Genomic DNA, 184,829 nt, shown 5'->3' on the forward strand with positions numbered 1-184,829 from the left:
CATGCGCCACCGCGTGAGCCGCGCCTCTGGGGGAAGGTGACCCCTTGGTCTGCGCCTTTACCGAGGGCGCGGGCCATACGTACGTCCGGACACCCGAGCGCGACCCGCTCGGGCGCACCAGAGAGTGGTACTCCCGTGAGCAAGGACGCCGTGAACACGGCAGTGGCCGCACCCCGCACCGACGCGGCCTCGATGCCCGCGGACGCGGGCGACGCCGGTTACAGCAAGGACCTCAAGGCCCGCCACGTCAACATGATCGCCATCGGCGGGGCCATCGGCACCGGCCTCTTCCTCGGCGCCGGCGGCCGCCTCCACAACGCGGGCCCGGCGCTGGCGATCGCCTACCTGGTCTGCGGCATCTTCGCCTTCTTCGTCGTCCGCGCCCTCGGCGAACTCGTGCTCTACCGCCCGTCGTCCGGTTCCTTCGTGTCGTACGCGCGGGAGTTCCTCGGCGAGAAGGGCGCGTACGTCGCCGGCTGGATGTACTTCCTGAACTGGTCGACGACCGGGATCGCCGACATCACCGCGATCGCGCTCTACACCCACTACTGGAGCATGTTCACGGACATCCCCCAGTGGGTCCTGGCCCTGGCCGCCCTCGCGGTGGTACTGGCCGTGAACCTCATCTCGGTGAAGATCTTCGGCGAGATGGAGTTCTGGTTCGCGATCATCAAGGTCGCCACGCTCGTCGCCTTCATGTTCGTGGGCATCTTCCTGCTCGCCACCCAGCACGAGGTCGGCGGCCAGACCCCGGGCCTGGACGTGATCACCGACAACGGCGGTGTCTTCCCGCACGGCCTGATGCCCGTCGTCCTCGTCATGCAGGGCGTGATCTTCGCGTACGCCGCGCTGGAACTGGTCGGTGTCGCCGCGGGTGAGACCGCCGAGCCGGAGAAGGTCGTCCCCCGCGCGGTGAACTCGATCATGTGGCGCGTCGGCCTCTTCTACGTCGGCTCGGTCGTCCTCCTCGCCCTCCTCCTCCCCGGCTCGGTCTACTCGGCCGACGAGAGTCCCTTCGTCACGGTCCTGTCGAAGATCGGCGTCGAGGGCGCCGGCGACGTGATGAACCTGGTGGTCCTGACCGCGGCGATGTCCTCCCTCAACTCCGGCCTGTACTCCACGGGCCGAATCCTCCGCTCCATGGCGATGGCGGGTTCGGCTCCGAAGTTCACGGCCCGCATGAACCGCAGCCAGGTTCCCTACGGCGGCATCCTGCTGACCTGCGCCGTGTGCGTCCTCGGCGTCGGCCTGAACTACCTCATGCCCAGCCAGGCATTCGAGATCGTGCTGAACGTCGCCTCGCTCGGCATCATCTCGACCTGGGTGATCATCATGATCTGCCACCTGCTCTTCGTCCGCCGCGCCAAGGCGGGCCTGGTCACCCGGCCCGGCTTCCGCCTCCCGGGCAGCCCGGTCACCGAGATCGTGACCATCGCCTTCCTGGTCGCCGTACTCGGCCTGATGTGGAACGACCCCGAGGTCGGCCGCAAGACCCTCCTCCTCATCCCCGTCATCGCCCTGATGCTGATCGGCGGCTGGTTCGCCGTCCGCCGCCGCGTCGCTCGCGCGGAGGACCGGGAGCTGGCCGACCTCACGAAGTAGTCAGGAGTAATGCACGGGCCGTTGTCAGTGGCGGGCCCTACGGTGGCGTCATGTCGGAGATCACGTATGTCCGGGGTGACGCCACCGTTCCGTCGGTGAAGGGCGTCAAGGTGATCGCCCATGTCTGCAACGACATAGGGGGGTGGGGGAAGGGGTTCGTCCTGGCCGTATCGCGCCGCTGGCCGGAGCCGGAGAAGTCCTACCGCGCATGGCACCGCGAGCGCGCCGCGAACGACTTCGGGCTGGGCGCGGTCCAGTTCGTCCAGGTCGAGCCGTACGTCTGGGTGGCCAACATGGTCGGGCAGCGCGGCATCCGCACCGGAAGCAAGGGCGTGCCCGTGCGCTATGAGGCGATCGGTACTGCGTTGGAACGGCTCGCCGACAAGGCTGCCGAACTCGGAGCCTCCGTGCACATGCCGCGGATAGGGTGCGGGCTGGCCGGGGGCAAGTGGTCCCGCGTAGAGCCGCTGATCACCGAGCGGTTGGTGCGACAGGGAATCGCCGTCACGGTCTACGACCACGGGGAGGGCGCAAGTTGAGCCGCGACATCGACGTGCTCGTGCTGGGCGGGGCCGGGGTGGACACCATCGTGTACGTCCCCGAGCTGCCGCTTCCGTACGCCGACAGCTACATGATCGACAGCGGGATCCGCGCCCGCGCCGGTCAGACCGGGGATTTCGTCGCCGTCGGACTCAGCGGCCTCGGCCTGCGCACCCACCACGTCGACTTCCTCGGCGACGACCCCGAGGGCGAGCTCGTCCGTGCCCTGCACCAGGAGCACGGCATCGCCCTGACCGCGATCCCGCAGCCCGCCGGGACCAAGCGCGCGGTCAACCTCGTCGGGCCCGACGGACGCCGACTGTCCCTGTACGACACCAGCCGGGCCCACGCGGACGACAGGTTCCCCGAGGACACACTGCGGACCCTCGCCGGGGCGAGCCGGCACGCGCATGTGTCGATCACCCACCCCTGCGCCCATGCCCTGCCCCTCCTGCGCGAGGCAGGCGTCACCCTCTCCACCGACCTCCACAACTGGGACGGCGAGAACCCGCACCACGAGCCCTTCGCGTACGCCGCCGACATGGTGTTCCTCTCCGCGGCCGCCCTGACCCACCCGGAGCGGACCATGCGCCGCATCGCCGAGCGGGGGAGGGCCGAGGTGGTCGTCGCCACCGCCGGAGCCGAGGGCGCGTACCTCCTGACCGACGGAGAGGTCACACACGTCCCCCCGGTGGCTCCACCGGCGCCGGTGGTCGACTCCAACGGCGCCGGCGACGCCTTCGCGGCCGCCTTCCTCTTCGGTCGGCTGGCCGGCGAGCCACCGCACCGGTGCGCTGTGTACGGCGCGGTGGCCGGCGCCCACGCCTGCACGGTGCCGTCGACGGAGACAGCTCCCATAGACCTGACCGGACTGCTCAGGCGCACTGCCACGCCCTGAGGGGCGCGGACTCAGTGCTCGTGCACGTCATTCGTCGCGGCGATCTTCTTCCAGGACTCGGGCTGCCCGGGAACTCCGGACACCCGCGCGATCGAAGCCGCCCCCGCCGCGGCAGCGCCCGGCTTCGACGGCTGGAACAGCCAGGTGTCGAAGAGCGCCGCCAGCGGCTTGCCGGACACCTCCTCGGCGTACCGCTGGAAGTCGGCCACCGACGCGTTGCCGTAGGCGTACTTCTGCGTCCAGCCCTTGAGGACGGCGAAGAACGCGTCGTCACCGATCTCGTTGCGCAGGGCCTGAAGCGTCAGCGCACCCCGGTCGTAGACCGCGAGGTGGAACTGGTTCTCCGGCCCGGGATCACCGGGCCGCACCTGCCAGAAGGCATCGTCGGCCGCACGCGAGGCGTACACGTAGTCGGCGATCTCCTGCGCCGTCCCCTCGCCCTCGTGCTCCGACCACAGCCACTGCGCGTACCGCGCGAAGCCCTCGCTGATCCAGATGTCCTTCCAGCCCTTGACGGACACCAGGTCGCCGTACCACTGGTGGGCCAGCTCATGGACGACGAGGGTGGTGTTCGACCCGTTCGCGAAGTTCCGCGGGCTGTAGTACGGCCGGGTCTGCGTCTCCAGCGCGTACCCGGTGTCGGTGTTCGGCACATACCCGCCGAGCGCGTTGTAGGGGTACGGCCCGAAGTACTCGCTCAGCCAGTCGGCGATCTCCCCGGTCCGCTCGATGCTCGCCTTCGCCGCACCGGTCTTGTCGCCCAGGTCCTTGCTGTAGGCGTTGATGACCGGAATGCCGCTCTCGCTCGTGCCCGTCGTCACGTCGAACCTGCCGACCGCGAGCGTGGCGAGATACGTCGCCTGCGGTTTGTCGGAGCGCCAGTTGTAGCGGGTCCAGCCCAGCCGTGAACTCGTCGACTGGAGCGTGCCGTTGGAGATGGCCTGCGTACCGTCCGGCACCTGCACCGACACGTCGAACGTCGCCTTGTCGAGCGGGTGGTCGTTGCTCGGGAACCACCACCAGGCGGCCTCCGGCTCGTTGGCCCCGGCACCGCCGTCCGGGGTGCGGTGCCAGCTGGTGAAGCCGTACGCCTCCTTCGACGACGGCACACCGCGGTAGCGCACGACGACCGTGATGGCCGCGCCCTTGGCCAGCGGGGCCTTCGGTGTGATCTCCAGCTCGTGTTCGCCGGACGTCACGAACGACGCCTTCGCGCCGTTGACCCGGACCTCGCTGACGTCCAGCAGGAAGTCCAGATTGAACCGGGACAGGTCCTGCGTGGTCCGCGCGAGCAGGGTCGCCGTTCCCTCCAGCTCGTCCGTGGCCGGCTGGTACTTCAGCCGGAGGTCGTAGTGGGAGACGTCGTATCCGCCGTTGCCGTAGGCCGGGTAGTAGGGGTCGCCGATGCCCGGGGCGCCGGGGGAGTGGCTCGCGGCCGACGCCGGGATCGCCAGCATCAGAGAGGCGGCTGCGAGTGCGCCCGGCGCCATGATTCTGCGGTGCACGAAAGCTCCAAGTCGTAGGGGCCCGAAGTCTGTCCGGAGCTTATTCGGTACCTGTGGACTCCGGTGTGTCCATGACCACCGCTGTCACGCAATCGGCATTCGGCCGCAATGGACCGACCCGTCCCAGGGGCGTTTATCGGCCACCCGGACCTCACACGCCATCAGCCGCCCTCTTCTGCACGGGAGTTCACCGATGTACCGTCCGCGCATGCCGAAACGCATGCGCTTCACGATCTGGAGACAGCTCGCGGCGGTGGCCGCAGCCGCCCTGCTGGCCACGTTCCTCGCCCCCGCCACGGCGCACGCCGCCGCCCCGCGGGAGAGCAGGCCCGTCTACTCGTACGAGAACGCCATCCGCGAGGCCGTATGGGTGGACACGGGACTCGATCTCGACCGCGACGGCAGGAAGGACCGCGTCGCCGTCGATGTCGTCCGGCCCCGCGAAGCGGCCGCGCAGGGCCGCAAGGTGCCCGTCATCATGGACGCCAGCCCGTACTACTCGTGTTGTGGGCGCGGCAACGAAAGCCAGAAGAAGACGTACGACGCGAGCGGCGACGTAGTCCAGATGCCGCTGTTCTACGACAACTACTTTGTGCCCCGCGGCTACGCGTTCGTCGGCGTCGACCTGGCCGGCACCAACCGCTCCGACGGCTGCGTGGACGTCGGCGGCCGTTCCGACATCCTCTCCGCGAAGGCCGTCGTCGACTGGCTGAACGGCCGCGCCAAGGCGTACACGACCCGCACCGGCAGCACCAAGGCCACAGCGACGTGGACCAACGGCCGTACCGGAATGATCGGCAAGAGCTGGGACGGCACCATCGCCAACGGTGTCGCCGCCACCGGGGTCGAGGGCCTGAAGACCATCGTCCCGATCAGCGCCATCTCCTCCTGGTACGACTACTACTTCCAGCAGGGCGCCCCGCTGTACGACTCCGGCCCCGACGCCCTGTCCGACTACGTCGACAGCCCCGACGCCCGCGCCCGGTGCGGCGCCGTCCAGCAGATGCTCGTCGACGGTGCCCCGCGCACCGGCGACTGGACGCCCCTGTGGACCGAACGCGACTACGTGAAGGACGCCCGCAAGGTCCGGGCGAGCGTCTTCCTCATCCACGGCATGCAGGACCTCAACGTGCGGATGAAGCACGTCGGACAGTGGTGGGACGCCCTCGCGAAGAACGGCGTCGAGCGCAAGATCTGGCTCTCCCAGACCGGTCACGTCGACCCCTTCGACTTCCGCCGCGCCGAGTGGGTGGAGACCCTGCACCGTTGGTTCGACCACGAACTCCTCGGCTACGACAACGGCGTCGACCGCGAGCCCATGGCCGATATCGAGCGCCACCCCGACCAGTGGGTCACCTCGAAGGTCTGGCCGCCGCGCGGCACCGACACCACCACCCTGCGCCCCGCCGGGGGAGCGCAGCCGGGCGTCGGCACCCTGGGCCTGCGCAAGGGCAAGGGCACCGAGACCTTCACCGACGACCCGCAGCACGGCGAGACCGACTGGGCCGCGCACATCGACCGGCCCACCCCCGACAAGGCCGGCTTCGTGACCAAGCCGCTCACCCGCGACCTGCGCCTGTCCGGCTCGTCCGAGGTCACCGTCACCGCGACCCCGACCACCTCCACGGCACACCTCTCCGCCGTCCTGGTCGACCTCGGCCCCGACACCATCCGCGACTACGCGGCGAGCGGCGAGGGAATCGCCACGCTCACCGAACGCACCTGCTGGGGCGTGAGCACGACCGGTGACAGCGCCTGCTTCAAGCAGACCAAGGCAAAGACCGCCGACGTCGACTACACGGTCGTCAGCCGCGGCTGGGCCGACCTGGGCAACCACGCCTCGGACCGCGAGGGCCTGCCGCTCACCCCGGGCAAGGCGTACACGATCACCCTCGACCTGGCGGCCACCGACCACGTCGTCCCGGCCGGACACCGCCTCGCCCTGATCGTCGCGGGCACGGACAAGGACCTGATCGACCCGCCGTCGACCAAGCCGACCCTCACCCTCGATCTCTCCCGTACGAAGGCACTCGTCCCGCTGGTCGGCGGCGCCCCCGCCTTCGCCCGCGCCACGGCGGGCTCCGTCGCCGTGGCCCCCGCGGCCACGCCTCTCGACGGCGTGTCCCCGCCGCGCACCACACACCGCATCCCGGAGGGAGGCCAGTGACCCGCACCCGCGTCCGCACCCTGACCCTTGCCGCGGCGGCCCTCGCCGCGTCCCTCGTGGCGGTCCCCGCCCATGCCGCCGACTCCCCGCCGCGCACCGGCTTCGAGCAGTCGAACGGCGCCCGCTGGACCAGCCAGCCCGAGGAGCAGAGCTTCCTCAGGGCCGTCGACAAGGCGAGCGACCGGGTCGCCGTCACCCGCATCGGCACGACCAAGCAGAACCGCCCGCTCCAACTGGTCCGGATCGGCACGCGCCCCACCCCGAACAAGGTGCTGCTGGTGTGCAGCCAGCACGGCGACGAGCCCTCCGGCCGCGAGGCCTGCCTGTCCACCATCCGCGACCTGGCCTACGCCGACGACCGGCAGACCCGGCGCTTCCTGGAGCGCACCACCCTGCTGGTCGTGCCCACCGCCAACCCCGACGGCCGGGCCGCCGACACCCGGGGCAACGGCGACGGCGTGGACATCAACCGCGACCACCTCGCGCTGGCGACCGCCGAGGGCCGCGCCATGGCCGCGGTCGTCCGCGACCAACGCCCCGACGTGATCTACGACCTGCACGAGTACGGCGCCACACCGCAGTACTACGACAAGGACCTGTTCGACCTGTGGCCGCGCAACCTCAACACGGACGCCCACGTCCACGACGAGGCGCGGACCCTGTCCCAGGCGTATGTGCGCCCCGCCGCGACAGGCTCCGGCTACTCGACGGGCACGTACGGCATCTGGACCGACCCCGTGACGGGCGAACCGATCAAGCAGGTCGCCGGTGACGGCCAGGAACGCATCCTGCGGAACATGTCCGGTATCAAGCACTCGGTGGGCCTGCTCATAGAGAGCCGCGTCGATCCCCTGACCGACGAGGAGCAGGCCGACGAGTCGCTCAACAACCGGCGTCGGGTCTCCTCCCAACTGGCCGCGCTGGACGGCCTGTTCGAGTTCAGCGACGTCCGCCGCGGACAGGTCGAGACGGCGACCGGCAGGGCCCGGCTTGCGGGCTTCGCCGACACCGGGCCCGTCTATGTCGGCGGCGCCGACAACGACCAGCCGGAACCCGCCGAGGTGATCCAGGACCCGCCCTGCGGCTACCGGCTCACCACCGACCAGTACCGGCAGGTGAAGGACGAACTGGCGCTGCACGGAGTGAAGTCGAAGGCGACCTCCACGGGCGCCCTGGTCCCGCTCCGCCAGTCCCTGCGCGCCCTCGTCCCACTGCTCCTCGACGAGCGCGCCCCGTACCGCATCACGGCCGGTGAGCCCGACACCGACTGCTGAAACGGCTGAGATCGACGGGATCTGTGGTAGGTCCTGGGAGACGACGTGGAACCGGCGTATCCACCGTTCACCGGGGAAGGTGCCGCAGATGACTGAGGATCTGAAGAAGAGAGGTGGCCGGGAGGGTCCGTCGGACGCTTCCGGCCACGGCAGCACGGACCGAGTGGTGTTCGGCGTCACCGCCGTCATCACCGTGGCCTTCGTGATCTGGGGCTGGGCGGGCACGGACTCGCTGGAGAGCGTGTCCACGAAGATGCTGAACGGCCTGATCCACAACGGCGGCTGGGCCTTCATGCTCGCCGCCTCGTGTTTCGTCGTCTTCGCGCTCTGGCTGGCGGTCAGCCGCTACGGCCGCATCCACCTGGGCGCCGAGGGCGAGGAGCCCGAGTTCAAGACCGTCTCCTGGGTCGCGATGATGTTCAGCGCCGGCATGGGCATCGGCCTGATGTTCTACGGCGTCAGCGAGCCGCTCTCGCACTACACGACCCCGCCCCCGGGCACGAACCCCGCCAACTCCGGCGAACGCATGGAGACGGCGATGGCGACCACCCTCTTCCACTGGACGCTGCACCCCTGGGCGATCTACGCGGTGGTCGGCCTCGGCATCGCCTACAGCACCTTCCGCAAGCGCCGGCGCCAGACCATCAGCGCGGTGTTCACCCCGCTGATCGGGGAGAAGCACGCCAACGGCGCCGGGGGACGGGTGATCGACATCCTCGCGATCATCGCCACCGTCTTCGGCTCCGCCGCCTCGCTGGGCCTGGGCGCCCTCCAGATCGGCTCCGGCTTCCAGGAGCTGAACTGGATGGACGACGTGAGCACCGGTCTGCTCGTCGCGATCATCGCCGTGCTGACCCTCGCCTTCGTGGCCTCCGCCATCTCCGGCATCGAGCGGGGCATCCAGTGGCTGTCCAACACCAACATGGTGCTCGCCCTGATCCTCGCGGTCTTCGTGTTCATCGCGGGCCCCACGATCATCGTGCTCGACCTGCTGCCCACCTCGATCTTCGCCTACCTCGGCGACCTGCCCCAGCTCGCCGGCCGCACCGAGGCCAGCGGTGGCGCGGGCGTCGCGGACTGGCTCGGCAGCTGGACCGTCTTCTACTGGGCCTGGTGGATCTCCTGGACGCCCTTCGTCGGCATGTTCATCGCCCGGATCAGCCGGGGCCGCACCATCCGGCAGTTCGTCGGCGGCGTCATCCTCGTGCCCAGCACCGTCAGCCTCGTCTGGTTCGCGATCTTCGGTGGTACGGCCATGAAGCTGAAGGAGGGCGGTGGGCTCGCCGGCGAGGACACCCCCGAGGGTCAACTCTTCGCCCTCCTCCAGGAGTTCCCCATCGCGACAGCCACCAGCCTGCTGGTGATGATCCTGGTCGGCATCTTCTTCGTCTCCGGAGCCGACGCCGCCTCCATCGTGATGGGCACGCTCTCCCAGCGGGGCGCCCTGGAACCCGGCCGCTTCGTCGTCGTGTTCTGGGGTGTGGTGACCGGAGCCGTCGCCGCCATCATGCTGCTCGTCGGCAGCGGCCAGGGCGACGCGCTCACCGGCCTGCAGAACCTCACGATCCTGGCCGCCGCGCCGTTCGTCCTCGTGATGATCGGCATGTGCGTCGCCCTCATGCGCGACCTGCGCCGGGACCCCATCATCGTGCGCGGCGAGATGGGCTCCGAGGCCGTCGAACTCGCCGTGATCGAGGGCCACAAGAGGTACGACGGCGACTTCGAGATCAGGGTCGGCCCGGGAGCCGGCACGGAGACGGAGGGCGACCCGCTGGGCCACGACCACGGCTGAGCGGGGCACCTGGGGGCGCAGGAGGCGAGCAGGACTGCCTCCTGCGCCCCCAGGTCCGTCAATGCGCCCCCGGCAACCCCTGAGGTGGAGCAGGGGCGTTTAGCGGAATATGTCATGCCGCGCTCATATCGGTCCCGCCGTGGGGATACTCACAGCATGTCTGCCGAGTACGCGACCTTCGGCCTGGCACCGGCGATGCGTGCCGGTGGCGTCCTCGCCAACGGTGACTACCAGGTGCACCGGGACTTCGTCGACTTCATCGTCGACGGACGCCCGCTGCTGTTCCAGCTCTCCGACCTCGACGCCGTCTCCCCGCTCGCCTCCGACGTCCCGCCCGCCATCTTCACCGCACAGGTCCGCAGCCTGCTCCTGGAGGCGGAAGCCCCGCTTCCGGGCGGCCGGTACGTCATCTACGGCTGCCCGGACTGCGAGGACCTCGCCTGCGGCGCCGTCACCGCGCTCATCGACAAGGACGGCGACGACTACATCTGGCGGGACTTCGCCTGGCAGACCGACGAACACGCCGACCTGGAGCTGAACGGCTACCACGGCATCGGCCCCTTCCGGTTCCGCGCCACCGAGTACCGTGCGGCGCTCGGCTCCCTGCTCGACCCCGACTCCGCGGCACCGCGGCGCCGCGTACTCCTCATCGGCGCCCGCGTCGCCGTCCTGGCCAAGCTCGCCGCCGCCCTGCGCACCATCGGCATCGGCGCCGAGATCACCCACGACGTGAGCGGCGTCGCCGCCGACGAACTGCGCACCTACGGCGCCGTGGCCTTCGGCCGCGGGATCGGCGCGGAGCAGCGCGCCGCCGTACGCCGCGCTTTCGCGGACGCCGGGGCCGAGGTGGCGTACGTCGACGGCCTCGCGCCGATCGTGCCGCTGCTGGTCGCGCAGATCGAACACGCCCTGGACCGCAGCCCCGCCGAACAGCGTCGCCTGACCCGGCTGGTTGCCGCCGACGGGGAGGCGGGCGTCGAGGTCACCTCTCCCTGCCGGGTCCGCCTCACCGCGTACCGCCTCGACCGTCTGTACCGCACCCACACCCACGAGGTCTTCGACGGTGTCCTGGAGGCGGGGCGGCACCGGATCGCGCTGGACGCGAAGGCGGTGAAGGGGGAGTCGTTCGTGGTGGCCCGGACGTCGGGGAGTGTGCTGGTGGAAGCGGTAGCGCTCCGCTAGGAGCGCCGCGACGAAGGTGGGTGCCGCTCTATGCCGTCGGTCGTCTGCGCCCCTCAGGGGGCGTCAAGCGCCCCGGCGATCGCGCCCCCGGAATCTCGACGCGTCCAAGGCGCTGCGGGCACTAGGATCGCCCTCTGTGACCGCAACCCTCGTCGTCAAGAACCTCGCCGCCGGCCACGGCGACCACTCCCTGTTCAGCGGGCTCGATCTCGTCGTGGCCCCCGGAGACGTGATCGGCCTGGTCGGGGCCAACGGCGCGGGCAAGTCCACGCTGCTCCGCCTGCTCGCCGGGCTGCTCGCACCGGAGGAGGGCGAGCTGCGGCTCTCCCCGCCGACGGCGACCGTCGGTCACCTCCCGCAGGAGCCCGAGCGGCGCCCCGGCGAGACCGTCCGCGCGTTCCTGGCCCGCCGCACCGGCGTCACCGAGGCCCAGCGGGTGATGGACGAGGCGACGCAGGCCCTCGTCGACGGCGCACCGGGTGCGGACGACGCGTACGCCACGAGCCTGGAGCGCTGGCTCGACCTGGGCGGCGCTGACCTCGACGAGCGGGCGGAGGAGGTCGCCGACTCGCTGGGCCTGGCGGTGGACCTGGACCAGCCCATGACGTCCCTGTCAGGCGGCCAGGCGGCGCGCGCCGGACTGGCCTCGCTGCTGCTCTCGCGCTACGACGTCTTCCTCCTCGACGAGCCGACGAACGACCTCGACCTCGACGGCCTGGAGCGCCTGGAGCGCTTCGTCGGCGGCCTGCGCGCCGGGACGGTGGTCGTCAGCCACGACCGCGAGTTCCTCACCCGCACCGTCACCAAGGTCCTCGAACTCGACCTCGCCCAGCGGCAGATCAACCTCTACGGCGGTGGCTACGAGGCCTACCTGGAGGAGCGCGAGGTGGCCCGTCGGCACGCCCGCGACGACTTCGAGGAGTACGCCGACAAGCGCGCCGCCCTCCAGGACCGGGCGCAGATGCAGCGCTCCTGGATGGACAAGGGCGTCAAGAACGCCCGCCGCAAGGCGAACAACGACAACGACAAGATCGGCCGCAAGTTCCGCAGCGAGGCCAGCGAGAAGCAGGCCGCCAAGGCCCGCCAGACCCAGCGCATGATCGAGCGCCTGGACGTCGTCGAGGAGCCGCGCAAGGAGTGGGAACTGCGCATGGAGATCGCGTCGGCGCCGCGCTCGGGCGCCGTGGTCGCGACCCTGCGGGACGCCGAGGTGAGCCGCGGCGACTTCACCCTGGGCCCGGTGACCCTCCAGATCGACTGGGCGGACCGGGTGGCGGTCACCGGCGCCAACGGCGCGGGCAAGTCGACGCTGCTGGGCGCCCTGCTGGGCCGCGTCCCCCTGACCGCGGGGCAGGCCACGCTCGGCTCCGGCGTGCTGATCGGCGAGGTCGACCAGGCCCGCAAGCTCTTCCACGGCGAGGAGTCCCTGCTGGACGCCTTCTGCGCGGCGGTCCCCGACACGGAACCGGCGGAAGTGCGCACCCTCCTGGCCAAGTTCGGCCTGAAGGCGGACCACGTCCTGCGCTCGGCGGCCACCCTCTCCCCGGGCGAACGGACCCGCGCGGCCCTCGCCCTCCTCCAGGGCAGGGGCGTCAACCTCCTCGTCCTGGACGAGCCCACGAACCACCTCGATCTGCCCGCCATCGAGCAACTGGAATCGGCCCTGGACGCCTACGAGGGCACCCTGCTCCTGGTCACCCACGACCGGCGCATGCTCGACGCGGTCCACGTCACCCGCCGCCTGGAGGTCGCCGACGGCAAGGTGACCGAACGCTAGGGCGGGTCAGCCGGAGCCGTGTGCGTCAGCGCCTGGGGTTCAGCAGGGCGCAGACGAAGTTCTCCTGCACGGCGCGCAGCTTCCGCAGCAGGCCGGGTTTCATGGCCTCGGTGATCTGGGTGGTGGCGGAGAAGGTCAGCGACCGGCGCCCGTCCGGCGTCGCGGCGATCAGCTGCGTGTAGCCGAGGGTGTTGCCGGTGTGCCCCAGCACCACACCGCACCGGGTGGTGTACCGGAAGATGGCGAGCCCCGCGGCGTTGCGCCCCGGCCCGGCGGGCTCGGACGCCGCCCCGGGGATCCAGCGCCGCTGCTCCCGTACGACATGAGGGCCGTACAACCGGCCGCCGGCGTAGCCCCGGATGAAGCGCGTCATGTCGGCCGGCGTGGAGACGATGCCGCCCGACGCCCACACGCCGGACATGCTGAGGACCTCGCTGACGTCCTCCGGCGGCTCGGGCGGGCTCACGTCATAGCCGTGCAGATAGGGCCTCGGCATCCGGTAGCCCTGCGGCAGGCTGGTCTGGCGCAGGCCCAGCGGCCGGTACACCAGCTCCTCCAGCAGCCGCTCGTACGGGGTGCGGGTGACCGCTTCGGCCATCAGGGCGACGGCGATGTTGTCGGAGTTGGAGTACTCGTACCGGGAGCCGGGCCGGAAGCGCAGGGGCTGGCCGGCGACGTAGTCGAGCAGCCGGCGGGAGTCGAACTGGTGCCGGGGGTTCGCCATGAGGATGTTCAGGAACGCCGGGGCCCGCGAGTAGTCGGGCAGGCCGCTGGTGTGGTTGAGCAGCTGGCGCAGTGTCACGGCGCCCCAGGCCCTGGGCAGGCGGGGAAGCCGCTCGCGCAAGGTGTCGTCGAGACTCAGGTAGCGGCGGTCGACGAGGGACAGCGCCACCGCGCCGCTGAACGCCTTGGCCGTACTGGCGATGCGCATGTGGTCGTGGGCGCTGGGCCTGCGGCCCGTCCTCAGGTCCGCGACGCCGGCCCGCACGACCCGGCTGCCCCTGCCGTCGTTCAGGACGGCGATGACGCCGGGCGGGCCACCCGGCGTGCGGACCAGGTCGTCGAGCTGGGACTGGAGCGCGGCGTCGGTGTGCGGTCCGGGCGCAGTGCCGGCACCCGCGGTGGCCGGGGCCAGCAGGGCCAGACAGACGGTGATCAGGGAGACCGCGCCCAGACGGGGCCCGAGCGGGGAACGGCGGCGGCGTGGGACAGGGGTCGGCATCGGTTCTCCCTGAGCGGGCGGCGGGCGGCGGGTGCCGGGCAGGCGGACTGGGCGTCCAGCTTCGCCCGCCCGGCTCCGGTCAGCCGCTCGTGCTACCGCACTCGGCCCAACGGGCCGTGCCCTCCGGATCCGCCGAGCCGCGTCGCCGCCAGCCCTGGGTAGTCGACGACCAGGCCGTCGTCGTCGAACCCGATGTCGCTGCGGAAGTCGCCGGAGACGAAGCGGACGCGGTGCCGCCCCAGGTGGGTGTAGGTCTGCCGCGAGGGGAGCACCGCCAGATCGGGTACCGACACCCAGGCCATCAGCAACTCCCGTTCCCCGGGCGCCAGATGGAGACCGTGCCGCAGCACCGGCATCGTGTTGGTGAGCGGGCACAGGCCCAGGTCGCAGTCGAGGGCGCCGTCGACTGCGGGCACGTGCTGACCGTTCGCCGTCCACCGGCCCGCTCCGTCGTGCCGCAGATCGAGCGTGCGCACGCCGCCCGCCGACTCGGCGGTCACCTGGAGCCGACGCGTCACGAAGGCGTCGGTCGTGTCGAGCTCGTACGAGATCCAGTACGGCTCCGGCACCGTACCGACCGCTCGGCCACGCCCGCGCAGGGTGTCGTCGCCGAGCTCGATCCAGGCGGTCTCGACGCCCTGGCTCTCCGCCACTTCCCAGGTGATGACATGCGACGTCGGCATGTCGTCACCCTACGGGCGAACCGGCCCGGACCGTCCGTCTCGTACCGGAGAGTCCGGGCCCGTGTGTCGGCTCAGCGCTTGCCCTTCTTGGGGTCGACCAGACCCGCGCGGCGCAGCGCGTCGGCCATGGCGCTGTTGGCGGGAGGCGGCGCCTGACGAGAGCCGCCACCGCCACCGCGGCCCTGCCGCTGCTGTGGTGGGCGTCCGCCCCGCTGCCGGCGTTCGCCGCCGCCCCCGCCGCCCTGCTGCCCCTGGGGAGCCGCCTCGTCGTCGAGACGCAGCGTCAGGGAGATCCTCTTGCGCGGAATGTCGACGTCGAGGACCTTCACCTTGACGATGTCACCGGGCTTGACCACGTCCCGCGGGTCCTTGACGAACGTCTTCGACAGCGCGGAGACATGCGCCAGACCGTCCTGGTGGACACCGACGTCGATGAACGCCCCGAAGGCCGCCACGTTCGTCACGACGCCTTCCAGGACCATCCCGGACGACAGGTCGGAGATCTTCTCGACGCCCTCCTTGAAGGTGGCGGTCTTGAAGGCGGGCCGAGGGTCGCGCCCGGGCTTCTCCAGTTCCTTGAGGATGTCGGTCACGGTCGGCAGACCGAACGTCTCGTCCACGAAGTCGTTCGCCTTCAACGACCGCAGCACGCCCGTGTTGCCGACGAGCGCGGCCACCTCCTGACCGGTGGTCTTCACCATGCGCCGGACGACCGGGTACGCCTCGGGGTGCACGCTGGACGCGTCCAGCGGGTCGTCGCCGCCGCGGATCCGCAGGAAGCCGGCGCACTGCTCGTACGCCTTCGGGCCCAGGCGGGCCACGCCCTTGAGCTGCTGCCGGGACTTGAACGGGCCGTTCGCGTCCCGGTGCGCCACGATGTTCTCCGCCAGCCCGGAGGTGATGCCGGAGACGCGGGAGAGCAGCGGCGCGGAAGCGGTGTTGACATCGACGCCGACGCCGTTCACACAGTCCTCCACCACCGCGTCCAGCGAGCGTGACAGCTTCACCTCGGACAGGTCGTGCTGGTACTGGCCGACGCCGATCGACTTCGGGTCGATCTTCACCAGCTCGGCCAGCGGGTCCTGGAGCCGGCGCGCGATGGAGACCGCGCCGCGCAGCGACACGTCCATGTCGGGCAGCTCCTGCGAGGCGAAGGCCGAGGCCGAGTACACGGACGCGCCCGCCTCGGACACCATCACCTTGGTGAGCTTCAACTCCGGGTGCTTGGTGATGAGTTCACCGGCGAGCTTGTCCGTCTCACGGGACGCCGTGCCGTTGCCGATCGCGATCAGTTCGACCGCGTGCTCCTTCGCCAGCCGGGCCAGCTTGGCGATCGCCTCGTCCCACTTGTTGGCAGGGACGTGCGGGTAGATGACGTCGGTGGCCACCACCTTGCCGGTCGCGTCGACCACGGCGACCTTGACGCCCGTACGGAAGCCCGGGTCCAGGCCGAGCGTCGCACGCGTGCCGGCCGGGGCGGCGAGGAGCAGGTCGCGGAGGTTCGCCGCGAACACGCCCACGGCCTCGTCCTCGGCGGCCGTGCGCAGCCGCAGCCGCAGGTCGATTCCGAGGTGGACGAGGATGCGGGTGCGCCAGGCCCAGCGGACCGTGTCCTTCAGCCACTTGTCGGCGGCGCGGCCACGGTCGGCGATCCCGAACTTCCCGGCGACGATCCCCTCGTACGACGAAGGACCCTCGGTCGGCTCCTCCGGCTCCAGGACGAGGTCGAGGACCTCCTCCTTCTCACCGCGCAGCATCGCCAGGACGCGGTGCGAGGGCAGTTCGGTGAACGGCTCGGCGAAGTCGAAGTAGTCGGCGAACTTCGCGCCCGCCTCCTCCTTGCCGTCGCGCACCTTGGCGGCCAGCCGCCCGTGCACCCACATGCGTTCGCGCAGTTCGCCGATCAGGTCGGCGTCCTCCGAGAACCGCTCGGTGAGGATGGCCCGGGCGCCCTCCAGGGCGGCCTGCGCGTCGGCCACGCCCTTGTCGGCGTCGACGAAGGCGGCGGCAGCGGCCGACGGCTCGACGGTCGGGTCACCGAGCAGCCCCTCGGCGAGGGGCTCCAGCCCGGCCTCCCGCGCGATCTGCGCCTTGGTCCTGCGCTTGGGCTTGAACGGCAGGTAGATGTCCTCCAGCCGCGCCTTGGTCTCGGCGCCGCGGATCCGGGCCTCCAGCTCGTCGGTGAGCTTGCCCTGCTCGCGCACCGATTCGAGGATCGCCGTCCGCCGCTCCTCCAGCTCCCGCAGATAGCGCAGCCGCTCCTCGAGCGTGCGCAGCTGCGCGTCGTCGAGCATCTCGGTCGCTTCCTTGCGGTAGCGGGCGATGAAAGGCACCGTCGAACCGCCGTCGAGTAGCTCCACGGCAGCCTTCACCTGCCGCTCTCGTACGCCGAGCTCCGCGGCGATCCTGCCTTCGATGGACCCTACGAGGGGTGTCGTCACGATCCCGTCCCGCCTTCTGACTGAGGTTGCGCGGCAATTGTGGCAGGTAGCACCGACAACCGGGGATCAGGGCGGCGACTCGGCCGGTCGTGGCGGGACGGAATCAGGCCCTGCGACTGCGTGTACTGCTCGAGGCACCGCCGAAGAGCCGGGCGAGAGCCCGGAACGGCAGCGTCACGACGGTGGCGATCGCGCCGCCGATCTGCCGGAGCACGTCTGCGATTGCACGAAACACGTGAATACTCCTTCCTCGGGTCGAGGACCGAGTACCGCGCTCCGGGCCCTCTATTCAGCCCGTCCGGCGCTTGAGGACGAGGCCGTTCTCAGCCCTTGCCGATCAGGTCCGCCGGAAACGCCCCCGCCACCACCGCCGCCCGAGCGAACTCCCCACCGAGTTCCGTCAGCCGTGCGACCCCCTCCGCCCCGAGGTGCTCGTACGGTGCTTGATCGAGGCGGTCCGTCTCGGACTCGATCTCCTCGCGCAGGGCCACCCCCTCCGGCGTCAGGTCACCGGTCTCGTCCAGCAGACCGCGCTCACGCAGCCGACCGGATGCCGCGTCCCAGTCCTCCTGGCTCCAGCCGCGCGTGGTGAACACCCACTTCGGCGTCATGCCCTTGCCGGTCGCCGTGTGGGTGACGACGGCCTCCAGTCCGTCGAGCCCAGCCGCCATCAGCACGGCGAGATGCCCGTCACCCCGGTGCTCGCGCAGCAGCGTGGTGGCGTGGAAGTACGCCAGGTGCGGCTCCTTCGGGACCGGCAGGTCCGCGTGGGCCGAGTACAGCGGCCGTGCGTTGCGCGAACAGGCCTCCGTGGCCCGGAGCGCGAGCCGCGCGGCATCCGCCATCTCCGGGGACGCCACGCAGTCCTCGCCCAGCAGCCGCCGCAGCGCCGCGTCGACCGCACGCGCGCGTGCCGTCAGTACGGCCTCGGGTGAGGCGATCGCCCAGACCGCGGGTACGTGCCGGGCCACCAGTTCGTGCTTGTAGTTGTAGAACGTCGCCGTCACCGCGCCCGCGCCGACCGGTCCCAGCGCGGCGGACCGTACCGCGAAATTGACGGCCTTGGGATGCGTGATCCCGAGCGCGCCCAGCTCCTTGCCCAGCTCGGGGGCGAAGTAGGACGTCGCGTGCAGGGAGTTGAGCATGTGGTGGCAGCGGCGGCCGGCACGGGGTTCCAGGGCGGCAGTAGTCATTCCAGGAGGTTACCAACCGCTTGGTATGTCGTTTCCCGTGCGCGAGGGCCCATGGCAGAAAAGGTGGGGAGCTCGTCATTGTGGTCATGCCGCCGCTCTCGAAGAATCGAAGGCATGGCGCAGCGAACCGTTCTCTTCGTTCTCTTCGACGGTGTACAGAGCCTCGACCTGACCGGCCCGCTGGAGGTCTTCACGGGGGCCGAGAAGCACCGCCCGGGCACCTACCGCCTCCGCACGGCCTCCGTGGACGGCGGCCCCGTCCGCACCTCCAGCGGCCTGACCGTCGTACCGGACGCAGCCCTCGCCGACGTGTCAGACCCGCACACCCTCCTCGTCCCCGGCGGCGAGGGAACGCGCGGTCCCCAGCCTGCGCTGACCGACTGGCTGCGCGAGCACGGGCCCCGTGCCGAGCGCCTGGTCTCCGTCTGCACCGGCGCGATCCTGCTCGCCGCGGCGGGCCTGCTCGACGGCCGCCGGGCCACGACCCACTGGGCGTACTGCGACAAGCTCGCCCGTGACCACCCCGCGGTCGAGGTCGACCCCGACCCCATCTACGTACGTGACGGGCGCGTGGCGACCTCCGCCGGCGTCACCTCCGGCATCGACCTCGCCCTCGCCCTGGTCGAGGACGACCTGGGCCGCGACGTCGCCCTCGGCATCGCCCGCCACCTGGTGGTCTTCCTGCGCCGCCCCGGAAACCAGGCCCAGTTCAGCGCCCAGCTCGTCGCGCAGACCGCCCAGCGCGAGCCCCTCCGGGACGTCCAGCGCTGGATCACCGAGCACCCCGACGCCGACCTGAGCGTCGAGGCACTCGCCGCCCGCGCCAGCCTCTCCCCGCGCCACTTCGCCCGCGCCTTCCAGACCGAGACCGGTATGACCCCGGGCCGCTATGTGGACCGGGTCCGTCTAGAACACGCCCGCCGTCTCCTGGAGGACTCCGCCGACGGCGTCGAGGAGATCTCCCGCGCCAGTGGCTACGGCACTCCGGAGGCGATGCGCCGCGCCTTCGTCAAGGCCCTCGGAACGGCCCCCGCCGAGTACCGCCGCCGCTTCCGCCCCGCACCGGCCCACTGAGACCCCTGCTGAAAGGAAGCACCATGCAGATCGCGATGGTCCTCTACGACCGCTTCACCGCCCTCGACATCGTGGGGCCCTACGAGGCGTTGAGCCGTCTCCCCGACGCGCGGGTCGACTTCGTCGCCGAGACTGCGGGGCCCGTGCGTGCCGACACGGGGTTCCTCGCGCTCATGGCCGACAAGGCCCTCGCGGACGTGCCGCACCCCGATGTGGTCGTGCTCCCGGGCGGACCCGGCACCTTCGCCGAGATCGAGAACGAGGTCCTTCTGGAGTGGCTCAGGACAGCCGACGGCACGAGCACCTGGACGACCTCGGTCTGTAGCGGTTCGCTGCTCCTCGGCGCCGCGGGACTCCTGGCGGGCCGCCGCGCCACGTCCCACTGGCTCGCGCTGGACTTCCTGCCGCAGTACGGCGCCGAGCCCACGGGTGACCGGGTCGTCGCGGACGGCAAGTACATCACCGCGGCCGGTGTCTCCTCCGGCATCGACATGGGCCTGACCCTGGTCGGGAAGATCGCCGGTGACGAACACGCCCAGGCCGTACAGCTGTTGACCGAGTACGACCCGCAGCCGCCCTACGACGCAGGTTCCCCGCAGAAGGCGCCCGCGTACCTCGTCGAGGAGTTCCGCACGAACAGCCGCTTCAGCCTGATGTAGGGACGTTCCAGGTGAAGCGGGGCTGCCGGCGCTCCAGGAACGCGGCGACGCCCTCAGCCCGGTCGCCGCTTCCGCGCGCCTGCTCCGCCCAGTGATCGTCGCGATCGGTGCGCCCGTCCGCGAACTCCTTCGCCGCGGCCTGCGTCAGCTGCGAGCGCGACACCAGGATCCGGGTGAACTCCGTGACCCGCCCGCCGAGTTCACCCTCGGGCAGCACCTCGTCCACCAGGCCCGTACGCAGGGCGCGCTCCGCGTCGATCAACTCGCCCGAGAACAACAGGTACTTGGTGGTGGACGGCCCCACCAGCGACGCCAACCGCCGTGTGGAGGACGCCGCATACACGATCCCGAGCTTCGCCGGCGTCACCCCGAACAGCGCCCCCTCCTCGGCGAACCGCAGATCGCACGCCGCCGCCAACTGCGAACCGCCGCCCACACAATGCCCCCGGATCGCCGCCAGCGTCGGCTTCGGGAACGCGGCCAGCGCCTCCTCCGCGGCCACCGCAAGCCCTTGCGCCTCCTGGGCGGACCCCTGGAGCGTGGAGATGTCGGCCCCCGCGCAGAACGTGCCGCCCTCGCCGGTCAGCACCAGCACCCGTACGGCAGGATCGGCGGCCAGCGTGCCGAGCAGCGGCGGCAGCGCCCGCCACATCGCCGCCGTCATGGCATTGCGCTTGGCCGGATGGTGGATGACCACGGTGGCGACCGAGTCGGTGACGCTGTGCGGCAGCTGGGGCTCCATGCTCGGATGCTAGCCGTACCGCCCGACCGTACGATCAAGAAGGGGGTCGTAGCCGGAGGAGGCCCCGGATGCCGGGAGACAGGGACGAGACCGCCAGGTTGAGCCGCGGCTTCGGCTGGCTCGCCGCGCTCGGCGTGATCCTGGTCCTCGCGGGTCTCGTCGGCCTCGTCTACACCGGCCTGGCCACGCTGACCTCGATGATCCTTTTCGGCTGGCTGCTGCTGATCGGCGGCGTCGTGGGGCTGCTGCACGCGATCCAGGCGCGGGGCAACAGCTTCTTCTGGCTCGGGGTCGTGGTCGCGGCGCTGAACATCGCGGCCGGGGTGGTCGTGATCCGCACCCCGGAGGCGGCGGCCGAGGCGCTCACCATGTTCGCCGCTCTGCTGTTCCTCACCGGAGGGGTGTTCCGGCTGGCCGGCAGTCTGGTGGTACGCGGTCCGCAGTTCGGCTGGACGCTGGTGCAGGGCGCCTTCGGCCTGCTGCTGGGCATTCTGGTGCTGGCCGACTGGCCGAGCAGCAGCAAGTACGTGATCGGGACCTTCTTCTCCCTCGCCCTGCTCTTCGACGGCCTCGGCCTGATCGCGACCGGCTACGGTGGACGCCGTGTCGTCAGCATGGTCTCCGAGCAGCTGGCCACGGAGAGTGACGGGCGGGACGAGCCGGACGGCGGCGGCGCCAAACCCGTACAACCCGAATAGTTCGTGAAGTCGGCACAAGCGGCGCCAGAGCGGTCCCACAACTGACCGTGTCATACGCCAACGGTCAGAAACGCTCGATACCCGCTGACTTCTGTTCAGTTCTACGGTCCGGACCTGCGCGTTACCAACACTCTACGTGTGGTGACAATCGAGCGCGAGGGTGGCGACCGGACGATGGAGAACCACGGGCGCGGGTCCGGCCCACGCCCAGGAGTTGGCGCGGACGAGCCTCTCGTCCAGCGGCCGCCGAATCCCCTGCCGTACGAGGGCGTCTGGCGGTTCACCGCCCCAGCCGTCGACGCCTCGGTCCCGCAGGCCCGGCACGCCGTACGGGACCTGCTGTACCGCCAGGGCGTGCCGGTTTCCGACGATCTGGTGCAGGGAGTGTTGCTGATCGTGTCGGAGCTGGTCACGAACGCCGTCCGGCACGCGGCGCTGCTGTCGCCGACACTGGCCGTGGAGGTCGCCGTCGGCGCCGAGTGGCTGCGGGTGTCGGTGGAGGACAACCACCCCTACCGCCCGACCGCCCTGGAGGCCGACCACGGCCAGACCGGCGGACGCGGACTGCTCCTGGTCCGCGAGGTGACCCGGGAGGCGGGCGGCGTGTGCGACGTCGAGCACACGGCGACCGGCGGCAAGGTGATCTGGGCCGCCGTCCCGCTCAAGCCCGTGCGCGTGCCCTAGGCGTGTTGCGCAAGTCGTCGTCGGCGCTGGTCACCAGCCGGCCGACGGGCCCGTCAGCTCCCTGACCGCGGGGCGGGCCGCGTCGAGGACGGTCATGAACCAGGACGAGAAGGTGTCCTTCGCGTGCCGCTCCGCCAGTTCGGCCGGGGTCACGAAGGCCGTCTCGCCGACCTCCTCCGGGTCCGGCCGCGGCGGGGACTGCACCAGGCCGACGAAGAGGTGGTTGTACTCCTGCTCCACCAGGCCCGAGTCCGGGTCCGGGTGGTTGTAGCGGACCGTGCCCGCCTCGGCGAGCAGCGACGGGGAGACACCGAGCTCCTCGTGCGTCCGGCGGGCCGCGGCCGCGAAGGGGGCCTCGCCGGGGTAGGGGTGGCCGCAGCAGGTGTTGGACCAGACGCCGGGGGAGTGGTACTTGCCGAGGGCCCGCTGCTGGAGCAGCAGTCGGCCCTGCTCGTCGAAGAGGAACACGGAGAAGGCGCGGTGCAGCTGTCCGGGAGGCTGATGGGCGGCGAGCTTCTCGGCGGTGCCGATCGTCACACCGTTCTCGTCGACTAGTTCCAGCAAAATCGCGTCTGCGGTGCCGTTCGACGGACTGTGCGTCGCGGTGGCAGGTGTGATCGGCATACCCATCCTTCGCCTCGGTTGCGCCCCAAGTGTGCCGTACGAATCCGGCACTCCCGGCAGTTGATCGTGCCCGGCGCGGCGGGTACGGAACCGCACAAAGGGGCGCTGTGGGCATGAGGACGCCACCGACCACCGGATCGCTGCATTCCGTCCGTACTGACGTCTTGTCGGACCGTACGGTTGTTTCAGTGACAGAGCCGGGCCTCGTGCTCCGCGTGCCCGACCGGCTCCAGCTGGAAGGTGCAGTGCTCCACGTCGAAGTGGTCGCCGAGGCAGCCCTGGAGCTCGTGCAGCATCTTCTCGTGGCCGATCGCGTTCAGGGCGTCGGAGCGCACCACCACATGGGCGGACAGCACCGGCATGCCGGAGGTGATCGTCCAGGCGTGCAGATCGTGAACGTCCTCGACGCCGTCCAACGCGAGTATGTGGGCCCGTACCTCCGCCATGTCGACGTCCTTCGGGGCCGACTCCAGCAGTACGTCGAGGGTCTCGCGCAGCAGCTTGAAGGTGCGCGGCACGATCATCAGGCCGATGACCAGCGAGGCGATCGGGTCGGCGGCCTGCCAGCCGGTGGTGAGGATCACCGCCGCCGAGATCAGCACCGCGAGCGAGCCCAGCGCGTCCGCGGCCACCTCCAGGAAGGCACCGCGCACGTTCAGGCTCTCCTTCTGGCCCCGCATCAGCAGCGTCAGCGAGACCATGTTCGCGACCAGGCCGATCGCGCCGAAGACGATCATCAGGCCGCCCTCGGTGTCCGCGGGCGTGAAGAACCGCTGGATCGCCTCGTACAGGACGTAGCCGCCGACGCCGAGCAGGAGCAGACAGTTGGCGAGGGCGGCGAGGATCTCCGCGCGGGCGAAGCCGAAGGTGCGTGTCGTGCTCGGCGGCCGGTTCGCGAAGTGGATGGCGAGCAGGGCCATGGACAGGCCGAGCGCGTCGGTCGCCATGTGCGCCGCGTCCGCGATCAGGGCGAGCGAGTCCGCGGCCACACCGCCGACGATCTCGACCACCATGACGCCGAGCGTGATCGACAGCGCGACGCGCAGCCTTCCGCGGTACGCGGCAGCCGCCGTACCGGTCGTCGGCACGTGCGAGTGCCCGTGCCCGTGATCGTGCCCAGCCCCCATGAGAAAGCCGCCCTTCCGCGGTCCGTGCGACGATCGGAATTTCCGTCCGGGGTCACAGTCAACTACGGGTGGGGGGTATCGGGCAACGCGGCACTGAACACCGTTGTCATGTGCTCTGACCTGCGGAAACGATCCGCAGGTCAGGACGTTGCATGATCAGCCGCCCGCCCGGCCGCCGTGGTGCAGCAGCCACCCCTGCCACGCCGACTCGACCATCTCGCGTACCCCGCGCCGAGCCGTCCAGCCGAGCTTCTCGGCGGCCAGCGCGGCCGAGGCTACGGCGCGCGGCGCGTCCCCCGGGCGCCGGGGCTCGACGACGGCGGGGCGCGCGTCGCCGGTGACCTCGCCGATGACGGTGATCAGCTCACGGACGGAGACGCCCGCACCGCTGCCGATGTTGACCGTCAGATCACCGCTCGCGTCCGCCCCGGTGAGCCGCCGGGCCGCCGCCAGGTGGGCCTCGGCGAGGTCGGCGACATGGATGTAGTCGCGGATGCAGGTGCCGTCCGGCGTCGGATAGTCGTCGCCGAAGATCCGCGGGGCCTCGTCGCGGGTGAGCCGGTCGAAGACCATGGGGACGATGTTGAAGACGCCCGTATCGGCCAGCTCGGGCGAAGCGGCGCCCGCGACGTTGAAATAGCGCAGGCACACGGTCGCGATGCCGTGCGCCTGACCCGCCGCCCGTACCAGCCACTCGCCGGTGAGCTTGGTCTCGCCGTACGGGTTCACCGGCGCGCACCGAGTGTCCTCCGTGATGAGATCCACATCCGGGTTGCCGTACACGGCGGCGGACGACGAGAACAGGAACCGCTTGACCCCCGCCTCGGCGACCGTTTCGAGGAGCGTGCCGAGACCGCCCACGTTCTCCCGGTAGTAGCGCGTCGGCTGCGCCACCGACTCGGCGACCTGCTTGCGCGCCGCGAGATGCACCACACCCGTCACCCCGTGCTCGGCGAACACCCGCTTCAGCAGGTCACCGTCCAGCGAGGAACCCTCGACGAGGGGGAGGTGGGCCGGGAGCCGCGCGGGCCGGCCGGCCGAGAGATCGTCCAGTACGACGACCCGCTCCCCGGCGTCGGTCATGGCCCGCGCCACATGTGCTCCGATGTAGCCGGCTCCGCCTGTGATCAGCCATGTCATGGTCGACCACCCTATGCCGGGGCACCGGCGCGGCACGCAATGTCCTCGATGCCCCGGTCTGGTAGCGCGAGTTTGTGGGCAGGCCCCGCAATCCCCGATGATGATCGCGGCAAGGCTCTGGGCAAACCACGTTGATCGTTCCGCCGAACGGCCGGTGAACGTCGGCTTCCCATCATCCGATAGCCTCTGCCGACACGCCGCCCGGCGGGCCCTGTCGTCCAGTTGACGTCGGCCGGGCGACGCCCGGCACGCCAGAGCCCCCGGCAAGGGGCGCCGCCACCATGAACATGACCGGCGCGGACGCGTCGGCACCCAGGGAGTGAGTTCGGTTGTCGACCGCCATCCTCACCGGTCAGCCGGTCCCCGGATCGTCGATCGAGGGCGATCTGCGGTCCCTCGGCTACGACGTGCGGGTCGCTGCCGACGCCGCCGACGCCGAGACGCTCCTCGCCCAGGTGCCCGGCGACCAGCGGGTCGCCGTCGTCGATGCCCGCTTCGTCGGCCACCAGCACGCGCTGCGCCTCGGCCTGACCGACCCCCGCTTCCCGCTCGCCGCGATCCCGGGCGCCGTGACGGCCCAGCCGGCCGGCCGCCAGGCCCTGACCCGTGCGATGGCCCGCGAGAACTCCGCGGGCGGCGGCACGGCGGTGGCCGTCGACAGCCTCGCCGACCGCATCGTCACCGCCCTCGAGGACGAAGGCACCGACGTCCACCGTCCCGAGCTCGGCAGCCTGGTCGCCGCCGTCCCGGCCGACCCGCAGGCCCGCAACGAGGCACGGCAGTCCGTCGCCGCCGTCGACGACGAGGCCGTACGCCTGAAGTCGGCAGTGAAGTCCCGCGACGGCTTCTTCACCACCTTCTGCATCAGCCCGTACTCCCGCTACATCGCCCGTTGGTGCGCCCGCCGGGGCCTGACCCCCAACCAGGTCACGACCGCCTCCCTGGTCACCGCGCTCATCGCGGCGGGCTGCGCGGCCACGGGCACCCGGGGCGGGTTCATCGCGGCCGGCTTCCTGCTGATCTTCTCGTTCGTCCTGGACTGCGCCGACGGCCAGCTCGCCCGCTACTCCCTCCAGTACTCCACGCTCGGCGCCTGGCTGGACGCCACCTTCGACCGGGCCAAGGAGTACGCCTACTACGCCGGCCTCGCGCTCGGCGCGGCCCGCGGCGGCGACGACGTCTGGGCCCTCGCCCTCGGCGCGATGGTCCTGCAGGCATGCCGGCACGTCGTCGACTTCTCCTTCAACGAGGCCAATCACGACGCCACCGCCAACACCAGCCCCACGGCCGCCCTCTCCGACAAGCTCGACAGCGTCGGCTGGACGGTGTGGGCGCGCCGGATGATCGTCCTTCCGATCGGCGAGCGCTGGGCGATGATGGCGCTGCTGACGGCGGTCACGACGCCCCGGATCACCTTCTACGTCCTCCTCGTCGGGTGCGCCTTCGCAGCGACCTACACGACGGCGGGCCGGGTGCTGCGGTCGCTGACGCGCAAGGCGCAGCGGACCGACCGGGCCGCGCAGGCGTTGGCGGACCTGGCGGACAGCGGGCCGATCGCCGAGGCGCTGGCACGCGTACTGTCCAAGCTTCCCGCCAAGCCGCCGTTCGGCGCCCGGATCCTCGTCGCGGTGCCCGGCGCGGCCCTGCTGGTTCTCGCGGCGGTGCTGGAGCCGTACGGCAGCGTGCTGCCGGTCGCGGCGGCCGCCCTGTACGCGCTGACCTCGGCCGCCGCCGTCGCGCTGCCCCTCAAGGGCGCCCTCGACTGGCTGGTCCCCCCGATCTTCCGCGCCGCCGAATACGGCACCGTCCTGGTCCTCGCAGCCAAAGCGGACGTGAACGGAGCCCTCCCTGCGGCTTTCGGGCTGGTGTCGGCTGTCGCCTACCATCACTACGACACGGTCTATCGCATCCGCGGCAACGCGGGCGCGCCCCCGCGCTGGCTGGTGCGGTCGATCGGGGGACACGAGGGCCGCACGCTGGTGGTGGCCGTACTGGCGGCGCTGCTCACCGCCTCACAGTTCAAGGTCGCGCTCACGGTCCTGGCCGTGGCCGTGGCCCTGGTGGTGCTCGTCGAGAGCATCCGCTTCTGGGTGTCCTCCGGGGCGCCCGCCGTACACGATGAAGGAGAACCCGCATGATCGGCCTCGTGCTGGCGGCCGGCGCCGGACGGCGTCTGCGCCCCTACACCGACAGCCTTCCCAAGGCTCTGGTGCCGGTGGGGCCCGCGGGCATAGAGGGCGAACCCACGGTTCTCGATCTGACCCTCGGCAACTTCGCCGAGATCGGTCTCACCGAGGTCGCGATCATCGTCGGCTACCGCAAGGAGGCCGTCTACGAGCGCAAGGAAGCGCTGGAGCAGAAGTACGGCCTGAAGCTCACGCTCATCGACAACGACAAGGCCGAGGAGTGGAACAACGCCTACTCCCTGTGGTGCGGTCGTGACGCCCTAAAGGACGGCGTGATCCTCGCCAACGGCGACACCGTGCACCCGGTCTCCGTCGAGAAGACGCTGCTCGCCGCCCGCGGTGACGGCAAGAAGATCATCCTCGCCCTGGACACGGTGAAGAGCCTGGCCGACGAGGAGATGAAGGTCGTCGTCGATCCCGAGAAGGGCATGACGAAGATCACCAAGCTGATGGACCCCGCCGAGGCCACCGGCGAGTACATCGGCGTCACCCTCATCGAGGGCGATGCCGCCCCCGAGCTGGCCGACGCGCTGAAGACCGTGTGGGAGACCGACCCGCAGCAGTTCTACGAGCACGGCTACCAGGAGCTCGTCAACCGCGGCTTCAGGATCGACGTGGCGCCGATCGGCGACGTCAAGTGGGTGGAGATCGACAATCACGACGATCTCGCCCGTGGACGGGAGATCGCGTGCCAGTACTGACCCGGCTCATTCCCTCGCCGGTCGTCGTGGACATCCGCCCGGGTGCCCTCGACGACCTGGCCTGTGTGCTCGCCGACGAGCGCATCTCGCACTCCGGCAAGCTGGCCATCGCGGTCAGCAACGGTTCGGGTGCCCGGCTCAAGGAGCGGCTCGCTCCGGCGCTGCCCGGCGCCAGCTGGTACGAGGTCGGCGGCGGCACCCTGGACGACGCGATCCGGCTGGCCGGTGACATAAAGGCCGGCCACTACGACGCGGTCGTCGGACTCGGCGGCGGCAAGATCATCGACTGCGCCAAGTTCGCCGCGGCACGCGTCGGCCTGCCCCTGGTCGCCGTACCGACGAACCTCGCGCACGACGGCCTGTGCTCCCCGGTCGCCACCCTCGACAACGACGCGGGCCGCGGCTCGTACGGTGTGCCGAACCCGATCGCGGTCGTCATCGACCTCGATGTCATCCACGAGGCCCCGGCCCGTTTCGTGCGGGCCGGCATCGGCGACGCGATCTCCAACATCTCCGCCATCGCCGACTGGGAGCTCGCCCACCGCGTCAAGGGCGAGAAGATCGACGGCCTCGCCGCCGCGATCGCCCGGCAGGCGGGCGAGGCGGTACTGCGGCACCCCGGCGGTATAGGGGACACCGGCTTCCTCCAGGTGCTCGCCGAGGCGCTGGTGCTCAGCGGTATCGCGATGTCGGTGTCGGGCGACTCCCGCCCGTCCTCCGGTGCGTGCCACGAGATCAACCACGCCTTCGACCTGCTGTTCCCCCAGCGCGCCGCCGCCCACGGCGAGCAGTGCGGGCTGGGCGCGGCCTTCGCGATGTACCTGCGCGGAGCCCACGAGGAGTCGGCCTACATGGCCGAGGTGCTGCGTCGGCACGGGCTGCCGGTACTGCCGGCGGAGATCGGCTTCACGGACGACGAGTTCGTCCGCGTCGTGGAGTTCGCTCCGCAGACCCGGCCCGGCCGCTACACGATCCTCGAACACCTCGACCTGACAACCGACCAGATCAAGGACATCTACGCCGACTATGTCAAGGCCATCGGTAGCTGAACTCCGCCCCGTCGTTCACCCCGCGGGGGTGAAGGACCGGCGCAGCGGTGAGCACTGGATGGGACGCCTCTACATGCGCGAGGTGTCCCTGCGGGTCGACCGCTACCTGGTGAACACCAGGGTCACGCCCAACCAGCTCACGTACCTGATGACCGTCTGTGGTGTCCTCGCGGCCCCGGCACTCCTGGTGCCGGGGATCCCGGGGGCGGTGCTCGGCGTGGTCATGGTCCAGCTCTATCTGCTGCTGGACTGTGTCGACGGCGAGATCGCGCGCTGGAGGAAGCAGTACTCGCTCGGCGGGGTCTACATGGACCGCGTCGGCGCCTACCTCACCGACGCCGCGGTACTCGTCGGCTTCGGTCTGCGCGCCGCAGACCTGTGGGGCAGCGGCCGTATCGACTGGCTGTGGGCGTTCCTCGGCACCCTGGCCGCGCTCGGCGCGATCCTGATCAAGGCGGAGACCGACCTCGTCGGTGTCGCCCGGCACCAGAACGGGCTGGCCCCGGTCAAGGAGGCCGCCTCCGAGATGCGCTCCTCCGGCATGGCGCTGGCCCGCAAGGCCGCCGCCGCGTTCAAGTTCCACCGTCTCATCCTCGGCATCGAGGCGTCCCTGCTGATCCTGGCCCTGGCGATCGCCGACCAGGTCCGTGGCGACCTGTTCTTCTCCCGGCTCGGCGTCGCGGTGCTGGCCGGCATCGCGCTGCTGCAGACCCTGCTGCACCTCGTGTCCATCCTCGCGTCGAGCAGGCTGAAGTGAGCGGCATGGGCTCAGCACCCGGACCCTCACCGAAGGTCGGCGCGGTCATCATCACGATGGGCAACCGCCCCGACGAGCTGCGTGCCCTCCTCGACTCGGTCGCCAAGCAGGACGGCGATCCGGTCGAGGTGGTCGTGGTCGGCAACGGCTCACCGGTGCCGGACGTCCCCGAGGGCGTCCGCACGATCGAGCTGCCCGAGAACCTCGGCATCCCCGGTGGCCGCAACGTGGGCATCGAGGCATTCGGCCCCAGCGGTCGTGATGTCGACATATTGCTCTTCCTCGACGACGACGGCCTCCTCGCCCACCACGACACCGCCGAGCTGTGCCGCAAGGCGTTCGACGCCGACCCGAAGCTCGGGATCGTCAGCTTCCGCATCGCCGATCCGGAGACCGGCGTCACCCAGCGCCGCCATGTGCCGCGGCTGCGGGCGTCCGACCCGATGCGCTCGTCCCGGGTCACCACGTTCCTGGGCGGCGCCAACGCCGTCCGCACCCAGGTCTTCGCCGAAGTCGGCGGGCTGCCGGACGAATTTTTCTACGCCCACGAGGAAACCGACCTGGCATGGCGGGCCCTCGACGCGGGCTGGATGATCGACTACCGGTCCGACATGGTGCTGTACCACCCGACGACCGCGCCCTCGCGGCACGCGGTCTACCACCGCATGGTCGCCCGCAACCGCGTCTGGCTGGCCCGCCGAAACCTTCCGGCTCCCCTTGTCCCGGTCTATCTGGGCGTCTGGATGCTGCTCACCCTCGCCCGCCGCCCGTCCCGACCCGCCCTCAAGGCATGGTTCGGCGGTTTCCGGGAAGGCTGGACCACTTCGTGCGGTCCCCGCCGGCCCATGAAGTGGCGTACGGTGTGGCGGCTGACTCGACTGGGCCGACCTCCCGTCATCTGAGAGGCTCGGTCCTTGAGAGCCCCCGGGCCCCGTCCGGGCCCCAGGTTCATGCCCATGCCCGCACAGGCTGCGCATCTCGAAGACGAAAGTTTCCACTGGTGAGTGAGACAACGCACGACGGCGGAGTCGCGGTGAGCGCGCCTCCGTCGCCCGACGAGGGACTCGCGGCGGCCGAGCTGGCCGCCAAGTACGGGCTGACCGTGAGCGGCGCCCGCCCCTCGCTGTTCGAGTACGTCCGCCAGCTCTGGGACCGGCGGCACTTCATCCTCGCGTTCTCGCGGGCGAAGCTGACCGCCCAGTACAGCCAGGCGAAGCTCGGCCAGCTCTGGCAGGTGGCCACCCCGCTGCTGAACGCGGCCGTGTACTTCTTCATCTTCGGCCTCATCCTGAACGCCGACAAGGGCATGCCCAAGGAGGTGTACATCCCGTTCCTGGTGACGGGCGTGTTCGTGTTCACCTTCACTCAGAGCTCGGTGATGGCCGGCGTCCGCGCGATCTCCGGCAACCTCGGTCTGGTCCGCGCCCTGCACTTCCCGCGCGCCTCACTGCCGATCTCCTTCGCGCTCCAGCAGCTCCAGCAGCTGCTGTTCTCGATGATCGTGCTGTTCGCGGTGGCCCTGATCTTCGGCAGTTACCCGGCCCTGTCCTGGCTGCTGATCGTCCCGGTGCTCCTCCTGCAGTTCTTCTTCAACACCGGCCTCGCGATGATCATGGCCCGGGCAGGAGCCAAGACGCCGGACCTGGCGCAGCTCATGCCGTTCGTGATGCGTACGTGGATGTACGCGTCCGGCGTGATGTTCTCCATCCCGATCATGCTGGAGGACAAGCCGGACTGGATCGCCACCGTCCTCCAGTGGAACCCGGCCGCGATCTATATGGACCTGATGCGCTTCGCCCTCATCGACGGCTACGGCTCCTCGAACCTGCCCGACCACGTCTGGGCCGCCGCCCTCGGCTGGGCGCTGCTGTTCGTCGTCGGCGGCTTCGTGTACTTCTGGAAGGCGGAGGAGAGGTACGGCCGTGGCTGAACAGAAGACGGATGCTCCCATCCCCACCGTCATCGCGGACGAGCTGCACATCGTCTACCGCGTCAACGGCGCCAAGTCCGGCAAGGGCAGCGCCACCGCCGCCCTCAGCCGCATCGTCAAGCGTGGCGAGGAGCGGGGCGTGCGCAAGGTGCACGCCGTCAAAGGCGTCTCCTTCGTCGCCTACCGCGGTGAGGCGATCGGCCTGATCGGTTCCAACGGCTCCGGCAAGTCCACCCTGCTGCGCGCCATCGCCGGCCTGCTCCCGGCCGAGAAGGGCAAGGTCTACACCGACGGCCAGCCCTCTCTGCTCGGTGTGAACGCGGCGCTGATGAACGACCTCACCGGCGAACGCAACGTCATATTGGGCGGGCTCGCCATGGGCATGTCCCGTGAGCAGATCAAGGAGCGCTACCAGGAGATCGTCGACTTCTCGGGCATCAACGAGAAGGGCGACTTCATCACGCTGCCCATGCGCACGTACTCGTCCGGCATGGCGGCCCGGCTCCGCTTCTCCATCGCCGCCGCCAAGGACCACGACGTCCTCATGATCGACGAGGCGCTCGCCACCGGCGACCGCAAGTTCCAGAAGCGCTCCGAGGAACGCATCCGCGAGCTGCGCAAGGAAGCGGGCACCGTGTTCCTCGTCAGCCACAACAACAAGTCGATCCGCGACACCTGCGACCGCGTCCTGTGGCTGGAACGCGGCGAGCTGCGGATGGACGGACCGACGGACGAGGTCCTCAAGGAGTACGAGAAGTTCACGGGCAAGTAGTCCACCCGGACATGGGTCGTGCGGCCCAGGACGCTTGGCAGGGCCCTGCCGGAACTGCCCCGGCGGGGCCCCGCGTCTGCAAAGGAAACGTCAACTCCTGCTGGCCCCGGGAACCTTGACGCCAATCGGTGTGTTGTTGTGATGTGCAGGACACCCCCACGGGCCCGGCCCCGTTGTACAACGTAAGCTGTACCGGTACCGAAACGCGGCAAGTGGGGCGATAAGGAACGACACCCCCACCCCGGGCTGCGGCGCGGACGACCGGGCGGCGTGTCCGAAATAGTGTGCATTGGGTCTGCGGTGTAGAACGGGAGATGTGACGGCAATGGCTACGGAAACTCCCCGGCTCCACGCAGCATGTGCCGTCCCCGCCCCGGGCAGTCCACGGTGACGGGAACCGGCGCGCGCACAGGTGATCCGGAGCGTGGCACGCTCGACAAGGCCGCTGCGGAGAACTTCCCCGTGGCGCCTTTCTTTCTGCCCAGGGCCTGGCGCACCGACCTCATGGCCGTCTACGGCTTCGCCCGCCTCGTCGACGACATCGGTGACGGCGATCTCGCTCCCGGCGGCGCCGACGCCCGGCTGCTCGGCGTGTCGCCCGAGGAGGCCGACGACCGCCTGGTCCTCCTCGACGCCTTCGAGACCGACCTGCGCCGCGTCTTCGACGGAACCCCGCACCACCCCCTGCTGCGCCGACTGCAGCCGACCGTCCGCCGCCGTTCGCTGACCCCCGAGCCCTTCCTCGGCCTGATCGCCGCGAACCGTCAGGATCAGCTGGTGGGGCGGTACGAGACCTACGACGATCTCCTTGCCTACTGCGAACTGTCCGCCAACCCCGTCGGCCGTCTCGTCCTCGCCGTCACCGGCACCGGGACGCCCGAGCGGATCCGCCGCTCCGACGCGGTGTGCACGGCGCTCCAGATCATCGAGCACCTCCAGGACGTCGCCGAGGACCTCGGCCGTGACCGGATCTATCTGCCCGCGGCGGACATGAAACGCTTTCACGTCCAGGAAACCGACCTGGCGGCAAAAACAGCAGGCGCGTCGGTGCGCGCACTGGTTGCATATGAAGCCGAACGCGCCCAAACCCTCCTGAATGAAGGCACCCCGCTGGTGGGTAGCGTCCACGGCAGGCTGAAGCTGCTGCTCGCGGGATTCGTGGCGGGGGGAAAGGCGGCGATCCGTGCGATCTCCGCCGCCGAATACGACGTACTTCCCGGCCCGCCCAAGGCAAGCAGGCTCCAGCTGCTGCGCGAGGTGGGCGTGACTCTGCGAGGAGAGGGGTGATCCGGACCGTGGAGTCTGCACCACACGCGTCCGCACCGGTACTCGCCGCCTACAGCTACTGCGAGGCCGTCACAGGGCGGCAGGCCCGTAACTTCGCCTACGGCATCAGGCTGCTGCCCACGCCCAAGCGCCGGGCGATGTCGGCGCTGTACGCGTTCTCGCGCCGCGTCGACGACATTGGCGACGGCGCCCTGACCGACGACGTCAAGATCGCCAGACTCGAGGACACCCGGGAGTTGCTGACCCGGATCCGCGACCGGGCGGTCGACGAGGACGACATCGACCCCGTGGCCGTCGCACTGGCCCACGCCGCCGACACCTTCCCGATCCCGCTCGGCGGCCTGGACGAGCTCATCGACGGCGTCCTGATGGACGTGCGCGGTGAGACCTACGAGACCTGGGACGACCTGAAGGTCTACTGCCGCTGTGTGGCGGGCGCCATCGGGCGGCTCTCGCTCGGCGTGTTCGGCACGGAACCCGGCGCGCGCGGCGCCGAGCGCGCGCCCGAGTACGCCGACACGCTCGGGCTGGCCCTGCAGCTCACCAACATCCTGCGGGACGTCCGCGAGGACGCCGAGGGCGGTCGTACCTATCTGCCCTCCGACGACCTCGCCAAATTCGGCTGCTCGACCGGCTTCAGCGGGGCGACACCACCGGAGGGCTCCGACTTCGCGGGCCTTGTGCACTTCGAAGTGCGTCGGGCCCGCGCCCTTTTCGCTGAGGGCTACCGGCTGCTTCCCATGCTGGACCGGCGCAGCGGCGCCTGTGTCGCCGCCATGGCCGGCATCTACCTCCGTCTTCTCGACCGCATCGAGCGCGACCCGCAGGCCGTGCTGCGCGGCCGGGTCTCCCTGCCCGGGCGCGAGAAGGCGTACGTCGCCGTGCGCGGCCTGTCCGGTCTGGACGCCCGGCATGTGACCCGGCGAACCGTCAGGAGGCGCGCCTGATGGACATTCGGGCCCAAGGTGATGCCACCGGCGAAAAGCGGCGGGCAACCCTCCGCTGCCGGGTCGCGTCCCTGACTGAGACGACCGGCCGTGCACCGTTCAAGTACCCGCACGGCGGTCGCGCAGGGGAGGGTGCACGATGACCGACGGCACGCGGCCGCAAGCGCCGCTCGCGGACATCCCCGGACGCCCCGGGAAGGACGCCGTCGTGGTCGGCGGCGGGCTGGCCGGCATCACCGCCGCGCTCGCGCTCGCCGACGCCGGAGTGCGCGTGACCCTGATCGAGGGCCGGCCGCGGCTCGGTGGCCTCGCCTTCTCCTTCCAGCGCGGCGACCTGACCGTCGACAACGGACAGCACGTCTATCTGCGCTGCTGCACCGCCTACCGCTGGTTCCTCGACCGCGTCGAGGGGACGGCGCTGGCACCGCTGCAGGAGCGTCTCGACGTGCCCGTGGTCGACCTCGCGCGGCCCGAGGGACGACGGCTCGGCAGGCTGCGGCGCGACGCGCTGCCCGTACCCCTGCATCTGGGCCGGAGCCTGGCGACGTATCCGCATCTGTCGCTCGCCGATCGCGCCAAGGTCGGGCGTGCCGCGCTCGCGCTCAAGGGGCTCGACCTCGCCGATCCGAGCCTGGACGCACAGGACTTCGGCAGCTGGCTGACCGCGCACGGTCAGTCGGCGCGTGCCGTCGAGGCCCTGTGGGACCTGGTCGGGGTCGCCACCCTCAACGCGGTCGCGGGCGACGCCTCGCTGGGGCTCGCCGCGATGGTGTTCAAGACCGGTCTGCTGTCCGACCCGGGCGCGGCCGACATCGGATGGGCGCACGTCCCGCTGGGTGAACTGCATGACCGGCTGGCCCGCAAGGCGCTCGACTCCGCGGGCGTCCGTACCGAGGTCCGAACACGCGTCACCTCCATCTCTACCGACGAGAACGGGCGTTGGAGCGTTCAGGTTCCCGGCGAGACGCTGCGGGCGGACGCGATCGTGCTCGCGGTGGCCCAGCGCGAGGCGTACGACCTGCTGCCCGAGGGTGCCCTCGACGCCCCGGAACGGCTGCTGGAGATCGGCACCGCGCCGATCCTCAACGTCCATGTCGTGTACGACCGCAAGGTGCTCGGCAGGCCGTTCTTCGCGGCGCTCGGCACCCCGGTGCAGTGGGTGTTCGACCGCACCGACGCCTCCGGGCTCAGGGACGGCGGCCAGTACCTCGCCCTGTCCCAGTCGGCCGCGCAGGACGAGATCGACGAACCGGTCGCCACGCTGCGCGAGCGGTATCTGCCCGAGCTGGAGCGGCTGTTGCCCAGGGCGCGCGGTGCGCGGGTGAAGGACTTCTTCGTGACCCGGGAGCGCTCCGCGACGTTCGCTCCCACCCCCGGCGTCGGGCGGCTGCGGCCCGGCGCCCGTACCAAGGCACCCGGCCTCTGTCTGGCCGGAGCGTGGACCGCCACTGGGTGGCCCGCGACCATGGAGAGTGCGGTCCGCAGTGGCGTGAGTGCGGCGGGAGCCGCGCTGAGCGCCCTGGGCCGGCCCCGCCCCCACCACCTCTTCGACGTCGAGGAGGCGGCGTGATGCTGAACGAGCGCCCGGCGGCAGGCCCCCGCACCCCCGGTACCGCAACAAGAGGAGAGACCGTGCCCACTGTGCCCCCGGCCGAGAAGGCCGCTCGAGAGACCGCGGTGGACGTGACCGCGCTCCTGGAGCGCGGGAGGACCCTGGCCACACCGGTACTGCGGGCGGCGATCGACCGCCTGGCCGCTCCCATGGACACCGTTTCCGCCTACCACTTCGGCTGGATCGACGCCGCCGGCAACCCCACGGCCGGCGACGGCGGCAAGGCCGTACGCCCCGCCCTCGCGGTACTCTCCGCCGAGGTCACCGGTGCCGCGCCCGAGGTCGGCATCCCCGGTGCCGTCGCCGTCGAGCTGGTCCACAACTTCTCCCTGCTGCACGACGACCTGATGGACGGCGACGAACAACGCCGCCACCGCGACACCGTCTGGAAGGTGCACGGCCCCGCCCAGGCCATCCTCGTCGGCGACGCCCTGTTCGCCCTCGCCAACGAGGTCCTGCTGGAACTCGGCACCGTCGAGGCCGGCCGCGCCACCCGCCGTCTGACCACCGCCACCCGCGCCCTCATCGACGGCCAGGCACAGGACATCTCCTACGAGCACCGCGACCGCGTCAGCGTCGAGGAGTGCCTGGAGATGGAGGGCAACAAGACCGGTGCCCTGCTCGCCTGCGCCTGCTCCATCGGCGCGGTGCTCGGCGGCGCGGACGACCGCACCGCCGACACCCTGGAGAAGTACGGCTACCACCTGGGCCTCGCCTTCCAGGCCGTCGACGACCTCCTCGGCATCTGGGGCGATCCCGTCTCCACCGGCAAGCAGACCTGGAGCGACTTGCGCCAGCGCAAGAAGTCCCTGCCGGTCGTGGCCGCGCTCGCGGCGGGCGGCTCCGCCTCCGAGCGGCTCGGTGAGATCCTCGCCGCCGACGCCAAGAGCAGCGACTTCGAGAACTTCTCCGAGGAGGAGTTCGCGGCCCGCGCGGCCCTGATCGAGGAGGCGGGCGGCCGCGAGTGGACCGCCGACGAGGCGCGCCGTCAGCACGCCGTCGCCGTCGAGGCGCTGGACACGGTCGACATGCCCGACCGGGTGCGGGCGCAGTTCACGGCACTCGCCGACTTCGTCGTCGTACGGAAGAGATGAGCACCACCGGGCGAAAAGAGATGATCAGTATCGGTCGAATAGCCCTCGCGTAGTCGCCGGCCGGTGTGGCGGGAACCAGCGCACCGGCCGACGGCGGACCCACAGCAGACGCACTACAGGAGCACTGCACGAAGGGGAAGCCATGACAGCGACGACCGACGGAAGCACCGGGGCTCTCCCGCCCCGGGCAGCCGCGGCCAGCGACACCGACAGCGAGACCCCCGTGGCGGCCGGGGTGCACGAAGCCGCCCGGCGCGCGGTCCAGCGCGCCACCGAGTTCCTGCTGAGCCGGCAGGACGCCCGGGGCTGGTGGAAGGGCGACCTCGAGACGAACGTCACCATGGACGCCGAGGACCTGCTGCTCCGTCAGTTTCTGGGCATCCGCGACGAGAAGACCACCCGGGCCGCCGCGCTCTTCATCCGCGGCGAGCAGCGCCACGACGGCGCCTGGGCCACCTTCTACGGCGGTCCGGGCGAACTCTCCGCCACCATCGAGGCGTACGTCGCGCTCCGTCTGGCCGGCGACGCGCCGGACGCGGCGCACATGGCGAAGGCGTCGGCCTGGATCCGTGAGCGGGGCGGCATCGCCGCCGCCCGGGTGTTCACCCGGATCTGGCTGGCCCTGTTCGGCTGGTGGAAGTGGGAGGACCTGCCCGAACTCCCGCCGGAGCTCATCTACTTCCCCAAGTGGATGCCGCTCAACATCTACGACTTCGGGTGCTGGGCCCGGCAGACCATCGTCCCGCTGACGATCGTCTCCGCGAAGCGGCCGGTACGGCCCGCGCCCTTCCCGCTCGACGAACTGCACACCGACCCGAGCGACCCCAACCCGGTCAAGCCCCTCGCGCCGACGGCGAGTTGGGACGGCGCCTTCCAGCGGCTCGACAAGGCGCTGCACCAGCTGCGCAAGGTCGCCCCGCGCGGACTGCGCAGAGCCGCCATGAACAGCGCCGCACGCTGGATCATCGAGCGCCAGGAGAACGACGGCTGCTGGGGCGGCATCCAGCCCCCGGCGGTGTACTCGATCATCGCCCTGCACCTGCTCGGCTACGACCTCGAACACCCCGTCATGCGCGAGGGGTTGGCGTCGCTGGACCGCTTCGCCGTCTGGCGCGAGGACGGGGCCCGGATGATCGAGGCGTGCCAGTCGCCGGTCTGGGACACCTGCCTGGCGACCATCGCGCTCGTGGACGCGGGCGTGCCCGCCGACCATCCGCAGCTCGTCAAGGCCGCGGACTGGATGCTGGGCGAGGAGATCGTCCGGTCCGGCGACTGGGCGGTCAAGCGACCCCAACTTCCGCCGGGCGGCTGGGCGTTCGAGTTCCACAACGACAACTACCCCGACATCGACGACACCGCCGAGGTGGTCCTCGCGCTGCGCCGGGTGAAGCACCACGACCCGGAGCGGGTCGAGAAGGCCATCGGACGCGGGGTGCGCTGGAACCTCGGGATGCAGTCGAGGAACGGGGCGTGGGGCGCCTTCGACGTCGACAACACCAGCCCCTTCCCGAACCGCCTGCCGTTCTGCGACTTCGGCGAGGTCATCGACCCGCCGTCCGCCGACGTCACCGCGCACGTGGTGGAGATGCTGGCCGTCGAGGGGCTCGCCCACGACCCGCGCACCCGGCGCGGCATCCAGTGGCTGCTCGCCGAGCAGGAGCCGGACGGCTCGTGGTTCGGGCGCTGGGGCGTCAACTACGTCTACGGCACCGGATCAGTCGTACCCGCCCTGGTGGCGGCCGGCTTCCCTGGCTCGCACCCGGCGATCCGCCGCGCCGTGACCTGGCTGGAGTCGGTCCAGAACGACGACGGCGGCTGGGGCGAGGACCTGCGCTCCTACAGGTACGTCAAGGAGTGGAGCGGCAAGGGCGCCTCGACCGCCTCGCAGACCGCGTGGGCGCTGATGGCCCTGCTCGCCGCGGGGGAGAAGGACTCCAAGGCCGTCGAGCGCGGCATCGAGTGGCTGGCGGCCGCCCAGCGCGAGGACGGCTCCTGGGACGAGCCGTACTTCACCGGCACCGGCTTCCCCTGGGACTTCTCGATCAACTACCACCTCTACCGTCAGGTCTTCCCGCTCACCGCGCTCGGCCGGTACGTCCACGGAGAGCCCTTCGCCGAGCAGCCACGGACGAACGAGGCGCCCGGGAAGTCGCTCGCCGAGGCCAAGGGGAGCTGATGAGCCCACAGCCCGCCGCGGCCCCGCTGCTGATCGCCTGCGCGCTCGGCATCGAGCAGCTCGCCCTGCGCACCAGCGACCGCGGCGGCGCCGGCGGGCCCGTCACCGTGCTCCGTACGGGCATGGGGCCCCGGGCGGCCGAACGCTCCGTCACCCGGATGCTGGCCGATCCGGCCCTGAGCGGGGCCGCCGTCCTCGCCACGGGGTTCTGCGCGGGGCTCGCCCCCGACATGCACCCCGGTGACCTGGTCGTCGCCGAGGAGACCCGGGATCCGGGTGGAACCATTCCGTGCGTAGGGACCGACCTACTCGTCAAAGAGCTGGTGCGCGCCGCCCCCGGCCGCACCGTCCACACCGGACCGCTCATCGGCTCGGATCACATCATCCGAGGTCAGGAAAGGTCCGATCTGCTCGCGACCGGCGCGATCGCGGTCGACATGGAGTCGGCGGCCACGCTCCTGAGCGCCGTGCGCGCGGGTGAGCGCCCGGTTGCGGCCGTACGGGTGGTCGTGGACGCTCCAGAACATGAACTCGTCCGGATCGGCACGTTGCGCGGTGGAATATCGGCCTTCCGCGTCCTTCGTGTCGTTCTACCCGCATTCTATGAATGGCACCGTTCTTTGCTGCTCCCCAGGAGGTGAGCCAGATGGCCATGCCGCTGCGTCAGTCCATCAAGGTCGCTACTTACTTGGCCGAACAGAAGCTCCGCCGGCGGGACAAGTTTCCGCTCATCGTCGAGCTGGAACCGCTTTTCGCCTGCAACCTCAAATGCGAGGGCTGCGGCAAGATCCAGCACCCGGCCGGCGTACTCAAGCAGCGCATGCCGGTCGCCCAGGCTGTGGGAGCGGTTCTCGAATCAGGCGCGCCGATGGTGTCCATCGCCGGCGGCGAGCCCCTGATGCACCCTCAGATCGACGAGATCGTGCGGCAGTTGGTGGCCAAGCGGAAGTACGTCTTCCTGTGCACCAACGCCATGCTGCTGCGCAAGAAGATGGACAAGTTCACGCCCTCGCCCTACTTCGCCTTCGCCGTGCACATCGACGGCCTGCGCGAGCGCCACGACGAGTCGGTGGCGAAGGAGGGGGTGTTCGACGAGGCGGTGGAGGCGATCAAGGAGGCCAAGCGGCGCGGCTTCCGGGTCACCACCAACTCGACCTTCTTCAACACCGACACCCCGCAGACCATCATCGAGGTGCTCAACTTCCTCAACGACGACCTCAAGGTCGACGAGATGATGATCTCGCCCGCCTACGCCTACGAGAAGGCCCCCGACCAGGAGCACTTCCTGGGCGTCGAGCAGACCCGCGAGCTGTTCAAGAAGGCCTTCGCGGGCGGCAACCGCAGGAAGTGGCGGCTCAACCACTCGCCGCTGTTCCTCGACTTCCTCGAGGGCAAGGTCGACTTCCCGTGCACCGCCTGGGCCATCCCGAACTACTCGCTGTTCGGCTGGCAGCGCCCCTGCTACCTGATGAGCGACGGGTACGTCCCCACGTACCGCGAGCTGATCGAGGAGACCGACTGGGACAAGTACGGCCGCGGCAAGGACCCGCGCTGCGCCAACTGCATGGCGCACTGCGGCTACGAGCCCACCGCCGTCCTCGCCACCATGGGCTCGCTCAAGGAGTCGCTGCGCGCCATGCGCGAGACGGTCTCCGGGAACCGGGAGTGACGCCGTGACCGCCATCTCCCTGGGTGTCCCCGAGGTACCCCTCCGGCCGGTCGCCGAGCGGCGTGTGTCGCGGCGGATCCAGGTCGGCCCGGTGGCGGTCGGGGGCGGTGCCCCCGTGTCGGTGCAGTCGATGACGACGACCCGTACGTCCGACATCGGCGCCACCCTCCAGCAGATCGCCGAGCTCACGGCCTCCGGCTGCCAGATCGTGCGGGTGGCCTGCGGCCTCCGGCTGCCAGATCGTGCGGGTGGCCTGCCCGACGCAGGACGACGCTGACGCCCTCTCGACCATCGCCCGCAAGTCGCAGATCCCGGTGATCGCGGACATCCACTTCCAGCCCAAGTACGTCTTCGCGGCGATCGAGGCGGGCTGTGCGGCCGTACGGGTCAATCCCGGCAACATCAAGCAGTTCGACGACAAGGTCAAGGAGATCGCGCGGGCCGCCAAGGACCACGGCACGCCGATCCGCATCGGCGTCAACGCGGGCTCTCTCGACCGGCGCCTGCTCCAGAAGTACGGCAAGGCGACGCCGGAGGCCCTGGTCGAGTCGGCGCTCTGGGAGGCGTCCCTCTTCGAGGAGCACGACTTCCGGGACATCAAGATCTCGGTCAAGCACAACGACCCGGTCGTGATGATCGAGGCGTACACGCAGCTGGCCGCCCAGTGCGACTACCCGCTCCACCTCGGGGTGACCGAGGCCGGTCCCGCGTTCCAGGGCACGATCAAGTCGGCCGTCGCCTTCGGGGCGCTGCTCTCGCAGGGCATCGGCGACACGATCCGGGTGTCGCTGAGTGCCCCGCCCGCCGAGGAGGTCAAGGTCGGCCTGCAGATCCTGGAGTCGCTGAACCTCAAGCAGCGGCGGCTGGAGATCGTCTCCTGTCCGTCGTGCGGGCGGGCGCAGGTCGACGTCTACAAGCTGGCAGACGAGGTCACGGCGGGCCTCGAAGGCATGGAAGTGCCGTTGCGCGTCGCCGTAATGGGGTGTGTGGTGAACGGCCCCGGTGAGGCGCGGGAGGCGGACCTGGGGGTCGCCTCCGGCAACGGCAAGGGCCAGATCTTCGTGAAGGGCGAGGTCATCAAGACCGTCCCCGAGTCGAAGATCGTGGAGACCCTGATCGAGGAGGCGATGAAGATCGCCGAGCAGATGGAGCAGGACGAGCAGGACGGGGCCGCATCGGGCGCCCCCACCGTCACGGGGAAACCAGAAGTGACTGTGAGCTGAACCAAGGCACGGACCGAGAGGGGGCCCGAGCGTGACGATTCTGGAGAGCATCCGGGGACCACGTGACCTGAAGGCGCTGTCCGAGGCGGAACTCGGTGAACTGTCCGACGAGATCAGGGAGTTCCTGGTGCACGCGGTCGCCAGGACCGGCGGACACCTCGGGCCCAATCTGGGGGTGGTGGAACTCTCCATCGCGCTCCACCGGGTCTTCGAGTCGCCGGTCGACCGCATCGTCTGGGACACCGGTCACCAGAGCTACGTGCACAAGCTTCTGACGGGACGTCAGGACTTCTCGAAGCTGCGCGGCAAGGGCGGCCTGTCCGGCTATCCCTCGCGCGAGGAGTCCGAGCACGACATCGTCGAGAACAGCCACGCCTCCACCGCGCTCGGCTGGGCCGACGGGCTCGCCAAGGCCCGTGCGGTGCAAGGAGAGAAGGGCCATGTCGTCGCGGTGATCGGCGACGGGGCCCTGACCGGCGGTATGGCGTGGGAGGCGCTGAACAACATCGCGGCGGCCAAGGACCGGCCGCTGATCATCGTCGTCAACGACAACGAACGGTCGTACGCCCCGACCATCGGAGGGCTCGCCAACCACCTCGCGACCCTGCGCACGACCGACGGCTACGAGAAGGTGCTGGCCTGGGGCAAGGACGTACTGCTGCGGACCCCGCTCGTGGGCAACACGATCTACGAGTCGCTGCACGGCGCGAAGAAGGGGTTCAAGGACGCTTTCGCGCCGCAGGGCATGTTCGAGGATCTGGGACTGAAGTACGTCGGCCCGATCGACGGACATGACATCGGGGCCGTCGAGTCCGCGCTGCGGCGGGCCAAGCGCTTCCACGGGCCGGTGCTGATCCACTGCCTCACGGAGAAGGGGCGCGGCTATGAACCCGCCCTCGCCCACGAGGAGGACCACTTCCACACTGTCGGCGTGATGGACCCGCTGACCTGCGAGCCGCTCGCGCCGTCCAACGGGCCGTCCTGGACTTCGGTGTTCGGCGAGGAGATCGTGCGGATCGGTGAGGAGCGGGAGGACGTCGTGGCGATCACGGCGGCCATGCTGCACCCGGTCGGGCTCGGCAAGTTCGCGGAGCGGTTCCCCGGCCGGGTCTGGGACGTCGGGATCGCCGAGCAGCACGCGGCCGTGTCGGCGGCGGGGCTCGCGACGGGCGGGCTGCATCCGGTCGTCGCCGTCTACGCCACCTTCCTCAACCGGGCCTTCGACCAGCTGCTGATGGACGTCGCGCTGCACCGGTGCGGGGTGACGTTCGTGCTGGACCGGGCCGGTGTCACGGGCGTCGACGGGGCTTCCCACAACGGCATGTGGGATATGTCGATCCTCCAGGTCGTGCCGGGACTGCGGATCGCCGCACCGCGCGACGCCGACCAGCTGCGGGCGCAGCTGCGGGAGGCGGTGGCCGTCGACGACGCGCCGACGCTGGTGCGGTTCCCGAAGGAGTCGGTCGGGCCGTCGATCCCGGCCGTCGACCGGGTGGGCGGGCTGGACGTACTGCATCCGGGGGCGGGTGAGCCGGAGGTCCTCCTCGTCGCCGTCGGGGTCATGGCTCCGGTGTGCCTCCAGGCGGCCGAGCTGCTGGAGGCACGCGGCATCAGCTGCACTGTCGTCGACCCACGGTGGGTGAAACCCGTCGACCCCGCACTCGCGCCCCTCGCCGCACAGCACCGGTTGGTGGCCGTCGTCGAGGACAACAGCCGCTCGTCCGGAGTCGGCGCCGCCGTGGCACTGGCGCTCGGCGACGCCGATGTCGACGTACCCGTGCGGCGGTTCGGCATCCCGGAGCAGTTCCTCGCGCACGCCAAGCGGGGCGAGGTGCTCGCCGACATCGGGCTCACGCCCGTCGAGGTCGCCGGACGGATCAGCGCGAGCCTCGCTCTCAAGGACGCCGAGGGCGGCCTGGCCGGCACCGGGCAGACCGGCGGTGGCCAGGACGGACGTACCGTCGTGCCAGTCAAGGAGAAAGCCGAATGACCACGGAGTTCGACCTCGGCAGACTCCTCGCCGAGCGCGGAGCCGAGCGCTACGAGCTGCACGGCAAGTACCTGAACCACCAGCTCCCGCGCATGCTGCACACCATCGGCTTCGACAAGGTCTACGAGCGGGCCGAGGGCGCCTACTTCTGGGACGCGGACGGCGACGACTACCTGGACATGCTCGCCGGGTTCGGGGTGATGGGCCTGGGGCGCCACCACCCCGTCGTCCGCAAGGCGTTGCACGACGTACTCGACGCGCAGCTCGCCGACCTCACCCGCTTCGACTGCCAGCCGCTGCCCGGCCTGCTGGCCGAGAAGCTGCTCGCGCACAGCCCGCACCTGGACCGGGTGTTCTTCGGCAACAGCGGCACGGAGGCGGTCGAGGGCGCGCTGAAATTCGCCCGGTACGCCACCGGCAGGCCCAGGGTCCTCTACTGCGACCACGCCTTCCACGGGCTGACCACCGGTTCCCTGTCCGTCAACGGCGAGTCCGGCTTCCGTGACGGCTTCGCGCCGCTGCTCCCGGACACGGCCGTACCGCTCGGCGATCTCGACGCCCTGGCAAGGGAGTTGAAGAAGGGTGACGTGGCCGCCCTGATCGTCGAGCCGATCCAGGGCAAGGGGGTGCACGAGTCTCCACCGGGCTATCTGCGCGCCGCCCAGGAGCTGTTGCACAAGCACAAGGCGCTGCTGATCGTCGACGAGGTGCAGACGGGGCTGGGCCGTACCGGCGACTTCTACGCCTACCAGCACGAGGACGGTGTCGAGCCGGACCTGGTGTGCGTGGCCAAGGCGCTCTCCGGCGGCTATGTGCCGGTGGGCGCCACGCTCGGCAAGGAGTGGATCTTCAAGAAGGTCTACTCGTCGATGGACCGGGTGCTGGTCCACTCGGCGAGCTTCGGGGCCAACGCGCAGGCCATGGCGGCCGGGCTCGCCGTGCTGTCCGTCATGGAGAACGAGCAGATCGTCGCGAACGCGCGGGCGACCGGGGAGCAGCTGAAGTCCCGGCTCATGGCCCTGACCGACAAGTACGAGCTGCTCGCCGACGTGCGTGGCCGGGGTCTCATGGTCGGCATCGAGTTCGGCCGGCCCGACTCGCTGAAGCTGCGGAGCCGCTGGACCATGCTCCAGGCCGCGCGCAAGGGACTGTTCGCGCAGATGGTCGTCGTACCACTGCTGCGCCGGCACCGGATCCTCACCCAGGTCTCCGGCGACCACCTGGAGGTGATCAAACTGATCCCGCCGCTCATCATCGGCGAGCGGGAGGTGGACCGGTTCGTCGACGCCTTCACGGATGTGATGGACGACGCGCACAGTGGTGGCGGGCTGATGTGGGACTTCGGCAAGATGTTGATCAAGCAGGCGGTCGCCAACCGCTAGAGACGGTCTGAGTCCGAGCCGGGTTCTTTGCCTCTGAGGCAAGAAATTTGCCGGAGAGGCAACCCTCGGGCTGAATGGAGAGCATGAGCTCTCCCGATGTCGAGCCCGGGCCCAAGGGTGGGCCCGGGAGTGGGCCCGAGGCCGGGCCCGGTGCCGAGGCGGCGGCCGGGCCGGACGGAGTCCTGCCTGCCGTCGCGCCCCAGCTCCGCGCGCTGCGCCGCCGCGCCTCCCTCACCCTGGAGGCCGCGGCCCGCTCAGCAGGGCTGTCGCCCGCGCACCTCTCCCGACTGGAGACCGGGCAGCGCCAGCCCTCGCTGCCGATGCTGCTGGCGCTCGCGCGCATCTACGGTACGACGGTCTCCGAGCTGCTCGGCGAGACGGTCGCCGACCGGGACGCCGTGGTGCGCGCGGCCGACATGGAGCCGACGTCGGCCGGCGGCTGGACCTACTGGCAGGCCGGCGCCCCCGGGCGCGGGATGCAGGCCCTGCGCGTCCATGTGCCGTACGGCTCGCAGGGCGACATCGTGCGGGTGCACCCCGGGGAGGAGTGGCTCCATGTCCTCGACGGACGGCTGCGGCTGCGTCTCGGGGACACCACGCACCGGCTCGGGCCCGGCGACAGCGCGCACTTCGATTCGCTCACCCCGCACCGCATCGCCGCCCAGGACCCGGGCGGGGTCGAGCTCCTCTTCGTCCACACCCTGCTGCAGAGCCCCACGGCCACGCTGTGCCTGGGCCCCACCCCTGGAGAGGCGCCATGAGCAACCTGGAGGAGAAGTTCCCGCGTGCCTTGTGGGTGCGGCTCATCATCTACATCGCGGTGGGGCACGTCTTCGCGGCCTTCATCTACTTGCTGTTCGAGGTGGGCGCGAAGTAGGCACGGGCGCGTGGCGGCGTCCGAGGTCAGTCGAGCAGCCGCTCCCGCAGTCGCTCCCGGAGCTCCGGGGTGACCCGCAGGCCCTGCTCCAGGTAGGTGTCGACGCCGCCCCATGTCTCGTCGATCGTCTCGAAGGCCGCCGCCAGATACTCGGCCCGGGCGTCGAACAGCGGGCTGAGCAGCTCCATGACCTCGGGTGAGTACGCCGACGCGTCGCTGCCGCTGCGGCGCACCTTGTAGCGGCGGTGCTTGGCGTTGGACTCCAGGTAGTCGGCGGTGATCGCCTCGCGCTCGACACCGAGGGCGAGCAGCGTCACGGCGATGGACAGACCGGCACGGTCCTTGCCGGCCGCGCAGTGCATCAGGGCGGGGACGCTGTCCTCCCCGAGCGCGTGCAGCACGTGGGAGTGCTCGGCGGTGCGCTCCTTGATGATCGTGCGGTAGGAGGCGATCATCCGGCCCGCGGCCTTGCCGTCCGCCAGTATCTCCCGCAGCTGTTCGATGTCGCCGTCGCGGACCATCTTCCAGAACTCCGCGCCGTCCGCGGGATCGGACAGCGGCAGGTTCACATTGCGCACGCCCGGCAGCGCGACATCGGCCCCTTCGAGCTTCTGATCCGCCGCGTTGCGGAAGTCGAAGATCGTGTGCAGCCCGAGGGAGCCGAGGAAGGTCGCGTCGTCCTCGGTCGCGTGCGCGAGGTGGCCGCTGCGGAACAGGACCCCGTACCGCACCCGCCGTCCGTCCACGGTCGGCAGTCCGCCCACATCGCGGAAATTGCGAACTCCGGCCAGTTCGGGCTCGGTCGACGGGATCTGCTGCGTCACGGGGGCTCCTCCCAGTCGGCCCCGGCGGCGCGGCTCGATGATGCGGCCGACGGGGTGCGCTCTCGACCATACGACATGGATTCCTGGGGCAATGAGTTGTCCACAGGCGTTGCCGCAGAAGCGCGCGAGCCTTGATGATGTTGGTGCTTGATCGCACCTGTTCGTCTCTGTGGGGGCTTGATGCTGGAGATCTCCGACAACGGCCGTACGTGGCTCCTCTCCGGGCCCACCAGCAGTTACGCCGTTCATCTGGCCGACGGCGACGAGCTGCTGCATCTCCACTGGGGGCCGCGGATCACGCTCGCCGACGCCGAGGCCCTCGCCGTACGCCCGCTGCCCGAGTACTGGCCCTTCGAGTCCCCGCTCGACGGACGCGAGGAGTACCCGGTCGAGGGCGGCCCTCGCTTCGTCCGGCCCGCCCTGTCCGTGCGCACCGAGGAGCGGCGCGGCACCGAGTGGGGTTTCGAGCGGTACGAGGCCGAGGGCGACGAGCTGCGGTTGCGGTTCTGTGACGACGGGCTGACCGTCACCCTGCACTACCGGATGCGCGGGGACGTCGTGGAGCGCTGGGTCACCCTGGACAACCAGGGGCCCGTCCTGGAGCTGCTGCGCGCCGACTCGGCCACCTGGACGCTGCCCGACCGGGAGGACTGGCGGCTGTCCCAGCTGCACGGCCGCTGGGGCGCCGAGTCCCGGCTGGCGCGCTCCCCCCTCGCCTACGGTGAGAAGGTCATCGGCAGCCGCCGCGGACACACCGGGCACCAGCACCTGCCATGGGTCGCGCTCGACACGGACGCCACCGAGGAACACGGCGAGGTCTACGGCTGCGCCCTCGGCTGGTCCGGGTCCTGGCGCATCGCCGTCGCCCAACTCCCGGACGCGCGCGTGCAGATCACGGGTGGTGCCGGATACGACGACTCGGGCCTGCTGCGGCTGGCGGCGGGGGAGTCCTTCACCACGCCCGTCTTCGCCGGCCTGTGGAGCGACGGCGGCTTCGGCGGGGCCAGCCGCGCCTGGCACGCGTACCAGCGCGCGTACGTGATCCCGGACGCCGACCAGGACCGGCCCGTGCTGTTCAACTCCTGGGAGGCGACGGAGTTCGACATCTCCGAGGAGCAGCAGAGTGTGCTCGCGCGGCGGGCCGCGGCCATCGGCGTCGAACTGTTCGTCGTCGACGACGGGTGGTTCGGGACGCGCACCAGTGACCGCGCCGGGCTCGGCGACTGGACGCCCAACCCCGACCGCTTCCCGTCCGGCCTCAAGCCGCTCGCCGAGTACGTGCACGCGCTCGGCATGCAGTTCGGCATCTGGGTCGAACCGGAAATGGTCAATCCGGACAGCGAGTTGTATAGGGCCCACCCGGAATGGGTTCAGCATCAAACGGGACGAAAGCGGACGGAGTTCCGCAATCAGCTCGTTCTGAACCTCGCGCGCGGCGACGTCCAGGAGTATCTCTGGGAGCAGCTCGACGGCCTCCTCTCCAGTGCCCCGATCGACTATGTGAAGTGGGACTTCAACCGCTGCTTCACCGACGCCGGCTGGCCGGGTGAGCCGTACCCGCAGCGTCTGTGGGTCGACCACGTGCTCGCCCTGTACGGCCTGCTGGACCGGCTGCGCGCGGCCCACCCGGGCGTGGCCTTCGAGTCCTGCTCGGGCGGCGGCGGACGGATCGACCTCGGCGTGCTGGGGCGCACGGACCAGGTGTGGACCTCGGACAACACCGACCCCCTCGACCGGCTCACCATCCAGCACGGCTTCACCCAGATCCACCCGGCCCGGGCCATGGCCGCCTGGGTCACCGACAGTCCGAACGCCATGCTCAACCACCGCGCCAGCTCCCTGCGCTTCCGGTTCGTGAGCGCCATGGCCGGGGTGCTCGGGGTCGGTGGCGACCTCGCCCGGTGGACCGAGGAGGAGCTCGCCGAGGCGCGGGAGTGGGTGACTCTCTACAAGGAGATCCGGCCCCTGGTGCAGCGTGGGGACCTCTACCGGCTGCGGGCTCCGCGGGGCGGACTCAGCGCGGTGCAGTACGTGCTCGGGGACGAGACGGTCGTCCTCGCCTGGCTCCAGGCTCAGAGCTTCGGGGAGCCCGTCCCGGCGCTGCGACTGCGCGCCCTGGACCCGGCAGCGTCGTATGAATGCCTTGAAACGGGCGAAATTCACCGAGGTGCCGTACTGGGGCATCACGGACTTCGTGTCGGCTTGCGAGGTGACCTCGATGCGATGGTTATCCGTCTGCGTCGCATCTAGGGTTTCTGTCCGTATTCACGCCTTAATTCCAACTCGCTCTGGAGTAAAGGAAGGTGGAGCAGTGTCACGTGAGGAGCGTCATATCCGTGACGGTGCGTCGCCCGTCATGTTCATGTAATTAACATGCTTTTCAAGGGGTTTTGAGCCGGGCGACGCCTGATAATTCACGCAGGGTGACGGGTAATTCCCACAAGGGATCAACAGGAACGCATTCGGACGGAACCCCTTACTTGTTCCCTTGCGTCTTCCTCGCTTACGTTCGCCACCAATCCGGACGGACGCCGAATCCTGCCGCCGACCGGATCCCGCGCAAACTCACCCGTGTACGGCAGGAGCGGGGGACCCACAGGCACAACTGCCTGTTCCGGTCTCCGGAACAGGCTTGGGGTTTAGTCGCGTCTCCACGTGACCGGGCATCTCCAGCCCGAACCCGACAGCTCACCTCGCAGGCGCCGGAGAGGAATTCGCCATGCCCGCGAAGGGTAAGCACCGCCGCCCGAAGTCTCTGCGCTTCACCCGCTCCATCGCCGTCGCCGGAACCGGTGGCGCCGCTCTCGCTCTCCCGCTCATCGGTGCCACCGGCGCCCACGCCGCCCCCTCGCAGTCCGTTTCGGAAAAGGCCGTTCAGTCCCTTCCGGCCGCCGAGAAGAAGGCGGTCGAGAAGAAGGACGCCGAGCAGAAGACGGGTCTGCGGACCTATTCGGTGAAGGTCGGCGACTACCTTTCGAAGATCGCCGACGACCAGAACGTCAGCGGCGGCTGGAAGCAGCTCTACGCCGACAACCGTGAGGCCGTCGGCGACGACCCGTCGCTGATCCACCCCGGCCTGAAGCTCTCGATCGGCGGCAAGAAGGCGACGACGAGCACCCCCAAGTCGTCGTCCTCCCCCTCCTCTTCCTCCTCCGCGCCTTCCAAGTCGTCCTCCGACTCGACCGCCTCGAAGTCCAGCGCGTCGAAGACGACCACGACCACCAAGAGCGCCGAGAACGCCGGCACCTCCAGCGGCTTCTCCGCCCCTGTCGAGGGTGCCGCCGTCGCCACCGCGTACAAGGTGGCGGGCAGCATGTGGTCGAGCGGCTACCACACCGGTGTCGACTTCGCCGCTGCCACCGGAACCCCGCTGAAGGCGGTCGGCGCGGGCACCGTCGTCTCGGCCGGCTGGGGCGGTGCGTACGGCAACCAGGTCGTCATCCAGCTCGCCGACGGCTACTACGCGCAGTACGCCCACCTGTCCTCGCTCTCCGTCTCGAGCGGCCAGACCGTGACCGCGGGCCAGCAGATAGGCCTCTCCGGCGCGACCGGCAACGTCACCGGCCCGCACCTCCACTTCGAGATCCGCACCACGCCGGACTACGGCTCGGACCTGGACCCGGTCGCCTACCTCCGCTCGAAGGGCGTCGGCATCGGCTGACACCGGCTCCTCGCGAGAGCCACCTGCCTGACACGCAACCGAAGGCCGGACCCCGATCCCCGGGTCCGGCCTTCGGTGTGTCCTGGGGTGTCGACAGCGCGGGGGTGATGGGGGGAGAGTGATCTCCGTTTCAGTTTGCGCAAGCGCTTTCTAGTCATCGCCCCAGCGAAGGAGCCCTATCCGTGTCGACCACGCGCAGAGCATTCGGAATCCTGGCCGCGGGCGCCGCCCTGGGGGCAATGGCTCCCGCGGGTACGGCGAGTGCGGCCTCCCCTCGCCCCGGTGCCCACCGTCGGCTCATCGCCCGCGACGACTTCTGCCACGGCCTCGGCCAGTGGGCGACCGAGCTGCAGAACGGCGGCACCGTCACCGCCTCGCACGGTGTGCTGGAGATCGACGTGCCGAGCGGGGCGACGGTGTGGTTCAAGCAGCGGCTCGAAGGCCCGTACGTCCTCGAGTACACGGCCACCGCCGTCTCGGCCGGCGGCCCCAACGACCGGGTCTCCGACCTCAACAACTTCTGGAACGCCGTCGACGTCCGCTCCCCGGACGACCTCTTCGCCACGCGGCGGGGCGGCGCGCTGGAGGAGTACGACTACCTCAAGACGTACTACGCCGGTTACGGAGCCAACTACAACACCACGACACGACTGCGCCGGTACGTCGGCGAGGCCGGGGTCCGCCCGCTGGTCTTCGACTACACGGAGCCGCTGCTGGTGGCCAACCAGCCGAACCGGGTCCGTATCGTCTCCGACGGGTCGACCGTCCAGTGGTGGAACAACGGGCGGCTGGTCTTCGACCACATCGACCAGGAGCCGTACACCAGTGGGCACTTCGCCTTCCGGACCGTGTGGAGTCACTTCCGGGTCAGCGACTTCCGGGTATGGCGGCTGCGCCCACAACGCGCCTGATCAGAGGGTTATTCCGAGTTTGGTGAACACTTTAGAAGTGGCTTATCTCACCGCTCGTCAACCCTTGCCTACGGTCGCGTAGGTCACATTCGAAGGTGAATCATGTGCCGATGTGGCAGACGATTCGAAGAGTGACAGCAGATCAGTGATCGGGTCGTACGTCGCGGTGGGGGACAGCTTCACCGAGGGCGTCGGCGACCCCGGCCCCGACGGGGCGTTCGTCGGTTGGGCCGACCGGTTCGCGGTCCTGCTCGCGGACCGGCGTCCCGAGGGCGACTTCGACTACGCGAACCTCGCCGTGCGCGGCAAACTGCTCGACCAGATCGTCGAGGACCAGCTTCCGAGGGCCGTCGAACTGGCCCCGGACCTGGTCTCGTTCTGTGCGGGCGGCAACGACATCATCCGACCCGGAACCGACCCCGACGAGGTCGCCGAGCGCTTCGAGCGGGCGATCATCCGGCTTACCTCCGCCGTCGGCACCGTCATGGTGACGACCGGCTTCGACACCCGTGGCGTGCCCGTGCTGAAGCATCTGCGCGGCAAGATCGCCACCTACAACGGTCATGTGCGGGCCATCGCCGACCGGTACGGCTGCCCGGTGCTCGACCTGTGGTCCCTGAAGACCGTTCAGGACCGCCGGGCCTGGGACGACGACCGGCTCCATCTGTCTGCAGAGGGGCACACGCGCGTGGCGCTCCGTGCGGGACAGGTCCTCGGCCTGGAGGTCCCGGCCGACCCGGACCAGCCCTGGCCGCCGCTCCCGGCCCGCGGCACCCTGGAGATCCGCCGGGACGACGTCCACTGGGCGCGTGAGTACCTGGTGCCGTGGATCGGGCGGCGCCTGCGGGGCGAGTCGTCGGGGGACCATGTGACCGCCAAGGGCGCGTTGTCCCCGGACGACATCAAGATGCGGATCGAATCGGTGGCTTGAGGCGTGCCAGGCGGTGTGGGCCGTGCCCTGTTCGGGGGCGCGGCCCACACGGCTGTCGTGGCCGAGGCTCTCACGGCTGTGGTGGCCGTGGTGCACCGACCGCCCGGCGATCGACGACCTCACCGCGCCGACGCCGTCAACGCCTCCCGCTCCAGCTCCAGTTCCCGGGCGAGCGCCTCGTCCACCCACTCCTGGGCACGCGCGCGTGACACCGCGCCGCGGTACGACGTCAGCTGCACGGCGAGCCCGTCGAGGAGGGCCGTGAGGCGCAGGGCCGTGCCGGTGGGGTCGGGGCAGGCGAACTCGCCCGCGGCCACCCCCTCCGCGATGACCTCGGCGATGGCGCCCTTCCACTGCCGGTCGAGATCCCGAGTGACGTCCTGGAGCGCGGGCTCGCGCAAGGCCCCCGCCCAGCCCTCGATCCACAGCCGCCAGCCCTTGGCCTGGCCGGTCGGCGCGTACCAGCGCACGGCCGCCCGCAGCCGTCGTAGCGCCGTCGTGCGGCGGCCGAGGATCCTTCGCAGCCTGGCCAGGTCGCCCTCGGCCGCGTGGGTGAAAGCTGCGGCGACCAGCTTCTCCTTCGTGGCGAAGTGATAGAGCACCAGCGCGTTGCTCACCCCGAGCGCCGAGGCCACGTCGGCGATCCTGACCGCCGCCACGCCCCGCGCCTCTATCTGCTCGACGGCGGCCCGCAGCAACTCCTCGCGCCGCTCCGCCACGCTCAACCGCACTCTCGCCACTCGGTCACCCTAAGGCCTCGCCCACGGGCCGCTCCCGGGCCGCTGGTCGAGCGACCGGCCCTCGTCCGCGGTCACCGGTACCGGCCGAACCGCTCGGCGATCACCGGCAACCGTTCCTCGGCGATGGCGTGTGCGGCGGCCCGGGGCGTCGTCCCGTCGGCCTCGGCGCGGGCCAGCGTCAGATCGGTCAAGGCGCGCATCGAGCGTCGCGTGTGGGCGAACGCCTCGTCCGCGGACGGGCCGATGTCGCCGAACAGCGTCCACCACCACCAGGCGTTCGTGGCCGAATTGACCACGACGTCCGGCAGCACTGTGACGCCCCGCGCGGACAGCAGCCGCTCCGCGTCCGGCCGTACGGGCATGTTGGCCGCCTCGGCGATCCAGCGGGCACTGATCCGGGCCTGGTTCGCGGTATCGATCACATACGAGACGGCCGCCGGCACCAGCACCTCGGCCTCGACCGACAGCCAGGCGTCACCCGGCAGTTCGCGGTCACCGCGACGCAGTGCCGCGCGGTCGATCGTGCCATACGCGTCCCGCGCCGCCAGCAGGGCCTCGATGTCGAGGCCCGCGGGGTTGGCGATCGTGCCCTTGATGTCGGCGACGGCCACGACGGTGAGCCCCGCGCGGGTGAGGAAGCGTGCCGTGGCCCCACCCATGGTCCCGAGGCCCTGCACGGCGACGCGCGTCCGCCAGCACGGGAGACCGGCCCGGTCCAGCGCGGTGAGCACCGACTCGGCGACCCCGCAGCCGCCGACCAGCTCGTCGAGCCCGATCCCGTCCACCTCGGCCGCGAACGCGTCAGCGAGCCGTCTACGCGCCCCGTCCTCGTCGTCGAGCAGCGGATACACGGCCTGCACGGACGAGACGAGCCCCGCCTCGGAGGCCGCCCGGTCGACCACGTCCAGGGTGAGCCCGAGGTCCTCGCCCGTGGTCCAGAAGCTCTCGATGTACGGCCGCATGGTCCGCAGGTAGCGCACCAGGAGCCCGTACGCCTCTGGATCGCGGGGATCGCAGTCGATGCCGCCCTTGGCGCCGCCCAGGGGGACGTACCGGGCCTCGGGGTCGTAGTGCAGGGCTTCTTTCAGGCTCATGCCGTGGGCGAGCCCGGCGACCTCGTCCAGCGTGCATCCCGGCCGCATGCGCAGCCCACCGCTGGACACGCCGCGAACCAGCCGGTCGATGACCAGGAAGCCCTGGCGGCCGGTGACGTCGTCGGTCCAGGTCAGCGACAGCAGGGGGGTGGTCATGGTTTCTCCGGGGGAAGGGGTGGCGAGGGTCGCGTGCCGCGCGCGGTTACTGAACGACGGGTCAGTATCGAAGTGAGGGCGAGGACATGTCAACGTGCGGAATGGATCAGGGGGCGTACGGGGTTGTCGGAGGGGCCGACCATAATGGACTACTCACCGACTCCACCTGGAGGTACCGTGGCCGGTTTCCGTTTCCCGAACTCCGGGCTCCGTGCCCTGCGGCCCGAATCCTTCGGCGTGGACCCGAGCGGTGAGCGCATGGCGCGCATCCGCAGATCCCCGCACTTCCGGGACGGGGTGTTCCAGAATCCCGGGGGCACCGCCCGGACCAGACCCTCCGGATCGACGCTGGAGTTCGCCAAGGTCTTCTTCGACCGGGACGCCCGGCCCCGCCGTGCCCCCAAGAGCACCGTGCCGGTCCACCCCACCACATACGCCGACCTGGCCAAACCGCCCGCCGGCGGGCTGCGCCTGACCTGGATGGGACATTCGAGCGTCCTTGCGGAGATCGACGGGCACCGGGTGCTCTTCGACCCCGTGTGGGGCGATCGCTGCTCACCGTTCCCCTTCGCCGGACCCAAGCGGCTGCACCCCGTGCCGTTGCCGCTGGCCGCGCTGGGGCCGGTCGACGTCGTCGTCATCTCGCACGACCACTACGACCACCTGGACCTGCCCACGATCAAGGCGCTGGTCGACACGGACACGCTCTTCGCCGTACCGCTCGGCGTCGGCGCGCACCTCGAACACTGGGGCGTGTCGGCAGACCGGCTGCGCGAGCTGGACTGGCACGAGACGACGAAGGTCGGCGGACTCACCCTGACGGCCACCCCGGCCCGCCACTTCTGCGGCCGCGGCCTGCGCAACACGCAGCACACCCTCTGGGCGTCCTGGGTCGTTGCCTCCGACGAGCACCGGATCTACCACAGCGGTGACACCGGATATTTCGAGGGCTTCAAGGACATCGGCGCCGAGCACGGCCCCTTCGACGCCACGATGATCCAGCTCGGTGCCTACTCCGACTTCTGGCCCGACATCCACATGACCCCGGACGAGGGCGTCCGGGCCCACCTCGACCTTCAGGGCGGCGATCCGGCCGCGGGCGTCCTGCTGCCCATCCACTGGGGCACCTTCAACCTGGCGACCCATCCGTGGGCGGAGCCGGGGGAGTGGACGATGCGCGCCACGCACAAGGCCGGGGTCACGATGGCGACTCCCCTCTGTGGTGAGCCCTTCGAACCCGCCTCGGTGCGGCCCGTGACGCCGTGGTGGCGTGAGGCCGCCGAAGAGCCCGCCGGGGGATGGCCGACCTGGCCGCCGGTCGCGTCGGGGCCGGACAGCGTGGCGGTCGGCTAGAGCGACCGCGACTTCGCGGGCGGTTGTGGAGCGGGGCCGGCCCGCCGTGGCGCGCCACGGATTGCCCGTGGGGTACGACGAACTGCCCATGGCGTACGACGAACTGCCCGCGGCGCGCGATGAACTCGCCGTGGCGTACGAGGAACTCGCCGGGGCGGGCGACCGAACAGTGCGGGTGTCCACCGAGTTGCGCGCGCCCTTGGGGGCGGTTCGCGCGGGGCGCGTGGGAGCGCGGGAGGGCGCTTCGGAGCGCGCGCTGAGCACTGCGCGCCGATACGGCCGGTGACAGCCCCGACGCGGGGGACGGGTGTGCGCCGTGCTGAATCGTCCCGGCCAGGGCGGTCCCGGGCGAGGGAATCGAGAGTGCGCGTGGCCTGCGGCGGCTGGAGTGCCCCGCCGCTCGACCTTTCTTCATGACCACTTCTGACCAGGTCCGATCGTTCGACCGCCCCTTATGGGCGAACGGTGGAGCGGGTTATCGGTCTGTCGTACGAGACCTCATACCAGAGCGGGACGCTGCCTGCGGGACTTTGTCAACTGCCCACCGCACTTGATGCAGAGGCGACTACTGTCAGTGTCCGTCGGGCGACACGGAGCCGCATTCGTGGGCCTTGTCGACCGACATCGCGATGGCGCATGCCCCGGGCCGCGCAGACCGCGCGCACTCCCAAGGCCCCGACCGACGGACCAGTACGAGGACCCCGATGTCTCCACTCCGCGCCCCGGCCGCACGCGCAGACCGCCGTGAGGGCGGGCGGCACGGGCGCCCGACCGCCCGCACCGCGACCGCGCTGCCCGAGACCCATATACGGCCCCAACTCCTGCGTCTGGCCGTGCTGCCGCCCGTCGCCGTGAGTCTCAGTGCCTGTGCGGCCGTACTGTTCGTCGTGCGCTCCACCGGGGCCCGGCCGAGTCTCACCCTGTGGGCCGTGCTCGCCGGTGCGTTCTCGGTGACCGTGGCGGGCATCCTGATCGCCGCGGTGGCCGCCAACCGCACCGCCAAGGCCGTGAGCGACCGGATCGGCGCACTCCGCCGCAGCAGCGCACGCGGCGAGGCCGATCTACGAGCCCTCGTCGAGACACTGCGGCGCGGCGACGGTCCGCCGAAGCGCAAGCAGCGCAGCGGTCCGCCCGAGGGCGCCGACGACTTCGAACTGCTCGCCGCGGATCTGGCCCGCGCCCATGACGGGGCTGTCACCGCCGTCGTCCAGGCCTCCCAGCTCTCCAGTCAGGCGGGCAGCGAACAGAAGCTCGAGGTCTTCGTCAACCTCGCCCGGCGTCTCCAGTCGCTGGTCCACCGCGAGATCTCGATCCTCGACGAGCTGGAGAACGAGATCGAGGACCCCGACCTGCTCAAGGGCCTCTTCCATGTCGACCATCTCGCCACCCGCATCCGCCGCCACTCCGAGAACCTCGCGGTGCTCGGCGGCGCCGTGTCCCGCCGGCAGTGGAGCAACCCGGTCTCCATGACCGAGGTGCTGCGCTCGGCCATCGCGGAGGTCGAGCAGTACTCGCGGGTCAAGCTCGTGCCGCCCATCGACGGCACCCTGCGTGGACACGCCGTCGCCGACGTCATCCACCTGCTGGCCGAACTGGTCGAGAACGCCACGGTGTTCTCCGCCCCGCACACCCAGGTCCTGCTCCGGGCCAACCTCGTGACCTCGGGGCTCGCCGTCGAGGTCGAGGACCGCGGGCTGGGCATGCCGGTCGGCGAGCAGAACCGCATGAACGCCCTGCTCGCCGACCCGGACCAGGTCAACGTGGCCAGCCTGCTGGCGGACGGACGCATCGGACTGTTCGTCGTTTCGCAGCTCGCGAAGCGGCACGGCATCCATGTGCGGCTCCAGACCAACATCTACGGCGGTGTCCAGGCCGTACTCGTCGTGCCGCAGGGGTTGTTGGGGACGGAGCCGGGAGCCCACGGCGGTGCGCCGCGGGCGCAGGCTCCCGAACAGTCTGCGGGCGCTGCCGTACCGCCGCACTCCTCGCGGCAGGCGAGTCCGCAGCAGGCGCCGGTGCCTCCGCAGCAGCTTCGGCAGCCCGCGCCGGCCGCACGCGCCGCACCGGCCGCCTCGGTGGCGTCGGCCGCGTCGGAGGGTGGGCAACGAGGGGCGGCGGAGGCGTCGGCGGACGCGCCGCGTCGGCAGCAGCCGGAGTCCGGCGGCTGGGGCATGCCCTCCGGGGCGAATGGCGCCGCGCCGGCACCGCTGCCCGTGCGTGGCGCTCGCGGAGAGCGGGCGAACCCGGCGGAGGCCGTGCCCGGCATCAGGCCCGACGAACGTCGGCTCGTGGAGGAGAACGCCGCCACACCGCCGACCCCGCGTACCGGCACCGTCCGCGGCACCATGGGCAAGCCCCAACTGCCCCAACTGCCCCGACGCCGGGCCCAGGAACACATCGTGCCCCAGCTGCGGAGCGCGCCCGCGCCGCGCCAGGAATCCGACCAGCTCGCCGGGCACGACCCGGGGCTGATGGCTGCCTTTCAACGGGGCATCGGACTCGCCGAGACGCAGCAGCACATGGAGTCGGCGCACATGGAGGCCGGGCCTGTGGAGGTCGGGCACATGGATGCCGGGCGTGTGGACGTCGGGCCCGTGGATGTCGGGCACGTGGAGACCGGACGGATGGATGCCGGACCTACGGATGCGGAGCACATGGGGGGCGGGCACATGGATGCGGGGCATCTGGGTGCAGGCCACACGGGCGCTCCGCACATGGTGTCCGGCTACGTGGTGTCCGGCCACATGGCCTCGGGGCACACGGCGTTCGGCCACACAGCCTCCGGCCACGTGAGCTCGGGCCACCTGGACGCGACCCACATGGATGCGACCCACACGGACGCAGCCCACATGGACTCGGCACACACCGCCAGCACCCACGGCACCACATCCGCCTACACCCCCTCACCGCACAAGTCCTCCGACACGACGTCAACCGACCCGGACCCCGCGCGCCCGAACCCCACGCGCCTGGAGTCCATGCGCCCGGCAACGATCCGCCTGGAGCCGACGAGCCTCGACGCAGGTCGGGTGCAGCCCACCCGCCTGCACCCGACATCCCTGGACGCGCTCCACACGGACGTGACCTCCATGCCTCCCCGGCCCGCCATGGACGTATCGCCCATGGACCCGGCCCACACGAACGAGACCCACCCCGGGCCCCCGCCCGGCAGCGACCACACCCCCTGGCACGACGGGAGCGCACCAGCCGGATGACCACGACCGTGACCAGCTCGACATCCGCCTGGAAGTCCACCCCCACCCCCAGCACTCCCGCCGACCTTCGTACCTCAAGGAGTCGATCCATCATGGCGAGCGAAGCGCCGACCGCCCATGTCTCCGACCTCGACTGGCTGATGAGCGGCCTCGTGCAGCGTGTACCGCACACCACCAGCGCGGTACTCCTCTCCTGCGACGGGCTTGTGAAGTCGGTTCACGGCCTCGACCCGGACAGCGCGGACCACATGGCCGCCCTGGCTTCCGGCCTCTACTCCCTGGGCCGCAGCGCCGGGGTCCGGTTCGGCGACGGCGGAGACGTGCGCCAGGTCGTCGTCGAACTCGACTCGATGCTGCTCTTCGTGACGACGGCAGGTTCCGGCACCTGTCTCGCCGTGCTGGCCGGCCGCGAGGCCGACGCGGCGGTGCTCGGCTACGAGATGGCGATGCTGGTCAAGAGCGTCCGCCCGTATCTCGTCACCGCTCCCCGGCAGCACTCCGTCGAACCCTCGGCGCTGAGGCCTTGAACGTGACGGCGACCGGCGACGGGCCCTGGCTCGACGACGCGGCCGGACGGCTGGTGCGCCCTTTCACGGTCAGCAACGGCCGTACCCGACCCACCATCGCGCTCGATCTCATGTCGCAGGTCATGGCCACCGGGGCGACCCCCCTCGGCTACCTCGGCCCCGAGCACGAGCAGGCGCTCGACCTGTGCCGCGGTCCCGTCTCGATCGCCGAGGTCGCCGCCCATCTGAAGCTGCCGGCGGCGGTCACCAAGGTGCTGCTGTCGGACCTCGTCGACTGCGGGGCGCTCACCACCAAGCCCCCCGAGTTCCACCACAACCCGACTGACCGGGCCCTTCTGGAGGCAGTGCTCGATGGACTACGACGACAGCTCTGACCCCTTCCCCACCGCACTGAAGATCTTGGTGGCGGGAGGGTTCGGGGTCGGCAAGACGACCTTCGTCGGCGCGGTGAGCGAGATCGCGCCGCTCAGCACGGAGGAGCTGCTCACCACGGTCAGCGCAGCGACCGACAACCTGGAAGGCATCGAGAACAAGGTCGAGACGACGGTGGCCATGGACTTCGGCCGCATCACCCTCGATCCGGAACACGTCCTGTATCTGTTCGGCACGCCCGGACAGGAACGGTTCTGGTTCATGTGGGACGAACTCTCGGAGGGCGCGCTGGGCGCGGTCATCCTCGCCGACACCCGGCGCCTGGAGGACTGCTTCGCCGCCGTCGACTTCTTCGAGCAGCGGGGCCTCGGCTTCATCGTCGCGATCAACGAGTTCGACGGCGGCTACCGGTACGACCCGGAGGAGGTCCGAGCCGCGATCGACCTCGACCCGCAGATCCCCGTCGTCCGCTGCGACGCCCGGATCTCCAGCTCCGGTGTCCAGACCCTGCTGACCTTGGTACGGCACCTCATCGCCCACGCACCGGCACCCGCGCCGAGCCACGGTGCCCACATGTGACATCCGCACCCACCAGCACGGAGCCGCATATGACCCACGCCCACAGCGACGGAATCCGCCCATGAGCTACGGCCCACCCCACCCGGTCGCTCGCCTGCTGCTCACCCCCGAGGACAAGGAGGCCCCAGCCCGCGCACGGCGACTGTTCCAACTGGGCCTGGGGGAGTACCCCGATCCGGCCCTGGATGTCTTCGCGGACCATCTCGCCGAGCTCACCGGGGCGCCGTACGCCATGGTCAACTTCATCGGCGAGAGTCGGCAGTTCTTCGCCGGCCTGCATGTGCGGCCGACCGTGAGCCTCGCGCGGACCGACGACTCCAAGCCGGAGCTGGGCCGCCCTATGGAGCGCGACCATGGGTTCTGCCCCCATGTGGTGGTCCGACACAAGGCGTTGGTTCTGGAGGACGTCCGCGACTATCCGCGGTTCGCCGGGAACCCGATCGTCGACGAGTTCGGCATCCGCTCCTATCTGGGTGCCCCGCTCATCGACTCCACGGGAATGGCGCTGGGCACGGTGTGCGTCGTCGACGTGGAGCCGCGGCCGTGGGGGAAGGCCGGCCTGGAGACCATCAAGGCATCCGCGGCGGACTTGGCGATGCGGCTGGAGCGACGGGCGGCGGACGGGCTGCCCCTCTAGCCCCTGCCGGTGACGGAGGGCGTGAAGGAAAGCTGTGGCGCCGCTTAAGAAATCCTCGATGGACCTGGGCGCCGCCGTACGGCAGATTCATCTGCGATCCCACCCCCCTCCCCGGCCGCGGGCGCTTTCGGCATGCCCGCGGCCGGAACTCACTCTCAGGAGCCGTACCGTTGAAGGCGCTGGTCAAGGAGAAGGCGGAGCCCGGGCTCTGGCTCGCGGACGTCCCGGAACCGGCTGTCGGACCCGGTGACGTACTGATCAAGGTGTTGCGCACCGGCATCTGCGGCACCGATCTGCACATCCGGGCCTGGGACGGCTGGGCGCAGCAGGCGATCCGCACCCCACTCGTGCTCGGGCACGAGTTCGTGGGCGAGATCGTCGAGGTCGGGCGCGATGTCAGTGACATCGCCGTCGGCGACCGGGTCAGCGGCGAGGGTCATCTGGTGTGCGGCAAGTGCCGCAACTGCCTGGCCGGGCGCCGGCATCTCTGCCGGGCCACGATCGGCCTCGGCGTGGGGCGGGACGGCGCCTTCGCCGAGTACGTCGCCCTGCCGGCCGCCAATGTGTGGGTGCACCGTGTGCCCGTCGACCTCGACGTCGCCGCGATCTTCGACCCGTTCGGCAACGCCGTGCACACCGCGCTGTCGTTCCCGCTGGTCGGGGAGGACGTCCTGATCACCGGCGCGGGCCCGATCGGTCTGATGGCGGCGGCCGTGGCCCGGCACGCGGGCGCGCGCAACGTCGTGATCACCGATGTGAGCGAGGAACGGCTGGAGCTGGCCCGCAAGGTGGGCGTGAGCCTCGCGCTGAATGTGTCGGAGGCGACCATCGGCGACGGACAGCGCGCACTCGGCCTGCGCGAGGGCTTCGACATCGGTCTGGAGATGTCCGGCCGACCCGAGGCGATGCGCGACATGATCGCCAACATGACGCACGGCGGCCGTATCGCCATGCTCGGCCTGCCGGCGCAGGACTTCCCGGTCGACTGGGCCCGGATCGTCACCTCGATGATCACCATCAAGGGCATCTACGGCCGCGAGATGTTCGAGACCTGGTACGCGATGTCCGTGCTGCTGGAAGGCGGCCTCGACCTCGCCCCAGTGATCACCGGCCGGTACGGCTACCGCGACTACGAGGCGGCGTTCGCCGACGCGGCGAGCGGTCGCGGCGGCAAGGTCATCCTCGACTGGACCGCCTGAGTCACCGCGTAAGCCTCCGCGTGAGTTCCCGCGTAAGTCATCTGCTTTTCTAGGAGCTTTCTGATGTTCGACTCCGTGCGCGACGACCTGCGCGCCACCCTCGACGAGATCCGCGCCGCCGGCCTGCACAAGCCCGAGCGGGTCATCGGCACCCCGCAGTCCGCGACGGTGAACGTCACCGCGGGCGGTCGCCCCGGCGAGGTCCTCAACTTCTGCGCCAACAACTACCTGGGCCTCGCAGATCACCCCGAGGTCGTCGCCGCCGCCCATGAGGCTCTTGACCGCTGGGGTTACGGCATGGCGTCGGTCCGCTTCATCTGCGGCACGCAGGAGGTGCACAAGGAACTGGAGGCACGGCTCTCCGCGTTCCTCGGCCAGGAGGACACGATCCTGTACTCCTCCTGCTTCGACGCCAACGGCGGGGTGTTCGAGACGCTGCTCGGCCCGGAGGACGCGGTGATCTCCGACGCGCTGAACCATGCGTCGATCATCGACGGCATCCGGCTGTCCAAGGCCCGCCGCTTCCGGTACGCCAACCGCGATCTGGCCGATCTGGAAAGGCAGTTGAAGGACGCGTCCGACGCCCGGCGCCGGCTGATCGTCACCGACGGCGTGTTCTCCATGGACGGCTATGTGGCCCCGCTGCGTGAGATCTGCGACCTCGCGGACCGCTACGACGCCATGGTCATGGTCGACGACTCGCATGCCGTCGGCTTCGTCGGCCCCGGCGGCCGCGGCACGCCCGAGTTGCACGGCGTCATGGACCGCGTCGACATCATCACCGGCACCCTTGGCAAGGCGCTCGGCGGCGCGTCCGGCGGCTATGTCGCGGCCCGCGCCGAGATCGTCGCCCTGCTGCGCCAGCGTTCCCGGCCGTACCTGTTCTCCAACACCCTGGCCCCGGTGATCGCGGCGGCCTCGCTCAAGGTCCTCGACCTGCTGGAGTCGGCGGACGACCTGCGGGTCCGGCTGGCCGAGAACACCGCGCTGTTCCGTCGGCGCATGACCGAGGAGGGCTTCGACATCCTCTCCGGCGACCACGCGATCGCGCCCGTGATGATCGGTGACGCCGCCGTCGCCGGTCGGATGGCGGAGCTGCTGCTGGAACGCGGTGTGTACGTGATCGGCTTCTCGTACCCGGTGGTGCCGCAGGGCCAGGCACGCATCCGCGTGCAGCTGTCCGCCGCGCACTCGACGGACGACGTCAACCGTGCCGTCGACGCCTTCGTCGCGGCCCGGGCGGAACTGGAAGGCTGACCTCCGGCCGGCCCGGACATATTGCGATAATCGATCTCATGATCGAAGCGCGGCGGCTCCACATCCTCCGTGCGGTGGCCGACCACCGCACGGTGACGGCGGCTGCCGCCGCGCTGTATCTGACCCCGTCGGCGGTCTCCCAGCAGCTCACGGCCCTGGAGCAGGAGACGGGTCACCGCCTCGTCGAGCGCGGCGCCAAGGGCGTACGGCTGACCCCGGCCGGCGAGATCCTGCTCAACCACACCAACGCCGTCCTCGCCCAGCTGGAGCGGGCCGAAGCGGAGCTGGCCGCGTACAGCTCGGGCGCGGCCGGCACGGTCACGGTCGCCTCGTTCGCGACCGGTATCGCCTTGGTCGTCGCGCCCGCGGTGACCCGCCTCGCGCGGACGTCCCCCGGCATTCGCATCCGCGTCCAGGACACCGAGGGCGACGCCAGCCTGCCGATGGTGCTGGACCGGCAGGTCGACATCGCGGTGGCCGTCGAGTACCGGGGGGCGCCGCCCGCCGACGACCCCCGCCTGGCGCACGTACCGCTGTACGCCGAGCCCTTCGACGCGGTCGTCCCGGTGCGCCACCGGCTGGCCGACTCGGCCGAGGTCCCCCTCGCGGAGCTGGCCAAGGATCCGTGGATCGGGCCGTACCCCGGCAACCCCTGCCATGACGTCGTCGTCCTGGCCTGCGAGAACGCCGGCTTCCAGCCCCGGCTCGAACACTCCTCGGACGACTTCCGCGCGGTCGTCGCCCTCGCCTCGGCCGACGCGGGCGTGGCGCTCGTACCGCGCTCGGCGTTGCGCGGCATGGACCTCACAGGGGTCGTCGTGCGGCCTGTGGACGGGGTGGCGCCCACGCGTCGGGTGTTCGCGGCCGTACGACGGGGCGCCGAGGAGCACCCGCTGATCCGGCCGGTCCTGGAGGCGCTCGGGGAGGCGGCGGGGGCGTGGGCCGGGGTGTGAGCCGCCCGTAACCACCGCGTTTCATATATGGGATAGCGTCCCGGATATGAAACTCTCGCTGGATGGTGGTGATCCCCAGGACACGGTCGACGCTCGCCTCGGCGTCCGCCTGGCCGAGCTGCGGGCCGAACGCGGCTGGTCGCTCGGTGAGTTGGCGGAACGCAGCGGCGTGAGCCGCTCGACCCTGTCGCGGGCCGAGCACGCGGAGATCAGCCCCACGGCCTCACTGCTGAACCGCCTGTGCCATGTGTACGGCCGGACCATGTCCCAGCTGCTCAGCGAGGTCGAGGCCGAGCCCGCGCTGCTGGTGCGGGCGGCCGAGCAGCCGGTGTGGGAGGACCGTTCCTCCGGGTTCGTCCGAAGGTCCGTGTCGCCGCCGCACGCCGGGCTGCGCGCCGAGGTCGTCGAGGGACGGCTCACCGCGGGCGCCGACATCGCGTACGACCGGCCGCCGGTGCCGGGACTGGAGCAGCACATCTGGGTGCTGGAAGGAGCGCTCGACGTGACGGTGCAGGAGACCGAGCACCATCTGGACGCCGGGGACTGTCTGCGGATGCGGGTCTGGGGATCCACGCGGTTCCGGTGCGCGGGGCCCGGCGCGGTGCGGTACGTACTGGCGGTGGTGCTGCCGTGACCCCGACGAGACTGGACGCAGCCCAACTGCTGGAGCTGGTCGAGGACTTGGCCGATCTGCTGGTGGACACCGTGGCGGACGGTGCCTCCGTCGGATTCCTCGCCCCACTGGACCGTACGGCGGCACTGGCCTGGTGGAGGGAGCGTGCGGCCGCCGTGGCCGCCGGGCAGTTGGCCGTGTGGGCGGTACGCGAGGACGGGCGAGCCGTCGGTACCGTCAGCCTGGCCTTCGCCGACAAGCCCAACAGCCGGCACCGGGCCGAGGTGATCAAACTGATGGTGCACCGGGACGTGCGGGGCCAGGGCCTCGGCCGCAGCCTCCTGACGACCGCCGAAGAGGCGGCGACCAGGGCCGGGGTCACCCTCCTCCACCTGGACACCGAGACCGACAGTCGCGCCGAGCAGCTGTACGGCTCGGCCGGCTGGACCCGGGCCGGGGTCATACCCGACTACGCGGCGAACCAGGACGGGATACTGCGGCCGACGACGATCTACTACAAGCATGTGTGACCGGTCGCGACAGGTGGGCGTCGAACAAGCGCCACATCAAGGGGACTGCCTGTCATGGGCGTGAGCATCTCGTTCGTCAGCGCGACGACGGAGGAACTGGACAGGGCGGAGAAGGACCCGAGTTGGGCCGGTCAGTTCCTCGAGTTCGCGTTGGACGGGTTCCAGATCCAGGAGGGCGGCACGCTGTTCGGGTGGACCGCGGAGCAGATCGCCGGCACGGCACGGGAACTGCGGGAGGCCCCGTGGGAGAAGTTGGCGGCCCACTACGACCCGGAGCGGACGGCGAACGAGGACGTGTACCCCAACTTCAGCTTCTGGGGTGCGTTCGCGGATCCCCGTCACCAGGCGCGGGAATGTCCCTCTCACCAGGTGATTGTCAGTGCCGGCCGCTACCGTGCGTCTCATGCCGGATGCTGAAGACGTACGCCGTATCGCCCTTTCCCTGCCGGACACGACGGAGAAGATCGCCTGGGGCATGCCCACCTTCCGGGTGGCGGGCAAGATGTTCGCCACACTGCCCGAGGAGGAGACCTCCCTCGCCGTGCGCTGTCCCAAGGAGGAGCGCGACGAACTGGTCATCGCCGAGCCGGGGAAGTTCTGGATCGCCGACCACGAGGCGCAGTTCGCCTGGGTGAGGGCCAGGCTCGCCGCCTTGGAGGACGAGGACGAGCTGCGCGACATCCTCGCCGATTCCTGGCGTCAGGCGGCGCCGCCGAGGCTGCTGGACGCGTATCCGGACTTGGGGTTGCCGACGGGGGAGTGAAACCCGTGGGGCGTTGTCAGTGCCCCGTGCCATGATCCGAAGGTGTGAGGGTGGGAGCCGGGGTGGAGGGGGCTTGGGGGGGATGGGCGGAACGCAGGCGCGGCCATCGCGAGCTGATCCGCCCGGAGTGCACCCGGTGTGGTCGCGCGACTTCGGTCTGTTCTTCGCCGCGCGGGCCGTCGCCCAGCTCGGTGACAGCATGCTGCCCGTGGCCCTCGCCGCGGGCCTGCTCCAGCACGGTCACGGCGCGGGCGCCGTCGGCCTCGCGTTGGCCGCGACGTCGGCCGCCCTCGCCGGGCTCATCATCTTCGGCGGGGTCGTCGCCGACCGTTTCAACACCCGCAAGCTGATGGTCGGCGCCGATCTGGTCCGCGTCGGCACCCAGTCCCCGGCCGCCGCGCTCTTCTTCTCCGGGCACGTGGTGCTGTGGCAGATCTGCGCGATCGGCTTCGTCAACGGGGTGGCGGCCGCCGTGTTCCAGCCGGGGGTCGCCGGCACGGTGCCCCGGCTCGCCAAAGACGTCCAGGGCGCGAACGGCGCCATCCCGCTCGTGGCGACGGAGGTGGTCCAGCGACACGGTCCGGGCGCCTACGGCCTGATCAACTCCGCGCTCGGCGCGGGCACCGCTCCTGGGCGGCCTGCTCGCCCTGCGGCTGCGCCCCCGCCGGATGCTCCGCGCCGGCGCGATCGCCCTGTTCGCCTTCGCCGGCTTCCCCGTGACGGTCGGCGCGGGCCTCGACGTCGCGGCCATGGCGGCCGGAGCCGCCGTCGCCGGGGCGGGGATGGCCTTCTGGAGCGTGATGTGGGCGACCAGTGTCCAGACCCAGGTCCCGGCCGACGTCCTCAACCGCATCCACGCGTACGACGTGGCGGGCTCCCTGGCCATGATGCCGGTCGGCCAGGCCCTCGCGGGCCCGGCCGCGGCGACCCTGGGCGCCGACCGTGTGCTCCTGGTCGCCGGAGGGATGAGCCTCGTCGTCGTGGGTGCGCTGCTCTCGGTGCGGGCGATACGGGACCTGGTGCGTGGACGCGCCGACGACGCTCAGGTCGGTTCCCGCCGAGACCGGCGAGAGCGTGTGTCCGGAGCGGAACTGAAGCCGGTGGGCACGCATAAACGAGTGCGCGACCACCGACCCGAGTGCGGTATTGTTTCCATGCACGTTCGGCCGGGGGAAACCCCAGGTCAGACGGACACCGGGACGTGGCGCAGCTTGGTAGCGCACTTGACTGGGGGTCAAGGGGTCGCAGGTTCAAATCCTGTCGTCCCGACGGTGTGAAGGGTCTTCGCAGGCGAGAGTCTGTGAGGGCCCTTCTTCTGTGTGGGCCGTTTCCGGCTCCGAGGTTGAGCATGCCCGGATCCGTCGGCCGTGACGGATCCGGGCGTCTGCTTGCGGCACCGGCGGCGAAGTGGGCGGGCGTCTGCCGGACGGGGTGGGACGCGATGCCCCTGCTACCCGGCGTCCATGCACGTCACGTTTCCGCTGGTGACATCACCTCAGCGGACCTCCCGTGCGTACGGGGCGACGGTGATCCGGTCGATCAGCGGCGCGTAGCGGGAACGGAGCAGCACTCCGGGAAAGGTGTCCGAGGCGTAGGTGGTTCCGTCGAAGTTCGGCAGTTCCTCGGAGCGGAAGGCGATCGTGTTCTGCCCCTTCTTGAGCCGGACGGGGACGGTCAGTTCCCAGAAGTTGTTCTGGTGGAAACTGTGCGGGAAGCCGACGCGCGTCGTCTCACCGCCGTTGACGGTGATGTCGGCGTGGCGGGCGAGCGGGTCCGGGTTGTAGTGGGTGGCTTCGGACTGCTCGGGGTTGGAGTAGCGGATGCGGAGCGCGTACAGGCCCGCGCGGTCCGCGGCGACGGTGAACGTCGCGGTGTTGCCGTTGCCCGGCTCGCCGCCGATGCCGGTGATCGCCGTACCGTCGGTGGCCAGGGAGAGCGGGGCCAGCGTGGCCGAGCCCGCGAGCCTGGCGTCCTTCGCCTCGTACGTACGCGCCGGGAGGGCGCCCTCCGTGGGCGTGACCGTCAGTCGATCGACGAGCGTGGTGGACGAACCTCCGGTCACTGTCACCTTGTTGACGCCGCCCGAGAGGGAGACCGCGACGCTGCTCCTGCCCTTGGCCAGGCGCAGGACGTCATGCCCGTTGACGGAGAGCCGGCTGCCCGAGCCACCGAGGGTTTCCACGTCGAGGGTGGCCTCGCGGTCGGCGGGGGAGTAGACCCAGAACGTGGCGGTCTGGCCCTTCGCCAGGCGGGCCGTACCCGACCCCGTCAGCGGGGTTCCGGCCTGCTTCGGCAGGTCGTAGACGGGCCGCGCCCCGCCGTCCAGCCAGGCCAGTTCGCCTTCGTACACCTGGGTGGCGGCCGAGGCGTCCGGCAAGGACAGGGTGAGGCGGTCGACGATGGCGTCGCCCTTGGTGGCGCGCTTGCCGTCGAGGCTCTTCGCCGCGAGCGTCAGGGTGTGCTTGCCCTTGGTGAGCTTGACCTTGGTGTCGGTGTGGTCCCACACCACCCACTTGTACGCCAGCGGCAGGTGCAGCTCCTGCTCGCTGTCCGCCCTGCCGTCCACGCGCAGGAAGACGTTGGTGGAGCCCTGCTCCTTCACCTTGTCGAAGGTGTTGAGGGAGTTGGCGAAGGCACTCAGGTCGTAGGTGCCGTCCTCGGGCACGTCCACGGCGAAGTCGAGCGTGACATCCGAGCCGGTGCGCAGGCCGCCGACGTCGTAGCCGCCGGAGGTGTAGAACTTCGACACGTCGCGCGGCGACCCCTCCGGGCCGTTCTTCGAGTAGCCGGATCCGCTGTGGGCGGCGTCCTCGGCCTCGTACGAGCCCTGCCAGCGCACGGACGGGGACTGCGTGCGCTTCGCCTTCCCGGCGGGGCTGAGGACGATCTCGTACGCCGAGGACTCCTTCAGCGTCGGCAGCGCGCCGTCGCCGAAGTCGACGACGACCTGGCCGTCGTCACCGACCTTCAGGTTCGTCTCCCCCAGTAGCCTCGGGCCGGAGCTGTCACCGACCTGTCCGCTCCATTCGATCTCCCGCACCCAGGCGTGCACGCGGTCCCCGAAGACCTTCTTGGGGACGCCCGTGAAGGTGATGTGGCCCTTGCCGGCGGAACCGCCGAAGACCAGCCGGGACTGCTTCTTCTTCTCGTCGAGCGTGGCCACACCCTGCATGGTGTAGTTCTGGCCGGGGAACGGCGGGGTCACCTTCACCGTGTGGCCGCTCATCGAGGCGTACGAGTTGAGCAGCCACCACTGGCCGTTGCCGCGGCCCGACTGCACCGCGGAGTCGGAGAGGTTGCCGTCGATGTTCCAGTAGGCGATGTCGGCGTCCACCTTGGACTCCTCGATCGCGGACACCCACTGGATCATCTGGCCGGGGACGGAGGTGTGGTAGTTGAAGGCGTACTCGTTGATGTTGACGGGGAGCTCGGTGCCCTCCTTGTCAGTGCCCTTGAACAACTCCCTCTCCCACGCCCGGTACTCGGCGACGCTCTCGCGCACCGCCTCGGGGTGGCTCAGCTCGTGCCAGGTGATCACCTCGGGGAGGGTGCCGGCGGCGAGGGTGTGGGTGAGGAAGCCCTTCACCTGGTCGAAGAGGACACTGGTGTTGGGGCCGGCTATGCGGGCCTCGGGCATCCTGCCCTTGATGAGCTTGTAGGCGGAGTCCCAGGCGGCGAAGAAGTCGTCGGGGTCGTTCAGCCAGCTGACCTTGTTGTAGCTCCATTCGCCCGTGCCGAACATGTTGCCCTCGGGCTCGTTGAACGGCACGAAGACGATGTTGTCCTGGTACTGCCTGGGCAGCTTCAGGACCTGGTCGACCTGCTGGGCGATCTTCTCCTCGTAGAGTTTGACCTTCTCCGCGGGGGTGTCGCCCGGCCACTGGTACGGGAAGCCGCGGTGGATGTCGGTCATGTAGATGTACACGTCACCGTCGGTGGAGTCGGCCAGGGGCTTGACCACCTCCAGCGCGTCGGCACCGGGGTGCTGCGGACCGTCCTGAGCCTTCGTGGAGACCGTGCGCAGGCCCATGCCCTCCATGAGGTTGTTGGTGGGGACGTCCGGTCCGTACACGCCGTAGAGGGTGCCGGAGGCGCCGCCGTGGAACGTGCCGGTGTCCGAGCCGAGGTCGACGGTGAGCGCCCCTTCGCGGACCACGGTGACGGTCGCCTTCACGGCGCGCCCGGCCGCCGTTCCCGCCACGGTGAACGTCCCGGGCCGCGCGTACTGATCGGACGGTACGGCGTCCCAGGTGATCGCTGTGTCCCGGTCATAGCCGTCGGAGAAGGAGGAGCGGACGGCGGCCGGGAGGGACGGGGCGGTCCCGGTGGTGGTACGGACCTCGAAGGTCGTCTTGGAGAGCTCCTGGACGGTCGGCACGGAGCCGACGGTACCGGCCACCTGTTCCGCGCTCAGTGCCGAGTGCCACACGGTGAAGTCGTCGACCGCACCCTTGAGCAGCGGGTCCGGCCAGAAGGACTTGCCGATGTAACCGGCGACCGTGGCCGAACTGTCGAGCAGCTCCCTGGCCTTGATGCCGGTGGCGGAGGAGGAGATCGCCACGCCGTCGAGGTAGGTGGTGAGCCGGCCGGCGGTGGTGTCGAGGGTGACCGTCACCGTCCGCCACTGGTCCGCGGGAAGCATCGCGTAGCCGCGGACCTGTGTTTCCGCCCCGCCTCCGCCCGTGGTCACGGAGGTCTGGAACAGCCCGTTGTTGTTGTACGGGGTGCTGAAGAGGTACTTGGTGGTGTTGGTACCCAGGTCGAAGATCCGCTGCCAGGGCGACTTGTCGCCGCTCCACTTCACGCGGGCGGAGACCGTCAGGTCGGTCGCGTCGCTGAGGACTTCGCGGGGCAGTCGGACGTACGCGCCGTCGGAGGTGGGCGCCCCGCCGGGCAGGGCCAGCGCCTTTCCTCCGTCGGTGCCTGCCACGGACCGGGCGGTGGAGCCGTTCACCAGGGTCGCCGTCAGGCCGTTGCCGGACGTGTCCGTGATCGTGCCGGAGGCGAGGTCGTCCTGGTCGAAGGTGTAGTGGGCGGCGGGCTGGGGCGGCTCGGCTGCCTGCGCGGGGGCGGCGGGAGCGGTCAGCAGGCCCGCGCCGAGAGCGACGGCCACGGCGGCCGGGGCTCGGCGCCGGGCTGATCTGTCAGCGGATGGCATGGGATTGCGTCCTCAATCCTTGAGTAACGGGGTCCTTGTGGGCCCGCCCCGGTCGGCTGCTCGTCCACGCGCCGTGCTGCGCGCGAAACTCTGAGGCGGACAACTAGAACCGGTTCGATCGCAGGCACCGACGGCAAGGGCAATTTCGAGGCGGCGAGGTTGGCGACCCCTGTGCTGCGGGGACAGCGGGCGTCGGGCCCGCCCGTGGCCGAAGGGATCACTTCATCGAACCGGTTCGGCGAAGCTAGCACTAGAAAAACCCGGCCAGCAATCCCTCGGACACAAGGTCTCGCGGCTGCGTTCCGGTGCCGCGAAAGTGGCGTCAGGGGTGTTGACAGGCGTACGGGCAGTTCCTACCGTCGCTTCACGCGAACCGGTTCGACAGGCCGGGATCGTCCCTCGCCCCGCCCCACATCCGCACGACCGGCAGACGCTTCCGCATCTGAGGTGTCGAACCGGTTCGAGCAAGGAGTAGCCGTGAACATCGGTGAGATCGCCCGCAGGGCCGGTGTTTCACGGAGCACCGTGTCCTACGCGCTGAGCGGCAAGCGTCCGGTCTCGGAGGACACCCGCCGGAGAATCCAGCAGGTCGTCGACGAGCTGGGCTACCGGCCCAGCGCCAGTGCCCGGGCCCTGGCCAACGGGCGGACCAGCACGATCGGTCTGGTCTTCCCGCCGGCCGGGAATCACTACACCGGGATGCAGCTGGACTTCATCGGCAGTGTCGTGGAGGCCGCCGCAGCCCACGACTACGACGTGCTGCTGTCGCCGAGCGGTGTGGACAGCGACCGTTCGTTCCAGCGGCTGCTGGGGGAGCGGCGGGTCGACGGCGCCATCCTGATGGAGATCAGGCTGGAGGACGACCGGGTCGACCACCTGGCCGCGCTGGACTTCCCGGCCGTGGCCATCGGCCGCACCGCCCATCCGGAGCGCGGCTGGTGGGTCGGCCTGGACCACACCGCACTGGCGGCGGCGTGCGTCCACCATCTCGCGGATCTCGGCCACCGCCGGGTCGCGTTCGTCAACCGGCCGGAACAGCTGCTGCGGGCGGGATATGAGTCGGCGCACCGCGGGCTGGACGGCTTCACGAAGGCCGCCGCCGAGCGGGGGCTGACGGTGCGGACGTACTGCTGCGGGGACGACGCCGCGTCCGGCCAGGCATGCCTGGAACAGATCCTGCACGACGATCCGGCCACGACGGCCGTGGTCACGCTGAACGAGGCCGCTCTGGGGGGCCTGTACGGAGGGCTCGCCAAGGCGGGCCGTCATGTTCCGCGTGACTTCTCCGTCACCGGGGTCGTGGCCAGCCGGTGGGCGGAGACGGTGACCCCGCAGCTCACCGCGGCGGACGTGCCGGCGGCGGAGCTGGGCCGACGCGCCGTCGACCTGCTCGTCGAACGGCTCGACCACCCCGGCGCCTCACCCCGGCACCACCTGCTCGCACCACCGATCTCGCTGCGGGCCAGCACCGGGCCCGCAGGCGGGACGTCCTTCGCCCAGGCCCAGACCCCGACGCATCCGTACTCCTGAGTCCTGACTCCTGATCGCAGATCACGGGCATCCCGTTCCCCTCTCCGCACCGGCCACCCGAGCCCCATCACCGCTCACCCGTGCCCGTTCGGCGTGCCCGCATGCCCGTCTCCACCCCTCTCACGGCACACCTGTGCCAGGAACCAAGGAACCCGCCATGCGCAGAACCACCGGACGCCGTCTCACCTCCGCAGCCCTGACGACCGTGGTCGCCGTCGTCGGCACCGCCTGTTCCTCCGGCTCGGGCAGCAGCAGTGCCAAGGGCGCGGACAGCGGCACGTACACCATCTGGGACCCGTACCCGCAGTTCGCCAAGGGCTCGGCCTGGGCGAAGCTGCTGGACGGCTGCGGCACCAAGGCCGGCGTGAAGGTCAAGCGGACCGCGTTCGACACCAGCGACCTGTCGAACAAGGCGCTGCTGGCGGCGCAGCAGGACAACTCCGCGGACGTCCTCATCGTCGACAACCCGGTCGTCTCGACCCTGGCCGAGGCGGGTGTGCTCACCACGACCGAAGAGAACAAGCTGGACACGTCCAAGGTGGACCCCAACCTGCTCGCGGCCGGCCAGTCGGGCGGGAAGACGTACGGCACGCCGGTCGGAGCCAACACCCTCGCCCTCTACTACAACAAGAAGGTCCTGAAGGAAGCCGGGGTGGACATCGCCTCGGTCGAGGACTGGCCGTCGCTGACGGCGGCGCTGGCGAAGGTGAAGGGGGCAGGCAAGAAGGGGATCACGTTCTCGGCGATCGGCACCGAGGAGGGGAGCTTCCAGTTCCTGCCGTGGTTCTGGGGCTCGGGTGCCGAGCTGACCGAACTCGACTCCGCCCAGGCCGAGTCGGCGCTGTCGCTGTGGAAGGACTGGCTGACGCAGGGGTACGCCCCCAACTCGGTCATCAACAACACCCAGACCACCAGCTGGCAGGAGTTCGCGAGCGGTGACTACGCCTTCGCCGAGAACGGCACCTGGCAGCTCGCCAACGCGGAGAAGGCCGGCTTCGACTACGGTGTCCTGCCCATCCCGGCCTCCGGAGGGGGCAACGCAGCGTCGCCGACCGGCGGCGAGTTCGTCACCATCCCGGTCCAGGGCGACACCGGCCGCTACGCCGTCTCGCAGAAGCTGGCGACCTGCCTGACCAGCACCCAGAACCTGTACGACACCGACAACACCCTGTCCTACGTGGCCCCCACCGGTGAGGTCCAGGACAAGCAGGTGGCGGCGAACGCCGCACTGAGGCCCTGGGTCGACGCGGTCAAGTCGGCCAAGGGACGCACCAGCGACGACCTGGGCACCAAGTACCCGAAGATCTCCGAGCAGATGTGGAAGGCCGTCCAGGCCGCGCTCAGCGGTGCCCAGTCCCCGAAGGACGCGCTGGCCAAGGCGCAGTCCGCCGCCCAGTAGCCGACGATCCCCGGTCTGAGGATGAACCACACGACGCAGCTGTCGGACCGCCGGTCCGCGCACGGCGGGAACGGGGCGGCGACCGCCGTCCCGCCCCCGGCCGCCGCGCGGGCAGGTCGCCGTCCGGCCTCCCAGCAGTGGGCCGCCTGGGGCTTCCTCGCCCCGGTGACCCTCTACCTCGCCCTCTTCTACGCCTATCCGCTCTACCGCAACATCGACCTGAGCCTGCGCAACTACACGGTCCGCTCCTTCGTCCAGGGCGACGCGCCGTTCACCGGCCCGCAGAACTACCTGACCGTCTTCGACGACCCGACCTTCGCCCCCGCCCTGTTCCACACCGTGGTGTTCACCGCCGTGTGCCTGGTCGCCCAGTACACACTCGGTCTGGTGCTCGCGGTCTTCTTCAACCAGCACTTCCGGCTCTCCGCCACGCTGCGGGCCCTGTTCCTGGTGCCCTGGCTGCTGCCGCTGATCGTGTCGGCCTCCACCTGGTCCTGGATGCTCAACAGCGACTCGGGTGTCGTCAACGCCTTGCTGGGTGCCGTCGGGATCGGCCCGGTGAACTGGCTGACCTCGCCGTCCTGGTCGCTGACCTCGGTGATCATCGCGAACATCTGGATCGGCGTCCCGTTCAACCTCGTGGTGCTCTACAGCGGTCTGCAGTCCATCCCCGCGAGCCTGTACGAGGCCGCCGCCCTCGACGGGGCGAACGCCTGGCAGCGCTTCTGGCGCATCACCTTCCCGCTCCTGCGCCCGGTCTCCGCGATCACCCTGCTCCTCGGCCTCGTCTACACGCTCAAGGTCTTCGACATCATCTGGATCATGACCAAGGGCGGTCCGGCCGACTCGTCCACCACCTTCGCCACCTGGTCCTACCAGCTCGGCTTCGGCAACCTGCTGCCCGCCTTCGGCCCCGGCGCGGCCGTCGGCAACCTGCTCGTCGTCGCCGCCCTGGTCTTCGGCCTGATCTACGTGAAGGTCCAGCGAAAGCAGGCACTGTCATGAACCGAAGCGCCTCCCGCTCCTGGTGGAAGACGGCCGCCGGTCTGCTGCTGACCGCGATCATGCTCTTCCCGGTCTACTGGATGCTGAACGTGTCCTTCACCCGCGACCAGGACATGCGCAAGAGCCCGCCGGACCTGTTCCCCGTGAACGGCACGCTGGACGGCTACCGCAAGGTGCTGGACGAGCAGTTGCCGTATCTCGGCACCAGCCTCGTCATCGGCCTGGGTACGGTCCTGCTGACCGTGGCCCTGTCCGCCCCCGCCGGCTACGCGCTGGCCAAGCTGCGCCCGCGCGGCGGCGGGGTCCTGAACTTCGTCCTGCTGGCCGCGCAGATGATCCCCGGCATCATCATGGCGATGGGTTTCTACGCCATCTACCTTCAGCTCGGCCTGCTCCAGTCCGTCCCCGGCCTGATCGTCGCCGACTCCACCCTGGCCGTCCCTTTCGGCGTGCTCATCTTCACCGCATTCATGTCCGGCATCCCCGGCGAACTGCTCCAGGCCGCGAAGACGGACGGCGCCGGAGCGCTGCGCACCTTCTGGTCGATCGTGCTGCCGATGAGCCGCAACGCCGTCGTCACGGTGTCGCTGTTCGCGTTCCTGTGGTCCTGGTCCGACTTCGTCCTCGCCAGCACCCTCGCGGGCGGCGGCGCCCACGAACCGATCACCCTCGGCATCTACCACTACATCGGCAACAACAACCAGGAGTGGAACGCCATCATGGCCACCGCCGTCGTGGCCTCGCTGCCCGCCGCGGTCATCCTCGTCCTCGCCCAGAGGTACGTCGCCGCCGGCGTGACCGCCGGTGCCGTCAAGGACTGACAACCTCAGGGGCCGACTGCCTCAAGGACCGACTGCCTCAACTGACTGTCTCAAGGACCGACTTCCTTGATGGCGAGCCGCCCACCCCGTCAAACCACCGCACCGGCTGCCCTCAGTCGGCCGGTGCCCCCTGCCCGAGAAACGAGTGCCGCTTCATGACCGCCGACCGATCCGGCCCGGCCTTCTCCGTCCACGACATCCCGTTCAGCACGTACGGGTCCTGGTTCGACATCTCGCCCGTGGTGGCGGAGAAGACCTACGCCGAGGACCTCCACCTCGTCTCGCACCAGAACGGCATGCACGCCGTGTTGCGCCTGGTCCCCCTGGACGCGGCGACCGGCGACCGCGCCGAGACGCGCGTCGAGGCGGCACCGGCCCTGCTCAGCTGGGTCGGCCCGGCCGGGCGGGTCGACCTCGCCTACGAGTCGCCGGACACCGTACGCCTGCGGGGCAGCGGCCTCACCCTCGGCGTCCGGGCGGCCGCGCGGACCCTGACCCCGTTCAGCGGCACCTACTTCTACCGGGAACCCGGTACCGAGGCGTACGTGTTCACCTCGTACGAGACCGGGCGGCGCTACCGCATCACCCTCCTCTCCGGGACCGTGACCGAGGCGTCCGGCACGCAGGCGCTGGGCGGCGCCGATCGCGGTGTCACCATCGGCGGCGAGACCGGCCAGGTCTGGGAGGTCGCGGTCGAGGAGTACGAGACCGCACGCCGCCCCTACACCTCGACGACCGACTTCGACGGGGTCGTGGGCGCCGCGCGCGCCGCCTTCGCCGCCTTCACCGACGCGGTTGCGCCCTGGCGTTCGTCCGCCACTCCCGCCGCTGAACTCGCCGCCTATGTGCTGTGGTCCGCGACCGTCCGGCCGAAGGGCTTCGTGACCCGACCGGCGGTGCTGATGTCCAAGCACTGGATGGACAAGGTCTGGAGCTGGGACCACTGCTTCAACGCCCTCGCCCTGGCACCGGGTTCCCCGGACCTGGCCTGGGACCAGTTCTCCCTGCCCTTCGACCACCAGGACGAGGCCGGGGCCCTGCCCGACTCCGTCACCCACTCCGAGGTCCTGCACAACTTCGTCAAGCCCCCCATCCACGGCTGGGCCCTCGGCCTGCTCCGCAGACGGCTCCCCGCACCGCTCAGCCCGGCACACCTGACCGAGGCGTACGACCGGCTGGAACGCTGGACGAACTTCTGGCTCACCGCTCGCCGCGCGCCCGGCTCCGCGCTGCCCCACTACCAGCACGGCAACGACAGCGGCTGGGACAACGCCACCACCTTCGACCCCGACCGCATGGCCGTCACCGCGGACCTGGCCGCCTTCCTCACCCTGCAACTACGTGAACTCGCCGACATGGCAGATGAGTTGGGGCTACCGGACGTCGCGCGCCGCTGGACGCGAACGGCCGACGCGACACAGTCGGCGATGCTCGGCGAACTGTGGAACGGCGACCGGTTCGTCGCCAGATCGGCCGGCGGCGCAGAGACCTGGACCAGCGCGAGCCTCCTCGACCTGATGCCCATCGCGCTGGGCGAGCACCTGCCGGAGGCCGTCAGCAGCGTACTGGCCGACCGGATCGAGACCCACCTCACCTCGCACGGCCTGGCCACCGAACAACCCACGTCACCGCACTACCTCTCCGACGGCTACTGGCGCGGCCCGATCTGGGCGCCGTCCACCGTTCTCGTCGAGGACGGCCTGCGCCGCGCCGGCCACTACCGGCTCGCGGACGAGATCAGCACCCGTTTCCGGGCCCTGTGCGAGACCCACGGCTTCGCCGAGAACTTCGACGCCCTCACCGGCGAGGGCCTGCGGGACCGTGCCTACACGTGGACTGCCGCCGGCTACCTCCTCCTCGCGGAAGCCCACGAACTGCGGCACACCGCACCCGCCACGCACGCCGGCGGCTGACAGACCCCCTGGGGCGCCCGCATACGTTGCCTCGGGGACGGTCCACGGGATGACCCCGGACGGCTCGCTCGCTGCAGCATGCCCACTTCGGGCCGGGTCCGCCTGCTGGTGGCCGGGTTGAGCTGCGAGGCCGAAAGGACGAGACCGGGAAGAGGGCGGGTCTCGTCGATATGAAGTGCCTCTTGCCGGTGAGGAGAGGGGGAGTGGCTCGCGGTGTCCCCGTTTTCCGGGCGCTTTCCACAGGTCGACGGTTACATCACGCTCTCGATGGACATCGCGGGCCGCACACCGGACCAGCAGTGGCTGGACACGGATGACCGGCCTCTCCAGCCGGCTCGGTCACCGCCCCGCCCAGCTCTCCGGCGGCCAGCAACAGCGTGTCGCCGTCGCCCGGGCGCTCCGGGGGCGACCGCGCGCTCAGGCGGTGGCGGCGCCGAACCACTCGGGCAGACGGCCGAGCAGATCCTGCTGATCTTCACCGACCCACGCCATGTGGCCGTCCGGCCGCAGCAGCACCGCGGGCGCGTCCAGTTCATCGCTGACGTCGACGACATGGTCGACCCGGTCCGACCAGCCCGGCACCGAGAGCCGGCCGGTCTGGTCGAGCAGCAGGCCGCGGCCGTGGTGCATCAGCTCGTAGAGGCGACGCCGCTTCAGCCGCACGTCCCGCAGCCGTCGGCCGAGCAGTTCGTGGCCCTCGCCGAAGTCGTAGCGGATCCCGGTCGCGATGATCTTCTCGGTCAGATGCCGGTTCACCTCCTCGAAGTCCATCAACTCCGACAGCAGTCGGCGCACCGCCTGAGGGCCCGGCTCGGGGGACATCAGCTCCATCTGTGCCCGGGTGTTGTCCAGCACGTCGGCGGCCACCGGACGCCGTTCGGTGCCGTAGCTGTCCAGCAGCCCTTCCGGTGCCCAGCCGTTCACCGTGGCGGCGAGCTTCCAGCCGAGGTTGAACGCGTCCTGGATACCGAGGTTGAGCCCCTGCCCGCCGACCGGTGGATGGATGTGTGCCGCGTCGCCGGCCAGCAGCACCCGGCCGACCCGGTAGCGCTCGGCCAGCCGGGTGGCGTCGCCGAAGCGGGACAGCCAGCGCGGTGAGTGCACACCGAAGTCGGTGCCGGCGAACACCCGCAGCTGGCGCTTGACCTCCTCCAGGGTCGGCGGGACCGAGCGGTCCTCGGCCACCCCCTCGGCGGGCACGACGACGCGGAACACGCCCTCCCCGAAGGGCCCGACGCCGAACCGCTTCTGGGTCTTGCGGACTTCGGCGACCACGGCCGCCACCGTCTCCGGCGGCGCGGTCACCTCCATCTCGCCCAGCAGGGTCTCCACCCTGGTCGGCTCGCCGGGGAAGCCGACGCCGATCAGCTTGCGCACCGTGCTGCGTCCGCCGTCGCAGCCGACGAGGTAACGCGAGCGCAGCCGAGTGCCGTCGGCCAGTTCGGCGGTGACCCCGTGCTCGTCCTGGCTCAGCCCGACCAGCTCGCGGCCACGCCGGATCTCGGCGCCGAGCTCGATGGCGCGCTCGGCCAGGAGGCGGTCGGTGATGGTCTGCGGGATGCCGAGGACGTAGGCATGCGCGGTGTCCAGCCGGTCGGGCGCGGTCTTGCTGATACCGGCGAAGTAGCCGCCGACCGGGTGCTGCCGCCCCCGCGAGAGGAACCGCTCCAGCAGGCCGCGCTGGGCCATCACCTCGATGCTGCGCGCATGGAGGCCCAGCGCGCGCACGAACGGCGCCGGCTCCGCGTCCCTCTCCAGCACGACCACGTGCACGCCGTGCAGCCGCAACTCGGCGGTGAGCATCAAGCCGGTCGGCCCACCGCCGGCCACGATCACGTCGATCATCGCAACACTCATTTCCGCAGATACGGGCTTCGGCCGGAGATTCTGCGGGACGAGGGGGGTCTTGCCGCAAGGCCCCCGGTGCGCTATAGGTTGAGAGTGGCAAGGAGTGGGTGACCTCCTTGCCCTTGTCTTTGTCGCTTCCTTGTCGCTCCGAAGCCCGCGTCGTCGCCGACCGCCCGCAGCGCTACGCCAGGCCCCGATCACAACGACGGGCATGCCCCCGGCCCCCGCGACGGGTCAGACCACGCAGCCCACATGGGCCAGCGCCTGCTTCAGCAGCACCCCGTGCCCGCCCGGCATCTCGCTCTGCACCGCCGGCGACAGGGCCTCCTGCGGGCTGAACCAGACCAGGTCGAGGGCGTCCTGGCGGGGGCGGCAGTCACCCGTGACCGGGACGACGTAGGCGAGGGAGACCGCGTGCTGGCGCGGGTCGTGGTACGCCGTGACGCCCTGCGTCGGGAAGTACTCCGCGACGGTGAACGGCTGCAGGGAGGTCGGGACCCGGGGGAGCGCCATCGGGCCGAGGTCCTTCTCCAGGTGGCGCAGGAGGGCGTCGCGGACTCGCTCGTGGTGCAGGACGCGGCCGGAGACCAGGGTCCGGCTCACCGTTCCGTCCGCTCCGATGCGCAGCAGGAGGCCGATGCTGGTGACCTCGCCGCTGTCGTCGACGCGCACGGGCACGGCCTCGACGTACAAGATCGGCATGCGGGCGCGTGCCTGCTCCAGCTCGTCGCTTGTCAGCCAGCCGGGCGTGGTTTCGGTCATGTCAGACATTGCTTGATCATACTTTCCGGGAATTGCGACCGCTCAGTCGCGGTGCGGGCGGGGTTCGGGGGTGGGGGCGGGTTCGGGTAACGGCAGTCCATAGAGGCGGCGGGCGTTGTCGCCGGCCGTCCACGCCGCGATCCGCAGCGCGTCCGGCAGGCTCAGCTCGTCGGCGTCCACAAGGTCCTGGAGCAGCTCGCCCAGGCCGCGGCGGAACGCCACTGCGCCGAGCAGGTGGAACTCGGGCAGACCATAGGCGTCGGAGCTGTACAGCAGTTTGCGGAACGGGGTGATCTCCAGCGCCTCCGCCAGGACCGCCCGGGACCGGGCAGGGCCGACATGGTGCAGGGTGAGGCCCACGTCCAGGTACACCTGCTCGAAGACCGCCGCCAGAAACGCGGCCTGGCGCTGGTAGGGCCAGCAGTGCAGGAACAGGACGGGGATCGTGCCCTTGGTGAGGTGCAGCCAGTCCGTCAGGTGGGTGGGGTCCACCCGGTGCAGGCGGATGTCGTTGTCGCCGAAACCCGTGTGCAGCTGGAGGGGCAGGCCGAGATCGACGGCGGTCCACAGCAGATGCCGTACGAGGACCGGGTCGGTCAGTCGGCCGCCCCGCGCCGACCAGCGCCGGGCCGCCTCGGTGACCTCCGCGTCCGAGGGGCGCGCCGGGTCCAGGTCGAAGCCGGTGCGGTAGGCGGCCACCGACTTCACGGCCACCACGCCCGGCCGCCGTACGGCTTCCTCGGCGGCCGTGCGGACCGCGACGGCGTACGCGTCCGGTTCGACTCCCCCCGCCGCCACCGCTTCGGCGACCACTTCCAGCCGTACGACTTCGTACGCGGTCGCGTCGACGGTCTCCGCCAGTTCCCGGGGCGTGGTGAGGAGCTGCGGGGTGTACCCGGTGTCGACGCAGAACACCTCCGTTCCGGCGGCGGTCAGGAACCGTCGGTTCACCTCGTCCCGGCCCAGCTCCGCGCGCCGGCCCAGATACGCCCCGGCGGTGGCGTGGCGCGGCAGATCCAGCAGGGGGGCGCAGTGGCGGCGTACGGCCACGCCGACCGGAGTGTCGAAGGGCGAGCTGCCGGGCCAGGGCTCGCCTTCGGTGAGCAGGGACTCGAAGCCGTCCCTGTCCAGGTCGGTGGTGACGACCCCGTGGCAGTGATGGTCCACCAGCGGCAGCGCCGCGAGCGCCTCGTGGACCGGCCCGGTGGCGCTCATGTCAGTACTTCCAGCGGTACGCCGCCGCCACCTGGTCGTCGTCCAGCCCGGCCACGGCGGCGGCTTCTCCCTGGCGTACGGCGATGACGGCGTCGGCGAGGACCGGGCCGAGCGCGGCACGCAGGGGCTCGTTCGTACGGAACTCCTCGACTGCCTCGTCCAGGGAGGCCGGCAGTCTGCGGACACCTCTCGCGTCCGCCTCCTCCGCATCCAGGTGGGCCGGGTCGCCGGTGATCTCCGGTGGTAGCCGTGCGTCCGACGCCAGCCCGTCCAGCCCGGCGGCGATCAGACAGCCGAGCGCGAGGTACGGGTTGGCGGCCAGGTCCACAGGCTTGACCTCCAGGTTGGCCGCCTGGTCGCGGTGGCCCGCCGTGCCGGTGATGACGCGCAGCCCCGCCTCGCGCGTCTCCCGGCCCCATGCGGTGAACACCCCGGCCCACTGCGAGGGCTTGAGCCGCAGATGGCTCGCCGGGCTGGGTGCGGTCACCGCGGTGAGGGCGGGGAGGTGGGCGAGCACGCCGGCCGCGAAGGACTCGGCCTCGGGCCGCATGCCGTGCCGCCGGTCGCCGCCCGCGTGCAGGTTGACGCCGTCGCGCCAGGCGGAGAGGTGGACGTGACCGCCGTTGCCGACGCCCTGCCCGAGGACCGCCGGGGCGAAGGACACCGCGAGGCCGTGACGCCGCGCCACCGCCCGGATCGTCTGCCGCACCAGCACGCTGCGGTCGGCCGCCGCCACCGGGTCGAGCGCGCTCACCGACAGCTCGAACTGCCCGGCCGCGTACTCGGGATGGAGCTGGTCGACCCCCACGCCCTGTCGTGCGAGCGCCGCCAGCAGATCGGCGGCGCAGTCGCTCAACTCGACCTGGCGGGTGGCGCCGTACGCCGGGCCCGTGACCGCGGGCACGAACTCGCCGTCGGTGTCCGGAGGTTGAGCGACGGACCACTCGATCTCGATGCTCGCCCTGAAGGTGATGCCGTGCCGCCCGGCGGCCTCCTGGACGGTCCGGCGCAGGAAGGTGCGGCTGCACGCGGGATGCCGCTCGCCCTCCTGGGTGATCCGGTCGACCGGCGCCCACGCCCAGCCGGGCTGTCCGGACAGTTCCACCAGCTGGTCGAGGTCGGGGTAGAGGCGCAGATCGCCGTCCGGGGATCCGAGGACATCGGTGGTGACGATGGAGTCGTTCGCGAGGAACGTGTCGAACACCGGTGACATCCCCACACCCCAGGCCGCCGCCGAGGTGAGCCTCGCCGTCGGGATCGTCTTCACCCGGGCGATGCCCGCCGTGTCGACGTAGGCCAGGACGATCCCGTGCACGCCCCGCCCGGACAGCTCGTCGCTCAGCGCGCCGGCCCGCTCGACGTCACCGGGACGCCCTCCCGGGACGGGATCGGCAAGGGTGGTCATACGGTCTCCCGGTCTCCTCGACGAGCTCGGCCGGTCGGGCCGGGTCGTTCCGGTTCGTGCGGTCCCTGCTGGGCGTCAGGGTTTCACGGCCACCGCGCCGTACTGCGGCACCGGAACGGGAGAGTCGGGGGCCCGCCATTGCGCGCAGGACACCATGCCCGGCTCCAGCAGCTCCAGGCCCTCGAAGAAGGCGGCGATGTCGGTGCCGCTGCGGGCGGTGATCGGCGGCGTGGCGTTCTCGTTCCAGAACTTCATCGCCGGGATCTGGCCCTCGCCGCCGAGCTCGGAGTCGAAGGTCGGGTGCGTCAGGACGAGGTGGCTGCCGGAGGGTACGGCGGCCAGGACGCGCCGTACGATCTCGCGGGCCTTGTCGTAGTCGAGGACGAAGTTGAGGATGCCCAGCATCATCACGGCGACGGGCTTCGTGAAGTCCAGGGTCCGCGCGGCGCGTTCCACGATGGCGTCCGGGTCGTGCACGTCCGCGTCGATGTAGGCGGTGGTGCCCTCGCGGGTGCCGGTCAGCAGGGTGCGGGCGTGCACCAGGACGATCGGGTCGTTGTCGACGTACACGATCCGCGAGTCGGGTGCGACGCGCTGGGCGATCTCGTGGGTGTTGTCCGCCGTCGGCAGCCCGGTGCCGATGTCCAGGAACTGCCGCACGCCGCGCTCCTCGGCCACGAAGCGCACGGCCCGGCCGAGGAAGTCGCGGTCCGCGCGGGCGATGTCGCGGATGATCGGGAACATCCCGGCGACCTGCTCGCCGACCTGCTGGTCGACCTCGTAGTTGTCCTTGCCGCCGATCCAGTAGTTCCACACGCGCGCGTTGTGCGCCACACCGGTGTTCAGCTTCGCCGACCCGCCCGACGGGGTGTGGCCATCACTCACGACTTGTCCTCTCCTCGCACGAACGACCGAAACCGGCCATCGCCGCCATTGTGCCGCCCCGTTGATCACGTTGTCCCGGGAATCGGCAGAGCCGGCAGGGCGGTTGGCGTGCGCGAGGGAGACGTCGGCCGTGCTACTCGATCTCGCTGGGGGTCGCGGCCGGCGACTTCCCGGCCAGGACGTCCTCGAGGCGCTGGGTGCCGAGTTGCACCGCCTGCTCGACGGAGTCGTGCTCGTCCCCGTCGAGGCCGCCCGCCGTGACGGTGATCGCGTTGTTGCCGACGCGCACGGCGGCGACGTCCAGGGTCAGCGTGGCGTCCTCGCCCCCGGTCTCGCCCTTCACCGTGACACGCAGGCCCTCACGGGCGTCGCCCACGTCGGGCAGCGCGGGCTCGATGACCTGGACCGTGCGCTGCTCGCCGTCGTCGGTCACGGTGAACTCGTCGCACTTCTCCGGCAGGGTCGCCATCCAGTCCAAGGACTCCTGCGGGTCGGTCCGTTCATAGGAGGCGACCTGGTACAGCAGCCGGGAGTCACCCTCCTGGAAGCCGCGCAGCGCGGACGCTCCCGACGGCCTGCCCAGCAGGTCGTCGTCGAAGAGGGAGTCCATGAGCCGCTGGCAGTCGGCGGCGTCGGCCTTGGCGCTGAGGAAGTCCGAGACGTCGACCGTGCCGATGAGCAGGCTGTCGCGCCAGTTCTCGGCCTCCGTGTCCCTGACCTGCGTCCAGTCGTCCTCGATGTCCGCCGCGGTGATCAGCGCGGTCTGCGCACCCGACTCGGTGAGGGTGGCGGTGGGCGAGGCGGTCGGCTGCTTCCTGGCCGCGGGTGACGCGGTGACGCCCGAGCCACGTGAACCGTCGCTGTCGCCGTCGGACGAGCAGGCGGCGGTGGTCGCCAGCGCGCCTGCGGCCAGAGCCGAGGAGAGGACGCGGACAAGCCGGGTCGGACGACGGGTCATCGTGGTGCCTCCAGAGAACGTGACGAATGTCCTCAGCGCACCACCGGACCCGAGGGCCCACCACCGGCACAGGCCCGTTCGAGTGACCGCCACCGGCAGGGTCGGCGCCTCACCCGCCGGGCTGTCCGTACCCGTGCTGCCAGGCCCAGGCCGCGATCTCGACACGGTTCCGGGCGGACAGTTTCAGCTGGACGCTGGACAGATGCGTCTTGACCGTGGACAGGGAGACGTACAGCTCGGCGGCGATCTCGGCGTTCGTACGGCCGAGTGCGACCAGGCGGACGACGTCGAGTTCACGGTCGGTGAGGGGTTCCGTGGGAGGGGCCGTGGGCTTCACCGGGGCGGCGGAGACGACCTGGGGGGCGGTGACGTGCTTGAGGAGGCGGACCGTGACCGACGGCGAGACCAGTGAGTCACCGGCCGCGGCGGCGCGCACCGCCTCCGCGAGGAGGGTGGGCCCCGAGTCCTTCAGCAGGAACCCGCACGCACCGCCGCGCAGCGCCCCGTACACGTACTCGTCGAGGTCGAAGGTGGTCACCACGACGACCCGCATCGGGTCGGCCACGTCGGGCCCCGCCAGCAGCCGGGTCGCCTCCAGGCCGTCCAGCTTCGGCATCCGGATGTCCAGCAGACACACGTCCGGCCGCTCCCGCCGGGCCAGCGCCACCGCCTCCTCACCGTCGGCCGCCTCGGCGACCACGGTGATGTCGGGCTGGGCGTTGAGGAAGAAGCGGAAGCCGGTGCGGACCATCTCCTGGTCGTCGGCGATGAGGACGCGGATGGGTGCGCCGGGCGGGGGCGGGACGGTCATGGCTCGATCATGCCTTACGGAATTCACGGAGGGGCCCGCCGCCCTTGGCAATGGGCAGGCCCCTCGGAGGTCGGTCGGCGGTCAGTCGGCCGTCTGTGCCGGGTCGGCGGTGACCTTGCGCAGCAGCGGTCGGCTGCCGGAGATCGCGGCGAACATGGCCACGGCGCCGATGACGACACAGACGACGAGTTCGATCGCCCCGGAGGTGTTGATCGTGGCGCCGGCCGCCTTGTTCAGCTGGTAGGAGCCGTATGCCCCCATGGCGGTGGTGCCGCCGGCCAGGACGACCAGGGGGATGACGGTTTCGCGCACGCGCGCCCGGTCCAGCACCTTCAACGGGGTTCCCGCCAGCCGCAGCAGACCGTAGACGCGACGCCGGTCCAGCACGTTCGCGGCGGCGGTCAGACCGGCCGAGGCGGCGGCGACGAGGAAGCTCAGCGCCAGGGTGCCGAAGGCGACGGCGTCCAGGCGGTCGAAGGCCGCCTTGTCCGACCCGCCGGCGTAGTCCTGGCCGTAGGGGAACCGGCCGTCGCCGAGCGGTGTGAGGGCGGTGACGGCCGTGTCCAGCTGCTCCTGGCCGCCCTCGACATGGGCGATCACGCCGGGGCCACCGCTGAGAAGGTTGTCGTAGACGTCGGCGCGGCCGGTGGTGACGGTCGCGGTCACGCCCGCCCGGCTCAGGAGGGTGCGCGCCTCGGTGGCCGCGTGCCGGGCCTCGGAGGCGTTGGCCGTGCTCACGGCGATCTGGCCCCGGTACTGGGAGGTGTCGGTGCCGAGCATGCTGACGGAGAAGAACCCGGCGGCGAACCCGGCCAGCACCAGCCCGCTGACGGTGCGCCAGGCGCCGCGCGGGTCGTCGCTGAGCCGGCGGCCGGCCAGCAGGGTCGCCGGTCGCTTGGCGAAGCGGCTCACCAGGCGGCCGAGCCGGTCCACCACCCAGGGGCCGAACAGCCAGAACGCGCCGTAGAACAGCAGGAGCAGGGCGACTGCCTGCTTCGCCTCCAGACCTCCGCCGCTGAACAGGAAGATGACGGCCAGGGACGCCGCGAAGAAGGCGAGGCGGATCATGCGGGTGCGCCGGGGGTCGGCCTGCTGGGCGACGCCGAGCGGCGAGTTCGCGACCTGGCGCAGCATCGACACTGCGCTGACGGTGATGAGGGCGGTGACCGCGACGACGACGGTCGCCAGCCAGGGCAGTCCGACCCACAGCGTGTCGACGTACCAGGTGCCCACGCCGAACGGCACCTGCGCGAGCGCGGGCAGCAGCACCACGTACGCGAGCGCACCCGTCAGGGCCCCGACGGCGCCGAGTGCCGTCGCTTCCAGGGCGGTCATGGCGATGATCTGGCGCGGGGTCGCGCCGGCCAGCCGCAGGGCGGCGAGCCGCTGTTCGCGCCGGGCCGCGCCGAGGCGTCCGGCGGCCGCCGACAGTACGACCACGGGCATCGCGAGCAGGATGACGCCCATGACGGCGATTCCCTGGTCGCCGGAGGTGAACATGCTCGGCGTATCGCCGGTGAACCCGGAGATCTTCGCGCGCTCCGTCTGGCCGAAGTCGAACCAGGAGGAGGTGTCCCCGGCCGCCTTGGAGACGGCAGGGGCGTTCGGCGTCCGCCCGACGATGGCGACGAGCTCGTCCGGGGCGGCGAGACCGGCGGTGCCGATCGTGCCGTACGACTTCACCTTCGGGAGGCGGTCGGCGAGTTGGTTCACGGGCAGTTCGCGCAGCAGGTCGGCCAGCGCGGGGGAGACGTACACCTCGCCCTGCTTCGGGAAGGAGTTCAGGCCGGGCGGCGCGGGGGTCTGCTCGCGGTCGGGCAGCTGGGCCAGCGAGACGACCGTGACCGGCTCGTGGCGGACGTAGGTCGTGGCGAGGGCCTGGACGGCGGTGGCCTGCTTCGCCGGTACGGCGTCAGGGGTGCGCCACTTGGTGTGGTCGGCGCGCGTGCCGGCGCCGAGGGTCGCGGCGACGATCACCAGCATCACGAACGCGCCGACGGCCGCGGCTCCGGCTGCCAGGAGGTGGCTCTGCAGGCCGCGGCGGCCGGAGGACTTGGTGAGGTGCCAGGTCAGGGGCAGGACGGGGGAGGACATGGGGCGGGCTCCGGGGGCGTCGGGCGGCGGGGCGAGGTCAGGCGACCGTGAACTGGCTGTAGTTGCTGATCCGGCCGTCCCGGACCTGGAGGATCCGGTCGCAGTGGGCGGCGACGTCGGCGTCGTGGGTGACCATCACCAGGGCGGCTCCGGAGGCGCGGGTGACCGAGGTCAGCAGCCGGATCACCTCCTCGCTGGTGCGCTGGTCCAGGGCGCCGGTCGGTTCGTCGGCGAAGACCACGTCGGGCTCGGCGACCAGGGCGCGGGCGATGGCGACGCGCTGGGCCTGGCCGCCGGAGAGCTGGCCGGGGCGGCGCTGCTCCAGGCCCTCCAGGCCCAGCGGCGCGAACCAGCGGCGGGCGCGGTCGACGGCCTGCCGGCGCGGGGTGCCCTCCAGCATCAGCGGCAGGGCGACGTTCTCCTCGGCGGGCAGCTCCGGCAGCAGTTGGCCGAACTGGAACACGAACCCGAACCGCTTGCGGCGCAACGCGCTGAGCCGGTTCTCGCCCAGGTTGTCGACGCGCTCGCCGCGCAGCAGCACCTGGCCCTCGTTCGGCCGGATGATCCCGGCGAGGGTGTGCAGCAGGGTCGACTTGCCCGACCCCGACGGCCCCATGATCGCCAGCGAGTCGCGCTCGCGGACCTCCACGTCCACGCCGGCCAGGGCGGTGGTGGGGCCGTACTTCTTGACGAGGCCGTAACCGGCCAGGACGGTGCTCATGATGTGTCGTCGCCCTCTCTCAGCGCTCGAACTTCCAGGTGACGCTCTTGGCGTCGGCCTGGGTCACACGGACGGGGATGCGGACGACCTCGCCGTCGCTCTTCTTGCCGGTGCAGATGATGGAGGCTCCGGCCACGGCCTTGAGGCCGGTCGGGCAGGAGACGCCGGTCAGCTTGTCGCCGACCCAGGGCAGCGGGTGGTACTTGCTCTCGGTGCGGCCCGCGACGACCCATTCGGCGAGCGCCCGGTGGCCGCCCACCGTCGCCGTGCTGTGGTCGTCCAGACCGCTGGTCGACTCGGTGCCGGAGAACAGCCAGGTGCCGAGGCCGCCCAGCGCGACCACGGCGGTCACACCGCCCGCGACGCCGATCGCGAACCGGTTGCTCTGCATCACTTGCTCCTGATGTCCGTGGTGACGATGTGGCACCACCCTCGCCCGCACGCCCGGGCGCGCGCCTCGGCCATAAGGCCCGCGTCAGCGCCGGGCCCCTCGGCCGATCGGCCGATCCCGCCGGGTCCGTCCTCGCCTACCGTGATCGGCATGAAGTCCGTGTCCCCCCGCAGCTGCGCCCGGGGCTTCGCCGTGGGCGTCCTGCTGGCCGCCTGCGTCGTCGACGTCCTCTTCTCCGGTTCCGACGGGACGAGCGTCCTGCCGACGGCGAGCCCGGTCTGGCCGACCCTGGGCGTCCTGCTGGTGGGCCTGGCCGCAGTGCTGTGGCCGGAGGGACGGCGGCCGGACCGGCTCACGCCCCAGGTGCGCACCGCCGTGCCCGCCCTCGTCTCCGCCCTGTACTCGGTGGGGTCGCTGGTGACCCTGAGGACGAACGTCTTCGGTCCCGGTGAGGTCGTGATCCTGCTGTGCCTGTTGTTCATCGCGGTACGGCAGTGCCCGCCGCGTGCGGCCTGGTGGTGCGGCGCCCTCGACGTGGTCGCACTGTTGCTGTTGCCGGTTCGGTTGCTCGGGCCGCTGGACCCCGGCGTGCTGGGCTTCATGGTGGCCGCTCTGGTACTGATCGCCCTCTTCGCCGGGCTCGCCGTGTACCTGCGCACGATGGACTACCGGCGGACCCTCGCCGTCAGCGAGACCCGGCGCGCCGAACGCGTCGCCATCGCCGCCGATCTGCACGACTTCGTCGCCCACCATGTCACCGGGATCCTCGTGCAGACGCAGATGGCCCGCATGATGGCGCGGACCCAGCCGCAGGACATCGACCCGGTCCTGGCCGGTATCGAACGCGCGGCCACCGAGGCCCTCGCCTCGATGCGTCGCACGGTCGGCGTGCTGCGCGACACCGGCGAGGATGCCGACCGCCGCCCGGTCGGCGACCTGGCGGGCATCGTCGACCTGACGGACGGCTTCGCGAGCCCGGTCCAGCGGGTCACCCTGCACCGCGACCCCGCCGTGTCGGACGACCTGCCCCATGAGGTGCAGACCTCGGCTTTCCGGGTCGTCCAGGAGGCCCTGACCAACATTCGCCGTCACGCGGCCGATGCCGCGCATGTCGAGGTCCTGCTGCGGGACGACGCCGGCCGCCTGGTGGTGTCGGTGGCGGACGACGGCCGGGGCGGCACGCAGCTGCCGGCCGCCGCGCACGGGGGCGGCTTCGGACTGGTCGGCCTGAAGGAGCGGGTGACCGCGCTGGGCGGCGAACTGCACGCCGGGCCGCGGGGCGGCGTGGGGTGGGAGGTGCGGGCGGTGATTCCGGCGGGGAAGCGCTGAGCCTCGGTGGCGGTGGCGGTGGCGTTGGCGCCCGGCGGGGCCGTCGGCCTGTCACGCTGGCGCAGTGGACCGACCCCGCTGTTCAATGAGGCTGCACACCGCAGACCCAGCGGTCCAGTGGCCCGGCGGCCCAGGCCCGGCGGCCCACGAGAACCGGGGGAGGATCCGTCCGTGTCACCCGCCGACGCACCACCCGTCGGAGCGCGCATCCGGCACGCACGCCTCGCGCGCGGGATGAGCCTGCGCGCCCTGGCCCGCGAGGTCGGGGTGTCGGCGAGCCTGATCTCGCAGATCGAGACCGGCAAGACGCAGCCCTCCGTGAGCACGTTGTACGCGATCACCACGGCCCTCGCGATCTCCGTCGAGTCACTCTTCGAGGTGGGTGAGGCCGCAGCCGTGCCCCCCTCGGTCGCGCCCCCCGCAGCCGTTTCCCCCGTGGCGGCGGCCTCCGGCACCGTCCTGCACGCCCTCGCCGCCTTCGCCGCCGACCCCGGCCGCCGCATCGGCCCGCTGGTCACGCCGGACGAGCGGGAGGTGCTGGAGCTGGACTCGGGTGTGGTGTGGGAGCGTCTCGGCCATGTTCCCGGCGCGGACGTCGACTTCCTCCAGGTGACCTACCGGCCCGGCGGCGCCTCCTCCAGCTCCGGCGGCCTCATGCGTCACACGGGCACCGAGTACGGCTGCCTGACCTCGGGCGAGCTGGTCCTCACCCTCGGCTTCGAGGAGTACACCCTGCGCCCCGGCGACGCGGTCTGCTTCGAGTCGACGACTCCGCACCGCTACCGCAATGATGGTGACGTACCGGCCGTGGGCGTCTGGTTCGTGTTCAGTGACACTTGACACTCGCGGCGCGCGGTCGTTCACTCCGAAGTGGGGGTGTTCGCCATGGCGATCCGCACATTCGGACCCAATGCCGTCGACTGGGAAGAGCGCGTCGATCTGGACCGGCTGCGCAAGCGGCGGCTGGCCCGCCTGAACGAGACCCTGAACCGCTCCGAGCTGGGCGCGGTGCTCAGCTTCGACTTCGCCAACATCCGCTACATGACCGCCACGCACATCGGCACCTGGGCGATGGACAAGCTGATCCGCTTCGCCCTGCTGGTGCGCGGCGGGGAGCCGGTCGTCTGGGACTTCGGTTCCGCCGCCCGCCACCACCAGCTCTACAACCCGTGGCTCGACTACGGCGACGGCAAGGAAGGCAGCCCGCCCACCGGGGCCCGTGCCGGTATCTCCACACTCCGCGGGGCCTTCCACCCGGACGCCGGGATCGCCCAGGACGTCGCCGCGAAGATCGCCGCCGAGCTGCGCGAGCACGGTCTGGCCGGCGAGCCGCTGGGCATCGACGTCGCCGAGATGCCGATCCTCACCGCGCTGCGCGCCGAGGGTATCGAGGTCGTCGACGGACAGCAGGTCTTCCTGGAGGCGCGCCGCATCAAGACCCCGGACGAGATCTCCCTGCTCACCCAGGCCTGCGCGATGGTGGACGCCGCCTACGAGGAGTTGTACGGCTATCTGCGCCCCGGCGTGCGCGAGAACGAGTGTGTCGGCGTGGTCAGCAAGGTGCTGTACGACCTCGGCAGCGAGTACGTCGAGGGGGTCAACGCGATCTCAGGCGAACGCTGTTCACCCCACCCGCACGTCTACAGCGACCGCCTGATCCGCCCGGGCGACCCCGCCTTCTTCGACATCCTGCACAGCCACCTCGGCTACCGCACCTGCTACTACCGCACCTTCGCCGTCGGCAGCGCGTCCCGTGCCCAGCGCGACGCCTACGTCCGCTGCCGCGAGTACATGGACCAGGCCATCGCCCTCGTCCGCCCCGGGGCCACCACCGCCGCCATCGTCCAGGTCTGGCCGCGCGCCGAGGAGTTCGGGTTCGCCGACGAGACCGCCGCGTTCGCCCTGCAGTACGGGCACGGCGTCGGTCTGTCGATCTGGGAGAAGCCGATCTTCAGCCGGCTGGTCTCCCTCGACCACCCCGAGGTCCTCGAAGAGGGCATGGTGTTCGCCCTGGAGACCTACTGGCCGGCCGCCGACGGCTGGTCCGCCGCCCGCATCGAGGAGGAACTGGTCGTCACCGCCGACGGCTGCGAGGTCATCACCAAGTTCCCGGCGGAGGAACTGCTGGTGGCGGGCCGCAAGTACTGGACGGTGGGCGGGGAGCTCAACACCCGGCGCGAGTCGCAGTCCCACCTCAACACCTCCCTCGGCACCTCTCCCAACACCTCCGTCAGCACCTCTCATGGCGACGGGGCGCGCTGATGGACCCGGCCGAACTCCTCGCCGCCTACGAGCAGATGGCCGTCATCCGCCGTACGGAGAAGGCCGCCCACGACCTGTTCCTCCAGGGCCTCGTCAAGGGCACCACCCACCTCGCCGCCGGACAGGAGGCCGTCGCCGTCGGAGCGAGCGCCGCCCTGCGCCCCGACGACTACGTCTTCGCCACCTACCGGGGCCACCATCACGCGATGGCCCGGGGCGCCACCCCGCAGGAGTGCCTCGCCGAACTCATGAGCCGGGCCACGGGGTTGTGCAAGGCCAAGGGCGGCTCCATGCACCTGACCAAGGCGTCCACCGGCATGCTCGGCTCCTACGCCATCGTCGGTGCCCACCTCCCGATGGCGGCCGGCGCCGCCTGGTCGGCCAAGCTGCGCGGCACCGAGCAGATCGCCGTCGCCTTCTTCGGCGACGGCGCCACCAACATCGGCGCCTTCCACGAGGCGCTCAACCTGGCCGCCGTATGGAAGCTGCCGGTGCTGTTCGTCTGCGAGAACAACCTGTACATGGAGTACACCCCGATCGCCGACGTCACGGCCGTGCCCCGGCCAGCGGCCGACCGGGCGCCCGCGTACGGCGTCCCGGGCGAGGTCGTGGACGGCAACGACGTCGTCGCCGTGGAGGACGCGGTGGCCCGGCTCGCGCGGCGGGCCCGGGCGGGAGACGGGCCCGCACTGCTGGAGGCGCAGACCTACCGCCACTTCGGGCACAGTCGCGCCGACCCGGCCACCTACCGCCCGGCCGAGGAGGTCGAACGCTGGCTGAAGCACGACCCGTTGGACCTGGCACGCGGGCGGCTCGTCGAGATGGGGGTACCGGAGGCGGTGGTCGCCGAGGCGGATGAGCGAGCGACGTCCCTCGTGCAGAAGGCCGTTGAGGCAGCGAAGGCGGGCCCCGAACCCGATCCGCGCGAGGCGCTGACCGACGTATGGGCGGACGGGGGTGCGGCGTGGCGGACGTGATCAGCTACCGGGAGGCGGTCGCCGAGGGCATCGCGCGGGAGATGCGGCGCGATCCGACCGTCGTGTGCCTGGGCGAGGACATCGGCGAGGCCGGCGGGGTGTTCAAGACGACGGTCGGGCTGCGTGAGGAGTTCGGGGCCGGGCGGGTGTGGGACACGCCCATCTCCGAGCAGGCCATCGTGGGGGCCGCCATGGGCGCCGCGATGACCGGGATGCGGCCGGTCGCCGAGATCATGTTCTCCGACTTCCTGGCCTGCTGCTGGGACTATCTCGCCAACGAGATCCCCAAAGTGCGGTACATGACGGGCGGTCAGGTCACCGTGCCGCTCGTCGTGCGCACCGCCAACGGCGGCGGGCTCGGCTTCGGGGCCCAGCACTCCCAGGCCACCGAGAACTGGGCGTTCACCGTGCCCGGCCTGAAGATCGCCGCACCGGCGACCCCCGCCGACGTGATCGGCATGATGGCGGCGGCGATCCGCAGCGACGACCCGGTCGTCTTCTTCGAGCACAAGGGGCTGCTCGCCACCAAAGGCGCGCCCCCGCCGCCGGACCACGTCGTCGAGCTGGGCCGCGCCGCCGTCGTGCGTGAGGGCGCCGACGTCACGCTCGTCGCGCTTGCCTCGATGGTGCCGGTCGCGCTGAAGGCCGCCGAGCTCCTGGCCGGCGAGGGCATCGAGGCCGAGGTCGTCGACCTGCGCTGTCTGGTGCCGCTGGACATGAGCACCGTGCTCGCCTCGCTCGGCAGGACCTCGCGGCTCGTCACCGTCGAGGAGAACCCGTACCAGGGCGGCTGGGGTGCGACGGTCGTCTCCGTCGTCGCCGACGAGGGGTTCGCCCTGCTGGACGCACCGGTCCGGCGGGTGGCGGGGGAGTGCGTCCCGCTGCCGTTCGCCGACGCCCTCGAAGAGGAGGTCATCCCCACCGTCGACAAGGTCGTGGCGGCCGTACGCGGCCTGGCCGCCTACTGAACCCCCATGGGAGGAAGAACGATGCCCCATCGGATACTCCTGCGCGCAGGACACGTGCTGTCGATGGACCCCGACATCGGGGACCTCCCGCAAGGGGACGTCCTCATCGAGGACGGGAAGATCACGGCGGTGCGGCCGGAGATCAGCGCCGACGCCGAAGTGCTCGACATGACCGGCCGGATCGTGATCCCCGGATTCGTCGACACCCACCGCCACACCTGGGAGGCGCCGATCCGCAATGTCGCCCCCGACGCCACCCTGGACGACTACTTCGTCGACATCCTGGACACCTTCGCACCGCTCTACACCCCCGAGGACGTGTACGCGGGCAACCTCGCGGGATCGCTGGAGTGCCTGAACGCCGGCATCACGACCCTTGTCGACTGGTCGCACATCAACAACACGCCCGCCCACCCGGACGCCGCGATCCAGGGGCTCACCGAGTCCGGCATCCGCGCCCAGTACGCGTACGGCAGCGCCAACACCTCCCTCGCCGACTACTGGTTCGAGAGCAAGATCACGATCCCCGGCGACGACGTACGACGGATCCGCGGCACCTACTTCCCCTCCGACGACGGCCTGCTGACCATGGCCCTGGCCACCCGCGGCCCCGGCTTCTGCACCGACGACGTCGTCACCGCCGAGTGGGCCCTCGCCCGCGAGCTGGACATCCCGATCACCGTGCACGTGGCGATGGGCCGCCTGGCGGGCCGCTTCGGCATGGTCAAGCAGCTCCACGGCCTGGGACTCCTCGGCGCCGACACCACCTACGTCCACTGCTGCTACTTCCACGAGGACGAGTGGCAGATGGTCGCCGACAGCGGCGGTACGGTCTCGATCGCACCGCAGGTCGAGCTGCAGATGGGGCACGGCTGGCCGCCCGTGATGAAGGCCATCGAGTACGGGCTGCGGCCGTCCCTCAGCATCGACGTCGTCACCACCGTGCCCGGCGACATGTTCACCCAGATCCGCGCGGCCTTCGGCGCCGAACGCGCCCGCGTCAACGCCGACTGCTGGAAGGCCAACCTGCCGGTACCCGAAACGATGTTGACGGCGCGTCAGCTGCTGGAGATCGCGACGCGCAACGGCGCCCACGTCGCCGGCGTCGAGGACCGCACCGGCTCGCTGACCCCAGGCAAGCGCGCCGACGTCGTCGCGATCGACGCCACCGCGCTGAACGTCGCCCCCGTGCACGACGCGGCAGCCGCCGTGACCCTGTCGGCGGACGTCTCCAACGTCGACACGGTCATCGTCGACGGCGTGATCCGCAAGCGCGACGGCAGGCTGCTGGCCGACGTCGACCGGGCCCGGCGCCTGGTCCAGGAGTCCCGCGACCGGCTCCTGGCCGCGAAGGAGGCGAGGAGCGCGGCATGACCCGACACCTGGTGCGCCGGGCCGTCGACGCCCCGGAGCCGCCGTACGACGAACTCGGTTACCGGCGGCGGACGTTGGTCGGCGAGGACGACGGAAGTGTGCACACCGGCTTCGGCCTGTGCGGGATACGGCCCGACGGCCGGGTCGAGGCCCATGTGCACTCGTACGAGGAGAGCTTCCATGTGCTCTACGGGGCCGTGATCCTCGATGTGCCCGAGGGGTCCTACCTGCTCGAAGAGGGCGACTACGGCCTCCTCCCGACCGGCGTCCCGCACGCCTGGCGCGGCGCCGGGCACGTCGCCGGACGCTGGGCCGACATGCTCGCCCCCGTGCCGCGGGCCCGCTACGGGTACGACACCCAGGCGGTGCCCGCGCTGCCCGAGCGCGACCCCGTCCGCATCGACGTCCGCGACCCGCGCACCCGGTCGTTCGGCCACTTCGAGCCCGTGCAGATGGATCGCGGCAAGCAGTCGCAGGACCTGCTCGCGGTCTCGGCGAGCATGCGGACCGCGCTGCTCGTCTACAGCGGGATCACGGTGAAGATGATGGTCGACAGCGACCTGGGCGCGGTCGCCTCGACCATGTTCATGGTGCAGTACGCGCCGGACGGAGTGGCCGGCACGCACGACCACCCCTTCGAGGAGACGTACCTGTTCCTCGAAGGGGAGGCGGACGCGGTGTTCGACGGCGAGCGGTACCGGCTCGGCCCCGGCGACTGCGCCTGGGCGGGCGCCGGTTGCGTGCACGGCTTCGCCAACGCCGGTCAGGGACCGCTGCGTTGGCTGGAGACCCAGGCGCCGCAGCCGCCGCCGCGCCACTCCTACCGGTTCACGCGGGACTGGGAGTACCTGAAGGAGGCCCTGGAGTCATGAGCAACGTCCTCGTTGTGGGCGGTACGTCCGGGATCGGCCTGGAGTTCGCCCGGATGCGGGCCGGGCGTGGGGACGAGGTCGTCCTGACCGGCCGTGACACTCACCGCGCCGACACCCTGGCCAAGGAATTCGGTGCCCGCGGACTCGGCCTCGACCTCGCGCGGCCGATGGAGATCGCCGCCGCGCTGGCCGATGTCGGGCGCGTCGACCACCTCGTGCTCGCGGGCGTCTCCCGCGACGACAACAAGGTCACCGAGTACGACATCGACGCCGCCCTGCAACTCGTCACCCTCAAACTCGTCGGCTACACCGAGGTCGTGCACACCCTGGTGTCCCGGCTGCACGACGACAGCGCGATCGTGCTCTTCGGCGGGCAGGCCAAGGAACGCCCCTACCCGGGCGGGACGACCGTCGCGACGGTCAACGCGGGCGTGGGCGGACTGGTGAACACCCTCGCCGTCGAACTCGCCCCGATCCGGGTGAACGCCATCCACCCGGGCGTCGTCGGCGACAGTCCCTACTGGCGGGACAAGCCGGAGAAGGTACTCGCCGCCCTGCGCACCGAGACCCCCACCGGGCGCCTCGCCTCCATGGCCGACGTGGTCGACGCCGTGGACTTCCTGCTGCGCAACGGGTCGGTCAACGCGGTCGAACTCAGCGTGGACGGGGGATGGTTGCTCGGCTGACGAAGGGGGTTGCCCGGCTGAGGCAGGGTGCGGGGCGGGTGATGGGTCAGCGCTTGAAGCCGACTGCGCCGTACAGCGACACGGGCTCTTCCCTCTCCTGGCCCTCCGCCGTGGGCGGCCGCCAGTCCGACAGGGAGACGATGCCCGGCTCCAGCAGCTCAAGTCCCCTGAAGAGTCGGCCCACTTCGGCGTGCGAACGGGCCACGAGCGTCACCCCGCTCGCGGTGTAGGCCTCGATGCCCCGCCGGACGTTCTCCGGATCGAAGTCCGCCGTCATCGCCGACAGCACCAGACAGCTGCCCGGCGCCAGCGCGCCGACCAACGTGTCCACGAGCCGGTGGGCGCCGTCGTCGTCCGCGATGAAGTGCAGCAGCGCGATCAGGGACAGGGCGACGGGCCGGTCGAGGTCGAGGACGGACGCGGCCTCTTCGAGAATCCGCTCCGGCTCACGCGCGTCGGCCTGCACATACTCCGTCACGCCCTCCGGAGTGCCGCGCAGCAGGGCCGCCGCGTGGGCGAGCACGATCGGGTCGTTGTCGACGTACAACACCCGTGCGTCCGGTACGACGGACTGGGCGATCTGGTGCAGATTGGGCTCGGTCGGGATGCCGGAACCGACATCGAGGAACTGCCGGATCCCCGATTCCCGGACGACCGCCCGGGTGGCCCGCTCCATGAACCGGCGGTTGGCCCGCGCGTGCCGCGGAGCGTCCCCCGGCATCGCGGCGATCTGCCGCCCGAGCTCCTCGTCGACGGGGTAGTTGTCCTTGCCTCCGAGGAACCAGTCGTACACCCGGGCCGGATGCGGCCTGCTCGTGTCGATACGCGATACGGCCGGCTCGGACCCGGTCACACAGTCCTCCAGTGCTCGACAACGGAGTGTCCGAGCAGTCTTTCACGATCATGCGGCCCGGCTGAGGCTGTCTTCGGCCACCTCCGGCCGGCAAGGGCGGCGAGCATCGCCGGCCTTGCCGGCGCCGCTCTTGCCGGGTTCCTCTCGGGGAGTGTCCGAGGCGCTCGCCGCTCACGGCCTCAGCGGATCGTGGCCGATCGTCATCAACTGATGCCTGCGGCGGGTCTGTTCGGGCTCGGGCTCGTTCTCCAGGTCCGCCTCTTCGGTGACGGTGTCCACGACGTCGTACATCGTCTGGATGTCGTCGTCCGTGAGGTCCGTGCGCCGCTTCTGGAGGATCGCGAGGACGTGCTGCCCGGTCGGCGTGCCCGCCTGGTCCGGCAGCGGCTCGGTCTCCTCGTCCGCGTCACTGATCCGCAGCCAGGCGGCCAGCTCCTGCGAGGTCATGTTCACCACGCGGTGGAAGTCCGCCCACAGCGTGTCGAGTTCGAGGGCGTCGGTCATGGTGCCCCTCCTGGGCGAGTTCGGCTCTTCGCGTGGGTCTGCGTCACTCGTCGCGCGGCCAGTTCTCGGCGTCGAACATCCAGCGCTGCTTCTCCAGCTCGCTCGTGATGGAGATCAGCAGGTCCTGTGTCACCGGGTCCGGCTCGGCGGTCGCGTCGATGCGCTCACGCAGTCGCTCTATGGCCGCCGCCAGGGTGTCGACGACCAGTTGGACGGCCTCCGTGTCGCGCACCCAGCCCTCCTTGGGGCCGGGCAGTGTGTAGGCCGCGGCTATGGTCTCTGGCCGGCCGTCGGGCGGCAGGCCGAGCGCCGCGGAGCGTTCGGCGACCGTGTCGGCGAACGAGCGGGCCACCGACACCACGTCGTCGAGTTGCAGATGGATCGACCGGAAGCGCGGGCCCACGATGTTCCAGTGCGCCTGCTTTCCGATCAGCGAGAGTCCGACGAGATCGACGAGCGTGCTCTGCAGGGCCTCCCCGGCGACCCGGCGGGCCGGTTCGGGCAGCGTGCTCCTGACGACAGTCATACCGGGCTCCTCCTTCTGGTCGTTCTGGTCCCTCTGGCTTGGTCATGGCCGGTACGGCGTGGTGCGGCGTCCGCGACCACCCCATGCCGGCGCGGGTGCCCCGGGGCGAATCGCACAAACGCGTCGCGTCTCAGTGCGCGAGCACGCCGTCCAGGAAGTGGACCAGGTCCGCGAAGACGTCCGCCTTGTTCGTCTCGTGGAAGACCTCGTGCCGGGCGCCCGGGTAGATCCGCTCGGTCGTCTTGTCCGCGCGCAGCTCCTCGATGCCGACGCGGCTGCCGGGGAGCGGGACGAGGCGGTCGTCGTCCCCGTGCAGCCAGAGCAGCGGCAGCTTCCCGATGCCGCCGCCCTTGGGCTCACCGGCCAAGGGGGACTCCCTGGACACGGTGTCCAGCATCCGGGCGAACGCCTCCACCGTCGGTCGCTTCATCGGCCCGTGCCAGACCAGCGGATCCGCCACGTACGCCGCGCCCACCTCGGGGTCGCGGGAGAGCGCGGCCGGGCTGATGGGGGCGTCGGGGATCTCGTCCAGCGCGAGCAGTCGGCGGGGCAGCTCCCAGTCGCCGATCACAGGTCCGGACAGCACCAGAGCGGCGAGGCCGTCGCCGTGGAGCTGGGCATGGCGGGCCGCGATCATGCCGCCCATGGAGTGGCCGATCACGACGACCGGCACGCCCGGATGCGCGGCCCGGGCCAGCCCGACGACCGAGTGCACATCGGCGACCACGTCCTCGAAGTCCTCGATCACCACGCGCTCGCCCGCCGACCTGCCATGACCGGCGTGATCGGGCCCGAACACGGCCGCACCGTGCGCGACCAGGACCTCCGCCAGCCCGGCGTACCGGCCGACATGCTCGCCGTAGCCGTGGACCAGGAGTGCCAGGTAGCGGGGTCGAGGGAGCGGCCACTCACGTACGACGACCGGTCCCCGGCGTCCCTCGATGACGTGCTCGCGGTCGTCGGCCATGTCTCCTCGTCCCCTCCGGCTGCTGCGGTGAAGGCTTTCAGGGGATCTTCCCAGGGCGCGGCGGGTCGGTCTATAGTCCAAAACTAGCGGTGCTAATTAATGCGGTATCGACACGGTGCCGATTCGTACAGCCCGGTCAGGAGTCCTGTCGTGCGTCCCGTCCACTTCGCGGCCGCCCGCCGCACCCCCATCGGCAAACTGCGCGGAGCCCTGTCGTCGGTCCGTCCCGACGACCTCGCCGCGACCGTGATCCGGGGCCTCGTCGCGGAAGTGCCCGCGCTGGATCCGGCCCGTATCGACGACGTCTACTGGGGCGCCGCCAACCAGGCCGGCGAGGACAACCGCAACGTCGCCCGCATGGCCGCGCTCCTCGCCGGCCTGCCGGAATCGGTACCGGGCGCCACGGTCAACCGCCTCTGCGCCTCCGGCCTCGAAGCGGTCACCACCGCCGCCCGGACCATCGCGGCCGGCGAGGCCGACATCGTCCTCGCCGGCGGCTCCGAGTCGATGAGCCGCGCGCCCTTCGTCCTGCCCCGCCCCGACGAGGCGCTGCCCCACCGCATCGAGACCGTCGACACCCGGCTCGGCTGGCGCCTGGTCAACCCGGCGATGAGGGAACTGCACGGCCTGCTGTCCATGGGCGAGACGGCCGAGGAGGTCGCCGAACGCCACGGCGTCCCGCGCGAGCGGCAGGACGACTTCGCGCTGCGCAGCCACCAACGGGCCGCCGACGCCCGCAAGAACGGCCACTTCGACGACGAGCTGCTCCCGGTGCGGCGCCCCGACGGGGTGCTCGTCGACAGCGACGAGTGCGTCCGCGAGGACACGTCGTACGAGAAGCTGTCCCGGCTGAAGCCGGTCTTCCGGGAGGGCGGCACCGTCACCGCGGGCAACGCCTCACCGATGAACGACGGTGCGGCCGGACTGCTCCTGGTCAGCGAGGAGGCGCTCAACGAGCTCGGCCTGGAGTCCCTCGGCCGCTATGTCGCCGGCGCCTCCGCCGGCGTCCACCCCGACGTGATGGGCATCGGTCCCGTCCCCGCCACCCGCAAGGCCCTCGCCCGCGCCGACTGGACGATCGCCGATATCCAGGAGGCCGAGTTCAACGAGGCGTTCGCGGCGCAGGCCCTGGCGTGCGTGGACGAACTCGGCATCGACCCCGAGCTGGTGAACCCCAGCGGCGGTGCGATCGCGTTGGGGCACCCGCTGGGCTGCTCGGGCGCGCGGATCCTCACGACGCTGCTGCACCGGATGCGGCGGACCGGAGCGGAGCGGGGACTCGCGACGATGTGCGTGGGCGTGGGGCAGGGAAGCGCGGTGCTGGTGGAGAGGCACTAGCGATCTCGCGAAGCAATCTCCCAACTGGCGAGACGCTCCTTACGGGCATCGGTTAGGTGCGCATAGCATCGGTCTCCGCATGGACACGATGACTCTCTGGCACATCACGGGATGGGAGTTCGCCGCACTCGCCTTCGCGGCCCTGCTGGTCGGCTTCTCGAAGACGGCCGTGAGCGGGGCCAACACGGTCAGTCTCGCGATCTTCGCCGCTGTGCTCCCGGCCCGCGCCTCCACCGGCGTCCTGTTGCCGATCCTGATCGCCGGCGACGTGCTCGCCGTCCTCACCTACCGACGGCACGCCCACTGGCCCACGCTGTGGCGGCTGTTCCCCGCGGTCGCGGCGGGCGTCGTCTTCGGCACGCTGTTCCTGATGTGGGCGGACGACGGGATCGTCCGGACGTCGATCGGCGCGATTCTGCTGCTGATGGCGGGGGTGACGGTGTGGCGCCGCCGTACCGCCGAGCAGGAGGCGGAGCCGGACTCGGTCACCAGCCGGGCCGGCCGGGTCAAGGCCCGCTCGTACGGGGTCCTGGGCGGCTTCACCACGATGGTCGCCAACGCGGGCGGCCCGGTGATGTCGATGTACCTCCTGTCGGCCGGCTTCCGGAAGCTCGGCTTCCTGGGCACCTCCGCCTTCTTCTTCCTCATCGTCAACGTCTCCAAGGTGCCCTTCAGCGCCGGACTCGGCCTGATCGACGGGCCCTCACTGCTGCTTGACGCGGCGCTCGTGGCCTTCGTCGTGCCCGGTGCGTTGCTCGGCAAATGGGCCGTGAACCGAATCAACCAGCGACTGTTCGAGCAACTGGTCATCGCGGCGACCGTCGTGGGCGGCCTCCAGCTACTCCTGCGCTGACTCCCTCGGTTCCCCCGGCTCCCGCAGCTCCGCCAGCAGAGCGGGCAGACCGGCGAAGGAGTCGATCACATGGTCGGGCGTACCGCTCGCGTCGCGGTGCGTCTCCGGCAGGTACTTCCCGGTCCTGACGAGCACGCCCTGCACCCCGGCCCGCTGCGCCGCCAGCACATCGGACTCGATGTCGTCCCCGACCATCACCGCCTCGTCCGCACCGGCCCCCACATGCGCCAGCGCCGCCTCGAAGAACGCGGCCGACGGCTTCCCCGTGATCTCCGCCTCGACCCGCGCGGCCTTCTCCAGACCGGCCAGGAACGCGCCGGTGTCGAGCTGTAACCCGTCCTCGGTACGCCAGTACAGATTCCGGTGCATGGCCACCAGCCGCGCCCCGCGCTGCAGATACCCGAAGGCCCGGTTGAGCGCCGCGTAACCGAACTCGGGCCCGGCGCCCCCGACGACCACGACGTCCGGTGCGGGGCCGCCGCCCTCGTACTCGCCGTCGCACTCGTCCTCGTCCAAGGCGACGACGGTGACCCCGCCCAGATCCTCCGCGATGTCCCCGCTGTTCAGCAGCGCACACCGCGCCCCCGGACAGTGCTCCGCGAGATACGCGGCGGTGACGGCCGGCGCGGTCAGGATGTCGTCGGCGGACACCGCGAACCCCGCGTCCGCCAGTGTCCGCGCGATCGACGCCCGCGTCCGCGAGGTCGTGTTCGTGACCAGCGCGACCCCGAGCCCGGCCTCGCGGATGTCCCGCAGCGCCTCGACCGCCCCCGGCAGCGGTTGCCAGGAGACGGTGAGCACGCCGTCGATGTCGATCAGGACGGCACGCACGGATGTCCCACCGGACGCCGGTCCCTGTCCACGTACGGATTCCCTGCCAGAGTCCATGTCAGGACCCTAGCCATCGATCGGCCCGGCACCCCTCAGGGCGCGATCCCGACACCGTCGATCCTGCTCCAGGCCCGCTCCTGATCGGCTGTCATCGCGGGCCACCGCAGCCCGCCCGGACGCGGCTCGACACGCGAGGCGTACGGAGCGGGACGGAACGCCGGGTCGTAGAAGCAACCGGTGCCGTACGTGCCGTCGAACGCCGCGCACGAGGCGGCGACCGACCCGGCCGTCGGCTTCCGGCCCTTCCGCACCCACGCGTCCAGGGCCGCCATGGAGTTGGCGTACTCGGCGTCGCTCAGCTCGCTGTGCTCGCTCTCCCGCGTGAACGTCTGCACCAGGTGCCCGTCCCGCCGGGCCCCGTGCAGCGTGGCCCGGTAGGCCGCCTCGTGCTCCACGAACGCCGTCGGGTCGTCGATCGCGTGCAGCGTCAGCACCGGGATCGAGACCTTGCCGGTGAGATCACTGTCGTAGGACAGATCGCGTACGGCCGTGGGGTCGGGGGCGAAACGCTCGACCCCGGCGTTGAGCGCCGCGTCGTCATGGGACCCGGAGTACCGGACGCCCTGGTTGCCGAACGGGTTCCGCCCGCCGAGGCGGTCGTGCACGATGTCCCGGAACGTGAAGGTCGCGAACCGCAGATGCGACTCCAGCGTGCGTTCCGGGATCCGGGTGACGGCCAGGATGTCGTCGAGGTTGCGCTGCTGGAGCGCGGTCCGCTCCTGTGCTGGGTAGGCGTAGCCCGTGCACTCCTGGAGCCGGGCGCGCAGCACGGCCGACGTCATGGTCGAGCCGGCCCGCAGGCCCTGCCACAGCGGGTACTGCGGCTCGGTCGGGCGGGGGTGGTTGGCGCAGTAGTACTGGTAGACGACGCGCAGGTCGACGCGGTAGTCGTAGCCGCGCGAGCCACCGCCGAGGACCCCGTTGGTGAGCAGCGCCCCGTCATAGGCCCCGTGCCGTCCGCGATCCCCGGCCCCGTAGGTCTCCACGACCTTCGCGGCGACGTTCCCGCCCCACGACTGGCCGTGCGCATACGTCCGCCGCGGCGTGCCGAACTCCTCGACGAACAGCCGCCGCACGCTCTCCGTGTCGGCGGCCGCCATCCGTGTCCCGTAGCCGCCCCGGCGGTACGACGAGCCCGCCCAGGCGTAGCCCTCCTTCACCATCACCGACCAGCGGCCCAGATCGTCGAGGCTGCGGGTGGGGTCGGACTCCGCACCGAGGTCGGGGCCGCCGTGGGCGTGCACGACGAGGGAGCCGTTCCAGTCGGCGGGCACGGCTATCGCGTAGTAGGCACCGTTGGCGTCGCGGCCGGTGTAGCAAGTCGCCTTACCAGCAAGGTCGGCGGGGCATTCGGCGCGAGCCGGTCCCGCCGTCTCTCCCCGGGCGTTCGACGCGCCGACGAGGAAGCCGACGGCGAGGGCACCGGCCAGCACGGCGGTGAGCGTCGTACGCCGCCGAGTCGCCGGTGGAACAGACCTGCGGATCAGTGCGGGGGTTCTCGTCCAGTCCAAGACGCTGCTCCTCGTTCCTCGTCGGCGCGTCGTCGAGCCGTGCGCGGCGATGCTAGGGAGCGAGGGGGTGAGGAACCACGGTCTGACCGTTGTGTTCATAGTGTTCGCGGGCCGGCGAGCGGGACTTGGCCGCCTCGCGCACACCGCCCGCCCCGCGAGCCGCCGTTCAACGCGGCTCGAACCAGGTGAGGCGATCGGTGAACAGGGCGCCGGCAGCGGTCCGATGACCGCCGCCACCCCGAACACCGCGCCGATCGCGCCCTGTCACCTGCCGCGCTCCCGGAGCGGGATGACGTCCGCGATCAGGGCCATCGCCGTCACGATCAGACCGTCGGCCCCACGCCCTGCATCGCCCGCCAGACGATCAGCAGGGTCATGTTGGAGGCCGGACCGCGCAGGAAGGAGCCCGTGATGAACACGATCGCGGCGACCTGGAAGACCAGCTTGCGGCCGAACCGGTGGCCGAACTCGCCGACCAGGACCGTCGCGACGGTCTCCCCGAGCAGGTACGACGTCACCACGCAGGACATGTGCTCGACCCCACCCAGGTCCGACACGATCGTCGGCAGCGCCGTGCCCACGATCGACTGGTCGAGCGCCGCGAGCAGCATCCCCAGCGTGATCGTCACGAAGACGACATTGCGCCGACGCCTGTCCAGGACGGCGGCTGGGAGGCGGCGGGCGGCGCGGATTCCGCGGCGAACGTCACGGGACACGATCACAGCGGCGGCTCGGCGGCTCGGCGGCTCGGCGGCGCATGCGGGAACGGTCCGGGCGGGTGCCGCGCGCGGGCCCGGCGGGGCGCAAGCGGCTTACCCGGGCTACCCGTGGCGGTACCGGACGCGGTCCTACCGGTACCGGCCCTCCGGGTTCCGTGGCTCGGTGTTCTGGCCCTCCGGCTTCTGGCCCTCGGGGTCCCGGTGCTCCGGGTTCCGGCGCAGCAGATACGTGTCCATGATCCAGCCCTTGCGCTCCCGGGCCTCGGCGCGCAGTCGCTCGATGCGGGGTGCGGCCTCGGCGATCGGGCCCGAGGTGAGGATCTCGTCCGGGGTGCCTATGTACGCGCCCCAGTAGATGTCGATGTCCTGGTCGACGTACCGGCGGAAGGCCTGGTGGGCGTCGAGCATCACGACCACGTCGTCCACGGCCTCCGGGAACCCTTCGGCCAGCCGCCGCCCGGTGGTGATCTGCACGGCGCCGGCGACCCGGTTGAGCCCCGTCCGATGCCGGGCGACGAGCGCGGAGACGCTGCTGATGCCGGGCACGACGTCGTACTCGAACTCCACCGCCCCCCGGTCCAGGACCGCCCCCAGGATCCCGAGCGTGCTGTCGTACAGCGCGGGGTCGCCCCACACCAGGAACGCGCCGGTCTCCTCCTCGCCCAGCTCCTCCGCGATCAGCCGCTCGTAGATACCGGCGCGCGCACCGCGCCAGTCCTCCACGGCGGGCGCGTACGCGGCGCCCCCGGCGGACCGGTCCCGTTCGGGATCCCGCGCCTCGACGACCCGATACGTCCCCTCGGGTATGTGCGCGTCCAGCATGTCCCGGCGCAGCTGCGTGAGGTCCGACTTCACCTCGCCCTTGTCGAGGACGAAGAACACGTCCGTACTCCGCAGCGCCCTGACCGCCTGAAGGGTCAGCTGCTCAGGGTCGCCCGACCCGATCCCGATGACATGAATCTTTCGCACGCCATCGAGTCTGCCGCACGCCACTGACAACGCGACGACGCGCTGACGCGACCAAGCGACGATACGGGCAGCGCGGCCACGGCGACCGCGGCGCGGGTCGAGGACGTGCCCCTGACCTGCCCTGCCCTCCCTCTACGCCGTTACATCCGCTACGTCCGTCCGCGCAGTCTCGGCGCACGCCCCCTCGCGTCCACGGCCTCGCCGCTCTCCTCCACGACCCCCGCCAGCTCCCGCGCCCACGCGACCAACCCCGCGAGATCCATCCCGTACGGCTGTGGCCCCCCGGCCCCGGCCGCCCACTCCTCCACGGCCCCGGCCCCCCGCCGCAGCAGCCTTGTCCCGCCCGTCACATTCCCCCGGGCCGAGTGAGTGAGCCCCACCGCGAGCTGGGCCAGCCCGCGCCACAGGGCCCGCTCCTCCTCCGGCCCCGACTTCCAGGCGTCCTCGAAGACCTCGTGCGCATGGAACGGCTTCCCCGCGTCCAGCAGCTCCTGCGCCTCAGTGACGCTCTGCGCCGGGGCGCGCACGACGCCCTCGGGCTGGCGGTCGACGCCGTCCGCGCCGTACGGCAGCGGACGCCCGAGCCCGTCCCGGGGTCGCGCGTTGCGCGCCCGCCCCTCGCTGTCGCGGTCCCGTGCGTCGCTCTGCCGTCCTGACGGTGTGGTGCCCATACACCGATTGTCTCCCCGCCTTGTCCCTCGCCGAACGCCCCCTGTCGGCTTGGCAGACGACGTGGGGTAAAGTGCTGTTCGCCGATCACGCGGTTCACCGCGCGAGACGCACCGGGACGTGGCGCAGCTTGGTAGCGCACTTGACTGGGGGTCAAGGGGTCGCAGGTTCAAATCCTGTCGTCCCGACTTGTGGAAGTCGCAGGCAAGGGGCCGTTTCAGAGCGATCTGAAACGGCCCCTTGATCATTCTTGGGGTCAGCGCTCCGTGGTCGGCGAGCTTCAAGGCGGCCGGGCGCGGGGTAAGACCGGTCTCTACGGTCCCGGATGATGGCTTGAATCCATACCAGCGTTTCTTCCTCGCCGCCTAGGGCACGGTGAAGAGGACCTTGTCCTCGTCCGCGGCGGGGTCCGCCTGCTTGAGCCTGGCCCTGATGCTGGATCCGAGCTGGAGGTCCAGGCCGTTGGTCGAGACGACCTTGGCCAGCACGGCGGGGTCGGCCAGGAACACTTTGCCCTCGCGCGGTCTGCCCCGCTCCGCGTCGGTGTCGATGACCGCGGCGTCGAACACCTCGCCCACGCGGTCCTTGAGCACCGCGGCCTCGGCCAGGTCCACGGTCTGCCGGTCCGCCAGGCCGCCCTTCCCCCGTGCCATGTCGCACGGGATGCAGGACAGGGCGTCGAGCACCCAGTTCGGCGGGGCCTTGTCCGCGCACGCCATCACGCACAGCTCACCGGTGTACCGGTCGACCATGCGCCGCAGCGGAGCCGTGCAATGGGTGTACGGGGCCGCGATCGCTGCGTGCATCGTGTACGCCGGCTTCTGGTTGTCGCGGAAGACGGTGTACTCCGCCTTGAGCATCGTGCTCGCGGCCTCGGTGAGGAAGGCCATGTGCTGCTGGTTCTGGGGATCGAGCTTGCGGACCAGCGTGGCGTACGAGATGCCGGGCCGCCAGACGATGCCCAGGGCCTTCGCGATGTCGTGCAGGCGCTTGATCACGTTCTGATCGGCCTGCTCCTTCTGGGTCCGCAGGATGCCGGTACCCGTGTCGAGCATGATCTGGGCCGCGGACATCCCGGTCATGAGGGAGATCTGCTCGTTCCAGCCCTCGACCGGCAGCGTCGCCAGGTAGCGCAGCCGGAACGATCCGTCCTCGAGGGTGACTTCCTGGTCCGGCAGATTCACCGAGATGCCGCCACGCGCGATTTCGACGGCCTCCCGCAGCTCGCCGATCTCGCGCAGCAGGGCGAGGGACTCCTCCGCCGTGCCGTTCTCGATGGCCTGCTGGGCGCCGGCGTAGTCGAGCTGGGCCCGACTTCGGATCATGGCCCGGCTCACGGACGAGTCGGTCAGATTGCCGTGGGCGTCGAGGTCGTGCTGCCACAACAGGGCGGGGCGGTCCTTGTTCGGCAGCAGGCTGGCCGCGCCCTCGGAGAGGACGGGCGGGTGCAGGGGCACCTTGAGGTCGGGGAAGTACAGCGTTTCGATCCTGTCGTGCGCCTCGATGTCCAGAGGGCTGCCCGCCCTGACGAAGGTCGCCACGTCCGCGATGGCGTAGTACACCCGGTAGCCGCCACCGGGCCGCCGTTCCAGGTGCATGGCCTGGTCGAGGTCCTTCGAGGTCGGCGGATCGATCGTGAAGAACGGCAGGTGGGTGGCGTCCTTGTCGGGCAAGCGCGCCTCCCGCGCGGCCTTGTCGGCCGCTTTGAGTACGCGCTTGGGGAAGCTCAGGGGGACCTTCAGCTCCGCGCGGAGTTCCTCCAGCGCGGTGCGCAGAGCGTCCTGGGCCTCGGCAGACATGTGCATCTGGCTGCGTTGCATGCCCCGAGCGTAGGGCGGCGGTCACGAACCGGCGCGGCGAGCGGGGCCGGACGGCGGAGGGGACCGGGGCGACGGCGGCCGCGCGGGGAGGGGACATCGCCGGAGGGCGCGCGACGACAGCTACGGAGGGCGCGCGACGACAGCTACGGCACCTCGCCGCGTTGTCGGATCGCCCGAATACGCCCAGTATGAGGACGACCCTCCGCCTTGCGATGCACCGCATCTGACGCCGCGCGCTGATCCACCGGGGATTACGGGACAGCCCTTAACTCGCAGAAAGCGATTTCTGATCCTTGGCTGCTGCATCGAACGGGCGGACTTGAGTGCCGGAGGGGTTCGCTCAGGTGGGCTTGTATTCGACGTCAGCGGGGCGATACACGCCGATGCGCACGGTTTCTACTCGGGCCGCCAGACCGTCTGCCGGGGAGTGACGCGACGCTTGCTCAGTCATTCTTCGCCGTTGTGCGCTGTTCATGACGACGCGCTCGGCGATGGAGACGAAGGGCGGTCCCAGAGGCGGCTCAACAGGGCGTCGGCCACTCAGGGGCGAGGCGTCCACATGCGGATGACCGGCAAGTCCATTGCCGAGTACCAGGTGTGGGCAAAGGCGGCTGATCTCCGGGATACGGAAAACAGATAATTTTTCAGCGTGGCCACCGATCGGGTGAGGGATCGGTACCCGTGGCGGACAAAGTTCCCGTGCCGTTGAGGGAGATGTTCGACGCCTCAACTCGCCTGCACAGAAACCTCGTTGGCCTACCGTCCTGCCACGCTCGACCTCTCTCACACGCTGGTCGAACGGGGGCGCATCGGCACCTCGGAGGTGACCGTCGCCGCAAGCTCCTGGCGCGCCAGCGTGCGCCAGCTTGTCCGGTCTACCTGCGCCGACGTCTCTCCGCCGCGCCGGTCGCGGTCGGCTTCGGTACCTCCGTCGGGGTTGCCCGGGCCCAGTCGACGGTCGACATCGAGCTGCTCGCCGATCGCGCGCCCGGCCTGCCGGCCGCGGTGCCCCGATCCTCGCCGACCGCCCTTACCGGGACGCCGTCCAGCGGGATGTAGTCGGGATCGGCTTCGCGCAGAACACGCAATCGAATGGGGCCTATCTCCGTGGCCGACCTCACCCTGGAGCGGCAGCGATGAAAAGGCTCGATCTGTCGAATGACTGAAAACCGCCCTTGCCCGAGGATGTGCACCGACCTGACCATGGATGGATAACCGACATCGCCCATCGCGTCCAGTATCGAGACAGAGGAAAATTGGCCCGATCGAACTGGCCTTCGGCATGATCGGCGTGATGGGCCGGTCTGGCGGTGTCCTGCCGGGCACCTTTTGCTCAAGGGGGGTGAGGTGCGATGACGTGCGGATGACGAGAGTTGTCCACTACGTTGCGAATGCCCCCTCAAGGGTGCAAGTGTCTATTTTTTTGAATTTCTCCAAAATGCGCGAATCGGCCAGGGTTTTCTTCGATGAAATCCATCTGGTCGACGCATCTGGTTCGCCGCGCTAAGGCGCATCGACCTACCGCCAGAGGGTGCCGGAATGGCGCCTTTGGCAATGAACACACGGGGTGAAAAATTAAGATGAAGAGCGTAGAGAAACCTCTTCAGTCAGCGGTCGCCATCTCTGACCCGGTGGTGGCCGCTCGGGCTGTGATCGCCGTCCGGGACGAAGGCGCGCTCGATGAGCGCGGCCGCAGCGAGGCGTTGGACCTCGCCCCCGGATCGCCCAGTCGACCAGCCGCATTTTCAGCCACCTGACCGGTCCTGTTCAGGACAGCCCGATAGATCGCCGCAGCCGGTGATCCCATCGGGGATTTCTCAGTGACGCCGCCGCGTCGACTGCTCGGCATGAACGCGTAGCAACCGACAGGCGCCGGCGTTTCAAGATCGTCTCGGCAGCCAGTGTGCATGAGGTGAGCGGTGGGTGGCCGCGTATCCGGAGCCGGGACGAGGCGGGCTCGAGCCCGCCCATGGGGCGCGCGTGGCCAACCGCGCGCTCGTGCACCGCGGGTGAAACAGACGGTCGAGGGAGGCGACCGATTTCGCAGCGAGGCAAAAAGGCTGGCTGGAGATCCGGTACTTCCCGGCTACTCGCCGGACGTGAATCCGCAGGAGGGCATCCAGATCCTCCTGAAGCGCTCCATCTCCCTTCTTTTCCTCCTGCAGTGTCAACGGACATGCTGATCGGCACCGGGTCCGCCTTGAAACCCCCACAAGTGGTCGAGGAAGACAGGAAGACGCTCTTCATGCACACCAAGATCGAAGCCGATGTAGAAGTGATCGTGACCTGGCGGAACAAGACCCGCCATCCTGGCGGACCCAGCGCCAAGGAACGGATCAACCTGAAGGTCGGCGATCGACTGAACTTCGGCATATCAAGCTACACCGGAGAATTCCAGCCCGGGGCTACGCCCAGCATCGGCGCATTCGAGGTTTCCGACCATCACCTCCTCTTCTCGAACTTCACGACCAGTACCACCTTCGTCATCGAGAATTTGGAGGGCGGCACGGAACTGGTCAAGGCGCGCCCCCGTCAGCTGGGCATGGTGATCCCGTTCGAGATGTCGCGCGTTCTGATCCCGTCCGGCGAGAACATCAGCGAACTCACCGTCTTCACTCCGCCGCCGCGCCTGCTCGGGCCTGACCAGGCCGCCACGGTAGCCGAGTCCGCGATGTCCAAGCTGGACCCGGCGAGCAAGTACTTCGCCGTTCTCGTCGCACTGTGCGAGCCGCGTCTGCGCGGTTCCTCCATGGCAGCCGTTCCCTCCGTTCAGGAGGTGGTCGAGAGGCTGAAGGGAATCAAGCAGTTCAGGGGGGCAAACCGCAGCAGTATCAACTACCACATCGACTATCTGACGGATCAGAAGCTTCCGGTCAGTCAGTGGGCCAAGTACGTGGACGAAGGCCGCATGCACTCCAAGCGCGAGGCCCTGGTCGCGTTCTCACTCCGGTTCGACCTGGTGCGGGAGGAACACCTCGGTCTGCTGCCCGACCTCAAGCGTTCGAGGACGCAGCCTTCGTGAAGTGATGGTCTCCCGCCGTGCGGCCGCTTCTCCATGGCTGCCGGCGGGTACCAGCCGTCTCCCTCTTATGATCCGCTGTAGGCAAGTCGCTTCGTCTCGGCCCTGCTGAGGACTCCGCCGTACAAGGTCTCGAACGCCGCTCCCCGCAGCGCCTTCGGAGTCTCCGCCTTGGAGCCGAGACGGATGTGATCGATACCCCGAGCCCGCGCGTACTGGATGGGCAGGTGAAAGAGCAGGTTGAGGTACAGCGCAAAGCGCTCGTCGCTCTCTTCGCCGGATATTCCGACCTCGTAGACCTCCAACTCGTTTTCCCAGAGAAGGATCGTCTCCACGCCGCGCAATCCGGCCGACTGGGCCGTGAACGCCAGAAGGCCGATGTCGGGATTATCCCGCCAGCCGGAGTAACGGAAACTCACGAACTCGGGATGCTCGTGGGTGCCCTTGCCGGAGTTGTGGTGGGCGATCAACTCGGAGGCCCAGGCGTCGACTTCGTCCCAGGACTCTTCGCCCACGGTCATGGGTACAGCTGCGATCTTGCGCTGGTCCTGGCGGAGCCGATAGCGGATCCTGGACGAGAGACTGCTCTCCCAATCAGGGTCGGACAGACCGAACAGGTGGGCTTCACGGCCCAGTTCGGCCCACACGATGCGGTCATCGGTCGCGGCGTCCAGCGCGCTCTTTGCATCGGCGTACATGTAAGGGAATGTCAGACACAGATCCTCGTCGGCGGCATGCTTGGCGATTTCGACAAGGAGTCTGTGCAACTCGCGCGGCGTCCTGGCTTCCGCGTCGACATGAAAACCGGTGCGTCGGTCGACGCATCCGCCGACCATCAGCGAGGTCCTGGGCGAGCACTCGTCAGCGATTCCGTCCGGAAGACCCCATGAATGGGGGTCATAAGACGGGTCGGGCCACGATCGCATGCGATACCGGTAGACCGGGACGGCCGCCCTCACCTCGTCGCCGTCGAACCATCCGAGGTAGCGACTGACCCACCTGGCGTCCTGCTCATGCTGACGCAGTCGGCTGTAGGAGGATGCGGCACCGGCCGTTGTATCGAGAGCGTCGAACTGCTTCTGGTCGAAGTCCGCGATAGCCGAGGTAAAACCAATAGCCATGTATCAGCCCTCATGATCTAGTGTCCAACCAGCGAGCGCCGACGAGCTTCAGCAGCCTTCGAAGCCGCCGGCGCTGCCCCGACTTTCAGGCCGTCGGCCACGAGCCGTTCTCCGGAGCGGAGTTCGGGACAGCGCCGGCGACCTCGACGACTCCTGCCGATGACGGATACTCGGCGCCGACCGTGCCGGGAGCGGTCGCGTGCTCACCGTCAATCCGTGGTGCTCTGGGGGATGTCGCGAATGTGGCGGAGCGGGGAGAAGAACACGAACCAGCCGGCCGCCCAGGAGCCGATGAAGGCCACCATCAGGGCGGGGCGCACGCCGATCAGGGTGCCGAGTGCGCCGCCGAGGATGCTGCCGAGCGGCAGCGTGCCCCACACGACCCAGCGGACGGCCGCGTTCATCCGGCCCATCAGCTCGGGCGGGGTGACCGACTGCCGGTAGCTGACCTGGGCGACGTTGTAGACCATGAACGCGAAGCCCGTGACGCCCCAGCCCAGCGGGAACAGCAGCACTCCCCAGCCCTGCCAGGCGGCCGCCGCGATGACCTGCGGCGCGCTGAAGACCAGCATCGACATCCAGATGATGCGCGCCGAGCCGACCTTCTTGGCGAGCTGGCCGGCGAACAACCCGCCGGCGATCGCGCCGATCGCTGAGCCCGCCATGATCAGGCCGGTCAGCGCGGGACTCACGTGCAGGACGCGGATCAGGAACACCATGGCCAGCGCCGAGGTCATACCGGAGAACAGGTTCCCGGCGCCGGTGCAGATCACGACCCGCCGCAGGATCGGGTGTCCGAAGACGAAGCGCAGGCCCTCGGTGATCCGGCGGCGCAACGGCTCGTCGGCCGGCGGCGGGGGCGGCGGCTCCTCCCGCCGCCGGATGCCGAGAATCGCCAGCATCGAGACGGCGTATGACAGCGCGTCAGCGACCACCGCACCGGCGGCGCCCACCAGCCCGACCAGGCCGCCGCCCAGGCTCGGTCCGCCGAGCTGCGCGAACGCCTGGGTGGTCCCGAGCTTGCCGTTGGCGGCCATGAGGTCCTCGGTGCGGACCAGGGAGGGCAGGTAGCTCTGGTAGGCGACGTCGAAGAACACGGTGCACACACCGGCCGCGATCGCGACCAGGTACAGCTGAGTCATCGTCAGGACGTCGAACGCGCCCGCCACCGGGATCGAGCCGAGGATCAGCAGGCGCAGCAGATCGCAGACGATCATGATGGAGCGCTTGGGGCGGCGGTCCACGATCGCGCCGGCGGGCAGTGCGATCACCGCGAACGCCAGGGTGGTCGCGGCGGTCAGCAACCCGACCTGGAAGGTGCTCGCCTGGAGCGCGACGACCGCGACCAGCGGCAGAGCCACCCGCGTGACTGCCGATCCAATCTCACTGACCGTCTGACCACTCCACAGCAGGAGGAAATCCCGCTGCCGCCATAGGCTCGGACCATCAGTCTTCGACTCTACATCCTGTAAATCCCTCGCTACTTCAGTCACGGCGCCAACCTAGCAGGACCGGTTCAACCGAGTCAGACCCTCCGGTCCTGTTACCTGTTAGGACTTCAGAGAGCCAAGGTCCGTGCAAACTGAGTTCAAGTTGCAGCGGGCAGGAGTGTGGTGCTGCGGTTATTCCACCTCCCGTCGTATAACGACAGGCTCGCTGACCGGCCGGTAGTACTCGGCCGCCTTTTTGGATTCTCAGCATCGAGCCAGTCCGAGGCCGCCGAACACGACTCACGGCCGAAAACGGGGGGAGACCACATGACCGACAGGCTTCCCTTGTTGAGCGCACAGCTGACCTTCGGTCTGGACGCGCAGCGCGCGGGTCGGAGAGGGACCGTCACCATGATGTTCCGTGCGTCGCCAGGTCACCTGTCGACGGCAGACGTGCGTCAGGTGCTGCAATCCGTGGTGCTCCGAAACCCGGCACTGTCCTACCGGATCCGGTTCTCGCGCGGCGCCGCCTACCAGGAGTGGTACCCGGAAGAATGCGATTTCGCCGAACTCCACACAGCGGGCGCGGATGCCGTTCCGGGATGCGTGACCGAGGTGATCGAGGAATTCGAGACCTCGTTGGACGGTGCGCCGATGGCCGCGCGTCTCATACGCTCGCCCGAGAGCGACAACCTGCTGCTGGTTCTCGATCACGCATTGGTCGACGAACAGTCGATGCTGCTCATCAAGCGGCAGCTGGCTGCCCCGTCGGCCCCGGACGACAGCCAGCTGGCGCGTTATCAAGCCGCCATCCACGACCGGAAGGCATTCGAGGACGCCGCCGCGAACGGCCCGGGAATCAAATTCTGGGCGGACCGTCTGGAAGCCGCCGGTGAATTCCCCCGGGCGACGGGGAGAACCACCCGGGTCATTCCCATCGACACGCTCCCGAGCGTCGCCATCCCGCGTTCCTTTCGCGGGTCCCTGTTCCCCTACGTTCTCTTCTCGATCCATCGCGCCCTGCGAGACGTCGCGGAGCCGGGGCCGAGCGTCATCGGCTACCCGTGGGGCGGGCGGAACGGCGCGTACGCCGACGTCGTCGGGTGCTTCATGAACACCGTCATCTCGCTCGACCCGCCCGGGGCGCGACAGGCACCGGACGCCGCGGGCGACTTCGTCAGGGGTTGGTACCGGGAGATCGACCACGCGGACGTGCCGTTCCCCGCGGTCACCGCTCTCGGATCCACGTTCTCCGGCTCGGTCACGGCGCTGCTCAGCTACACGCACGCCGGTGAGCGCACGGTGCGCATCGCGGGGGTTCCGGTCGTCGAAGTCACGTCGACTCACAGCCGTCCCCCCGAGGTGTGCTCGTTCATGGCCGCCGCACAGGTCCGCGACGAAGAACTTCACCTCCGGCTCCTCCTCGACGAGGAGATCGCTGGTTACGGAGCCCAGGAGTTCGGCTCCCGCTGGCGCCACTGGCTCACCACGGCAATCTCGAGCTTTCCCGAGCGGAAACCCTGAAGACCCGACGACTGGTCCCTGGAGAGTTAAGACATGCACAGTTCCACTTCAACGAGTTCACTGTGGCGACCTTGGACGCCGATCACCCAGCAGGCCGGCTCGCTGCGGATCGTCGAGGCACGGGGCAATCGCGTCCGCGACGCGGAGGGCAACTGGTACCTGGACGCCATCTCCGGTGTTCTGAACGCGTCCTGCGGGCACGGACATCCGCGGCTGATCGAAGCCGCGACCCGACAGTTCGAGCAGCTGGTCCACTACGACCCCATGGTGTCGAGCCACGACCCCGCGGAAACGCTGGCGTCGCGGCTGGCCGAGCTCCTGCCGGGCGAGCTGAACGAGACCTGCCTGCTCAACAGTGGCTCGGAGGCCACCGAAGCGGCCCTCAGGATCGCCCTGCAGTACTGGCGCAACATCGGTGAGGACCGCAACCGGGTCATCACCTTCGAGGCGGCGTACCACGGCACGACCTACCTGGCCCAGCAGCTCTCGGGGCTGCCGTTCACCGCCAGCGAATGGGCCCCGCCCTTCCCGATCGAGCACATCGCCCTGCCCGCCGAACCGCGCGCGATGCGGACCGAGGAAAGCGCCGACGCGCTGATCGCGCTGTTCGCCAAGGCACTTGAGACCGGCCCGCCCGCCGCGGCGGTCATGGTCGAGCCGCTGCTGGGCCTAGGCGGTTGCGTCGTGCTTCCGGCCGGATTCCTCGCCAGGCTCCGGCAGCTGTGCGACCGGCACGGAGCGCTGCTCATCCTCGACGAGGTGTTCTGCGGGTTCGGCCGCACCGGCCGGATGTTCGGATTCGACCACGACGGGATCACGCCGGACATCGTCACCATGAGCAAGGGAATCAGCGGCGGGTACCTTCCGCTGGCCGCGGTGACGGTCACCTCGTCGATCAAGGAGACCTTCGTCCGGGAGCCCATCGCCCAGGGCCTGCGCTATGGGCACACGACGGGCGGGCACGCCGTCGCGAGCAATGTCGCGAACGCCGTGCTCGACGTCATGGCCGACGAGAAGCTCGTCGAGAACTCGGCGGCGCAGGGCGCCACACTGCTGGAGGGCCTGCGGAAGCTCGAGTCGAGCCCGCTGATCACCGATGTCCGCGGACTCGGACTGGTGGTCGCCATCGAGGCCGACAGTCCGGAGTCCGCTGCCGCCGTCGCGACCGCCGCGGCCCAGGCGGGAGTGATGACGCGTCACGAGCGCGGGGTGATCCGGATCGCGCCCCCGCTGACGATCACCGACGACGACACGGCAGAGGTGCTCCAGAAGATCAGCGGCGCCGTCGACGTCGCCGCCGCAGCACATCGCTGAACCGATCGGTTGACGCGGCGGGTGGCGGGGCCGGCGGAGTTCTGGTTGTGAGCGGGATTTCAAACAGGAGGAGATCAAGTGAGCGAGACCGTCCCCATGCGGCAGGAAGTACTCATTTCTTCCTTCGGTGCCCCGGGCGACTCGCCGTTCTCGTGGCTGCACGACATGGCGACGACCATTCGTGACCACATGCTGCTCCGGGGAGCGGTTCTCGTCCACGGCCTCCCCATGGACGGACCGGACAGTCTCGCCCAGGCACGAGATGCCCTGGGTATCGCCGGCCACACGCCCACCGAGGCGTTCAACAATCGCAGCGACTTCGGAAACGGCATCCTCTCGCCGATCAACTGGCCGAACGACCGGGTCATTTGCCCGTTCCAGGAGAGCTCCTTCAGCAGGACGTTCCCCTCGGTGGTACTCACCGCGTGCGTCACCCCGCCGGACGGCGACGGGCAAACGCACCTCAGTGACACCCGTCGGATGGCCGATCACCTGCCGGCGCACCTCGCCGATCGTGTCCGGACGGGTGGCTGGACCATGGCCCGGTCCTTCCACGAAGGGTTCGGAATCACCTGGCAGGAAGCGTTCTCCGTGGCGGACCGCGCGGCACTCGACGAGCTTTTCGAGACCTCGGGAATCAAACCCGAGTGGCTCCCCAACGGCACGCTGCACACGGTGCGCCACCGGCCCGGCTTCATCGATCATCCGACGACCGGGGAGGAGTGCTGGTTCAACCAGATCTCCTTCCTCAACGCCGGCAACCTCGATCCGGTCGAGCGTGCCATCATGACCGACGCATTCGGGGAATACCTCCCGATGAACACGTTCTTCGGTGACGGATCGCCGCTGTCCGATGAGGACTTGACCGCCATTCAGCATGCCTACGACTCGGTGCGGATCGATGTCCCGTGGCGTCGCGGCGACCTGCTGGTCACCGACAACATCATCATGGCCCAAGGCCGATCGAAGTTCGAAGGCTCCCCTGAATTCCTGATCGCCCTCGGCGGGGAGTAGCACCCCGGATCGGTTCGCAGGCCCCAGAAGCAGAAGGCGACCGTTGCACAGGGTCTTGCCTTTCCATACCCATCAAGTGGCTGGATCGCCAGCACCCAGAAAGGGAGATACAGGTCATGGCGCAGGTTCTAGCAGAGGCGACCCTGCAGGAAATCAAGGAACACCTGGAAGTGGTCGTGGACAGCGGACGCGGCACGACTTTCCAGGGCTCGGAGTCGGTGGTCCGCAATCTTGCCGAACCGAAGGAACTACGGTCCCTGATCGGTCAGATCATCTCTGACGACGCTGCCCTCGCCGACATAGCCGCCCGCTCGTACTACCACGCGAACAACTTCCTGAAGGTCGTGCTCCTGGCCGGCGACAAGAACCCCTGGAAGCTGCGCCTCCACATGTGGCATCCGCAGCCGAACGCCTCGGGGACCATCACGGAGGACATCCACTCGCATCGCTGGGACTTCACGACCGCGCTCGTGGTCGGCGAGTACTTTGCCCAGGAGTTCAAGATCGGCCCCGGCACTGAGTACTACCACTTCAAGTACCTGCCGATCGGCCAGGGGAAGACCTTCTCCCTGGAAGCACAGGGCAAGGAAGAGTTGTGCAGCGTGTTCGAGGCGGTCCTGCCGGCCGGAACCGTCTACCACATCAACCACGAGGTTCTGCACTGCATCTCTCGATCTGCCGGCAAGGCCGCGGCCTCGCTCGTCCTGCAGCAGCCCGCCGAGGAGGACTTCACGAACGTCTACCGGACGTCACCTGCCGGCGAGCAGGCCAAGACCGAGATCGAGGTGCAGCGGCCGTCCGTCGCTCAACTGCGGGAAGAGCTGGAGCACTTCCTGACCTGGCTCGACTGACGCCGGTCGGCCTCACGACCAAGGACGAATGTCTAGGAGAGTGCGCCGGTGCAGCAAGCTCATGAGACTTCACCTACTCCACGCGCGCTTCCTGCCCGTGGATCCGCCGCCTCGATTCCTTCGAGTCCCAGCGACTACGATCGGGGCGCGATAGAGGAGCTCGGACGGGCGCCTACCGTTGAATCAGCTCGGTTGTTCAAGAATGCCGCGCAGCGGCGGAACCTCTCCAGGGAAGATCTGGCCCTGGTCCGCGCGGCGCGAGAAGCAATCAAGCAGCGCGCACACAGTATTGCCGCACTGGTCGAGAGGGTGGAGTGCCTCTCGCTCACCGCGGACGAGTGCTCCGTTCTGCGACCACCTTACGGTCGTGCCAAGCACCTTCCCAGTCCCGATCGCCCGTATGTGTATCTGGCCGTTCACACCGGACAGGGCGGCGTAAGCGTCACGCCGGTCTGGGCGGCCACGGTCGGTGGGAACGTGGTCATGAGCACGGTGGAGAACAGGATCAAGGCAAGGGCCACCGCCCTTGATCCGATGGTCGCGCTCTCCGTGCCGGCCGGGATCGGGAGCCAAATATCCTTCGAAGTGGGCGGCTTCGTAAGACAGTCGCCGGACCCCGAGCGCAAACTGATCCGTACGCTCGCCGAAATGTACAGCACTCGAAAGATCGGCGAGCAGACAGACGGCAATTACACGAGTTGGGACCAGCGCGAACGGAACGAGCGGATTCAACTGGAGGTCCTGGCCTACCACGTTCGTAATGAACTCGGGGACGAGCCCGTATCCCGATCCGCTCCTTACGTCCAGGCGTTGGCGCCGAGGTACAGCAACGACAGCCTGCCTCAGTCGTCCGGGCGAAGCGGGCACGACAGCTTCTGGGGGCCGGACGAGAACTACACGGAAGACGAGCCGGAGCTGCGCGAGGCCCGTGACGAGCTGGTCATCCTCGGCATGGCGCGTCAGGCCACGGAAAACAAGTATCGCTCTCTGACCGCCACCTACGGACATCTCGCTTGCTTCGGCCACCAAGGCCTTCTGCGCTGTCGCCAGATCGGGTTCGACGTGATCGACGTCAAGGAAGAGGCTCGTATTGCGTTTCTTGTCGACAAGCGCGACTGCGATGTTCTTCGGAGGAACCCGGCGGCTGCGATGTCTGCTGCGAAGTATCGCAGCGGGAGTGTGTGGCTGCAGTCCCAGGGGCTGATTCAGCTGCACGACGACCCGGGTCCGGTCCGGGAGGCGATCCGACGCCTTGAGAGCCGGTACAACCGTGTTCACCATCGACTGGCGCTCGACCTGAGTTCGTGTGAGCGCACTCCTGGGGATTATGTGCTGGCGACCCTGTCTCACCAGCGGCTCAGCAGTCGATACCGTGAGGCGGAGCGATCGTTGCGCTCGGCAATTCTATAAATGTTCTCCCTCTCCCCGTAGGATGCATTTATGAGGCCCACACTCCTGAAGCTCGCCACCTGGAACATTGGGGGAGGAATCCTTGGGGAGTCTCATCAGCGCGGCGTAAGTCCGTCGCTCGACTACTATGCCTCGATACTGAAAGACCACGTGCCCGACGTGGTCTGTCTGCAAGAGGCCCATGATTATCACGGACGCCGAGAGGGCCAGTCGGAATATCTGGCGAGATATGCCGGGTATCCGTACGTAACGTCGTTCCCCACCAGCGCATCACATATGGCGGAGAACGCTTCCCTGGCACTCGGCATCCTGTCCCGGTTCCCCATCGAGGACGTGGTCTACAAGCAGTTTCCCAATCCCCGGCTGGAGGGTACCAGCCCGAACGGTGAGCCCTGGCAGCTCCACGACAAGGGCTATGTGGTCGCATCGATAGATCTGGGTGATCGGAAACTCGGTCTCATCAACGGGCACTGCTTTCCCCTGCATCACTTCGGAGCGAGCCCCACCGAGCCGGTATTTGCGGAGATGTGGGAGATGCTCACGGAGGATCTACTGGCGATCGGCGGTGCTGGTACGGCGTTTGCCGCCCTTGACGCGAACTATGGGCGGATAGAAGAGCTGCTCAAGGAAGTCTTGCTTCCGGGAAATTATCTGAGTGCGTTCGAGGGAACTCCAACGACCCCCAAGGGCGTTCAGAAGGACCATATTCTCTACGGTCATTCGGTGCGGCTGCTTACGACGACGGTAGCGGCTACCGAGTCCGACCATTCATATTGCCAGGTGAGTGTTCTGGTGTAATTCCGCCGGCTTCGGCGAACGGGGGAGCCTGTCACGCGCGGGGCAACCACACGTCACACCACCCCAGCGGGCACGGCTTCGCACCGTCCCGGTGTGCCCCACTTTGTGTAGATATTCGAGACGTCTAACGCGGCGGAAAGTGTTGTCGTGCCCGGGGCGGCTGCGGGCGATGTCGGCATGATCCTGACTGGTGTCAGTACAGGCGCATCCTGTCGATCGGTAGCTTATGGTTCCGCCGCAACCTGCAAGTTGTCGTACCAGAAAATCGCGCAGAAGTCGTGAGGAGCTCCCGACGTGAATCTACAGGATCAAAAGGCGCCGGATCGGGTTGAGGTCCTGACCGAGATCTGGCGGAAGGTTCTTGGCAAGCCGGACCTCGACGAGAACTCGGATCTCTTTGAGAGCGACGGGTCGTCATTGCATGTCCTACAGATCACCGGCATGATTCATGATGCTCTCGGTGTCGATGTGAAGCTGCGGCATGTGTTCTCCTACACGTCGCCGCGAAGCCTTTCGGATTTCCTGGAAGGTGAGCTGGGGCAAGGGGACGTTGCTGCGAATGGAACCAATCCCTGATACCGGAAAGTTTCACTCGCCCGGAGGTAGAAAATGACAGTATCCCAGGTCAAGGCCTCCCGGGGTCCGACTTCGCTCACAGAAATGGCCCGGCTGACCGGAGAGTTCGCCGACTGGCACAATCTGCACTACATGGCGATGTGGCTCACCGGGGAACTGAACATTGCCGCGCTGCGCGATGCCTGGTGGCGGGTCTGCCTGCGTCACGACGTCCTGCGTCGGACCTACCTTTCGGCGGATGAAGCATGCACGCACGATGACGCGCTGAGCGAGGTGGAATTCCACACCGCCGAAACGGACGCAGAGGCGATCGAGCTGATGCGCCGGTTCATCGGCACCCCCTTCAGCCTGGACGGACCGGGGTTCTCGCGCATCGCCATCGTGCAGCGCGGCGAGCGAAGGCATCTCTTCGGGATCGCGATGGACCACATCATCAGCGATCAGGCATCCTGGGCCCGTATCCGGGCGGATTTCACCGAATTCTACGACCGTGCTCTGGCCGGCGATTCCGGCGACGTCACGAACGTGAGCAGCTACCAGAGTTTCGCCTCGGAGGAACGTCGGTTGTTCTCCGGCGCGTGGGGGGAGGAGCGCAGGGCGTTCTGGCGCTCCTACGTCGGGGAGTTCGGGACGTTTCCTCCGTCCTTTCCGGTCGGCGCGGAGCACACGGGGGAGTATCAACCCAGGCGGGTCACCCGTGAACTTCCGGAGGATGCGAAGTCGCGGGTACACAAATTCTCGCTGGCGGCCCGGGCGACCCCTTTCGCAGTGGTCACCTCCAGTGTGCTCGCCGCCATGCGGGAAGTGACCGGCGATCCGCTGCCGGGGATCTCCGTCAACCAGCACGGTCGTGTGCTGCCCGGCACGTCGGAGACCGCCGGGCTGTTCGTCCAGACCGTCCCGCTGCACCTCGGGCGGCAGACCAGGAGCCCGCTCGAAACGGTCCGGGACGTGTTCCTCCGGACCCATGACGTCTTCGAGTACAGCATTCCGCTCCTCGTGGCCGGAAGGTTCTGGAACGAGACACTGATGGTGGCGGACCGGCAGGCGGGACTGTACGTCAGTCTCAACGAACACCCGCCGTCCACGTTCAACCTGCGGGCGTTCACCGGAACCGAGGGGGAGTACGTCGAACTGGACTTCCCCGGCGGGAAGCGCTTCGTGGAGACCGTGGTCGTCGCGTGGAACCTGTACGAGACGGGGCCGGAGCTCGTCGCGCACTACAACGAGAACTACTTCCCCGGCGCGGCCGTGGAAAAGGTTCTCGAGGCGGCTGAACGGTTCGCACTGACTCCAGGCAGCTAGGGAGCCTGGCAGTTGGGAGGGCCCGGCAGCTGGGAAGCCCTTCGAACCGGCCCAAGGAGTCGCGGATCCGGCGTGCAATGACGAACCGTTCCCCGAAACCGGGGAACGGCGACCGTTTTTCTGGCGCATCACGGTGATGGTGTCGGCCACGGAAAGCCTGAGGAGTGGCATGTTCGACGACGAGGGACACGAGTTCTGCGTAGTGCGGAACGGCGAGGAGCAGTACTCGATCTGGCCGGCCGGGCGGGAGCTGCCCGCCGGCTGGGTCGAAGTCGGGACGCGGGGCCCGAAGGCCGAATGCCTCGCCTACCTCGACCGTACCTGGACGGACATGCGGCCCGCGAGCCTGCGCCGGAGCCTGTCCGCCGACGAGGGATCAGCCGCCTGACGGCCGATCGGTCACGCAGTGGCGGCGGGCCGCGCCCGGCTCGCCGCCAACTCCACGACCTGGCCGACATCCACTCGCATGTTCGGCCAGGCGGCCCTGGAGCAGCCCGAACGTGCGCCAACTGATCTGCACCGTGTGCAGACCGACTTGGGGATCGCGTACTGATGACTGCTTTCACCGGGGCCTTCTGGCGGAGCGGCGACACCGGGTTCGCCGACGCCACGACCTCGCGCGTCTTCAACCACCGGCGGCCGTCGCGCCGACCGGCGGCGGTGCTGCGTGCCGCTCACGCCGCTGATGTGGCGGCAGGAGTGAAGCTGGCGGCGGCAGAGGGCTGGAAGGTCGCCGTCCGCTCCGGCGGGCACAGTTGGGCTGCCTGGTCGTTGCGAGAGGACACCCTGCTCATCGACCTGGCCCTGCTCACCGGGATGTCCTACGACCCGGCCGACGCAACCGTGGCGGTCGGTCCGGCGGTGCGTGGCGGCCTGGACCTGGACCCGTATCTCGCCGGGCACGGGCGGTTCTTCGCCGTGGGCCACGCCCCCACCGTCGGCATGGGCGGCTTCCTGCTACAGGGTGGCATCGGCTGGAACTGCCGCGGATGGGGCTGGGCCGCGGAGTCCATCGAGTCCATGGACGTGGTGACCGCCGCCGGTGAGCTGGTCCGGTGCTCCGAGACGGAGAACGCCGACCTGTTCTGGGCGGCGCGCGGGTCGGGGCCCGGCTTCTTCGGCGTGGTCACCGAGTTCCGGCTGCGGACCCGCCCCCGGTTCCGGGAACTGACCCAGTCCACCTACGTCTTCCCCGCCGAGTTCGCCTCGGAGGTCCTCACCTGGTACCACACGGCGCGCCACGAACTGCCGCCGTCCGTCGAGCTGGCTGCCGTCGGCTGCACTCCGCCCGGGTCCGACTCGCCGGCGCTGATCATCGACGCGGTCTCGTTCGACGGCGGCCCGGCCTCGCTGGCCGCGCTCGACACCTGTCCGGTGGTCGACAAGGCCGTGGCGACCAAGGTCGCCCAGCCGGTGGAGTTCGCCGACCTCCAGGCCGCGCAGCTGCGGTCCAACCCCGACTACCACCGCTACTTCGCGGACAACGCCTTCCTCGCCGGTGCCACCTCCGAGCTGGTCCCGGCGCTGATGCCCGCCTTCACCGAGCTGCCCACGTCCAAGACATTCACGGTCCTGGGCGACTTCACCCCCCTGGTGTCCCGCCGTCCGCCGGACATGGCCCTGTCGGTGCAGACCGACCTGTACTTCGCCGCGTACGTGATCGGCGAGGCCCCGGAAGAGGACGCCGGGTGCCGCTCCTGGCTGGACGGGACCATGGAGCGGGCGGCACCGTACTCGGCCGGTTGCTACCTGGGCGACAGCGACCTCACCGTACGACCCGACCGGATCATGTCCGACGCGGCCTGGTCGAAGTTCCAGCAGATCCGCGCCGTACGCGACCCTGAAGGCCGCTTCGCCGGCTACCTGGGCACCCCCGCCCAATAGCCCGCGGTCCCGCCGATCCAGTCCTTCCGCTTCCCTCAGGTGCGGTCCCACGAGGACCGCACGCCGAAGGCGCCACCCCGACCGGGGCGGCGCCTTTTCCATGGCAAACGCGTGGCGAGAGGGCCGTCACGGGCGTGGCACGAGGTCAGATCAGCGCCGCGAGCTCCGCTACGGTCGGATTCCGGACCAGTATCTGCGCCTTGAGGTTCACGCCGAGGTCTGTCCGGATCCTGTTCCTCAGCCGGGCCGCCAGCAGCGAGTCCCCACCCAGCGTGAAGAACCCTTCGTCGACGCTGACGCGGTCGAGGCCCAGAATCTCGGCGAACATGCCGCACAGCTGTTCCTCGCCGGCCGTGCGGGGGCCGCGGCCGGCACCGCCGCCGTAGTCCGGCGCCGGCAGGGCGGCACGGTCCAGCTTCCCGTTGGGCGTCAGCGGCAGTTCGGACAGCGTGACGAAGGCGGAGGGCACCATGTATTCGGGCAGTGTCCGCCGGATCTGTTCGGCCAGCGCCGCCGGGTCCAGTGCCCGGCCCGCGCTCGGCACCACGTACGCCACCAGGCGCTCGTCGCCCGGCTGGTCCTGCCTGACGATCACCGCGACCTTCCGGACGCCGTCCTGCCGGGCCAGTACGGTCTCGACCTCGCCCAGCTCGATGCGGTACCCGCGCACCTTGACCTGGTCGTCGGTCCGGCCCACGAACATCAGAAGGCCGTCGCGAGTCCAGCGGCCCAGGTCTCCCGACCGGTACATCCGTGCACCCTCACCGTGGAACGGATCGGGGACGAACCGCTCCGCGGTCAGGGCCGGGTTGTCGAAGTAGCCGCGGGCCAGGCCCGCGCCGCCGAGGTACAACTCGCCGACCGTGCCGGGCGGTACCGGATTCAGGTGCTCATCCAGCACGTAGATCCGCCTGTTGTCCATCGGCCTGCCGATGGGGACATCACCCGGCACCTGTTCTGCCCGCTCCAGGCAGTGGTAGGTGACGGCCAAGGTGGCCTCGGTGGGTCCGTACTGGGGGCGCACGGCAAGACCGGGAGCCGCGTCGAGCGCCTTCCGCAAGGCGACCGCCGAGAGCACCTCACCGCCCGTGTACACATCGTGCATCCCGGCGAAGACGTCGGCCGATTCATCGACGAGCATCCGGAACAAGCCGCCGGAGAATATGGCACCGGTCACCCCGTGGCGCCCGACGAGTTCCTTCATGCCCTGCGCGTCCAGGTCACCGGGCGGGGCGATCACCAACTGCCCCTTCCTGAGCAGCGGAGACCAGATCTCACCCGTCGACGGGTCGAACGCCAGCGGCGATTGCACCAGCATCCGTTCCAGCGCCGTGTCCTTCATGGAGCTGTCGAGTGCCAGGCACACCGCACTCTGGTGGGACACCAGGATCCCCTTGGGAACTCCGGTCGAGCCCGAGGTGTACAGGATGTAGGCGGCCTGCTCGGGCAGCGGCTTGCGGTCGAGGTTGTCCGTGCCCACGCCGTCAGCGCTGTCCTCCGTCACGAGGACCGCCTCCGGGGCCCCCTGCGCCGCCTCGTGGTCGGCGTGCGTCGCGTCGGTCAGCAGGATCCGGACGTCCGCGGCCGCCATGATGCCGAGCATGCGTTCCGCCGGATGCGCCAGGTGCAGCGGAAGGTAGCAGCCGCCTGCCTTGAGCGTCGCCAGGACCGCGACGATGAGCTGCGCCGACCGGTCCATCAGGAGGGCCACCGGCTCCTCACGCCGGATGCCGGCCCCGACCAGCCGCCGGGCGAGCGTGTTGGCCCGGGAGTTCAGTTCGGCGAAGGTCAGCGAGATCTCGCCGCTTACCACCGCCACCGCATCCGGCGTCGCCAGGACCCGTGTCTCGAAGAGTTCGACCAGCGTGTGCTCGCCGACCGCGTACTCGGCGCCGCTGGAGGTCTCCAGCCAGGCTTTGCGCTCCTGGCCGGACAGCAACTCCACACGGGACAGCGCGGTGTCCGGTTCGGTGGCGAACGCCGTCAGCACCCGGACCAGACGATCCGCCAGCGACGCGACCGTGGCGGGGTCGAACAGATCGGCGTCGTACGCGATCTCACCGACGATCCCCGCCGGTCCCTGACCGCCCTGCTGACGCTCGGTCAGGGCGATCGAGAGATCGAACCTGGAGGTGCCCGTCGAGCCGGCCCCGGTTGTGGCCTCGTCGTTCACGCGCACACTCACCTGGACCAACGAGCTCCGCCCGGCGTACTGCGCCAGGTCGACGACCTCTGCCAGCCGCTCCACGGACACGTCATGAATCGCGCGAGCCGCACGGTCGGCCCCGCGTGTCCGCTCCACCAACTCTCGCAGAGTCGGATCCCCTGAAGTGTCGATCCGGAGTACGAGGTGATGCGCGAAGAAGTCCGCCGCTTCGCCCTGCGGATCACCGGGCCGCGGCGCTGCCGTAGCTGCGAGGGGAATATCGGCACCAGCCCCCAGCCGGGTCAGCAGTGCGGCCACGGCGGCACTGGCCACCGTCGACATCGACGCCCGAGCTTCCTCGGCGGTCGTGAGAACGGCCCGGTGCGTCTCGGGAGCGATTTCGAACCGGTGCAGTTCCACGGCCGACGAGGCGTGAGCCGGCCTCGGACGATCCGTCGGCAGTGCCAGTTCATTCGGTAGCGAGGCCAGAGTGCGCGAGCAGTGCTCAGTGAGCAGCGCGGCGTCATCTGTGGTCGACATGCCATCCTCCATCCAGCTGGTGGTGATGCCCCGCATTAGTAAGGGCTCTCGCTTTCACTGATGAACCTGACATGCCGTTCATCTTGTTCATTGAATGCAGGTGCCACGGTCAGAACCATCTCCATCGACCCGAAGTAGTGGATTCGGGTGTTCGGCGGGACCGTGATCAGATCGGTGGCGCCGACGGTGACCGCCTCGCCATTCAGGTAGAACACACCCTGGCCGCTGACGACGTAATAGATATAGGAACTCCTCACATTGAAGAATTCCTGAAAGTGTCCTCGCTCGACATTCACGCGAACTACTGTCGCCGACGGATCATCCTGGCCGTAAACAGTCAGGTCGATGCCATGCTTGTTGAATCGGTCCGCTTCTTCGGCCGTGTGTTTGTACGTGGTCATTGTTGAATGCCTCCGGTCATCGGGGCCGGGCACCGCAGGCACCGCCCGGCGCACCTCTCGACAGCGGGCGCCACGAGCGCGGGCAGCGCGGTGCTGCTCGTGCTCGTGGCACCCGGCGTGATCGCGACGGTCGGTCGGCTCGTCGTCAACGCTGGAGGTCGGGGGTCAGCTGACGGCGCGCGGCCGACGCCGCCTCGAGCTGGAGCGGCGACGAGAACTCGAAGAGCAGGCTCGTCGGGGGCCGCCAACCCGAGAGCGACTCGTAGTGCGACAACAACACGGGGACGAGCAGCGAGTAGCCGCCGGCGCGGAAGAAGTCGGTGTCGTCGTCGATGTCGTCGCGTTCCAAGATGTCGCGAAACGCCTGGAGCCACAGCGATTCGGAATACTCTCCGGGGTCGGCAGCCGGTGCGGGCCGGGTGCCGTCGGCGACGGACTCGGCTTCCGGCTGACCCGGCTCGGCGGCCGCCGACGCGGCTGCGTCGGCAGTTCGGAGACCCTCGTGCTCGGCACGGTCGTCACGCACCGACGGCGCGACCACGGCCGGGGCCAGGGTGCCGATCGGCGCGGACGGGTCCGCGACATAGGCGCGGAGAAGGGCTTCGAACTGCGTGGCGAGCAGTTCCACGTCTTCCGGGCCGAACAGCTGGGTTGAGTATTCCCAGACCAATTCGTAAGCGCGGTCGCCGCTGTCCCCGTGGAGGACCTTGTCGGGCATGACGACGACGCTGAGGTCGAACTTGGTGCTGTTGGCGCTCAGGGCGACCTGCATGTCGACCGAGAGGCCAGGTACGTCCACCGTCGGACAGGGTCCGTCATGCATGCCGAACATGATGTTGAACAGGGGGTTGACCAGCCCCCTGCTGCTGCGCTTGAGGGCCTTCACCAGGTCCTGCGTCGGCGCCGCCTCGTGATCGATCGCGTCGAAGATCGCTGTCATGGCATCCGCGGCGACCTCGCTGCCCGGCGTGCGGGGATCGACGGCCAACCGAAGCGGAACAGCGCTGACCATCATGCCTACCGTGCGCTCGAACCCGGCGGGACGGTTGGCGACCGGCAAGCCGATGACCAGATCGTGCTGACCGGAGTGGCGCCGGCAGAGTTCGGCGTAGACCGCCAGCAGCGCGGAGAAGACGGTCTGACCGCTCTCCCGGGCGAGTGCGCGCACCGCATCCATGAGATCGGCCGAGAGCGCCTGCCGATACTGCCCGCCGCGGTGGTCGAACAAAGCAGACCGTCGGGAACCCAGCCCGGGAAACTCAATGCTGAAGTTGGCTCCGTCGAGCTGTTCCCTCCACCATTCGACGTCGGCAGCCACAATCGCGCGGTACTCGCCGGAGGCGGTATACGCGACGTAGTCCTCATAGGAAGGAGCGGCGTCCCTGGCGAAATGCTTGCCGGACACCTCTGCCGAATACTGCCCGAGTACGTCGCTGAGGAACTCTACGGTGGACCTGCCGTCATGCACCAGATGGTGCTCGGTGACGAAGAGCTGCCAATGGCTCTCCGACAGGCGGACCAGCGTCCACCGAGCCAGCGGGGCGGTACGCAAGTCGAATTCGGCGTGCACATGTTGCCGGAGAAGATCTTCCCTTTGTCCTTCGAGATCCTCCGCGCCTCGCAGATCATGCTCAGGAATTTCTATGTGGAGATTCTCCGCGACTTCCTGACGGGCGATCGCAGCGTCCTCATCGCATATCTGAACCCGCATTGCGTCATGTCGTCCGACCGCGTCGACAATGCACTGGCGGAGCACCGTAGGGTTGATTTCGCCGTGAAAGTCGATCACCGCGGTGGCGTGATAGGCGCGGCTATCAGGAACTACCTTTTGCTGCAGCCAAACGATTTGTTGTGAGGCGCTCAGCGGGAACACACCGGGTCTCCTTTTTGATGCGACTGGCGTCGAGTATGCAGGCGCGCAGGTGGTATTCCGGTACTGATACCTGTCAGTACGTCAGAAGAGGTGCCTGATGACCTGGGGCGACGGGGCACGCGGGCACGGGGGCCTCGATCGACGCCCGCGAGGCTGACCAGCGCGCCTGCCTCACGAGGCCGAGGGCAGTGCTACCCGATCTAACACCAACGCGAGGCCACGGTCTCCTAACCGCTGTCAGTACAGGCACAGCCTGGCGATACGTAATCTGGCGCTCCATAAAAAGGTGGTGGTCATCGCGCCGGAGATCGCACGACAGCCGAGGGGGTTGCTGCCTGATGCCGGACCAGCAGCCGCAGCTCGGCGGTGGCCTCGTGGGCAGCGACGCCCCCCAACAGGCCGTGGCGGACGCGGGCCTGTGCGGCGATGACCCCGGCATCCGGGTCGTTGTCGACCCGGCGGGACAGCAACGGCCGGCTGCGGTCATCGCAGGGCGCGAGCCGGTGGAACTCGGGATGTCAGAACCGGCGACGGCGCCCGCGGTCGCGCTCCCCTCACGTCGGGCCGTCCTGAAACTCTGAGAGGCAAACCCATGCGCGATGCAGTAACCGCTGCTCAGCAGCGGTCCTATCTCGATGAAGCCGTCTCCCTGCCTGATCTGTTCCGCAAGGTCGCGGCGATTCGCGGTGCCGGTCCGGCCCTTCGAGACAACGGACGAACGCTGAGCTACCACGAACTCGACCTGGTCTCGGACCGGCTTGCCGCAAAACTCGTGAGGGACGGAGTTCGACCGGGGGACCGGGTCGGGCTGCTTCTGCAACGTTCAGCCGAGATTCCGATTTCCATCCTCGCCACGTTGAAGGCGGGAGCCGCTTATGTGCCGCTCGATCCCACCTACCCGGGCGAGCGTCTTCGATATCTGGTTCGCGATGCCGGGATGAAGCTGGTCATCGGCGACTCCGCGCAGATCACCTCTGCCGGGCTCACGGATATCCGTGTGGTCTCACCGGACACCGCGGGGGAGGAACTGCCGCCGCTGCCGCACATCGACCTCGATGGCAGCGGACTGGCACACATCCTCTACACCTCCGGTTCGACCGGCACCCCCAAAGGCTGCATGATCACGCACCACAGCGTGCTCGAACTGCTGCGCAGCGCGGTGTCGATATTCGATGTAGGTACCGAGGACCGCGTCACGCTCTTCCACCCCTACATCTTCGACTTGTCCGTCTCCGAGTTCTGGCTCTCGATGGCCGCCGGGGCCACGTCGGTCGTCGTCCCCCTCCGGATGGCGCAGTCCGCGTCCGACCTTCTCGCGTTGCTCCACCGGGAAGCCGTGACCGTGATCAGTCAGGTCCCCACATCCCTTCGGGCACTCGCCTACGCCTACGAGGAGGCCGACCGACCGCAACTCGCCCTGCGCTATGTCGTGGTCGGCGGTGAGACCGTGGAACTCAACGTGATCTCCGCCTTCCTGAAGGCATATCAGGGCACCCCGCCGAGGGTCGTCAACGTCTACGGCCCGACCGAGGCCACGTGTTACGCCACATGCCAGGTGCTGACCCAGGCGGACCTCGACGGCCCCGTGCGCTCGCCGATCGGCAAGGCGCTGCCGCACCTGCTCGTCGAGGTGCGCGGCGAGGGGATGGAACCGCTCCCGGACGGTGAGGTCGGCGAACTGGTCATCGCCGGTCCAGCGGTAGCGGTGGGGTATCTGGGGCGGCCCGAGCTGACAGCCGAGCGTTTCGTCGTCCTCGACACCCCGACGGGGCCCCTGCGTTACTACCGGACCGGCGACCTCGCCCGGCGGCTGCCGGACGGCTCCTTCGAATACCTCGGCCGCAACGACCAGCAGGTCAAGGTACGTGGCGTCCGAGTCGAACTCGGCGAGGTGGAGGCATTCCTGCGCGCCCACGAGCTGGTCAGGGACGCGGCCGCCACAGTGGTCACCACGGCGGCCGGCGCCCAGTTCCTCGTCGCCTGCATGGTGCTCGCCGACCAGGCCCCGGAAAAGCCCGAGGCGTTGCTGCGACAGCACATGCTTGATTCCGTACCGCCCTTCATGGTGCCGGACCGCTATCAGTTCGTGCCTGAGCTGCCGTTGACGGGATCAGGCAAGGTGGACCGCCGCGCCGTACAAGAAATGGCAACTCCGCGCCGAACTCGACGCCCTTGAATCCCGCCGGCGGCGGCCCAGATCTGGGCGCCGACCGCACCGCTGACGGCCCAGCCGCCCGAGCCCTGACCGATGTCAGTACGGGTGAACCCCGCAGCTCACTAGCCTGTTCCTCATGAGAGGCCAATTGCCGCCGGGCCGCGAATCGCTTCGCGGCCGAGGACCATCGCCCATCCCGTCGAACTGATTCAAGCGGCACGGTGCCCGCCGCGCAGGCGCACCGATTCCGATCGACTACGCGGCCTGTGAAACGGTCGACCCGACATCGGGCACCTCCGAAGTCCGGCGGCTCGTCACGCCGGTCTCCCATCACGCTCCACAACACGTTTCATTATTCGGGTTAGTTACGTTCTGGAATCCAGGCCGCCACTACGTTCGGCCGGAAAGGCTGGCACTGTGACGGAGCAGGTCGAGGCAGCCCGCGGTCAGCAGTCACGCGGAGTCGGGCCGGTGCGGCCACTCCCCGATCGCCGTGCTCACGAGCTCTTCGAGGAGTGCGCGCGCAACGCGCCGTCGGCCACCGCCGCCGTGCACCGCGGCACGCGCTGGACCTATGCGGAACTCGACGCCGCCGCGGACCGGGTGGCCGGGGCACTCCTGGCGGCCGGACTCCGCCCCGAGGGCGTCGTGGCGGTCATCAGCCAGCGCTCGCTCGACTGGCTGGCCGCGATTCTCGGCATCTTCAAGGCGGGCGGGGTCTATCTGCCGATCGACCCGGCGTACCCCGACGAGCGCATTGCCGGCCTGCTGCGCCGCAGCGGGAGCCAACTGGCGCTGGTCGAGGACGAGGTGTCGGCCCGCCCCATCGAGGCGGCGGCCGTCCACGCGCTTCCCTTGACGCCGGCGGCGGCCGTCGAAGCACGGCCCGGCCGCGTCCCGGACCAGGCGCTCGCCTACATCTACTTCACCTCCGGCTCCACGGGCGCGCCGAAGGGAGCCGCCTGCGAGCACGCCGGCATGCTCAACCACCTGCTGGCGAAGGTGGACACGTTCGGGCTCGAACCGGGCACGGTCGTCGCGCAGACCGCGTCCCAGTGCTTCGACATATCGCTGTGGCAGGCGATCGCGCCGCTCATCGTCGGCGGCAGCACCGTGATCATCGATCCGGAACTGATGCTCGACGTCCCCGCGCTCCTCCGGCTGCTGGCCGCGGAGAACGTCGGCGTCCTGCAACTCGTCCCGAGCTACCTGGACGTGATCGTCACCAGGCTGGAGCGGGGGGACCGGGCGCCCGACTCACTGCGGATGCTCGGCGTCACCGGCGAGGCAGTGAGCCAGCAGGTGCTCACCCGTTGGTTCAAGCAGTGCCCCGGGGTGCCCGTGGTCAACGCCTACGGCGCCACCGAGGCGTCGGACGACACCACGCACGAGGTCATCCGCACCATGGCGGACGGCGACCAGGTCACCGTGGGTGTGCCCATCGCGAACGTCCTCGTCGACGTCATCGGCGCGGACGGCCTCCCGGTGCGGGACGACACGATCGGGGAGATCACGTTCTCCGGTGTCTGCGTCGGCCGGGGCTACATCAACGACCCGGAGCGCACGGCGGAGGCGTTCGGCGAGGATCCGGTCCGGCCCGGCCTGCGGCGCTACCGCACCGGGGACTACGGGCACTGGCTGCCCGACGGACGGCTCCGGTTCGTCGGCCGGCGGGACGAGCAGGTGAAGATCAGCGGGGTCCGGGTCGAGGTCGGCGAGGTCGAGGCCCAGCTCCTGCGGGTGCCGGGGGTCCGGTCTGCGTGTGTGATCGTGATGCCGGACGGCGCGAGCAAACGCCTGGCGGGCTTCTACACCGCCGCGTCGCCGATTCCGGCCGTCCGCGACCTGCTGGCCGAGCTGCTGCCGCTCCAGCTGGTCCCGCGTACGCTGCGCTGGCTGCCCGAACTCCCGCTCACCGACAACGCCAAGGTCGACAAGCGCGCACTGGCGGATCTCGAGACCAACAGCGCGAGCGGCAACAGCCTGACGCCGCCGCAGACCGCCACCGAACGGCGGATCGCCACCGCGTGGGCGGAGGTACTGGGCCTGCCGCTCGACGAGGTCGGCCGCAACGACGACTTCTTCGCACACGGCGGCGGCTCGCTGGCGGGAGTGCGGCTCGTCGTGCAGCTCGGCGGACTCATCTCGCTCGTGGACCTCATGGCGCACCCGGTGCTGGCCGACCTGGCCGCGGCGGCCGACGGGGCCGACGGAGGTGATTCCCCGCTGCTCCAGGCACTCTCGGTGCCGGACCACGCGACCGTGGCCCTGGTGTGCGTGCCGTACGAGGCGGGCAACGCGCTCAACTTCGAGGCCATGGCACGGGCGTTGGCCGCGTCGGACGTGGCGGTGTACGCGGTGGAGCTGCCCGGCCATGACGTCGCCCGGCCGGACGACGAGTTGGTCGGCCTCGACCGGATCGCCGGCCGGCTGAGTCAGGAGATCCTCGACCGGATCGAGATCCCCGTGGCGCTCTGGGGCCATGGCGCCGGCGTGGCGCTCGCGCTGGAGACCGGCCGATCGCTGCAAGCCGCCGGAACGCCTCCCCGACACCTGTTCCTGGCCGCGGCCGAACAGCGGGAACCCACCGGCCGCGAACCGGCAGACCCCGACTCGGCCGACGTGGGCGCCTGGCTGCGCGATGCCGGCGCGCTCACCGACGTCGACCAGTGGCGGTCGACCCGCGGCGAGCTGATCGAGCGCGCCTACCTGCATGATCTCGGCGAGGCGGAACGCTATCTGGCTGCTTTGGCCGGGACCCTCGACCTGCCCGCGACCATCATCACGATCCCACGAGCACCGGGCGAGAGCGATGTGGCGGCACGCTGCGCGGCCGTGCTCCCCGCGGCGCGGATCACCCGGTTCGAGGACGCGGGTCGCTACCTCGTCCGCAGCCACCCCGCCGCGGCGGCGGATCTGGTCTCCGCGACCATCGCGGCCACCGAGGAAGGCGGCACCCGTTGAGGCTGACCGGTCGGCTTGCGGCAGCGCCCGACGATTTCATCAGGCAGGAGTTCCTCGAGCCGCAGTTCCGGCACGAGGTCGCCCACCTGCTGCCCTGGTACGTACTGATCGAGAAGGCGCTCCTGCGCGAGTACCACCGGCTCGGCGTCCTGTCGGCCCGCCAGGTGGAACAGCTCGCGGCGGCGCTCGACGGACTGACCCCGCAGGAGCTGACCGCCGGTGCCGGCGCGGCTCTCTCCGACATCGCGCTGGCGATGGAGACCCGTGTCGCCAAGGCCCTCCCGGAGCCCGTGCCGGCCTGGCACGTCGACCGGAGCCGCAACGACCTGCAGGCATGCGCCCAACTGCTGTACGGACGTGAGCAGGTGAGCGAGATCGCGGCCATGCTCGGTGAGCTGGCAGAGGTCGCGCACGAGCGGGCGGCCCAAGACGTCACCTCTCCCATGCCCGGGTACACGCACCTCCAGTCGGCGCAGATCATCACTCCGGGCTTCTATCTCAGCGCCGTGGTGGAACATGCGCTGCGCGCCTCGTCCAGGCTGCTCGGCACCTACGACCGCATCAACTTCTCGCAGCTCGGTGCCGGTCCCATGGCCGGCCAGGAACTGGCCTGGGACCGCGACTGGTTGGCGCAGGCGATCGGCTGCGCCGGCCCCGTCCCGCACGCACTGGCCGCGGTCGCCTCGCGGGAGTGGCTGCTCGACGTCGCCGCCGACATCGCCTCCGCGGGCGTGGGATTCAGCCGCTTCCTGACCGACCTCATGGCGTGGTCGTCGAGCGCCTACGGGTTGGTCGAGCTGCCGGACGAGCTGGCCGGCATCTCCGCGGCCATGCCCCAGAAGAAGAACTACCCCCTGCTGGAGCGCCTGCGCGGTCGCACCGGCCACCTGACCGCCTTCTACGTCGACTTCGCCACCGGCCAGCGGAACACGCCGTACAGCAACATGGTGGAGGTCTCCAAGGAGGCGGGCCTGCACGCGAGCACGATGTTCGACGCGATCCGCGCGGTGCTGACCGGATTCACCCTGGTCGTCGACAGGCTCCAGTGGCGCACCGGCCGGATGCGCGCGGCCTGCGAAGAGGACCACTTCGGCGGCTTCAGCCTGGCCAACGAGCTGACCCTGCGGGCCGGCGTACCGTGGCGGACCGCTCAGGTCATCGCAGGCCGATACGTCACCGCCGTGCTGGCCGAGGGCGACGGCCGCGCCGGGCTCAGCAACCCGGCGGCACTGGGCTCGGCGGCTCGCGAGGCGGGCCATCCGCTGGACGACCCCGCCTCCTACCTGACGAACTCCGTGGACGTGGACGCGCAGCTGCGCGCGAAGGTGTCCGCCGGCTCGGCCAGCCCCGACTCCGTGGTGGCGCTGCTGGCCGAGCAGCGCAAGCGACTCGACGCGCTGACGGCGGAGTGGAACGCACGCGGGGCCACGGTGCGGGACGCGATCGCGGCCACCGACGCCGCCCTGCGGCCCACGCCCGGGGGAGTCGTATGACGAGCCGGCAGCTCATCCAGCCACTGGCCAAGGACCACGGGTCTCCCGCTCGGGCCGTCGCCGTCAGCTCCGCCTTCGGCACCTTCGGGGAGTTGTTGCAGGGCGCGCTGCCCGACGACGGGCCCGACTTCCTGGTCACCCTGCCCATCGCCAGGTGGGCCACCGCGACGTTCGAGTACGACAGCGCGCACGACAGCGTCGAGGTGTTCCCGGCCACGAAGACGAAGGCCCGCAGGGTCGCCGAGGCCGTGCTGGCCCGGCACTCCGGCGGCGGCGGATCGCTGAGGCTCAGCGGCTCGCTCCCGGAGGGGAAGGGCCTGGCGAGTTCCTCGGCCGATCTCGTGGCGACGGCACGGGCGGTGGCGAGCGCGGTCGGCGTCGACCTGCCGCCGCAGGGCATCGAGAACCTGCTGCGGCAGATCGAGCCGACGGACGGCGTCATGTATCCGGGAGTCGTGGCGTTCGAGCACCGCAATGTCGCCCTGCTGGCCCGATGCGGCGTCCTGCCGCCGATGACCATCGTGGGCATCGACGAGGGCGGCACCGTGGACACCGTCGCGTTCAACAGGATCCCCAAGAACTTCACGGCGGCGGAGCGGGACGAGTACGCCCGGCTGCTGGACGAGGTCCAGAGGGCGGTACGGGCCGGTGACGCGGCCGCGATCGGCCGGGTGGCGACCCGTAGCGCCCACCTCAACCAGCGCCTGTGCCGCAAGCGGACGCTGAACGCGATGACCGCCCTCAGCGCCGAGATCGGCGGGGTCGGTGTGGTCACCGCGCACAGCGGGTCGACGATCGGGCTGCTGCTCCCGCATGACGTCCCGGGCTTTCGGAGCCGACTGGCCGTGGCCATCAACCGGTGTGGTCAGCTCGTGCACCGCGAACGGGTGCTCTGCTACCAGACCTTGGGTTTCGAGCGGACAGGAATCGGAACAAGCAATGATCTTCAATGACCTTGTCGACGCGATCGGGCACACGCCCGTCGTGCGGCTGCGGGCGGCGCCCGCGGACGTGACGGTGGTGGCCAAGCTCGAACTCCAGAATCTGTTCGCGATGAAGGACCGGGTCGCCCGCCAGGTCATTCGCGAGGCCCGCGAGAACGGGGTGCTGGCCCCCGGCGCGCCGATCATCGAGAGCTCCTCGGGCACCATGGCACTGGGGCTCGCCCTGGCGGGCCACGCGCTCGGTCATCCGGTGCACATCGTGACGGACCCCCGCATCGACGCGATCACGCTGGCGAAGCTGACGGCACTCGGCTGCTCGGTGCACGTGGTCGAGGGAATGACCTCGAACGGCTGGCAGAGTGCCCGGCTGGAACGGTTGGCCAGCCTGCGGGAGGAGTTCCCGGGGGCGTTCTGGCCGCGGCAGTACTCCAACCCGCAGAACCCGCTCGCCTACGCCGCACTGGCCGAGGAACTGGTCGCGGACCTGGGCGGGATCGACGTGCTCGTCGGCGCGGTCGGCAGCGGCGGATCGCTGTGCGGCACCGCCCGCGCCCTGCGCCGGGCGCTGAAGGCCGCGGGCAGGTCCGCTCCGCTGCGGGTGGTCGGCGTCGACGCCGTCGGCAGTGTCCTCTTCGGCCAGCCGGACCAGCCGGGACGTAAGCAGAGCGGAATCGGCAACAGCCTGATCCCGGGCAACCTGGACTACGCGCACATCGACGAGATCCACTGGCTGAACGACCGGGAGGCCTTCGCCGCGACCCGCGATCTCGCCCGCGACGAAGGCATCTTCGCCGGGAACTCCTCGGGATCGGTCTACCAGGTGCTGAAGCACCTGGCCGCCACCGTCGCACCCGGCACCCGCGTCGTCGGCATCTTCCCGGACCGGGGCGACCGATACGTGGACTCGATCTACGACGACACCTACTGGCAGCAGGCCGGCCTTGCCGAACTCCCCCTGCGGACCGAGCCGTTGCACGTGCGCTACGGCACCGAGGTCAGCGGCTGGGCACGGGCCGAGGTGCCGTCCACGCCGCGCAAGCGCCTGGTGTTCGTCGAGTCGAACACCACGGGCACCGGGATGCTCGCGTTCGCGCGCGCCAGGGACCTCGGCCTGGCACCTGTGCTGCTCACCAATCGGCCCGGCCGGTATCCCGGCATCGGCGAAGCCGACTGCGAGATCATCCGCTGCGACACCAACAGCGCGGACGGGCCGGCGGCCGCCCTGCGTGCCCACTTCGCCCCCGACGAGGTGGCCGGCGCCACGACCACCAGCGAGTTCTACCTGGAGGCGGCCGCTTCGCTGGCCGAATCGCTCGGTCTGCCCGGCAACCCGCCCGCGGCAGTGGGCGCGTGCCGCCGCAAGTCGGCCACCCGCCGGTTGCTGGCGGACGCGGGACTGCCCCAGCCGGTCTCGACATCCGTGACGCGGGCGGCCGACGTGCCCGAGGCGGTCGCGGCCGCGGGCCTGCCGTGCGTGGTCAAGCCGGCCTCGGACTCGGCGTCGACGGGAGTGCTGCTGTGCACCTCCGTCGAGCAGGCCCAGGAGCACGCCGCGAAGCTGCTCGCGATCACGCACAACGTGCGTGAGCAGGCCGTCCCGCCGGAGGTGCTCGTCGAGGAGCTCGTCCAGGGACCGGAGTTCAGCGTGGAGACGATCTTCGCCGACGGCGCGCTCCATCTGGTGGGCATCACCCGGAAGTCGGTGTCGCCCCCTCCCTCGTTCGTCGAGCTGCGGCACGCTTTCCCGGCGCCTCTGGAGGAGGCCGAGTACCGCGAGATCGAGCAGGTGGTACGGGCGGCCATCAAGGCGATCGGGCTGCGACACGGCGCCTGCCACACCGAGCTGCGCCTGACCGCGGCGGGGCCGACGATCATCGAGATCAACGCCCGGCTCGCGGGTGGCATGATTCCCGAGCTGATCAGGCTGGCCGGCGGACCCGACCTGCTGACCCAGCAGCTGCGCGCGGCGGCCGGGATGGCCGTCGAGCTGCCGCGGGGAGCACTGACCCCGACCGGGGTCGCGTTCATCACGAGCTCCGCGGAGGGGCGGCTGGCGAGCCTGGACGGCGTCGAGTCGGCCCGGCTGTCGGCCGGTGTCGCCGAAGTCCGGATCGCGCGTAGGCCGGGCGACCCGGTACGCCCGGCCACCGATGCCTATGACCGGATCGGTTACGTCATCGCCTCGGGCGACTCGGTCGCGCAGCTCGACCAGTCGCTCGATTCAGCGCTGGGCCGCATCACCGTCCGGTTGACCAACGACTGAGCGAGGGCGAGCTGACATGGCTGACATGATCGAAATGAGAAGCGACACCTTCACGCTGCCCACCGAGCAGATGGTGTCGGCGATGACCCAGGCGGTGCTCGGGGACGACGTGTACGGCGAGGACCCGACGGCCAACCGGCTGGAGGAGCTCGCCGCGAAGAGCGTCGGCAAGCCGGCCGCGTGTCTGATGCCCAGTGGAACGATGGCGAACCTCGCTGCCCTCCTGGTGCATGTGCCACGGGGCGGGAAGGTGCTCGTCGGCAACGAGAGCGACATCTACCTGTACGAGGCCGGCGGGGCGAGTGTCTGCGGCGGCGTCGTCTACGAGCCGATACCCACCCGGCCTGACGGTACTCTCGCGCTGGACGACCTGGCCGCGGCCTTTCCGCCCGACCCGGACGACCCCCAGTTCGCCCTTCCGGGGCTCATCTGTGTGGAGAACACCCACAACCGGATGGGCGGCCGGGTGCTGAGCCAGGCGTATCTGGCCGAGCTCAGGCGCTTCGCCACCGGGCACGGCATCCCGGTGCACATGGACGGCGCCAGGATCTTCAACGCCGCCGTGGCCACGGGCGTGCCTGCGGAGCAGATCGCCGCCCACGCCGACTCGATCCAGTTCTGCCTGTCCAAGGGCCTGTCGGCACCCATCGGCTCGATCCTGGCGGGGGAGGCCGACTTCATCGAGAAGGCCCGGCGCATCCGCAAGATGCTCGGTGGCGGAATGCGGCAGGCCGGTGTCTTCGCGGCGGCCGGGCTGGTTGCGCTGACCTCCATGATCGACCGGCTGGCCGAGGACCATCAGCGCGCGGCTCAGCTGGCGGCGGGCCTGGCGGAGGTGGACGGGATCGACGTCGACCCGGGCTCGGTCACCACGAACATCGTCCTGTTCCGGGTCACGGCGAACGGGCTGGATGACGACCGCTTCCTGCACGCCATCAAGCAGCGCGGGCTGGTGATGGGCGAATTCGGTCACGGCCGGATCAGGGCCGTCACGCATCGCGGTCTCAGCGCGGCAGACGTCTCCGCCGCGGTGGCGATAGTGGCGGACGTGGTGCGCGAGGCGAGCTGAAACCGTCAGTGCTGGGGTCGAAATACAGGGGACAGACGCACCTGACGGATGTCAGTACAGTTCGATGCGCCGCTCGGTAATCTATTGGTTCGGAAATAGGAAATCAGCCGTCACGCCGAAGAATAATTTCGCAGCCGAGGGCCGGGGGTTCGCAAGGCTTATGTCTCTCACATTGGTCGAGCGATTCCTGCGCGGACTGGAGGTCTCCCCGGACCGCCCCGCCGTGCGGATCGGCTCGGACGTCGTCACCTATCGAGAGGCGCACAACACGGCCCTGCGCTGGGCGGGGTCGCTCATGGCGGACGGGACTCCCCGCGCGGTCGGAGTCCTGGCGGGCGGCAAGAGCACGACATCCTACGTAGGTCTGCTGGCGGTGCTGTACGCGGGCGCCACCGTGGTTCCGCTGCTGCCGAACTTTCCCGCCGCCCTCACCCGCTGGATGATCAAGCTGGCCGGGGTGGACACACTGATCGTCGACGACCGCGGTCTGGCGGTCCTTCCGGAGATCACCGATCAGGAAACGGCCGTTCGCGTCCTCGACACCGGCGGTTTCGGCGACAGCTTTCCGACCATTCCCGTGACTTCGCGTACGGATATTTTGGCACCGGTTCAAGTGGCGCCTTCGGACCAGGCGTACATTCTCTTCACGTCGGGTTCGACCGGGGTCCCGAAGGGGGTTCCGATATCGCACGGAAGCTTCACGCACTATTTCGATCTGCTGGACAGGCGGTGCGACTTCGGGCCGGACGACGTGATCTCCCAGACCTTCGATCTGAACTTCGACTGCGGCATACACGTCGTGTTCGCCGCATGGGGCGCGGGCGCGACGGTGCAGGCGGTACCACCGTCGGCGTATCGGGATCTGCCCGCATTCCTCGCCGAGCACGGGATTACCGTGTGGTACTCCACACCGAGCGGTATCTGGATGGCCCGGGAGATGGGCGGGCTGGAAAAGGGCGCGCTCGACTGCCTGCGGTGGTCGTTCTTCGCGGGTGAGGCGCTGCGTTGTCGGGATGCCGCGGACTGGCAAGCTGCCGCACCGGGATCAAAGGTGGAGAACCTTTACGGACCGACCGAGCTCACGATCACCATCTCCTGGCATCGCTGGTCGGGCGAGGAGTCGGAAGGGCGCGGCGTCAACGGAACCGTGCCGATCGGGAAGGTGCATGAGGCCCACGACTTCCGCCTGGTGACCGAGCAGGGGCGACGGTCATCGGTGGAGGGTGAACTGTGGGTCACTGGTCCGCAGATGGCGTCCGGGTACCTCGACCCGGCTGACGAGGAAGGCCGGTTCGTCGATCTGGACGGCCGGCGCTGGTACCGCACGGGCGACCGGGTGCGCGCGCATCCGGACGGCGAACTCGCCTATGTCGGCCGCCTGGACTCGCAGGTGAAGGTGCACGGGTGGCGCGTGGAGCTGGCGGAAGTCGACCACGTGGTGCGCGAGTGCGACGGAGTGCGCGGCGCGGTCACCGTCACCAGGACCGCGCTGCACGGAACGGAGCTGGTTGTGTTCTACACCGGCGACGAAGTGCCGGAGACGGTGTTGGCCGATGGTGTGCGCGCCGTACTGCCGGACAGCGTTCTGCCCCGCCGATACGTACACTTGGCAAATTTCCCGCTGAATTCCAACCGGAAAGTCGACCGGATCGCGCTGCGGGAGCGGGCCGCCGAATTGGCCGGTTGAGCAGGGCGTCGACATCATGAAGGTGACGGAAGGCGGCTATGGCTAACTCGTCCGAATCTGTAGCGGAAAATTCTACGCTCGCCACTCCACAGACGGAATCCGAGCAGATGCTGGCCGCCCTCTGGGAGGAACTGCTCGATCTGTCGCCTTCGAGTGTAGGTCGCAACGATGACTTCTTTGAAATAGGGGGCAGCTCGCTCTCGGCGATCCGGCTCGTCGTCAAGCTCGAAAAGCGAGTGTCGTTGCTCGATGTTACAAACAGTCCGGTGTTGTCCGATCTTGCGGCAATGCTCGACGACAGGAAATTCTGATCGAGAAGGGGTGACGGGGTGTCGGACAACGATCCTCGGGCAAGGCTGTTGCGTGCGATGGAGTACCGCCAGGAATTTGATGAGCGACTCGGTCGAATCGAGCAGCAAACGCCGTTTGACTCGGTTCATGATGTGGACACCACGGAATCGGTCGAACTGTGGGAGCTTCCTGACGCGGACCAAATGTGGGTAGGGCGAAACGCCAGGTATTCGCCAACACCGGTCCGTACCGTGCGTAATGCCCTCGGCAAGTGCGACGTCCGGCATGAGGAAGTGACGTTCGTCGACGTCGGTTGCGGGAAAGGCCGAGTCCTGTTGCTGGCGGCTGAGCTTCCCTTTCGCCGGATTGTCGGAGTGGAGGCATCGAAGGCTCTCTGCGACATTGCCCGGAGTAATGTGGAGAAGGCTTCGGGAACCCGCGACGGCTGCGACCGGATTGAAGTGGTGCATGCCGATGCCACGAAATTCGACATTCCGGACGACGCGGGGCTCTTCTATTTCTACGAGCCCTTTTCGGTAGACGTCTCCCTGGCGGTTCTGGAAAGGATCGAGGATTCGGTCCGGCGGCATCCCCGCAACGTGGTTCTCTGCTTTACCGGAAGAGGTCAGCCGGATGGGCAGGGGAGCGATCTCGAGACGACGCCGGTAGCGGCTTCGGCTGCGGAGATGCGGGCCCGGTGGAACCTGGTCGAGATCGTTCCGTCTCCGGACGCGGAGTTCTACGATTCCTTCCTGTACGAGTACGTGGAGGAGACGCAGGCCGACATCGAGGACTGAAGGATGGTAGAAGCGGGGTCATGACCAACTCGCTCATCCATCCGGCCGGTGCCCGATGACCGCCGGCATCGACACCCCCGACCGCCGTGGCCGCACCGGACTCGACCAGGCCGGCCGGGACCTGACGGGCAATCCGCGGGTCAAGGTGCGGGACGTGCGGCTGCTGTCCAGCCACTGGTACGTCGAGCGCGCGACGACCTTCGACTTCCAGCACGCCGACGGCACCTGGAGCACCCAGCAGCGCGAGACGCACGACCGCGGCAACGGGGCCACCATGCTGCTGTACGACGCCGAACGCGAAACCGTCCTGCTCACCCGCCAGTTCCGCTTCCCGGTGTACGTCAACGGCCACCCCGACGGCATGCTCGTCGAGACGCCCGGCGGGCTGCTCGACGACGATGACGAGCACCCGGAGATCGCGGTGCGGCGCGAGGTGGTGGAGGAGACCGGGCACACCATCGGGGACGTCCGGCACGTCTTCGACGTCTATATGAGCCCGGGCTCGGTCACCGAACGCGTCAGCTTCTACGCCGCCGCCTACGGCCCCGCGACCCGCACCCACGAGGGCGGCGGCCTGGACGAGGAGGGCGAGGACATCGAGATCGTCGAACTGCCCTTCCGCCGGGCCCTGGAGATGATCCGTACCGGGGAGATCGCCGACGCCAAGACGATCATGCTGCTGCAATGGGCGGCGCTGGAGGGCCCGTTCGCCAAGTGAAGCCAACCGGGCGCCCACGCCCTTGACTTGAAGTGCGCTTGAAGATGAAGACTCCCGTTCGTGCCCCACATCCGGGCGCGCGAACGGGAGGAGACCCACTCATGAAGTACCGCACCATCGGGACCGCCCCGAACACCCGCCGCGAGGTCAGCGTCCTCGCGCTCGGCGCGATGCTGTTCGGCTCACGGACCGACGAGGCGACCTCCTTCGCCGTACTCGACCGCTATGTCGAGGCCGGTGGAACCTTCGTCGACACGTCCGACAACTACGCCTTCTGGACCGACGGCGGCCAGGGCGGACAGAGCGAGGAACTGCTCGGCCGCTGGCGCCGAAGCCGCGGCATCGGCGACGAGATCGTCATCGCCACCAAGCTCGGCGCCCGCCCCCTGGCCCCCGGCACCGGCTACGTCGACAACGCCGAGGGCCTGTCCGCGAAGGTGATCCGCGAGTCCGCCGAGCGCAGCCGCGACCGGCTCGGCGTGGCGAAGCTGGACCTGCTCTACGCCCACATCGAGGACCGGCGGGTCCCCCTCCAGGAGACCGTCGAGGGGTTCGCCGAACTGGTGAACGAGGGCACGGTCGGCCTCCTCGGCGTCAGCAACCACGCGATCTGGCGGGTCGAGCGGGCCCGCACCCTCGCCGCCACCGCCGGACTGCCCGGCTACGAGGTGCTCCAGTACGCCCACAGCCACCTGCGGCCCCGCCTCGACGTACCCGAGGGCCTGTTCCCCGACGGCAGCCTCGGCCACGCCGGCCCCGACCTGCTGAGCTATCTGCGCGCCGAGCCGGGGCTGACCCTGGTCGCCTACTCGCCGCTGCTGAAGGGTGCCTACACCCGCCCGGACGTCGAGCTGCCCGGCGACTTCGACCACCCGGGAACCCCGGCCCGCCTCAGGGTGCTGCGCGAGGTCGCCCAGGAGACGGGTGCCACCGTCAACCAGGTCGTCCTGGCCTGGCAGATCGGCGCCGAACTGCCGATCATTCCGCTGGTCGGTGCGTCGTCGGTGGCCCAGCTGGAGGAGAGCCTGGCCGCCGTGGACCTGGAGCTGACCGCGGACCAGCGGGCCCGGCTCGACGCGGCCCACTGACGACCCGGCCGACCGAATGCTCCCGGAGTACCCTCCGAAGAGGAGCCGAAGGAGAGTGGCCATGCCTCTGTTCCCCAACGAGCGGAACGTCCGTACGACCCCCGAAGGCCTCCTGTGGGAGCCCAGCGAGCGCTGGGTGCGCGGCCGCAAGGGTGACGTCACCGTCGTCGACAGCCGGCACCCCGTGCTGGTCTGGGAACCCGATCTGCCCGTGCCGTGCTACACGTTCCCACGCGACGAGGTCCGTACGGACCTCCTCCGCCCGGCCAAGAGCCCGTCACCGGGCAAGCACACCGGGTCGCAGATCTTCTACGACCTCGAAGCCGACGGAGCACTGCTGGAGAACGCGGCGTGGACCTTCCCCGTCGCCGACCTCGCCGGGCACATCTCCTTCGAGTGGTTCCGGCGTTGGGGAACCGGCCTCGACCACTGGTACGAGGAGGAGGAAGAGATCTTCATCCACCCCCGCGACCCGCACAAACGGGTGGACGCCATGCGAAGCAGCCGCCATGTACAGGTCGAGATCGAGGGCACGGTCGTGGCGGACACGCACCGTCCGGTGCTGCTGTTCGAGACCGGGCTGCCGACCCGCTACTACATGCCCCGCGAGGACGTCCGGCTCGACCTGTTCGAGCCCACCGACCACCGCACCGGGTGCCCCTACAAGGGCACGGCCCAGTACTGGAACTGGCGTGGCGAGGGCGAGGTCCCGCACAACATCGTCTGGAGCTATGCCGAGCCGCTGGCCGCGGTGGCCCCCGTCCAGGGGCTCTTGGCCTTCTACAACGAAGCGGTGGGGATCACCGTGGACGGGGAGCGCCTGGAGCGGCCGGTCACGTTCTTCACCGCGAGCCTCAAGGCCTGACCAGCAGCTGGAAGTCGAACGCGTACCGGGACGCGCGGTAGATGTGCGTCCCGTACTCGACCGGCCGGCCCGTGTCGTCGTACGCCGTGCGCTGCATGGTCAGCAGCGCCGTGCCCTCCTTCTCGTCGAGCCGCTCGGCCTCCTCGGCGGTGGCGCTGCGGGCGCCGACGGTCTGGCGGGCGCTGTGCAGGGTGATGCCGACCGCGCGCATCATCCGGTACAGGCCCGTCGACTCCAGCCGGGCCGTGTCGAGATCGAGCAGGCCCGCGGGCAGGTAGTTGCAGAGGATGGCCACGGGCTGGCCATGCGTGCTGCGCAGCCGCTCCAGCAGCGTGACCTCGCTGCCCTCCGCGATGCCGAGCGCGGCCGCGACATCGGCGGCCGCCGGAACGCGCTCGTTGCGGACGACCTCCGTGGTCGGGCCCTGCCCGGCCGCCTCCAGGTCGTCGTAGAGGCTGCTGAGCTCCAGCGGGCGCTTCACCTGGCTGTGCACCACCTGGGTGCCCACCCCGCGCCGCCGGACCAGCAGCCCCTTGTCGACGAGTGACTGGATGGCCTGCCGGACGGTGGGCCGGGACAGGCCCAGCCGCACCGACAGGTCGACCTCGTTGCCCAGGAGGTTGCCCGGAGCGAGGACCCCGTGCTCGATCGCCGCCTCCAGCTGCTGGGCGAGCTGGTAGTACAGCGGCACGGGACTGCCCCGGTCCAGGGCGAAGTCCACCGAGTCCAGTGCGGAGCCGGGCACGGCCCGTGTCGAGCCGCGGGTCTTCGCCATGGGACGACCTCCCTGTCAGGTGTCAGGAGTTGCTGGGGAACCCGAGGTTGATGCCACCGTCGGACGGGTCGGGCCAGCGCGTGGTGATCACCTTGCCCTGCGTGTAGAAGGCGATGCCGTCGTTGCCGTAGACGTGCAGATCGCCGAAGAGCGAGTCCTTCCAGCCGCCGAAGGAGTGGTAGCCCACCGGCACCGGGATCGGGACGTTCACGCCGACCATGCCCGCCTTGACCTCCAGCTGGAAGCGGCGGGCGGCGCCGCCGTCCCGGGTGAAGATCGCGGTGCCGTTGCCCCAGCGGGAGTCGTTGATGAGCTTGATGGCCTCGTCGTACGTCTCCGCGCGGACCACGGCCAGCACCGGGCCGAAGATCTCGTCCCGGTAGGCGTCCGCCGTCAGCGGCACCCGGTCCAGCAGCGAGACACCGAGGAAGAAGCCGTCCTCGTGGCCCTCGACGCTGTAACCGGTGCCGTCCACGACGACCTCGGCGCCCTGCTCGGCGGCGCTCGCCACGTACGAGGCGACCTTGTCGCGGTGCTCGCGCGTGATCAGCGGGCCCATCTCGGAGGCCGGGTCGTTGCCGGGACCGATGCGCAGGGCCTTGGCCCGCTCCGCGATCTTGCCGACCAGCTCGTCGCCCGTGTCACCGACCGCGACCACGACCGACACGGCCATGCAGCGCTCGCCCGCCGAGCCGTACGCGGCGTTGATCGCCTGGTCGGCGGCGAAGTCCAGGTCGGCGTCGGGCAGGACCAGCATGTGGTTCTTGGCGCCGCCCAGGGCCTGCACGCGCTTGCCGTGCTCAACTGCCTTGAGCTGGATGTACTTCGCGATCGGGGTCGAGCCGACGAAGGAGACCGCCTCGATGTCGGGGTGCTCAAGCAGCCGGTCCACGGCCACCTTGTCGCCCTGGACGACGTTCAGCACACCGTCCGGCAGCCCGGCCGCGGAGGCCAGCTCGGCCAGCCGGTACGACGCCGACGGGTCCTTCTCGCTCGGCTTCAGCACGAAGGTGTTGCCGCACGCGATGGCCAGCGGGAACATCCACATCGGCACCATGGCCGGGAAGTTGAACGGCGTGATGCCGGCGACCACACCGAGCGGCTGCCGGATCGAGGCCACGTCCACCCGGGTCGACACCTGCGTCGACAGCTCGCCCTTCAGCTGCACGGAGATCCCGCAGGCCAGCTCCACGATCTCCATGCCGCGCGCCACCTCGCCCAGCGCGTCGGAGTGCACCTTGCCGTGCTCGGCGGTGATCAGCTCGGCGATCTCGTCGCGGTGCGCGTCCAGCAGTTCCCGGTACTTGAACAGGATCGCCGTGCGCTTGGCCAGGGAGGACTCCCCCCAGCTCTCGAACGCGGCCTTGGCGGAGGCGACGGCGGCGTCCACCTCGTCGACGGTCGCGAAGGCGACCTGCTTCTCCTGGGCGCCGGTGGCCGGGTTGTAGACGGGGGAGAAGCGGCCGGAGCCGCCCTCCACGGGCTTGCCGTCGATCCAGTGGGTGATGGTCTTCATGGTGCGAATGGGCCTTTCGAGGGCGGGGCGAAGTGCGGGTCGGGTGCGGGGAGTTCAGAGGTGGTGACGGCGATCAGAGGTGGTGACGGCGTCCGGCGACGTTCCGGTCGTACCGTTCGCGGGCTTCGACGGCGGCCTCGCGGGAGGCGACCTCGGCCACGGGCACGTCCCACCAGGCCTCGGCACCCGGTGAGGTCGGGTTCTTGATGTCGGTCTCGACGTATACGCAGGTCGGCCGGTCCGAGGCACGGGCCGTGGCCAGCGCCTCGCGCAGCTCGCGGACCGTCTTGGCGCGCAGGACGTCCATGCCGAGGCTGGCCGCGTTGGCGGCGAGGTCGACCGGGAGCGGGGCGCCGGTGAAGGTGCCGTCGGCGGCCCGGTAGCGGTAGTCGGTGCCGAAGCGCTCGGCGCCGATCTCGGCCGACAGCCCGCCGATGGAGGCGTAGCCGTGGTTCTGGATCAGGACGATGTTGACCGGCAGACCCTCCTGGACCGCGGTGACGATCTCCGTCGGCATCATCAGGTACGTGCCGTCGCCGACCAGCGACCACACGGCCGTGTCCGGGGCGGCCTGCTGGATGCCGATCCCGGCCGGGATCTCGTAGCCCATGCAGGAATAGCCGTACTCCAGGTGGTACTGGCGCGGCGAGCGGGACCGCCACAGCTTGTGCAGGTCGCCCGGGAGCGAACCGGCCGCGTTGATCACCACGTCGTCGTCGCCGACGACCGCGTCCAGGGCGCCCAGCACCTGGGTCTGCGTCGGCACGGCGCTCTCGTCGTCCGCACGGTAGGCGGCCTCGACCACGGCGTCCCAACGCTCCTTGCCGGCGCGGTACTCGGCCTCGTACGCCGCGTCCACGCGGTGGCCGGAGAGCGCCTCCGTCAGGGCCGTGAGCCCTGCCCTGGCGTCGCAGACCAGCGTGCGCGCGGCCAGCTTGTGCGCGTCGAAGCCGGTGATGTTGAGGTTCAGGAAGCGCACGTCCGGGTTCTGGAAGAGCGTGCCGGAGGCGGTGGTGAAGTCGGTGTATCTCGTGCCCACGCCGATCACCAGGTCGGCCGCGCGGGCGAGGTCGTCGCTGACCGAGGTGCCGGTGTGGCCGATGCCGCCGAGATCGGCGGGGTGGTCGTACCGCAGCGAGCCCTTGCCGGCCTGGGTGGAGGAGACCGGGATGCCGGTGGCCTCGACGAAGGCCTTCAGCGCCGCCTCGGCCTCGCTGTGGTGGACGCCGCCGCCCGCGACGATCAGCGGACGCTCGGCGGCCCGGATCGCCTCGACGGCCGCGGTCAGCTCGACCGGGTCGGGCGCGGGACGCCGTACGTACCAGACGCGCTCGGCGAAGAACTCCTCCGGCCAGTCGTACGCCTCCGCCTGCACGTCCTGGGGGAGGGCCAGCGTGACCGCGCCGGTCTCGGCCGGGTCGGCGAGCACGCGCATGGCGTTCAGCGCGGACGGGATCAGGGCCTCGGGGCGGGTGATCCGGTCGAAGTAGCGCGAGACCGGGCGCAGGGTGTCGTTGACCGACACGTCCGCCTCGGTCGGGTGCTCCAGCTGCTGGAGCAGCGGGTCGGGGGCGTGCGAGGCGAAGTAGTCGCCGGGGAGGAGGAGGACGGGCAGGCGGTTGATCGTCGCCAGGGCCGCCCCGGTGACCAGATTGGTGGCGCCCGGACCGATCGACGTCGTCACCGCCTGCGCGGAGAGCCGGTTGAGCTGACGGGCGTAGCCGACGGCCGCGTGCACCATGGACTGCTCGTTGCGGCCCTGGTGGTACGGCATGGCGTCCTCGCCCGCCTGGAGGAGGGCCTGCCCGAGGCCGGCGACGTTGCCGTGGCCGAAGATGCCCCAGGTGCCGGCGACCAGCCGGTGCCGCACGCCGTCGCGCTCGGTGTACTGGACGGACAGGAACCGCACCAGCGCCTGGGCGACGGTCAGACGGACGGTGGATGAGCTCATCGAGGACCTCACTGGGACGGAGCGGTGTAGAGGGGCAGACGGGGGTCGACGGGCTGGTCCGGCCAGGTGCCGCGGATCCAGGCGTGGTCGGGGTGGTCGCAGATCAGCCAGGCGCGCTCGGCCTCGGGGCCCGCCATGACGTTGAGGTAGTACATGTGGTGGCCGGGCACGGCCATGGAGGGCCCGTGCCAGCCGTCGGGGATGAGTACGACGTCGCCGCCGCGCACCTCCGCCAGGACGTCGGTGCCCCGGCCGTGCCCGGACGGGGAGACGCGCTGGTAGCCGAGGCCGGGAGTGTCCTCGTGGTCGGCGAACTCGAAGTAGTAGATCTCCTCCAGCACCGACTCCTCGCCGGGCCGGTGCTCGTCGTGCTTGTGCGGCGGGAACGACGACCAGTTGCCGCCCGGCGTGATGACCTCGACCGCGATCAGCTTGTCGCACTCGAAGACCCCGGCCGCGCCGAAGTTGTTCACCTGGCGGGAGGAGTTGCCCGTGCCGCGCAGCTCCACCGGCACCGACGACGCCGGACCGTACCGGGCGGGCAGCCGCCGGGCGCACCGCGCGCCGGTCAGGGCGAACCGTCCGCCGCCGCTGGACGAGACGGTCGTCCGGGCGTCGCGCGGCACGTAGGCGAAGTCGCTCACGCCGCTGAACACGCTGTCACGGCCGGTGAGCCGGAACGTCTCGTGGCCGAAATCGTCAGCGCTCTCGACCGTGCAGCCGCCGTTCAGCGGTAGGACGATCCACTCGCTGTCGCCGGTGTCGAAGCTGTGCGAGCCGCCGGGCGGCAGCTCCAGGATCCGCAGGCTGGAGTAGCCCCAGCCGGCCTTCTCGGGCGTGACGTCCACGACGTAGGGGCCGCCGAGCGCCTTTCCCGCGGGAAGGTGATACGTCATCGTGTCTCTCCGCCTCACAATCCGGTCACAACAGGCCGACGGCCGTGTCCACCGCCGTCTCCACGCTGCCCTCGGCCGGGTAGAGCAGCGAGCGGCCGACGACCAGGCCCTGGACGGTGGGGAGCCGGAGCGCCTTGCGCCAGCGCTCGTACGCACCCTCTTGGTCGCCCCCGACCTCACCGCCCAGCAGGACGACGGGGAGCGTGGACGTCTCAAGAACTTCGGCCATGTCGTCGGGGTCATGGGTGACGGGCAGTTTCAGCCAGGTGTAGGCCGAGGTGCCGCCGAGTCCGGACGCGATCGCGATCGACTTGGTGACGGCCTCGGCGGACAGGTCGTTGCGCACCTGGCCGTCGATCCGCCGGGAGATGAACGGCTCGACGAACAGCGGGAGTTGCCGCGCGGCCATGTCGTCGATGGCGCGGGCCGTGGTCTCCAGGGTGGTCAGCGAACCGGCGTCCTCGTAGTCGATGCGCACCAGCAGCTTGCCCGCGTCGAAGCGCAGCCGGGCCATGTCCTCGGCGCGGTGGCCCGTGAAGCGGTCGTCCATCTCGAACGAGGCCCCGGCCAGGCCCCCGCGGTTCATGGAGCCCATGACAACCTTGTCGTCGAGGACGCCGAGGAGCAGCAGGTCCTCCAGGATGTCGGCGGTGGCCAGCACCCCGTCGACGCCGGGCCGGGACAGCGCGATGCAGAGGCGTTCCAGCAGCTCGGCCCGGTTGGCCATGGCCAGACGCCGGTCGCCGACGCCCAGGGCGCCGCGGGCCGGGTGGTCGGCGGCCACGATCATCAGGCGGCCGCTGTCGCCGATCAGCGGGCGGCGCACCCGGCGGGCCGCGGCCTCGGCGATCGCCTCGGGGTGCCGGGCTCTGACCGCGGTGAGGTCGGGAATGCTGATACTCAAAGGAAGCTCCGTTTTTTCAGGGGTGGCTCTGCCGGCCGTCACGACGCCTGGGCGATGAGGCCCTCGACCTCGGACTCGGTGGGCATCGCGGAGGAGCAGGCCAGGCGGGAGGCGACGAGGGCGCCGGCGGCGTTGGCGTACCGCATGGTCTTCTCCAGCTCCCACCCGGACAGCAGCCCGTGGACCAGCGAGCCGCCGAAGGCGTCGCCCGCGCCGAGGCCGTTGGCCACCTCGACCGGCACCGGCGGCACCTCGGCCTCCGTTCCGTCGCGGTGCACCGCCAGCACGCCCTTGGGGCCCTGCTTGACGACCGCCAGCTCCACGCCGGCCGCCAGCAGCGCCTCGGCGCAGGCGCGGGGCTCGCGGACCCCGGTGGCGACCTCGCACTCGTCGAGGTTGCCGACCGCGACGGTGACGTGCCGCAGCGCCTCCGTGTAGTACGGGCGGGCCTGCTCGGGGTCCTTCCAGAACATGGGGCGCCAGTCGAGGTCGAAGACCGTGGTGCCCGCCTTGTCGCGCGCCTTGAGGGCGGCGAGGGTGGCGGAGCGGCTCGGCTCCTCGCTCAGCCCGGTGCCGGTGATCCAGAAGACGCGGGCCGAGCGGATGGCCCAGTAGTCCAGTTCGTCGGAGTGTATCTCCAGGTCAGGGGCCTTAGGCTGCCGGTAGAAGTACAGCGGGAAGTCGTCCGGCGGGAAGATCTCGCAGAACGTCACCGGCGTCGGGTACGCCGCGACGGGCGTCACCCAGCGGTCGTCGACGCCGAAGTCCTTGAGGGCCTCGTGCAGGTACGCGCCGAACGGGTCGTCGCCGGTGCGCGTGATCACGGCGGTGGCACGACCGAGCCGGGCGGCGGCGACGGCGACGTTCGCGGCCGAGCCGCCGAGGAATTTACCGAACGTCTCCACCTGCGTCAGAGGTAGCCCAGACTGCAGGGGGTAGAGATCGACTCCTATCCTTCCCATCGTGATCAAGTCGAAGGACTTGGCTGACTCGGCCATGCGCGACGCTCCTAGAGCTGGACAGGGGGTGCGGGTCCCAGCGGGCCTGCCGCCTCCCAGGTTTAGGTCGTGGAGGCCGACGCTGTCAATACTTTGTACTTACATTCGGACCTGAGTGTGAAATGATGTCTTAACAAAGTATTGACAGCGGGCGCATCTAGGGATTGGATCCCGTCCCAGCGAACCGCAGTGTTCTACGGCATACGACCCGGACTTCCCAAGGCTCCGGGCCATGGATCCAGTGATCATCCCTTTCCCCCCGTCGCACACCCCGTCGCACAGTGAGGTGCTGGAAAGATGGACCGCTATACCCCCCGCCCCCGCAAGCTGGCCCCTATGGTGGCCCTGGCTGCCGCGGTCACGCTGACCCTCGCCGGATGCTCGAGTAGCTCCGGCGGCAAGCAGGCCGAGGAGGGCGGGGAGGACGCCTCCGCGGGCAAGGCCAACACTCCCCGTATGACCGTCGCCCTGGTGACCCACCAGTCGCCCGGTGACACCTTCTGGGACATCGTCCGCAAGGGCGCCGAGGCGGCCGCCGCCAAGGACAACATCAAGCTGGTCTACTCCGCCGACCCGAACGCGGGCAACCAGGCCAACCTGGTGCAGAACGCGATCGACCAGAAGGTCGACGGCATCGCCATCACCCTCGCCAAGCCGGACGCCCTGAAGGACGTCGTCGCCAAGGCGAAGAAGGCGAACATCCCGGTCGTCGGCCTCAACTCCGGTGTGAGCGACTGGCAGAAGCTCGGCCTGATGGAGTTCTTCGGCCAGGACGAGACCGTGGCCGGCGAGGCGCTCGGCAAGCGACTGAACGAGGAGGGCGCGAAGAAGGCCGTCTGTGTCATCCAGGAACAGGGCAACATCGGCCTCACCCAGCGCTGTGACGGAGTGAAGAAGACGTTCGAGGGCACGACCGAGACCCTCAACGTCAACGGCACGGACATGCCGTCCGTGAAGTCCACGATCACCGCCAAGCTCAAGACGGACAGCGACATCGACTACGTCGTCGCCCTCGGCGCCCCGTTCGCGCTGACGGCCGCTCAGTCCGTGGACGAGGCGGGCAGCAAGGCGAAGGTGGCGACCTTCGACCTGAACAAGCAGCTGACCGGAGCGATCAGCAAGGGCGACATCGAGTTCGCCGTCGACCAGCAGCCCTACCTCCAGGGCTACCTGGCGATCGACTCCCTGTGGCTCTACAAGAACAACGGCAACTACATGGGCGGCGGCGAGGCACCGGTGCTGACCGGACCTGCCTTCGTCGACAAGACGAATGTCGAGACGATCGACAAGTTCGCCGCGAAGGGCACTCGGTGACGAACATGACCCAACAGGCTGAGCCGGCGGTGACCACACCGCCGGCCCCCGGCCCCGGCAAGGCATCCGACGGGCGGACCAGGGAGCGCCCCCTGGCGCTGCGCCTCCTCGCCCGGCCCGAGGTGGGCGTCTTCCTCGGCGCCGTCGCGGTGCTGATCTTCTTCCTCATCACGGCCCCGGCCGTGCGTGACGGCAGCTCGATGGCGAACATCCTCTACCAGTCGTCGACCATCGGGATCATGGCCCTGCCGGTCGCGCTGCTGATGATCGGCGGCGAGTTCGACCTGTCCGCCGGTGTCGCGGTGATCACTTCCGCGCTGACGGCCAGCATGACCGCCTACCAGCTCAGCATGAACGTCTGGGTCGGCGTGATCGTCGCCCTGATCGTGTCCCTCGCGATCGGCCTGTTCAACGGCTGGCTGCTGGTCAAGACCGGTCTGCCCAGCTTCCTGGTCACCCTGGGCACCTTCCTGATCCTCCAGGGCGTGAACCTGGCGGTCACCAAGGCGATCACCGGCAATGTCGCCACGGACGACATCAGCGACATGGACGGCTTCGACCAGGCCAAGGCGCTCTTCGCCTCGTCCTTCGAGGTCGGCGGCGTCAACGTGAAGATCACGGTGGTGTGGTGGCTGGTCTTCGCGGCGCTGGCGACCTGGGTGCTGCTGCGCACGAGGTACGGCAACTGGATCTTCGCGGTCGGCGGCAACAAGGAGTCCTCCCGGGCCGTCGGTGTGCCGGTGACGTTCACGAAGATCTCGCTGTTCATGCTGGTCGGGTTCGGCGCCTGGTTCGTCGGCATGCACCAGCTGTTCTCGTTCAACACCGTGCAGTCCGGCGAGGGTGTGGGCCAGGAGCTCATCTACATCGCCGCGGCGGTGATCGGCGGCTGTCTGCTGACCGGTGGCGCCGGTTCCGCGATCGGCCCGGTCTTCGGCGCGTTCATGTTCGGCATGGTGCAGCAGGGCATCGTCTACGCCGGCTGGAACCCCGACTGGTTCAAGGCCTTCCTCGGCGTGATGCTCCTCGGTGCCGTCCTCATCAATCTGTGGGTCCAGCGCACAGCGACCAGGAGGTGACCTGAATGACCACCGAAAAGACCGGCACGCACGGTGCCATCCTCCAGGACAAGGCCCCGGAGAAGGACGCCCCGATCGTCGAACTGCGCGGGGCGGGCAAGTCCTACGGCAACATCCGTGCCCTGCACGGCGTGGACCTGAAGGTGTTCCCCAGCCAGGTCACCTGCGTGCTCGGCGACAACGGCGCCGGCAAGTCCACCCTCATCAAGATCATCTCGGGTCTGCACCAGCACACCGAGGGCGAGTTCCTCGTCGACGGCGAACCCGTCCGCTTCTCCACCCCGCGCGAGGCCCTCGACGCCGGAATCGCCACCGTCTACCAGGACCTCGCCGTCGTCCCGCTGATGCCGGTGTGGCGCAACTTCTTCCTCGGCTCCGAGATGACCAAGGGCCCCTGGCCCGTACGCCGTCTCGACATCGAGCGGATGAAGAAGACCGCCGACGAAGAGCTGCGCAACATGGGCATCATCCTCGATGACCTGGAGCAGCCCATCGGCACCCTGTCCGGCGGCCAGCGCCAGTGCGTGGCGATCGCCCGCGCCGTCTACTTCGGCGCCCGCGTCCTCATCCTGGACGAGCCCACCGCCGCCCTCGGCGTCAAGCAGTCCGGTGTGGTGCTCAAGTACATCGCCGCCGCCCGCGAGAAGGGCCTGGGCGTCATCTTCATCACCCACAATCCGCACCACGCCTACATGGTCGGCGACCACTTCAGCGTGCTGCGGCTGGGCACGATGGAGCTCAACGCCTCGCGCGCCGAGGTCGGCCTCGAAGAACTCACCAACCACATGGCCGGTGGCACCGAACTGGCCGCGCTCAAGCACGAGCTGAGCCAGGTCCGCGGCGTCGACGTCGAGGAACTCCCCGAAGAGGAAGACCTCACCGCAACCGTGGCGTCCACTGAAGGGAAGTCCTGACATGCCCCCCGCGCTCGACCGTATCCGGGTCGGTTCGGCCCCCGACTCCTGGGGCGTCTGGTTCCCCGACGACCCCGTCCAGGTGCCCTGGGAACGCTTCCTCGACGAGGTCTCCGAGGCCGGCTACGACTGGATAGAACTCGGCCCGTACGGCTATCTCCCCACCGACCCGGCCCGCCTCACCGACGAGATCGACAAGCGGGGCCTCAAGGTGTCGGCCGGCACGATCTTCACCGGACTGCACCGCGGCCCCTCCGTCTGGGAGTCCACCTGGGAGCACGTCAGCGAGGTCGCCTCGCTCACCCAGGCCATGGGCGCGAAGCACCTGGTCGTCATCCCGTCGTTCTGGCGGGACGACAAGACCGCCGAGATCCTGGAGCCGCCGGAGCTCACCGGCGAGCAGTGGGCCCACCTGACCAAGGGCATGGAGCGCCTCGGGCACGAGGTGAAGGAGCGGTTCGGCCTCGACATCGTCGTGCACCCGCACGCCGACACCCACATCGACACCGAGGCCCACGTCGAGCGCTTCCTCGACTCGACCGACTCCGACCTGGTCAACCTCTGCCTGGACACCGGGCACTACGCCTACTGCGGTGGCGACAGCGTCAAGCTGATCGAGACCTACGGCGAGCGCATCGGCTATCTGCACCTCAAGCAGGTCGACCCGGAGATCCTCGCGGACGTGGTCAAGAACGAGATCCCGTTCGGCCCCGCCGTCCAGCGCGGTGTGATGTGCGAACCCCCGGCGGGCGTACCCGAGCTGGGTCCGGTCCTGACGGCCGCGCAGAAGCTCAACGTGGACCTGTTCGCGATCGTCGAGCAGGACATGTACCCCTGCGAGCCGGACAAGCCGCTGCCCATCGCGGTCCGTACCCGTAAGTTCCTGAGGTCCTGCGGCGCCTGACGACCCGAAAGGACGGCCGATCACCATGACCCGACGTCCGCACACGCTCGGAGTCGCAGTAATCGGTACCGGAAAGATGGGCGCCGACCATGTGCGCCGCATCCAGGAGGTCACCAGCGGGGCACGGGTGACCGCCGTCGTGGACGTCGACGCGGAGCGCGCCAAAGCGGTCGCGGCCCGCGTCGACGGCTGCACCGCCTACACCGACCCGGCCGCCGCGATGGCGGCGGCCGACGTCGACGCGGTGATCGTCGCCTCACCGGGCCCCGCCCACGAGGCGGCGCTCCTCGCGGCCTTCGAGCACGACGTGCCGGTGCTGTGCGAGAAGCCCCTCACCCCGGACGCGGCATCCGCGCTGCGGGTCCTGGAGGCCGAGCAGAAGCTCGGTCACCGCCGCGTCCAGGTGGGCTTCATGCGGCGCTACGACGCCGAGTACATGAAGCTCAAATCCCTTCTGCGGACGGGCCAGTTGGGCCGCCCCTTGATGCTGCACAACCGGCACCGCAACGTCGCCAGCCCGCCCGGCTGGACGTCCGAGATGCTCATCAACGACTCGGTGACGCACGAGATGGACGTGACCCGCTGGCTGCTCGGCCACGAGATCACGGCCGTCACCGCGCTCGCCCCGACGCCGTCCGGCAACGCCCCCGACGGCATCCGGGACCCGCAGTTCGTCGTCTTCGAGACCGACGGCGGCGCGATCGTCGACGTCGAGATCTTCGTCAACTGCGGCTTCGGCTACCAGGTCCAGGCCGAGGTCGTCTGCGAACGCGGCACCGCCCGCGTCGGCGACGGCCACGCCATGGTCACCAACGCGGCCGGCCGCTGGGGCGGCATCATCGCCCAGGACTACATCGAGCGGTTCGCCGACGCCTACGACCGTGAGGTCCAGGCCTGGGTCGACGCCACCCGGCACGGCGAGGCCACCGGGCCCAGCGCGTGGGACGGGTACGCCGTGGCCGCGGTGTGCGAGGCGGCCGTACGGGCGTTGGAGGAGGGCGGCCGGGTCGCGGTGGACCTGGTCGACCGGCCGGCGCTGTACGCCTGACAACGCCGCCGTGCGAAAGGAGGGCCGGGGGAGCTTCCCCCGGCCCTCCTTCGTGCTCCGCACTCAGCCCGCGAGGCCCGTGCGCGGCCGCGGCTCGAACCCCGCCGCACGGTAGGACTCGTCGATCAGCAGCATCGTCGCCAGCGCGTCGTCCGCGTCCAGCGGAAGCGGGGCGTCCCGGCGTATGTGCGCGGCGAGCGCTTCCAGCTGGTAGGTGTACGACGAGCGGGTGCCGAGCCGCTCAGTCCGCTCGCCGTCCGCCGTACGCACCACGACCCGGTCGTCCAGGTGCGGCAGCACGAAGTTCGGCGCGAACGCCTCGCCCGCCGAGCCGACGATCCGGCAGCTCATCTCCAGCTCGTCGTACGCCATGTGGCAGCGCGCGGACGCGGTCGCCCCGCCGGGGAACCCCAGCTCGGCGTCCAGCCACTCGTCGACGCCCGGCGCGCCCGCCCGCTCCCCGCCCCGCGTGGAGACGAGACGCGGCGCACCGCCCGCCCACGGCGCGAGCATCCGCACCGCGTGCAGGCCGTAGCAGCCCAGGTCCATCACGGCGCCGCCCGCGAGGGGCAGTGACCAGCGCGGGTCGGTGTCGCCGGGCGCCGGAATGGCGACCAGCGTCTCCACCCGCTGGAGCTCGCCCAGTTCACCGCTCTCCAGGATCTCGTGCAGCCGCCGGGTCACCGGATGGAAGAGGTAGTGGAACGCCTCCATGAAGACCGTCCCGGCCTTCGCCGTCGCCTCCCGCACCTCGGCCGCCTCCTCGGCGTTGCTCGCCGACGGCTTCTCCGTCAGGACGTGCTTGCCGGCCGCGAGTGCGGCGAGGTTCCACGGCCCGTGCAGGCCGTTGGCGAGCGGGTTGTAGACGACCTCGACATCGGGGTCGGCGAGCAGGTCGGCGTACGAGTCCACCACCCGCTCCACGTCGTGCTCGTCGGCGAACGCCTCGGCGCGGGACCGGTCGCGCGCGGCCACCGCCACGAGGCGGTGGCCGGTCGTCCGGGCCGGGCCGACTAGGGAGAGTTCGGTGATGCGTGCCGCGCCCAGTACCCCGATGCGCAGTGGTTCCCGGCCCGAATCGTTCATCCCTGCCGTACCTCCTCGATCGTCACCGGACGGTGCTCGTGCAGCGACAGTGTGCACGCGTCGGCGATCCAGCCCGCTTCCAGCGCGTCCTCGATCGTGCACGGCGAGGGCCGGGTACCCGCCACGACCTCGGTGAACGCGGTGAGTTCGGTGCGGTAGGCCGCGGTGAAGCGGTCCATGAAGAAGTCGTGCGGGGTGCCGGAGGGGAAGGTCACGCCGGGCTCGACCGAGCGCAGCGGCAGCTTGTCCTCCAGGCCCACGGCAATGCTGTCCTGGAAGCCGTGGATCTCCATGCGGACGTCGTAACCCCGGGCGTTGTGGCGGGAGTTGGAGACCACCGCGATCGTGCCGTCGTCGAGGGTGAGGATCGCGCCGGTGGTGTCGGCGTCGCCCGCCTCCTTGATGTAGTCGGCGCCCTTGTTGCCGCCGACGGCGTACACCTCGGTCACCTCACGGCCGGTCACCCAGCGGATGATGTCGAAGTCGTGCACCGAACAGTCCCGGAAGATGCCACCGGAGGCGGCGATGTACGCGGCGGGCGGCGGCGCCGGGTCCAGCGTGGTCGAGCGCACCGTGTGCAGCTTGCCGAGCTCACCGCTCTGCACGGCGGCGCGGGCGTTCACGAAACCGGTGTCGAAGCGACGGTTGTAGCCGATCTGGATCGGCACGTCCGTACCCTGGACCGCCTTCAGCACCTGGACGCCCTCGCTCATGGTCTTGGCGACGGGCTTCTCGCAGAAGACGGGGATGCCGGCCTCGACGCCGGCCAGGATCAGCGCGGGGTGGGCGTCGGTCGCGGCGGCGACGACGATGCCGTCCACGCCGGCCGCCAGCAGGGCTTCCGGCGAGTCCACGACCTCGGCGCCGAACCGCTCCGCGGCGGCCTTGGCGGCGCCCGCGAACGGGTCGGTGACAACGAGGGAGTCGACCGCGTCGAGTCCGGAGAGAGTCTCGGCGTGGAAGGCGCCGATGCGGCCGAGGCCGAGGATTCCGATACGCATGAGCTTCGCTGCTTTCCTTGTGTAGTGCTGTCCGTTGCTGGGGCTTCGCCCCAGCCCCCGATCGCCCTTCGGGCTCGTCCTCGATGCCGGACGGGCTTTATTGATTCAGTCCAGGCCGCCCAAGACGTTCTGGTCCCAGTCGATCACCGAGCCGGTGACCACGCCGGAGCGGTCCGAGAGCAGGAAGACCACGAAGTCGGCGATTTCGTCCGGCTGGCCCAGCTTGCCCATCGGAAGCTTCGCGGCGGCCTGTTCCCGCCAGTCGTCCGACGCTCCGTGGAAGTTCTTCTGCGTCGCGTCCTCCCCCTCCGTCGCCGTCCACCCGATGTTCAGGCCGTTGATCCGGACCCGGTCCCATCGGTGGGCGTGCGCGGCGTTGCGAGTCAGCCCGATGAGGCCGGCCTTCGCGGAGACATACGGCGCGAGAAACGGCTGCCCGCCGTGCGCCGAGGACGTGATGATGTTGACGATCGTGCCGGGTGCCTTGCGCGCGACCATGTCGGAGACGGCGGCCTGCATGGCGAAGAACGGCGCCTTCAGGTTGATCGCGATGTGCTGGTCGAACAGCTCGGGCGTGGTGTCGAGCAGCGTGCCCCGGGACGTCAGCCCCGCCGAGTTGACCAGGCAGTCGATCCGGCCGTACGCGTCGACGACCTCGGCGACCGAGGACTTCGCCCGGTCGGCGTCGGACAGGTCGGCCCGCACGAACATGGCCTTGCCGCCCTCGGCGGCCAGCTCGGCCACCAGGGCCTCACCGGGTTCCGGGCGCCGCCCGGTGACGGCGACGACCGCCCCCGCGCGGACGGCCGCCCGCGCGATGGCGGCGCCGACACCCTGGCTGCCGCCGTTGACGAGGACGACCTTGTCGTCGAGAAGTCCCATGTCTCTCCGGGTCCTTTCAGTTCCGGGCAGCTTCGGTCAGCTCGGTCAGCTCTGGCGCCGCTCGGCCCCGGCCCGCAGTTCGTCCCGCAGAGCCTCGGGGGTCCATGCCTCGCGCAGCGCGCGCCGTACGGCGTCCGCCTGTGAGGGCGGGGCCAGCCCGGCCACCGGCGGGTCGCTGTCGAGGTTGGTGGGGAAGGGGTAGCCCTCGGCGCTCGCGGCGATCACGTTCGCCGCCCACGCCTCGTCCGCGCCCTCACCGCGGCGCCCCAGCAGCACGGGGTACACGGCGTTCGCGACGGCCTCGCGGTCCGCCGTCTCCATGGCCCGCCCGAACGCGGAGGACACCTGGAGCAGGTTCGCCATGCGCCGGATGTCCGCCGACCGGTTGGTGCCGGCCGCGTGGAAGAGCGCCGGGTTGAAGAAGGCCGCGTCACCCTTGGCGAGGGGGAGCTGGACGTGGTGGTCCTCGAAGTACGCCTGGAACTCCGGGAGCCGCCACGCCAGATAGCCGGGCTCGTACCGCTGCGAGTAAGGCAGGTACATCGTCGGCCCGGACTCCACCGGCATGTCGCAGTGCGCGACGGCGCCCTGGAGCGTGAGCACCGGGGAGAGGAGGTGGACGTGGGCCGGGTAGGCGGCCGCGACCTCGTTGGAGAGGAAGCCCAGGTGGTAGTCGCGGTGCGCGGTCTGCGCCGCGCCGCCCGGGTTGACCACGTTCACCTGCGAGGTCACCTGGTAGCCGGGGCCGAGCCAGGCGGCCGAGACCAGGGCCAGGATGTCGTTGGCATAGTAGTCGGCGAAGGCCTCGGGGTCGTAGAGGGCCGCCTTCTCCAACGCGTTCCAGACCCGGTCGTTGGCGCCCGGCTTGGCGAAGTGGTCCCCGGCGTTCGCGCCCGAGGCACGCTGCTCGGCGATCAGGGCGTCGAACACGGCGCTGAGCCGGTCGACGACCTCCGGGTCCGGGAAGGCGCCCCGGAAGACCACGATGCCCGGTCCCTCGGTGAGGGCGCGGACCAGTTCGGCCCGTACCGCACGGAGGTCGCCGGCCTTGCGCAGGCGCTCGCTGTCGTAGATCAGGACATCGCGCTCCACGGAGGAGGCGTACGGGAAGCCGGCGAGGTCGGTCGCCCGCTCGACGAGTTCACGGAAGTCGGCGAGGTCGCAGTCGTGCTCGGACAGCCAGGTCCGGCGGTGGACGGAGGTGAAGGACATCGGTGTCCTCTCGGTGACAGGGGCGACTCGGCGCTGCCATTCTTGTCATGACAATCCCGTCGAACAACCAGCAGCCGCCCATCAAAAACCCCTCAAGGAGCCGTGGCATGGGCCACCCCTTCCCGATCCGGGAAATCGCACGTCAGGCGGGCCTGAGCGAGGCCACGGTGGACCGGGTCCTGAACGGCAGGGGAGGGGTGCGCGAGAGCACCGCGCGGGAGGTCCAGCAGGCGATAGCCGACCTGGACCGGCAGCGCACGCAGGTCCGTCTGGTGGGCCGTACCTTCATGATCGACATGGTGGTGCAGGCGCCCGAGCGGTTCACCACCGCCGTCCGCGCCGCTCTGGAGGCCGAGCTGCCGTCCCTGCACCCGGCCGTCGTGCGCTCGCGCTTCCACTTCCGGGAGACCGGGCCGATGCCGGAGCTGACCCGGACGCTGGACCGCATCGCCCGGCGCGGCTCGCAGGGCGTGATCCTCAAGGCGCCGGACGTCCCCGAGGTCACCGCCGCCGTCGCCCGGCTCGCGGAGGCCGGCATCCCGGTGGTGACGCTGGTGACCGACCTGCCCTCCACCGCCCGCCTCGCCTATGTCGGCATCGACAACCGGGCCGCGGGCGCGACCGCCGCGTACCTGATGGGCCAGTGGCTCGGCGACCGCCCCGGCAACGTCCTCACCAGCCTCAGCAGCGGCTTCTTCCGCAACGAGGAGGAGCGCGAGATGGGCTTCCGCAGCGCCATGCGGGCCCTCCACCCCGACCGCACGCTCGTCGAGATCGCGGAGGGGCAGGGCCTGGACGCCACCCAGTACGACCTGGTCCGGGCCGCGCTGGAGCGAGACCCGGACATTCGTGCCGTCTACTCGATCGGCGGCGGCAACATCGCCACCCTGCGGGCCTTCGAGGACCTGGGCCGGGAGTGCGCGGTGTTCGTCGCGCACGATCTCGACCAGGACAACACCCGGCTGCTGCGCGAGCACCGTCTGTCCGCCGTCCTCCACCACGACCTGCGCCAGGACATGCGCGAGGCCTGCCACATCGTGATGCGGGCGCATGGCGCGCTGCCGCCGGCGGGACCCACGCTGCCGACGCCGATCCAGGTGGTGACGCCGTACAACATGCCCACGCCCATCGGGTGACGATCGAGGGCGTGCGCCCGGCGTACGCCCGCTGGACGGGCCCCGGTCCCTACCGTCGTCCGCATGTGGAAATCGAACCCGGACGGCGGCCCCGAGCGGCTGATCGCGCTCGCCGACAGCGTGTTCGCCATCGCCGTCACGCTGCTCGTCCTGGACTTCTACGTCCCACGGGGACTGAGCTCGGACGGGTACGACGACGCGCTGCACGAACTGATCCCGAACCTCGGGGCCTACGCGCTCAGCGTGCTGGTGCTCGGCGCCTTCTGGCGTGAACACCGCCGGATCTTCGGCTACGTCCGGCAGGTCGACGGGCAGGTCATCACCCTGTCCATCGTGGGCCTGAGCGTCGCGGCCCTGCTGCCCTTCCCCACCAAGCTCCTCTCCGAGTACGGCAGGGAGCCCGAGTCCGTCGCCATCTACGCGGCGGCGGTCGCCGCCCTCGGCGCCGCCGACCTCGCGGTGCTCCTCGTCCTGGTCCGGCGCCCCTGGCTGCGCGGTGCGAAACAGCCGCCGGAGGGCTTCGGGCTCTTCGTGCTCGACCTCTCGGTGACGGTGGTGGTCTTCGTCGCCAGCATCCCGCTCGCCCTGGTCTACGGCGAGACCGCCATGTGGCTCTGGCTGGTCATGGCCCCGGTCAAGGTGGCCATCGGCCGACGGGCCCGACGGGCGCGCTGATGCCCGCCGTCACCCTCCCTCGACCACGTCCGCCCACGCGCCGCTCTCCGCCGAGCGCACCATCGCGTCCAGTACGGCGGCGCTGCGCACGGCGTCGTCGAGGGTGGCCCCGCGCGGGGTGCCCTCGGCGACCGAGCGCAGGAAGCGGTACGCCTCGACGACCTTGAGGTCGTCGTAGCCCATGGCGTTCGCGGCGCCCGGCTGGAAGGCACCGAACTCGCCGTCGCGCGGGCCGACGTACACGGTGCTGACCGGCTGGTCCTGGTAGGCGGTGCCGCGGCTGATGCCGAGCTCGCCCATGCGGCGGAAGTCCCAGAACACCGCGCCCTCGGTGCCGTGCACCTCGAAGCCGTAGTTGTTCTGTTCGCCGACCGAGACCCGGCAGGCCTCCAGGACGCCGCGGGCGCCGGAGGCGAAGCGCAGCAGGCAGTTGACGTAGTCCTCGTTCTCGACCGGGCCGAGCTCCCCGGTGGCGAGGGTGTGCCCGGCGGTGGCGCCGGTCGGACGAGCCCGCTCGGGTAGGAAGATCGCGGTGTCGGCGGTCAGCGAAGTGATGTCGCCGAGCAGGAAGCGGGCCAGGTCGGCGCCGTGCGAGGCGAGATCGCCGAGGACTCCGCTGCCGCCGCGCTCGCGCTCGTAACGCCAGGTCAGGGCGCCCTGGGGGTGGGCGGCGTAGTCGCTGAAGAGACGGATGCGGACGTGCGTGACGGTGCCGATCTCGCCGGCGGCGATCAGGTCGCGGGCGGTCTCGACGGCGGGCGCGTTGCGGTAGTTGAAGCCGACCGCGCTCCGCACACCGGCCTTCGCCGCCGCGTCCGCCACCGCGCGGGCGTCCCCGGCGGTCAGGCCCACCGGCTTTTCGATCCAGATGTGCTTGCCGGCCTCGGCCATCGCGATGCCGATCTCGCGGTGCAGGAAGTTCGGCGCGGTGATGCTGACGGCCTGGACCCGCGGGTCGGCGGCCACCTCGCGCCAGTCGCGGGTCGTCGAGGCGAACCCGAACCGCGCGGCGGCCTCCTCGGCCCGGCCTGGCACGTCCTCGGCGACGATCACCAGCTCCGGACGCAGGGGCAGCGCCGGGTAGTGGTGCGGGACACGGGCGTACGCCTGGGTGTGCACCCGCCCCATCCAGCCGAATCCGACGACGGCGACGCCCAGCGTGTCCACCATTGCAGCCCCTCTTTGGACCGGTCCATTTCCTGTCCAGCTCACCTTGGGTGCGGCTCGGCACTGGTGTCAACCCCTCCCTCGCCCTTTGACAAGGCGTGGCACCGCATGGAACGGTCCATGTCCATGAGAGCGCCGACGATCCGTGATGTGGCCGACCGGGCCGGCGTCTCCAAGTCACTGGTCTCGCTGGTGCTGCGCGGCTCGGACCAGGTGCGCCCGGAGAAGCGGGAGGCCGTCCTGCGGGCCGTACGCGAACTCGGCTACCGCCCGAACGCCGCCGCGCGCAGCCTCAGCGAGCAGCGCACCCGCACGGTCGGCGTCCTCCTGAACGACCTGCGCAACCCCTGGTTCGTCGACATGCTCGACGGCCTGAACTCGCTCCTGCACGACAACGGCCTGCGCATGCTCCTGGCCGACGCCCGCCTCAACCGCCGTACCGGACAGGACCCGGCCGGACCCTTCCTGGACCTCGGGGTCGACGGCCTGATCGTGGTCGGCACCCTGCCCGACCCCGCCGCGCTCGGCGCGGTCGCCGAGCGCCTCCCGGTGGTGGTGGCGGGTGCGCGCGAGCCGCTGCTGCCGGGCGTGGACGTCGTCGCCAACGACGACGAGCGGGGCGCGCGTCTGGTCACTGAGCACCTCATCGGCCTCGGGCACCGGCGCATCGCGCACATCGCCGGCTACGGCGCGGTCGGTGAGCTGCGCCGGCGGAGCTTCGAGGCGACGATGCGGGAGCACGGCCTCGCGGACGAGGCGGTCGTCGAGGCGAGCGACATGACCGAGGAGGGCGGCTACCGCACGACGGTCCGGCTGCTGAGCCGCACGGACCGGCCGACAGCCGTCTTCGCCGTGAACGACATCGCCGCCATCGGCGCGCTGTCGGCGGCCGAGGAGACGGGGCTGCGGGTGCCGCGCGATCTCTCCGTCGTCGGCTACGACAACACCAGCATCGCCCGCCTGCGCCACGTGTGGCTCACCACCGTCGACAACGCCAGCCACGAGGTCGGCCGCCGCGCGGCCCGCTGCCTGCTCGACCGGTTCGAGGGCGCCGGGGGAGCGGGCGAAGTCCGCCTCGCGGTACCGACGTTGGAGATCCGGGGCTCGACGGCGCCCCCACGCGTGGGCCGACCGCTCACAGGTTGATCGCGTACGCCTTGCGCAGCGTCTCGTGCACCGTCCACGTCGTACGGTCGCCCTCGCGCAGTACGGCCATGTCGCCGGGTCCCACCCTCAGCGTCGGCCCGCCCTCGACCTCGATGGTGGCCGAGCCGCTGATCACGACGAACAACTCGTCGGCCTCGGTGTCGGTGACCACGCCGGGCGTGATCTGCCAGATCCCGCGCACCTGACGCCCGTCCTGCGACTCCCAGACCACCTTTCCGGTCACCTCGGGCGTCCCGGAGACGATCTGCTCGGGGGCGAGGGGCTCGGGTTCGAGCTCGGCGTCGGGGATGTGCAGTACGAAGCTGTGCGTCATGCGGCGACCCTAGCCGGGCCGAGCGCGTGACCGACCTGGACAGAGTGTGGGGTGTCGGCGGGAGCGGGCGGACACTCCGTCGCGGCCGAACAGACGGCGCACAAAATTGTTGACAATCATGTCTGGCTAGATTTACGTTCGACAGGCGCACTCAGGGAGGGCACATGCCGAAGGAAGCCCGTCCGAGCACCGGAGAGCAGGCCAAACAGCACGCGCTCGCGCAGCTGCGGCAGGCGATCCTGCACGGCGAGATGGCACCGGCGCAGCGGCTGGTGGAGAACGAGCTCGCCGAGCAGTTCGGTGTGACACGGGCCAGCATCCGCGCGGCGTTGATCGATCTGGAGGCTCAGGGACTGGTCGAGCGGATCCGCAACCGCGGCTCGCGGGTGCGGGTGGTGACCGTGGAGGAAGCGGTCGCCATCACCGAGTGCCGCATGGTCCTGGAGGGGCTCTGCGCGGCGAAGACCGCCGTCGCCGCCAGCGACGAGCAGCTGACCCGACTGGCGGACCTGGGCGCGGCGATGACCAAGGCCGTGGCCGACGGCGAGCCGATGACGTACTCGGAGCTGAACCAGGAACTGCACGCCAGGATCCGGGAGTTCTCCGGCCAGCGCACGGCCGTGGAGCTGCTGGAGCGACTCAACGCACAACTGGTGCGCCACCGCTTCCAGTTGGCGCTCAGACCCGGTCGTCCGCAGCACTCCCTGAACGAGCACCTGGCCATGATCGAGGCGATCCGGGCCAGGGACCCGCAGGCGGCCGAGACGGCCGTCCGCGCCCACCTCACCAGCGTGATCGAGGCGCTGCGCGACTGAGTCGGACGAGTCGCCGCGCGGCTGAGGCGCACGGGGGCGGGCGCACATCCGTCACCCAAGGAGCTGTCATGCCGCATCCAGATGCGCCTGCCACCCTGCCACGCTCCACCCTTGTCATCACCGCGCACGCCGGTGACTTCGTGTGGCGGGCGGGCGGAGCGATCGCCCTGGCCGCCTCCCGGGGCGAGAAGGTCACCATCGCGTGCCTGACCTACGGCGAGCGCGGCGAGTCCGCCAAAGCCTGGCGCGAGGGCAGGAAGCTCGACGAGATCAAGGCGATACGCCGCGACGAGGCCGAGCGCGCCGCCGCCACCCTCGGCGCCGAGGTCCGCTTCTTCGACGCCGGCGACTACCCGCTCGTCGCCACCGCCGAGCTGGCCGACCAACTCGTCACCGTCTACCGCGACACCCAGCCCGACGTCGTGCTCACCCACCCGGCAGAGGACCCCTACAACGGCGACCACCCGGCCGCCAACCGTATGGCCCTGGAGGCCCGGATCCTCGCCCAGGCCATCGGCTACCCGGGCCACGGCGAGATCATCGGCGCCCCGCCGGTCTTCTACTTCGAGCCGCACCAGCCCGAGATGAGCGGCTTCAGGCCCGAGGTCCTGCTCGACATCACCGAGGTGTGGGAGACCAAGCGCAAGGCCATGGAGTGCCTCGCCGCCCAGCAGCACCTGTGGGACTACTACACCGACCTCGCCGTCCGCCGCGGCGTCCAGCTCAAGCGCAACGCCGGACCCAACCTGGGCCTGGCCCACAAGACCATGGCCGAGGCGTACATGCGCCCCTACCCGCAGATCGCGAAGGAACTGGCATGAGCGGCGTCATCGTCACCAACCCGCCGAAGGCGGAGCTGAAGGACGTCGACGCACTGGCCGGCTTCGGCGTGGCGACGGTGAGCGAGGCGATGGGGCGAACCGGCTTGCTGGGCCCGGGAATCCGCCCCGTCCAGCAGGGCGTACGTGTCGCCGGTACCGCCGTGACGGTGCTGAGCTGGCCCGGCGACAACCTCATGATCCACGCCGCCGTCGAACAGTGCGGCGAGGGCGACATCCTCGTCGTCACCACCACCTCGCCGTGTACGGACGGCCTGTTCGGCGAGCTGTTCGCGACCGCCCTCCAGCAGCGCGGCGTCCGCGGCGTCGTCATCAACACCGGCATCCGTGACACCCAGGAGCTGCGCGACACGGGCTTCGCCGCCTGGTCCCGGGCGGTGAGCGCGCAGGGCACGGTCAAGGCCACCGGCGGCTCGGTGAACGTGCCGGTCGCCATCGACGGCCAGGTCATCCGCCCCGGCGACGTGATCCTCGCCGACGACGACGGCGTGGTGGTCGTCCCGCGCGAACGGGCCCGCGAGACGGTCGAGAAGGCCGAGGCCCGCGAGGCCAGGGAAGCCGCCACCCGCGCCGCCTTCATCGACGGCCAACTCGGCCTGGACCGCTACGGGTTGCGGGAGAAGCTCGTCCAGCTCGGCGTGACGTACCAGTCCTACGACGAGTACGTCCGCGAGGAGGCGCAGCGGTGACCGGGCCCGTGGAGATCCGCTGCATGCTGATGCGCGGCGGCACATCCAAGGGCGCCTACTTCCTGGCCGCGGACCTGCCCGTCGACCTCGCCGCTCGCAACGAGCTGCTGCTGCGCGTCATGGGCAGCCCGGACGAGCAGCAGATCGACGGCCTGGGCGGCGCCCACCCGCTCACCAGCAAGGTGGCCGTGGTGTCCCCCTCGGCCGATCCACGGGCCGACGTCGACTATCTGTTCCTCCAAGTCGCCGTCGGCCAGCCGAAAGTGAGTGCCCGTCAGAACTGCGGGAACATCCTCGCCGGCGTCGGTCCGTTCGCCGTGGAGCGCGGGCTGGTCGTGGCGGGGGAGCGGGAGACCTCCGTACGGATCCGGATGGTCAACTCCGGCGATTTCGCCACGGCGACCTTCCCGACCCCGCGCGGACACGTCGACTACACCGGCGACGCCGAGATCTCGGGCGTGCCCGGCACGGCGGCCCCCGTGGTGATCGAGTTCGCGCCCGGCGCCCGGAAGCTGCTGCCCACCGGCAACGTCCGCGACCTCATCGACGGCACCCCGGTGACCTGCGTGGACAACGGCATCCCGACCGTCCTCGTCCAGGCCGCCGCACTCAAGGTCACCGGCTACGAGACGCCCGAGGGCCTGGAGGAGGATCTCGCGCTCGCCGCCCGAATCCGTGAACTCCGGCTGGCAGCAGGCACGTTGATGGGACTCGGCAACGTCTCGAACGCCACCGTCCCCAAGGTCACCCTCCTCGCTTCGCCCCGCCACGGCGGCGCGATCACCACCCGCACCTTCATCCCGGCCCGCTGCCATACCTCGATCGGCGTGCTCGGAGCCGCCGGCGTCGCCGCCGGGCTGCGCGTCGAAGGCGGTGTCGGCGCCGACCTCGCGGAGCTGCCCGCCGACGGCGACCGCGTCCGCATCGAACACCCCACGGGATTCCTGGACATCGAGAGCAGCCTCGGCACCGACTCCGCAGGGCGTCCCACCGCCCGCCGCACCGCCGTCGTCCGCACGGCCCGCAAGATCTTCGACGGCACCGTCTTCCCCCGGTCCACCGAGCCGGCCCCACTCTCCGCAGCCACCCCCGGAGGCCCCCGATGACCCCGCCGCTCGGCGACATCGCCCACATCGGCCACGCCCAGCTCTTCACCCCGGACCTGGACGCCAGCGTCGCCTTCTTCACCGACTGTCTGGGCCTCACGGTCAACGGCCAGGACGGCGACACGGTCTATCTGCGGACCTTCGACGACTACGAGCACCACAGCCTGGTGCTGACTGCCCGCGAGCAGCCGGGCCTCGGCCGGCTCGCCCTGCGCACCTCCAGTGAGGAGGCACTGCACCGCCGTATCAAGGCAGTTGAGGCGGCCGACGGCTCGGGCAAGTGGGTCGAGGACGAGCCCGGCATCGGCAAGCTCTACCTCACCACCGACCCCGACGGGCACGACCACGCCCTGTACTGGGAGAGCGAGTACTACCAGGCGCCGCAGGGGCTGAAACCCGCGCTGAAGAACCAGCCGCAGGCCAAGCCCAACCGCGGTGTAGGCGTACGACGGCTCGACCACATCAACTTCCTCGCCGCCGACGTGCTCGCCAACGCCGAGTTCCAGGAACAGGTGCTCGGCGCCCGGCCCACCGAGCAGATCCGGCTCAACTCCGGCAAGATCGCCGCCCGTTGGCTGACCTTCACCGACAAGTCGTACGACGTCGTCTACACCTCGGACTGGACCGGCTCCGCCGGTCGGCTGCACCACATCGCCTTCGCGACCGACACCCGCGAGGACATCCTGCGCGCCGCCGACCTCGCCGTCGACAACGGCGTGTTCATCGAGACGGGCCCGCACAAGCACGCCATCCAGCAGACGTTCTTCCTGTACGTCTACGAGCCCGGCGGCAACCGCATCGAGCTGTGCAATCCGCTCACCCGGCTGGTACTCGCCCCGGACTGGCCGTTGGTCACCTGGACCGAGGCCGAGCGGGCCAAGGGGCAGGCGTGGGGCCTGAAGACGATCGAGTCCTTCCACACGCACGGGACGCCGCCGGTCGCCTGAGACGGCGGGCAACCTGGTCTTCATCGGGATCGCCACTGTGCGCGGCCCGGAGCGGACGGCCGGGAGCGGCAGGGAGCATGAGTTCTCCAGCCGGGTGTGGTCGAAGGTAAGACACGCGGACACAGTCGACCCGGCCGTGGCTGGGTTCACCGGCACGGCCCGGCACCCGAAGTCGCTCGCTGTACGGCTCCGCGACGGACGCGTGGCGCTGTCCCAGCGGCTGACCACGGCGCTCTCCTCCACCATCGGCCACGCCTACTGCCCCAGGCCGGTCGCGCGTTCACGAAGGCCGACGACTCCTACACGCCGCCGTCGGCGATGCCGTGGTGGAGGTCGTAGCAGGCACGACCCGGCACGCGGTCGTCACCGTGGTCAGACTTCGCCCCCGGTAGCGACAATGGAAACCTTTAGCGGTTGGAGAGGGGCACTTGGCAGGACTCGGCGTGTGGCAACGGCACAGGACACATCGCGGCTGCACCTCATCTCCCAGGTCTTGCTCAAGCAGTTCACGAAGCCCGGACGGCGAGGCGCCGGCGAGCAGCTGCCTTCCGGCCCGGCTGCGCCGTGGCTCGGCGTAGCACCTGCTATCTCAAGACGACGCTTACCCAGCCGCATAAAGGGCTGTGCCCCGCCGAATAGGGCGGGGCACCCGGACTACGGACCTAGTGGCGGCGTCAGGAGTCCAGGAAATGGTCCTTGCACGTCTCCTCCCACACCCACCGGTGGGAACTGATCTCGTCGTTCACGTCGTAGCCGCTTGAGAACTTAAATCCGACGAGGGTGGTCATGAACTCCTCGGACCTCTTAAGGCAGGTGTAGCCGCCACCCCAGTCCTGCCCCGTTCCGTTGAACACCTGGACGGCCATCCCGGACGTTCCCTTGTTCAGGATGGATGTTGCCGTGTTGGTGTCACCACCCTGGAAAGGACCCGAGCTGTTACCCCAGTCCGAGTCCCAGCTGGCAGTGGAGCCGATGCTGGGGTAGCAGTCGTAGCCGCTGAAAGCGTAGAAGTAACCAGCGGCGGCGTTGTCAAATACGCCCCGACAGTGGGACTGCGCCTGGGCGCTGCTCGCCGGGACGATTACGCCGAGGCCCGCGATGCCGAGAGTGGCGACTGCGGCCAGAATTTTACGCATAAGGTTTTCTCCTCGTATGTAGGGTGGCGTGCGTACGTCCCGCGACTGAAGCGCCACGGAAGTCCGGAACGGCCGGTTTCTGAACTTGGCGGATTGCGGTCAGCCCGTTGCTCTGGTGATGTCCTTGGCTCGGGGCAGTGCGGCGAGCGTCATGCGCTGGTACGTGGCAACAGCCTTGAGGTACTTCTGGGGCTGTTTGTTTCGGTACTCGTCCTCAAGGGCGTGGGCGGTGCGGGACAGAGCGGTCTCGGTCGCGCAGGTGGCTTCAGCGACCGCCATATCGACCTCGGTGGCGTATGCCTCTTTCTTGGTCATGTCAGCCGTGAGGTCCGGGAGCTTCTCGCGGATCTCCTGTGGGGTGGCGTAGTCGTGGCCCGCCTTGCCCATGCAGACCGACCAGCTCTCGACTGCGTTGACGAAGCGCTGGTCATTGAGAAGGTCCGGCACGTAGCGGGCCGGCAGGCCGATGGCGATCTTCTCGGCCCGGAACCAAGCCCCAAAGTCCCCGTACAACTGGTCCTTAGCATCGGCCTGACAACCGTGGCGGGGCGTCTGTATGGCGCCGCCCCCGGGCAGCTCGGCCTTCAACATCGCGCTCGACTCGCCGCCTTCCAAGACCTTGCTGTAGCGGACGCGCTCCTCCTGCGGGAGTGAATTGGCGTATGCGTTATTGGGGTCGTTGCGCTGGACGTCCTGGAGTCTCTCCTTGAACCGACTGCCGTAGCCATGCTTCCTCGCCCAGCTAACGTCGGTCAGGACGTAGCCCCCGCCCTTGAGCTCATCGACTGTCGGCAGAGGGCCGATCCAGTACTTAAAGCCCGCTCCCTCCATACATGCCTTGACCAGCGTCTGCTGAGCACGCCGAAGCAAGATTTGCTCGGTATCGGTCGGCTCACGAAGTTGGCTGCGCGAGCCGGCACTCCCGGCGCTCTGGGTCTGCTGTGACGTGCAACCTACGGCGACTACGCCAACGACCGTCACACCAGCGCAAGCAGAAACGAAGGCTTGTCTCATCATGGCGCCCCCCATCCCAGGCGTCACCGCACGCCGCCACTCACGGCGCCGGACACGGTGGTGTGCTCTGGCCTCGCCATGCTGGCAGGGGCAGGGAGCCAGAAGTACCTATAAAGTTTCAGGGGCCTGACAGACAACCGTTGCGCATTGGAACGGCCCATCACTGCGCCCGCCCTCATCGCTGTGCACCTTGACGGATTCCCGCACCCCAGAACCTCGGCGATGTGCGTTACGTGCTCGATCTGGCTCCGCGCCTTCTCCAGGTTCGGATACGGGTGTCAGCTGGGTCGGCTATAGGGGCACATCAGGCTCCTCACCTCGAGGGCTCCTGCTCGGGGTGGTAGTCGCCGAGGTGTTGGCGGATGCCGGTCTCGATCCGCTCGTGCAGCTGAACGCCCCGCTTCTCCACCTGCTCGTTGAGCGCCCGTCCTGGCGAAGAGGTCGCGAGGTCAGAGTAGGGACGGAGGTCAAAGAACAAGCTCAGGCGGTCTGCCGCTCGTTCCCGGTCTGCGGGGCAACCGCCGGCGCCTCGGTGCGGCTCGCACGTTCCTTCCCGCGCCCTGCGCGGGGGCCGTCCGCCTGCCCGGCGAAAGCTCGTCTGCGTGAGCAGGGTCGGGACACCGTTCGAAGCTGCGTCGCGTGACGAGGGCTCAGCTTCTGGGCGTCTCGTCGATGGCGGGCATCGGCTTTCCGCCCGGATGCCACCCGTTGAGGAAGCTGGCCTGCCTGGCGACGTCAACGAGTTCGATCCGGGCACCGATGCTGTCCATCTGGTGATAGGCGAACGGCCGGCCGTAGGGACAGCCGGAGAAGTCCACGGGCATGCCCGCTTCTTCCAAACGCTGGGAACCGTGCCGTACATCGCTGGTCCAGAAGCCGATGTGATCGAACCTGGCTCCCCTGGACGCGTCCCAGGGACTGCCCGGCGGCCCTTCAATGAGTTCGATGAAGGCCGGCCCGCCCGCAGTGAAGACGATGCGGTAGTCCCACTCACCGAGCCGGTCGGACACAGGATCACTCCACTCGACCCCGGCCGCACGCTGAAAGTCCTGCATCGCCTGCTCGATGTCCGGGACCACGAAGCACACATGGTAGTAGGCAGTCATTCACCCATGATCGAGCACTTCACCCCAGAGGCTCAGAGGTTAAAAGGCAAGCTGATGGTGAATGGCGTCCGTCATATGTACGGACGAACCATATGTACAGATGAACCGAACTGGGTTATACGACGGTCTCGCGTATTGTTGCGTCATATGCCCGTAGTGATGCAGGGCGGCTCTCGTGACGTCGGGGGCAGGTGAGTTGACAGTTGATGGGGGATCAGAGACGTGACGGCATTTCTCGCACTGGTGGCAGTCGTCGCGTTCATGGCCACGGCGGGACTGCCGTGGTGGGTGGTCGTGGCGGTGACGTTGCTGATGGCGGGGTTCGTCGCGGGGACGTCCTGGAGTCCCGGAAAAGCCGCCAGGACCACGTCGACGCCGGCCCCGGCGGCTGAGCCCGCCTGGTCCTCGGCCGACAGGTGTTCGACCGCCCCGTCGGTCTCCGTGAACGTGCCTGTCGCATGCCCGGACGAGTACACCCACACGCGGCGCGGCGAGCCCGCGCCGATGGCGGGGAACAGCTGAGGGATCGGCGAAGGAATGTGCGTGGGCCGGTCGGCGGACGGTCGGCGACCCGGCGTTCAGGCGTTCAGGCGGAGCCTGTCGCTGCCCGCACATGGCGGGCGATCAGGGCGTAGACCTCCCGGGCCTTGTCGTCGTCCTGCCCGTCGTATCCGTGATCGGCCCCGCCCACCTCATGGTGCTCGACCAGCGCCCCGGCTCCCCGAAGCCGCTCGGCGTACCGCTCGCCCTCGGCCCGCAGCAGGTCGTACTCGGCCGTGACCAGCAGGGCCGGCGCGATGCCCTTCAGATCCGCGGTGTCCGACACATGCGCCGGGGACACGAGCCGGTCCAGGCGCCGCCGCGCGTCCGGGACGTACGCCGTGTCGAAGACGTCCGCCATCCAGGGGCGGAGCACCGGCTTGGGGGTGGCGGCACGCTTGTCCCTGGCGTTGGTCGCCAGGTCGAGCGGCGGGTAGTGCAGCACCTGGAGCGCGATCGACGGCCCGCCCTCCTCAAGCGCCTGCCGTGCCACGGCCGCCGCGAGTCCGCCCCCGGCGCTCTGCCCGCCCACGGTGAGTCGCCCGCCGTCCCAGCCCTCCTCGGCGCCGTGCTCCGCGACCCACCGGACGACGTCGTACGCCTGCCGGGGCGGCGCCGGGAACGGGTGCTGCGGGGCGACGACATAGTCGACGTTGATCACGACCGCCCCCGCCTCGGCGGCCAGGAACCGGCACAGCGGGTCGTCCAGCTCGGTCAGCGTCATGACGTACCCGCCCCCGTGGAAGTTGATGTGCACCGGGGGAGCGGGCTCGTCGTTCGCGGGCAGGTACACGGTGGCCCGGGCCGGGGCGATCGACGTCGGAATCGTCAACTCGCGTACCTTGCGCGGGAGTTCGGGAAACCGGGCGTGCGAGGCGGCAGCGGAGCCCTGGCCGCCGGAACGCCGGTCCGCCATGACGGTCACACGTTGCATCGCTTTGGCGACGAAGACGGCCACCGGGGGCCGGGCCAGGAGGGACATGGGGCTCCCGTTCGGTGGAGTCTGGTTGAGTTAGGCAATTATAGGTGACGACAATTATGAGTCAAGGGGTTGCAACGGTCGGGGCGTGGTGCGCATGCGGTAGGGTTGACCTGCGTGATCACGCGGTTCGCCGCGCGATACGCGCCGGGACGTGGCGCAGCTTGGTAGCGCACTTGACTGGGGGTCAAGGGGTCGCAGGTTCAAATCCTGTCGTCCCGACTGGAGACAGTCGCAGGTCAGGGCCGGTTTCGGAGGCATCCGAAACCGGCCCTTGATCATTCTTGAGGGCCAGTTGGGGACCGGTGTTCATGACCGAGGTCATGGGGTCGGATCCGAGCAAGATCTTGACGGTCCAGGCATGTCGGCGCGGCTCCGCGCCATCGCTACGTTTCCGTCAGTGACGAATTCACCCGTCATGCCCCCAGTGAACGCGACACGGGACATCAACGGGGTTGGGCTGTTGTATTTCGCCTCCTGTTTCGCGATCGCCGAAGGCGGTCTGCTCCGGCTGTGGCACGACCTCGGCCCGGGAAGAAGGGTCCGTCGGACCGGCCTCGCACGCGCGCGACGGTGATCTCCAACTCCGGTACGGCGGCCAGGTCGTCCGCCCGTGGAGCGCGGCCCGGAGTTCGGCCCGGAGTTCGGCCCGGAGTTCGGCGCGGACCGCGGCGACCGCGGCGGGTTGCTCCAACGGCTCGCCACCGGTCAGGGTGAGGCTCTCAAGGTGCGCGGCGCCGCAGACGACGTACCGGACTCCCGGGCCGTTGGCTGCACTTCCCCACAGGCGGTCCTGCTCCTCGGCCGCGTCCCGCCGGTACGCCTCTTCGGTGAGCACCTGGTGCTGTACCGCCCGGCGCAGCGGGTGCCGGCGACCCCTTGGACGTGCGCCTCCACCGTGCCATCGGCCGCGATCACGACCTCGACGCTCTCCTCCGCCATCAGCTCACCCTTCAGCGCGGGGCTCGGGACGGGTCCCGGGCAGGTGGATGCATCATGCGGACACCGCGTACGGACACTGGGCAGCACGCCGTACGCCCGCCCAGAAGCGTTCGAACCGACGAGCCCACGCCCCGAGGAGACCAGCGATGACCCTCTCCGCCAGCCTCGCGCGTGGTGTCGCGCCCACCACGCCCGGGACCCTGCACGCCCGCACGGTCACCGGCGAGCTCAGCGCGCCGCCCCGCCCGGGGCTCACGGTCCGCTTCGGGCGAGGTGAGAAACCGGACGTGGACCTGGGGGTCGGCGTGGACGACCTGCGGGTGAGCCGACGGCACGGGGAGCTGACGTACCGTCAAGGGCTGTGGTGGCTGCGCAACACCGGGCAGCAACTCGTCCGGCTGCCCCGCGGGCGGATGATGCACCTCAGCACCGAGCCGATCCCTCTCACCACCGGTTACACCCCGCTGTTCGTGAAGGGCTCCGGCTACCGCGAGCACCTCGTCGAGCTGTACGTCTCCGGCCACGACGACCAGGGGCCGTTGTCGCGGCGGCGCGCCGAAACCATCCGGCCGGAGACCTGGGCGCTCAACGACGACGAACGGCTGCTGCTGGTCGTCCTGGGCCAGCGGTATCTGCTGTACGAGGAGGACCCGCGCCCCCTGTCGTACGCCACGGCCGCCAAGCAGCTCAGCTACCTCCGCCCGGACGCCCACTGGAACGAGCGCAGGATCGAGCACCGGATCGAGGCCGTACGCCACCGTCTGGACCGCACCGGCTTCCGGTACCCGCTGATGCACGACAAGTCGCAGGGCCGTCCCGGTGACAACAACCTGCTGCACAACCTGATCAAGGGCTTGGTGGAGTCGACGACGCTCGTACCGCCGGACCTCGACCTGATGGAGGACGACGCGGCCTGGCCCGGCTCCGCGCCCTGAGCGCGCAGACCAGGACGCCGTACGTCCTCAGGCGGGCAGTTCGGCGGCGGCGGAGGCCGCCAGCTTCCGGGCCATCCCGCAGAGCTCGTCCGTGGGCCGCTGCCCGCCGACCTCCAGGCGCACCATCTCGGCGGCGGTCTCGGCGTCCTGGCCGCTGTACCTGCGGTACTCGACGAAGGCGGTACAGGTGTCCCCGTCGTCGCCCGGTTCGACGACGGTGCGGTGTCCGCTGAGGCTGAGGGCCGTGCCGTCCTCCGCCGACCTGGGCTGATCGCGGAAGAAGCTCACCTCGGCGTCCAGCTCGTCGACGTCGCTCGACCACTCGCAGCTCCAGTTCGCGATGCCGACCTCCGGCACGTCGACCTTGAGCCCGGGAACGGCGGACAGTGCCTTGGCGTCCAGCAGTTCACAGGCGTTCGCCCAGGCCAGCGACGCACGCGGGTAGGGAGGCGAACGGCGCGGGAGCGGACCCCGGTCGAGGACCTCGGCCGCGCCCCGGGCGGCTTTGTCGGCGACCGTGCACAGGGTCGCGTTGCCGCCGTTCACGGAGCCCTTGCCCATGTTGACGCGGACCCCGACCAGGGTGTCCCCGCTGTCGCCGTCGGCGGTCAGCAGCAGCTTGCACTCGTCGCTCTCCGCCTGCTCCTCGCGGATGCCGATCCGCCCGACGGTGCTGAAGGGCTTCGACCCCTCGGGCGGCGAGCCCCGGCGGAGGCTGACCGACACGTCGATCCGGGTCTTGTCGTCGACGCCGACGAGCACGTCGCAGCGGTCGAAGTTCCCGTAGTCCACGTCCACCCGGATCTCCCCGCCGCCGAACTGCTCGAAGGCGGCGGGGTCGGCCAGCTCGCACACGTCGGCCGTGTGCGGATCACCGATCAGGGCCTGCGGTGCGCCGTCCGAGCCGTCCCCGTCGAGCCGGCTCCGGCTCGGGCCGGGCTGCGGAGCGGCCTTCCCGTCGTCGTCGCCGTGGTCCGGCAGGGCGACGAGCCCCAGGGCCAGTACGGCGCTGATGCCGAGGGCCGCGGCGATCAGCGGCCGGGGCCGCCGCCGGCGCCCGGTGACGGGGCCGGTGGTGGCCGTGTCCGGAGAGGCCGCCGGCGCGGATCCGGCGACCTCCTCCAAGAGGCGTTTGACCTCGGCGGCCTCGGGGCGTTGCCGGGGATCACGGCGCAGCATGGAGGTGAGCACGGGGTACAGCGGGCCCACGGCGGCGGCGTCCAGCTCGACGACGCCCTGCTCGGCCTTCCAGTACCGCAGGCGCTCGGCTTCCTCCCCGTCGTCACCCGTCCCGGCCGGTACGGCGTCCGGGTCCTCCGTGGGGGCGCCACCGCGCGGCGGCGCGCCGGTGACCAGCGCGTAGAGGGTGGCCGCCAGGCAGAACACGTCCGAGGCGGGCCGTGGGACGTTGCCCCGGGCCAGCTCGGGCGCGGCGTAGTCGGGCGTGAAGCTGAACGGGCCGTTGACGGTGATGGTCTCGGTGCCGCCGACCCGGTAGGCGGCACCGAAGTCCAGTAACTTCGCGGTCCCGTGCCGGGTGAGGCCGATGTTGGCGGGCTTGACGTCGCAGTGGACGATGCCCGCCTCGTGCAGGGCGGCCAGCGCGTCGGCGAGCTGGGCACCGATGGCGGCCGCCCGCACGGGGGAGACCGTGGGCTGCCGGTCCAGGCCGCCGCCGGGGACGTACTCCATGACGAACCAGTACGTGTCCCGGCCGTCGCCGTCCTGGGGCACGGTCACGACGTCGAACAGCGTCACGACATGCGGATGGTCGCGGAACTTGGCCAGGGCACGCGGTTCGCCGAGCAGCCGCCGCACCGCGGTGTCGCCCTCGCCCTCCGTCCGCTCGGGTTTGAGTGCGACGTCCTGGCCCACCACCGTGTCGTGGGCCAGCCACACGTCGCCGCCCCGACCCGCGCCGATGACCTCCTTGAGGACATAGCGGTCGGCGAACTCGTCCCCGGAACGCACGGATCTTCCCCCTCGGTCGAATTCCGAACGCATACGACCCAGGGCCGCACACATGTCGAAACCTACTGCGTGCGGCGGACCGTACGCAGTGTCTACCCAGAGCCTTCATCAGTCGCACGCATGCGCAGGTGTCACGCCTGTGCAGATGCCGTGAGACCGCCGGTTCCGGGAGGGGTCCCGCCAACCGCGCGTACGGTACGCGCGGCACCGACCGCACACCTCCGACCGAAGGGCGACCCTCCATGCCAAGCACCCGGACCATCGTGCTGGCCGGCATCACCGCGGCCGTCTCGACCGCCGCGCTCACGTTGTCCGCCCACGCCGACGCGCGGACCCCGCACGAGCGGGCGGCCGCCCGGTGCACGTATCCCTCCGACGTCCTCGACCTGACGAACTGGAAGCTGACGCTGCCCACCGGCGAGGACGAGGATCCCACCGAGATCACCCAGCCCGAGCTGGCGACCTTCTCCGCCGACCCCTGGTTCCGGGTGGAGGCCGGCTGCGAAGCGGTGAGGTTCCGGGCCGCCGTCAACGGCGTGACGACGGGAGGCTCCAGCTACCCGCGCGCCGAACTGCGGGAGATGACCGACGGCGGCGAGGACGAAGCCGCCTGGTCCACCACGGACGGCACCCACACCCTCGTGGTCAGGGAGGCGTTCATGACCCTGCCCGAGGAGAGGCCGTACCTGGTCGGAGCGCAGGTGCACGGCGGGGACGACGACGTCACCGTCTTCCGCCTCGAAGGCAGCAGCCTCTACATCACCGACGGCGACGACCGGCACGCCCACCTCGTCACCGACGACTACGAGCTCGGCACCGAGTTCGAGGCCAAGTTCGTGGCCAGGGACGGGGAGATCGACGCGTACTACAACGGCCGCCTGGAGACCACGATCTCCCACGAAGGCGACACCAACTACTTCAAGGCGGGCGCCTACACGCAGGCCAACTGCGACAACTCCGAGCCGTGCGGCGACGACAACCACGGCGAGGTCCGCATCACCCGCCTCAAGGTCACCCACACGCTCAACGGGTGACCAGCAGGCCGCGACTGCGCAGCACCCTCCGCTCCAGCGGGCTGAAGATCAGCAGGTCGATGGCGATGCCGACGATGAGGATCAGGAAGATGGCCAGGAACACCTGGGACATGCTGCTGTTGGTGCGGCCCTGCTCCAGCAGCTGGCCCAGGCCGATGCCGAGATCGGGCGAGGTGGCGATGATCTCGGCGGCCATCAGGGACCGCCAGGAGAAGGCCCAGCCCTGCTTCAGGCCCGCCAGATAGCCGGGCAGCGCGGATGTGCCGGGCCTCGCGCAGCCCGGTCGCGCCCAGGGTCCGCCCGGCGCGCAGGAACAGCGGGGGGATCTGGTCGATGCCCGCGACGAGGCCGTTGGCGATGGAGGGGACCGCGCCGAGCAGGATCACGGCGTACATCATCGAGTCGTTGAGGCCCAGCCAGAGCACGGCGGGCGGCACCCAGGCGACCGACGGCAGAGACTGCAGACCGGACAGGATGGGACCGATGGCCGCTCGGACGAACTTCACCCGGGCGACCAGCAGACCGAGCGGCGTCCCGATGGCGAGGGCGATCAGGAAGCCCATCAGACCGCGTGAGACGGATGTCCAGATGTAGTCGAGGAGCGTGCCCTGGAGCCAGGACTCGCGCACCTCGCCCCATACCTCGGACGGCGAGGGCAGTTTGTAGTCGGGCGCGACCTCGGCCCACACCAGCAGCTGCCAGACCACCAGCACCAGCGCGATCGCGGTGACCGGCGGCAGCACCTTGCGGACCAGGGTCTCGCGCAGGGACGTCCGGCGGACCTGCACCGAGTCCAGGGCGTCGAGCCCGGCCTCCAGTCCCGCCAGATCGTTCGGGTCCGGTGGCGCCCCGGCCGCCGCGGAGCCGTTCTTCGTGACGTCGACCTCGAGGTCGGTGCCGTGGTCAGTGCTGGCCATGGCGGCGGATCTCCCCACGCAGTTCTTCGGTGATCTCGACGGACAGCTCGGCGACCGCGGTGTCCTCGATGCGGCGCGGCTGCGGGATGCCGACCGTCCACTCCCGGGCGATGCGGCCCGGCCGGGAGGACAGCAGGACGACGCGCTGGGCCAGCCGGACCGCCTCGCGCACGTTGTGCGTCACGAACAGCACCGACAGCCCCGTCTCCCGCCAGATCCGGGTCAGTTCGTCGTGCAGCACGTCCCGGGTGATCGCGTCCAGCGCGGCGAACGGCTCGTCCATCAGCAGCAGCCGGCTGTCCTGGGCCAGGGCGCGGGCGAGCGCGACGCGCTGCCGCATGCCGCCCGACAGCTCGTGCACCCGCTTGCCGTACGCCCCCTGCAGCCGTACGAGTTCGAGCAGCCGTTCCGCCTCCGGCCGGCGCTCGGCCTTGGCGACCCCGCGCAGCTTCAGCGCGAGTTCGATGTTCTTGCCCGCGGTCAGCCACGGGAAGAGCGCGTGCTCCTGGAACATCAGGGCGGGCCGGCCGTCCGTACCGATCGTGCCGGCGGACGGCCGGTCCAGCCCCGCGACCAGGTTGAGCAGGGTGGACTTGCCGCACCCGGAGGCCCCCAGGAGGGTGACGAACTCGCCGGGTGCGACATCGAGGGTGATGTCGTCCAGGACGAGCTGCCGCCCGGCCGGGCCGGCGAAGGACTTCGAGACATGCTCGATCCGGGCGGCATACGGCACCGCCGTGGCGTCCTCGGCGACCTTGTCGGTCGTGGCCGTCGCAGTGGCCATGGTCGTCACCTCCTGGGAACTCGTGGGATGCGGTGGGGTGTTACTTGACGCCGAGACCGGCGTCGTCGACCTCGTCCTTGCCCTCGGCCTTGAGGACCTTGTTGAGCGGCGCGAGGTCGTAGATGCCCTTGAGGTCGGGCTCCTCCAGCAGGCCGGCCTGCACCGCGTGCTTCGCCTCGGTGTCGAGGGTGGCGGCCAGCGGGTCGTCCAGGAAGGTGATCGACTTCCAGGCCGGGTCGATGACCTCGGCGGGCAGGGCCTTGCCGGAGAGCTGCTCCAGGGCCTTGTTCGCGGCGGCCTTGGCCTTGTCCGGGCTGGCGTTGATCCACTCGTTGGTCTTCACCGAACCGCGCAACACGGCCTCGACGACGTCCGGGTGCTTCTTGAGGAAGTCCTGCCGCACGATGATGTTCGTGATCACGAACTTCTTGTCCGGCCACAGGTCCGCCTCGTCCAGCAGCACCTTCCCGCCCTCCGCGACCAGCTTCGACGCGGTCGGCTCCGGCACCCACGCGCCGTCGATCGAGCCGGACTTGTAGGCGTCCGGCGTGATCTTGTTGTCCGTACGGACGACGGAGACGTCACCCTTGCCGCTCTCCGCG

163 protein-coding genes, 3 tRNA genes, 4 pseudogenes and 1 riboswitch are annotated in these 184,829 nt (G+C 70.0%); of the genes and pseudogenes, 110 read left to right on the forward strand and 60 right to left on the reverse strand.

Features of this window, described 5'->3' with window-relative positions; genetic code table 11:
- Nucleotides 1–135 precede the first annotated feature (135 nt).
- From ADK36_RS06250 to ADK36_RS06260, 3 genes are read left to right on the forward strand one after another with little or no spacing between them, the layout of a single operon-like run.
- Entirely contained in the window at nt 136–1,602 is a 1,467-nt protein-coding gene (locus ADK36_RS06250; protein WP_048580903.1) for an amino acid permease, read from the forward strand.
- 50 nt (nt 1,603–1,652) lie between these two features.
- Nucleotides 1,653–2,141 carry a macro domain-containing protein gene (locus ADK36_RS06255; RefSeq protein WP_048580902.1) on the forward strand — a complete coding sequence of 163 codons (489 nt, stop codon included), beginning with the start codon at nt 1,653–1,655 and terminating at the stop codon, nt 2,139–2,141.
- Nucleotides 2,138–3,040, forward strand: a complete 903-nt coding sequence (locus ADK36_RS06260) for a PfkB family carbohydrate kinase (protein ID WP_048580901.1) — start codon at nt 2,138–2,140, stop codon at nt 3,038–3,040. The genes ADK36_RS06255 and ADK36_RS06260 overlap by 4 nt, the downstream gene beginning before the upstream one ends.
- Nucleotides 3,041–3,051: 11 nt before the next feature.
- Here ADK36_RS06260 and ADK36_RS06265 read toward each other — a convergent pair whose 3' ends face one another.
- Complete coding sequence (locus ADK36_RS06265) at nt 3,052–4,545, reverse strand: M1 family metallopeptidase (protein ID WP_199830121.1); 1,494 nt, start codon at nt 4,543–4,545, stop codon at nt 3,052–3,054.
- A 208-nt stretch (nt 4,546–4,753) separates the two neighbouring features.
- Between ADK36_RS06265 and ADK36_RS06270 the strand changes: the two genes are divergently transcribed.
- The 5 genes from ADK36_RS06270 to ADK36_RS06290 all read left to right on the forward strand — a co-directional run bounded on the left by ADK36_RS06270 (nt 4,754) and on the right by ADK36_RS06290 (nt 12,737).
- On the forward strand, nt 4,754–6,712 hold the full coding sequence (locus ADK36_RS06270) for a Xaa-Pro dipeptidyl-peptidase (RefSeq protein ID WP_053196763.1): 1,959 nt from the start codon (nt 4,754–4,756) through the stop codon (nt 6,710–6,712).
- Nucleotides 6,709–7,986, forward strand: coding sequence for a M14 family metallopeptidase (locus tag ADK36_RS06275; protein WP_053196660.1), 1,278 nt, complete (start codon nt 6,709–6,711; stop codon nt 7,984–7,986). Before ADK36_RS06270 ends, ADK36_RS06275 begins: the two co-directional genes overlap by 4 nt.
- A gap of 88 nt (nt 7,987–8,074) precedes the next feature.
- Complete coding sequence (locus ADK36_RS06280) at nt 8,075–9,778, forward strand: BCCT family transporter (protein WP_107083672.1); 1,704 nt, start codon at nt 8,075–8,077, stop codon at nt 9,776–9,778.
- A gap of 156 nt (nt 9,779–9,934) precedes the next feature.
- Entirely contained in the window at nt 9,935–10,960 is a 1,026-nt protein-coding gene (locus ADK36_RS06285; RefSeq protein ID WP_053196662.1) for a hypothetical protein, read from the forward strand.
- A gap of 136 nt (nt 10,961–11,096) precedes the next feature.
- The gene (locus tag ADK36_RS06290; protein ID WP_048580897.1) at nt 11,097–12,737 is read left to right on the forward strand and encodes an ABC-F family ATP-binding cassette domain-containing protein; all 1,641 of its coding nucleotides are present in this window, start codon (nt 11,097–11,099) and stop codon (nt 12,735–12,737) included.
- 25 nt (nt 12,738–12,762) lie between these two features.
- Here ADK36_RS06290 and ADK36_RS06295 read toward each other — a convergent pair whose 3' ends face one another.
- The 5 genes from ADK36_RS06295 to ADK36_RS06310 form a co-directional block, all read right to left on the reverse strand.
- On the reverse strand, nt 12,763–13,959 hold the full coding sequence (locus ADK36_RS06295; RefSeq protein WP_048580896.1) for a serine hydrolase domain-containing protein: 1,197 nt from the start codon (nt 13,957–13,959) through the stop codon (nt 12,763–12,765).
- A 92-nt stretch (nt 13,960–14,051) separates the two neighbouring features.
- Nucleotides 14,052–14,642: a putative glycolipid-binding domain-containing protein gene (locus tag ADK36_RS06300; RefSeq protein WP_048580895.1), complete on the reverse strand. Its 591-nt coding sequence runs from the start codon at nt 14,640–14,642 to the stop codon at nt 14,052–14,054.
- 71 nt (nt 14,643–14,713) lie between these two features.
- Entirely contained in the window at nt 14,714–17,083 is a 2,370-nt protein-coding gene (locus ADK36_RS06305) for a Tex family protein (protein ID WP_053196664.1), read from the reverse strand.
- Nucleotides 17,084–17,186: 103 nt separating this feature from the next.
- Nucleotides 17,187–17,318, reverse strand: a complete 132-nt coding sequence (locus ADK36_RS50915) for an LPFR motif small protein (protein WP_252100478.1) — start codon at nt 17,316–17,318, stop codon at nt 17,187–17,189.
- Nucleotides 17,319–17,406: 88 nt separating this feature from the next.
- A complete protein-coding gene (locus ADK36_RS06310; protein ID WP_048580893.1) occupies nt 17,407–18,276 on the reverse strand; it encodes an SCO6745 family protein in 870 nt (289 codons plus the stop codon).
- Nucleotides 18,277–18,390: 114 nt separating this feature from the next.
- On the opposite strand from ADK36_RS06310, the gene ADK36_RS06315 reads away from it, so the two are divergent.
- On the forward strand, nt 18,391–19,350 hold the full coding sequence (locus ADK36_RS06315; RefSeq protein ID WP_053196666.1) for a GlxA family transcriptional regulator: 960 nt from the start codon (nt 18,391–18,393) through the stop codon (nt 19,348–19,350).
- A gap of 23 nt (nt 19,351–19,373) precedes the next feature.
- Complete coding sequence (locus ADK36_RS06320) at nt 19,374–20,009, forward strand: DJ-1/PfpI family protein (protein ID WP_053196668.1); 636 nt, start codon at nt 19,374–19,376, stop codon at nt 20,007–20,009.
- Here ADK36_RS06320 and ADK36_RS06325 read toward each other — a convergent pair.
- Nucleotides 19,996–20,751, reverse strand: a complete 756-nt coding sequence (locus ADK36_RS06325) for an enoyl-CoA hydratase/isomerase family protein (protein WP_048580890.1) — start codon at nt 20,749–20,751, stop codon at nt 19,996–19,998. The two genes, ADK36_RS06320 and ADK36_RS06325, sit on opposite strands and share 14 nt — an antisense overlap.
- Before the next feature lie 68 nt (nt 20,752–20,819).
- Here ADK36_RS06325 and ADK36_RS06330 point away from each other — a divergent pair, with 68 nt between their 5' ends.
- Both ADK36_RS06330 and ADK36_RS06335 read left to right on the forward strand, forming a co-directional pair.
- Nucleotides 20,820–21,449 carry an HdeD family acid-resistance protein gene (locus ADK36_RS06330; RefSeq protein WP_048580889.1) on the forward strand — a complete coding sequence of 210 codons (630 nt, stop codon included), beginning with the start codon at nt 20,820–20,822 and terminating at the stop codon, nt 21,447–21,449.
- A gap of 174 nt (nt 21,450–21,623) precedes the next feature.
- Nucleotides 21,624–22,133: an ATP-binding protein gene (locus ADK36_RS06335; RefSeq protein WP_048581024.1), complete on the forward strand. Its 510-nt coding sequence runs from the start codon at nt 21,624–21,626 to the stop codon at nt 22,131–22,133.
- Nucleotides 22,134–22,163: 30 nt separating this feature from the next.
- Here the strand turns inward: ADK36_RS06335 and idi are convergent, their stop codons facing one another.
- The 3 genes from idi to galE all read right to left on the reverse strand — a co-directional run bounded on the left by idi (nt 22,164) and on the right by galE (nt 25,024).
- Nucleotides 22,164–22,757 carry an isopentenyl-diphosphate Delta-isomerase gene (idi, locus tag ADK36_RS06340; protein WP_048580888.1) on the reverse strand — a complete coding sequence of 198 codons (594 nt, stop codon included), beginning with the start codon at nt 22,755–22,757 and terminating at the stop codon, nt 22,164–22,166.
- A 185-nt stretch (nt 22,758–22,942) separates the two neighbouring features.
- A complete protein-coding gene (locus ADK36_RS06345; RefSeq protein ID WP_048580887.1) occupies nt 22,943–23,884 on the reverse strand; it encodes a cation diffusion facilitator family transporter in 942 nt (313 codons plus the stop codon).
- A 156-nt stretch (nt 23,885–24,040) separates the two neighbouring features.
- Complete coding sequence (galE, locus tag ADK36_RS06350; protein ID WP_048580886.1) at nt 24,041–25,024, reverse strand: UDP-glucose 4-epimerase GalE; 984 nt, start codon at nt 25,022–25,024, stop codon at nt 24,041–24,043.
- A gap of 329 nt (nt 25,025–25,353) precedes the next feature.
- Between galE and ADK36_RS06355 the strand changes: the two genes are divergently transcribed.
- The 20 genes and pseudogenes from ADK36_RS06355 to ADK36_RS06445 all read left to right on the forward strand — a co-directional run bounded on the left by ADK36_RS06355 (nt 25,354) and on the right by ADK36_RS06445 (nt 46,676).
- Nucleotides 25,354–27,162, forward strand: coding sequence for a DUF5941 domain-containing protein (locus tag ADK36_RS06355; RefSeq protein WP_048580885.1), 1,809 nt, complete (start codon nt 25,354–25,356; stop codon nt 27,160–27,162).
- Entirely contained in the window at nt 27,159–27,911 is a 753-nt protein-coding gene (locus ADK36_RS06360; RefSeq protein ID WP_048580884.1) for a sugar phosphate nucleotidyltransferase, read from the forward strand. The genes ADK36_RS06355 and ADK36_RS06360 overlap by 4 nt, the downstream gene beginning before the upstream one ends.
- Nucleotides 27,899–28,960: an iron-containing alcohol dehydrogenase family protein gene (locus ADK36_RS06365; protein WP_048580883.1), complete on the forward strand. Its 1,062-nt coding sequence runs from the start codon at nt 27,899–27,901 to the stop codon at nt 28,958–28,960. Before ADK36_RS06360 ends, ADK36_RS06365 begins: the two co-directional genes overlap by 13 nt.
- Nucleotides 28,938–29,717, forward strand: a complete 780-nt coding sequence (locus tag ADK36_RS06370) for a CDP-alcohol phosphatidyltransferase family protein (protein WP_078916157.1) — start codon at nt 28,938–28,940, stop codon at nt 29,715–29,717. Before ADK36_RS06365 ends, ADK36_RS06370 begins: the two co-directional genes overlap by 23 nt.
- A 5-nt stretch (nt 29,718–29,722) precedes the next feature.
- Nucleotides 29,723–30,619, forward strand: a complete 897-nt coding sequence (locus ADK36_RS06375; RefSeq protein WP_048580882.1) for a glycosyltransferase family 2 protein — start codon at nt 29,723–29,725, stop codon at nt 30,617–30,619.
- 98 nt (nt 30,620–30,717) lie between these two features.
- Entirely contained in the window at nt 30,718–31,647 is a 930-nt protein-coding gene (locus tag ADK36_RS06380) for an ABC transporter permease (RefSeq protein WP_048580881.1), read from the forward strand.
- Nucleotides 31,640–32,419, forward strand: coding sequence for an ABC transporter ATP-binding protein (locus ADK36_RS06385; RefSeq protein WP_048580880.1), 780 nt, complete (start codon nt 31,640–31,642; stop codon nt 32,417–32,419). Before ADK36_RS06380 ends, ADK36_RS06385 begins: the two co-directional genes overlap by 8 nt.
- 387 nt (nt 32,420–32,806) lie before the next feature.
- Nucleotides 32,807–33,706, forward strand: coding sequence for a squalene synthase HpnC (gene hpnC, locus ADK36_RS06390; protein WP_053196765.1), 900 nt, complete (start codon nt 32,807–32,809; stop codon nt 33,704–33,706).
- Nucleotides 33,703–34,653 (forward strand): presqualene diphosphate synthase HpnD, encoded by a 951-nt coding sequence (gene hpnD / locus ADK36_RS06395; RefSeq protein ID WP_048580879.1) that lies wholly within the window; start codon nt 33,703–33,705, stop codon nt 34,651–34,653. Before hpnC ends, hpnD begins: the two co-directional genes overlap by 4 nt.
- Nucleotides 34,653–34,796: a DUF6380 family protein gene (locus ADK36_RS49990; protein ID WP_234329691.1), complete on the forward strand. Its 144-nt coding sequence runs from the start codon at nt 34,653–34,655 to the stop codon at nt 34,794–34,796. Before hpnD ends, ADK36_RS49990 begins: the two co-directional genes overlap by 1 nt.
- On the forward strand, nt 34,793–36,223 hold the full coding sequence (gene hpnE / locus ADK36_RS06400; RefSeq protein ID WP_048580878.1) for a hydroxysqualene dehydroxylase HpnE: 1,431 nt from the start codon (nt 34,793–34,795) through the stop codon (nt 36,221–36,223). Before ADK36_RS49990 ends, hpnE begins: the two co-directional genes overlap by 4 nt.
- Nucleotides 36,223–37,359, forward strand: a complete 1,137-nt coding sequence (locus ADK36_RS06405) for a polyprenyl synthetase family protein (RefSeq protein WP_078916156.1) — start codon at nt 36,223–36,225, stop codon at nt 37,357–37,359. Before hpnE ends, ADK36_RS06405 begins: the two co-directional genes overlap by 1 nt.
- 142 nt (nt 37,360–37,501) lie before the next feature.
- A complete protein-coding gene (gene shc, locus ADK36_RS06410; protein ID WP_053196670.1) occupies nt 37,502–39,535 on the forward strand; it encodes a squalene--hopene cyclase in 2,034 nt (677 codons plus the stop codon).
- Nucleotides 39,535–40,176, forward strand: a complete 642-nt coding sequence (locus tag ADK36_RS06415; protein WP_048580875.1) for a 1-hydroxy-2-methyl-2-butenyl 4-diphosphate reductase — start codon at nt 39,535–39,537, stop codon at nt 40,174–40,176. Before shc ends, ADK36_RS06415 begins: the two co-directional genes overlap by 1 nt.
- 5 nt (nt 40,177–40,181) lie before the next feature.
- Nucleotides 40,182–41,204, forward strand: a complete 1,023-nt coding sequence (hpnH, locus tag ADK36_RS06420) for an adenosyl-hopene transferase HpnH (protein WP_048580874.1) — start codon at nt 40,182–40,184, stop codon at nt 41,202–41,204.
- 4 nt (nt 41,205–41,208) lie between these two features.
- Nucleotides 41,209–42,427, forward strand: a pseudogene (gene ispG / locus ADK36_RS06425) (flavodoxin-dependent (E)-4-hydroxy-3-methylbut-2-enyl-diphosphate synthase).
- Nucleotides 42,428–42,458: 31 nt separating this feature from the next.
- Entirely contained in the window at nt 42,459–44,417 is a 1,959-nt protein-coding gene (dxs, locus tag ADK36_RS06430) for a 1-deoxy-D-xylulose-5-phosphate synthase (RefSeq protein WP_053196672.1), read from the forward strand.
- Nucleotides 44,414–45,799, forward strand: a complete 1,386-nt coding sequence (locus ADK36_RS06435) for an aspartate aminotransferase family protein (RefSeq protein WP_048579904.1) — start codon at nt 44,414–44,416, stop codon at nt 45,797–45,799. The genes dxs and ADK36_RS06435 overlap by 4 nt, the downstream gene beginning before the upstream one ends.
- A gap of 83 nt (nt 45,800–45,882) precedes the next feature.
- A complete protein-coding gene (locus ADK36_RS06440; protein ID WP_234329692.1) occupies nt 45,883–46,560 on the forward strand; it encodes a helix-turn-helix domain-containing protein in 678 nt (225 codons plus the stop codon).
- Nucleotides 46,557–46,676, forward strand: coding sequence for a DUF6126 family protein (locus ADK36_RS06445; RefSeq protein ID WP_048579905.1), 120 nt, complete (start codon nt 46,557–46,559; stop codon nt 46,674–46,676). The genes ADK36_RS06440 and ADK36_RS06445 overlap by 4 nt, the downstream gene beginning before the upstream one ends.
- A gap of 26 nt (nt 46,677–46,702) precedes the next feature.
- Here the strand turns inward: ADK36_RS06445 and ADK36_RS06450 are convergent, their stop codons facing one another.
- Entirely contained in the window at nt 46,703–47,500 is a 798-nt protein-coding gene (locus ADK36_RS06450; protein ID WP_048579906.1) for a tyrosine-protein phosphatase, read from the reverse strand.
- A gap of 180 nt (nt 47,501–47,680) precedes the next feature.
- Between ADK36_RS06450 and ADK36_RS06455 the strand changes: the two genes are divergently transcribed.
- The 4 genes from ADK36_RS06455 to ADK36_RS06470 all read left to right on the forward strand — a co-directional run bounded on the left by ADK36_RS06455 (nt 47,681) and on the right by ADK36_RS06470 (nt 53,003).
- Nucleotides 47,681–49,750 carry an alpha-galactosidase gene (locus ADK36_RS06455; protein WP_053196674.1) on the forward strand — a complete coding sequence of 690 codons (2,070 nt, stop codon included), beginning with the start codon at nt 47,681–47,683 and terminating at the stop codon, nt 49,748–49,750.
- Nucleotides 49,751–50,048: 298 nt separating this feature from the next.
- Nucleotides 50,049–50,217: riboswitch (cyclic di-AMP (ydaO/yuaA leader) on the forward strand.
- Between the two features lie 2 nt (nt 50,218–50,219).
- On the forward strand, nt 50,220–51,161 hold the full coding sequence (locus ADK36_RS06460) for a M23 family metallopeptidase (protein WP_048579908.1): 942 nt from the start codon (nt 50,220–50,222) through the stop codon (nt 51,159–51,161).
- Nucleotides 51,162–51,343: 182 nt separating this feature from the next.
- Nucleotides 51,344–52,072, forward strand: a complete 729-nt coding sequence (locus ADK36_RS06465; RefSeq protein WP_199830122.1) for a DUF6250 domain-containing protein — start codon at nt 51,344–51,346, stop codon at nt 52,070–52,072.
- A 145-nt stretch (nt 52,073–52,217) separates the two neighbouring features.
- Nucleotides 52,218–53,003: an SGNH/GDSL hydrolase family protein gene (locus ADK36_RS06470; RefSeq protein WP_048579910.1), complete on the forward strand. Its 786-nt coding sequence runs from the start codon at nt 52,218–52,220 to the stop codon at nt 53,001–53,003.
- A 119-nt stretch (nt 53,004–53,122) separates the two neighbouring features.
- Here the strand turns inward: ADK36_RS06470 and ADK36_RS06475 are convergent, their stop codons facing one another.
- Nucleotides 53,123–53,743 (reverse strand): TetR/AcrR family transcriptional regulator, encoded by a 621-nt coding sequence (locus ADK36_RS06475; protein WP_199830123.1) that lies wholly within the window; start codon nt 53,741–53,743, stop codon nt 53,123–53,125.
- Nucleotides 53,744–53,814: 71 nt separating this feature from the next.
- Nucleotides 53,815–54,993 carry a Glu/Leu/Phe/Val dehydrogenase dimerization domain-containing protein gene (locus ADK36_RS06480; RefSeq protein ID WP_053196678.1) on the reverse strand — a complete coding sequence of 393 codons (1,179 nt, stop codon included), beginning with the start codon at nt 54,991–54,993 and terminating at the stop codon, nt 53,815–53,817.
- 177 nt (nt 54,994–55,170) lie between these two features.
- Between ADK36_RS06480 and ADK36_RS06485 the strand changes: the two genes are divergently transcribed.
- The 16 genes and pseudogenes from ADK36_RS06485 to ADK36_RS06565 all read left to right on the forward strand — a co-directional run bounded on the left by ADK36_RS06485 (nt 55,171) and on the right by ADK36_RS06565 (nt 68,260).
- Nucleotides 55,171–56,346 (forward strand): MBL fold metallo-hydrolase, encoded by a 1,176-nt coding sequence (locus tag ADK36_RS06485; protein ID WP_048579913.1) that lies wholly within the window; start codon nt 55,171–55,173, stop codon nt 56,344–56,346.
- Nucleotides 56,347–56,413: 67 nt separating this feature from the next.
- The gene (locus ADK36_RS06490; protein WP_053196680.1) at nt 56,414–56,632 is read left to right on the forward strand and encodes a hypothetical protein; all 219 of its coding nucleotides are present in this window, start codon (nt 56,414–56,416) and stop codon (nt 56,630–56,632) included.
- Nucleotides 56,633–57,050: 418 nt separating this feature from the next.
- On the forward strand, nt 57,051–59,561 hold the full coding sequence (locus ADK36_RS06495; protein WP_234329693.1) for a sensor histidine kinase: 2,511 nt from the start codon (nt 57,051–57,053) through the stop codon (nt 59,559–59,561).
- A gap of 92 nt (nt 59,562–59,653) precedes the next feature.
- Complete coding sequence (locus tag ADK36_RS06500) at nt 59,654–60,088, forward strand: roadblock/LC7 domain-containing protein (RefSeq protein WP_053196682.1); 435 nt, start codon at nt 59,654–59,656, stop codon at nt 60,086–60,088.
- 2 nt (nt 60,089–60,090) lie between these two features.
- Nucleotides 60,091–60,462 (forward strand): DUF742 domain-containing protein, encoded by a 372-nt coding sequence (locus tag ADK36_RS06505; protein WP_048579916.1) that lies wholly within the window; start codon nt 60,091–60,093, stop codon nt 60,460–60,462.
- The gene (locus ADK36_RS06510) at nt 60,440–61,039 is read left to right on the forward strand and encodes a GTP-binding protein (protein WP_048579917.1); all 600 of its coding nucleotides are present in this window, start codon (nt 60,440–60,442) and stop codon (nt 61,037–61,039) included. Before ADK36_RS06505 ends, ADK36_RS06510 begins: the two co-directional genes overlap by 23 nt.
- A 61-nt stretch (nt 61,040–61,100) precedes the next feature.
- The gene (locus ADK36_RS06515) at nt 61,101–61,676 is read left to right on the forward strand and encodes a GAF domain-containing protein (RefSeq protein WP_048579918.1); all 576 of its coding nucleotides are present in this window, start codon (nt 61,101–61,103) and stop codon (nt 61,674–61,676) included.
- A gap of 170 nt (nt 61,677–61,846) precedes the next feature.
- Entirely contained in the window at nt 61,847–62,875 is a 1,029-nt protein-coding gene (tdh, locus tag ADK36_RS06520; protein ID WP_053196684.1) for an L-threonine 3-dehydrogenase, read from the forward strand.
- Nucleotides 62,876–62,938: 63 nt separating this feature from the next.
- Nucleotides 62,939–64,132 (forward strand): glycine C-acetyltransferase, encoded by a 1,194-nt coding sequence (locus ADK36_RS06525; RefSeq protein WP_048579920.1) that lies wholly within the window; start codon nt 62,939–62,941, stop codon nt 64,130–64,132.
- 38 nt (nt 64,133–64,170) lie between these two features.
- On the forward strand, nt 64,171–65,085 hold the full coding sequence (locus ADK36_RS06530; RefSeq protein WP_048579921.1) for a LysR family transcriptional regulator: 915 nt from the start codon (nt 64,171–64,173) through the stop codon (nt 65,083–65,085).
- Between the two features lie 46 nt (nt 65,086–65,131).
- Nucleotides 65,132–65,719: a helix-turn-helix domain-containing protein gene (locus ADK36_RS06535; RefSeq protein WP_048579922.1), complete on the forward strand. Its 588-nt coding sequence runs from the start codon at nt 65,132–65,134 to the stop codon at nt 65,717–65,719.
- Nucleotides 65,716–66,228, forward strand: a complete 513-nt coding sequence (locus tag ADK36_RS06540; RefSeq protein WP_053196686.1) for a GNAT family N-acetyltransferase — start codon at nt 65,716–65,718, stop codon at nt 66,226–66,228. Before ADK36_RS06535 ends, ADK36_RS06540 begins: the two co-directional genes overlap by 4 nt.
- A gap of 54 nt (nt 66,229–66,282) precedes the next feature.
- Entirely contained in the window at nt 66,283–66,645 is a 363-nt protein-coding gene (locus tag ADK36_RS06545; protein ID WP_053196688.1) for a DUF1877 family protein, read from the forward strand.
- Nucleotides 66,632–66,991, forward strand: a complete 360-nt coding sequence (locus ADK36_RS06550) for an MmcQ/YjbR family DNA-binding protein (protein WP_048579925.1) — start codon at nt 66,632–66,634, stop codon at nt 66,989–66,991. Before ADK36_RS06545 ends, ADK36_RS06550 begins: the two co-directional genes overlap by 14 nt.
- Nucleotides 66,992–67,073: 82 nt before the next feature.
- Nucleotides 67,074–68,043: pseudogene (locus ADK36_RS45900) on the forward strand (MFS transporter); the annotation flags it as partial.
- Between the two features lie 143 nt (nt 68,044–68,186).
- A tRNA-Pro gene (locus ADK36_RS06565) sits at nt 68,187–68,260 on the forward strand.
- A gap of 226 nt (nt 68,261–68,486) precedes the next feature.
- Here the strand turns inward: ADK36_RS06565 and ADK36_RS06570 are convergent.
- The gene (locus ADK36_RS06570) at nt 68,487–72,149 is read right to left on the reverse strand and encodes a LamG-like jellyroll fold domain-containing protein (RefSeq protein ID WP_053196696.1); all 3,663 of its coding nucleotides are present in this window, start codon (nt 72,147–72,149) and stop codon (nt 68,487–68,489) included.
- A gap of 477 nt (nt 72,150–72,626) precedes the next feature.
- Here ADK36_RS06570 and ADK36_RS06575 point away from each other — a divergent pair, with 477 nt between their 5' ends.
- The 6 genes from ADK36_RS06575 (at nt 72,627) to ADK36_RS51395 (ending at nt 79,289) form a co-directional block, all read left to right on the forward strand.
- Complete coding sequence (locus tag ADK36_RS06575) at nt 72,627–73,679, forward strand: LacI family DNA-binding transcriptional regulator (RefSeq protein ID WP_048579928.1); 1,053 nt, start codon at nt 72,627–72,629, stop codon at nt 73,677–73,679.
- 157 nt (nt 73,680–73,836) lie between these two features.
- Nucleotides 73,837–75,078 (forward strand): sugar ABC transporter substrate-binding protein, encoded by a 1,242-nt coding sequence (locus ADK36_RS06580; RefSeq protein WP_053196697.1) that lies wholly within the window; start codon nt 73,837–73,839, stop codon nt 75,076–75,078.
- Between the two features lie 21 nt (nt 75,079–75,099).
- Nucleotides 75,100–76,083 (forward strand): carbohydrate ABC transporter permease, encoded by a 984-nt coding sequence (locus ADK36_RS06585; RefSeq protein WP_048579930.1) that lies wholly within the window; start codon nt 75,100–75,102, stop codon nt 76,081–76,083.
- On the forward strand, nt 76,080–76,904 hold the full coding sequence (locus ADK36_RS06590; protein WP_048579931.1) for a carbohydrate ABC transporter permease: 825 nt from the start codon (nt 76,080–76,082) through the stop codon (nt 76,902–76,904). The genes ADK36_RS06585 and ADK36_RS06590 overlap by 4 nt, the downstream gene beginning before the upstream one ends.
- 155 nt (nt 76,905–77,059) lie before the next feature.
- Nucleotides 77,060–78,817, forward strand: a complete 1,758-nt coding sequence (locus tag ADK36_RS06595; RefSeq protein WP_048579932.1) for an amylo-alpha-1,6-glucosidase — start codon at nt 77,060–77,062, stop codon at nt 78,815–78,817.
- A 175-nt stretch (nt 78,818–78,992) separates the two neighbouring features.
- On the forward strand, nt 78,993–79,289 hold the full coding sequence (locus ADK36_RS51395; RefSeq protein WP_078916061.1) for an ATP-binding cassette domain-containing protein: 297 nt from the start codon (nt 78,993–78,995) through the stop codon (nt 79,287–79,289).
- Here the strand turns inward: ADK36_RS51395 and rox are convergent.
- From rox to ADK36_RS06645, 10 genes are all read right to left on the reverse strand, one after another.
- Entirely contained in the window at nt 79,235–80,662 is a 1,428-nt protein-coding gene (gene rox, locus ADK36_RS06600) for a rifampin monooxygenase (RefSeq protein WP_053196700.1), read from the reverse strand. The genes ADK36_RS51395 and rox overlap by 55 nt on opposite strands.
- 237 nt (nt 80,663–80,899) lie before the next feature.
- Nucleotides 80,900–81,427, reverse strand: coding sequence for an NUDIX hydrolase family protein (locus ADK36_RS06605; protein ID WP_053196702.1), 528 nt, complete (start codon nt 81,425–81,427; stop codon nt 80,900–80,902).
- A gap of 42 nt (nt 81,428–81,469) precedes the next feature.
- Nucleotides 81,470–82,642 (reverse strand): amidohydrolase family protein, encoded by a 1,173-nt coding sequence (locus ADK36_RS06610; protein ID WP_053196704.1) that lies wholly within the window; start codon nt 82,640–82,642, stop codon nt 81,470–81,472.
- Between the two features lies 1 nt (nt 82,643).
- Nucleotides 82,644–84,047 (reverse strand): glutamine synthetase family protein, encoded by a 1,404-nt coding sequence (locus ADK36_RS06615; RefSeq protein WP_053196706.1) that lies wholly within the window; start codon nt 84,045–84,047, stop codon nt 82,644–82,646.
- A 75-nt stretch (nt 84,048–84,122) separates the two neighbouring features.
- On the reverse strand, nt 84,123–84,932 hold the full coding sequence (locus ADK36_RS06620) for an SAM-dependent methyltransferase (RefSeq protein ID WP_053196709.1): 810 nt from the start codon (nt 84,930–84,932) through the stop codon (nt 84,123–84,125).
- Between the two features lie 133 nt (nt 84,933–85,065).
- Entirely contained in the window at nt 85,066–85,890 is an 825-nt protein-coding gene (locus ADK36_RS06625; protein WP_048579938.1) for a hypothetical protein, read from the reverse strand.
- A gap of 109 nt (nt 85,891–85,999) precedes the next feature.
- Nucleotides 86,000–86,701 carry a response regulator gene (locus ADK36_RS06630; protein WP_048579939.1) on the reverse strand — a complete coding sequence of 234 codons (702 nt, stop codon included), beginning with the start codon at nt 86,699–86,701 and terminating at the stop codon, nt 86,000–86,002.
- Between the two features lie 81 nt (nt 86,702–86,782).
- Complete coding sequence (locus tag ADK36_RS06635) at nt 86,783–88,795, reverse strand: FtsX-like permease family protein (RefSeq protein WP_048579940.1); 2,013 nt, start codon at nt 88,793–88,795, stop codon at nt 86,783–86,785.
- 37 nt (nt 88,796–88,832) lie between these two features.
- Nucleotides 88,833–89,516 (reverse strand): ABC transporter ATP-binding protein, encoded by a 684-nt coding sequence (locus tag ADK36_RS06640; RefSeq protein WP_048579941.1) that lies wholly within the window; start codon nt 89,514–89,516, stop codon nt 88,833–88,835.
- Between the two features lie 19 nt (nt 89,517–89,535).
- Nucleotides 89,536–89,907, reverse strand: a complete 372-nt coding sequence (locus ADK36_RS06645) for a DUF4333 domain-containing protein (RefSeq protein ID WP_048579942.1) — start codon at nt 89,905–89,907, stop codon at nt 89,536–89,538.
- 150 nt (nt 89,908–90,057) lie between these two features.
- On the opposite strand from ADK36_RS06645, the gene ADK36_RS06650 reads away from it, so the two are divergent.
- The 8 genes from ADK36_RS06650 to ADK36_RS06685 all read left to right on the forward strand — a co-directional run bounded on the left by ADK36_RS06650 (nt 90,058) and on the right by ADK36_RS06685 (nt 98,375).
- The gene (locus tag ADK36_RS06650; RefSeq protein WP_053196711.1) at nt 90,058–91,236 is read left to right on the forward strand and encodes a sensor histidine kinase; all 1,179 of its coding nucleotides are present in this window, start codon (nt 90,058–90,060) and stop codon (nt 91,234–91,236) included.
- Nucleotides 91,237–91,407: 171 nt separating this feature from the next.
- Nucleotides 91,408–92,076 (forward strand): helix-turn-helix domain-containing protein, encoded by a 669-nt coding sequence (locus ADK36_RS06655; RefSeq protein WP_053196713.1) that lies wholly within the window; start codon nt 91,408–91,410, stop codon nt 92,074–92,076.
- 45 nt (nt 92,077–92,121) lie between these two features.
- Nucleotides 92,122–93,498 (forward strand): M24 family metallopeptidase, encoded by a 1,377-nt coding sequence (locus ADK36_RS06660; RefSeq protein ID WP_053196770.1) that lies wholly within the window; start codon nt 92,122–92,124, stop codon nt 93,496–93,498.
- Nucleotides 93,498–94,475, forward strand: coding sequence for a thiamine pyrophosphate-dependent dehydrogenase E1 component subunit alpha (locus ADK36_RS06665; protein WP_048579945.1), 978 nt, complete (start codon nt 93,498–93,500; stop codon nt 94,473–94,475). The genes ADK36_RS06660 and ADK36_RS06665 overlap by 1 nt, the downstream gene beginning before the upstream one ends.
- Nucleotides 94,463–95,443, forward strand: coding sequence for an alpha-ketoacid dehydrogenase subunit beta (locus ADK36_RS06670; RefSeq protein WP_048580116.1), 981 nt, complete (start codon nt 94,463–94,465; stop codon nt 95,441–95,443). The genes ADK36_RS06665 and ADK36_RS06670 overlap by 13 nt, the downstream gene beginning before the upstream one ends.
- 21 nt (nt 95,444–95,464) lie before the next feature.
- Nucleotides 95,465–96,817: an amidohydrolase family protein gene (locus ADK36_RS06675; RefSeq protein WP_048579946.1), complete on the forward strand. Its 1,353-nt coding sequence runs from the start codon at nt 95,465–95,467 to the stop codon at nt 96,815–96,817.
- Nucleotides 96,814–97,689: a cupin domain-containing protein gene (locus tag ADK36_RS06680; protein ID WP_053196715.1), complete on the forward strand. Its 876-nt coding sequence runs from the start codon at nt 96,814–96,816 to the stop codon at nt 97,687–97,689. The genes ADK36_RS06675 and ADK36_RS06680 overlap by 4 nt, the downstream gene beginning before the upstream one ends.
- Nucleotides 97,686–98,375: an SDR family oxidoreductase gene (locus ADK36_RS06685; protein WP_048579948.1), complete on the forward strand. Its 690-nt coding sequence runs from the start codon at nt 97,686–97,688 to the stop codon at nt 98,373–98,375. The genes ADK36_RS06680 and ADK36_RS06685 overlap by 4 nt, the downstream gene beginning before the upstream one ends.
- 46 nt (nt 98,376–98,421) lie before the next feature.
- Here ADK36_RS06685 and ADK36_RS06690 read toward each other — a convergent pair whose 3' ends face one another.
- The 4 genes from ADK36_RS06690 to ADK36_RS06705 all read right to left on the reverse strand — a co-directional run bounded on the left by ADK36_RS06690 (nt 98,422) and on the right by ADK36_RS06705 (nt 101,225).
- Complete coding sequence (locus ADK36_RS06690) at nt 98,422–99,228, reverse strand: SAM-dependent methyltransferase (RefSeq protein WP_048579949.1); 807 nt, start codon at nt 99,226–99,228, stop codon at nt 98,422–98,424.
- Nucleotides 99,229–99,399: 171 nt separating this feature from the next.
- Nucleotides 99,400–99,732, reverse strand: a complete 333-nt coding sequence (locus ADK36_RS06695; protein WP_048579950.1) for a DUF3140 domain-containing protein — start codon at nt 99,730–99,732, stop codon at nt 99,400–99,402.
- A 43-nt stretch (nt 99,733–99,775) separates the two neighbouring features.
- Nucleotides 99,776–100,258 carry a Dps family protein gene (locus ADK36_RS06700; protein WP_048579951.1) on the reverse strand — a complete coding sequence of 161 codons (483 nt, stop codon included), beginning with the start codon at nt 100,256–100,258 and terminating at the stop codon, nt 99,776–99,778.
- 130 nt (nt 100,259–100,388) lie between these two features.
- Nucleotides 100,389–101,225 (reverse strand): alpha/beta hydrolase, encoded by an 837-nt coding sequence (locus ADK36_RS06705; RefSeq protein ID WP_053196717.1) that lies wholly within the window; start codon nt 101,223–101,225, stop codon nt 100,389–100,391.
- 150 nt (nt 101,226–101,375) lie between these two features.
- Between ADK36_RS06705 and ADK36_RS06710 the strand changes: the two genes are divergently transcribed.
- Both ADK36_RS06710 and ADK36_RS06715 read left to right on the forward strand, forming a co-directional pair.
- Nucleotides 101,376–102,563 carry a thiolase family protein gene (locus ADK36_RS06710; RefSeq protein ID WP_048579953.1) on the forward strand — a complete coding sequence of 396 codons (1,188 nt, stop codon included), beginning with the start codon at nt 101,376–101,378 and terminating at the stop codon, nt 102,561–102,563.
- Nucleotides 102,564–102,642: 79 nt separating this feature from the next.
- Nucleotides 102,643–103,416 (forward strand): sulfite exporter TauE/SafE family protein, encoded by a 774-nt coding sequence (locus ADK36_RS06715; RefSeq protein ID WP_048579954.1) that lies wholly within the window; start codon nt 102,643–102,645, stop codon nt 103,414–103,416.
- Here the strand turns inward: ADK36_RS06715 and ADK36_RS06720 are convergent.
- The 5 genes and pseudogenes from ADK36_RS06720 to ADK36_RS06740 all read right to left on the reverse strand — a co-directional run bounded on the left by ADK36_RS06720 (nt 103,402) and on the right by ADK36_RS06740 (nt 108,177).
- Complete coding sequence (locus tag ADK36_RS06720) at nt 103,402–104,304, reverse strand: HAD-IIA family hydrolase (protein WP_199830124.1); 903 nt, start codon at nt 104,302–104,304, stop codon at nt 103,402–103,404. The genes ADK36_RS06715 and ADK36_RS06720 overlap by 15 nt on opposite strands.
- 35 nt (nt 104,305–104,339) lie before the next feature.
- Nucleotides 104,340–105,818: a hypothetical protein gene (locus ADK36_RS06725; RefSeq protein ID WP_425315454.1), complete on the reverse strand. Its 1,479-nt coding sequence runs from the start codon at nt 105,816–105,818 to the stop codon at nt 104,340–104,342.
- A gap of 181 nt (nt 105,819–105,999) precedes the next feature.
- Nucleotides 106,000–106,527, reverse strand: a pseudogene (locus ADK36_RS06730) (MFS transporter); the annotation flags it as partial.
- Between the two features lie 139 nt (nt 106,528–106,666).
- Nucleotides 106,667–107,506, reverse strand: a complete 840-nt coding sequence (cobF, locus tag ADK36_RS06735) for a precorrin-6A synthase (deacetylating) (RefSeq protein WP_048579957.1) — start codon at nt 107,504–107,506, stop codon at nt 106,667–106,669.
- A gap of 149 nt (nt 107,507–107,655) precedes the next feature.
- Complete coding sequence (locus ADK36_RS06740; RefSeq protein WP_048579958.1) at nt 107,656–108,177, reverse strand: DUF309 domain-containing protein; 522 nt, start codon at nt 108,175–108,177, stop codon at nt 107,656–107,658.
- A 112-nt stretch (nt 108,178–108,289) separates the two neighbouring features.
- Here ADK36_RS06740 and ADK36_RS06745 point away from each other — a divergent pair.
- A tRNA-Pro gene (locus ADK36_RS06745) sits at nt 108,290–108,363 on the forward strand.
- Between the two features lie 177 nt (nt 108,364–108,540).
- Here the strand turns inward: ADK36_RS06745 and ADK36_RS06750 are convergent.
- The gene (locus ADK36_RS06750; RefSeq protein WP_053196721.1) at nt 108,541–109,995 is read right to left on the reverse strand and encodes an RNB domain-containing ribonuclease; all 1,455 of its coding nucleotides are present in this window, start codon (nt 109,993–109,995) and stop codon (nt 108,541–108,543) included.
- A gap of 2,176 nt (nt 109,996–112,171) precedes the next feature.
- On the opposite strand from ADK36_RS06750, the gene ADK36_RS06755 reads away from it, so the two are divergent.
- On the forward strand, nt 112,172–113,017 hold the full coding sequence (locus ADK36_RS06755) for a hypothetical protein (protein ID WP_234329694.1): 846 nt from the start codon (nt 112,172–112,174) through the stop codon (nt 113,015–113,017).
- A 65-nt stretch (nt 113,018–113,082) separates the two neighbouring features.
- Here ADK36_RS06755 and ADK36_RS06760 read toward each other — a convergent pair whose 3' ends face one another.
- Both ADK36_RS06760 and ADK36_RS06765 read right to left on the reverse strand, forming a co-directional pair.
- Entirely contained in the window at nt 113,083–114,135 is a 1,053-nt protein-coding gene (locus ADK36_RS06760; RefSeq protein ID WP_053196723.1) for a hypothetical protein, read from the reverse strand.
- A 209-nt stretch (nt 114,136–114,344) separates the two neighbouring features.
- A complete protein-coding gene (locus ADK36_RS06765) occupies nt 114,345–115,628 on the reverse strand; it encodes an MFS transporter (protein WP_048579962.1) in 1,284 nt (427 codons plus the stop codon).
- 264 nt (nt 115,629–115,892) lie between these two features.
- Here ADK36_RS06765 and ADK36_RS06770 point away from each other — a divergent pair, with 264 nt between their 5' ends.
- The 10 genes from ADK36_RS06770 to ADK36_RS06815 all read left to right on the forward strand — a co-directional run bounded on the left by ADK36_RS06770 (nt 115,893) and on the right by ADK36_RS06815 (nt 126,241).
- Nucleotides 115,893–117,089 carry a hypothetical protein gene (locus tag ADK36_RS06770; RefSeq protein WP_053196725.1) on the forward strand — a complete coding sequence of 399 codons (1,197 nt, stop codon included), beginning with the start codon at nt 115,893–115,895 and terminating at the stop codon, nt 117,087–117,089.
- A gap of 33 nt (nt 117,090–117,122) precedes the next feature.
- On the forward strand, nt 117,123–118,403 hold the full coding sequence (locus ADK36_RS06775) for an aspartate aminotransferase family protein (protein WP_048579964.1): 1,281 nt from the start codon (nt 117,123–117,125) through the stop codon (nt 118,401–118,403).
- A 78-nt stretch (nt 118,404–118,481) separates the two neighbouring features.
- On the forward strand, nt 118,482–119,417 hold the full coding sequence (locus tag ADK36_RS06780; protein WP_053196727.1) for a TauD/TfdA family dioxygenase: 936 nt from the start codon (nt 118,482–118,484) through the stop codon (nt 119,415–119,417).
- 116 nt (nt 119,418–119,533) lie between these two features.
- On the forward strand, nt 119,534–120,268 hold the full coding sequence (locus tag ADK36_RS06785) for a hypothetical protein (protein WP_048579966.1): 735 nt from the start codon (nt 119,534–119,536) through the stop codon (nt 120,266–120,268).
- Nucleotides 120,269–120,460: 192 nt separating this feature from the next.
- Nucleotides 120,461–121,678 carry a hypothetical protein gene (locus ADK36_RS06790; RefSeq protein WP_234329695.1) on the forward strand — a complete coding sequence of 406 codons (1,218 nt, stop codon included), beginning with the start codon at nt 120,461–120,463 and terminating at the stop codon, nt 121,676–121,678.
- Between the two features lie 30 nt (nt 121,679–121,708).
- Nucleotides 121,709–122,476 carry an endonuclease/exonuclease/phosphatase family protein gene (locus ADK36_RS06795; RefSeq protein ID WP_053196729.1) on the forward strand — a complete coding sequence of 256 codons (768 nt, stop codon included), beginning with the start codon at nt 121,709–121,711 and terminating at the stop codon, nt 122,474–122,476.
- A 294-nt stretch (nt 122,477–122,770) separates the two neighbouring features.
- On the forward strand, nt 122,771–123,052 hold the full coding sequence (locus tag ADK36_RS06800; RefSeq protein ID WP_053196730.1) for an acyl carrier protein: 282 nt from the start codon (nt 122,771–122,773) through the stop codon (nt 123,050–123,052).
- 84 nt (nt 123,053–123,136) lie between these two features.
- Nucleotides 123,137–124,357: a condensation domain-containing protein gene (locus tag ADK36_RS06805; protein WP_078942587.1), complete on the forward strand. Its 1,221-nt coding sequence runs from the start codon at nt 123,137–123,139 to the stop codon at nt 124,355–124,357.
- A gap of 169 nt (nt 124,358–124,526) precedes the next feature.
- Entirely contained in the window at nt 124,527–124,745 is a 219-nt protein-coding gene (locus ADK36_RS06810) for an MbtH family protein (protein ID WP_107086836.1), read from the forward strand.
- A gap of 164 nt (nt 124,746–124,909) precedes the next feature.
- On the forward strand, nt 124,910–126,241 hold the full coding sequence (locus tag ADK36_RS06815; protein WP_048579971.1) for an FAD-binding oxidoreductase: 1,332 nt from the start codon (nt 124,910–124,912) through the stop codon (nt 126,239–126,241).
- A gap of 145 nt (nt 126,242–126,386) precedes the next feature.
- Here ADK36_RS06815 and ADK36_RS06820 read toward each other — a convergent pair whose 3' ends face one another.
- From ADK36_RS06820 to ADK36_RS06830, 3 genes are all read right to left on the reverse strand, one after another.
- Nucleotides 126,387–128,927: a non-ribosomal peptide synthetase gene (locus ADK36_RS06820; protein WP_053196776.1), complete on the reverse strand. Its 2,541-nt coding sequence runs from the start codon at nt 128,925–128,927 to the stop codon at nt 126,387–126,389.
- A 35-nt stretch (nt 128,928–128,962) separates the two neighbouring features.
- A complete protein-coding gene (locus tag ADK36_RS06825; protein WP_048579972.1) occupies nt 128,963–129,328 on the reverse strand; it encodes a cupin domain-containing protein in 366 nt (121 codons plus the stop codon).
- A gap of 145 nt (nt 129,329–129,473) precedes the next feature.
- Nucleotides 129,474–131,201 carry a condensation domain-containing protein gene (locus ADK36_RS06830; protein ID WP_053196737.1) on the reverse strand — a complete coding sequence of 576 codons (1,728 nt, stop codon included), beginning with the start codon at nt 131,199–131,201 and terminating at the stop codon, nt 129,474–129,476.
- 338 nt (nt 131,202–131,539) lie between these two features.
- On the opposite strand from ADK36_RS06830, the gene ADK36_RS06835 reads away from it, so the two are divergent.
- From ADK36_RS06835 to ADK36_RS06895, 13 genes are all read left to right on the forward strand, one after another.
- Complete coding sequence (locus ADK36_RS06835; protein WP_053196738.1) at nt 131,540–131,782, forward strand: hypothetical protein; 243 nt, start codon at nt 131,540–131,542, stop codon at nt 131,780–131,782.
- An 11-nt stretch (nt 131,783–131,793) separates the two neighbouring features.
- Nucleotides 131,794–133,377, forward strand: coding sequence for an amino acid adenylation domain-containing protein (locus ADK36_RS06840; protein WP_048579974.1), 1,584 nt, complete (start codon nt 131,794–131,796; stop codon nt 133,375–133,377).
- A 396-nt stretch (nt 133,378–133,773) separates the two neighbouring features.
- Complete coding sequence (locus ADK36_RS06845; RefSeq protein ID WP_053196740.1) at nt 133,774–136,320, forward strand: amino acid adenylation domain-containing protein; 2,547 nt, start codon at nt 133,774–133,776, stop codon at nt 136,318–136,320.
- Nucleotides 136,317–137,813, forward strand: a complete 1,497-nt coding sequence (locus tag ADK36_RS06850; RefSeq protein WP_053196742.1) for an argininosuccinate lyase — start codon at nt 136,317–136,319, stop codon at nt 137,811–137,813. The genes ADK36_RS06845 and ADK36_RS06850 overlap by 4 nt, the downstream gene beginning before the upstream one ends.
- On the forward strand, nt 137,810–138,766 hold the full coding sequence (locus ADK36_RS06855; protein ID WP_053196744.1) for a kinase: 957 nt from the start codon (nt 137,810–137,812) through the stop codon (nt 138,764–138,766). Before ADK36_RS06850 ends, ADK36_RS06855 begins: the two co-directional genes overlap by 4 nt.
- Nucleotides 138,753–141,020 carry a pyridoxal-phosphate dependent enzyme gene (locus tag ADK36_RS06860; RefSeq protein ID WP_048579978.1) on the forward strand — a complete coding sequence of 756 codons (2,268 nt, stop codon included), beginning with the start codon at nt 138,753–138,755 and terminating at the stop codon, nt 141,018–141,020. The genes ADK36_RS06855 and ADK36_RS06860 overlap by 14 nt, the downstream gene beginning before the upstream one ends.
- Nucleotides 141,021–141,045: 25 nt before the next feature.
- Nucleotides 141,046–142,089, forward strand: coding sequence for a low-specificity L-threonine aldolase (gene ltaE / locus ADK36_RS06865; protein ID WP_078916075.1), 1,044 nt, complete (start codon nt 141,046–141,048; stop codon nt 142,087–142,089).
- A gap of 160 nt (nt 142,090–142,249) precedes the next feature.
- Complete coding sequence (locus ADK36_RS06870; RefSeq protein WP_053196746.1) at nt 142,250–143,776, forward strand: AMP-binding protein; 1,527 nt, start codon at nt 142,250–142,252, stop codon at nt 143,774–143,776.
- Between the two features lie 38 nt (nt 143,777–143,814).
- Nucleotides 143,815–144,087 carry a phosphopantetheine-binding protein gene (locus tag ADK36_RS06875; RefSeq protein WP_078916064.1) on the forward strand — a complete coding sequence of 91 codons (273 nt, stop codon included), beginning with the start codon at nt 143,815–143,817 and terminating at the stop codon, nt 144,085–144,087.
- An 18-nt stretch (nt 144,088–144,105) separates the two neighbouring features.
- Nucleotides 144,106–144,864 (forward strand): class I SAM-dependent methyltransferase, encoded by a 759-nt coding sequence (locus tag ADK36_RS06880; protein WP_234329696.1) that lies wholly within the window; start codon nt 144,106–144,108, stop codon nt 144,862–144,864.
- 55 nt (nt 144,865–144,919) lie between these two features.
- Nucleotides 144,920–145,582, forward strand: a complete 663-nt coding sequence (locus ADK36_RS06885) for an NUDIX domain-containing protein (RefSeq protein WP_048579983.1) — start codon at nt 144,920–144,922, stop codon at nt 145,580–145,582.
- Between the two features lie 101 nt (nt 145,583–145,683).
- Nucleotides 145,684–146,670, forward strand: a complete 987-nt coding sequence (locus ADK36_RS06890; RefSeq protein ID WP_048579984.1) for an aldo/keto reductase — start codon at nt 145,684–145,686, stop codon at nt 146,668–146,670.
- A gap of 61 nt (nt 146,671–146,731) precedes the next feature.
- Nucleotides 146,732–147,535 carry a DUF427 domain-containing protein gene (locus ADK36_RS06895; protein WP_048579985.1) on the forward strand — a complete coding sequence of 268 codons (804 nt, stop codon included), beginning with the start codon at nt 146,732–146,734 and terminating at the stop codon, nt 147,533–147,535.
- Here the strand turns inward: ADK36_RS06895 and ADK36_RS06900 are convergent.
- The 6 genes from ADK36_RS06900 to iolC form a co-directional block, all read right to left on the reverse strand.
- Nucleotides 147,525–148,310, reverse strand: a complete 786-nt coding sequence (locus tag ADK36_RS06900) for a GntR family transcriptional regulator (RefSeq protein WP_048579986.1) — start codon at nt 148,308–148,310, stop codon at nt 147,525–147,527. The two genes, ADK36_RS06895 and ADK36_RS06900, sit on opposite strands and share 11 nt — an antisense overlap.
- A 22-nt stretch (nt 148,311–148,332) precedes the next feature.
- Nucleotides 148,333–149,826 (reverse strand): CoA-acylating methylmalonate-semialdehyde dehydrogenase, encoded by a 1,494-nt coding sequence (locus tag ADK36_RS06905; protein WP_048579987.1) that lies wholly within the window; start codon nt 149,824–149,826, stop codon nt 148,333–148,335.
- Nucleotides 149,827–149,899: 73 nt separating this feature from the next.
- Nucleotides 149,900–151,777: a 3D-(3,5/4)-trihydroxycyclohexane-1,2-dione acylhydrolase (decyclizing) gene (gene iolD / locus ADK36_RS06910; protein WP_048579988.1), complete on the reverse strand. Its 1,878-nt coding sequence runs from the start codon at nt 151,775–151,777 to the stop codon at nt 149,900–149,902.
- Nucleotides 151,778–151,785: 8 nt separating this feature from the next.
- Nucleotides 151,786–152,673, reverse strand: a complete 888-nt coding sequence (gene iolB / locus ADK36_RS06915) for a 5-deoxy-glucuronate isomerase (RefSeq protein ID WP_048579989.1) — start codon at nt 152,671–152,673, stop codon at nt 151,786–151,788.
- A 25-nt stretch (nt 152,674–152,698) separates the two neighbouring features.
- Nucleotides 152,699–153,577 carry a Cgl0159 family (beta/alpha)8-fold protein gene (locus tag ADK36_RS06920; RefSeq protein ID WP_048579990.1) on the reverse strand — a complete coding sequence of 293 codons (879 nt, stop codon included), beginning with the start codon at nt 153,575–153,577 and terminating at the stop codon, nt 152,699–152,701.
- Between the two features lie 38 nt (nt 153,578–153,615).
- Nucleotides 153,616–154,575 carry a 5-dehydro-2-deoxygluconokinase gene (gene iolC / locus ADK36_RS06925; protein WP_048579991.1) on the reverse strand — a complete coding sequence of 320 codons (960 nt, stop codon included), beginning with the start codon at nt 154,573–154,575 and terminating at the stop codon, nt 153,616–153,618.
- A gap of 297 nt (nt 154,576–154,872) precedes the next feature.
- Here iolC and ADK36_RS06930 point away from each other — a divergent pair, with 297 nt between their 5' ends.
- From ADK36_RS06930 to ADK36_RS06950, 5 genes are read left to right on the forward strand one after another with little or no spacing between them, the layout of a single operon-like run.
- Nucleotides 154,873–155,889, forward strand: coding sequence for a sugar ABC transporter substrate-binding protein (locus ADK36_RS06930; RefSeq protein WP_048579992.1), 1,017 nt, complete (start codon nt 154,873–154,875; stop codon nt 155,887–155,889).
- A gap of 5 nt (nt 155,890–155,894) precedes the next feature.
- Nucleotides 155,895–156,968: an ABC transporter permease gene (locus tag ADK36_RS06935; RefSeq protein WP_053196778.1), complete on the forward strand. Its 1,074-nt coding sequence runs from the start codon at nt 155,895–155,897 to the stop codon at nt 156,966–156,968.
- Between the two features lie 5 nt (nt 156,969–156,973).
- The gene (locus ADK36_RS06940; protein ID WP_048579993.1) at nt 156,974–157,882 is read left to right on the forward strand and encodes an ATP-binding cassette domain-containing protein; all 909 of its coding nucleotides are present in this window, start codon (nt 156,974–156,976) and stop codon (nt 157,880–157,882) included.
- Nucleotide 157,883: 1 nt separating this feature from the next.
- A complete protein-coding gene (locus ADK36_RS06945) occupies nt 157,884–158,786 on the forward strand; it encodes a sugar phosphate isomerase/epimerase family protein (protein WP_048579994.1) in 903 nt (300 codons plus the stop codon).
- 25 nt (nt 158,787–158,811) lie between these two features.
- Nucleotides 158,812–159,834 carry a Gfo/Idh/MocA family protein gene (locus ADK36_RS06950; RefSeq protein WP_053196748.1) on the forward strand — a complete coding sequence of 341 codons (1,023 nt, stop codon included), beginning with the start codon at nt 158,812–158,814 and terminating at the stop codon, nt 159,832–159,834.
- A gap of 63 nt (nt 159,835–159,897) precedes the next feature.
- Here the strand turns inward: ADK36_RS06950 and ADK36_RS06955 are convergent, their stop codons facing one another.
- The 4 genes from ADK36_RS06955 to ADK36_RS06970 all read right to left on the reverse strand — a co-directional run bounded on the left by ADK36_RS06955 (nt 159,898) and on the right by ADK36_RS06970 (nt 164,015).
- Nucleotides 159,898–160,920, reverse strand: coding sequence for a Gfo/Idh/MocA family protein (locus ADK36_RS06955; protein ID WP_053196750.1), 1,023 nt, complete (start codon nt 160,918–160,920; stop codon nt 159,898–159,900).
- Nucleotides 160,917–161,921 carry a Gfo/Idh/MocA family protein gene (locus ADK36_RS06960; RefSeq protein WP_053196752.1) on the reverse strand — a complete coding sequence of 335 codons (1,005 nt, stop codon included), beginning with the start codon at nt 161,919–161,921 and terminating at the stop codon, nt 160,917–160,919. Before ADK36_RS06960 ends, ADK36_RS06955 begins: the two co-directional genes overlap by 4 nt.
- 105 nt (nt 161,922–162,026) lie before the next feature.
- Nucleotides 162,027–162,803 carry an SDR family oxidoreductase gene (locus tag ADK36_RS06965; protein WP_048579998.1) on the reverse strand — a complete coding sequence of 259 codons (777 nt, stop codon included), beginning with the start codon at nt 162,801–162,803 and terminating at the stop codon, nt 162,027–162,029.
- 45 nt (nt 162,804–162,848) lie between these two features.
- A complete protein-coding gene (locus tag ADK36_RS06970; protein WP_048579999.1) occupies nt 162,849–164,015 on the reverse strand; it encodes a phytanoyl-CoA dioxygenase family protein in 1,167 nt (388 codons plus the stop codon).
- A 107-nt stretch (nt 164,016–164,122) separates the two neighbouring features.
- Between ADK36_RS06970 and ADK36_RS06975 the strand changes: the two genes are divergently transcribed.
- Nucleotides 164,123–165,151, forward strand: coding sequence for a LacI family DNA-binding transcriptional regulator (locus ADK36_RS06975; protein ID WP_053196754.1), 1,029 nt, complete (start codon nt 164,123–164,125; stop codon nt 165,149–165,151).
- 63 nt (nt 165,152–165,214) lie between these two features.
- A complete protein-coding gene (locus tag ADK36_RS06980; protein ID WP_199830125.1) occupies nt 165,215–165,826 on the forward strand; it encodes a TMEM175 family protein in 612 nt (203 codons plus the stop codon).
- Between the two features lie 9 nt (nt 165,827–165,835).
- Here the strand turns inward: ADK36_RS06980 and ADK36_RS06985 are convergent, their stop codons facing one another.
- Nucleotides 165,836–166,996, reverse strand: a complete 1,161-nt coding sequence (locus ADK36_RS06985; protein ID WP_048580001.1) for a Gfo/Idh/MocA family protein — start codon at nt 166,994–166,996, stop codon at nt 165,836–165,838.
- Between the two features lie 123 nt (nt 166,997–167,119).
- Here ADK36_RS06985 and ADK36_RS06990 point away from each other — a divergent pair, with 123 nt between their 5' ends.
- On the forward strand, nt 167,120–168,139 hold the full coding sequence (locus ADK36_RS06990; RefSeq protein WP_048580123.1) for a LacI family DNA-binding transcriptional regulator: 1,020 nt from the start codon (nt 167,120–167,122) through the stop codon (nt 168,137–168,139).
- On the opposite strand, the gene ADK36_RS06995 is transcribed toward ADK36_RS06990, so the two are convergent.
- Complete coding sequence (locus tag ADK36_RS06995) at nt 168,129–168,473, reverse strand: cupin domain-containing protein (RefSeq protein WP_048580002.1); 345 nt, start codon at nt 168,471–168,473, stop codon at nt 168,129–168,131. The genes ADK36_RS06990 and ADK36_RS06995 overlap by 11 nt on opposite strands.
- A gap of 164 nt (nt 168,474–168,637) precedes the next feature.
- Here ADK36_RS06995 and ADK36_RS07000 point away from each other — a divergent pair, with 164 nt between their 5' ends.
- From ADK36_RS07000 to ADK36_RS07020, 5 genes are all read left to right on the forward strand, one after another.
- Nucleotides 168,638–169,288, forward strand: a complete 651-nt coding sequence (locus tag ADK36_RS07000; RefSeq protein WP_053196756.1) for a GntR family transcriptional regulator — start codon at nt 168,638–168,640, stop codon at nt 169,286–169,288.
- A 68-nt stretch (nt 169,289–169,356) separates the two neighbouring features.
- The gene (locus ADK36_RS07005; RefSeq protein ID WP_048580004.1) at nt 169,357–170,109 is read left to right on the forward strand and encodes a PIG-L deacetylase family protein; all 753 of its coding nucleotides are present in this window, start codon (nt 169,357–169,359) and stop codon (nt 170,107–170,109) included.
- Entirely contained in the window at nt 170,106–170,816 is a 711-nt protein-coding gene (locus ADK36_RS07010) for a 4-carboxy-4-hydroxy-2-oxoadipate aldolase/oxaloacetate decarboxylase (RefSeq protein ID WP_048580005.1), read from the forward strand. The genes ADK36_RS07005 and ADK36_RS07010 overlap by 4 nt, the downstream gene beginning before the upstream one ends.
- A complete protein-coding gene (locus ADK36_RS07015; protein ID WP_053196759.1) occupies nt 170,813–171,922 on the forward strand; it encodes a 4-oxalomesaconate tautomerase in 1,110 nt (369 codons plus the stop codon). Before ADK36_RS07010 ends, ADK36_RS07015 begins: the two co-directional genes overlap by 4 nt.
- Entirely contained in the window at nt 171,919–172,869 is a 951-nt protein-coding gene (locus ADK36_RS07020; RefSeq protein WP_048580007.1) for a VOC family protein, read from the forward strand. The genes ADK36_RS07015 and ADK36_RS07020 overlap by 4 nt, the downstream gene beginning before the upstream one ends.
- 674 nt (nt 172,870–173,543) lie before the next feature.
- Here the strand turns inward: ADK36_RS07020 and ADK36_RS07025 are convergent.
- The 3 genes from ADK36_RS07025 to ADK36_RS07035 form a co-directional block, all read right to left on the reverse strand.
- Nucleotides 173,544–174,005, reverse strand: a complete 462-nt coding sequence (locus tag ADK36_RS07025) for a hypothetical protein (protein WP_048580008.1) — start codon at nt 174,003–174,005, stop codon at nt 173,544–173,546.
- A 99-nt stretch (nt 174,006–174,104) separates the two neighbouring features.
- Nucleotides 174,105–175,022, reverse strand: a complete 918-nt coding sequence (locus tag ADK36_RS07030; protein WP_048580124.1) for a hypothetical protein — start codon at nt 175,020–175,022, stop codon at nt 174,105–174,107.
- Nucleotides 175,023–175,669: 647 nt separating this feature from the next.
- Nucleotides 175,670–176,098: a VOC family protein gene (locus ADK36_RS07035; protein ID WP_234329697.1), complete on the reverse strand. Its 429-nt coding sequence runs from the start codon at nt 176,096–176,098 to the stop codon at nt 175,670–175,672.
- Nucleotides 176,099–176,347: 249 nt separating this feature from the next.
- Between ADK36_RS07035 and ADK36_RS07040 the strand changes: the two genes are divergently transcribed.
- Nucleotides 176,348–176,647, forward strand: a complete 300-nt coding sequence (locus ADK36_RS07040; protein ID WP_048580010.1) for a hypothetical protein — start codon at nt 176,348–176,350, stop codon at nt 176,645–176,647.
- A 64-nt stretch (nt 176,648–176,711) separates the two neighbouring features.
- Here ADK36_RS07040 and ADK36_RS07045 read toward each other — a convergent pair whose 3' ends face one another.
- Nucleotides 176,712–177,647: an alpha/beta hydrolase gene (locus ADK36_RS07045; RefSeq protein WP_048580011.1), complete on the reverse strand. Its 936-nt coding sequence runs from the start codon at nt 177,645–177,647 to the stop codon at nt 176,712–176,714.
- Between the two features lie 145 nt (nt 177,648–177,792).
- Here ADK36_RS07045 and ADK36_RS07050 point away from each other — a divergent pair.
- Nucleotides 177,793–177,866 (forward strand) — tRNA-Pro (locus tag ADK36_RS07050).
- A 486-nt stretch (nt 177,867–178,352) separates the two neighbouring features.
- On the opposite strand, the gene ADK36_RS51400 is transcribed toward ADK36_RS07050, so the two are convergent.
- Nucleotides 178,353–178,586: a DUF2997 domain-containing protein gene (locus tag ADK36_RS51400; protein ID WP_107083630.1), complete on the reverse strand. Its 234-nt coding sequence runs from the start codon at nt 178,584–178,586 to the stop codon at nt 178,353–178,355.
- Nucleotides 178,587–178,732: 146 nt separating this feature from the next.
- Here ADK36_RS51400 and ADK36_RS07055 point away from each other — a divergent pair, with 146 nt between their 5' ends.
- Nucleotides 178,733–179,521, forward strand: coding sequence for an FHA domain-containing protein (locus ADK36_RS07055; protein ID WP_048580013.1), 789 nt, complete (start codon nt 178,733–178,735; stop codon nt 179,519–179,521).
- 27 nt (nt 179,522–179,548) lie between these two features.
- Here ADK36_RS07055 and ADK36_RS07060 read toward each other — a convergent pair whose 3' ends face one another.
- Entirely contained in the window at nt 179,549–181,492 is a 1,944-nt protein-coding gene (locus ADK36_RS07060; RefSeq protein WP_048580014.1) for a serine/threonine-protein kinase, read from the reverse strand.
- A gap of 242 nt (nt 181,493–181,734) precedes the next feature.
- Here ADK36_RS07060 and ADK36_RS07065 point away from each other — a divergent pair, with 242 nt between their 5' ends.
- The gene (locus tag ADK36_RS07065) at nt 181,735–182,526 is read left to right on the forward strand and encodes a polysaccharide lyase family 7 protein (protein ID WP_053196761.1); all 792 of its coding nucleotides are present in this window, start codon (nt 181,735–181,737) and stop codon (nt 182,524–182,526) included.
- On the opposite strand, the pseudogene ADK36_RS07070 reads toward ADK36_RS07065, so the two are convergent.
- The 3 genes and pseudogenes from ADK36_RS07070 to ADK36_RS07080 all read right to left on the reverse strand — a co-directional run.
- A pseudogene (locus ADK36_RS07070) lies at nt 182,516–183,443 on the reverse strand (ABC transporter permease). The gene ADK36_RS07065 and the pseudogene ADK36_RS07070 sit on opposite strands and share 11 nt — an antisense overlap.
- A complete protein-coding gene (locus ADK36_RS07075; protein ID WP_048580015.1) occupies nt 183,430–184,227 on the reverse strand; it encodes an ABC transporter ATP-binding protein in 798 nt (265 codons plus the stop codon). The pseudogene ADK36_RS07070 and the gene ADK36_RS07075 overlap by 14 nt, the downstream one beginning before the upstream one ends.
- Before the next feature lie 40 nt (nt 184,228–184,267).
- Nucleotides 184,268–184,829 (reverse strand): ABC transporter substrate-binding protein (locus ADK36_RS07080; RefSeq protein WP_159391088.1); only part of this gene is annotated, 562 nt, incomplete at its 5' end.

This window comes from Streptomyces viridochromogenes (assembly GCF_001270495.1).
GTDB lineage: Bacteria > Actinomycetota > Actinomycetes > Streptomycetales > Streptomycetaceae > Streptomyces > Streptomyces viridochromogenes_A.

Excerpts from the sequence above, each read along its gene's own strand:
- ADK36_RS06255 (WP_048580902.1), top strand. The coding sequence starts at position 1,653 with ATGTCGGAGATCACGTATGTCCGGGGTGACGCCACCGTTCCGTCGGTG.
- ADK36_RS06270 (WP_053196763.1), top strand. The coding sequence starts at position 4,754 with ATGCCGAAACGCATGCGCTTCACGATCTGGAGACAGCTCGCGGCGGTG.
- ADK36_RS06280 (WP_107083672.1), top strand. The coding sequence starts at position 8,075 with ATGACTGAGGATCTGAAGAAGAGAGGTGGCCGGGAGGGTCCGTCGGAC.
- ADK36_RS06285 (WP_053196662.1), top strand. The coding sequence starts at position 9,935 with ATGTCTGCCGAGTACGCGACCTTCGGCCTGGCACCGGCGATGCGTGCC.
- ADK36_RS06295 (WP_048580896.1), bottom strand. The coding sequence starts at position 13,959 with ATGCCGACCCCTGTCCCACGCCGCCGCCGTTCCCCGCTCGGGCCCCGT.
- ADK36_RS06300 (WP_048580895.1), bottom strand. The coding sequence starts at position 14,642 with ATGCCGACGTCGCATGTCATCACCTGGGAAGTGGCGGAGAGCCAGGGC.
- ADK36_RS06310 (WP_048580893.1), bottom strand. The coding sequence starts at position 18,276 with ATGACTACTGCCGCCCTGGAACCCCGTGCCGGCCGCCGCTGCCACCAC.
- ADK36_RS06315 (WP_053196666.1), top strand. The coding sequence starts at position 18,391 with ATGGCGCAGCGAACCGTTCTCTTCGTTCTCTTCGACGGTGTACAGAGC.
- ADK36_RS06320 (WP_053196668.1), top strand. The coding sequence starts at position 19,374 with ATGCAGATCGCGATGGTCCTCTACGACCGCTTCACCGCCCTCGACATC.
- ADK36_RS06325 (WP_048580890.1), bottom strand. The coding sequence starts at position 20,751 with ATGGAGCCCCAGCTGCCGCACAGCGTCACCGACTCGGTCGCCACCGTG.
- ADK36_RS06330 (WP_048580889.1), top strand. The coding sequence starts at position 20,820 with ATGCCGGGAGACAGGGACGAGACCGCCAGGTTGAGCCGCGGCTTCGGC.
- ADK36_RS06335 (WP_048581024.1), top strand. The coding sequence starts at position 21,624 with ATGGAGAACCACGGGCGCGGGTCCGGCCCACGCCCAGGAGTTGGCGCG.
- idi (WP_048580888.1), bottom strand. The coding sequence starts at position 22,757 with ATGCCGATCACACCTGCCACCGCGACGCACAGTCCGTCGAACGGCACC.
- ADK36_RS06345 (WP_048580887.1), bottom strand. The coding sequence starts at position 23,884 with ATGGGGGCTGGGCACGATCACGGGCACGGGCACTCGCACGTGCCGACG.
- galE (WP_048580886.1), bottom strand. The coding sequence starts at position 25,024 with ATGACATGGCTGATCACAGGCGGAGCCGGCTACATCGGAGCACATGTG.
- ADK36_RS06360 (WP_048580884.1), top strand. The coding sequence starts at position 27,159 with ATGATCGGCCTCGTGCTGGCGGCCGGCGCCGGACGGCGTCTGCGCCCC.
- ADK36_RS06370 (WP_078916157.1), top strand. The coding sequence starts at position 28,938 with ATGTCAAGGCCATCGGTAGCTGAACTCCGCCCCGTCGTTCACCCCGCG.
- ADK36_RS06375 (WP_048580882.1), top strand. The coding sequence starts at position 29,723 with ATGGGCTCAGCACCCGGACCCTCACCGAAGGTCGGCGCGGTCATCATC.
- ADK36_RS49990 (WP_234329691.1), top strand. The coding sequence starts at position 34,653 with ATGGACATTCGGGCCCAAGGTGATGCCACCGGCGAAAAGCGGCGGGCA.
- hpnE (WP_048580878.1), top strand. The coding sequence starts at position 34,793 with ATGACCGACGGCACGCGGCCGCAAGCGCCGCTCGCGGACATCCCCGGA.
- ADK36_RS06405 (WP_078916156.1), top strand. The coding sequence starts at position 36,223 with ATGCTGAACGAGCGCCCGGCGGCAGGCCCCCGCACCCCCGGTACCGCA.
- shc (WP_053196670.1), top strand. The coding sequence starts at position 37,502 with ATGACAGCGACGACCGACGGAAGCACCGGGGCTCTCCCGCCCCGGGCA.
- ADK36_RS06415 (WP_048580875.1), top strand. The coding sequence starts at position 39,535 with ATGAGCCCACAGCCCGCCGCGGCCCCGCTGCTGATCGCCTGCGCGCTC.
- hpnH (WP_048580874.1), top strand. The coding sequence starts at position 40,182 with ATGGCCATGCCGCTGCGTCAGTCCATCAAGGTCGCTACTTACTTGGCC.
- ADK36_RS06435 (WP_048579904.1), top strand. The coding sequence starts at position 44,414 with ATGACCACGGAGTTCGACCTCGGCAGACTCCTCGCCGAGCGCGGAGCC.
- ADK36_RS06440 (WP_234329692.1), top strand. The coding sequence starts at position 45,883 with ATGAGCTCTCCCGATGTCGAGCCCGGGCCCAAGGGTGGGCCCGGGAGT.
- ADK36_RS06445 (WP_048579905.1), top strand. The coding sequence starts at position 46,557 with ATGAGCAACCTGGAGGAGAAGTTCCCGCGTGCCTTGTGGGTGCGGCTC.
- ADK36_RS06455 (WP_053196674.1), top strand. The coding sequence starts at position 47,681 with ATGCTGGAGATCTCCGACAACGGCCGTACGTGGCTCCTCTCCGGGCCC.
- ADK36_RS06460 (WP_048579908.1), top strand. The coding sequence starts at position 50,220 with ATGCCCGCGAAGGGTAAGCACCGCCGCCCGAAGTCTCTGCGCTTCACC.
- ADK36_RS06480 (WP_053196678.1), bottom strand. The coding sequence starts at position 54,993 with ATGACCACCCCCCTGCTGTCGCTGACCTGGACCGACGACGTCACCGGC.
- ADK36_RS06495 (WP_234329693.1), top strand. The coding sequence starts at position 57,051 with ATGTCTCCACTCCGCGCCCCGGCCGCACGCGCAGACCGCCGTGAGGGC.
- ADK36_RS06500 (WP_053196682.1), top strand. The coding sequence starts at position 59,654 with ATGGCGAGCGAAGCGCCGACCGCCCATGTCTCCGACCTCGACTGGCTG.
- ADK36_RS06510 (WP_048579917.1), top strand. The coding sequence starts at position 60,440 with ATGGACTACGACGACAGCTCTGACCCCTTCCCCACCGCACTGAAGATC.
- ADK36_RS06515 (WP_048579918.1), top strand. The coding sequence starts at position 61,101 with ATGAGCTACGGCCCACCCCACCCGGTCGCTCGCCTGCTGCTCACCCCC.
- ADK36_RS06525 (WP_048579920.1), top strand. The coding sequence starts at position 62,939 with ATGTTCGACTCCGTGCGCGACGACCTGCGCGCCACCCTCGACGAGATC.
- ADK36_RS06530 (WP_048579921.1), top strand. The coding sequence starts at position 64,171 with ATGATCGAAGCGCGGCGGCTCCACATCCTCCGTGCGGTGGCCGACCAC.
- ADK36_RS06535 (WP_048579922.1), top strand. The coding sequence starts at position 65,132 with ATGAAACTCTCGCTGGATGGTGGTGATCCCCAGGACACGGTCGACGCT.
- ADK36_RS06545 (WP_053196688.1), top strand. The coding sequence starts at position 66,283 with ATGGGCGTGAGCATCTCGTTCGTCAGCGCGACGACGGAGGAACTGGAC.
- ADK36_RS06550 (WP_048579925.1), top strand. The coding sequence starts at position 66,632 with ATGCCGGATGCTGAAGACGTACGCCGTATCGCCCTTTCCCTGCCGGAC.
- ADK36_RS06570 (WP_053196696.1), bottom strand. The coding sequence starts at position 72,149 with ATGCCATCCGCTGACAGATCAGCCCGGCGCCGAGCCCCGGCCGCCGTG.
- ADK36_RS06580 (WP_053196697.1), top strand. The coding sequence starts at position 73,837 with ATGCGCAGAACCACCGGACGCCGTCTCACCTCCGCAGCCCTGACGACC.
- ADK36_RS06585 (WP_048579930.1), top strand. The coding sequence starts at position 75,100 with ATGAACCACACGACGCAGCTGTCGGACCGCCGGTCCGCGCACGGCGGG.
- ADK36_RS06590 (WP_048579931.1), top strand. The coding sequence starts at position 76,080 with ATGAACCGAAGCGCCTCCCGCTCCTGGTGGAAGACGGCCGCCGGTCTG.
- ADK36_RS06595 (WP_048579932.1), top strand. The coding sequence starts at position 77,060 with ATGACCGCCGACCGATCCGGCCCGGCCTTCTCCGTCCACGACATCCCG.
- rox (WP_053196700.1), bottom strand. The coding sequence starts at position 80,662 with ATGATCGACGTGATCGTGGCCGGCGGTGGGCCGACCGGCTTGATGCTC.
- ADK36_RS06605 (WP_053196702.1), bottom strand. The coding sequence starts at position 81,427 with ATGACCGAAACCACGCCCGGCTGGCTGACAAGCGACGAGCTGGAGCAG.
- ADK36_RS06610 (WP_053196704.1), bottom strand. The coding sequence starts at position 82,642 with ATGAGCGCCACCGGGCCGGTCCACGAGGCGCTCGCGGCGCTGCCGCTG.
- ADK36_RS06615 (WP_053196706.1), bottom strand. The coding sequence starts at position 84,047 with ATGACCACCCTTGCCGATCCCGTCCCGGGAGGGCGTCCCGGTGACGTC.
- ADK36_RS06625 (WP_048579938.1), bottom strand. The coding sequence starts at position 85,890 with ATGACCCGTCGTCCGACCCGGCTTGTCCGCGTCCTCTCCTCGGCTCTG.
- ADK36_RS06630 (WP_048579939.1), bottom strand. The coding sequence starts at position 86,701 with ATGACCGTCCCGCCCCCGCCCGGCGCACCCATCCGCGTCCTCATCGCC.
- ADK36_RS06635 (WP_048579940.1), bottom strand. The coding sequence starts at position 88,795 with ATGTCCTCCCCCGTCCTGCCCCTGACCTGGCACCTCACCAAGTCCTCC.
- ADK36_RS06640 (WP_048579941.1), bottom strand. The coding sequence starts at position 89,516 with ATGAGCACCGTCCTGGCCGGTTACGGCCTCGTCAAGAAGTACGGCCCC.
- ADK36_RS06645 (WP_048579942.1), bottom strand. The coding sequence starts at position 89,907 with ATGCAGAGCAACCGGTTCGCGATCGGCGTCGCGGGCGGTGTGACCGCC.
- ADK36_RS06650 (WP_053196711.1), top strand. The coding sequence starts at position 90,058 with ATGAAGTCCGTGTCCCCCCGCAGCTGCGCCCGGGGCTTCGCCGTGGGC.
- ADK36_RS06660 (WP_053196770.1), top strand. The coding sequence starts at position 92,122 with ATGGCGATCCGCACATTCGGACCCAATGCCGTCGACTGGGAAGAGCGC.
- ADK36_RS06665 (WP_048579945.1), top strand. The coding sequence starts at position 93,498 with ATGGACCCGGCCGAACTCCTCGCCGCCTACGAGCAGATGGCCGTCATC.
- ADK36_RS06675 (WP_048579946.1), top strand. The coding sequence starts at position 95,465 with ATGCCCCATCGGATACTCCTGCGCGCAGGACACGTGCTGTCGATGGAC.
- ADK36_RS06680 (WP_053196715.1), top strand. The coding sequence starts at position 96,814 with ATGACCCGACACCTGGTGCGCCGGGCCGTCGACGCCCCGGAGCCGCCG.
- ADK36_RS06685 (WP_048579948.1), top strand. The coding sequence starts at position 97,686 with ATGAGCAACGTCCTCGTTGTGGGCGGTACGTCCGGGATCGGCCTGGAG.
- ADK36_RS06695 (WP_048579950.1), bottom strand. The coding sequence starts at position 99,732 with ATGACCGACGCCCTCGAACTCGACACGCTGTGGGCGGACTTCCACCGC.
- ADK36_RS06700 (WP_048579951.1), bottom strand. The coding sequence starts at position 100,258 with ATGACTGTCGTCAGGAGCACGCTGCCCGAACCGGCCCGCCGGGTCGCC.
- ADK36_RS06705 (WP_053196717.1), bottom strand. The coding sequence starts at position 101,225 with ATGGCCGACGACCGCGAGCACGTCATCGAGGGACGCCGGGGACCGGTC.
- ADK36_RS06715 (WP_048579954.1), top strand. The coding sequence starts at position 102,643 with ATGGACACGATGACTCTCTGGCACATCACGGGATGGGAGTTCGCCGCA.
- ADK36_RS06720 (WP_199830124.1), bottom strand. The coding sequence starts at position 104,304 with ATGGACTCTGGCAGGGAATCCGTACGTGGACAGGGACCGGCGTCCGGT.
- ADK36_RS06740 (WP_048579958.1), bottom strand. The coding sequence starts at position 108,177 with ATGGGCACCACACCGTCAGGACGGCAGAGCGACGCACGGGACCGCGAC.
- ADK36_RS06750 (WP_053196721.1), bottom strand. The coding sequence starts at position 109,995 with ATGCAACGCAGCCAGATGCACATGTCTGCCGAGGCCCAGGACGCTCTG.
- ADK36_RS06755 (WP_234329694.1), top strand. The coding sequence starts at position 112,172 with ATGCTGATCGGCACCGGGTCCGCCTTGAAACCCCCACAAGTGGTCGAG.
- ADK36_RS06760 (WP_053196723.1), bottom strand. The coding sequence starts at position 114,135 with ATGGCTATTGGTTTTACCTCGGCTATCGCGGACTTCGACCAGAAGCAG.
- ADK36_RS06770 (WP_053196725.1), top strand. The coding sequence starts at position 115,893 with ATGACCGACAGGCTTCCCTTGTTGAGCGCACAGCTGACCTTCGGTCTG.
- ADK36_RS06775 (WP_048579964.1), top strand. The coding sequence starts at position 117,123 with ATGCACAGTTCCACTTCAACGAGTTCACTGTGGCGACCTTGGACGCCG.
- ADK36_RS06785 (WP_048579966.1), top strand. The coding sequence starts at position 119,534 with ATGGCGCAGGTTCTAGCAGAGGCGACCCTGCAGGAAATCAAGGAACAC.
- ADK36_RS06795 (WP_053196729.1), top strand. The coding sequence starts at position 121,709 with ATGAGGCCCACACTCCTGAAGCTCGCCACCTGGAACATTGGGGGAGGA.
- ADK36_RS06805 (WP_078942587.1), top strand. The coding sequence starts at position 123,137 with ATGGCCCGGCTGACCGGAGAGTTCGCCGACTGGCACAATCTGCACTAC.
- ADK36_RS06810 (WP_107086836.1), top strand. The coding sequence starts at position 124,527 with ATGTTCGACGACGAGGGACACGAGTTCTGCGTAGTGCGGAACGGCGAG.
- ADK36_RS06815 (WP_048579971.1), top strand. The coding sequence starts at position 124,910 with ATGACTGCTTTCACCGGGGCCTTCTGGCGGAGCGGCGACACCGGGTTC.
- ADK36_RS06820 (WP_053196776.1), bottom strand. The coding sequence starts at position 128,927 with ATGTCGACCACAGATGACGCCGCGCTGCTCACTGAGCACTGCTCGCGC.
- ADK36_RS06825 (WP_048579972.1), bottom strand. The coding sequence starts at position 129,328 with ATGACCACGTACAAACACACGGCCGAAGAAGCGGACCGATTCAACAAG.
- ADK36_RS06835 (WP_053196738.1), top strand. The coding sequence starts at position 131,540 with ATGCCGGACCAGCAGCCGCAGCTCGGCGGTGGCCTCGTGGGCAGCGAC.
- ADK36_RS06840 (WP_048579974.1), top strand. The coding sequence starts at position 131,794 with ATGCGCGATGCAGTAACCGCTGCTCAGCAGCGGTCCTATCTCGATGAA.
- ADK36_RS06855 (WP_053196744.1), top strand. The coding sequence starts at position 137,810 with ATGACGAGCCGGCAGCTCATCCAGCCACTGGCCAAGGACCACGGGTCT.
- ADK36_RS06860 (WP_048579978.1), top strand. The coding sequence starts at position 138,753 with ATGATCTTCAATGACCTTGTCGACGCGATCGGGCACACGCCCGTCGTG.
- ltaE (WP_078916075.1), top strand. The coding sequence starts at position 141,046 with ATGATCGAAATGAGAAGCGACACCTTCACGCTGCCCACCGAGCAGATG.
- ADK36_RS06870 (WP_053196746.1), top strand. The coding sequence starts at position 142,250 with ATGTCTCTCACATTGGTCGAGCGATTCCTGCGCGGACTGGAGGTCTCC.
- ADK36_RS06875 (WP_078916064.1), top strand. The coding sequence starts at position 143,815 with ATGGCTAACTCGTCCGAATCTGTAGCGGAAAATTCTACGCTCGCCACT.
- ADK36_RS06885 (WP_048579983.1), top strand. The coding sequence starts at position 144,920 with ATGACCGCCGGCATCGACACCCCCGACCGCCGTGGCCGCACCGGACTC.
- ADK36_RS06890 (WP_048579984.1), top strand. The coding sequence starts at position 145,684 with ATGAAGTACCGCACCATCGGGACCGCCCCGAACACCCGCCGCGAGGTC.
- ADK36_RS06895 (WP_048579985.1), top strand. The coding sequence starts at position 146,732 with ATGCCTCTGTTCCCCAACGAGCGGAACGTCCGTACGACCCCCGAAGGC.
- ADK36_RS06900 (WP_048579986.1), bottom strand. The coding sequence starts at position 148,310 with ATGGCGAAGACCCGCGGCTCGACACGGGCCGTGCCCGGCTCCGCACTG.
- ADK36_RS06905 (WP_048579987.1), bottom strand. The coding sequence starts at position 149,826 with ATGAAGACCATCACCCACTGGATCGACGGCAAGCCCGTGGAGGGCGGC.
- iolD (WP_048579988.1), bottom strand. The coding sequence starts at position 151,777 with ATGAGCTCATCCACCGTCCGTCTGACCGTCGCCCAGGCGCTGGTGCGG.
- iolB (WP_048579989.1), bottom strand. The coding sequence starts at position 152,673 with ATGACGTATCACCTTCCCGCGGGAAAGGCGCTCGGCGGCCCCTACGTC.
- iolC (WP_048579991.1), bottom strand. The coding sequence starts at position 154,575 with ATGGCCGAGTCAGCCAAGTCCTTCGACTTGATCACGATGGGAAGGATA.
- ADK36_RS06930 (WP_048579992.1), top strand. The coding sequence starts at position 154,873 with ATGGACCGCTATACCCCCCGCCCCCGCAAGCTGGCCCCTATGGTGGCC.
- ADK36_RS06935 (WP_053196778.1), top strand. The coding sequence starts at position 155,895 with ATGACCCAACAGGCTGAGCCGGCGGTGACCACACCGCCGGCCCCCGGC.
- ADK36_RS06940 (WP_048579993.1), top strand. The coding sequence starts at position 156,974 with ATGACCACCGAAAAGACCGGCACGCACGGTGCCATCCTCCAGGACAAG.
- ADK36_RS06945 (WP_048579994.1), top strand. The coding sequence starts at position 157,884 with ATGCCCCCCGCGCTCGACCGTATCCGGGTCGGTTCGGCCCCCGACTCC.
- ADK36_RS06950 (WP_053196748.1), top strand. The coding sequence starts at position 158,812 with ATGACCCGACGTCCGCACACGCTCGGAGTCGCAGTAATCGGTACCGGA.
- ADK36_RS06955 (WP_053196750.1), bottom strand. The coding sequence starts at position 160,920 with ATGAACGATTCGGGCCGGGAACCACTGCGCATCGGGGTACTGGGCGCG.
- ADK36_RS06960 (WP_053196752.1), bottom strand. The coding sequence starts at position 161,921 with ATGCGTATCGGAATCCTCGGCCTCGGCCGCATCGGCGCCTTCCACGCC.
- ADK36_RS06965 (WP_048579998.1), bottom strand. The coding sequence starts at position 162,803 with ATGGGACTTCTCGACGACAAGGTCGTCCTCGTCAACGGCGGCAGCCAG.
- ADK36_RS06970 (WP_048579999.1), bottom strand. The coding sequence starts at position 164,015 with ATGTCCTTCACCTCCGTCCACCGCCGGACCTGGCTGTCCGAGCACGAC.
- ADK36_RS06975 (WP_053196754.1), top strand. The coding sequence starts at position 164,123 with ATGGGCCACCCCTTCCCGATCCGGGAAATCGCACGTCAGGCGGGCCTG.
- ADK36_RS06980 (WP_199830125.1), top strand. The coding sequence starts at position 165,215 with ATGTGGAAATCGAACCCGGACGGCGGCCCCGAGCGGCTGATCGCGCTC.
- ADK36_RS06985 (WP_048580001.1), bottom strand. The coding sequence starts at position 166,996 with ATGGTGGACACGCTGGGCGTCGCCGTCGTCGGATTCGGCTGGATGGGG.
- ADK36_RS06990 (WP_048580123.1), top strand. The coding sequence starts at position 167,120 with ATGAGAGCGCCGACGATCCGTGATGTGGCCGACCGGGCCGGCGTCTCC.
- ADK36_RS06995 (WP_048580002.1), bottom strand. The coding sequence starts at position 168,473 with ATGACGCACAGCTTCGTACTGCACATCCCCGACGCCGAGCTCGAACCC.
- ADK36_RS07000 (WP_053196756.1), top strand. The coding sequence starts at position 168,638 with ATGCCGAAGGAAGCCCGTCCGAGCACCGGAGAGCAGGCCAAACAGCAC.
- ADK36_RS07005 (WP_048580004.1), top strand. The coding sequence starts at position 169,357 with ATGCCGCATCCAGATGCGCCTGCCACCCTGCCACGCTCCACCCTTGTC.
- ADK36_RS07010 (WP_048580005.1), top strand. The coding sequence starts at position 170,106 with ATGAGCGGCGTCATCGTCACCAACCCGCCGAAGGCGGAGCTGAAGGAC.
- ADK36_RS07020 (WP_048580007.1), top strand. The coding sequence starts at position 171,919 with ATGACCCCGCCGCTCGGCGACATCGCCCACATCGGCCACGCCCAGCTC.
- ADK36_RS07025 (WP_048580008.1), bottom strand. The coding sequence starts at position 174,005 with ATGCGTAAAATTCTGGCCGCAGTCGCCACTCTCGGCATCGCGGGCCTC.
- ADK36_RS07030 (WP_048580124.1), bottom strand. The coding sequence starts at position 175,022 with ATGATGAGACAAGCCTTCGTTTCTGCTTGCGCTGGTGTGACGGTCGTT.
- ADK36_RS07045 (WP_048580011.1), bottom strand. The coding sequence starts at position 177,647 with ATGTCCCTCCTGGCCCGGCCCCCGGTGGCCGTCTTCGTCGCCAAAGCG.
- ADK36_RS51400 (WP_107083630.1), bottom strand. The coding sequence starts at position 178,586 with ATGGCGGAGGAGAGCGTCGAGGTCGTGATCGCGGCCGATGGCACGGTG.
- ADK36_RS07055 (WP_048580013.1), top strand. The coding sequence starts at position 178,733 with ATGACCCTCTCCGCCAGCCTCGCGCGTGGTGTCGCGCCCACCACGCCC.
- ADK36_RS07065 (WP_053196761.1), top strand. The coding sequence starts at position 181,735 with ATGCCAAGCACCCGGACCATCGTGCTGGCCGGCATCACCGCGGCCGTC.
- ADK36_RS07075 (WP_048580015.1), bottom strand. The coding sequence starts at position 184,227 with ATGGCCACTGCGACGGCCACGACCGACAAGGTCGCCGAGGACGCCACG.